128 protein-coding genes, 1 tRNA gene, 1 other RNA gene and 5 pseudogenes are annotated in these 166,790 nt (G+C 62.1%); 89 read left to right on the forward strand and 46 right to left on the reverse strand.

Features of this window, described 5'->3' with window-relative positions; all coding sequences use genetic code 11:
- Window positions 1–52: 52 nt before the first annotated feature.
- The 4 genes from H3T88_RS05365 to H3T88_RS05380 are packed head-to-tail and all read right to left on the reverse strand — an operon-like array spanning window position 53 to window position 2,418.
- A complete protein-coding gene (locus H3T88_RS05365; RefSeq protein WP_198203820.1) occupies window positions 53–478 on the reverse strand; it encodes an arsenate reductase family protein in 426 nt (141 codons plus the stop codon).
- Between the two features lie 40 nt (window positions 479–518).
- Entirely contained in the window at window positions 519–1,286 is a 768-nt protein-coding gene (locus tag H3T88_RS05370) for a thiamine diphosphokinase (RefSeq protein WP_198203821.1), read from the reverse strand.
- 41 nt (window positions 1,287–1,327) lie between these two features.
- Window positions 1,328–1,684, reverse strand: coding sequence for a branched-chain amino acid transporter permease (locus tag H3T88_RS05375; RefSeq protein WP_198203822.1), 357 nt, complete (start codon window positions 1,682–1,684; stop codon window positions 1,328–1,330).
- Window positions 1,681–2,418: an AzlC family ABC transporter permease gene (locus H3T88_RS05380; protein ID WP_015021614.1), complete on the reverse strand. Its 738-nt coding sequence runs from the start codon at window positions 2,416–2,418 to the stop codon at window positions 1,681–1,683. The genes H3T88_RS05375 and H3T88_RS05380 overlap by 4 nt, the downstream gene beginning before the upstream one ends.
- A gap of 172 nt (window positions 2,419–2,590) precedes the next feature.
- On the opposite strand from H3T88_RS05380, the gene msrB reads away from it, so the two are divergent.
- The 13 genes from msrB to H3T88_RS05445 all read left to right on the forward strand — a co-directional run bounded on the left by msrB (window position 2,591) and on the right by H3T88_RS05445 (window position 15,035).
- The gene (msrB, locus tag H3T88_RS05385) at window positions 2,591–3,568 is read left to right on the forward strand and encodes a peptide-methionine (R)-S-oxide reductase MsrB (RefSeq protein WP_232347148.1); all 978 of its coding nucleotides are present in this window, start codon (window positions 2,591–2,593) and stop codon (window positions 3,566–3,568) included.
- A 239-nt stretch (window positions 3,569–3,807) separates the two neighbouring features.
- Window positions 3,808–4,500, forward strand: coding sequence for a translation initiation factor IF-3 (gene infC / locus H3T88_RS05390; RefSeq protein ID WP_110417009.1), 693 nt, complete (start codon window positions 3,808–3,810; stop codon window positions 4,498–4,500).
- Window positions 4,481–4,675, forward strand: coding sequence for a 50S ribosomal protein L35 (gene rpmI / locus H3T88_RS05395; protein ID WP_015021617.1), 195 nt, complete (start codon window positions 4,481–4,483; stop codon window positions 4,673–4,675). The genes infC and rpmI overlap by 20 nt, the downstream gene beginning before the upstream one ends.
- 48 nt (window positions 4,676–4,723) lie before the next feature.
- Window positions 4,724–5,107, forward strand: a complete 384-nt coding sequence (gene rplT / locus H3T88_RS05400) for a 50S ribosomal protein L20 (protein ID WP_015021618.1) — start codon at window positions 4,724–4,726, stop codon at window positions 5,105–5,107.
- A 119-nt stretch (window positions 5,108–5,226) separates the two neighbouring features.
- Window positions 5,227–6,987, forward strand: a complete 1,761-nt coding sequence (locus tag H3T88_RS05405) for a spermidine synthase (RefSeq protein ID WP_232347149.1) — start codon at window positions 5,227–5,229, stop codon at window positions 6,985–6,987.
- Window positions 6,988–7,095: 108 nt separating this feature from the next.
- Window positions 7,096–8,025, forward strand: coding sequence for a site-specific tyrosine recombinase XerD (gene xerD / locus H3T88_RS05410; protein WP_198203823.1), 930 nt, complete (start codon window positions 7,096–7,098; stop codon window positions 8,023–8,025).
- A 45-nt stretch (window positions 8,026–8,070) separates the two neighbouring features.
- A complete protein-coding gene (locus H3T88_RS05415; RefSeq protein ID WP_198203824.1) occupies window positions 8,071–8,910 on the forward strand; it encodes a ParA family protein in 840 nt (279 codons plus the stop codon).
- Window positions 8,907–9,710, forward strand: a complete 804-nt coding sequence (locus tag H3T88_RS05420; protein WP_198203825.1) for a segregation and condensation protein A — start codon at window positions 8,907–8,909, stop codon at window positions 9,708–9,710. The genes H3T88_RS05415 and H3T88_RS05420 overlap by 4 nt, the downstream gene beginning before the upstream one ends.
- On the forward strand, window positions 9,707–10,369 hold the full coding sequence (gene scpB / locus H3T88_RS05425) for an SMC-Scp complex subunit ScpB (RefSeq protein ID WP_198203826.1): 663 nt from the start codon (window positions 9,707–9,709) through the stop codon (window positions 10,367–10,369). The genes H3T88_RS05420 and scpB overlap by 4 nt, the downstream gene beginning before the upstream one ends.
- Window positions 10,370–10,483: 114 nt before the next feature.
- Window positions 10,484–12,403: a translational GTPase TypA gene (gene typA / locus H3T88_RS05430; protein WP_110417013.1), complete on the forward strand. Its 1,920-nt coding sequence runs from the start codon at window positions 10,484–10,486 to the stop codon at window positions 12,401–12,403.
- A gap of 72 nt (window positions 12,404–12,475) precedes the next feature.
- The gene (locus H3T88_RS05435) at window positions 12,476–12,949 is read left to right on the forward strand and encodes an alcohol dehydrogenase (RefSeq protein WP_198203827.1); all 474 of its coding nucleotides are present in this window, start codon (window positions 12,476–12,478) and stop codon (window positions 12,947–12,949) included.
- Complete coding sequence (locus H3T88_RS05440) at window positions 12,946–13,932, forward strand: prephenate dehydratase domain-containing protein (protein WP_198203828.1); 987 nt, start codon at window positions 12,946–12,948, stop codon at window positions 13,930–13,932. The genes H3T88_RS05435 and H3T88_RS05440 overlap by 4 nt, the downstream gene beginning before the upstream one ends.
- A gap of 65 nt (window positions 13,933–13,997) precedes the next feature.
- Window positions 13,998–15,035: a prephenate dehydrogenase gene (locus H3T88_RS05445; protein ID WP_198203931.1), complete on the forward strand. Its 1,038-nt coding sequence runs from the start codon at window positions 13,998–14,000 to the stop codon at window positions 15,033–15,035.
- On the opposite strand, the gene H3T88_RS05450 is transcribed toward H3T88_RS05445, so the two are convergent.
- The gene (locus H3T88_RS05450) at window positions 15,025–15,297 is read right to left on the reverse strand and encodes a DUF6725 family protein (RefSeq protein WP_198203829.1); all 273 of its coding nucleotides are present in this window, start codon (window positions 15,295–15,297) and stop codon (window positions 15,025–15,027) included. The genes H3T88_RS05445 and H3T88_RS05450 overlap by 11 nt on opposite strands.
- A gap of 84 nt (window positions 15,298–15,381) precedes the next feature.
- Between H3T88_RS05450 and H3T88_RS05455 the strand changes: the two genes are divergently transcribed.
- From H3T88_RS05455 to acnA, 12 genes are all read left to right on the forward strand, one after another.
- Window positions 15,382–16,347 carry a tyrosine recombinase XerC gene (locus H3T88_RS05455; RefSeq protein WP_044090890.1) on the forward strand — a complete coding sequence of 322 codons (966 nt, stop codon included), beginning with the start codon at window positions 15,382–15,384 and terminating at the stop codon, window positions 16,345–16,347.
- Window positions 16,348–16,516: 169 nt separating this feature from the next.
- Window positions 16,517–18,187: a peptide ABC transporter substrate-binding protein gene (locus H3T88_RS05460; protein ID WP_198203830.1), complete on the forward strand. Its 1,671-nt coding sequence runs from the start codon at window positions 16,517–16,519 to the stop codon at window positions 18,185–18,187.
- Window positions 18,188–18,316: 129 nt separating this feature from the next.
- Complete coding sequence (locus H3T88_RS05465) at window positions 18,317–19,978, forward strand: peptide ABC transporter substrate-binding protein (protein WP_198203831.1); 1,662 nt, start codon at window positions 18,317–18,319, stop codon at window positions 19,976–19,978.
- A 190-nt stretch (window positions 19,979–20,168) separates the two neighbouring features.
- A complete protein-coding gene (locus H3T88_RS05470; RefSeq protein WP_015021632.1) occupies window positions 20,169–21,095 on the forward strand; it encodes an ABC transporter permease in 927 nt (308 codons plus the stop codon).
- 31 nt (window positions 21,096–21,126) lie between these two features.
- A complete protein-coding gene (locus H3T88_RS05475) occupies window positions 21,127–22,116 on the forward strand; it encodes an ABC transporter permease (RefSeq protein ID WP_181415592.1) in 990 nt (329 codons plus the stop codon).
- Between the two features lie 11 nt (window positions 22,117–22,127).
- A complete protein-coding gene (locus H3T88_RS05480) occupies window positions 22,128–24,125 on the forward strand; it encodes a dipeptide ABC transporter ATP-binding protein (RefSeq protein ID WP_198203832.1) in 1,998 nt (665 codons plus the stop codon).
- Between the two features lie 37 nt (window positions 24,126–24,162).
- Window positions 24,163–25,020: a DUF3710 domain-containing protein gene (locus H3T88_RS05485; protein ID WP_198203833.1), complete on the forward strand. Its 858-nt coding sequence runs from the start codon at window positions 24,163–24,165 to the stop codon at window positions 25,018–25,020.
- A gap of 4 nt (window positions 25,021–25,024) precedes the next feature.
- Entirely contained in the window at window positions 25,025–25,711 is a 687-nt protein-coding gene (locus H3T88_RS05490) for a DUF3159 domain-containing protein (protein ID WP_198203834.1), read from the forward strand.
- A complete protein-coding gene (locus H3T88_RS05495; RefSeq protein ID WP_198203932.1) occupies window positions 25,704–26,990 on the forward strand; it encodes a class I SAM-dependent RNA methyltransferase in 1,287 nt (428 codons plus the stop codon). Before H3T88_RS05490 ends, H3T88_RS05495 begins: the two co-directional genes overlap by 8 nt.
- Before the next feature lies 1 nt (window position 26,991).
- Complete coding sequence (locus H3T88_RS05500) at window positions 26,992–27,624, forward strand: hypothetical protein (protein ID WP_198203835.1); 633 nt, start codon at window positions 26,992–26,994, stop codon at window positions 27,622–27,624.
- Window positions 27,621–30,119 carry an HAD-IC family P-type ATPase gene (locus H3T88_RS05505; RefSeq protein ID WP_198203836.1) on the forward strand — a complete coding sequence of 833 codons (2,499 nt, stop codon included), beginning with the start codon at window positions 27,621–27,623 and terminating at the stop codon, window positions 30,117–30,119. The genes H3T88_RS05500 and H3T88_RS05505 overlap by 4 nt, the downstream gene beginning before the upstream one ends.
- Before the next feature lie 110 nt (window positions 30,120–30,229).
- On the forward strand, window positions 30,230–32,962 hold the full coding sequence (gene acnA / locus H3T88_RS05510) for an aconitate hydratase AcnA (RefSeq protein WP_198203837.1): 2,733 nt from the start codon (window positions 30,230–30,232) through the stop codon (window positions 32,960–32,962).
- A 50-nt stretch (window positions 32,963–33,012) separates the two neighbouring features.
- Here acnA and H3T88_RS05515 read toward each other — a convergent pair whose 3' ends face one another.
- The 13 genes and pseudogenes from H3T88_RS05515 to H3T88_RS05565 all read right to left on the reverse strand — a co-directional run bounded on the left by H3T88_RS05515 (window position 33,013) and on the right by H3T88_RS05565 (window position 56,791).
- Entirely contained in the window at window positions 33,013–33,816 is an 804-nt protein-coding gene (locus H3T88_RS05515) for a Bax inhibitor-1/YccA family protein (RefSeq protein WP_198203838.1), read from the reverse strand.
- A 319-nt stretch (window positions 33,817–34,135) separates the two neighbouring features.
- Window positions 34,136–37,132, reverse strand: coding sequence for an RCC1 domain-containing protein (locus H3T88_RS05520; protein WP_332461017.1), 2,997 nt, complete (start codon window positions 37,130–37,132; stop codon window positions 34,136–34,138).
- 235 nt (window positions 37,133–37,367) lie between these two features.
- Window positions 37,368–37,514, reverse strand: a complete 147-nt coding sequence (locus tag H3T88_RS05525) for a hypothetical protein (protein ID WP_198203840.1) — start codon at window positions 37,512–37,514, stop codon at window positions 37,368–37,370.
- Between the two features lie 503 nt (window positions 37,515–38,017).
- Window positions 38,018–40,846 carry an RCC1 domain-containing protein gene (locus H3T88_RS08840; protein ID WP_332461018.1) on the reverse strand — a complete coding sequence of 943 codons (2,829 nt, stop codon included), beginning with the start codon at window positions 40,844–40,846 and terminating at the stop codon, window positions 38,018–38,020.
- Window positions 40,847–41,087: 241 nt separating this feature from the next.
- Window positions 41,088–41,234 carry a hypothetical protein gene (locus tag H3T88_RS05535; RefSeq protein WP_198203842.1) on the reverse strand — a complete coding sequence of 49 codons (147 nt, stop codon included), beginning with the start codon at window positions 41,232–41,234 and terminating at the stop codon, window positions 41,088–41,090.
- Window positions 41,235–41,737: 503 nt separating this feature from the next.
- On the reverse strand, window positions 41,738–45,295 hold the full coding sequence (locus tag H3T88_RS05540; RefSeq protein WP_198203843.1) for an RCC1 domain-containing protein: 3,558 nt from the start codon (window positions 45,293–45,295) through the stop codon (window positions 41,738–41,740).
- 527 nt (window positions 45,296–45,822) lie between these two features.
- On the reverse strand, window positions 45,823–46,227 hold the full coding sequence (locus H3T88_RS08730) for an IPT/TIG domain-containing protein (protein WP_258326532.1): 405 nt from the start codon (window positions 46,225–46,227) through the stop codon (window positions 45,823–45,825).
- Window positions 46,194–47,789, reverse strand: coding sequence for an InlB B-repeat-containing protein (locus H3T88_RS05545; protein WP_258326533.1), 1,596 nt, complete (start codon window positions 47,787–47,789; stop codon window positions 46,194–46,196). The genes H3T88_RS08730 and H3T88_RS05545 overlap by 34 nt, the downstream gene beginning before the upstream one ends.
- A gap of 211 nt (window positions 47,790–48,000) precedes the next feature.
- Window positions 48,001–48,162: pseudogene (locus tag H3T88_RS08845) on the reverse strand (InlB B-repeat-containing protein); the annotation flags it as partial.
- A 180-nt stretch (window positions 48,163–48,342) separates the two neighbouring features.
- Complete coding sequence (locus H3T88_RS05550; protein ID WP_198203844.1) at window positions 48,343–48,483, reverse strand: hypothetical protein; 141 nt, start codon at window positions 48,481–48,483, stop codon at window positions 48,343–48,345.
- Between the two features lie 566 nt (window positions 48,484–49,049).
- Complete coding sequence (locus tag H3T88_RS05555; protein WP_258326534.1) at window positions 49,050–52,304, reverse strand: RCC1 domain-containing protein; 3,255 nt, start codon at window positions 52,302–52,304, stop codon at window positions 49,050–49,052.
- A gap of 190 nt (window positions 52,305–52,494) precedes the next feature.
- Window positions 52,495–52,641 (reverse strand): hypothetical protein, encoded by a 147-nt coding sequence (locus tag H3T88_RS05560; RefSeq protein WP_181415570.1) that lies wholly within the window; start codon window positions 52,639–52,641, stop codon window positions 52,495–52,497.
- A 544-nt stretch (window positions 52,642–53,185) separates the two neighbouring features.
- Complete coding sequence (locus H3T88_RS05565) at window positions 53,186–56,791, reverse strand: RCC1 domain-containing protein (protein ID WP_232347150.1); 3,606 nt, start codon at window positions 56,789–56,791, stop codon at window positions 53,186–53,188.
- Window positions 56,792–57,086: 295 nt separating this feature from the next.
- Here H3T88_RS05565 and H3T88_RS05570 point away from each other — a divergent pair, with 295 nt between their 5' ends.
- On the forward strand, window positions 57,087–57,926 hold the full coding sequence (locus tag H3T88_RS05570) for an aldo/keto reductase (RefSeq protein WP_110417029.1): 840 nt from the start codon (window positions 57,087–57,089) through the stop codon (window positions 57,924–57,926).
- A gap of 120 nt (window positions 57,927–58,046) precedes the next feature.
- On the opposite strand, the gene H3T88_RS05575 is transcribed toward H3T88_RS05570, so the two are convergent.
- Window positions 58,047–58,757 carry a GTP pyrophosphokinase gene (locus H3T88_RS05575; RefSeq protein ID WP_232347151.1) on the reverse strand — a complete coding sequence of 237 codons (711 nt, stop codon included), beginning with the start codon at window positions 58,755–58,757 and terminating at the stop codon, window positions 58,047–58,049.
- A gap of 151 nt (window positions 58,758–58,908) precedes the next feature.
- On the opposite strand from H3T88_RS05575, the gene miaB reads away from it, so the two are divergent.
- Genes miaB through H3T88_RS05590 form a run of 3 tightly spaced genes read left to right on the forward strand, consistent with a single transcriptional unit; the run spans window position 58,909 to window position 61,856 of the window.
- The gene (gene miaB, locus H3T88_RS05580; protein WP_232347152.1) at window positions 58,909–60,309 is read left to right on the forward strand and encodes a tRNA (N6-isopentenyl adenosine(37)-C2)-methylthiotransferase MiaB; all 1,401 of its coding nucleotides are present in this window, start codon (window positions 58,909–58,911) and stop codon (window positions 60,307–60,309) included.
- A complete protein-coding gene (miaA, locus tag H3T88_RS05585; RefSeq protein ID WP_198203846.1) occupies window positions 60,296–61,300 on the forward strand; it encodes a tRNA (adenosine(37)-N6)-dimethylallyltransferase MiaA in 1,005 nt (334 codons plus the stop codon). The genes miaB and miaA overlap by 14 nt, the downstream gene beginning before the upstream one ends.
- Window positions 61,301–61,334: 34 nt before the next feature.
- Window positions 61,335–61,856, forward strand: a complete 522-nt coding sequence (locus H3T88_RS05590; RefSeq protein ID WP_198203847.1) for a MerR family transcriptional regulator — start codon at window positions 61,335–61,337, stop codon at window positions 61,854–61,856.
- Between the two features lie 24 nt (window positions 61,857–61,880).
- Here H3T88_RS05590 and H3T88_RS05595 read toward each other — a convergent pair whose 3' ends face one another.
- Window positions 61,881–62,600: a Fic family protein gene (locus H3T88_RS05595; protein ID WP_198203848.1), complete on the reverse strand. Its 720-nt coding sequence runs from the start codon at window positions 62,598–62,600 to the stop codon at window positions 61,881–61,883.
- A gap of 100 nt (window positions 62,601–62,700) precedes the next feature.
- Here H3T88_RS05595 and H3T88_RS05600 point away from each other — a divergent pair, with 100 nt between their 5' ends.
- The 7 genes from H3T88_RS05600 (at window position 62,701) to H3T88_RS05630 (ending at window position 70,273) form a co-directional block, all read left to right on the forward strand.
- Window positions 62,701–65,424 carry an FtsK/SpoIIIE family DNA translocase gene (locus H3T88_RS05600; protein WP_198203849.1) on the forward strand — a complete coding sequence of 908 codons (2,724 nt, stop codon included), beginning with the start codon at window positions 62,701–62,703 and terminating at the stop codon, window positions 65,422–65,424.
- A gap of 106 nt (window positions 65,425–65,530) precedes the next feature.
- Window positions 65,531–66,136, forward strand: coding sequence for a CDP-diacylglycerol--glycerol-3-phosphate 3-phosphatidyltransferase (pgsA, locus tag H3T88_RS05605; protein WP_198203850.1), 606 nt, complete (start codon window positions 65,531–65,533; stop codon window positions 66,134–66,136).
- Complete coding sequence (locus tag H3T88_RS05610; protein ID WP_015021653.1) at window positions 66,133–66,702, forward strand: CinA family protein; 570 nt, start codon at window positions 66,133–66,135, stop codon at window positions 66,700–66,702. Before pgsA ends, H3T88_RS05610 begins: the two co-directional genes overlap by 4 nt.
- Window positions 66,703–66,974: 272 nt before the next feature.
- Entirely contained in the window at window positions 66,975–67,493 is a 519-nt protein-coding gene (locus tag H3T88_RS05615; RefSeq protein WP_015021654.1) for a helix-turn-helix domain-containing protein, read from the forward strand.
- Between the two features lie 145 nt (window positions 67,494–67,638).
- Window positions 67,639–67,872: a DUF3046 domain-containing protein gene (locus H3T88_RS05620; protein ID WP_015021655.1), complete on the forward strand. Its 234-nt coding sequence runs from the start codon at window positions 67,639–67,641 to the stop codon at window positions 67,870–67,872.
- A gap of 228 nt (window positions 67,873–68,100) precedes the next feature.
- Window positions 68,101–69,264, forward strand: a complete 1,164-nt coding sequence (gene recA, locus H3T88_RS05625) for a recombinase RecA (RefSeq protein ID WP_198203851.1) — start codon at window positions 68,101–68,103, stop codon at window positions 69,262–69,264.
- Window positions 69,265–69,529: 265 nt separating this feature from the next.
- Entirely contained in the window at window positions 69,530–70,273 is a 744-nt protein-coding gene (locus tag H3T88_RS05630) for a regulatory protein RecX (RefSeq protein ID WP_198203852.1), read from the forward strand.
- Between the two features lie 36 nt (window positions 70,274–70,309).
- Here the strand turns inward: H3T88_RS05630 and rnpB are convergent.
- The 6 genes from rnpB to H3T88_RS05660 all read right to left on the reverse strand — a co-directional run bounded on the left by rnpB (window position 70,310) and on the right by H3T88_RS05660 (window position 76,662).
- An RNA gene (rnpB, locus tag H3T88_RS05635) (RNase P RNA component class A) lies at window positions 70,310–70,686 on the reverse strand.
- A 140-nt stretch (window positions 70,687–70,826) separates the two neighbouring features.
- Entirely contained in the window at window positions 70,827–71,903 is a 1,077-nt protein-coding gene (locus H3T88_RS05640) for a LacI family DNA-binding transcriptional regulator (protein WP_198203853.1), read from the reverse strand.
- The gene (locus H3T88_RS05645) at window positions 71,900–72,787 is read right to left on the reverse strand and encodes a carbohydrate ABC transporter permease (protein ID WP_198203854.1); all 888 of its coding nucleotides are present in this window, start codon (window positions 72,785–72,787) and stop codon (window positions 71,900–71,902) included. The genes H3T88_RS05640 and H3T88_RS05645 overlap by 4 nt, the downstream gene beginning before the upstream one ends.
- Window positions 72,784–73,656, reverse strand: coding sequence for a carbohydrate ABC transporter permease (locus tag H3T88_RS05650; RefSeq protein WP_198203855.1), 873 nt, complete (start codon window positions 73,654–73,656; stop codon window positions 72,784–72,786). Before H3T88_RS05650 ends, H3T88_RS05645 begins: the two co-directional genes overlap by 4 nt.
- A gap of 61 nt (window positions 73,657–73,717) precedes the next feature.
- On the reverse strand, window positions 73,718–75,067 hold the full coding sequence (locus H3T88_RS05655) for an ABC transporter substrate-binding protein (protein ID WP_198203856.1): 1,350 nt from the start codon (window positions 75,065–75,067) through the stop codon (window positions 73,718–73,720).
- A gap of 83 nt (window positions 75,068–75,150) precedes the next feature.
- Window positions 75,151–76,662: a family 43 glycosylhydrolase gene (locus H3T88_RS05660; protein ID WP_198203857.1), complete on the reverse strand. Its 1,512-nt coding sequence runs from the start codon at window positions 76,660–76,662 to the stop codon at window positions 75,151–75,153.
- A 338-nt stretch (window positions 76,663–77,000) separates the two neighbouring features.
- On the opposite strand from H3T88_RS05660, the gene hpf reads away from it, so the two are divergent.
- The 4 genes and pseudogenes from hpf to trpD all read left to right on the forward strand — a co-directional run bounded on the left by hpf (window position 77,001) and on the right by trpD (window position 82,159).
- Window positions 77,001–77,675, forward strand: coding sequence for a ribosome hibernation-promoting factor, HPF/YfiA family (hpf, locus tag H3T88_RS05665; RefSeq protein WP_198203858.1), 675 nt, complete (start codon window positions 77,001–77,003; stop codon window positions 77,673–77,675).
- Between the two features lie 226 nt (window positions 77,676–77,901).
- Window positions 77,902–80,410, forward strand: a pseudogene (gene secA, locus H3T88_RS05670) (preprotein translocase subunit SecA); the annotation flags it as partial.
- Window positions 80,411–80,643: 233 nt separating this feature from the next.
- A pseudogene (locus H3T88_RS08925) lies at window positions 80,644–80,829 on the forward strand (SEC-C metal-binding domain-containing protein); the annotation flags it as partial.
- Window positions 80,830–81,058: 229 nt separating this feature from the next.
- On the forward strand, window positions 81,059–82,159 hold the full coding sequence (trpD, locus tag H3T88_RS05675) for an anthranilate phosphoribosyltransferase (RefSeq protein WP_198203860.1): 1,101 nt from the start codon (window positions 81,059–81,061) through the stop codon (window positions 82,157–82,159).
- Window positions 82,160–82,255: 96 nt separating this feature from the next.
- On the opposite strand, the gene H3T88_RS05680 is transcribed toward trpD, so the two are convergent.
- Window positions 82,256–82,801, reverse strand: a complete 546-nt coding sequence (locus H3T88_RS05680) for a hypothetical protein (protein ID WP_198203861.1) — start codon at window positions 82,799–82,801, stop codon at window positions 82,256–82,258.
- 48 nt (window positions 82,802–82,849) lie between these two features.
- On the opposite strand from H3T88_RS05680, the gene H3T88_RS05685 reads away from it, so the two are divergent.
- Complete coding sequence (locus H3T88_RS05685; RefSeq protein WP_198203862.1) at window positions 82,850–83,539, forward strand: lysophospholipid acyltransferase family protein; 690 nt, start codon at window positions 82,850–82,852, stop codon at window positions 83,537–83,539.
- 24 nt (window positions 83,540–83,563) lie between these two features.
- Here the strand turns inward: H3T88_RS05685 and H3T88_RS05690 are convergent, their stop codons facing one another.
- Both H3T88_RS05690 and H3T88_RS05695 read right to left on the reverse strand, forming a co-directional pair.
- The gene (locus H3T88_RS05690) at window positions 83,564–85,807 is read right to left on the reverse strand and encodes a Stk1 family PASTA domain-containing Ser/Thr kinase (RefSeq protein ID WP_198203863.1); all 2,244 of its coding nucleotides are present in this window, start codon (window positions 85,805–85,807) and stop codon (window positions 83,564–83,566) included.
- Window positions 85,800–87,032: a polyprenyl synthetase family protein gene (locus tag H3T88_RS05695; protein ID WP_198203864.1), complete on the reverse strand. Its 1,233-nt coding sequence runs from the start codon at window positions 87,030–87,032 to the stop codon at window positions 85,800–85,802. The genes H3T88_RS05690 and H3T88_RS05695 overlap by 8 nt, the downstream gene beginning before the upstream one ends.
- A 185-nt stretch (window positions 87,033–87,217) precedes the next feature.
- On the opposite strand from H3T88_RS05695, the gene H3T88_RS05700 reads away from it, so the two are divergent.
- The 4 genes from H3T88_RS05700 (at window position 87,218) to H3T88_RS05715 (ending at window position 96,849) form a co-directional block, all read left to right on the forward strand.
- Window positions 87,218–87,823 (forward strand): DUF4192 family protein, encoded by a 606-nt coding sequence (locus H3T88_RS05700; RefSeq protein WP_198203865.1) that lies wholly within the window; start codon window positions 87,218–87,220, stop codon window positions 87,821–87,823.
- Between the two features lie 113 nt (window positions 87,824–87,936).
- Complete coding sequence (locus H3T88_RS05705) at window positions 87,937–89,361, forward strand: RNA polymerase sigma factor (RefSeq protein WP_415873724.1); 1,425 nt, start codon at window positions 87,937–87,939, stop codon at window positions 89,359–89,361.
- Between the two features lie 129 nt (window positions 89,362–89,490).
- On the forward strand, window positions 89,491–91,854 hold the full coding sequence (locus tag H3T88_RS05710) for a DNA gyrase/topoisomerase IV subunit B (RefSeq protein ID WP_198203867.1): 2,364 nt from the start codon (window positions 89,491–89,493) through the stop codon (window positions 91,852–91,854).
- A 48-nt stretch (window positions 91,855–91,902) separates the two neighbouring features.
- Window positions 91,903–96,849: an ATP-dependent helicase gene (locus tag H3T88_RS05715; protein ID WP_198203868.1), complete on the forward strand. Its 4,947-nt coding sequence runs from the start codon at window positions 91,903–91,905 to the stop codon at window positions 96,847–96,849.
- Between the two features lie 17 nt (window positions 96,850–96,866).
- Here the strand turns inward: H3T88_RS05715 and H3T88_RS05720 are convergent, their stop codons facing one another.
- Window positions 96,867–99,503, reverse strand: a complete 2,637-nt coding sequence (locus H3T88_RS05720) for a DNA gyrase/topoisomerase IV subunit A (RefSeq protein ID WP_198203933.1) — start codon at window positions 99,501–99,503, stop codon at window positions 96,867–96,869.
- 112 nt (window positions 99,504–99,615) lie between these two features.
- Here H3T88_RS05720 and H3T88_RS05725 point away from each other — a divergent pair, with 112 nt between their 5' ends.
- Window positions 99,616–100,839 carry an alkaline phosphatase family protein gene (locus H3T88_RS05725; protein ID WP_198203869.1) on the forward strand — a complete coding sequence of 408 codons (1,224 nt, stop codon included), beginning with the start codon at window positions 99,616–99,618 and terminating at the stop codon, window positions 100,837–100,839.
- Here the strand turns inward: H3T88_RS05725 and sepH are convergent, their stop codons facing one another.
- Entirely contained in the window at window positions 100,840–101,919 is a 1,080-nt protein-coding gene (gene sepH / locus H3T88_RS05730; RefSeq protein ID WP_198203870.1) for a septation protein SepH, read from the reverse strand. It lies immediately after the preceding gene.
- A gap of 167 nt (window positions 101,920–102,086) precedes the next feature.
- Here sepH and H3T88_RS05735 point away from each other — a divergent pair, with 167 nt between their 5' ends.
- The 3 genes from H3T88_RS05735 to H3T88_RS05745 all read left to right on the forward strand — a co-directional run bounded on the left by H3T88_RS05735 (window position 102,087) and on the right by H3T88_RS05745 (window position 105,288).
- Entirely contained in the window at window positions 102,087–102,380 is a 294-nt protein-coding gene (locus tag H3T88_RS05735; RefSeq protein WP_015021672.1) for a DUF4193 domain-containing protein, read from the forward strand.
- The gene (gene dut / locus H3T88_RS05740; protein ID WP_198203871.1) at window positions 102,380–102,844 is read left to right on the forward strand and encodes a dUTP diphosphatase; all 465 of its coding nucleotides are present in this window, start codon (window positions 102,380–102,382) and stop codon (window positions 102,842–102,844) included. The genes H3T88_RS05735 and dut overlap by 1 nt, the downstream gene beginning before the upstream one ends.
- Before the next feature lie 83 nt (window positions 102,845–102,927).
- Window positions 102,928–105,288 (forward strand): RelA/SpoT family protein, encoded by a 2,361-nt coding sequence (locus H3T88_RS05745; RefSeq protein WP_232347154.1) that lies wholly within the window; start codon window positions 102,928–102,930, stop codon window positions 105,286–105,288.
- 177 nt (window positions 105,289–105,465) lie between these two features.
- Here the strand turns inward: H3T88_RS05745 and H3T88_RS05750 are convergent, their stop codons facing one another.
- Window positions 105,466–107,037 (reverse strand): DUF349 domain-containing protein, encoded by a 1,572-nt coding sequence (locus tag H3T88_RS05750; RefSeq protein WP_198203872.1) that lies wholly within the window; start codon window positions 107,035–107,037, stop codon window positions 105,466–105,468.
- A gap of 84 nt (window positions 107,038–107,121) precedes the next feature.
- Between H3T88_RS05750 and hisS the strand changes: the two genes are divergently transcribed.
- From hisS to H3T88_RS05785, 7 genes are all read left to right on the forward strand, one after another.
- On the forward strand, window positions 107,122–108,507 hold the full coding sequence (gene hisS / locus H3T88_RS05755; protein WP_198203873.1) for a histidine--tRNA ligase: 1,386 nt from the start codon (window positions 107,122–107,124) through the stop codon (window positions 108,505–108,507).
- A gap of 39 nt (window positions 108,508–108,546) precedes the next feature.
- Window positions 108,547–110,349 (forward strand): aspartate--tRNA ligase, encoded by a 1,803-nt coding sequence (aspS, locus tag H3T88_RS05760; protein WP_198203935.1) that lies wholly within the window; start codon window positions 108,547–108,549, stop codon window positions 110,347–110,349.
- Between the two features lie 183 nt (window positions 110,350–110,532).
- On the forward strand, window positions 110,533–111,348 hold the full coding sequence (locus H3T88_RS05765) for an amino acid ABC transporter ATP-binding protein (RefSeq protein ID WP_269748967.1): 816 nt from the start codon (window positions 110,533–110,535) through the stop codon (window positions 111,346–111,348).
- Between the two features lie 43 nt (window positions 111,349–111,391).
- Window positions 111,392–112,222: a glutamate ABC transporter substrate-binding protein gene (locus tag H3T88_RS05770; RefSeq protein WP_198203937.1), complete on the forward strand. Its 831-nt coding sequence runs from the start codon at window positions 111,392–111,394 to the stop codon at window positions 112,220–112,222.
- A gap of 1 nt (window position 112,223) precedes the next feature.
- Window positions 112,224–112,901: an amino acid ABC transporter permease gene (locus H3T88_RS05775; protein WP_110412705.1), complete on the forward strand. Its 678-nt coding sequence runs from the start codon at window positions 112,224–112,226 to the stop codon at window positions 112,899–112,901.
- Window positions 112,902–112,907: 6 nt separating this feature from the next.
- Window positions 112,908–114,071 carry an amino acid ABC transporter permease gene (locus H3T88_RS05780; RefSeq protein ID WP_198203874.1) on the forward strand — a complete coding sequence of 388 codons (1,164 nt, stop codon included), beginning with the start codon at window positions 112,908–112,910 and terminating at the stop codon, window positions 114,069–114,071.
- Between the two features lie 74 nt (window positions 114,072–114,145).
- Window positions 114,146–116,749: a DEAD/DEAH box helicase gene (locus H3T88_RS05785; RefSeq protein WP_232347155.1), complete on the forward strand. Its 2,604-nt coding sequence runs from the start codon at window positions 114,146–114,148 to the stop codon at window positions 116,747–116,749.
- Between the two features lie 10 nt (window positions 116,750–116,759).
- On the opposite strand, the gene H3T88_RS05790 is transcribed toward H3T88_RS05785, so the two are convergent.
- Window positions 116,760–117,575: an amino acid ABC transporter ATP-binding protein gene (locus tag H3T88_RS05790; protein ID WP_015021685.1), complete on the reverse strand. Its 816-nt coding sequence runs from the start codon at window positions 117,573–117,575 to the stop codon at window positions 116,760–116,762.
- Entirely contained in the window at window positions 117,572–119,086 is a 1,515-nt protein-coding gene (locus tag H3T88_RS05795) for an amino acid ABC transporter substrate-binding protein/permease (RefSeq protein ID WP_015021686.1), read from the reverse strand. The genes H3T88_RS05790 and H3T88_RS05795 overlap by 4 nt, the downstream gene beginning before the upstream one ends.
- Before the next feature lie 270 nt (window positions 119,087–119,356).
- Here H3T88_RS05795 and H3T88_RS05800 point away from each other — a divergent pair, with 270 nt between their 5' ends.
- On the forward strand, window positions 119,357–120,751 hold the full coding sequence (locus tag H3T88_RS05800; protein ID WP_198203875.1) for a replication-associated recombination protein A: 1,395 nt from the start codon (window positions 119,357–119,359) through the stop codon (window positions 120,749–120,751).
- 181 nt (window positions 120,752–120,932) lie between these two features.
- Entirely contained in the window at window positions 120,933–122,330 is a 1,398-nt protein-coding gene (locus tag H3T88_RS05805) for an MFS transporter (protein WP_198203876.1), read from the forward strand.
- Window positions 122,331–122,461: 131 nt separating this feature from the next.
- On the opposite strand, the gene H3T88_RS05810 is transcribed toward H3T88_RS05805, so the two are convergent.
- Window positions 122,462–122,902, reverse strand: coding sequence for a MarR family winged helix-turn-helix transcriptional regulator (locus H3T88_RS05810; RefSeq protein ID WP_015021689.1), 441 nt, complete (start codon window positions 122,900–122,902; stop codon window positions 122,462–122,464).
- A gap of 439 nt (window positions 122,903–123,341) precedes the next feature.
- Between H3T88_RS05810 and H3T88_RS05815 the strand changes: the two genes are divergently transcribed.
- Entirely contained in the window at window positions 123,342–123,920 is a 579-nt protein-coding gene (locus tag H3T88_RS05815; protein ID WP_198203877.1) for a haloacid dehalogenase-like hydrolase, read from the forward strand.
- A gap of 29 nt (window positions 123,921–123,949) precedes the next feature.
- Here the strand turns inward: H3T88_RS05815 and H3T88_RS05820 are convergent, their stop codons facing one another.
- From H3T88_RS05820 to H3T88_RS05840, 5 genes are read right to left on the reverse strand one after another with little or no spacing between them, the layout of a single operon-like run.
- Complete coding sequence (locus H3T88_RS05820; RefSeq protein ID WP_198203878.1) at window positions 123,950–124,996, reverse strand: Gfo/Idh/MocA family protein; 1,047 nt, start codon at window positions 124,994–124,996, stop codon at window positions 123,950–123,952.
- Window positions 124,962–125,453, reverse strand: coding sequence for a very short patch repair endonuclease (locus H3T88_RS05825; protein ID WP_198203879.1), 492 nt, complete (start codon window positions 125,451–125,453; stop codon window positions 124,962–124,964). Before H3T88_RS05825 ends, H3T88_RS05820 begins: the two co-directional genes overlap by 35 nt.
- Before the next feature lie 12 nt (window positions 125,454–125,465).
- Window positions 125,466–126,005, reverse strand: a complete 540-nt coding sequence (locus H3T88_RS05830) for a peptidylprolyl isomerase (RefSeq protein WP_198203880.1) — start codon at window positions 126,003–126,005, stop codon at window positions 125,466–125,468.
- Between the two features lie 13 nt (window positions 126,006–126,018).
- The gene (locus H3T88_RS05835; protein WP_015021694.1) at window positions 126,019–126,390 is read right to left on the reverse strand and encodes a YccF domain-containing protein; all 372 of its coding nucleotides are present in this window, start codon (window positions 126,388–126,390) and stop codon (window positions 126,019–126,021) included.
- Entirely contained in the window at window positions 126,381–127,088 is a 708-nt protein-coding gene (locus H3T88_RS05840; RefSeq protein WP_198203881.1) for a TetR/AcrR family transcriptional regulator, read from the reverse strand. The genes H3T88_RS05835 and H3T88_RS05840 overlap by 10 nt, the downstream gene beginning before the upstream one ends.
- 206 nt (window positions 127,089–127,294) lie before the next feature.
- Here H3T88_RS05840 and H3T88_RS05845 point away from each other — a divergent pair, with 206 nt between their 5' ends.
- From H3T88_RS05845 to H3T88_RS05915, 15 genes are all read left to right on the forward strand, one after another.
- Complete coding sequence (locus H3T88_RS05845; protein ID WP_198203882.1) at window positions 127,295–128,977, forward strand: MFS transporter; 1,683 nt, start codon at window positions 127,295–127,297, stop codon at window positions 128,975–128,977.
- An 83-nt stretch (window positions 128,978–129,060) separates the two neighbouring features.
- Window positions 129,061–130,740 (forward strand): NAD+ synthase, encoded by a 1,680-nt coding sequence (locus H3T88_RS05850; protein WP_415873723.1) that lies wholly within the window; start codon window positions 129,061–129,063, stop codon window positions 130,738–130,740.
- 5 nt (window positions 130,741–130,745) lie between these two features.
- Window positions 130,746–130,961: a hypothetical protein gene (locus H3T88_RS05855; RefSeq protein WP_198203940.1), complete on the forward strand. Its 216-nt coding sequence runs from the start codon at window positions 130,746–130,748 to the stop codon at window positions 130,959–130,961.
- Window positions 130,962–131,225: 264 nt separating this feature from the next.
- Window positions 131,226–133,601: a formate C-acetyltransferase gene (gene pflB / locus H3T88_RS05860; protein ID WP_198203883.1), complete on the forward strand. Its 2,376-nt coding sequence runs from the start codon at window positions 131,226–131,228 to the stop codon at window positions 133,599–133,601.
- Window positions 133,602–133,699: 98 nt separating this feature from the next.
- Window positions 133,700–134,581: a pyruvate formate-lyase-activating protein gene (pflA, locus tag H3T88_RS05865; RefSeq protein ID WP_015021700.1), complete on the forward strand. Its 882-nt coding sequence runs from the start codon at window positions 133,700–133,702 to the stop codon at window positions 134,579–134,581.
- Window positions 134,582–134,914: 333 nt separating this feature from the next.
- Window positions 134,915–136,201 (forward strand): HRDC domain-containing protein, encoded by a 1,287-nt coding sequence (locus H3T88_RS05870; protein ID WP_110417062.1) that lies wholly within the window; start codon window positions 134,915–134,917, stop codon window positions 136,199–136,201.
- A gap of 49 nt (window positions 136,202–136,250) precedes the next feature.
- The gene (tig, locus tag H3T88_RS05875) at window positions 136,251–137,627 is read left to right on the forward strand and encodes a trigger factor (RefSeq protein ID WP_110417063.1); all 1,377 of its coding nucleotides are present in this window, start codon (window positions 136,251–136,253) and stop codon (window positions 137,625–137,627) included.
- Between the two features lie 179 nt (window positions 137,628–137,806).
- A complete protein-coding gene (locus H3T88_RS05880) occupies window positions 137,807–138,394 on the forward strand; it encodes an ATP-dependent Clp protease proteolytic subunit (RefSeq protein ID WP_029678947.1) in 588 nt (195 codons plus the stop codon).
- Window positions 138,395–138,403: 9 nt separating this feature from the next.
- Window positions 138,404–139,072, forward strand: coding sequence for an ATP-dependent Clp protease proteolytic subunit (locus H3T88_RS05885; RefSeq protein ID WP_198203884.1), 669 nt, complete (start codon window positions 138,404–138,406; stop codon window positions 139,070–139,072).
- A gap of 145 nt (window positions 139,073–139,217) precedes the next feature.
- On the forward strand, window positions 139,218–140,531 hold the full coding sequence (gene clpX / locus H3T88_RS05890; RefSeq protein WP_198203885.1) for an ATP-dependent Clp protease ATP-binding subunit ClpX: 1,314 nt from the start codon (window positions 139,218–139,220) through the stop codon (window positions 140,529–140,531).
- 70 nt (window positions 140,532–140,601) lie between these two features.
- Window positions 140,602–141,540, forward strand: coding sequence for an NAD kinase (locus H3T88_RS05895; RefSeq protein ID WP_198203886.1), 939 nt, complete (start codon window positions 140,602–140,604; stop codon window positions 141,538–141,540).
- Window positions 141,540–143,312: a DNA repair protein RecN gene (locus tag H3T88_RS05900; RefSeq protein WP_198203887.1), complete on the forward strand. Its 1,773-nt coding sequence runs from the start codon at window positions 141,540–141,542 to the stop codon at window positions 143,310–143,312. Before H3T88_RS05895 ends, H3T88_RS05900 begins: the two co-directional genes overlap by 1 nt.
- A gap of 441 nt (window positions 143,313–143,753) precedes the next feature.
- Window positions 143,754–144,161 carry a GntR family transcriptional regulator gene (locus H3T88_RS05905; protein WP_198203888.1) on the forward strand — a complete coding sequence of 136 codons (408 nt, stop codon included), beginning with the start codon at window positions 143,754–143,756 and terminating at the stop codon, window positions 144,159–144,161.
- 22 nt (window positions 144,162–144,183) lie between these two features.
- Entirely contained in the window at window positions 144,184–145,140 is a 957-nt protein-coding gene (locus H3T88_RS05910; protein WP_232347211.1) for an ABC transporter ATP-binding protein, read from the forward strand.
- Window positions 145,137–145,853 carry an ABC-2 transporter permease gene (locus H3T88_RS05915; RefSeq protein WP_198203890.1) on the forward strand — a complete coding sequence of 239 codons (717 nt, stop codon included), beginning with the start codon at window positions 145,137–145,139 and terminating at the stop codon, window positions 145,851–145,853. Before H3T88_RS05910 ends, H3T88_RS05915 begins: the two co-directional genes overlap by 4 nt.
- A 17-nt stretch (window positions 145,854–145,870) precedes the next feature.
- On the opposite strand, the gene thrC is transcribed toward H3T88_RS05915, so the two are convergent.
- The gene (gene thrC / locus H3T88_RS05920; protein ID WP_198203941.1) at window positions 145,871–147,352 is read right to left on the reverse strand and encodes a threonine synthase; all 1,482 of its coding nucleotides are present in this window, start codon (window positions 147,350–147,352) and stop codon (window positions 145,871–145,873) included.
- Window positions 147,353–147,554: 202 nt separating this feature from the next.
- On the opposite strand from thrC, the gene glyA reads away from it, so the two are divergent.
- The 12 genes from glyA (at window position 147,555) to H3T88_RS05980 (ending at window position 158,549) form a co-directional block, all read left to right on the forward strand.
- The gene (gene glyA, locus H3T88_RS05925) at window positions 147,555–148,862 is read left to right on the forward strand and encodes a serine hydroxymethyltransferase (RefSeq protein ID WP_232347156.1); all 1,308 of its coding nucleotides are present in this window, start codon (window positions 147,555–147,557) and stop codon (window positions 148,860–148,862) included.
- A gap of 119 nt (window positions 148,863–148,981) precedes the next feature.
- Complete coding sequence (locus H3T88_RS05930; protein ID WP_415873729.1) at window positions 148,982–150,295, forward strand: glutamate-5-semialdehyde dehydrogenase; 1,314 nt, start codon at window positions 148,982–148,984, stop codon at window positions 150,293–150,295.
- The gene (locus tag H3T88_RS05935; RefSeq protein WP_198203892.1) at window positions 150,292–150,849 is read left to right on the forward strand and encodes a phosphoribosylglycinamide synthetase; all 558 of its coding nucleotides are present in this window, start codon (window positions 150,292–150,294) and stop codon (window positions 150,847–150,849) included. Before H3T88_RS05930 ends, H3T88_RS05935 begins: the two co-directional genes overlap by 4 nt.
- A 5-nt stretch (window positions 150,850–150,854) precedes the next feature.
- On the forward strand, window positions 150,855–151,535 hold the full coding sequence (nadD, locus tag H3T88_RS05940; RefSeq protein WP_015021715.1) for a nicotinate-nucleotide adenylyltransferase: 681 nt from the start codon (window positions 150,855–150,857) through the stop codon (window positions 151,533–151,535).
- A 103-nt stretch (window positions 151,536–151,638) separates the two neighbouring features.
- Window positions 151,639–152,655 carry a ribose-phosphate diphosphokinase gene (locus H3T88_RS05945; RefSeq protein WP_029676331.1) on the forward strand — a complete coding sequence of 339 codons (1,017 nt, stop codon included), beginning with the start codon at window positions 151,639–151,641 and terminating at the stop codon, window positions 152,653–152,655.
- An 81-nt stretch (window positions 152,656–152,736) separates the two neighbouring features.
- A tRNA-Gln gene (locus H3T88_RS05950) sits at window positions 152,737–152,807 on the forward strand.
- Between the two features lie 67 nt (window positions 152,808–152,874).
- Window positions 152,875–153,672, forward strand: a complete 798-nt coding sequence (locus H3T88_RS05955) for an HAD-IIA family hydrolase (RefSeq protein WP_015021717.1) — start codon at window positions 152,875–152,877, stop codon at window positions 153,670–153,672.
- Window positions 153,673–153,677: 5 nt separating this feature from the next.
- A complete protein-coding gene (gene glmU, locus H3T88_RS05960; protein WP_198203943.1) occupies window positions 153,678–155,063 on the forward strand; it encodes a bifunctional UDP-N-acetylglucosamine diphosphorylase/glucosamine-1-phosphate N-acetyltransferase GlmU in 1,386 nt (461 codons plus the stop codon).
- A 41-nt stretch (window positions 155,064–155,104) separates the two neighbouring features.
- Window positions 155,105–155,581 carry a ribosome silencing factor gene (gene rsfS, locus H3T88_RS05965; RefSeq protein ID WP_110417073.1) on the forward strand — a complete coding sequence of 159 codons (477 nt, stop codon included), beginning with the start codon at window positions 155,105–155,107 and terminating at the stop codon, window positions 155,579–155,581.
- Window positions 155,574–156,314, forward strand: a complete 741-nt coding sequence (locus tag H3T88_RS05970; protein WP_198203893.1) for a histidine phosphatase family protein — start codon at window positions 155,574–155,576, stop codon at window positions 156,312–156,314. The genes rsfS and H3T88_RS05970 overlap by 8 nt, the downstream gene beginning before the upstream one ends.
- Before the next feature lie 94 nt (window positions 156,315–156,408).
- A complete protein-coding gene (locus H3T88_RS05975; RefSeq protein WP_198203894.1) occupies window positions 156,409–157,335 on the forward strand; it encodes a hypothetical protein in 927 nt (308 codons plus the stop codon).
- A gap of 128 nt (window positions 157,336–157,463) precedes the next feature.
- Window positions 157,464–158,549 (forward strand): glycerol dehydrogenase, encoded by a 1,086-nt coding sequence (locus H3T88_RS05980; protein WP_198203895.1) that lies wholly within the window; start codon window positions 157,464–157,466, stop codon window positions 158,547–158,549.
- An 89-nt stretch (window positions 158,550–158,638) separates the two neighbouring features.
- On the opposite strand, the gene H3T88_RS05985 is transcribed toward H3T88_RS05980, so the two are convergent.
- From H3T88_RS05985 to H3T88_RS05995, 3 genes are all read right to left on the reverse strand, one after another.
- A complete protein-coding gene (locus tag H3T88_RS05985; protein ID WP_198203896.1) occupies window positions 158,639–159,607 on the reverse strand; it encodes a PfkB family carbohydrate kinase in 969 nt (322 codons plus the stop codon).
- Window positions 159,600–161,066, reverse strand: coding sequence for a purine-cytosine permease family protein (locus H3T88_RS05990; RefSeq protein ID WP_198203897.1), 1,467 nt, complete (start codon window positions 161,064–161,066; stop codon window positions 159,600–159,602). The genes H3T88_RS05985 and H3T88_RS05990 overlap by 8 nt, the downstream gene beginning before the upstream one ends.
- 153 nt (window positions 161,067–161,219) lie before the next feature.
- On the reverse strand, window positions 161,220–162,215 hold the full coding sequence (locus H3T88_RS05995) for an ADP-ribosylglycohydrolase family protein (RefSeq protein ID WP_198203898.1): 996 nt from the start codon (window positions 162,213–162,215) through the stop codon (window positions 161,220–161,222).
- 457 nt (window positions 162,216–162,672) lie between these two features.
- Here H3T88_RS05995 and H3T88_RS06000 point away from each other — a divergent pair.
- Together H3T88_RS06000 and H3T88_RS06005 are read left to right on the forward strand one after the other, a co-directional pair.
- Window positions 162,673–163,834 (forward strand): annotated as a pseudogene (locus H3T88_RS06000) (IS1249 family transposase).
- A gap of 699 nt (window positions 163,835–164,533) precedes the next feature.
- Entirely contained in the window at window positions 164,534–165,094 is a 561-nt protein-coding gene (locus tag H3T88_RS06005; protein WP_015022034.1) for a hypothetical protein, read from the forward strand.
- 135 nt (window positions 165,095–165,229) lie between these two features.
- Here the strand turns inward: H3T88_RS06005 and H3T88_RS06010 are convergent, their stop codons facing one another.
- Window positions 165,230–165,676, reverse strand: a complete 447-nt coding sequence (locus tag H3T88_RS06010; protein WP_015022033.1) for a hypothetical protein — start codon at window positions 165,674–165,676, stop codon at window positions 165,230–165,232.
- Between the two features lie 22 nt (window positions 165,677–165,698).
- Window positions 165,699–166,211: a hypothetical protein gene (locus tag H3T88_RS06015; RefSeq protein WP_045925197.1), complete on the reverse strand. Its 513-nt coding sequence runs from the start codon at window positions 166,209–166,211 to the stop codon at window positions 165,699–165,701.
- Between the two features lie 356 nt (window positions 166,212–166,567).
- Here H3T88_RS06015 and H3T88_RS06020 point away from each other — a divergent pair.
- A pseudogene (locus H3T88_RS06020) lies at window positions 166,568–166,790 on the forward strand (IS256 family transposase); the annotation flags it as partial.

Genomic DNA, 166,790 nt, shown 5'->3' on the forward strand with positions numbered 1-166,790 from the left:
AAACGAACAAAAAAATTGGTAGGTTTTGTTGTTTGTTTGCGCAACAAAGTGATCAGGAATTGTGAGGATTTTCGTTCGTATCGGCCAGCCAATCCTCCCACTGCTGCTGGCGGAATCCGACCAGGACATGCCGGCCATCCAGCAGGATGGGGCGCTTGACCAGCATGCCGTCGGTGGACAGCAGCTGCAGAGCCTGTTCCGTATTCATCTGCGGCAGGCGTTTGCTCAGCCCCTGGCTGCGATAGGCCTGACCTGAGGTGTTGAAGAATCGCCGGACGGGCAGGCCGCTCATGTCCAGCCATTCGGTCAGTTCCTCCTGGGTGGGGCGGTCATCCTTGATGTCGCGCTCGGTGAAGTCCACATTGTGGTCACGCAGCCAGGTGCGCGCCTTGGCACAGGTGGAGCAGCGGCTGTAACAGATGAAGAGCGGGTGTTCGGCTGTAGGTGCTGCTGATGGCTTGGCTGATGATGCTGTCATAGATTTTCCTTTCCAGGTAGGTTTTCAAGTCCAAAGGGGCTCAGGCCAGCAGCCGGGAGGGACGGGTCTCCAGGGAGCCTAGGTCGGCCTTGGGCTCCAGGCTGGTGCTCCAGACCGGCTCAGGCGCCGAGGTGGGGTAGGTGACGAACACGGTTCCCTGCTTCAAGGCTATGTGGGCCGGTCTGCCGGGCAGGAACTCGTTGCTGACACCAGTGACCTGCTGGTTGGTCATGGTCATGCCGTCCGTCTGGTATTTGAAGCCCTGTTCGACCACGCCCAGGGCCTGGTCGTCGGCCGCCAGGACGGAGACCATGGACCTGGGCGGGCAGTCCCAGGCGGAAAAGTCCAAGCTCCCAGGGCCTAGGGCCGTGACCAGCATCCCCTGGCCCCAAAGTTCGGCCCGGCCCCCGCTGGCGGCGATCAGATGGATCAGGTTCAGATTGGCCAGTGTGTGGTCCATGCGTCCGCCCAGGCCGCCATATATAAGGAATCGTCGGCAGCCGCGCTGCCAGCCCACCTTGACCGCGGCCAGCAGGTCCGTGTCGTCTTTCTCGGCAGGTAGGACCCGGCGGGGAATGTCTGTACGCAGCTTTCGGCTACCGGCGGGCAGGGAGTCGAAGTCGCCTACGACCAGCTCGGGTTCGTCCCCATGCTCCAGGGCCGGCTCCAGTCCGCCGTCCGCTGCTATGACCAGGGCCTGTCCGCCTCGTGCCGTCTCTTCGCCGAAGTACTGTCCGGCGCCCCAGATCCGGCAGAGCGGTGCCTGATTCGTCTGGCTCGTACGGTCCGACTGACCGTCATCCTGCATAAGATTCTTCTTTCCGCGCTCGCCCGTTGGACGCACTCTCATCATCCCAGACCAACCAGACGGATCAGGAAGAGCAGCCACCCTTGCACAAGGGCCATGTAGGTCAGGGTGCCGCAGGCGATGCTGACCATCATGTTTCGCCAGCGCAGGTGGACCAGGGCTGTGACCAGCAGAGCCAGGGCCTCGTAGAACCCGTGGTCGCCTCCGACCAGGTTGGTGTGCCTCAACGAATAGACCACCAGCAGTCCCATGACGGCGGCTGGCAGTAGACGTCCCAGCCTGGTCACCAGGGCCGGCGGCCGACGTCCCTCCGGCCAGATTATGAAGGGCAGGAATCTTGTGATCATGGTTCCCAGGACCACAATGCCTATGGTGATCAGTTGCTGTGCAGTGGTCATGAGGCCTCCCTTTGGCTGCGGAAGTCCAAGAGGATGAAGACGGCCAGGATGACCGCCATGGACGGGATGATGAACCGGTCGGGTCCGAAGACCAGCAGGCAGGCCAGGGAGGCCAGCAGACCGATTATGGCAGGCAGGCGGGCTTCGGCCTGCCGCCACTGCTCCAGGAAGAGGACCAGGAACATGGCGGTCAGCACGAAGTCCAGCCCCCGGGTGTCGAAGTTCGCCAGGTTGCCCAGCACGGCACCCAGGGTGGCGCCGCCCACCCAGTATATTTGGTTGAGCAGGGTGACGAAGAAGAGATACCAGCCCTTGTCGGTCCCTGCCGGATGGGGATCGGCGGACTCCAGGGCGAAGGTCTCATCGCACATCCCGAAGATCAGGTAGGGCTTTTTCCGGCCCGTCCCTCGGAAGACCGGCAGCATGGCCAGGCCGTAGAAAAGGTGCCGTGCATTGACCATCAGGGTCAGCATCAGCGCGCCCCAGGGGTTGAAGGTGGACAAGAGCAGGTCCACGGTCACGAACTCCATGGACCCGGCGTAGATCAGGGCGCTCATGGCCAACGGGTAGATCACCGGGAATCCACGGCTGGTCATCAGAAAACCGTAGGAGGCTCCCAGCACCAGGAATCCGGCCATGATGGGCAGGGTCCGTGGAAAGGCCGCAGCCAGGGAGCCCAGGATGGTCCCGGAGGATTTCGCATCGTCGTCTGCTTCTTCCTGCGCCCGCTGCATGACCATCCTCCTGACTTCGATTTGGAGATGGTCATATGATAATCGCCTCTTGCGCCGCAGGGGCAGACTGGTCGACAATGTGAGAAGGCTGTCAAGAGGCGAGAAGGGCGGAATAGGGGCTCTCAGACTCTTGTTGAACTTGGCGATAGGCACCGGTAGGTGAGGAGGAATCATGGACAAGAACAAGATTTCGACCAACAACTCGGCCACGGTCGTCCTGGCTGGTGGATGCTTCTGGGGCATCGAGCGGTTCTTCCAGGAGGTGGACGGAATCGTCGACACCCAGGTGGGATACGCCCAGTCCACAGTGCCCAACCCCGGCTATGAGCAGGTCTGCAGCGGTGTCACCGATGCCGTGGAGAGTGTGCGGCTGACCTATGATCCCCAGACGGTCAGTCTGCGGACCCTGACCCTGCTTCTGCTGGATCTGATCGACCCCTTCTCTGTGGATCGGCAGGGCAACGACCGGGGTAGACAGTACCGCAGCGGCCTCTACTGGAATCCCGAACACCGCGAGCAGGAGGAGCCCGTCTTCCGACGCGCCTTGGAGGAGCTGGAGCGCAGGACCGGCCGTCATCCCGCTGTACAGGTGGAGGCCCTGATCAACTTCTATCCGGCGGAGGAGTCCCACCAGGACTATCTGCTCAAGAACCCCGGCGGTTACTGCCACATCCCTCTGGATGCCATCGCCAACGCCGCCTCCCGCCAGCGCTACATCGAACGCATCTGGTCCCTGGACCCTGAAAGCTACGAGGTGACCCAGCACGCGGCCACCGAACGGCCTTTCGCCAATGCCTACGACGGGGAGTTCCGCCCGGGCATCTATGTGGACGTGGTCAGCGGGCAGCCGCTCTTCTCATCAACTGACAAGTACGACTCGGGCTGCGGCTGGCCCGCATTCACCAAGCCCATCGATCCCGACCTGCTGGTCAATCGCAAGGACTACAAGCTGCTGGGACGGCCCCGGATCGAGGTGCGGACGGCACAGACCGGCATCCATCTGGGACACGTCTTCGACGATGGTCCGGCCGACCGTGGCGGGCAGCGCTACTGCATGAACTCCGCCGCCCTGCGGTTCGTGCCGCGTGACCGTATGGAGGGGGAGGGCTACGGGGACTGCCTGCCCCTGGTGGACGGCGCGACTTCCTGACGGGGCCCTGTCCTGAGGGTTGTGTTATACTGCTACACGGCTTGAGAAATCAAGAAAGCGGATGATCCCACCTGGGAGCCTTCCATGGCTTCGGGTTCGACCTGTGCCGACGACGGTTGAGCGTCGTCATGTGCGGCGCAGGCATTGGCGGTTTCGTTGCCATACGGCTGCGACGGTCATGTTCGAAACCCATGGGTTCTTCGCCTGGCAGTGGATGTTGTGGTATTTGAGAAGGAGTCATCATTAGCGACGAACCAAGGATTAACGACGATATACGAGTGTCTCAGGTACGCCTGATCGGGCCCAACGGCGAGCAGGTGGGAATCATTGCGACCTCCGTCGCCCTCAATCTGGCCAAGGAGGCCAACCTTGACCTGGTCGAGGTTGCGCCCAAGGCCAAGCCTCCGGTCGCCAAGCTCATTGATTACGGCAAGTTCAAATACAACGAGAAGATCAAGGCTCGTGAGGCGCGTCGCAACCAGAGCATGTCGGAGATCAAGGAGATCCGCTTCAGATTGAAGATCGACGACCATGACTTCGAGGTCAAGGAAGGGCACGTACGCCGCTTCCTGTCCGCCGGAGACAAGGTCAAGGTCACCATCATGCTGCGTGGGCGTGAACAGTCCCGGCCCATCGGCGGTGTGGAGCTCCTGCGCAAGCTGGCTGACGACGTCGCGGATCTGGGCTCCATCGAGTTTGCCCCCAAGCAGGAGGGGCGCAACATCATCATGACCCTGTCGCCCAAGGGCAAGAAGGTCCACACCCAGTCCGAGCAGCGTCGGCGGGGCGGCCAGGCCCGCGCCGAGCGCAAGGCCCGTCAGGCGGCCCATCTGGCTGCCAAGGCCGACGAAAAGGAGACTGCGGGCTCCAACAATACTTCTCCCAAGCAGATGAAATCCAAGGAGGGCAGCAATGCCGAAGATGAAAAGTAACTCCGCCGCATCCAAGCGTGTTCGGACCACGGGTTCGGGCAAGCTCATGCACGCCGGGACCGGTATGCGCCACAATCTGGAGCACAAGTCGGCCAAGAAGCGTCGTCACCTGTCCACTGACGAGGTGCTCGCTCCGACCCAGTCCAAGAACATGAAGAGGATGCTGGCCCGCTGAGCGGGTGCTGTCGCGTCGAGTGAGATTTTAGAAAGCTGAGGAATATCTATGGCACGAGTCAAGCGGGCAGTCAACGCGCATAAGAAGCGTCGGGTCGTCCTGGAGCGGGCGTCAGGCTACCGTGGCCAGCGCTCCCGTCTCTACCGCAAGGCCAAGGAGCAGCTGCTCCATTCATATACATACAACTTCCGGGACCGTAAGGCCCGCAAGGGTGACTTCCGCAAGCTGTGGATCCAGCGCATCAACGCCGGATGCCGCGCCCAGGGAATCACCTACAACCGCTTCATCCAGGGTCTGCGCCTGGCCGGAATCGAGCTGGACCGCCGCGCTCTGGCCGACCTGGTCGTCAACGACATCGACACCTTCAACGCCATCGTGGCTGAGGCCAAGAAGGCCCTGCCTGCCGATGTGAACGCTCCGGTCGCTGCCTGATCAGCGGACCTGAACACCGTATATTGCAAGAACCTCGCCTTACGCGGGGTTCTTTGCATATTTGACCATTCCACAGCGGGACGGTAAGTTGATTGACGACAATGATGCCGGGAGCCGCCATGAATGATGATCACAGTCTGGACGCATCGGCTGTCTCGGCAGAATCGGCAGGTCAAACAAGCCCATCTCGGGGCAGCGGTAGATCCAAGCCTGCTGAAATCAATCAGGCGCGCCCCATCCTTAGGTCGCGGGTTTTCCTCTATGTGACGGAGTTCTTCTCTGGGATGGCCGTGATGGCCGCCGAGCTGGGGGCCTCCCGTCTGCTGGCTCCTTACTTCTCGTCCTCCCAGATCGTGTGGACCATCATCATCGGGACCATCATGATCGCCTTGGCCCTGGGTGCCGTCGTCGGGGGTCGCTGGGCCGACAGGAACCCAGACCCTGACAGGCTCTACCTGTGCATTATGGCTGCGGCCGTCTGGATCGCCCTGATTCCCCTGGTCGGCAAGTATCTGATCATCCTGATTTCGGGGCTGCTGATTGTGGCCGTCTCCACCAACTTCCTGGTCCTGGCGGCCTTCATCTCCTGCCTGATCATCTTTGTTCCGCCCCTCTTCCTCCTGGGCACCATCACCCCCGGCCTGGTCAAGTGCGCCACCGACTCCCTGGACGACAACGCTTCGGTGGTCGGTCGGCTCAGCGCCTGCAACACCGTGGGGTCCATCCTGGGCACCTTCCTGCCCACCTTTGTGACCATACCTGCCGTGGGGACCTTCGTCACCTTCCTGATTTTCTCTGGGATACTGCTCCTGGTGTCCTTGATCTACTTCCTTTCCTCCCATGCGCACCGCCTGGCCTGCCTGATCGCCACGGTGGCCTTTGTAGTCTCGGCCGCCCTGTCGCCGATGACCGGGTTCGCCTTCTGGGAGAAGGGTCTGGCTTATGAGGGCGAGTCCATCTACAACTATCTGCAGGTCAAAACCCTGGCGGACAGAACCATCCTTTCCACCAACGTCCTCTTCGGCGTCCAGTCGGTGACCATGAAGCACCCCGGGATGACCGGCATGTACTACGACACGGCTCTGGCGGCACCGCTCATGGCTGATCAGGCCCGCTCGGCCCTGATTCTGGGCATGGGGACCGGGACCTACGCCCGGCAGCTGAAGCGATACTATCCCCGGATGGCCATCCAGGGAGTGGAGATCGACCAGTCCATCAGCAACCTGGCCCTCAAATATTTCGATCAGCCCGCCGATATTCCAGTTTCCACCTACGACGGCCGAGCCTGGTTGGCGGCCAGTGGCCAGCACTACGACCTGATCATGGTCGATGCCTATCAGGACATCACCATACCCTTCCAGATGAGCTCCACCGAGTTCTTCAGCCTGGTCAGGAACCACCTGAATCCGGGCGGGGTCATGGTGGTCAACATGAACATGATCGACGACGGTCAGGGATCCATCAATGCAGCCCTGACCAACACCATCACCAGGGTCTTTGGATCCGACACCATCCTGACGGCCGACGTGCCCCAGACCACCAACCGCGAGCTCTTTGCCCGTCGCCCTGCCTCCGATGATTTTTCGGGAACACAGGGTGTCAAGAAGACGGCGATGAGAGACTACCAGAGTTCCGACCTGCTGGCGGGGGCGGCAGCCAGGGTCAGCTCTGATCCGGACCTGTCCCAAATGATGGAGCAGGTCAGCTCCCGCCTGAGCACGGTTGGGAATGCGAAGGGAAGGGTATTGACCGATGACAATGCGCCGGTGGAACTGCTGGGCATGCACGCCATCGATGGGATCATCAGCAGGGAGGCCGGACCCTACCGACGGATTCTTCAGCAGGAGGGGATTCAAGGGCTGATTCGGGAGGTCTCCTGAGTGTTCGCCCCAATCCCAAGCGCGTTGGAAGCATGGAAACAGGGGAGCATAGCGTTAGACTATGGCCTGAGACCAGCACTGATGAAGAGAACCGGAGGTTAAGCGGTAGTGGACGGTGATCATCAGGAGGGGCTGACCGCATTGTTGGATCAGTTCCTGGCCTACACCGGTCTGGAGCGGGGTCTTGCGCCCGCCACGGTCAAGGCTTATAAGTCCGATCTGACCATGTATATCAACTGGTTGTCCGGCCGCGGCATCACCAGCCTGGAGCAGATCCAAACCGCCGATGTGGAGGGTTTTCTGGCCCATCTGGCCGATGAGAGCCCAGCCAGTCGCTCACGAAGGATGGCCGCTGTCCATGAGTGGCATCGGTTCGCCCTCAAGCAGGGGGTGACCGACCAGGATGTGTCCCGTACTGTCAAGGCTCCCAAGGGCACCTCGGCCCTGCCTGATGTGTTGGACGTGGATCAGGTGGCCCGGCTGCTGGATGTGGCCGCCATGGGCGGGTCCAAGGATCCGGTGGTCCTGCGGGACAAGGCTCTGCTGGAGTTCATGTACGCCACAGGCTGCCGGGTCTCGGAGGCCGTCGGCACCGACCTGGAGGACATGGACCTGCACGAGCGGGTGGTCCGTCTGACAGGCAAGGGCGACAAGCAGCGTCTGGTTCCCATGGGTTCCTACGCCTGCCAGGCCATGGAGGCTTATTTGAATATGGGGCGGGCCAGCCTCTGCAATCGAGCCACCAAGGGCAGGGAGCTGCGGGCTGTATTCCTCAACAAGCGGGGCAAGCGGCTGACCAGGCAGACGGTCTGGCAGGTGGTCAGGGATGCCGGCCGCCGGGCGGGTCTGAACAGGCCCCTGCATCCCCACACCCTGCGGCACTCCTTCGCCACTCATCTGCTGGAGGGAGGCGCCGATGTGCGTTCGGTCCAGGAGCTGCTGGGCCACGCTTCGGTGACCACAACGCAGATCTACACACACGTCAGCCCCCAGGCCCTGATGGAGACCTACCAGACGGCCCATCCCCGCGCCCGCTGACCCGCCAACCCGCGAATGCGGCCGGAAACTTGATAGGGTAGAGACATGCCTACGGATTTGTTAGGGCGCGAGTATGAGACGTTCGCTGCCCCGGAGCCTTTGAAACAGCACGGCCCGGCCCGTGTCCTCGCCATGTGCAACCAGAAGGGCGGCGTGGGCAAGACCACCTCATCCATCAACATCGCCGGGGCCATGTGCCAGTATGGGCGACGGGTGCTGATCGTGGACTTCGATCCCCAGGGTGCGGCCACCGTGGGTCTGGGCATCAACGCCAACAGCGTGGACAATACCATTTACACCGCCATGTTCGATACCTCCCTGGATGTTCATGAGGTGGTCCGGCACACCCGTTTTAACGGCCTGGACATCATCCCGGCCAACATCGATCTGTCGGCTGCCGAGATTCAGCTGGTCACCGAGGTCGGCAGGGAGCAGGCCCTGGCGGCCACCATCCGGCCCCTGCGGCAGGAATATGACGCCATCATCATCGACTGCCAGCCCTCGCTCGGTTTGCTGACCGTCAACGCGCTGACTGCCGCGGACGGGGTCATCATTCCCGTGGCGGCCGAATTCTTCGCCCTGCGCGGCGTGGCCCTGCTCATGCAATCCATAGAGAAGGTCCGTAGCCGCATCAATCCTGACCTGCAGATCTACGGGGTGCTGGTCACCATGTACACCAAGACCCTGCATTCGGACGAGGTGCTTCAGCGTATCTATGAGGCCTTCAAGGGCAAGGTCCTGCACTCCATCATCAGCCGGTCCATCAAGCTGCCCGACGCCACGGTGGCCGGCGAGCCCATCACCATGTTCGCCCCCGAGCACAAGACCGCCAAGGAGTATCGGGAGGTCGCCCGGGAGCTGATCGCCCGCGGCATCGTGGCGTGAGCGGATCAGCGGACGGCTTCGCCGTCGACCTGGATGTCTACCAGGGACCCTTCGACCTGCTGTTGGGCATGCTGGCCAACCGAAAGCTCTCCCTGACGGAGGTCTCCCTGGCCTCCATCACCGGGGAGTTTCTGGACTATGTGCGCACCCTGGACTTCAGTCAAGGATTGGACCAGGCCAGCGCCTTTCTGGATGTGGCCTCGGTTCTTGTGGAGGCCAAGAGCGCTGCCCTCCTGCCTGTGGAGGACGAGTCCATGCGCGACCAGGCCTCCATGGATGCCCTTCGGGAGCGTGATCTGCTCTTCGCCAGGCTTCTGCAGTACCGGGCCTTCAAGCAGGCAGGACAGGACTTCCGAGCCAGACTGGCCGCCAACTCGGGCCGCTACCCGCACCCCGGTCATCTGGAGCCCCAGCTGGCCCATCTGCTGCCTGATCTGGTCTGGACCCTGAAGCCGGAGGATCTGGCCCTTCTCTGCGCCAATGCACTGGTCAACGCTCCGGCATCAGAGGTCCGTTTGGACCAGCTGCACGTGCCCTTGGTCGACTTGAACAAAGAGGCCGACCAGGTTCGCCAAGCCCTGCTGGTGCAGCCCGGCCAGCCGGTGGCCTTCGCCGATTTGGTCGCCTCCTCCAAGGGCCGGGCTCAGGTGGTGGCCCGATTCCTGGCCGTGCTGATCTTCTTCAGGCAGGAGCTGATCCAGTATCGTCAGGATGGCCCCTACCAGCCGCTCTACCTGCGCTGGGTTGGGCCGACACAGGAGCCGGCAACGGCCTTGATCAGTGAGGGGGACTTCGCATGAGCCAATCCTCGGCTCCCGACACCCGTCCCGAATACGTGGACTTCGACGTGCAGGACTTTCCCGGCGGACTGTCCGCCTGCCTGGAGGCCATTCTGGTGGCCACGGACCGGCCGCTGACCGCTGAGGACTTCTCCCGGGTGCTGGCCGTGGATCCTGGTCCGGTCGATGCAGCCCTGGAATCGCTGGCCGAGTCCTATAGTGACCGAGGATTCGAACTGCGTCGGACCGCCCGTGGCTGGCAGCTGACCAGTCGCGCCGCCTACCAGCCCGTGGTGGCGGCCTTCGTCAAGGACGGTCAGACGGCACGACTCTCCCAGGCGGCTCTGGAGGCCCTGGCTATCGTGGCCTACCGCCAGCCCATGACCCGTGCCCAGGTGGGTCAGATTCGCGGGGTTAACTCTGATGGGGTCATCCGGGCCCTGCTTGTGCGCGGCCTGGTTCGCGAGGAGGGCCTGGACGAGCAGACCCATGCAGCGCTGCTGGTCACCACCGACCTCTTCCTCGAACGGATGGGTCTGCAATCCTTGGAGGATCTGCCCTCCCTGGCTCCCTTCCTGCCCGACGAGGACTCGGCTCTGGCCCAGGCCCGCCAGGAGATGTCCGGGCAGCCGCAATCCCCGGATCCGGCCCAGGGTTCGCCCCAGGGCGAGGAACAGTGATCGCCTGTCACACAAGGCGGTTACACTTGTCTCTGTTTGTCCAATTCCTGGACCACGCCACCCGGCAGTCAGGCCGGTGGGGGCATGGATAGCATTCACGAGAATGAGGTTTTGATGGCGGTACGCGGCGATATACGAAATGTGGCGATTGTGGCACACGTTGACCACGGCAAGACCACCCTGGTCAACGCCATGTTGCAGCAGTCGCACGTCTTCTCCGAGCGGGAGGAGGTGCCCGACCGGGTCATGGACTCCAACGACCTGGAGAAGGAGAAGGGCATCACCATCCTGGCCAAGAACACCGCCGTCAAGTACACAGGTCCCCTGGCCGCCAAGCTGGGCCAGCCCGACGGCATCACCATCAACGTGGTGGACACCCCCGGCCACGCCGACTTCGGCGGCGAGGTGGAGCGCGGTATCTCCATGGTCGATGGTGTGGTCCTGCTGGTGGACGCCTCCGAGGGCCCCCTGCCTCAGACCCGCTTCGTCCTGCGCAAGGCCTTGGAGGCCAAGCTGCCCGTCATCCTGGTCATCAACAAGACCGACCGTCCCGATGCCCGCATCTCCGAGGTGGTCTCCGAGTCCACCGATCTGCTCCTGGGCCTGGCCCAGGACGTGAGCGAGGAGGGGGTGGATCTGGATCTGGATTCCCTCCTGGACCTGCCGGTCATCTACTGCGCAGCCAAGGCCGGCAAGGCCTCCGTCAACCAGCCCGCCGACGGTGCCGTGCCCGACAACGACGATCTGGAGCCCCTCTTCGAGGCCATCCTGAACAACATCCCCGCCCCGGAGTATGAGGAGGGTGCCCCCCTGCAGGCCCATGTGACCAACATCGACGCCTCCGACTACCTGGGCCGTCTGGGCCTGGTGCGCATCTACAACGGCACCCTGACCAAGGGCCGCCAATACGGCCTGTCGCGCGTGGACGGATCCATCGAGAACTTCAAACTGACCGAGATTCTGCGCACCAAGGGCCTGCAGCGCTCCCCGGTGGACGAGGCCGGCCCCGGCGACATCGTGGCTGTGGCCGGCGTTGAGGACATCATGATCGGCGAGACCATCGTCGACCAGGACGACCCCCGCCCCCTGCCTCTGATCCACGTTGACGACCCGGCCGTCTCCATGACCTTCGGCACCAACGACTCGCCACTGGCCGGCACCGAAGGCAAGGACCACAAGCTGACCGCCCGCATGCTCAAGGACCGCCTGGACCGGGAGCTGATCGGCAACGTCTCCATCAAGGTGCTGCCCACCGACCGGCCCGATGCCTGGGAGGTCCAGGGCCGTGGCGAGCTGGCCCTGGCCATTCTGGCCGAGCAGATGCGCCGCGAGGGCTACGAGCTGACCGTGGGCCGCCCCCAGGTGGTCACCAAGACCGTGGACGGCAAGCTTCAGGAGCCGATGGAGTCCGACACCATCGACGTGCCCGAGGAATATATGGGTGCAGTCACCCAGCTCATGGCCGATCGCAAGGGCCGTATGGACACCATGACCAACCATGGCTCCGGCTGGGTCAGGATGCAGTTCACAGTGCCCTCCCGCGGCCTCCTGGGCTTCCGCACCGCCCTGCTGACCGCTACCCGCGGCACCGGCATCTCCTCGTCGATCTCCGCCGGCTATGCCCCCTGGGCGGGCGACATCAAGACCCGGCAGAACGGATCCATGGTTTCCGACCGTTCGGGCAAGGCCAGCCCCTACGCCATGCAGAAGCTCCAGGCCCGCGGCGAGTTCTTCGTCAAGCCCCAGTCGCCCGTCTACGAGGGGCAGATCGTGGGCATCAACAACAAGCCCGGCGACCTGGACATCAACATCACCCTGGAGAAGCACATGACCAACATGCGTTCCTCTACCGCAGACGTGCTGGAGACCCTGACCCCGCCCATCGACATGAGCCTGGAGGAATCCCTGGACTTCGCCAACGATGACGAGTGCGTGGAGGTGACTCCCGAGTCCATCCGTGTGCGCAAGATCATCCTGGACAGGGATGCCTGGTACAAGTGGAACGCCCGCCAGCGCAGGGCCAACAAGAAGTAAGCCTTTTTATACCAGCAGACTCAGTCCGACCCGGCCGCCACATGGTGACCGGGTCGGACTAGTCTTGAACCCATGAAGTCTCAGGAGTCTCAGGTTTCCGAATCCAAGGGCCAGGCCGCCTGCCATTCCAGGGAGGAGTCTGGGAAGGCAAGCCCCTTCCGCTGCCTGCTGGGCCTGCCCATCGGCCTGGCAGTTGGCGTGCTGGGAACCCTGGTCCAGCGCTCCGGTGCTGCCCAGGGTCTGCCCTGGGGGATGGTTCTGGCCTATCTGCTGGTGGCCCTGGCCGCCTGGTGGGTCCGCTGCGATAGCGGCACCATGGGTCTGGCCCTGCACCTGGTGGCCTCCACAGTCATGGTCTGGCTGCTCTCCATGCGTGGGCCGGGCGGCGATGTGCTCATGCCCTACGCCAATTTCCCCACATTCTTTGCCAAGTATGCGGTCTTCCTCTGGATGGGCGGTCTGGTCCTGATTCAGACCCTGGCCATCTGCTTGCCGGCCTCCTGGTTTGCTGACGGTCCCCTGCGTCGTCAGGGGCGATCCGCATGAGCCGGGCTTCGTCTGGAAGTCCGGCGACTGCGCCCGACCGGACGCCCCTGTACTTCCTGGGTCCCGAGGGGACCTTCACCCACCAAGCCGCTCTTGAGGCCGCCGGCCTTATGGAGACAAGGCTGGGCTGTCAAGCGGATCTGAGGCCCTGCACGGATGCGGCTGCCATCGTGGCTGCCGTGGAGGAGGGCCGAGGCTGGGGAGTGCTGGCCTGGGAGAACAACGTGGAGGGCCATGTGGTGCCCAACATGGATGCTTTGATCGACGCTCGATCAGCAGCGGGTTTCGGCATGGTCCGCCTGTCCATCGTCTTCGACGCCTTCGTCCGGGCCGACCATGGCCGCCTGCGTCAAGTTGCCGCCCACCCCCATGGACTGGCCCAGTGCAAGGGATTCATCAAGGAGATCGGCCTCAACCCGTTGACTGCCAACTCCAACGCTGCGGCCTGCCGTGATCTGGGCTCCGATCAGGTGGCCCTGGGTCCACGTATCTGTGGAAGCCTCTACGGACTAAAGACCTACCGGCGCGAGGTACAGGATTATCAGGGAGCCCACACCGACTTTCTTATATTGGCTCCCCGGGGCCAGGCCGCCGGGCTGGCACGCCGACTGGCGCCAGACGGGGATTTCGAGTCCATCGTCACCTTTATTCCCTTGAATACCGGGCCGGGCGTGCTGGCCAATCTGCTGGACCGTCTGCGCGATGCGGGCCTGAACATGACCTCATTCATGTCCCGGCCCATCAAGGGGCATGACGGGACCTACAGCTTCGTAGCCAGCATCGATGCCGCCCCATGGCAGAAGGGTCTGCATCAGGTGATGGCCGACCTGCTGGAAAGAGGGGACTGGCTCAAGACCCTGGCGGTCCATCCACGCACCCCGCATCCAGCGCCCCCCATCCGTGAATGGATGCTGCCCAGTGCGGGGGCCTTTCGGGGCGAGGACCCCGATTCCGAGACAATCAGCAAGGAGTTGTTATGGTAGATGAATCCGCGCCTTTCCCACACATGGACCTGTCAGGGCCCGAGCACATGCATCCAATGGCAGGCATGGCCGCCTCGCCGGTGCTGACCTCGGCCCACAAGATCGCTGTGGCGGGACTGGGTCTGATTGGCGGATCGCTGGCCCGACGCCTGGCCTCACGGGGCCGGTTCGTCATTGCATGGAATCATAATGACCGCCCTTATGAGCAGGCCCGCAGCCAGGGAATCCACTGCGTGGACACTCTGGAGGAGCTGGCGAAGGGAAAACCCGACGTCCTGGTGTTGGCCACCCCCCTGCGGGCCATGCCCGAAGTGCTCCAGGCCCTGGCACCGGTCCTGACCAGAGGCACCACCCTGACCGACGTAGGCAGCGTCAAGGGCCCGGTACGCCGGCAGGTCGAACAGGCCGGTCTGGTCGATCGTTATGTAGGCGCCCACCCCATGGCCGGCAGCGAAGGCTCAGGCTACGAGGACTCGGATCCGGCACTCTTGGAAGATGCCCTCTGGGCCCTCTGTGTCGATGAGCATACGGATTACAGCCGCTTCCTGACCGTGGCCGATATGGTCACCCAGGGGCTGGGAAACCGTCTGATTGCTATGGACGATGCCACTCATGACCGGGCCGCGGCACTGATCTCGCACATGCCCCATGTGGTGGCCACCGCCCTGGCCAACATGCTGACGAGGTCGCATGACCGCCGCGTGGCTTCGGCCCTGGCGGCCGGATCCTGGCGGGATATGACCCGTGTGGCCCTGACTGATCCGGAGCGGACCCGGGCCATGGTGGAGGAGAACGCCGACCAGGTGGCCGACCTTCTGGATGTCCTGGTCGAGGATCTGCAGGGCATGGCTTCCCTTTTACGGGACCAGGAGCCGGAGGCCGATGAAAAGCGTCGGGACTTCTTCCTCCAGGCGGACCCCTTCCGACGCTACAGGATTGCCCTGGCCGATCAGGAGCAGATTCCCTTCACAGACCTTGAATTGAATCCACAGGAGGGCAACTGGCGGCAGGAGTTGATGGATTCGGCCCTGCGCGGCGAGCAGGTCTCGGCCTTCCTGACCACCAGCTGTGCCCGGGTGCTGCACCCGCCGGTCATCGACTGAAATTGGGAGGGTCCGGTCGGGGCGAACGGCGTTCTGGGACCGGCTTCAGTGCCACCATGTCTTCTGCTTGCAGGGTCACGCGCTCCCCTGGACGTGATCCATTGGCCGCAGGGTCCCTGTCCAGAATCAGCCGCCGTCCGTTCCAGTCGACCACATGCCCTACGTAGTCGCGGAATTTGGGCCTTCCGTCTCCCGGGTCCGGTCCAAGGGCAATCCTGACCACCAGCCGTGCTCCGGCCGGTATGGTTGCTGGCAAACGCATGGCCATCCACCTCCTGTGTCAGTATCGCCTGCAGCTGCGACGAGGGTGAAAGCGCCTAGACTGTATTGCACATACTGCATGGAGATGCAAGGCAGCCAAGCGAAGGGAGTGCCCGCAGTGGACCAGGATTTGCAGGACTTCACCGACTATCTTTCCCGGGTGGCAGGCAAGAGTCCCAATACCGTCCGCTCCTACCGGGCCGATCTGGCGGGCTTTCTGCACCTGATGCATCTGCATGGCATCGATGACCCTGCGCAGATCGATCTGGCCACCATCAGGTCCTGGCTGGCTCACGAGGCCGCCACCCACGCCCGTTCGACCATGGCCCGGAAGACGGCCGCACTGAGGTCCTTCTTCGGATGGCTGAGTCAGCATGGTCGCATTAAGACGGACCCCACCCTGGCCCTGAGCAGTCCCAAGCAGTCCGAGCACCTTCCTCGGATCCTGACGCACGACCAGGCCCGCACCCTGATGGATACGGTCGACCAGGATCCGGTCGAGCCCCGGGAGGACGAGGATGTGCAGGCGGCCCTGCAGGTGCGGGACGCGGCCATGCTGGAGCTGCTGTATGCCACGGGCATGCGCGTGGCTGAGCTCTGCGGACTGGATCTGGATGACGTGAACCGACACAGCCGCACCGTAAAGGTTCTGGGCAAGGGTTCCAAGGAGCGGGTCCTGCCCTATGGCCTGCCTGCCGATCGTGCCCTGGATCGCTGGCTGGGGGAGGGACGTCCGGTCCTGGCGGGCTCAACGGCCAAATCAGCCCACAAAGCAGGTCAGGCCCTCTTCCTTGGTCAGCTGGGCGGCAGGGTTGGTCAGCGGCAGGTTCGCAAGGTGGTTCATCAGGCGGCTGGTCAGGCCGGTGTGCCAGACATCGCTCCCCATGCCCTGCGGCACTCTGCGGCCACACATATGCTGGATGGTGGAGCCGACCTTCGTGAGGTTCAGGAGATGCTGGGCCACTCCTCCCTGCGGACCACCCAGCGCTACACCCACGTCTCCATCGAGCAGCTGCGGGCACGGTACAGGCAGGCTTTTCCGCGGGCCTGAGACCGGCAAATGAGATGAGACTTGATTTACGAAACATCTTCGTACCAGAATATGGCGTATTGTGGCTTACACGTCAGCCAAGGGTTTTGAGGTTCGGTCATCCTGGTGTCCTTGGTGTTGTAGACGTGACGTTGACACTCAATAAATATTATAAGTAAAGGGAGCAGCAATGAAGAAGGATTCACAGCTTACGCTCGTATCCGCAACCATCTGCGCCTTGGCGCTTTTGGCCAGCGGCTGCGGCAGTGGTTCTGACACCAAGGGCGCCGAGCAATCGCCCAGCAGCCAGGCCGGCAACAATACCGTCGTTTCGATTCGTGGGTGCGAGCCGGCCAAGCCGCTCATTCCCAGCAATACTGTGGAGAGCTGCGGCGGGTCGATCGCAGACGCCATCAATTCCAAGCTGGTCCGCTTCGACGACCATGGCAAGGCCCACAATGATCTGGCCTCGGAGATCAAGGCCGATGACGACATGACCCAGTACAAGGTCACCCTGGCCGATGGACGCAAGTTCTCTGACGGCACACCCATCACGGCCAAGTCCTTCACCAAGGCATGGTCCTGGGCGGCCAATGTGAACAACGGCCAGCTGGGCTCCAGCTTCTTCGCCAACATCAAGGGTTATGACGATTTGCAGAAGGAGGGCGCGCCTGCCGATGGTCAGCTGTCCGGCCTGAAAGTAGTGAATGACAAGACCTTCACAGTGGATTTGACTTCGCCCTCCTCAACCTTCCCCATCCAGGTGGGCTATACCGCCTTCGCGCCGCTGCCCGAGTCCTTCTACAAGGACACCAAGGCCTACGGTGAGAACCCGGTCAGCTCGGGTCCCTACAAGTTCGATTCCTGGCAGCACAACACCATGGTCAAGCTCCGCAAGAACGCCTCCTACACGGGTGATGTCAAGATTCAGAACGGTGGCATTGACTACAGGATCTACACCGATGTCGCCTCGGCCTACGCCGATGTGCAAGCAGGCAACCTGGACGCGATCGATACCATCCCCACCTCGGCCCAGAAGACCTTCTTGAAAGACAGTCTGGTCAAGGGCTACAACGAGCCCGGCTCCGTCCTGCAGATGTTCACCATCCCCACAACCATGGAGCACTTCGGCCAGAACGAGGAGGGTCACCTGCGCCGTCAGGCCATCTCCATGGCTTTGGACCGCAAGATGCTGATCGACAAGGTCCTGGGTGGTCTGGGCGTGCAGCCCACCGACTTCACCGCGCCGACCATCCCTGGCTATGCCAAGAACCTCAAGGGTTCCGATAACTTGAAGTACGACGCCCAGAAGGCCAAGGACGCTTGGGCCAAGGCAGACGCCATCAGCAAGTGGCCGGCCGACAAGAGCTTCCAGCTGGTCTACAACGCCGATGGCGGTGCCAAGGACTTCTATGACGGCATGGCCAACTCCATCAAGAACACACTGGGGATCAATGCCGTGGCCACTCCTGTGCCCACCTTCAGCGAGTTCCGAGGCAACGTCAACAAGCGCGCCTACAAGGATGCGGCCTTCCGGTCGGCCTGGTCGCCCGACTACCCCTCTCCTGAGAGCTACCTGCTGAGCAACTTCGCCAGCTCGGCGGCCGATGGCAATGGGTCCAACGACGGCGATTACAAGAACCCCAAGTTCGACGACCTGCTGAAGCAGGCTGCCAAGGCCAAGAACACCGACGAGGCCAACAAGCTTTTCCAGCAGGCCGAGGAGATTCTCCTGCAGGACATGCCTGCGGTTCCGCTCTACTACTCCAACAACAAGGGGGCGTCAGCCAAGAACGTGCAGGGATTGGCCATTCGCTGGGACGGCCATGCGAACCTGGCGGAGTTGTCCAAGCAGAAGTGATGATTGTGCCGGAAACGGCATAATCCGTCGTCGCCGACCCGGCCGGATCCGCAGCAAAGCGGATTCGTGCCCGGGTCTTATGTACTGGCGGCGGATTTGGGAAACCAACCAAAGGAAAGAGCAGTATATATGAAGAAGCAATCGGCCCTGACCATTGCTGGCGCCGGACTCTGCGTCATGGCGCTCACGCTTGGCGCCTGCGGCGGATCCGGCGGATCCGACTCCTCAGCCAAGGGGACCAACGGCGGCAGCTCGGATGCCATCATCTCGGTCTTCAACCCGGAGCCGGCCAATCCACTCATCCCCAGCATGACCAACGAGGTGGGTGGCGGCAACCCCATCGATGTCATGTTCTCCAAGCTGGTCCGCTTCGATGACAAGGGCAAACCGGCCAATGAGATCGCCAAGCAGATCAAGGCCAACGAGGACAACACCCAATACACCGTGACCATCAATGACGGTTGGAAGTTCTCGGACGGCACCCCGGTTACCGCACAGTCCTTCACCAAGGCCTGGTCCTGGGCATCCAGCATCGCCAACAAGCAGCTGGGCTCCAGCTTCTTCGCCAACATCAAGGGCTATGACGACCTGCAGAAGGAGGGCACCCCCAGCGATGCCCAGTTGTCTGGCCTCAAGGTCATCGACGACAAGACCTTCACCGTGGACCTGACCTCGCCCTCCTCAACCTTCCCCATCCAGGTGGGCTATACCGCCTTCGCGCCGCTGCCCGAGTCCTTCTACAAGGACACCAAGGCCTTCGGCGAAAAGCCGGTGACCGTGGGACCTTACAAGTTCCAGTCCTGGGAGCACAACAAGTCCATCAAGCTGGTCAAGGATCCTTCCTACAAGGGCGGGGTCAAGGTCAAGAACGGCGGTGTTGAGTTCCGCGCTTACACCGATGCCACCGCGGCTTACCGCGACGTGCAGGCCGGCAACCTGGATGTGCTGGACACCCTTCCTGCCTCGGCTCGCAAGACCTTCCAGACCGACAGCACGGTCCAGGCCATCAACGACCCGGGCTCGGTCATCCAGATGTTCACCATCCCCACCTACATGAAGCACTTCGGCCAGGATCAGGAGGGCAAGCTCCGTCGCCAGGCCATTTCCATGGCCATCGACCGGCCGACCATCATCAAGAAGGTGCTGTCCGGAACCGCCAAGGAGGTCCACGACTTCACCGCCCCGGTCATCCCCGGCTATTCAACCAGCATCAAGGGATCCGACGTGCTCAAGTACGATCCGTCCAAGGCCAAGGAGCTCTGGGCCGAGGCCAACAAGATCTCCCCCTGGGGCGAGGGCGACACCTTCAAGGTCGCATACAACGCCGATGGCGCCCACAAGGAGATCTACGACGCCGTCACCAACTCGATCAAGAACGCCCTGGGCATCCAGGCTGCGGGCAACCCTCTGCCCACCTTCAGCGAGTTCCGTTCCAACGTGCAGAACCGCAAGTTCACCGACTCGGCCTTCCGTTCCGGTTGGCAGCCTGACTACCCGTCGCCTGAGAGCTACCTGTCCAGCAACTTCGCCAGCTCGGCGGCAGATGGCAACGGGTCCAACGACGGTGACTACAAGAACCCCGAGTTCGACGAACTGATGGACAAGGCGGCCTCCGCCAAGAACATTGACGAGGCCAACAAGATCTACCAGCAGTCCGAGGAGCTGCTCTTCCGCGACCTGCCCGCAGTCCCGCTCTACTACCAGAACTCCAACGGCGTGGCAGCCAAGAACATCAAGGGATTCTCCTTCACCTGGAAGGGAACCCCCGCCTACTACAACCTCAGCAAGTGAGGTGACGGGAGTCTGAATCCCGCACCTTGAAACTGACACCGCCCGGGCCGGCGCGGGAGGATTTACCCCGCGTCGGCCTTGGTGTTCTTGCACCCCTGTTGAGGTGTGCTGGTAGACTCAAACAAGAATTTTTGCGGCGGCCCCGATCCCCATGCCGATCCCGGTCGCGGATGACAAAGGAGAATAGCCGATGGGAAAATATCTTCTGCGACGTATTCTGCAGATGATCCCCGTCGTTCTCGGTACGACACTGCTGATATACGCGCTGGTCTTCGCGCTTCCTGGCGACCCTGTGGCCGCTATGTTCGGGGACAAGCCGGTCAACCAGGCCGTTGCCGCACAGATACGTTCGGAATACAATCTCGACAAACCTTTCATCGTGCAGTATGTGCTCTTCCTGAAGAACGCGCTTACCCTGAACTTCGGCAACACCTTCGCCGGACAGCCCGTGATCAGCGTAATCGGCAGGGCCTTCCCGGTGACCATCAAGCTGGCCCTGATGGCCTTCGTCTTCGAAGGCATCTTCGGTGTGATCTTCGGCATCATCGGCGGCCTGACCAAGGGCAAGTGGTCGGACAACATCATCCTGGTTCTCTCCCTGCTGCTGATTTCGGTGCCTACCTTCGTCACCGGCTTCATCCTGCAGTATCTGTTCGGCGTCAAATGGCATCTGCTGCCGGCCACGGCCGGAGCCAATCCGGGCTTCATCGATCTGCTTATGCCGGCCGTCGTGCTGGGGTCGGTTTCCATGGCCTCCATCATCCGACTGACAAGGACGGAGATCACCTCCAACATCTCCGAGGATTACGTGCGAACGGCCCGGGCCAAGGGCATGAGCAACCGGTCCGTCATCGTGCGGCACGTGCTGCGCAACTCCCTGATCCCCGTGGTCACCTACCTGGGCGCCGACATCGGCGGACTCATGGGCGGGGCCATGATCACCGAGCGCATCTTCAACATCCAGGGCGTGGGCAACACCCTCTACCAGGCCATCCTGAGGGGCGAAGGCACCCTGGTGGTCTCCATCGTGACCATTCTGGTCCTGATCTTCGTCATAACCAGCCTCCTGGTCGACCTGCTCTACGCAGTGCTCGATCCGCGAATCCGGTATGCGTGAGGGAGAGGGACCGACTATGAGTGAAACGGCAATGAACGAGTCAAGCGAACAGAACGAAAGCCAGGCCCGCGTATACTTCCCCGACCCCTTGCCGGGGCAGGAGCGGTTTGTGGCCCCCATCGACGAGACGCCCCTGCGTGAGGTGGACTCGGTGGATGAGGACGTGCCGCCTACCAGCATGTGGGCCGACGCCTGGAAGACCCTGAGGCGCAACCCGCTCTTCATCATCTCCGCAATCCTGGCGATCGTGGTTATCCTGGTGGCCCTCTTCCCCGACCTCTTCGCCAAACAGGACCCCATGGCCTGCAACCTGTCCAACTCTGTGGAGCCAGGTCGTCCGGGGCACCCCTTCGGCTTCGACCTGCAGGGCTGCGACGTCTACAGCCGCGTCATCCATGGGGCCCGAACCTCGGTGGCCATCGGCATCATGACCACCATCCTGGTCACCGTCTTCGGCGGACTCATCGGCGCAATCGCTGGATTCTTCGGGGGCTGGGTTGACGCAGTGCTCAGCCGCATCACCGACATCTTCTTCGCCATCCCCATGATCCTGGGTGCCATTGTGCTACTGCAGATGTTCCGTACCTCCACCTCACTGTGGAAGATCATCCTGACCCTGACCCTCTTCGGCTGGGTCAACATGGCGCGTATCACCCGAAGCGCCGTCCTGGAGGCCAAAAACCTGGAATTCAATACCGCATCCACGGCCCTGGGCTCCACGCCTCTGCGCAACCTTTTCCGGCATATCCTGCCCAACTCACTTGCCCCGGTCATCGTCATGGCCACCATGTCGCTGGGCAGCTACATCGTCTCTGAGGCCACTCTGAGCTTCCTGGGCATCGGTCTGCCCTCCACCGTGGTCTCCTGGGGCGGGGACATCTCGACGGCCCAGAGCCTCCTGACCACCAATCCCTCGGTCCTCTTCTATCCCTCCGCAGCCCTGGCCATCACCGTGCTGGCCTTCATCATGATGGGTGACGCGGTCAAGGATGCATTGGATCCCAAGAGCAGAACGGCCTGAGTGGAGGAAGCATGACTGAAGCAGACAAGAATACGACCACCAATCAGGAGAATCAGCCCCTGCTCGACGTGCGGGACCTGCAGGTGGACTTCACCGCCGATGGGCGCACCGTCCATGCGGTTCGCAAGGCCTCCTTCAACGTCTACCCCGGCCAGTGGGTGGCCATCGTGGGGGAGTCAGGCTCCGGCAAGTCCACCTCTGCCATGGCTGTGCTGGGCCTTCTGCCCGGCACCGGCAAGGTGACCGGCGGCAGCATCCGGCTCAATGGCCGCGAGCTGGTGGGTCTGAACCGCAAGGACTATGAGGCGCTGCGCGGATCCCAGGTGGGCCTGGTCCCGCAGGACCCCATGAGCAACCTGAACCCGGTCTGGCGCATCGGCTCCCAGGTCAAGGAGGCGCTGACCGCCAACCACATGGATGTCTCCCGGGAGAAGCGCTCCCGGCTGGCCAAGGCCTTGGCTGGCGACGAAGAGGTGAAGGTAAAGAAGTCCGACGACGAGCTCTTCATCTCCTCCAAGGACCTGCCCGGTCTGCTCGAGGCTGCCCGTCAGGCACTGAGTGATGCCGGGGTCGCCGACGTGGACAAGACCATGGAGGCCATGAAGTCCGAGTGGGATGTGGGCTCCGAGACCCGCTGGGGCGTGGCCAAATCCCTGATCGACGCCGGTGTGAATGACGACACAGCCTGGACGCTGGCCAAGGAGCATGTGACCGGCTCGGACATGAACGACCGCATCGCCGGCCTGCTTTCGGAGGCCGGGCTGCCCGAGGCCGCCACCAGGGCCCGGCAGTATCCGCATGAGTTCTCCGGCGGCATGCGCCAGCGCGCCCTGATCGCCATCGGCCTGGCTTCCCGTCCCGACCTGCTGATTGCGGATGAACCCACCAGCGCTCTGGATGTGACCGTCCAGAAGCGGATTCTGGACCACCTGCGCAGCCTGACCGAATCCCTGGGCACCGCCGTGCTCTTCATCACCCACGACCTGGGCCTGGCAGCCGAACGCGCCCAGCACATCGTGGTCATGTACCGGGGCCAGGTGGTGGAGTCCGGACCCAGCCTGGAGGTTCTGCAACACCCCCAGCACCCATACACCAAGCGGCTGGTCCAGGCTGCGCCCTCACTGGCCTCCCAGCGCATCATCTCCGCCAAGCAGCGCGGCCAGGATGCCGAGGGACTGCTGGAGCACCACGTCAAGGGCGAGAGCACCCTGGAGCGCAGCGAGCACGTCATCACCGTGGAGCACCTGACCCGCGAGTTCAGGCTGCCGCGCCGTAAGGAGATGTTCAAGGCAGTGGACGACGTCTCCTTCTCGGTCAAGCGGGGGACCACCCTGGCCATCGTGGGGGAGTCCGGCTCCGGCAAATCCACCGTGGCCAACATGGTTCTGCACCTGCTCAAACCCACCTCGGGCCGGGTGACCTACGAGGGCCAGGACATCGCCGACTTCGGCAGCCGTCAGCTCATGGAATTCCGGCGGCACGTCCAGCCGGTCTTCCAGAACCCCTATGGCTCCCTGGACCCCATGTACTCCATCTACCGCTCCATTGAGGAGCCCCTGCGCATCCACAAGATCGGCAACGCCAAGTCCCGGCAGAGGAGGGTCAAGGAGTTGCTGGACATGGTGGAGATGCCCGAGTCGGTCATGGGGCGTTACCCCAACGAGCTCTCCGGAGGCCAGCGTCAGCGCATCGCCATCGCCCGGGCCATGGCCCTGAATCCGGATGTGATCATCTGCGACGAGGCTGTCTCCGCCCTGGACGTGCTGGTCCAGGACCAGGTGCTGCGGCTGCTCAACGACCTGCAGGCCGAGCAAGGGCTGAGCTACCTGTTCATCACCCACGACCTGGCCGTGGTCAGGCAGATCGCCGATGAGGTGGTGGTCATGCAGCACGGCCGGCTGGTGGAGCACGCGACCACCGACGAGGTCTTCGACCATCCGCAGCGCCAGTACACCAAGGACCTGCTGGACGCCATCCCCGGCGGCAAGCTGCGCCTGGGTCTTGACTAAGTATCCTTTGCACAGACTCACAAGGAAATGAGGCATCATGGGATTGTTCGGTTTCGGCAGGAAACGCGCCAAGCGACAGGCCGAGGAGGATGTCGAGGATCAGAAGGACCAGTCCAAGGAGCTCGACGAGTCCAGGGACGCTGAGGAGTCCACAGAGAAACCCGACCAGACCTCACAAACCTCTCAGGCCGACGGTGATGAGACGGCTGCGGGGCGGGACGAAGCCGAGCAGAGCGGGAAAGGCCCCTGGGACAGTACGGATCCCGAGGCCCCCGACACCGATGAGTACCTGGACATCGGCGCCCTGATGCTGCCCTTCCTGCAGGGCAGTGAGTTGAGGCTCAAGGCCAACTCGCAGACCGGCGACGTGCTGGGGGCCACCATCACCTACAAGTCCTCCAGTCTGGAGCTGGAGCCCTTCGCGGCCCCCAAGTCCCTGGGCCTGTGGGACGAGGTCCGGGCTGACCTGCTCAAGGCCAACCCCTCCTGCAAGGAGGTGGACGGCGTCTTCGGCAAGGAGCTGACCCTGCCTGTCAAGGTAAAGGGCAAGAACCTGCTGACCCGGGTGGTGGGCGTCGACGGACCCCGCTGGATGCTGCGAGGCATCTTCTCCGGCCCTGCGGCCAAGGGCGGCAAGGAGAAGGATGTCCTCGACGGCTACCTGGCCGACATGGTGGTTGTCCGCGGCGATGAGCCCCTGGCCCCTCGTGACCTGGTTCCTATGCATGCGCCCATCACCCCCAATCAGCGCCGAGGAGATGCCGAAGACTCGAAGTCCAAGGACGACGAGAGTGCGCAGATTCCTGGCAAGCCGGAGGGTCCCTTCGACTCGGACCAGCAGACCGAGGTGAAGACCACACTGTCTCGCGGACCCATGTTCTCGGAGGTTCGCTGAGGCTGTGAAGCAGAAGCATTCCGGGCTGGCTGCGCTGGCTGACGACGATTTCTCCGTCATGGAGGCCATCGGCGGATGGCGGGGGATCGTCGAGTCCCTGCTGCCAGGGCTGGTATTTCTGGTTTTCTTCCTGGTGACCGGCCGACTGGGCCTGACCGTGGTGGTTTCGGCGGCCCTGGCCATTGTGCAGCTCCTGATTCGCCTGGTCCAGCGGCAGTCCTTTTTGGGGGCGCTGACCGGTCTGCTTTCGGTGGGCATCTGCCTGGTGGCCGCATGGTTGACCCGGGATGCCCGCAACTATTACCTGCCAGGATTTTTGACCAACGGTTTCTGGATCATCGTTCTTGGGGCATCGTTGCTTGCCCGGATGCCCGGCATAGGCCTGCTGGTGGAGTACCTGCGCCGACCCGTCGTCTCAGGCTGGAGGCCGTGGCTGGCCTCCTGGCGTGGCGAGCCGGAACTGGTACGGGCCTATACCCAGGCCACCCTGGTCTGGATTGCCGTCTTTGCGTTGCGCCTGCTGATTCAGGTGCCGCTCTATCTGACTGGTTCCGTGGGGTTTCTTGGCGCTGCACGCCTGATTCTGGGCCTGCCCCTGTTTGCCTTGGGCATCTGGGTCAGCTGGCTGCTGATCGGTGGCCCCTACCATCGTCGCCAGGCCGACCAGGAGGTTCATGCCGATCATGACTGAGACCAGGGTTCGTCTGCGCATCGAACGTTATGCCGACCAGGGCCGTTGCGTGGGTCACCTGGAGGACGGTCGGGTGGTCTTTGTCCGCTTTGCCCTGCCCGGGGAGCTGGTAGAGGTCCTCCTAGACGAGCCTCACGGCCGGGCAGGCAGATTCGCCACGGGCGAGGTCACCCAGGTGCTGGAGGCCAGCCCTGACCGCCGTGACCCCGTCTGGCCCTTGGCTGGCCCGCTTGCCTGGGGAGGTGGACTGGGCGGCGCCGATCTGATTCACGTGAGCCTGCCCGGTCAGCTGGCCTGGAAGGCCGATCTGATCGGTCAGCAGATGGCCCGTATGGGCGGGGTGGATGTCCAAGTGCCGGTGGTCCGTGTTCCGGGCGATGAGGAGCTGGGCGGCCTGCACTGGAGGACCCGAATCGAGCTGGTGGCCGACGACCAGGGGCGCCCTTCCATGCGCCGTCGGGGTTCGCATGACCGTCTGCCGATTCAGACCATGCCCTTGGCTACCCAGGAGCTGCTGGACCTGGCCGACGAACTGGGCATCTGGGAGGGCGGCCTGCCTGCTGGTGCCCGCATACGCCTGGCTGTGCCCCAGCCGCGCGATGGGGGACCGGTCGACGACAACTTCGCCCTGCTGGTGGATGGTCGCCTGGGCAAGGGGAGCCGCCTGCTGACGGAGCGGTTGGAGGCCGGAGCAGGACCTGAATACCAGGTTCGGGCTGACGGATTCTGGCAGGTCCACCGCCAGGCACCGGTCGTGCTGACCAAGGCGGTTCTGGACCAGGCCAGGCAGGCCTTGGATAGGGTTGCCGAACCGGTCATCTGGGACCTCTACTGCGGGTCAGGGCTCTTCACCCTGCCGCTGGCCGCTCTGGCCGACGGACGGGCCCGGCTCCTGGCTGTGGAGGGATCCGCTGGAGCCATTGCCAGCGCGAAACGCAACGTGAAGCAGGCCGGACTGGACCGGGTGGTCCTGCGTCGTGGAGACGTGGCCAAGGTCCTGGCTGGCGGTGCGCCCAAGGGGCTGGGCCATCCCAACCTGATCCTGCTGGATCCGCCCAGGGCCGGCGCCAAGGCTCAAGTCTGCCGACTGCTGGCTGCCAGCGGGGCGCAGACCATCATCTATGTGGCCTGCGACCCGACCAGCCTGGCCAGGGATACAGGCACCCTGATCTCCCTGGGCTACAGCCCCAGGCATCTTGAGGCCTTTGACATCTACCCAATGACCCACCATGTGGAGACTGTGGCTGTCTTCACCCGCACGGCGGGAAGGCAGCGCTGACATGAGCCGCGCCGGGCGGATCGTGGCAGTGGTCAGGCGGCTGGCGGGTCTACTGCTGGCGGTCGCTCTGCTGGCAGGCCTGCCCATGCTGACCGGCTGCGCCCCCAAGGACAGGGCCGTGGGCGACTCCTGGCATGAGGGCACCGTGCCTCATGATGGCGTGGATCGCTCCGACACGCTCGTGGCTTTGATTGGATGCCCGCAGAAGGATGACAAGGACCCGGATACCGGTCTTGACAGCCGTATCCTGGCCTCGTTGCAGGCGCAGCGCATGAAGGGCTATTTCTCCTCCGCGCAGTCCACCGGCGATCAACAGGATGGGGTGCAGGATGCCATCAACCGCGGGGTCAGTCTGATTCTGATTCGCCGACCCGGAGCCGGCGACTGGACCCCTGCCTTGAAGGCAGCCCGGAAGGCGGGCATCCCTGTGGTAGAGTTCGCTCAAAGCGCCAAGGCTTGGACCCCTGACCCGGGTAGGCTCTACTATGCGGCTACGGTCCACCCGGTCGATCCTGCCGGGAATCCACATGCGCCCTTGCTGGCCGACGCCCTGCAGACCATTGTGGACGACGGACCGCATGCAAGGATCATGGCCGTGCGCCTGAGCGCCGACCGAGAGGGGGGCCAAGGATGAGCACAGGCAATGAGCAAGAGCCGACTACGGGCACAACGGCGGACACAGGCTTTCCGGAGACCGACAGGCCGGGGCTGAGCCCCCAGGAGGTGGAGCGGCTGAAGGCCCAGGGCCTGGTCAACGTCTCCCAGGACCAAACCTCCCGCAGCCTGGGCCAGATCATCCGCGACAACGTCTTCACCCTCTTCAACGGAATCATCCTGACCGCCATGGTGGTGGTCCTGCTGACCGGCCAGTGGAAGGACGCGGTCTTCGGCCTGGTCATCATCATCAACACCGGCATCGGCGTGGCCACCGAGCTCAAGGCCAAGCACACCCTGGACGGGCTGTCCATCCTGGTGGCCTCCGACTATACGGTGCGCAGGGATGGGCGCAACCTGACCGTGCCCCACGATGCCATCGTCAAGGGGGACCTGCTCTGGATCCGCTCCGGGGACCAGGTGCCCGCCGATGCGAAGATCATCGACACCTACGGCCTGGAGCTGGACGAGTCCATGCTGACCGGCGAGTCGCGCACGGTCAAGCACAAGCCGGGCGACCAGGTCTACTCGGGCTCCACGGCCGTCTCGGGCATGGCCCTGGCCCAGGTGACCGCCGTGGGCGCCGACTCCTACGCCGCCACGCTGACGGCCAAGGCCAAGGTCTACAAGAAGGTCCGCTCCGACCTGAACGAGGGCATCAACACCATCCTCAAGGTCATGACCGTGGTGGTCATTCCCCTCTGCCTACTGCTCATCTTCACGCAGATGCGGACCGTGGGCGGCTTCCAGACTGCCCTGGCCACTGGAGCCTGGCGGCAGGCCGTGGTGTCTGCCGTGGCCGGGGTCGTGGGCATGATCCCCGAGGGTCTGGTCCTCTTGACCTCCTTGAACTTCGCCCTGGCCGCCATCCGCCTGGCCCGGCATCAAACGTTGGTCCAGCAGATGGAGTCCGTGGAGACCCTGGCCCGGGTGGATGCCCTGAACCTGGACAAGACCGGTACCATCACCGACGGGGGCATCGTCTACGACGACCTGCACCCGTTGGCCGAGGATCTGCCGGCCCAGCAGCTGCGGCAGGCCCTGGTGGACGTCTGCGCGGAGGAGAGCCCCAACGCCACCGGCCGTGCCATCCTCAAGGGGATGGACGACCTGCACCCGGGCAGGGCCGTCAGCCGCCTGCCCTTCTCCTCGGCCCGCAAGTGGAGCGCCGTGGCCGACCAGTCCGGCAGAATCTGGTACTTCGGTGCCCCGGAGATGCTCCTGGCACCCCAGGCGGGCAGCTGGCCCCAGGTGGACCAGCAGGTGGCCGACCTGGCCGACCGCGGCTACCGGGTGCTGATGCTGGCCGCCCCCGGCGGGTACCCGGGCACCGACCAGCCTGACTACTTCACCAGCAGTCCCGACCTGCCCGGGAACCTGAAGCCCCTGGCCCTGATCACCTGCTCGGAGCACATCCGCGACGACGCTGCCGAGACCCTGGCCTGGTTTCGCCAGCAGGGCGTGCGCTGCCGGGTCATTTCGGGCGACAACCCGGCCACGGTGGCGGCCATCGCCACCAAGGTGGGCCTGACCGGCGACCGGGCGCCCCGGGCTATGGATGCCCGGCAGCTGCCCAAGGACACGGCAGCCCTGGCCGAGGTGCTGGAGGACGTGGACGTGCTGGGCCGGGTCCTGCCCGACCAGAAGAAGGCCATCGTCCAGGCCCTGCACCTGAAGGGCCACACGGTGGCCATGACCGGCGACGGGGTCAACGATTCCCTGGCCCTGAAGGAGGCGGACCTGGGCATCGCCATGGGCAATGCGGCGGCCGCCACCAAGGCCGTGGCCCAGCTGGTCCTGGTGGATTCGCGCTTCTCCCACCTGCCCGACGTGGTGGCCCGTGGCCGGCAGGTCATGGCCAACATGGAGCGTGTGGCCGGCCTCTTCCTGGTCAAGACCGTCTACTCGGCCCTGATCTCCCTGGGCGTGGTCCTGACCGGCATCCCCTTCCCCTACCTGCCCCGGCACATCACCTACATCGGCGCCCTGACCATCGGCACGCCGGCCTTCTTCCTGGCGCTGGCCCCCAACACCAGGCGCTACCGGCCCGGCTTCCTCAAGCGTGTGGTCACCTTCGCCCTGCCCTCGGGCTTCGCCACTGCTTTGATTGTGCTGGCGGCGGCCTGGAGCCTTCCCGGCCTGTTGGGCCTGAACCTGGCCCGGCCCGGAGACCTGGGGCGCTGGCGGTCGGTCTGCGCCATCGTCCTCTTCTGCATGGGCGTGCTGGTCCTGACACAGGTGGCCCGGCCCCTGCGCTCCTGGAGGGGCCTGCTGGTCCTCTTCTTCGCCGCAGCTGGGGTGATCGGGGCCCTGATTCCCTTGGTGGCGCGGTTCTTCGCCATCAGCCTGCCCTCCGGTCCGGCCCTGGCCGCCACCGTGGCCTTCGCCCTGGTCGGAGCCCTGCTCATGGTCCTGGCCGTCCTGGGCTATCCAGCATGCGCACGTTACATCCATCAGGTAACACATCGGGGCTAAGAGTGGAACCTAAAAAGCACAGATAGCGTCACTGACGGCCTGGGGTCCTCCCGCCGCCGGTCCACATGGGCGCAAGGGCAGTGCCTGAGCGTCCAAGGAAGGGGTGGTGCATGTCAGAATCCGCACAAGATGCCGGTCGTTCCAAGCTCAAGGTGGGCTCCGAGGAGTTCGAATACTACCGGATCAGCGACCTGCCGGGAATCGACCACCTGCCCTACAGCCTGCGCATCCTGGCCGAGAATCTGCTGCGGCACCAGAACGGGACCACGGTGACACGGGACCAGCTGGACCAGCTTCTGGATTGGGACCCCAAGGCCCAGCCAGACAGGGAGATCCAGTTCAGCCCCGCCCGGGTGCTCATGCAGGACTTCACCGGCGTGCCCTGCATGGTCGACCTGGCCACCATGCGCGATGCCGTCAAGGCCCTGGGCGACGACCCCTCCCTGGTCAACCCGCTCATCCCCGCGCAGATGGTCATCGACCACTCCGTCCAGGTGGACAGCTCCGGCGTGCCCGGCGCCCTGGAACACAACATGGACATGGAATACCGGCGCAACAGTGAGCGCTACCGCTTCCTGCGCTGGAGCCAGCAGGCCTTCCGGAACTTCCGTGTGGTGCCTCCGGGCACCGGCATCATCCACCAGGTCAACCTGGAGTACCTGGCCCAGGTGGTCATGCGCAGGGACAGGACCCAAGGGGAGGGGCCGGCCCTGGTCTACCCGGACTCCTGCGTGGGCACCGACTCGCACACCACCATGGTCAACGGCCTGGGTGTGCTGGGCTGGGGCGTGGGCGGCATCGAGGCCGAGGCGGCCATGCTGGGCCAGCCCATCTCAATGCTGGTGCCCCAGGTCTTGGGCTTCAAACTGACCGGGTCCATTCCCGAGGGGGTCACCGCCACCGACGTGGTGCTGACCGTGACCCAGATGCTGCGCGAGGTGGGCGTGGTGGGCCGGTTTGTGGAGTTCCACGGCAAGGGCCTGGCCCAGGTCCCCCTGGCCAACCGGGCCACCCTGGGCAACATGAGCCCCGAGTTCGGCTCCACCTGCGCCATCTTCCCCATCGACCGAATTACCCTGGACTACCTGCGTCTGACCGGCCGCAGCGACGAGCATGTGCGCCTGGTGGAGGCCTATGCCAAGGCCAACGGCCTGTGGATGGACCCGGAGGATGCCGACTGCCCCGAGCCCGAGTATTCCCAGGTGCTGGAGCTGGACCTGTCCACGGTGCGTCCGTCCATTGCCGGCCCCCGGAGGCCCCAGGACCGCATCCTGCTGGACCAGGCCCAGAAGACCTTCCATCGGGACTTGAAGGATTACAGCGACCAGGACAGGGACAGCGACGGCGAGGCTGTGCCCGTCAAGAAGGCCGACGGCAGCGAGTTCAGCCTGCGGGACGGGGATGTGGTCATCGCGGCCATCACCTCCTGCACCAACACCTCCAACCCCTCGGTCATGGTGGCCGCCGGTCTGCTGGCCCGCCAGGCGCGCGCCCGGGGCCTCAAGCCCAAGCCCTGGGTCAAGACCTCGCTGGCTCCCGGCTCCCAGGTGGTGACGGATTATCTGAACCGGACCGGCCTGAGCAAGGACCTGGACGCCCTGGGTTTCGAGCTGGTCGGCTACGGCTGCACCACCTGCATCGGCAACTCCGGCCCCCTGGACCCGGCCATCCACCAGGCCATCGCCGATCATGACCTGACGGTGACGGCCGTGCTCTCGGGCAACAGGAACTTCGAGGGCCGCATCAGCCCGGATGTGAAGATGAACTACCTGGCCTCGCCGCCCCTGGTGGTGGCCTACGCCCTGGCCGGCACCATGGACTTCGACCCCTGGAGCGACCCCCTGGGCCGGGACAGCCAGGGCAAGCCGGTCATGCTGGCGGACATCTGGCCCTCCCAGGAGGCCATCGAGTCTGTGGTGGGCACCGCCCTGGACCGGGACATGTACCTGCGCGACTATGCGGACGTCTTCGGCGGGGATGACCGCTGGCGGAAGCTGGAGGTGCCGGAGGGCGGGCTCTTCCACTGGGATCAGGATTCCACCTACATCCGCCGCCAGACCTTCTTCGACGGAATGAAGGCTCAGCCCGACCCCCTGGAGGACATTCACGGGGCCCGGGTGCTGGCCCTGCTGGGGGATTCGGTCACCACCGACCACATCTCGCCCGCGGGGGCCATCAAGGCCGACGCGCCGGCCGGCCGCTACCTGCAGGAGCACGGCATAGCCCCCAGGGACTTCAACTCCTACGGCTCCCGGCGCGGCAACCATGAGGTCATGGTCCGGGGAACCTTCGGCAACATCCGCCTGCGCAACCAGCTGCTGGCCTCGGTGGGGCTGGATGTACGCCCGGGAGGGTTCACCTACGACTTTCTGAACGGCCAGGAGACAACCATCTTCGAGGCGGCGCAGGACTATGCCAGGCAGGGCACGCCCCTGGTGGTGCTGGCCGGCAGCGAGTACGGCACGGGCTCCTCAAGGGACTGGGCGGCCAAAGGCACAAGGATGCTGGGCGTGCGGGCCGTCATTGCCAGGTCCTTCGAGCGCATCCACCGCAGCAACCTGATCGGCATGGGCGTGCTGCCGCTGGAGTTCCCTGCGGGTCAGTCGGCCCAGAGCCTGGGGTTGGACGGCCAGGAGACCTACGACCTGGTTGGCGTTGATGCCCTGAACAACTCCCTGCCCGAGCAGATTCAGGTGCAGGCTCAGCGGCCAGACGGCAGCAGGGTGGAGTTTGCGGCCAAGGTGCGCATCGACACACCTGGCGAGGCCGAGTACTACCGCAACGGCGGCATCCTGCAGTATGTGTTGCGTGGGTTGCTGGCCAGGGCCGATCAGGAGGCCTGAAGATACAAAAATCCCCGCCCCAAGGTTAGGGGCGGGGATTTTCTTTTTTGTCAGTTGCGATCGCCGACCAGATTCAGGATGTAGAGGAAGAGGTTGACGAAGTCCAGGTAGAGGTTGAGGGCGCAGAGGATAGAGACCCGCTTGATGGCCTCCGGCCCCTGGCTGCGATAGGTGGCGAAGATGACCCTGGTCTGCTGGGCGTCATACATGGTCAGCCCGGCGAAGAGGATGATGCCGATGGCCGAGACCACGCGCAGGGCCGTGTCGGAGGGGGCTAGGAAGAGCATGACCACCTGGACCAGGATCAGCATGAGCAGGCCGGCCATGAAGATGGACCCCATGCCCAGCATGTTGCGCCGTGTGGTCAGCCCCAGCATGCTGAGGACGAAGAAGAAGCCTGCGCTCATCACCAGGGTCAGCATGATGGACGGCAGGGAGTAGGTGATGAAGATGGTGCTCAGGGTGAAGCCCATCAGGGCCGCATAGAGGTAGAACATGACCCGGGCGGTGGAGGTGCGCATGCGCATAACCCGGACACTCAGAATCATGGCGAAGGCCACCTGGACCACGGCCATGCCGATCCAGCCAAGGGCGCCCGTGGCCTGCATGAAGGCCAGGAGCAGACCGGTGCGGGCAGTCAGGTAGGCCGTAAGGGCGGTGACCAGCAGGCCGACGGCCATCTCCGCATAGGCGCGGGACATGGAGACCCGTTCCGCCTTTTCAAAGCTGTATGCCGCGTTGGTGTCGATGGGCGCGCCCATGCCGTAGGGCTCACCGCCCTGCATGGTCGGCATCGGCTGCTGCGCGTACTGACCGTATGGGGCCTGCGGCCGCGGATTCCCGTTGAAAGCCATCTGCTCCTCCTTGTCTTCCCACCTGTGGCGGGATGGTCGTCTTATTCAAGTCTACATGGCCGGTTTGGCGGTATAAAGGGTGTTTGCTCTGGCTGGAATCAGGTGGGAATGGCCGGGGTGGTTGCATGCCCACATCCCGCTATGGTGGGTTGCCCGCTGTCCTTATGGGCCGTCTATCCTTGGCGGGATGGATGGAGTGTGGTGGGGGCGCGGGAAGGGGTGCCGGCTCTCTTGGGGTTTGAGCCTTAAGCGACACTTTTCCTCCCTGCTCCCCCTGTATAGGCCGGGGGCAGGGGGATTGATACGCCTCCGACCTTTCTTACTCGTGCGAAGCGTAAAGCAGCTGGTGCTGTTCTCTCCGGTGGCGGCGTGAGGCCAGGACCCCGCCCATTCCGGTCATGCCCGTAGCCAGGGCGAGCAGGATGCCTTCCCCGCCGGCTTGGGGGAGCACGCCTGCAGGCAGGTACGTGTATTTGAGGGAGGCGTCCGGCTGTTGTGCTGCGCCGCCTATCGTGTAGTCGACGCTGACCGTGACTGTGCCCGGCTGGTGTGCAGGCGTGAGCACGCTTACGCTGCTGCCATCGCTACTGGTCAGGTTCGCGCCGGAGCTGATGTCGAATCTGACACCGACGATCACCGGCGTCAGATTGAACACCACCGACACAGGAACGTTCGAGTCGTTTCTGGAGTCGTCGCCGAGCTGGCCATACCGGTTTTCTCCCCATGTGTTGGCGTTTCCGTCCGTGCTGATCGCCAGCGAATGCCGCCAACCGCCACTCATTAGTACGGCATTTAGCCGATGATCGGCCGAGCTTGTGGACTGATTGGAGGCGAACACTTTCACGGGGATTGTCCGATTGTTTCTGGTGTTGTCGCCGAGCTGACCATAGCTGTTTAATCCCCATGCGTAGGCGTACCCGTTGCTGCCCACGGCTAGCGAATGCTCTTGTCCACCGCTGACTTGTGTGGCTTTCAGTCCTTTGCTCGTATCAGTTGGGCTGTCGGGATCGCGCACGCGCACAGGGATAGACGAATGGTTGTCGCTGGTGTTGCTGCCGAGCTGGCCATAGTAGTTGTATCCCCATGCGTAGGCGTGCCCGTCGCTGCCCACGGCCAGCGAATGATCGCCTCCGGCGCTCACCTGCACGTAAGTGAAATTCCCGGGCAGGTCCGCATACGTCTTCTGATCAGGTATCTTCGCCATGACGGGCGTGGCCCGTTGAATGGTTGTCCCGTCGCCGAGCTGGCCATACTTGTTGTCTCCCCAGGCGTACGTGTTCCCGTTGTTACCCGTGGCTAGCGAATGATCGTATCCGGCGCTGACTTGTGTGGCTTTCAGTCCTTTGCTCGTATCAGTTGGGCTGTCGGGATCGCGCACGCGCACAGGGATAGACGAATGGTTGTCGCTGGTGTTGTTGCCGAGCTGGTCAGAGTCGTTGTGTCCCCATGCGTATGCGTATCCGTCGCTGCCCACGGCCAGCGAGTGTTGGCCTCCAGCACTGACCTGCACGTAGGTGAAATCCGCTGGCAGATCCGGATACGTCTTGTGATCAGGCTTCTTCACCATGACCGGTGTGGTCCGTTGAATGGTTGTTCCGTCGCCGAGCTGGCCAAACGTGTTGTCTCCCCAGGCATATGCGTTTCCGTCGCTGCCTACAGCCAAGGAAAAGCCAGTGTTATAGTCTTTTCCTCCGCTGATCTGGCTGAATTTTATGCCTTGGCCGGGTGGCGGGGTGATAGTGGTTGTCTGCTCGCCGAGCTGGCTGCCCTTGTCGGGGTTGATGGTCCATGTGCCTGACGTCCAGTGGGCGGTGAGAATGAGGTCCTTGGTGACGGGTTTGCTGAAGTCGTAGGCAATGTTGTCGATAAACCATCCGTCGAACTGGTAGCCTTCGCGCGTCGGGTTGGGAGTGGGGCGCTTGACTCTGCCGTAAGGGTAGAGAATCTGCTGCGGATCTGGGGTCGGGTCTCCTCTTGTCGCGTTGAAGCTGACGGAGTGGCCGGCCTTTGGGCTGGCATCTCTGGTCAGGGTCTGGTCGACGGTGTATTTGAGGTCTCTGATGAAGGGCTGCTCGTCTTGTTTGCCGGCGATGAGAATGGCGGTTTGCCCAGGCTGGCGGGTGGGAATCTCCGCGTGCCATAAATCGTCTTTCTTGCTGAGTTTCAGCGACTGGCCGTCCATGCTGGCTGATTCCAGGATGGGCGCCTGTGCGGTGTTGATTCTTGCTGGTTGGCCGGGCTGGTCCTGCTCGCCCAGATTCCAGGTGAACACGCCGCCCTGCTTGTCCACGGCGATGATGCTGTTGCCTATGCTTGCGGCCTGCGTGTAGTGGTGCTTTCCGTTGTCTGCGCTGGCGGGTGTTTTGCCGGGTTTCCAGGCCCAGATGTGGCCGTTCTCGTCGACAATCATGGCCTGGTCCTTGTTGGCGGTGATCCGGCTGACCTGCGCGCTGTCCGGCAGACTGATCTGGATCACGGCAGTAGTGTTGTCGGCCAGGTACCAGGCCTGTCCTTTCGCGTCCAAAATAAGGAACCCTTGGTTGAGGGCTTGGGCTTGGACGGTGCGCATGCCCGGATCCTGTTTGACTCGTTCGGGCTTGGAGTTCTCAATGGTCGTATTCCATGTCCAGGCGTGCCCGTCCGCGTCCGCGATGAGAGCCTGGCTGTCGGAGGCGGCGACGGTGATGGCCTGCGCTTGTCCGGGCAGGCTGGTTGTGGCTTGTTCTCTCGGTTTTGTGTTTTGGCTGTCGGCCTGGCTGGTCTGATAGGCGTGGACCTGTCCCTGCTGGTCCACGGCCAGCAGCCGGTCATTGTCCATGCTGATGCTGGTGAACTTGGTGTTCGGGCCGGTGTCGAGGATGGTGGGAATGGCCTGTTGGCTGGTCCAAGTGTAGATGTGCTGGTCGGTTCCCAATGCGGCCTGCGATCGGTTGCCGGCTGCTGCTTGCAGGTAGTGGAACCCATCGGCAGCATGGGCGGGGAGAGAAACCTGTTCTGTTGTGCTGTCTTGCGCCCATGTGTAGATGTGGCCGTCGCCGGTCAGGCCGACAGTCTGGTTTCCAATGGTGTGGATGCTGGCGTAATAGGGTTCCTGTCTGCTTGGTGGGCTGATGGTCAGCCGGGTGCCGGAGGCGGGCCCGTGGTCCGGGCTCAGCGTCCAGTCCGTGGTCTTGGTCCACTTGGCTTTCAGGGTCATGTCCTGAAGGATGGGGGTCTGGAAGTCGAAAGACTGGCCATCATGAGTCCATCCGTCGAACCGGAAGCCTTCACGTTGTGGATTCTGTTGCGGGGGAGCGGCGAAGGTGCCGGTTTTCACGGTTGACTGTGTTGGCTTACTGCCGTCGTCGGGGTCGAAGCGCACTGTGTGCGAAGTCTGATTATCTGTCTTTTCGGCTGATTGAGTCGGTGTGGTGTCCGTGTTGCTAGGTGTTGTCGTCGATGACGAGGTGCTTGGGCTTGCTGTTGGGTTTAATGGCGTGGAGGTTTGTATTGGTGAGGGTGATGGCAGTTGGGCGTTGGTTGCGTTGCTGGGGAGGGTGCCGGGGGTTTGGTTAGCTACGCGAGGGGTCTGACGACCCCCCCCCCCCGGTGAGTATGGGAGCGTCCGCCTGGGCGGATGCGACGCCCAGGCCTGCCAGCAGGCCCAGCAGGACGGTCGTCATCGCCAACGTGCGACGCAGTTGGGAAACCACATGCATAACTCGTAAACCCCTTCATCAACACCAAGCGGAGCCAATGCCGCTTGCCACCAAACGTCTTGTCTACCGGAAAGCAGTTCTGCCTTTCAACACCAGTCTTGCATTCGATTGCAGGAACCGTGGCGAAAGCTAGCTGTCTTTCCATCACCCCGATTTTTACCCTACCACTCATCCAGCAGATAGCACTCACACGATAGCCCAGTTGCCCGTCGATATTGAACTTGATGCTCGAGTAAGGGCGGTTGCTTACAGCAACTACGAGTTTGTAGGGAAATGAACAGTGGCCGGACTGGCTGGGAGTTTACACGTCTCTCGACTAGCTTAGCTGGAGTTTGCTTCTTTCTTAGGGGGGGGGTGCATGCCTGCCCTCGGCTTCTGCCTACAGAAGTGTGGTGGGGGCGCGGGAGGAAGTGTCGGCTCTCTTGGGGTTGAGCCTTGATTGACACTGGTCTCCCTGCTCCCCCTAGGTGGGCCGGTGGCGGGGGGACGCCGCCCGGCCGGTCTTACTCGTGCGAAGCATGAAGCAGCTGGTGTTGTTCCCTCCGGTGGCGGCTGGATGCCAGTACCCCGCCTATGCCCATTGTGCCTGCGGCCAGGGTGAGCAGGATGCCTTCCCCGCCCGCCTCAGGAAGAGTGCCTGCAGGCAGGTACGTGTATCTGAGGGAGGTGTCCGGCTTTTGGGCTGCGCCTACCAATGTGTAGTCGACGCTGACCGTTACTGTGCCCGGTAGGTGTTCGGGCGTGAGCACGGTGACGCTGCCGCCATCGCCGTTGGTCAGTCCTGATACGGGGGTCTGGTCGAATCTGACGCCGGTGATCACCAGCTGCAGGTTAAACACCACCGGCACAGGAGCCGATTTGTTGTTTGTGGTGCCGTCGCCGAGTCGACCAGAGTCGTTGCGTCCCCATGCTTTGGTGTTCCCGTCCGTGTCGATGGCCAGCGAATGCTGGTCACCGGCGATTATTCGCACGGCGTGCAGCCAGGGGCCGGCCTTGCTTGTGGACTGTTCGGAGGCGAGCACCTTTACAGGGTAATAGTAGCCGCTGGTTGTATTGTTCCCGAGCTGGCCCTTATCGTTCTCTCCCCAGGCGTAGGCGTATCCGTCGCTGCCCAGGGCCAATGAATGCTCGTATCCACCGTCCACCTGTGTGGCTTGCAGTCCTTTGCTCTCGTCATCAGGGTTGGCGGGGTCGCGCACGTGCACAGGAACAGTCGAATCCGTTGTGCTGTTATTTCCGAGTTGGCCGCAGTAGTCGAATCCCCAGGCGTAGGCGTATCCATCGTTGCCCACGGCCAGCGAATGAGAGTATCCGGCGCTCACCTGTGTGGCTTGCAGTCCTTTGTTTGCGTCCTCGGGGTTGGCGGGGTCGCGCACGCGTATTGGTTTTGATGAATCGGACTTGGTCTTGTTGCCGAGTTGGCCATAGTGGTTGTATCCCCAGGCGTACACGTATCCGTCACTGCCCAAGGCCAACGAGTAATAGCTTCCGGCGCTAACCTGCACGTAGGTGAAGTCAGCCGACACGCCTGCTGGCTTTTTCACCTGGACCGGCGTGTTCTGCTGGGTGGTCGTTCCGTCGCCGAGCTGGCCATACCTGTTGTCTCCCCATGCGTAGGCGTTCCCGTCGCTGCCCACGGCCAAGGAAAAGCCATAGGTAGTACTACTGTCGTTTTTTGATCCGCTGACTTGGCTGAACCTGATGTTTCGCCTGGTGATGTCAGGCGGGGTGATGATGGTGGACTCGTTCCCCAGCTGGCTGCCCTTATCGGGGCTGATGCTCCACGTGTTGTTGGGGTCTTGGAAGGTCCATTTGGCGGTGAGGGTGAGGTTTTCGGTGACGGGTCTGCTGAAGTCGTAGGCGATGTTGCCGGTGAACCATCCGTCGAACTGGTAGCCTTCGCGCGTCGGGTCAGGGGAGGGGCGTTTGACTCTGCTGTTTGGGGTGGAGAAATTCTGATCTGCTGGTTCGGGGTTTCCTCCGTCCGCATTAAAAGTGACTTTGTAAGTGGTGCTTTGCTGGGTGTCTCTGGTGAGGGTCTGGTCGACGGTGTAGTTGAGGCTCCTGGTGAAGGGTTGGCCGTCCTGCCTGCCGGCGAGTGTGATGGCGGCTGGCCCGGGCTTGCGGGCGGGGATTTCCGTCTGCCAGGAGCGGTCTTTCCTGCTGAGTGTCAGTGCCTGGCCGTCCATGCTGGCTGATTCCAGGGTGGGTCCGGCGGCATTGTCGGTTCTGGCTGGCTTGCCCGGATTGTTTTGAGCGTCCAGGCTCCACGTGAACATGTCGTCCTGTCGGTTAATGGCGGTGATGCTGCTGCCGGCAGCGGCGGCCTGTGTGTAGGGTTGTTCCCCGTTGTCTGCCCGGACGGCTGTTGCGCCGGGCTTCCAGGTCCAGATGCGGCCGTCCGTGCTGGTGATCACGGCCTGGTCCTTGTTGGCGGCGATACGGCTGGCTTTTCTGTTTTCGGGCAGACCGAGGGTTGCGGAACTGGCTGTGTTGTCGTCCAGGTACCGGCCCTGCCCGTCCGCGTCCAGGAGGAGGAACCCCTGGTTGAGGGCTTGGGCCTGAACGGTGCGCATGCCCGGGTCCTGCTCGGCGCGTGAAGGCTTGGCGCTTCCGGCATTGGCCGTCTCCCAGGTCCAGGCCTGCCCGTCCGTATCCAGGGCGAGGATCCGGCTGGCGGAGGCGACGGCTGTGACGGCCTGCGCCTTTCCGGGCAGGCCGATGGTTTCCTGTGCTGCGGGTTTCGGGTTCGGGTTTTGGCTGTCGGCCTGTCCGGCCTGATAGGCGTGGACCTGTCCCTGCCGGTCCACGGCCAGCAGCCGGTCGTCGTTCATGCTGATGCTCGTGAACCCGGCGTCCTGGCCGGTGTCCAGGATCGTGGGTGTTGATTGGCCCCTGTCCCAAATGTAGATCCGCCGGTCGGATCCCAATGCGGCCTGCCGTCGGCTGCCTGCCGCGGCCTGCAGATAACGGAACCCGTCGGGAGCCTGGGCCGGGAAGGGAACCTGCACGGGTGTGCCCTCCTGTGTCCAGGTGTGGATGCGGCCGTCCCCGGTCAGGCCCACAATCTGGTTACCTGCGGCCTGGATGCTCGTGTAACAGGGTTCCTGCAGGCTGGGCGGGCTGATGGTCAGCCTGGCGCCGGAGGCGGGCCCGTGCTCCGGGCTCAGCGTCCAGTCCGTGGTCTTCGACCATTGGGCTTTCAGGGTCGTGTCCTGCAGGATCGGAGCCTGGAAGTCGTAGGGCTGGCCGTCACCTGTCCAGCCGTCGAACCGGAAGCCCTCACGTTGAGGGTTGTGTTGCGGGGGCGTGGCGAGGGTGCCGGTCTTCACGGTCTCCTGTGTGGGCTTGCTGCCGTCGGCCGGGTTGAAACGCACCGTGTGCGTGGCGCGATCAGCCGTCTTCTCTGCTGACTTGGCCGGAGCGGAGCCTGTGCCCTCAGGTGTTCCCGTCGGCGGTGACGGGGTGTGCGGGCTTGGCGTTGCTGGGCTTAATGGCGGGGTGGCTTGTATCGGCGATGGCGAGGAAAGTGGGATATTTGATGCGTTGCCGGGGACAGTGGCGGGGGTTTGCTCAGCTACGCGAGGGGTCTGACGACCCCCCCCCCCCGGTGAGTATGGGAGCGTCCGCCTGGGCGGATGCGACGCCCAGGCCTGCCAGCAGGCCCAGCAGGACGATCGTCATCGCCATTGTGCGACGCAGACGGGAAACCAGATGCATGAAACCAAAACCCCTTCACCAAACACCAAGCGGAACAAACGCCGCTCATCATTTGAAATTCTACCTGCCAGCGCCAGCCCTGCATCGGATTACAGGAATCGGGGTGGAAGCCAGCTGTCTTCTCGACATCCCCTGTTTTTCACCCTACCACCCGGTCAGTAGACAACACACGAACCAGAGGCAGTTGCTTGGCGGCAGTGATCCTCTCTGTCAAGGAGAGTCGTTGTTGACAGCGTTATTTGAGAACGGGAGCACGGACAGCGTCCGGGCCGGCTCGAGTTGCAAACTTTGCAAACTCTATAGTCGACTCTTCTGTGTTCATCTCCCTTCCTGGGCGGCAACAAGAGAGGTTTGCCTGTATCCTCACAGGCAGAAGTGTGGTGGGGGCGCGGGAGGGGTGTCGGCTCTCTTGGGGTTGAGCCTTACTTAAATGACACGTTTCTCCCTGCCCCCCCCCCTATATGGGTCGGGGGCGGGGGGATTGATACGCCGCCCGGCCCGTCTTACTCGTGCGAAGCTTGTGACAGTTGGCGTGTTTCCCTCCGGTGGCGGCGGGATGCCAGGATCCCGCCCATGCCGGTCATACCGGTGGCCAGGACCAGCAGGATGCCTTCCCCTCCGGCCTTGGGGAGGACTCCTGCGGGCATGTACGTATATCTGAGGGAAGTGTCGGTCAGGGTATTTCCCGCGCCGCCCGTTGTGTAGTTGACGCTGACTGTGACTGTGCCCGGCAGGTGTGCGGGCGTGGTCACGCTGGCGCTGCTGCCATCGCCGCGGATCAGGTTCGTGCCGGGGCTGGTGTCGAAGGTGACGCCGGTGATCACCGGCTGTAGGTTGAACGACACCGGTGAAGGAACAGGACTCTGCCTTCCTGCATTGGGATTGCCGAGCTGGCCATACCAGTTCTGTCCCCAGGCGTAGGCGACTCCGTCCGTGCCAATCGCTAGTGAATGCCGCCATCCTGTGCTGACTTGCAGGGTATTCAACCAGGGTCCGGCCGAGCTCGTGGACTGCGCGGAGGCAAACACCTTCACAGGGGAATTCCGGTCAATGGTGGTGTTGTCGCCGAGCTGACCATAGTCGTTGTGGCCCCATGCCCAGGTGTTCCCGTCCGTGTCGACGGCCAATGAATGGTAAACTTCTGCGCTCACCTGCACGGCTGCCACTGCGCCCGCATTCGCGGGGTATCGCACCTTTTGGGGGATATAATTCGTGTCTGCATCTGTGTTGCTGTAGCCGTTGCCGAGCGAACCGTACTCATTGTAGCCCCATGCCCATGTGTTGCCATCCTCGCCGATAGCCAATGCGAACCAGCTTCCGGCGCTCACCTGGACGGCCTTCAGCCAGGGGCCCGCAGCAGCCGTGGACTTGTTGGAGGCGAACACACGGCTGGGCGTGAGGTGGAAACTATTGTCGGTGGTGTTGTTGCCGATCTGGCCATGGTTGTTGTAGCCCCAGACGTACACATACCCGTCCTGGCCTAGGGCCATGTCGAAGGACCAACTTGTGCTGATCTGCACGGCGTGGAGGACGCCGCTGGCATCCGAGGGGTCCTTGACGGTTGTGGGCACGTTCTGCGGGCTGGAGCAGTCATAGCCGCCTCCTTTGGATATGCTGCCCCAGGTGTATACGGTGCCGTCGGCGCCCAATGCCAAGGAGTTCCAGGCTCCTGCGGCGACCTGGATCGCCTTCAGGCCTTCACCGGTGTTGCCGGGCCCGTGCACGCGCACAGGGGTTGATGAATTGGATGTGGTGTTGTTGCCGAGCTGCCCGTGGTCGTTGAGCCCCCAGGCGTACACGTAGCCGTCGCTGCCGACGGCCAGCGAATGGTAGCCTCCGGCATCAGCCTGCACGTAGGTGAAATCCGTGGGCGCGCCTGCGGGCTTTGGCACCGGGGCGGGCGTGTTCTGCTGGGCGGTCGTGCCGTTGCCGAGCTGGCCGGACTCGTTGTTGCCCCAGGCGTAGGCGTTCCCGTCGCTGCCCACAGCCAGTGAATACCCCGTCAGATCAGCATATACGTATCCTCCGCCACTGACTTGGCTGAATCTGATGCCTCGGTTGGCGTCTGGCGGGGTGATAGTGGTGGTTTCCTTGCCCAGCTGGCTGCCCTTGTTGGGGTTGATCTTCCACGTGTTGTTGGGGTCTACAAGCGTCCATTTGGCGCTGAGGGTGAGGTTGCCGGTGACGGGTTTGCTGAAGTCGTAGGCGATGTTGCCGGTGAACCATCCGTCGAACTGGTAGCCTTCGCGCGTCGGGTCGGGGGAGGGGCGCTGGACCCTGCCGTAGACTGGCTGGATGCTCTGGTCCTGTGGGGTCGGGCCTCCTTCGCCCGTGTTGAAATGGATCGCATAGGCGGAGCCCTGTCGGACCTCTCTGGTCAGGGTCTGGTCGACCGTGTATTTAAGGCTCCTGGTGAAGGGCCGGCCATCCTGCCTGCCGACGAGTGTGATGGTGGTTTGCCCTGGCTTGTGGGCTGGGGCGTCCGTCTGCCAGGTGCCGTTCTGTTTGCTGAGTTTAAGCGGCTGGCAGTCCAGGCTGGCTGATTCCAGGATGGGCGCCTGGGTGGTGTCGAGCCGGTCTGGCTGATTTTGCTTGTCTTGAGCATCTGGATTCCACGCGAACAAGCCGCCCTGCCTGCTGATGGCGATTATCCTGCTGCCGGCAGCGGTGGCCTGCATGTACTGCTGGTTTCCGTCGTCCTCCCGGGTGGGCGCTTCGCCGGGCTTCCAGGCCCATACGTGGCCGTCTTTGTCAAGGACTGTGGCCTGATCGCCGCTGCTGTTGATTCTGCTGATCTGCGTGCCGTCGGGCAGGCCGGCGACTGTGGGGCTGCTCATGCCATCGGCGAGATACCAGGCCTGCCCGTTCTCATTCAGGAGGAGGAACCCCTGGTTGAGGGCTTGGGCTTGGACGATGCGCATGCCCGGCTTCTGCTTGACGTGTGCGGGTTTGGCGTTTCCGGTATCAGTCGTGCCCCACGCCCAGGCCTTTCCGTCCGCGTCCACGATGAGGATCCGTCTGCCAATGGCGGTGGCGGTGGCGGTGACGGCCTGCGCTTTTCCGGGCAGGCTGGTTGTGGCCTGTTGTATGAATTTCGGGTTCGGGTCCTGGCTGTCGGCATCCCTGGACTGATAGGCGTAGACCTGTCCCTGCCGGTCCACTGCCAGGAGCCGATTATCGGTGATGCTGATGCTGGTGAACCCGGGATCCTGGCCGGTGTCGAGGATGGCGGGCGTCGACTGCTGGCTGTTCCAGGTGTAGATTCGTTGGTCCGATCCGAGGGCTGCCTGCCATCGGTTGCCGGCTGCGGCCTGCAAGTAGCGGAACCCGTCGGCGGCCTGGAAGGGGGCGGGAACCTGCTTGGGTGTGCCGTCCTGCGTCCATGTGTAGATGCGTCCGTCCCCGGTCAGGCCGAGGATCTGGTTTCCTGCGGCTTGGATGCCGGCGAATTGAGGTTCCTGCCTGTCGGGCGGGCTAATGGTCAGGACTGTTCCGGAAGCGGGCCCGTGGTCCGGGCTCAGCGTCCAGTCCGTGGCCTTCGACCATTGGGCTTTCAAGGTCATGTCCTGGAGGACGGGGGTTCGGAAGTCAAAGGGCCGGCCGTCAAGCGTCCACCCCTCGAATCGGAAGCCTTGACGCTGAGGATTCTGTTGCGGGGGAGTGGCAAAAATGCCGGTTTTCACGCTCGCCTGGGTGGGCTTGCTGCCGTCGGTCGGGTCGAAGCGCACTGTATGCACGGCTTGATCATCTGTCTTCTCCCCTGATTTGGCCGGAGCGTGGTCTGTGCTGTCCGGAGTGCCCGTCGCCGATGACGGGGCGCCTGGCGTGGGGCTTAGTGGCGTGGTGGCTTGTATTGGTGAGGGCGAGGAAAGTGGCATGTCTGTTGCGTTGCTGGGGGGAGTGGCGGAGGCTCCGTCAGCTACGCCAGGGGTCTGAAGACCCCCTTCCCCGGAGGGGATGGGAGCGTTCTCTTGGGCGGATGCGACACCCAGGTCCGCCAGCAGACCCAGCAGGACGATCATCATCACCAGGATGCGACGCAGCCGGGTACCCAGACGCATGACTCATAAGCCCCTTCACCAAACACCAAGCGGAGCAAACGCCGCTTGCAGAATAAGGTTCTCCCCGTCGGAAAGCTGCCAATCGCTCAACGCCAGTCCGCGCAACAGACTGCGTGAATCATGGCGGAACCCAGTCGTCTTCTCGACTTCCCCTATCTCTCACCCTACCACCCAGCCCACAGACAACACATACAAGCCAAATCAGCTCTTTGACGACAATGAATTTTTGTTGAGGAATAGCGTTTGTTTACAGCGATTGTCTGGTACTGAGAGCACGGACGAAGACCGAGCGGACTTGGATTCCATTCCCCCCCCCCCCTGGTCGGCGGCCCAAGTTTCCCTTTCGAGGGCAGAAACCTGCCGTGCATGCCTGCTCCTAATGTCTGTCAGCGGCAGTCGACAGTAGTGTGGGGTGGGGGCGCAAGAGGAGTGTCGGCTCTCTTGGGGATGAGCCTTGTATGTGACATTCCTCCGTGCGCCCCCGTTGTAAGCCGGAGGTGGGGGGATTGATCCGCCTCCGGCCTGTCTTACTTGTGCGAGGTGTGCAATAGCCTGTGCCGTTCTCTCCTGTGGCGGCGTGAGGCCAGGACTCCGCCTGCAGGCAGGTACGTGTATCGGAGGGAAGTATCGGGCTGCTGGGCTGTGCCGCCCAGCGTGTAGTCCACGCTGACCGCGACCGTGCCCGGCTGGTGTGCGGGCGTGAGCACGGTGACGCTGTTGTCATTGCCGCGCGTCAAGCCTGTTGAGGGAGTCTGGTCGAATCTGACGCCGGTGATCACCAGCTGCAGGTTGAACGTCACTGGCACAGGAACGAGACTGCGGCTTCCTGCGTAGGGATTGCCGAGCTGGCCAGCGTTGTTGTATCCCCAGGCGTAGGCGTTCCCGTCGCTGCCCAGGGTCAGCGAATGATTGCCTCCGGCGCTGACCTGCACGTAGGTGAAACCCTCCGGCAGGTCCGGGTATGTCTTGCGGTCAGGTTTTTCACCATGACCGGCGTAGTCTGATACTCTGCTGTCGTCCTGTTGCCGAGCTGGCCATTCTTGTTGTTTCCCCAGGCGTATGCGTTCCCATCGCTGCCCACAGCCAAGGAGAAACAAGAGCTGTAGTCTTTCCCACCGCTGATCTGGCTGAATCTGATGCCCCGGCTGGTGTCTGGCGGGGTGATGGTTGTGGATTCCCTGCCCAGCTGGCTGCCCTTGTCGGGGCTGATGCTCCACGTGCTGTTCTGGCTTTCGGTCCATTTGGCGGTCAGGGTCAGGTCCGTGGTGACGGGCCTGCTGAAGTCGTAGGCGACCTGTCCGGTGAACCACCCGTCGAACAGGTAGCCTTCGCGCGCCGGGTCGGGGGAGGGCCGCTTCACCCTGCCGTTCGGGGTAGGGAAACTCTGGTCTGCTGGTTCGGGGTTTCCTCCGCCTGTGTCGAAGTGGACCGTGAGCGTGGATCTTGGTTCGGCGCCTCGTGCCAGCGGCTGGTTGACCGTATAGTTGAGGCTCCTGGTGAAGGGCTGGCCGTCCTGGCTGCCGGTGATGAGGATGGTGGCTGGTCCTGGCTTGTGGGCGGGCATGTCCGTCTGCCATGAGTCGTTGTTCCTGGTGAGTTTGAGCGGTTGGCTGTCCGTGCTGGCTGTTTCCAGGGCGGGCGCCTGGGTGGTGTTGATTCTGGCGGGTTTGCCTGGCCGGCCCTGCTTGTCCAGGCTCCACTGGTGTAGGCCGCCCTGCTTGTTGATGGCGGTGATCCTGCTGCCGGTGCTTGCGGCTTGCATGTACTGCTGGCTTCCGTCGTCCGCCCGGGTGGTCTTGCTGCCGGGCTTCCAGGCCCATATGTGGCCGTCCTTGTCGGTGATGGCGGCCTGGTCGCCGCTGCTGTTGGTTCTGCTGATCTGCGTGCCGTCGGGCAGGCCGGCGGCTGTCGGCTTGGTTGCGCTGTCGGCCAGGTACCGGGTCTGTCCGTCCTCATTCAGGAGGAGGAGCCCCTGGTTGAGGGCCTGGGCCTGGAGAATGCGCGTGCCCGGGTCCTGCCTGACGGGTTCGGGCTCGGCGTTGCCTATGCTGTTCGCGTCCCGGGTCCAGGCCTGCCCGTCAGAGTCCACGATGAGGGTCCGGCTGCCGGAGGCGGCGGCGGTGACGGCCTGCGCCCGTCCGGGCAGGCCGGTCTCGGCCTGCTCCAGGGGTTTCGGGTTCGGGTCCCGGCTGTCGGCATCGCTGGACTGGTAGGTGTGGACCCGGCCTTGCCGGTCCACGGCCAGGAGCAGGTCGTCGTTGATGCTGATGCTGGTGAACCGGGTGTCCTGTCCGGTGTCGAGGATGGCGGGCGTGGACTGTCGGCTGTCCCAGGTGTAGATCCGCTGGTCGGATCCGAGTGCCGCCCGCCAATGGCTGCCGGCTGTGGCCTGCAGATAATGGAACCCGTCGGATGCCTGCGTGGGGGAGGGAACCTGCACGGGTGCGCCCTCCTGTGTCCAGGTGTGGATGCGCCCGTCGCCGGTCAGGCCCACAATCTGGTCTCCCTCGGCCTGGATGCTCGTGTAACAGGGTTCCTGCAGGCCGGGCGGGCTGATGGTCAGCCTGGCGCCGGTGGCGGGCCCGTGCTCCGGGCTCAGCGTCCAGTCCGTGGTTTTCGACCATTGGGCTTTCAGGGTCGTGTCCTTCAGGACGGGGGTCCGGACGTATTTTTCCCGCCAGTATGTTTCGGCTGAAAGTCGTGTCCTTCAGGACGGGGGTCCGGAAGTCGAAGGGCCGGCCGTTGTATGTCCATCCGTCGAACCGGAATCCCTCACGTACGGGATTATGTTCCGGAGTGGATGCGAGGGTGCCCGTCTTCACGCTCGCCTGTGTGGGTGTGCCGCCGTCGGCCGGGTCGAAGCGCACCGTGTGAGTGGTCTGCTCATCCGTCTTGTCGGACGGCTTGGCCGGAGAGGAGCCTGCGCCGCCCGTGCCTTCCGTCGGCGTCGTGGGGTTCAGGGGCGGGGCGGTTTCCAGCGGCGAGGGCGAGGGCAGCGGGCTGCTAGCTGCGCTGCCGGGGGCAATGCCGGGGGTTTGCTCAGCTACTTAAGATGTCTGGCGACCCCCCCCCCCCCCGCTAAACACAGGAGCATCCGCCTGGGCGGACGCGACGCCCAGGCCTGCCAGCAGGCCCAGCAGGACGATCATCATCGCCAGGATGCGACGCAGACGGGTACCCAGATGCATAAGCCGACAACCTTTCGCCCGCACCGGACACAGCCGCTTCCACCATCCTGGGAAACGTGCTGATGAATTCCTGCCTACAATGTCCCATCCGTCAGGAAGTGGCCTTTCAGGCCACATCGAAAACCCAACCAACTGCCCAACAGCATTGCACCCATCATGCTATCCGAAAAAGCGCCGCACATGGTGTAACCCACAATAAACGCTTCGAAATATAGGCCAAGCCAGCTTCGGGCTACGTGCCGGCACAATGCCCCCGTTTACCGCCTCACTGATGAAAAAGTGAGCAAACATCGTACCGCTAGCCAGTACTTCAACCTACCAGATTGCGCCTGCCGGTTGACCGCCAGCATATGGGGGCCGGGAAACGCTCGGAATCGAATCTAATCCGGATGTTGCATGGCTGTGTCCATGATGCCGATGCCGGTTCGGTGGAAGTCAGCATATGTGTGGTGGGAGGGGCGCGGGAGGCGTGTCGGCTCCCTTGGGGATTGAGCCTTCAGTGACACTTTTCCTCCGTGCGCCCCCGATAAGCCAGGGCCGAGGGATTGACCCGCCCCTGGCCGCTCTTACTCGTGCGAAGCGTGTAATAGTTGGTGTGTTTCCCTCCGGTGGCGGCGGGATGCCAGCATCGCGCCCATGCCGGTCATGCCAGTGGCCAGGGCGAGCAGGATGCCTTCCCCGCCTGCCTGGGGGAGCACGCCTGCAGGCAGGTACGTGTATCGGAGTGAGGTGTCGGTCAGGGTGCTTCCTGCACCGCCCATCGTGTAGTCCACGCTGACCGTGACCGTGCCTGGTTGGTGTGCGGGTGTGAGCACGGTGACGCTGTTGCTGTTGCTGATATGGTTCAGGTTCGTGGCAAGGCTGGTGTCGAACCTGGCGGCTGTGATCACCGGCTGCAGGGGGAACATCACCGACACAGGAACAGGATTCGGCTTCTCGCCACTAGTGGTGCCGTTGCCGAGCTGGCCATTGTTGTTTTGTCCCCATACTTTCGCGTATCCGTCAGTGCCGATTGCTGATGAAAAGTATCCTGCGCTGATTTGCACAGCATTCAGCCATGGTCCATCCGAGCTCGTGGACTGCGCGGAGGCGAACACCTTTACTGGGGTACTCTGATTGCTCGTGGTGTTGTTGCCGAGCTGGCCATAGTTGTTGCGTCCCCATGACCAGGTGTTTCCGTTTGTGTCGACAGCTATCGAATGATTGGCTCCGGCGCTCACCTGCACGGCTGTCACTGTGCCCGTACTTGCGGGGTATTGCACACGCACGGGGACAGGATTTGCGACGTGTTCTCCGTTGGTGGTGTTGTTGCCGAGCTCGCCATAGTTGTTGCGTCCCCATGACCATGTGTTCCCGTCCTCGTCGATGGCCAGCGCATGCCTAACGCCGGCGCTCACTTGGACGGCCTTCAGCCAGGGGCCTGCAGCAGTCGTGGACTGACTGGATGCGAACACGCGGCTGGGCGTGGGGTGGAAGACGGTGGTGCTGGTACCGTCGCTGGTGTTGTTGCCGAGCTGGCCGTTGGTGTTGTAGCCCCAGGCGTATACGTACCCGTCCTGGCCGATGGCCATGTCGAAGGACCATCGGGTGCTGATCTGCACGGCGTGGAAGACGCCGCTGGCATCCGAGGGGTCCTCGACCGTTGTGGGCACGGTTTGCGGGACAGTTGCGGGCAAGTTGGACGAGAGGGCCCATGCGCTCTGTAAGCTGCCCCAGGTGTATACGGTGCCGTCGGCAGCCAGTGCCATGGAGTTCCAGGCTCCTGCGGAGATCTGGATGGCTTTCAGCCCTTCGCCGGTGTTGTTGGGCCCGTGCACGCGCACGGGGGTTGACGAATTGGACTTGGTGTTGTTGCCGAGCTGCCCGCGGTTGTTATTCCCCCAGGCGTATACGTACCCGTCGCTGCCGATGGCCAGCGAATGATAGCCTCCGGCAACGACCTGCACGTAGGTGAAATCCGCAGGCGTGCCTTCAGGCTTTGGCACCGGGACCGGTGTGTTCTGCTGGGTAGTCGTGCCGTTGCCGAGCTGGCCATACTTGTTGTATCCCCAGGCGTAGGCGTTCCCGTCGCTGCCCACGGCCAGTGAATACCCCCCCGTCACATCAAACGGGGCGTATCCTCCGCCACTGACCTGGCTGAACCTGATGCCCCGGCTGGTGTCTGGAGGGGTGATGGTGGTGGTTTCGTTGCCGAACTGGCTGCCCCTGTCGGGGCTGATCTTCCATGTGTTGTCGGGGTCTTTGAAGGTCCAGTGGGCGGTGAGGGTGAGGTTCTGGGTGACGGGCTTGCTGAAGTCGTAGGCGGTGTTGCCGGTGAACCATCCGTCGAACAGGTAGCCTTCGCGCGCCGGGTCGGGCGTGGGCCGTTGCACTCGCCCGTAGGGGTAGTCGACCTGCTGGAGGCCGGGCGCCGGGCTTCCTCCGGCCGTGTCGAAGCTGACCGTGTGGGTGGAGCCTTCTCGGATGTCTCTGGTCAGCGGCTGGTCGACCGTGTAGTCGAGGTTTCTGGTGAAGGGCTGGTTGTCCTGGCTGCCGGTGATGGTGATGGTGGCTGGTCCTGGCTTGTGGGCGGGCATGTCCGTCTGCCATGAGTCGTTGTTCCTGGTGAGTTTGAGCGGTTGGCTGTCCGTGCTGGCTGTTTCCAGGGTGGGCGCCTGGGTGGTGTTGATTCTGGCGGGCTTGCCGGGCCGGCCCTGCCCGTCCAGGCTCCACTGGTGGAGGCCGCCCTGCCTGCTGATGGCGGTGATCCTGCCGCCTGCAAGGACGGCCTGCGTGTATGGCTGGCTCCCGTCGTCCGCCCGGACGGGGGTTCCGCCAGGCTTCCATGCCCAGACCTTGCCGTTCTTGTCGGTGATGGCGGCCTGGTTCTTGTCGGCCGTGATCCTGCTTGCTTTCATGCCCTCCGGCAGGCTGACGGCTGTCGGATCGGTTGTGCTGTCGGCCAGGTACCAGGCCTGCCCGTCCGCGTCCAGCAGGAGAAATTGTTTGCCAAGTGCTTGGACTTGGACGGTGCGCATTTCGGTGTCTTGTCTGATGTGTACAGGCTTGGCTTTGCCTATGCTGTTCGCGTCCCAGGTCCAGGCCTGCCCGTCAGAGTCCAGGGCGAGGGTCCGGCTGTCGGAGGCGGCGGCGGTGACGGCCTGCGCCTGTCCGGGCAGGCCGGTCGTGGCCTGCTCCAGGAGTTTCGGATTCGAATTCCGGCTGTCGGCCTGATCGGTTTGGAAGGTGTGGACCTGTCCCTGCCGGTCCACAGCCAGTAGAAGGTCATCGTTCAGGCTGATGCTGGTGAACTTGGTGTTCTGGTTGGCATCGAGGATGGTGGGTGTCGATTGTTCATTGTTCCAGGTGTAGATCTGCTGGTCGGATCCGAGTGCCGCCTGCCGTCGGCTGCCGGCTGCAACCTGCAGGTAGCGGAACCCGTCGGATGCCTGCGTGGGGGTGGAAACCTGCTTGGGTGCGCCTTCCTGCGTCCATGTGTGGATGCGCCCGTCGCCGGTCAGGCCGACTATGTGCTGTCCGGCGGCCTGGAGGCTGACAAATTGAGGTTCTTGATTTTTGGGCGGGCTGATGGTCAGCCGCGTGCCGGTGGCGGGCCCGTGCTCCGGGCTCAGCGTCCAGTCCGTGGTTTTCGACCACTGGGCTTTCAAGGTTATCTCCTTCAGGACGGGGGTCCGGAAGTCATAGGGCCGGCCGTCGAGCATCCACCCGTCGAACCGGAAGCCGGGACGTTGCGGGTTCTCTTGCGGGGGAGCGGCCAGGGTGCCGGTCTTCACTGTTGACTGTGTTGGCTTGCCGCCGTCGGCCGGATCGAAGCGCACCACATGCGAAGTTTGCTCATCCGGCTTCTCTGCTGATTTGGTCGGAGCGGGGTCTGTGCTGCCGGGTGTTCCCGTCGTCGATGACGGGGTGCCCGGGCTTGCTGTCGGGCTTAATGGTGTGGTGGCTTGTATCGGCGATGGCGAGGGCAGTGGGGTGTCTGTTGCGCTGCTGGGGAGAATGCCGGGGGTTTGCTCAGCTACGCGAGGGGTCTGACGACCCCCCCCCCCCGGTGAGCATGGGAGCATCCGCCTGGGCGGATGCGATGCCCAGGCCTGCCAGCAGGCCCAGCAGGACGGTCATCATCGCCAGGATTCGACGCAGACGGGTAACCATATGCATGAAACCAAAACCCCTTCACCAAACATCAAGCGGAATCAACGCCGCTTGCCTATTAAAGTTCTTCGTTCTTCCAGTCGAAAAACCGTTCTGTCTATCGATGCCGATCCTGCATCAAACAGCAGAGTCCAATGGCGGAAGCCAGTCGCCTTCTTGACATCCCCTGCCTCTAACCATACCACCCAGACTTCAGACAACAAACACGAGCCAAGTCAGCTCTTTGACGACAACGGATCTTTTGGTTGGGAAAAGCGTTTGTTTACAGCGATTATCTGGTACTGGGAGCACAGACGAAGGCCGAGCGGACTTGGGCTCCATCCCCCCCCCCCCCCCTGGTCGGCGTGCCCAAGTTTCCCTTTCGAAGGCAGAAACGTGCCGTGCATGCCTGCTCTCAATTCTTGACTGCAGTATTTGGACAGTAGTGTGGTGGTGGAGGCGCAAGAGGGGTGCCGGCTCTCTTGGGGGGTGAGTTTTAAGTGGCATTCCTCCGTGGGCCCCTGTTGTAAGCCGGGGGTGGGGGGGGGGATTGATCCGCCTCCGGCCTGTCTTACTCGTGCGAGGTGTGCAATAGCCTGTGCCGTTCTCTCCTGTGGCGGCGTGAGGCCATGACCCCGCCCATGCCGGTCATGCCGGTGGCCAGGGCGAGCAGGATGCCTTCCTCCCCGGCCCTTGGGAGAACGCCTGCAGGCAGGTATGTGTATCTGAGGGAGGTGTCGGTCAGGATGCGTCCCGCGCCGCCCATTGCGTAGTCGACGCTGACCGTGACCGCACCTGGCTGGTGTGCGGGCGTGAGCACAGTGACGCTGCTGCTGTTGCTAACAGGAGCCAGGTTCGTGCCTGGGCCGGTGTCGAACCTGGCTGCAGTGATCACCGGCTGCAGGTTGAACAACACCGACACAGGAACGTTTGAGTCGTCAGTAGTGCCGTCGCCGAGCTGGCCATAGATGTTTTCTCCCCAGGCGTATGTGTATCCGTTGCTGCCCACGGCCAGCGAATGATGGTCTCCGACGCTGAACCGTGTGGCTTGTAGCCCTTTGCTTGCGTCAGCTGGACTGGTGGGGTCGCGTACTGGCACAGGAACACTCGAGTTGCTTGTAGTGCCGTCGCCGAGCTGGCGATACAGGTTCCATCCCCAGGCGTATGCGTATCCGTTGCTGCCCACGGCTAGTGAGTGCTCGCCTCCAGCGTTGATCGCTGTGGCTTTGAGCCCTTTGCTCGTGTCCTTGGGGCTGGCGGGGTCGCGCACGCGCACAGGAACTGTCGAATCTGCTGTGTTGCTGTTACCGAGTTGGCCATAGTTGTTTAATCCCCAGGCGTAGGTGTATCCGTCGCTGCCCACGGCCAGCGAATGAGAGTATCCGGCGCTGACCTGTGTTGCTTTCAGACCTTTGTTTGCGTCAGTGGGGCTGGTGGGGTCGCGCACGCGCACAGGAACTGTCGAAGAGTTTTTGCTGGTGTTGCCGAGTTGGCCATAGTTGTTTAATCCCCAGTCGTAGGTGTATCCGTCGTTGCCCACGGCCAGCGAATGGTGCCATCCGGCGCTGACCTGTACGGCTTTGAGTCCTTTGCTCGGGTCGGTGGAACTGGTGGGGTCGCGCACGCGCACGGGGAAAGACGAATCTGCTGTGGTGTTGTTGCCGAGTCGGCCATTGTCGTTCCATCCCCAGGCGTAGACGTATCCGTTGCTGTCCAAGGCCAGTGAATGCTCGTCTCCGGCGCTGACCTGTATGGCTTTGAGTCCTTTGTTCGGATCCGTGGGGCTGGTGGGGTCGCGCACGCGCACAGGAACAGAGGAATTCGTTGCGGTGTTGTTGCCGAGCTGACCATGCTGGTTGCTGCCCCAGGCGTATACGTATCCGTCGCTACCCACGGCCAGCGAATGCCATTTTCCTGCGCTGACCTGCACATAGGTGAAGTCGGTCGGCACGCCTGCAGGTTTCCTGACTATGTTCGGCGTAATCCGTTGAGTGGTCGTCCCGTCGCCGAGCTGGCCATAGGTGTTGTCTCCCCATGCGTAGGCGTTCCCGTCGCTGCCCACGGCCAAGGAAAAAACATAGGTATAGTATTTTGCTCCGCCGACCTGGCTGAACCTGATGCCGCTGGTGCTGTCTGGTGGGGTGATGGTGGTGGTTTCGTGGCCGAGCTGGCTGCCCTTGTCGGGGCTGATCCTCCAGGAGGTGTTGGGGGTTTTGCTGGTCCATTTGGCGTTGAGGGTGAGGTTTTCTGTGACGGGTTTGCTGAAGTCGTAGGCGACTTCGCCAATGAACCATCCGTCGAACTGGTAGCCGCTGCGGGTCGGGTCGGGTGAGGGCCGTTGGACTCTTCCGTAGGGATAGGTGACTTGCTGGTCTCCGGGTTTGGGGCTTCCTCCGTCCGTCTTGAAGGTGACCGTGTAGGTGGAACTCTGTCGGATGTCCTTCAGAAGCGTCTGGTCGACCGTGTAGTTGAGGCTTTTGGTGAAGGGCTTGCCGTCCTGCTTGCCGGTGATGAGGATGGTGGCTGGTCCGGGCTGGCTTGCTGGCATTTCCGTCTGCCAGGAGCCGTCTGTTTTGTTGAGTGTCAGCGACCGGCCGTCCAGGCTGGCTGATTCGAGAATGGCCGCCTGGGTGGTGTTGACTTTTGCTGGCTTGTCTGGCTGGCTCTGGGTGTTGATGCTCCATTGGTATAGGCTGCCCTGCCTGCTGATAGCGGTGATCCTGCCGCCCGTAATGGCGGCCTGCGTGTAGGGCTGGCTCCCGTTGTCCGCGCGCGTGGGCGTCTCACCGGGCTTCCAGGTCCAGATGTGGCCGTCCGTGCCGGCGGTGACGGCCTGGTTCTTGTTGGCGGTGATCCGGCTGGCTTTCATGTTTTCCGGCAGGCCGGTGGTTGCGAGGCTTGTCTTGCCGTCGGCCAGGTAATGGGCCTGCCCGTTTGCGTCCAGGAGGATGAACCCCTGGCTGAGGGTTTGAGCTTGCCTGATGCGCATGCCCTGGTCTTGCCTGATGCGTTCGGGCTTGACGTTGCCGGTCTTGTCTGGGTTCCAGATCCAGGCTTGCCCGTCCGAGTCCAGAGCGAGGATCCGGCTGGGGGAGGCGACGGCCAGTGTCGCCTGGGCCTGTTCGGGCAGAACGGTTGTGGCTTGTTCTGTCAATTTTTCGTTCTGGTTGCCTGTCATGCCGGCTTGGAAGGCGTGGACCTGTCCCTGCCGGTCCACCGCCAAGAGTCGGTCATCGCTCATGCTAATGCTGGTGAACCCGGCATCCTGGCCGGTGTCGAGGAGCGTAGGTGTGGCCTCTTGGCTGGTCCAGGTGTAGATGTGCTGGTCGGATCCAAGCGCCGCCTGCCGGTGGCTGCCGGCTGCGGCCTGCAGGTAGCGGAATCCGTCGGGGGCCTGCAGGTAGCGGAATCCGTCGGGGGCCTGCGCGGGGAGAGGAACCTGCTTGGGTGTGTTGTCCTGCGCCCAGGTGTAGATGCGGCCCTCGCCGGTCAGGCCGATAAACTGGTCCCCTGCGGCTTGGACGCTGACGTAGTAGGGCTCCTGCAGGCTGGGCGGGCTGATGGTCAACCGGGTGCCGGAGGCGGGCCCGTGGTCCGGGCTCAGCGTCCAGTCCGTGGCTTTGCTCCATTTGGCTTTCAGTGTTGTGTCCTGCAGGACGGGGGTCTGGAAGTCATAGGGCTGGCCTTCGCGTGTCCACCCGTCGAACCGGAAGCCTTCACGCACGGGGTTGTTTTCCGGAGGGGATGCGAGGGTGCCGGTTTTCACGGTTGATTGTGTGGGCGTGTTGCCATCGCCTGGGTCGAAGCGCACTACATGTGAGGTTTGATCATCGGTATCGGATGGCTTGGTTGAAGCGGATCCTGTGGTGTTGATGCCGTCCTTCGGCGTTGACGGGCCTGGGCTTGGTGCCGTGGAATCCAGGGGTGATGCGGTTTGCAGCGGCGAGGGTGAAGGCAGGGGAGTGCTGGTTGCGCTGTTGGGGAGTGTGACGGGGGTTTGCTCAGCTACGCGAGGGGTCTGACGACCCCCCCCCCCCCCGCTAAATACAGGAGTGCCCGCCGGACTGGCGGACACGACATCGTCCGCGTTGGCGGACGCGACACCCAGGCCTGCCAACAGACCCAGCAGGACGATCGCCGTCGCCGATGCGCGACGCAGGCGGGTATCCAGATGCATGAAATCAATCCCCTTCACCAATGCCAAGCGGTATCAAGGCCGCCTGCCTATCAGCATTAACGTCTTTCAAGTCGATGAACCGTCGCTACTGTGGGCGTCGATCGCCCATAAAGCAGAAGCCAGTTATCTCCCAACATCCCCACTTTTCACTTTACCACCAAGCCAACAGAGAACGCACGAAATGCAGAAGCGCGACGGTATGCCTTAAACAACTGCTGATCCCATCTTGCCTGCCGGATAGAATGAACACACAATACGTCACGGCCTCTGATCGGCCGACAAGGAGTATGCCTATATGACCGGAAACGTCACCGATACCGTCGTCACCCTCAACAACGGGGTCAGCATTCCCCAGCTGGGGCTCGGGGTCTTCCAAACACCCGATGGCGAGGCGACCAGCCAGGCCGTCACCTGGGCCCTGCAGGCGGGCTACCGCCACATCGACACCGCCATGATCTATGGCAACGAGCAGTCCGTGGGGGAGGGGTTGCGCCGCTCCGGGGTTGACCGGCGGGATGTCTTCCTGACCACCAAGCTTTGGAATGACGACATTCGTGCGGGACGGGCCAAGGAGGCCTTCAAGGAGAGCCTGGACCGGTTGGGCGTGGACTATCTGGACCTCTACCTGATCCACTGGCCCGCCGAGGGCTGGCAGCAGGCCTGGGAGGACATGGAGGAGCTTTACACCCAGCGGCGGGTACGGGCCATCGGGGTCTGCAACTTCCAGAAGCACCACCTGGACGAGCTGCATACCATCAGCGGCACCAAGCCGGCCGTCGATCAGATCGAGTCCTCGCCCCAGTTCGTCAATGGCGACCTGATCGACTACTGCCACGGCACCCTGCGTGTGGATGTGGAGGCTTACAGTCCTCTGGGTGGCACCGGCGGCAACCTGCTGGCCGACCCCAGGCTCAAGGCCATGGCCGAGCGCTACGACCGCTCCCCGGCACAGATCGTGCTGCGCTGGCACCTGCAGCGCGGGGTCATCGTCATCCCAAAGTCCACCCACAAGGAGCGGATCGAGCAGAACGCGCAGGTCTTCGACTTCGAGCTGAGTGATGAGGATATGAAGACCATCACCGCCATGAACAGGGACGAGCGCACCGGCGCGGATCCCGACAACTTCGACTTCTGAAATATGGTGGTACAGGAGGAGACCCGACCTTGAAGGCGGGGCCTCCTCCTGGGACCCGGCGGAAGCCCCAACCCTTCCACCTGGCCTGGTTCCTATGGTAAAGGATTTGTGAGGATTCAGTTAATCGGTATTGCCGCTGATGGCTTCGTCGTCGGTCTCCTGTTCCTGGGGCGAACCTGAGATGTCGCGGTGGATGGACTGCATCTGCACCTCGATGTTCTGCAGGGAGCGGGCGCAGTCCAGCAGGGTCTGCGAATGCTCGGCCAGGCGGGCGTCGGGCAGGTCGGACTTGTAGCGCAGCTGGTGCTCCAGGGAGGCCCAGTAGTCCATGGCGATGGTGCGGAACTGCACCTCGACCGGCGTGTAGTGGGGGCCCGAGGTCAGGAAGACCGGCACGGCGTAGATGACGTGCAGGCTGCGGTAGCCGTTCATCTTGGGGTTGCGGATGTAGTCCTTGACCCTCAGCACCTGGATGTCCGACTGGTCGGAGAGGTAGCGGGAGACCGAGTAAACGTCGTCCCGGTAGTTGCAGATGACGCGCACGCCGGCCACGTCGAAGATGTGATCGCGCACCGAGGGGATGGTGACGGGCAGGTTCTTGCGGTGCAGCTTGCCGATCAGGGAGTCCACGCTCTTGAGCCGGCGCTCCATGTGGTGGATGGGGTTGTGACTGAACCGGACCTGGAATTCCGTGTCCAGCACGTCCAGCTTGGTCGAAATCTCGTACATGGCCCCCTCGTAGGTCTGCATGAGATTGACGAACTCCGTTATCTCGTCGATGTCCAGCTTGGGACGGTCCTTTTCGTCCAGGTCCGACAGTCGCTGCTTCATTTCGGATGCGCTCATGGCACTGTTACGGTCGAGTATCACATGAACCTCCCATGCCGCCGTTCGTAACCATCACTCATGGTACGCACAGGCCCCGATGGCCGCGGGACCCGACCTGCGCATACAATCATGGCTTATGGAAGCAGGCGAGGGCATGAGCGCGACCGCTCAGCATAAGGACAGCAGGGGCGTCTACTATGTGCGGACCCTGGGCTGCCAGATGAACGAGCATGATTCCGAGCGGATCGCCGGGGTGCTCCGGGCCCAGGGCTACCGGCAGGCCACGCCCGAGCAGGTACGCGCGCGCGAGGTGGACGTGATGGTGCTCAACACCTGCGCCGTGCGCGACAACGCCACCCAGCGCATGTACGGGACCATCGGGCGCTGGCACAGGTTCAAGCAGCACAAGCCCGACACGCGCATCGCCGTGGGCGGCTGCATGGCCCAGAAGGACCGGGAGCGGATTGTGAAGGCGGCGCCCTGGGTGGATGCGGTCTTCGGCACCAGGGACATCGGCTCGCTGCCCGGGCTTTTGGACAAGGCCCGCAAGGACGGGCGGCCCCAGGTGGGGGTTTCGCAGGAGCTGCGGGATCTGCCCGGGCGGTTGCCGGCGGTCAGGGCCTCGCGCTCACAGGCCTGGGTGTCCATATCGGTCGGCTGCAACAACACCTGCACCTTCTGCATCGTGCCCTCGGTGCGCGGGCGGGAGCGGGACCGTTCCATGGACGACATCCTGCAGGAGGTTGAGGACTGCGTGCGCTCCGGTGCCCGCCAGGTGACCCTGCTGGGGCAGAACGTCAACTCCTACGGCTGGTCCACGGGGGACCGCTATGCCTTCGCCCGGCTCCTGCGCGCCTGCGGACGGGTGCCTGGGCTGGAGCGGATTCGCTTCACCTCGCCCCATCCGGCGGCCTTCACCGACGATGTGATCGCCGCCATGGCCGAGACGCCCACGGTCATGCACCAGCTGCACATGCCCCTGCAGTCGGGCTCCGACCGGATTCTGCGGGCCATGCGGCGCTCCTACCGGTCCCAGCGCTTTTTGGACATACTTGACAAGGTGCGGGCCGCCATGCCCGATGCCCTGATCACCACCGACATCATCGTGGGCTTCCCAGGGGAGACCGAGGAGGACTTCCAGGCCACCATGGACGTGGTGCGCCGGGCGCGCTTCTCGTCCGCCTTCATCTTTGAGTATTCGCCCAGGCCCGGCACGCCTGCCGCGCGCATGCCACAGCTGCCCAAGGCCGTGGTCCAGGACCGGTTCGAGCGGCTGCAGGCCCTGCAGGAGTCCATCACCATGGAGCACATGCAGGCCTTTTTGGGCAAAGAGGTGGAGGTGCTGATCGGCGACGGGCACGGCCGGCACGACGGCAGCACCCATCGGGTGACCGGGCATGAGCGCACCGGGGTGCTGGTCCACGTCGGCGTGCCCCAGGGGATGCCTGCACCTAAGCCCGGGGACCTGGTCACCTGCACCGTCACCCAGGCCGGGCCCCACTATCTGATTGCTGACCCGGATCCCCGGGCGGGGCAGGTCTATGGCATCCGCTGAACCCCGCATCATCTCCATCGTGGGTCCCACAGCCTCGGGCAAGACCGCCCTGGGCGTGGCCCTGGCACAGGCTCTCCAAGCCCGCGGGCAGACGGCCCATATCGTCAATGCCGATGCCTACCAGATGTACCGGGGGATGGACGTGGGTACGGCCAAGCCTTCGGTAGGGGAGCGGCAGGCGGTGGTCCACCACCTGATCGACATCATCGAGCCGGAAGAGGCCATGAGCGTGGCCCGCTTCCAGGCCATGGCCCGGTCCCTGATAGCCGACCTGCGGGCCCAGGGAATCCGGCCGATCTTGGTCGGTGGCTCAGGGCTCTATACCCGGGCGGTCATCGACGATCTGTCCTTCCCCGGCACCGACCCGGCGGTTAGGGCCAGGCTGGAGGAGCGGGCCCAAGAGGAGGGATCCGGGCTGCTCTTCCGCGAGCTGCAGGAGCGGGACCCGGAGGCTGCGGCCCGTATGGACCCTCGGAATGTGCGGCGGACCGTGCGGGCTCTGGAGGTCATGGAGATCACCGGACGGCCCTATTCGGCCAGCCTGCCCCGGTATCGCTACCTCTTGCCCGCCCTGCAGCTGGGGCTGGACCTGCCCCGGGAGGAGCTGGACCGCAGGATCGACCAGCGCACCCAGGCCATGCGCGACCAGGGGCTGGTCGACGAGGTGAGCGGGCTGCGCAACCGCCTGGGGACCACGGCCTCACGAGCCCTGGGCTATCAACAGATTCTGGACTATCTGGACGGCCGCACCGACCTGGATGCCGCCTTCGGTCTGATAGCGCAGAAGACCAAGCGCCTGGCCCGCAAGCAGATGGGCTGGTTCGGCCGGGATCCGCGCATCCACTGGCTGAATGCCCTGGCCCCGGACCTGGCCCGGCAGGCCTTGGATCTGGTGGACCAGGCCGACCAAGGCCGCTTCGACCAGGCGGATGCCCATGCCGACCAGTCGGATCAGGGTAGGGTGACCAGACACCATTTGGGCGCGCTTTGACTTCAAGTACTTGAAGTTCCTAGGCTGGACGGGTATGACCACCATCACGCAGCCCCAGGCTGAACCCCAGACCGACCAAACCCAGACCGCACAGGGATCCGGGCCCTGGTACACCATCCGCCAGGCCTCGCTCATGTCGGGGATGCCGGAGACCACCCTGCGCTACTACGAGACCATCGGCATCATTCCGCCCATTGCTAGGGACCCCTCAAGCGGCCACCGCTGCTACAACCAGGATGATCTGGACCTGCTGGAGACCATCTCCTGCCTGAGCGCCACGGGCATGTCCCTGGAGCACATGCGGGAGTATCTAGGCAACCGTGCGGCGGGAGCCGAGGCCGCCGGACGGCAGATCGAGCTCCTGGCCGAGCAGGGGCGACGGCTGGACCAGCGGATGGCCGGCCTGCGGGCGCGGAAGCGGTATGTGCAGCTCAAAATACAATACTGGGGGCACGTGCGCGACCACGACCAGGCCGGGGCGACGGAACTGATCAATCAGAGTGCCCAGATCATCGAGGCCGCCAAGCGCAGCGGCAATGAGCGGCTGCCAGGCTGATGCTGTCGGGCTGAGGCTGTCGGCTCAGTGGGCTGGGCCCTGGTCCCATCCCGCGATCAGAAATATTCTGGTTGGGTTGACCGGGCGGACCATGCCTGTAATCAGGGCCTGCAGATCGTCGGTGTTGCCCCGGAGCGCTCGCTGGATGGCCCGGCGGTGGGCGGTCGGATTAGCTTGACCCCAGTCCAGGTCCCAGCCGGCATCGTGGGACAGGCGCGAGAGGAAGATGCGCAGGGTCATGCCGTCGCAGTCGGCGAAGGGATGCAGGTAGGAGAGCTCGTCGTAGTAGTGCGCCAGGCGCTCCACGAAGACTGGACGGTCCAGGCTGGCCAGATTGCGTTCGGCCGCCAGCTCCTGGCCGATGGCCGCGGCTCCCTGCTCCAGCATGGCCGCTGGATACAGGCTGGCATCGTCGTTTGGTTGAGGCCAGCGCAGTGCTCGTTCTTCTGGCAGGTTGGGCAGCAGCCTGCGGTGGATGGCTCGTAACTCTGCAAGATCGCCTTCGGTCGCCCAAGGCCACTGACAGACCAGAATGGTCCGCAGAAACAGGGCATCCGCATTGGCGTTCGTACCATTGCTCTGGGCTTCCAAGCGTCGGGCCGTGTCGGCCAGCGCTTCGGCCTGTCTTCTGCCTGCTACAAAGTCGCTGGCTGCTTGAAGAGCCGAAGGACCGGGCTGACGGTCATCGAGAAGTAGGTTGCGCAGAGCGAAGGCCACGGCGCTCTGACGTTCGGCTGGTGTCATGCCAACGATGCTAGCCCTGGCGGCCCCCGTCTGAAAGAGTTGTGCACACTGACCCGGCGTGCCCGATGCAGACCGGGGTTCTGGGTAGGCTGAAAGGGTTATGACACGTAAGCAGCAAGCAGACGCACGCGGTCGCGGTCGGACCGCATCCAAGGACAGTCAAGACCCGGAACCCTTCTGGCACAAGGCCTTGCTGGCCCTGCCCCGGGGCCTGGGATCCCTGGTGCGCGCCGTGGCCGGCAAGAATGGCGACAACTCCGCCTACCGCAAGGATGGACTCTGCTTCGTGCTGGTCATCCTGGCCGTGCTCTTCTGTGCCAGCGAATGGTTCCGCGTAAATGGCTTCCTGGGACGGGGACTGCATGCTCTGGCTGCGGGCGTTCTGGGACTCTGCAGCATCATCCTGCCGGTGGTTCTGCTTTTCGCGGCCTTCCGTTTGGTCTGCTACACCGGGCGCGAGGCGGGCAACCTGCCTGTGGTGGGCGGCCTCATGGTGGTTCTCTGGTCGGTCTGTTCCATCCTGGACGTGCTTATGGCCTCGGATTATCGCGGCTTCGACATGACGGCCATCAGTGGCTCAGGCGGCCTTCTGGGGTTCTTCCTGGGTTCGCCCCTGGCCTGGGGGCTGTCCAAGGTTTTCGCCGTCATCATCTTCGTACTCGTGGCCATTTTCGGCCTCTTCATCACCTTTAGATTCCATATGAGCGACCTCATGGCCTGGCTGCGCGGGAAGGGGACCCGTGCCTCCAGCCCGGCTTCGGCTCAGACCGCTCCCAACGAGGTCAGGCTGGGGGACGACACCCTGCCACTAGCGCCTGGCGTGCCCACTCACCAGGAGTCGGACCAGGAGGATGACCAGGATTCCCGCAAGGGCGGGGTGGCCGGCTGGTTCAGCCGCTTGCTGCATGGCCGCATCGGCAAGGACACGGACACCCATCTTGAGCGTTACGAGGCTGACGAGCCCTTCTCCCAGGCGGCCTCGCTGGAGGGGTCTGACCAGGGTGATCAGACGGTGCAGGCAGCTGAATCTGACCAGGTGTCCACGCAGAACATGCCCGCGGTGGAGGCACCGGCCACGGCTGCGCTTTTGGATGCCAGGGAGCAGGGGCACCCCAAGGTGGATCCGGCTGCCCTGTCCGGCGTGGGGGCCTCGGATCCATGGGCCGCTGCCGCTGCCGCAGCCGACACTGTGCAGATGGATGCCCAGCCGGCTCCGGGAGCAGGGAATCAGCCGGCCGGAGCCCAGGGTGCGGGGGCCCAGGCTGCCGGCGCGTCAAGCTCCTCCGATGACCGCCAGGTGGACGAGAGCCGACCCTACGTGCTGCCCAGCACGGACCTGCTGGTCAAGGGCAAGCCCCACGCGGTCAGGACCCCGGCCAACGACGCGGTCATCAAGGCCCTGCAATCGACCTTCCAGCAGTTCGACGTGGACGCCAAGGTGGTGGGCTTCCTGCGCGGGCCCTCGGTCACCCAGTACGAGGTGGAGCTGGGCCCGGGCGTCAAGGTGGAAAAGGTCACCAACCTTCAGCGCAACATCGCCTACGCGGTGGCCAGCTCGGACGTGCGCATACTGTCCCCCATCCCTGGCAAGTCGGCCATCGGCATCGAAATTCCCAACGTGGACCGCGAGATCGTCCACTTGGGAGACGTGCTGCGCTCCGACAAGGCTCAGCAGGACGACAACCCCATGATGACCGCCGTGGGCAAGGACGTGGAAGGCCACTATGTGACCGCCGACCTGACCAAGATGCCCCACCTGCTGGTGGCCGGCGCTACGGGTTCGGGCAAGTCCAGCTTCATCAACTCCATGCTGGTTTCGCTGATCATGCGGGCCACGCCGGAGCAGGTCCGCCTGATCATGGTGGATCCCAAGCGCGTGGAGCTGAGCGCCTACGCTGGCATTCCCCACCTGCTCACGCCCATCATCACTGAGCCCAAGAAGGCCGCCCAGGCCCTGGAGTGGGTGGTCAAGGAGATGGACGCCCGCTACGACGATCTGCAGTTCTTCGGATTCCGGCACATCAAGGACTTCAACAAGGCCGTGCGCGAGGGCAAGGTCCACGCCCCGGCCGGCTCCAACCGCAAGGTGGCCCCATATCCCTACCTGGTCGTGGTGGTCGACGAGATGGCCGACCTGATGATGGTGGCCAAGAATGACGTGGAGAGCTCCATTCAGCGGATCACCCAGCTGGCGCGTGCCGCCGGCGTCCACCTGGTCCTGGCCACCCAGCGGCCCTCGGTGGATGTGGTCACCGGCCTGATCAAGGCCAACATCCCCTCCAGGCTGGCCTTCGCCACATCGTCCTCCACGGATTCCCGGGTCATTCTGGATGCCACCGGCGCCGAGACCCTGATCGGCCAGGGCGACGCCCTCTTCCTGCCCATGGGTCAGGCCAAGCCCACCCGAGTCCAGGGAGCCTGGGTTTCCGAGTCCGAGATCCGCAAGGCGGTGGATTATGTGCGCACCCAGCGCAAGCCCCACTACCGTGAGGACATCGAGCAGATGGCCGACAAGGCGGATCACAAGAACGAGATCCAGGAGGAGATCGGCGACGATATGGACGAGCTGCTCCAGGCGGCAGAGCTGGTGGTGACCACCCAGTTCGGATCCACCTCCATGCTTCAGCGCAAGCTGCGCGTGGGCTTCGCCAGGGCAGGAAGACTGATGGACCTGCTGGAATCGAGGGGAATCGTAGGGCCATCGGAGGGTTCCAAGGCCCGCGAGGTACTTATTCAGCCGCCGCAGCTACAGCAGGCCCTGGCTTTCATCCGTGGGGATGCCACTTCCATGGATTCTGCCCCGGATGAGCAAGCGCAGGGCTGAACCTCGGTCCAAAAAGCCAGGCCTGGTCTACCGTTATGATGAAACTGCCGCCCGGCATCTATGTTGGACGGCCCGAGCGCACGAGTATCGCGTATAAGGAGTGGCAATGCAGGAGCATGCCGAGTCAGAGACCGGTCGTGAGAGGCGCAGGCTTCTCGAAGGATGGAACTCACCCCCAAACCTGGTCACCTACACCCGTATCCTCCTGGTTCTGGTCTTCATCGCCCTGGATCTGGTGGCCGGTCCCTGGGGCGAGCGCAAGCCTGGCATGCGGTGGACCGCAGCCGTGCTCTTCATCCTCGCGGCCTCGACCGACAAGCTGGACGGGTGGCTGGCCCGCCGGTACAACCAGGTGACCGAGCTGGGCAAGCTCATGGATCCCATTGCCGACAAGCTGCTGATCTGCTCGGCGCTGATTGTGGCCTCCGTCTTCGGCGAGCTCTGGTGGTGGGTCACCGTGCTCTTCCTGGTGCGGGAACTGGGCATCACTCTGCTGCGGGTCCTGGTCATCAACAAGCAGGGCCGGGTCATCGCCGCCTCCCGGGCTGGCAAGTACAAGACCTTGTTTGAGTGCATCGGCCTGGGCATGCTCATGATGCCCCTGTCAACGGTCTGGCCCTGGTACTTGGTGGCCACCCGCGTGGTCATCCTGGTGGCCCTGGCCCTCTGCCTTTACTCGGGAGCGGAATACGTGATGGGGATGCGGCGATGATCGGCAAGAGCGTGCAGGGACGTTGCGACGACCTGGCTGGACGGATCATCGACACCTGCCGTGATTCGGGCCTGTTCCTGGCCGCCGCCGAATCGCTGACCGGGGGGCTGCTGGCCGATGCCTTCGTCAGGATTCCCGGGGCGTCAGACGTTTTCCTTGGGTCGGCCGTCACCTACGACATCGCTGCCAAGGCCGCCATCCTCAAGGTGGACCAGGACCTGCTGGCCACCCAGGGCGCGGTCCATCCACGGGTCGCCCAGGAGATGGCCGAGGGCACGGCCAGGCTCTACACCAGGCCGGGGCACGAGGACACGGTCATAGGCATGGCCACTACAGGTGTCGCCGGGCCAGGCCCTGACGGGGATGATCCTGCCGGGCTGGTCTACATCGGTCTGGCCCTGCCCGTCCGGGTGATGGGTCGACGCATAGAGACCGGCCTTCAGTCCCATGCCTACCGGACCTATGCCTACGAGTTGCATCTGGATGGCGACCGGGAACAGGTGCGCCGGGGCACGGTTATGCGGATTCTGGACCAGCTGGATCGGGCCCTGCATTCGCGGGGCTGACGTCTTGATGCAGTAAGTCGCTTCTACAGCTTCTATAAGCGGATGTCGAGCTTTGTGCTTGCGGGATTTGCTGTAGCCAGCAGACCAAGGCTAGATGGTGGCTGTATTGAGCCATTCCGTCTGCCTTCTGATTCCTTCCTCTCATATACGTGCATATACGTGACCTTGGTCACAAAGCAGGCCTTTCAGGTTCCTCCCCTGGAATAATTTACGGGCTCGTCTGTTGGTCACTGTGTAAGAAGTTGAACACGATAATGGCGAAAGGGGCTGCTATGGCCAGCACCGAGACCGTGATGACTCGAACCAACGATACCTATGATGTCAAGCCGGCCGTACCCGGAGTGGAGCGCAACGCGCGGGTTCGTGACCTGACTCCCGCCCAACGTCGTGCCGTCGTCTTCGCCCAACAGCAGGTGATTCGGGCCAAGGCCGCCAAGAAGGCCAAGGAGGAGCGCCAGGCCAACCTGAACAAGATGTGGATGGAGGAGGACGGCATGGAAGCCAGCCGTCAGCGGGCAGCCTCCACCAACGACGGCCGGGCCGTCACCCACACCGTCTCCCTGCGCGAGGCCCTGGGCCACGTGCTGCGTGAGTTGAGGACCAATGATCATAAGACCCTGCGCGAGGTCAGCGAGAAGGCGGGCGTGTCCCTGGGCTACCTGTCCGAGGTGGAACGCGGCCAGAAGGAGGCCAGCTCCGAACTGCTGAGCTCCATCGCAGACGCGCTGGGCCTTGGTGTGCCGCAGACCCTGCGGATGGTGGCGGATTACCTGGAGTCCACTCAGGAGTAAGCATGTCAGGTCCAGACGATTGATTCGGCGGGCCGTTCTTGAGGGCGTCCGGTTCTGAGGAACCAGGCGCCCTCTTCTGCTGACTGTCGGTTGCTACCGTAGAAGGGGTGTGACAGGGTGGGTCTTGGACGAAAGGTGATGTCGGGTGCGTGAACGGGAATTCTGGCAGCTGCTGGAGGAGGTCTTCGGCCGGGTCTACGGACGTAGTCTGGCCCGTGACCAAAGGCTGACCGCCCTGGATGCCATGACCGTAATAGAGGCTCTGGATGCGGGCGTGGAGCCGCGCGTGGTCTGGAATGTACTCTGCGATCAGATGGAGATTCCCGACTCCCGTCGCTGGGGGAAGGACCACAATGCGCCGCCCATGCCGGCAGCCTGATCGGCGGGTTTTATCCTCCGCGAATTTATTTCCCATTCCAAGCGATTTTCGAACATTTGTTCGCATGGTCGGGTATACTGATACCCATGGTCCGGTGACCACCGGCACGTTCGACCACATCGGGCGCCGGGACCGCAGACGGGTTCCGACGGCGGATAGGCTGTCAATCGTGAGGTCGTCAATCAGGATGTCGTCATCGTGAGGTCGGTTACTAAGAAGGAGAGCCATATGGCACGTCAGAGCAACAGTGGCAAGGCGAAGAAGGAAGAGGAGGGCGGGATCGATCCCCGTCGCCAGGCAGCCTTGAACACGGCCCTCGCGCAGGTGGAGAAGAGCTTCGGCAAGGGTTCGGCCATGCGCCTGGGCGACAAGCCTGCCCAGGATGTGGAGGTCATTCCCACCGGGTCCCTGGCCTTGGATATGGCCCTGGGCATCGGTGGACTGCCCCGCGGCCGCATCGTTGAGATCTACGGTCCTGAATCCTCGGGTAAGACCACCCTGGCCCTGCACGCGGTGGCCAATGCACAGGCCGGCGGTGGAGTGGCTGCCTTCATCGATGCCGAGCATGCTCTGGATCCTGAGTATGCCAAGAAGCTGGGCGTTGACACGGACTCTCTGATTGTCTCCCAGCCGGACAACGGCGAGCAGGCGCTGGAGATTGCCGACATGCTCATCCGGTCGGGCGCCCTGGATGTCATCGTCATTGACTCGGTGGCCGCCCTGGTGCCCAAGGCAGAGATTGAGGGCGACATGGGCGACAGCCACGTGGGCCTGCAGGCCCGTCTGATGAGCCAGGCCCTGCGCAAGATGACCGGTGCCCTGTCCCAGGCCAACACCACGGCCATCTTCATCAACCAGCTCAGGGAGAAGATCGGTGTCTTCTTCGGCAGCCCGGAGACCACCACCGGCGGCAAGGCCCTGAAGTTCTATGCCTCGGTCCGTTTGGACATCCGCCGCATCCAGACCCTGAAGAACGGCGACGAGGCGGTGGGCAACCGCACCAAGGTCAAGGTGGTCAAGAACAAGATGGCCCCGCCTTTCAAGGTGGCCGAATTCGATATTCTCTATGGAGAGGGCATCTCCAAGGAGGGTTCGGTTCTGGACATGGCCCTGCAGACCAACATCGTCAAGAAGTCGGGCTCCTGGTTCACCTACGAGGGCGATCAACTGGGTCAGGGCAGGGAGAACGTCCGTCAGTTCCTCAAGGACAACCCCGGCCTGACCAAGGAGATCGAGGATAAGGTCAAGGTTGCCTTCGGCCTTATTCCCGCCCCCTCCGAGGACGACAAGGCCGATCATGCTGATCAGGCTGAAGCCGACCAAGGCGGCAAGGAAGACGACGTGGCTCCTGTCGACGTCAACGACACTGTGCCTACTGCCCAGGCCGCATGACCCGATGATCTCGGCTGAGGACTTCCTCAAGGAAAATCCTGTCCGACTGGCGCAGACCGAGGATTCTGCCGACTCCAGCATAGAGTCGGGGGATTCTCGGTCGGGTCGGTCACAGGCAGAATCTGCGGGTTCGGTTGGTCCAGCAGGTTCAGCAGGTATGACAGGTATTGGAACGGTCCTAGATTCCGCTACTGATTCAAGGTCTGCCTCATACTCCCCACACGCATCAAATTCCTTGCCCATCGCAGGTGCTGGTGATGCTTCTGTGCAGCCGGATGACAGCTACCGGGAAGACAGTCACCCAGTGCAGGTCGCTGCCCTGGGTCTGGGGCATGGTGCCCAGTTCGGAGGCAGTCTGGATAATATTGACAGTGCTGCAAATGCTGATAGGGGTGATGAATTCCTGGCTAGCCGCCATTCCCGTGGTCCCCGTTCCGTCCGAGGTTCTGGTAGAAGGGCCCGCCGTAGTGGCCGTCGCCCCCGTGCTGGCGGCTTTGGTGGCGGTTCCGCGCCTGCAGCTCCGCGAGCGGATGCCGATGATTCGGATGCGTGCAGAGAGGCTGCCCTGACCCTGCTGGATGCAGCGGCCCGTTCGAGTGGGGCTCTGGCCCGTCGCCTGGTCGACAAGGGGTTTGATGCGAACGTGGTCGATCAGGTGATTGATCGGCTGACCAGGCTGGGCCTGGTGGATGATCAGGCCTACGCACAGGATCTGCTGCGTTCCTGTCTGCATCGCACCATGGGGGAGCGGGGCGTACTCTCGGAGATGACCCGCAAGGGTCTGGATCCAGGGTTGGCTGCGCAGGTGGTGGCCCAGGCCTCTCGGGATGGGCTTTTTGTTGACTCCGCCTACGAGCTCGGTCGCAAGGTGGCCCGCAAGACAGCCGGACTTGAGCTTAAGGTGCGCAAACGGCGATTCTGGAGTGCTGGATCCCGTAAGGGCCATAGTCCCGGCCTCCTCAACCAGGTGGCAGCAGACCTTTTCGTCCCTGATGACCCTCTCGAATGAGCTGATTGCTGACAAGGCATCACACAGTAAAAGATAAGATGAGACCTCTCATATACCCCGGGTTCTGTCATCGACCGGATAAAATCCGGACGACGGATGGCCATCCATCTCGACCTGACGTTGCCGCCAGGCTCTAGCGGCCTACCCGAAGGCGGGACGAGCAGCCCCTGAATGCCTTCTGCTTGGCCTTGCTCCCGATGAGGCTTGCCATGCGGTCGGCGTTACCGTCGACCCGGTGGTCTCTTACACCGCCGTTTCACCCTTGCCCGCCTTTACCAGGCGAGCGGTCTGTTCTCTGTTGCGCTATCTCTCAGGTCGCCCTGGGCGGACGTTATCCGCCATCGTGCTCTGTGGAGCCCGGAAGTTCCTCAGCCCTTCCCAGGAGGAGGGGCCGCGGCCATCCGAGAGGTCTCGTCTAGAATGATAGAGATTCGCAAGGACCTTGAAAAAATTACAACATCATAGTCAATTCTTTACGGACACAAACCGATTTTTACATTTTTGCAATTACAGGAATCAGTCGGATGTTTAACGACTTCTGGGAATCAATACTTCATTGCCAGTTGGTAGCCACGGATGCTCTCATGACAGGCGGACAGACTACGAGCTGTTTACCGCTCGTAGGGGCATCTTCATTGAGTATGGCTTTCACTCCCTCATAGCCTAGTTGGTAATGGGGAAGGGCGACGGTGGTTAGCGGTGGTGCGAGATGGGCTGAGATTATCTCTTGATCGTCAAAACCTACAATGGAAATGTCATCAGGTATGCGGGATCCTCCGCGCTGGAGTTCGTCGTACAGACCCATAGCTACTCGATCGTTGTGACAAAAAACTCCTGTTGCCCCGCTATCTTTTACTCGCCTTGCAACGCTTCGGCCTCCTTCCTGGTTGGGTTCCACTTCAAAGGTCAAAGATGGATCAAAAGTGATGCCAGACTCTTTTAGGGCTTGTTTGTATCCTTCTAACCGGCCGGTCTTAGCCGGAGAATCGGCTCGGGTATTGACGAAGGCAATTTTTGTATGTCCTCGTTCTAGCAACAGTTGTGTTGCTGTCCGACCTCCTTGAATTTCGTCTGGCACAATTGCCAACGGTGAATTTTTCCTGTTCCCAAAACAGTTCACTAGGACGGTTCGTACATTATCGAGTGACTTCGGCACTTCGATTGGATGGTGATACCAGGTCGAAAAGGCAATCCCCCTGACCTTATACCGTAGAAACATCCGTATGGCTTCATCTTCAAGGCTTTGGTTGCCCTCGGTGTTGGCAATCAAAAGAACATATCCTTGTTCCCATGCTGCATTCTGCGCTCCATGGATAATTTGCCCAGCAAAGGGGGTGGTGGCAATGGAATCGGTAACCAACCCTATGAATTGCGAGTATCCACGCACTAAATTTTGAGCCATGGCATTAGGCCGATAACCTAATGCGTGTATTGATTCCATGACTTTCTCCCGAACCTCTGGACTGATCCGGGAGACTTTCTTGTTGTTCATCACTAGAGAAACTGTAGAAACTGACGTGTGCGCCCTTTGCGCTACGTCCTTGAGGGTCACTGGTTTGCTGTCATTGCTGATGGAACGGGGTTTATTGCCCCCTTGTTCTTTTGCCTTGGTAGGTTTATGTTGGTTCATCCCTTTGAAGCCCCGCCTTCAATGCCCTGTATCATTGCCTTATTCAGTATAAGAAAGACCAACATCAGAGGGGTAATAGTCACGCATACGGCAGCGAATGTTGCTGTCCAATCGGTGTTGCCCATGGCTCCAATGTAGTTTTGCAGCCCAAGGGGAATGGTCTTCAACCCGTCTGTAAGGATGAAGGTATTACCGAAGATAAATTCATTCCATATAAAAATGCTATTAACCAGCACTACGGTTACGACAGTATTCAGGGAAAGGGGCATTGTTATTTCCCAAAAGATGCGGTACGGGCCGGCACCATCCAAAGATGCCGCTTCATAGTTCTCTTGAGGAATGTAGTGATAAAAAGAGCTGAATAGGAAAACTGACATAGGTACGGAAAAACCTGCCAGGGGAATGATCATCGACAAACGCGTATCGAGAAGGTTGATTTGAGAGTAGTCGATAAAAAGAGGGACTAGTGCGATCTGCGTGGGGACGATCATGCCCAGCAAGAACACCATACGAATTATTTTGCTCCACTTAAAACCTAGTACTTCGATAGCATAAGCGGCCATCATGCCCATAATCACAATCAATAGGTCGGCCCCAAATGTCACGATGAGGCTGTTGAAAATATACTGGCCAAGGTTGCCGGCTTGAAATGCTCTCGAATAATTCTCCAACGTGAAGCTGTGAGGTATTCCGAAAGCATTGCCTGATGCAAAGTCATGTTCGGTTCTTAGACTGGTGATGAAGAGCCAGAGTAGCGGATAAACCTGGATGATCACAATCAGGATTATGAACACCCTGTTCAAAACAGTATGGAAGTTCAGCTTGCTTCGAAGAGCAGAGGGTTTTTTCTGTTCACCCGGAGTCAACATACTTGTTGTACTCATGCTTCTTCCTTTCTAAAAATGACCTTGAATATCAAAGCAACTGCTATCAGGCACTCGATAACGATGAACACCGAAATGGCGCTGGCATAGCCGTAATTGGTATTTGAGAAGGCTGTTCGATACATATAAGTCGTTACGAGTTGCCCGTAGCGTCCATTGGTCAGCAGATATGGAATATCGAATCCTCGCAGGCCATACGTGACTGCCATGACCACTGTGGTAATCCATACCGGTCTTATGTAGGGGAAACGAATCTTGGTGAAAAGTTGCCAGCCATTAGCGCCATCCAACCTTGCTGCCTCTTCTATTTCAGGTGGGACCGACATGAATGCCGCGTAGATAATCAACATGTAGAGACCGCTAAACCGCCATCCTTCAGGTATGGAGACAGCCGCAAGAACGGTGTGCGGATCTGATAACCAGGCATGAGTCCAAGAATGCAGTCCTATGGCATCCAAGGCCTGGTTGAGAAGTCCTTTGGGATCAACAGAGTATATTCTCTGGAAAAGAAATGAAATAGCGACTGTTGAAATGACTGCTGGCAGGAGATACAAGGTTTTGACCAAATTCCGACCTTTAGTCATTCCTGTGAGCAATGTGGCTACGAGGAGGGCACCTCCAAGCTGAAGAACCAGGCAAATAAGTAGGTAGATCATAGAGTTGACAAAGGACTGCCAGAAGACTGAATCTCCAGTCAGCATTTTTGCGTAATTGGCAAGTCCGGTGAATTTCATGTCAGAGATGCCATCCCAATCAAAGAAACTGATGATCAGGGATTGGATGACGGGCAAAAGTACGCCCGCTCCGTATAGGAGCAGGGGAGGAAGGATAAAAATCAACACTGATTTCTTGGATCTGTATGGAAGCATGGTTTGTCCTTTTAGACGGGCAGGGCTCAGATAGAGAGTCCTGCCCGAAATTCGTCAAATATCAGTTCAAATCTTTGAAAGCTTTAGGTCCATTTTCTTGAATGACTTTATCCATGGTGTTGATAAACTTATCCACGCTGATATCGCCCTGGACCAAGAGGGGCAATTCTTGTTGCAAGCGCGTATTTGAAGTCGAGTCGAGCTGTGTGTCCCAAGGCATGAGAGTTACTTTGCCGACCTTATCCGCATCATCGAAGTTGCGTTTGTATAGCGGCGTAGCGTCGGACGGAATCTTCGCAGAACTTGACTTCATCGGGGTGATCTGCCCGGTGTCCGCATAAACCTTAGAATACTTTGTTAAAGAATACTTGATGAAATCATGAACTAGCGGATCATAGGTCCTGGCGTTGATTGCCATTCCTATTCCCGATGGAGCGGCGTACTCATTCTCCGTGGTTTTGGCATCGGGCGTTGTGGGTAATAGGAAATAATCGACATCGTCTCGAACCTCTGGGTTCAGCTTTGATGTGGCCAAGGCAGGTAGGTCCCAGCTCCCGTCGTTGTAGACGGCTGCTTTACCGGAGGTGAAAAGCGCCTGAGCATCGGCGTATTCAGTTGATGAGAATCCTTGCTGGAAGCATTGTGATTTTCCCAGATCGGCCAGCCATTCTACTGCTTTGCGCCCTTCAGCATCAGAGAGTTTCGCATTACCCTTTTTGAGGTTTTTAATAAACTCATTTCCAGATGTTCTAAAGGGGTAAAAAGCCATGTAACGTTCCAACGGCCACATGTCCTTACCGTTCAAGGCAATCGGCGTACTGCCGCTTTTCCGTAAAGCTGTGCACATGGCAGGAAAGTCGTCAAGTGTCTTCGGGACGCTGATGCCGGCTTTCTTGAATAAGGCTTTATTGTAGAAGAAAACCTCGATCTGAGATTCAAAGGGAACCATATACAGACTACCGTTATCAAAGCGCTGATAGTCAAGAGCAGACGTTCGGTAGTTGTCATAGATTTTCATATCCTTCAGCATCTTTTCAACATTGACCATGCTTCCCTTTTTGGCTAGTTTTTGCGCAAAAGGCGTGGCATCGATATCGAAAAGGTCCGGGAGTTTATTCGCGGCGGCCAGTGTCTCTAACTTTTGAATGTAAGATGGCCGATCGGGTGTCGTAATCAGCTTTAGCGAAAACCCAGGGTGTTCTTTGGCGTAGTCTTGAGAAATTTGCTTCATGGCCTTGATGACTCCTCCGTCAGCTGGTCTGGACAGTAGCCATGAAATTTCGCGGGGCTTGATTTCGCCCTGAGGGTTGACGCTTTCGGCCTTATTGGCTGCTCCGCCACTACCGCACCCTGCTGCTAACAATAATGCGGCCAGCGTTGCTGCGATGGCAGCACATTTATTTTTCCTCATCCTGGTAATCTCCTTTGATTATTTGTATTGGTTGGTTGTCATTTTGTTGACAGATTTGTTCTTCTAATTTTTCTTTGCTTGTTTCATTGCCGGACTCTGGATATTTTGGCTGATGTGATTGTTGCTTCCCCATCTGTCACGGAAATGCCAAAATAGTCGCCCATGGGATTTTCCAAGCGTGAATGGAGTGTAGTGCTCCCGTCAACGTTGCACAGGCAGATGTCCTTATCCAAAAGGATGTCAATGTCATGTTTGCCTGAGGACAGATCACAAGGACGTTCTGAATCAATGAAATGGGGGATGTCACCCGATATCTGCCACTGCTCCCTTCCTGTAGTTGGTCTGGGCCAGTGATCTAAGACCAGCCTTGAGTAAGCAGGTTCTAACCGGAGTGAATATGCTTGGTCCCCATCCGCAGAGCTTCTGATCAGAAAAGCGAGATTGTCGGGTTGATGTTCGTGAAGGATGAATTCAATGTGCACCAAGCATGTAGAAGGAAGCTCATCTGAACTCATTGTGACCCACATGCCGTCATCTCTTTTCAGATTCACGTCGGGTTCGAATTTAACCATGGATAGGGGGGAATCAAATAACTCCTTAATTTCATGGGGAATGCGGAATGATAAGGATCCATTCTTCTTTTGTATTGCTTCAAGCACTGACATGGATCCCGCCCATTGCCAAGCGCCATCATCCCTGTTGCCTTCGCGTGTTGGAATCCATCCGAAGAAAAATCGTCTGTTATGCCATTCCACGCTTTTTGCGGCATAGAAAGCACGCGCATCAATGCTGTCCGAATCGGGCGGATCCAGCCATGGCCCCTGAAGAGATCGGGCTATACGGTAACGTGTGCAGAAACGTTCTGAAAATTCTGAATATACCAGATACCACCATTCTCCCCACCGGAAAAGGTCCGGGCACTCGTGGGTGATGAACCGGTCAGGTGCCCAAATTGGTTCAATGGCACGCCATGTGTGTAGATCTTCAGAAACGCATTGGGCAATTAAACCCCGTCTTCGAGATGGCCCAGATTCATGGCGAGCGGCTATCAGCATATGCCACAGCTGATCGGACTCGTTGAAGAAGACGAACGGATCTCTCCAGTCTGATGTGTCGTACCCTTCAGTGGCACAGAATGCATCCGCAGGAATCTTGTCCCAGTCGGTGAGGGAACCGTTGCTTATAGCATGCATCACCCATTGAATGGGCTGGTTTCGCTGATTCCTGATTCCGGGATTGACTCCGGTATAGAAGAGGTGGGTGGTGCCGTCTGTGTCTTCTACGACGCTGCCGGTGTAGGCGTTAAAATCCTTGTCTTCATTTGATCCGTTATGTAAAGCAAGGCCATAGTCGCGGTAGTTTTGTAGATCTCTTGTGCCGACCAGTCGCCAGCCCATTCCTACTTGGGAACCCTTACGCTGCTCATCGAGGTAGAAGAGCATGATTTCGCCATCGCGAGTGAAAGGTATAACATCACCGACCCATCCCTGGTCCGGCTGATAGAAGATTTGTCTACTCATTGAGAACCCCGTCGTTTCAGCAGCAATAATCACAATATGAGTTGTTCGAACGTTTGAACAAACTGTATTCTGCATTCTATTGACTTATATTCAGATTGTCAAAATAAGCGATTTTTGGATTCTAAAGTATTTGTTCAAACGTTTCAATTATTATATTTTTCATTCTTAATTGGAAAGGATCGAGAAAAGTGCCCAGCATGGAAATTGGTAACCAGTCAATTTTCGTTGGGTATGGTTCCGATGAGGTGCAACGCATGCGGTGTGTTTGTTGATCTAGCAAGCTTGAAGCGAGAAGTCCCTTGAGTCAGTGTCAAACCCATCGGCTTTCGGCTAAAATCGAAAGCACAGTCGATGGTGACCAAGTCCGCCATCGCACCAGCGGTTTGTCCGCTCACAAGTGCAAGGAGATTCCCATGGAGATCGTCATTACCGGTCGACATACCCAAATCAGGCAGCGGTTCCGCGATGTCGTGGACAGCAAGATGAACAGGGTGACGGCCATCGCCCCCGATGCACAGCGCATCCAGGTCGTTCTGACACATGAAGGCAATCCCCGCCAGGCTGACAGCGCCAAGAGGGTGGAGCTCACTGTCCAGGCCGGCAAGACCGTGATTCGCGCCGAGGCCTCCAGCGCTGACGAGTTCAGCGCGCTGGACATGGCCTTGGACAAGCTGACCCAGCGTCTGCGTCGGGTCCGTGACCGCCGCAAGGACCATCGCCGCGGACTGGAGCATCCGCCCCTGCCCGTCGAGCTGCCCGTTGATGACCAGGCAGGCGATCAGGGAGATCAGGGCCAGGAGTCCAACTCCGACAACAGCGCCCAGAGCGCCGTCGCCTCGGACCTGGCACCGGGTCAGTCGGTCGAGGTGCAGGTGGGAGACACCCCCATCGTCATCCGCCGCAAGCTGCACATCGCCGAGCCCATGAGCATCGACGAGGCCCTCTACGAGATGGAGCTGATCGGCCACGACTTCTTCCTCTTCGTCAACAAGGAGACCCAGCGGCCATCGGTGGTCTACCGTCGGCACGGATGGAGCTACGGTGTCTTCGAAATCGATACGCCTGAGCATGTAGGCCAGAAGAAGTAACAGCAATACGGATATTGAACTGTGGGGCGATTCCCCGGCGGCAGGTTGGCTAGACCTCCGGAGGATCGCCCTTCTTCAATGCCCGGTCCGGTTGCCAAGGTCGCAGCCGGGTTTGCGGAACCATAGATTTCGAGAAAATCGGTGCATTCGCGTAAGATAATCAGGGTCTGGGCCTACGTCAGCTGAGGGCGTGCGAAGGCCATAAAAGAACGGTAGGGAGCGCAACGTGGTAGCAGTCTTGGACAAGGTCCTCCGTATGGGCGAGGGTCGTCAGATTCGCAAGCTTCAGGGGGTGGCCAAGGCGACCAACGCCTTCGAGGATCAGATCTCGGCCATGAGCGACGAGGAGCTCAAGGCGCAGACGCCTAAGTTCAAGCAGCGACTGGAGAACGGCGAATCCCTCGATTCCCTGATGCCCGAAGCCTTCGCCACGGTTCGCGAGGTTTCCAAGCGCACACTGGGCCAACGGCATTTCGACGTCCAGCTGATGGGCGGAGCGGCCCTGCACTGGGGCAACATCGCAGAGATGAAGACCGGCGAGGGCAAGACCCTGGTGGCCACCCTGCCCAGCTATCTGAATGCCCTGGAGGGCAAGGGCGTGCACGTGGTCACGGTCAACGATTACCTGGCCTCCTACCAGAGCGAGCTCATGGGGCGCATCTTCCGTTTCCTGGGCATGAGCGTGGGCTGCATCATCACCGACCAGCGTCCCGCCGAGCGCCGCAAGCAGTATCAGGCGGACATCACCTATGGCACCAACAATGAATTCGGCTTCGACTACCTGCGCGACAACATGGCCTGGGACAAGGACGAGCTGGTTCAGCGCGGTCACCATTTCGCCATCGTGGACGAGGTGGACTCCATCCTGATCGACGAGGCGCGAACTCCTCTGATCATCTCGGGACCTGCCGAGGGCGATGTGACCCGATGGTACCGGCAGTTCGCCAAGCTGGTTCCCAAGCTCACCAGGGATGAGGACTACGAGGTCGACGAGAAGAAGAAGGTCGTCGGCATCCTGGATCCCGGCATCACCAAGGTGGAGGACTACCTGGGCATCGACAACCTCTACGAGCCCACCAACACCGCCCTGATCGGGTACCTGAACAACGCCATCAAGGCCAAGGAGCTCTTCCTGCGTGACCGCGACTACGTGGTCCAGAACGGCGAGGTCCTGATTGTGGACGAGCACACCGGCCGTCTGCTCAAGGGCCGCCGTTACAACGAGGGCCTCCACCAGGCCATCGAGGCCAAGGAGGGCGTGGAGGTCAAGGCCGAGAACCAGACCTTCGCCACCATCACCCTGCAGAACTACTTCCGCATGTACGACAAGCTGGCGGGCATGACCGGAACGGCCGAGACCGAGGCCGCCGAGTTCATGAACACCTACAAGCTGGGCGTGCTGCCCATCCCCACCAACAAGCCCATGATCCGCAAGGACCAGCCGGACCTGATCTACCGCACCAAGAAGGAGAAGCTGACCGCCATCGTCCGCGATGTGGCCAAGCGGCATGCCAAGGGCCAGCCCATCCTGCTGGGCACCGCCTCTGTGGAATCCTCCGAGGTGGTCTCCTCCCTGCTGGACGTGGCCGGCATCGACCACCAGGTCCTCAACGCCAAGCAGCATGCACGCGAGGCTGCGGTCGTGGCCGTGGCAGGGCGCAAGGGGGCTGTGACCGTGGCCACCAACATGGCAGGGCGTGGCACCGACATCATGCTGGGCGGAAACGTGGAGTTCCTTGCCGATCAGAAGCTCAAGGAGCAGGGCTTCTCCTCCGACGACACTCCGGAGGAGTATGAGAGGCGCTGGCCTAAGATGCTGGACTCCGTCAAGGAGCAGGTCAAGGACGAGCATGAGGAGGTCGTCAAGCTGGGTGGCCTCTATGTGCTGGGAACCGAGCGGCACGAGTCCCGCCGTATCGACAACCAGCTGCGCGGCCGTTCGGGCCGTCAGGGCGATCCCGGCGAGTCCAGGTTCTACCTGAGCCTGGAAGACGACCTGATGCGCCTGTTCAACTCTCAGTTGGTGGCTCGGATGATGTCCTCCAAGAGCATGCCGGAGGGGGAGCCCATCGAGTCCAAGACCGTCACCAAGGGCGTGCGCAGCGCACAGAAGTCCGTCGAATCCCGCAACTACGAGATCCGCAAGAACGTGTTGAAGTACGACGACGTGATGAACAAGCAGCGTCAGGTCATCTATGGCGAGCGTCAGGCGGTGCTCAAGGGCGAGGACATCCACAAGGACATCCTCCGCTTCATCAGCGAGACCATCACCTCATACATACGGGGTGCGCAAAAGGGCTCGGACAAGCCCGAGGACTGGGATGCCGACGAACTCTGGAAGGCGCTGGCCTCCGTCTACCCGGTCAGCCTTGACCAGGATGAGACCATGGACTCCCTGGAGGGCCTGAAAGGCGACAAGGCCGTCAAGGCCCTGGCGGACAAGCTGGTGGAGGATGCCGATTCCATCTACCAGGAGCGTGAGGATGAGCTGGGCGAGAAGGGCTCCAGGCAGCTGGAGCGCCAGGTGGTCCTCTCCGTCCTGGACAGCAAGTGGCGTGAGCACCTCTACGAGATGGACTACCTGAAGGACGGCATCGGCCTGCGTGGCATGGGCCAGCGTGACCCCCTGGTCGAGTACCAGCGCGAGGGCTACCAGATGTACAACTCCATGATCGACGCCATCAAGGAGCAGACCGTGCAGCTGCTCTTCAACGTGGACCTCAAGCAGATCGCGGCCAGCCAGGAGAACGAGCGGCGGGCCCGCGAGGAGCGCAAGGAGAACGAGGAGGGCCAGTCCGAGCCGGTCAGCTACCAGGCGCCTGAAGAGCCTGATGCAGAGGATGAGACCACCGACATCGATGAGACGGCCGAGGAGGATGACGAGGGTGCCCCGGCTGGCAGCATACAGGAGGATTCCGAGGAGGAGGATGCCTCTGAGGATGCCGCTGACGATAGCGCTCCGGCTCCGGTCGGACCCGCGCCTATCAGCCATGCCGAGGGCAAGGTTCCTGCCAGCAAGAGGCCCAAGGCCGTAGAGGATCACTCGCCCTGGGCCGATGGCCGTACCTTCCCGGGCACACCCCGCAACGCCCCCTGCCCCTGCGGTTCCGGACGCAAGTACAAGATGTGCCACGGCCAGAACGAGAAAAAATGACAGGTATTCGTAATCTCCGGCGGTCTGCCTAGGCAGGGTTGCTGATTTGATTGACGGTCATCGCTCACAAGGGCGGTGGCCGTTTCCATATATTGGATCCCCATCTTTCATATATTGGTAGCAAAGTGACCAAAATATGGGATTGCCTTGTGTGGGGAGGGGCGGGGCAGTAAACCTAGAGCAAACAGCGGGGCATCCGGCCCCGCTTCTTCAAAGGAAAAGAGTCATCATGCGGCCACTTAGCTGGAAATCCGTCCTGAACTCCTTGGTGTCCGGTCGACACCTGAGCGCGGATGAGGCCGAGTGGTGCATGAACGATCTGATGGACGGAAATGCCGACCCGGTACAAGTGGGCGCCGCCCTGTCCATGCAGTCAACTCTGGGTCTGACCAGCCCGGAGGTCGAAGGGGCTGCCAAGGCCATGGTGGGCCATGCGGTGCCCCTCAAGGTCAGGGGTGACGTGACCGACATCGTCGGCACCGGTGGTGACGGAGCAGCGACAGTCAACCTGTCGACCATGGGCGCCATCGTGGCTGCCGCAGCAGGGGTCAGAATCGTCAAGCACGGCAACAGGGCCGCATCCAGCAAGAGCGGCACCGCCGACTGTCTGGAACAGCTGGGTCTGCCCCTGGATCTGCCGCCCAAGGAGGTGGCTGCCATGGCTGACCGTTACGGCATCACCTTCGTCTTTGCCAAGACCTTCCACCCTGCCATGCGTTTTGCAGGTCCTGTCCGCTCGTCGTTGGGAATCCCCACCGTCTTCAACCTTCTTGGGCCGCTGACCAACCCAGTCAAACCGCACAATGTGGCCATCGGATGCGCCCAGCGCCAACTGAGCCCCATGATGGCCAAGGTCTATGCCTCACGCGGCCAGGAGGGCATGGTCTACACTTCGGTTGAAGGTCTTGACGAGATGGCTCCGACCGGCTCTGTCTCCATCTGGGAGATCCACCAGGGTCAAGTGGAGGAGCGGTCCTTCGATCCGACTCGCGAGTTGGGCATCGACCCGGTGGATTTGAATGACCTGCGCGGCGGCGATCCTGCCTTCAACGCCAGCGTCGTCAGGGACTTCCTGGCTGGAAAGTCGGTTCCTTCGCGTTCCACGGCCCTGCTCAACGCAGCGTCGGCCATTGTGGCTGACGGCACGCAGATCGATGCCGGCCCCGAGGACGATCTGAGCGTCCGGTTTGCACAGGCCTACCAACTGGCTACCCAGGTTGTGGACCAGGGCAGGGCCGCCGAACTGCTGGCGGCATGGATTCACGGAGCCCGGCAAGCACAGATCCGCTGCCAGCAAGAGGAACAGACACGCCATCCGGTCTTGGTCTAGGTTCGCGGCTGTCAAGCCTGTTCAGGCCCCGCTGGCTGATATTCCTGCCAACGGGGCCCGACTATTTTGACGGTTCACTTCTGGCGGCTCTCGACGTTATCGCCGGTAGTGCCGTTCGTCGTCATCGAAGAGCCCGCTTGAATCATCGCGGAAGTTCTTCCTATCGATGATCAGTCCCGCAATGCCTATCAGCAGGAGCAGGCCCGCCAACAGACCGGTCAGGCCGGACCAGCGGGGGATGAAGATGGTCAGGAAGAAGCAGACCAGGCCCAGCACCGTCATGATCATGAAGGCCATCCGCCCTCTGCCCAGGTCGCTCAGGTCGGGGTTGGGCGGCACAAAATTCGACGACTGGTCCATAACCTCGTCAGTGTCCAGCCAGCTTCTGCCCTGGAAATCTCGCGGTCCGGAACCTCCGACGAAGGCATCTCGCTTCAAGTCCTCGGCCTTCAGCGCCGCCTTCTTCTCGGACTTCCGAGCCTTCTTTTCGAATTCCTTGGCCGTCCTGGACGATTCCAGGGAATCCAGCTCGTCAGCGTGCGAATTCAGGAAGTCCACCCACTCCTCGTCCCCCTGTGAGGACCCGGTTCCCGCCTCGCTGTTATACTGATTCCCGGCGTCGTTATCCTTGTGCTCGGTCATAGAACCATCGTAACCTCGGCCGAACGCATTCGCTACCAAGGAGTCTCTGTGCTGTACTGGTTCTTCGTCAAATTGCTCGGTCCGTTGGCGCGTACCTGGTTCAAACCGACCGTAGAAGGTACGGGGAACATTCCCAAGCAAGGGGCTGCCATCATCGCCTCCAACCATTTGGCCGTCATCGACGATGCCCTCCTGCCCATCACCTGCCCCAGGATGATTCACTTCATGGGCAAGGCCGAGTACTTCAACGGCAAGGGAATAAAGGGCAAGTTCAAGAAATGGTGGTTCAGCTCAGTCGGAGTCTTCCCCGTCGACAGGTCGGGCGGTTCCAAGTCGTTGGGAGCCATGGAAACCGCGCGCTCCATCCTTGAGCACGGGCACATCTTCGGCATCCATCCGGAGGGCACGCGCAGTCCTGACGGCAGGCTCTACCGGGGGCACACCGGGGCGGCGCGGCTGGCCTTCGAGACCGGAACGACAGTGGTGCCCACCGCCATCATCGGCACTCGGCAGCTTCAGGAGCCCGGCCATGTGTTTCCACATAAGGGCAGGACCAAGGTCATCTTCGGCAAGCCCATCACCGTGCCCTACGTGCCGGTCAACAGCCTCACTCACGAAGAGATCCGCAACCTGACCGACAGGATCATGCAGGAGATCCAGGAGATGAGCGGGCAGCGCTACGTGGACGTGTATGCCCAGGTCATCAAAGCGCATGAGAGCAGGGAAGAACTGGACTGACGATTGGCTGCAGAGATAGGACAGTCAGACCACAGTCAGGGTCACGACTGCCGGTGAGCCGTCATCATTGACCACCTTGACCTGGGTGCCGGGGCCGGGGTCCTGGATTCGCACGGTGTGGGTCAGGTTGCCCAGCGGGGCGGAGATGTTGACCTTGAGCCCGTATCCCTGCAGGATCTGGGTGGCCTCGTCCTGGCTCTTGCCTTTCACGTCGGGCATACTGATGAATTGTGGTCCCTTGGAGATCACCACGTTGACCGCATCGCCCCAGTGCAGCTGTTCCTGGGCCTGGTGGGAGGCGGAGATCACCTGGTTGCGGGGGACCGTGTCTGACCAGTCCTCGCTGTAGTTGACCTTGAGCCGGAGGGCTTCCAGAGCCGCCTTGGCATCGTTCCTTGCCTTGCCGATGATGTCCGGCATGGCCACCGGCATCCGGCCCTTGGACAGGACCAGGCTGACCTTGGTATCGTGTCGGGTCTTGGTCCCCGGGGCCGGATCCACCGAAATCGCCGCCCCTTCGGGTATGTCCATGGAGTACTGGTCCTTGGAGGTGTCATGGTCGATCTTGTCGAAGCCAGCCGCCTTCAAGGCTTGCAGGGGGTTCTTGCCGTTGGAGGTGTCCGGCAGGAGGATGTCTTTGGGCACTGTGGCCTGGCGAATCCCCTTGGAGACGGTCAGTTTGAGGTTGCCGCCCCGCTTGCTGATATGGGCTCCGACGGTATCGGGATCCGCGGCCATGATGGCCCCTTTGGGCACTTGGTCGCTGAAGTCGTATTCGGTGTAGACACCGATGCCTGCGACCTTGAGCGTGCGGGCGTACTTGGCGTAGTCGGCTCCGATGACCCTGCACCCCTGATTCTCGGAGCAGGAGATGTCATCCGGCTTGGGCAGGGCTACATAGCTGCCCGGACCCAGGTAGTACCACCAGGCGCAACCGCCGCCTCCAGCCAGGGCCAGCACCAGCAGAACCACCAGCACAATGATCAGGCCCCGATGCCGGTGCTTGGGTTTGGCTGTCTCGGTACCTTGCTGCAAGGTCTGGAAGGAAGCCGGGATGGCCGTCGCATCGGCGGGGGAGGCTGCCAGGTCCTGAGGCTGCAGGACGGTCGTGGTTTCGGCCCGGGAGGGGGTGTCCACGTCATTGAGTTGATAGCGTCTGGTCGCTGCCTCTGTATCCTTCTGGGGCGGGGCCGGCACAGCCGGGACGGTGTCCGAAATCTCTTGGTCGGTTGCAGCAGCAATGGTCTCCGTGGCTGCATCCTCGGCATCGTCGCTGGGTGGCGTAGCTCCCTGGGTTGGCGATTCCGGAATCTCAGGGTCGTGCCCAGGGGTTCCGGCAATGGCAGACTCGGGCTGACCGCTGGCTGCGGCTGCTGCTGCGGTCCCTGCAGGCAGCACGTAGTCCATGGCCTGCCGATCCAGCCCCCTGACCACCTTCCTCAGGCTCTCCAGGGCCTTGCCCGCGTCGTCCGGGCGATTTTCGGGGGAGCGGTCGGTCAGCCCGGAGACCAGTGCGGCCACTGATGGGTCGATACCCGGGCAGACCCTGACCAGGGAGGGAACGTCCTCGTGGACGTGCTTGAAGACGATGGTCACCGGATTATCGCTGGCGAAGGGGACCGTGCCGGCCAGCATCTCGTAGGCGATGATGCCCACGGCGTATAGGTCGCTCTGGGGGGAGGCCTCATTATTCTCGATGGTCTCGGGGGCCAGGTAGGCGGCCGTGCCCATGAGCATGCCCGTCGAGGACAGGGTGGCCTGGGCGGCGGCGCGGGCCAGGCCGAAGTCGGTGATTTCCACGTGGCCGCGGTCGTTGATGAGGATGTTTTCCGGCTTGATGTCGCGGTGGATGACGCCGGCTCGGTGGGCGGAGGCCAGACCGTCGAGGATTTCGCCCACGATGCGCAGGGTCTCCTTCAGGGGATAGACACCCTGCCGAGCCATGTCCGTCCGCAGGCTTATTCCGTGGACATACTCCATGACCAGGTAGTCCAGCCCCTGGTCGACACCGGTGTCGTAGACCTGGACGATGTGGGGGTTGGCGATGGCAGCCGCAGACCTGGCCTCCCGGCGGAAGCGCTCCTCGAACTGGGCCCTGTGAGGTCCCTGGGCCAGCATGGTGTGCATGATCTTGACTGCCACATGTCTGGACAGTCGCAGGTCCAGAGCCTCGTAGACCGTGGCCATGCCACCTTGCGCGATCTCGCGCAGAATGCGGTAGCGCCCGTCTATGATCCGGTCGCTGGTCCTCTCGTCCGCTTCACTCATGCTCGTCTTGTCCGGCCCTCTGCACCTCGGAGGCCTGACCGGCCTCGGCATCAATGGAAGATAAAGATACACGTTCATGATACCCGGCGGTGGTGGCAAGCGGCAGGAAGCGTCGGCAGGCCTTCAGGAAGATGATTCGACCCTCTGTCGACAGATTCAGATCATCGGCCAGGGCCTGGGCTTGGGTCTGTGCTCGGGTGGAAAGGTCGGCCATACGTCGACGACTGGCATTTACGGCACCACAGGACTGCATCAGGTCACGGACCATATTCACCTGGGCATCCTTGCGGCGTTGGGAGGGGGAATCGTAGAGTCGGCGAACCTCCTTGGCCTGATCAGGGTCGGCCATGGCCAGGGTGTCAGCCAGGAGTACGGTCCGCTTGCCCTCGCGAATATCTCCGCCCACGGGCTTGCCGGTGTGGCGGTCGTCGCCTGTCACATCCAGTAGATCGTCCGCCAGTTGGAAGGCCAGACCCAGGTCCAGGCCCAGGGCGCGTACCGAGCCTTTATGCTCTTCCAGGTCTGCTCCGGACGCTAGCAGGCCCAGAGCCAGAGGGGCCAGCGTGGTGTATGAAGCGGTCTTCCACGCCATGGTGTGCAGAGCCTGACGGCGCAGTTGTTCCGGATTGTCCAGGCGGGCCTCCTCCATTCCCATGTCCAGGACCTGGCCGGTGACCACAGCCGTCTGCATGGCTTGAAAAGCCCTGCAGACGGCCGGCCCCTGAGGCAGGTCGGCAGCCGCTTGGAGGGCTATTTCTGTGCTCAGCGATGCCAGCAGGTCGCCAAGGAGGATGCCCAGGCCGGTGCCGCGGGCATTGGGCCCGGCGGGGTCTTGGCTGTTCGGATCGTTTCTGACAACTGGCCGGCTCAGGGCCAGATGGGCGGCAGGGCGGCCCCGACGACGAGGAGAGCCGTCGATGATGTCGTCGTGGACCAGGGCGCTGGTCTGGTAGACCTCCAAGGCGCAGGCAAGGTCCACTACCGCCTGTTCACGATTCGGATTCCGCCCGCAATCCAGAGCCCTCCAGACATCGCAGAGCAGCAGGGCGCGCAGTCGCTTGCCGCCTCGGCCAGCCTCGATTGCCTGGAGGATGACCGCCTGCAAGGCCTCCTGGGAGGGGTCCTGATCCAGGGGATGGTCCAGTCCAGGCTCTGGAGCAGTCAGGTGGTCGCAATGCTGCTGGAGCAGTTCCTCCATGCGCTGTTCGACCCGTGCTGCTGTCACGCTCTTCATGCCTTAGAGCCTATCCGCATATCTGCCCAGCAGGCAGGTTCCAGGACCTTGGTGGATGGATGACCCCACTTGACCACATGATCGGATATGGCCTTCTTAACGGTTCCCACTGGTTCAGGATGATGCCAAGGCTTCCCGGCCAACAGACCGGGGAGCGGATGGGAGGCGATGACGACATGAACGATTCACATGAACATGGCGTGACAGAACTGGTGGAGAACTACCGGGAGGGCCGACGACGATGGGGTGTGGAAGATGCTGACAGGCGATGGCTCCGGCAGCCCTTGACCGACTGGACTGCCTGTTTGAAGGGACAACAGGCAGAGCCGCATTTGAACCCCGACTCTACGGACCGTCTGGCCGTGGCCATCACGGAGACCCTGGCCATACGCGACGGGCTTATCCTGTCCATCCTGGCACCTGAGCCAGGTCTGGACGATGACCGGCTGCTGGATCTGTGCGTGCGCCCCAACGATCCGGCCAATGTGACGGCGCTCTGCAGCATTCTGGATTCAGTATTCAAGGATTCCACGATGCGGCCGGACCATCCCCGTTGCCGGGCTGGGCTTGTCATGCTCGAGGCCATGGCGGGTAAGGCGCCGCCGGGGTTCCGGTCCCAGCCCCTGGCGGTTGCGTCCTATGTTGACTGGTGGAGTGGGGGATCCCAGGCATCCGGGTTCGCCGAGCAAGCCCTGGCCGACGACCGTTCCTGCAGCCTGGCCGCCATCGTCCTGGCCTTGATCGGCCGCAGCATCGACCCGGCTTGGAGGCAATCGAGCTGAATCGGGAATAATCGTCCCCCTGGGGTGGTTCACTTAGTGAGTCTACGATTTGACCTTGCCATAGCTGTGCCTTAAAAGCAGTGTCGGCGGGTGGGATGATCCAGGAGGAGAATTTGGCCACGAAGGACACCAAGTCAGCCAAGACAGCCGCAGTGGATACCGGAAAGGGCCGGACCAGTTCAACCGCCGGCAAGACCAAGACCGCCACCAGGTCCAAGACCAGCAGCAGCAAGGCGTCCCACAAGACCTCGTCCCGCAAGACCGCCACTGCCAGCACTTCGACGGCCAAGACGAACCGGCGCCCGGCCTCCAAGACCACGAAGAAGGTCGAAGAGGAGCCCATTCTGCAGCAGAAGGAGCAGGAGCCTGACGAGGACCTGCTTGAGGACCAGGAGGACGACGACCAGCTGGACAAGAGCGAGGATCAGCTGGAGGACGAACCCGATGAGGACGATCAGGAGGAGGACGAGGTCTCCCGGGTCGAGGATGAGGCCGAGGAGGATCGCAAGGCCGCCCATGCCCTCGCCGCCAAGGTCAAGGGTGCCTTTGTCGTCGACGATTCCGATGATGACGAAAACGTCACCCCCTCGGGCAATCCCAAGCGTCGTGTGGTCACCGCCGGAGCCACTGCCGATCCCGTCAAGGACTACCTCAAGCAAATCGGCCGCGTCAGCCTGCTGAATGCCGAGCAGGAGGTGGACCTCTCCGAGCGTATCGAGGCCGGCCTCTATGCCCAGCATCTGCTGGACACCGAGGGTGAAGGCATGGACTTCAAGCGTCGCCGCGAGCTCAAGTGGGCCGCCAACGACGGGAAGAAGGCCAAGGACCATCTGTTGGAGGCCAACCTGCGACTGGTGGTCTCTCTGGCCAAGCGCTACACCGGCAGGGGCATGCTCTTCCTGGATCTGATCCAGGAAGGCAATCTGGGTCTGATCCGCGCGGTGGAGAAGTTCGACTACACCAAGGGCTACAAGTTCTCCACCTATGCCACTTGGTGGATTCGTCAGGCCATCACTCGCGCCATGGCCGACCAGGCCCGCACCATCCGTGTGCCCGTCCACATGGTCGAGGTCATCAACAAGCTCTCCCGCGTCCAGCGGCAGATGTTGCAGGATCTGGGCCGCGAGCCCACTCCCGACGAGCTGGCCCGGGAGCTGGATATGCCTGTCGAGAAGGTCCAGGAGGTCCAGAAGTACGGACGCGAGCCTATCTCCCTGCATACCCCCCTGGGCGAGGACGGCGACTCTGAGTTCGGCGATCTGATTGAGGACACCGATGCCATCGCCCCCTCGGATGCCGTGGCCTTCTCCCTGCTGCAAGAGCAGTTCCAGCAGGTTCTTGAGACCCTGAGTCCCCGCGAGGCCGGCGTCATCAAGATGCGCTACGGCCTGGAGGATGGGCAGCCCAAGACCCTGGATGATATTGGCCGCGTCTACGGGGTCACCCGTGAACGCATCCGCCAGATTGAGTCCAAGACAATGTCCAAGCTGCGCCATCCTTCGCGCTCGCAGACCCTGCGGGACTTCCTGGATCAGTGACCGCTGCGCCCGGCAAGGGGGTACTGATACTGTCGAGGCCTCCTTGCTAGAAATGGTCATCGGTGCGTAAGCGACCGCCCATGTGAGGATCTGTGTCCCCTGGGCGCCATGAGGTGAACGGCGAGGTAAATGGTGGCGAAAAAGGCTGATACGGCAAAGTCCTATGGTGCCGGAAGTCTGACGGTTCTGGAGGGCCTGGACGCTGTACGCAAGCGTCCAGGCATGTATATCGGGACTACGGACAGCCAGGGGCTCATGCACTGCCTTTGGGAGATCATCGACAACGCCGTGGACGAGGCCCTGGCCGGCCAATGCGACCACATCAAGGTCATCCTGCACAAGGACGGCTCCATCGAAGTGGACGACAACGGCCGAGGCATCCCAGTCGATATTGAGCCTCGGACAGGGCTGACCGGCGTGGAGGTGGTTCTGACCAAACTCCACGCGGGTGCCAAGTTCGGCAACTCTTCTTATACGGCCGTGGGCGGCCTGCACGGGGTAGGCTCTTCGGTGGTCAACGCCCTGAGCTCCCGGTTGGATGTCGAGGTGGACAGGGACGGCAAGACACATAGGATGCGGTTCCATCAAGGCCATCCCGGTACCTACCAGGACCCTGACCCGGAGCATCCCTCGCCTGACTCGCCATTCAAACGCACCAGGAAGAACCGGCCTACGCCCCTGGAGGTCGTGGGCAGCGTGCCTAAGTCCCGGACCGGTACCAGGGTGCGCTACTGGGCCGACCCCGAAATCTTCAACCCCACGGCCCGGTTCAGCTACGACCAGCTGATTGACCGAGTGCGCCAGACCAGCTTCCTGGTGCCCGGCCTCAAGATCACCGTGATCGACGAGCGCATCCCCGCCACAGGCAGCGCCGAACAGGACCTGCGCCTGGAGGTTGACGGCGAACCCGCAGGGGAGTCGGACGACCAGGGTGTTCGGGAGAACCCTCTTGAATCGTCTGACAGCGGCGGCCTCACTGAAGAAGGTGCTGTAGACGAAGGTGCTGTAGACGAAGGTGCCGAGGACGCACAGGTGGATGATACCGACCTCTCGGCCACCGAACAGGCTGACCGGGCCATGTTGAGGCCGGAGGACGAGTCCGGCCATCAGCGCGTGGAGGAGTTCCTGCACACCGGCGGTGTGACGGACTTTGTGGACTTCCTGTCCAAGGGCGAGCCGGTCAGTGACGTCTGGCGGATCAGCGGCCAGGACACCTACCAGGAGGAGACTCAGCGGGTAGGCACCGACGGCGAGCTGCACGCCGAGCAGGTGGAACGTGTCTGCGGGGTGGATATTGCCCTGCGCTGGGTCAATAACTATGATTCAGTCGTCCGTAGCTTCGTCAATGTGGTCGAGACGCCCGGCGGAGGCATGCACGTGGACGGGTTCATGAACGCCATGACCCGCCAGGTGCGTAAGGCCGTGGAGGCCAACGCCCGCCGTCTCAAGGTCAACCTCAAGGACTCCCACACCAAGGTGGAGCGCGACGACGTCCTGGCCGGGCTGGTGGCCGTGGTCACCGTACGCATCGCCGAGCCGCAGTTCCAGGGCCAGACCAAGGACGTGCTGGGTACGGCCCAGGTCAAGCCCATCGTCACCCGGATGACCGACGACCAGTTCGGCCAGATGATCAGCGGCTCCAAGCGCGGCTTCAAGGAACAGTCCGGCCAGTTGCTGGAGAAGATCGTCGGTGAGATGCACGCCCGCGTCCAGGCACGCAAGACCAAGGAGGTCACCAGGCGCAAGAACGCCCTGGAGTCAGCCTCCATGCCCTCCAAGCTCTCGGATTCCATGCCCGGCAACGACGACATCGCCGAGCTGTTCATCGTCGAGGGCGACTCCGCCCTGGGTACGGCCAAGGCTGCCCGAAACTCCATGTTCCAGGCCCTGCTGCCCATCCGTGGCAAGATCCTCAACGTCCAGAAGGCCTCCCTGTCCCAGATGCTGACCAACAAGGAATGCGCCTCCATAATCCAGGTGGTCGGCGCAGGTTCGGGAGCCAGCTTCGACATCGACCAGGCCCGCTACAACAAGGTCATCATGATGACCGATGCTGACGTGGACGGTGCCCACATCCGCATCCTGCTGCTGACCCTCTTCTACCGCTACATGCGTCCACTGATCGAGAACGGGCGAGTCTACGCCGCCGTGCCCCCCCTGCATCGAATCGCGCTTGCAGGCAAGAACAAGGGAAAGTTCATCTACACCTATTCGGACGATGAGTTGGAGGGCAAGCTGGCCGACCTGCAGGCCAAGCACATCGACTACAATCCCGATGTGCAGCGCTACAAGGGTCTGGGCGAGATGGACGCCGACCAGCTGGCCGACACCACCATGGACCCCCGGACCCGCATGCTGCGCCGCATCCGCATGGAGGATGCCGCTCAGGCGGCCGGCATCTTCCCCCTGCTCATGGGCGACGACGTACCGCCCCGCAAGCAGTTCATCGTGGACAATGCCGACGACTTCGACCGGAGCAAGATCGACACCTGATCGACCTTCAGCAGGGCGCAGGGAGGCGGGGAGAGGAGTGTGACGCATATGGACGGTCCCTTGGATAATTTCTCCCCGCAGACGGCCGACTGGTTCCGCCGGGCCTTTCCCGAGGGGCCCACGCCGACCCAGGTGCAGGCCTGGCCGGCCATCCGCTCAGGCGGCGATGCGCTGATCATATCGCCCACCGGGTCAGGCAAGACTCTGGCTGCCTTTCTTTGGGCCATTGACGAGCTCATGACCAGGCCCCGGCGCTCTCGGAAACCAGGGGTCGCCGTGCTCTATATTTCACCCATGAAGGCCCTGGGGACGGACGTGGCCCGCAACCTGCAGGGTCCACTGGAGGGCATCGCCGAACGTTTTGCCCGACAGGGACGAAAAGGGCCCAAGGTCCTAACGGGCATCCGCACTGGGGACACCGACGCCCGCGGCCGTAGGGCTCTGGCCGCCCATCCTCCGGATATTCTGGTCACCACTCCAGAATCCCTCTATCTGATGCTGACCTCAAAGACGGCCAGCACGCTGAGGAACGTCCAGACCGTTATTGTGGACGAAATCCATGTTCTGGCGGGCAACAAGCGCGGCGCTCATCTGGCGCTGAGCCTGGAGCGGCTGGACGACCTGGTCGGACGGCCCGTGCAGCGGATCGGCCTGTCGGCTACGGTCCGGCCGCCCGAACAGGTGGCACGCTTTCTGGGCGGCAGCCGTCACGTCAGCCTGATCCAGCCCAAGTCGTCCACAGCCATGGATCTGCGGCTGATCGAGCCCCTGGAGGACATGGGCGATCTGGCTGCACCGCCCGGGGAATCGGGCCAGGATGGGCAGATTGGCGACCAAAGAAGCGGATCCATCTGGCCTGCCGTCGAGCGGGCCATTCTGGATCAGATCCTGTCCCACCACACCACCCTGGTCTTCGTCAACTCCCGCGGCCTTGCCGAGCGCCTGACCGCCCGGCTGAACGACCTGCACCAGTCCGATCTGCAAGAGTCCAAACACCGTAGCCGAGGCAGCAGTGGGCAGGACCAACCGGATTTATCCCCTGAAACAGAGGAGCCCACGGCCAGGGCTGGGCAGGTCGGGGAGCCAGCCCACTATGATTCGGCCACCGGGTCCACCTCCGGGAGGACTTCCGGCCAGGTTGTCGACCAACCCATTGCCATGGCCCATCATGGTTCGGTATCCAAGGAACGCCGACGCCAGGTTGAGGACAACCTCAAGGCCGGCCGACTGCGCTGTGTGGTAGCCACCTCCAGCCTGGAGCTGGGCATCGATATGGGCTCGGTTGATCTGGTCATCCAGGTCAATGCTCCGCTGTCGACCGCCTCGGGGCTGCAGCGCGTGGGCCGGGCCGACCACCAGGTAGGTCGGGTATCGCAGGCCAGGCTTTTCCCCCTGACCCGCGAGCAAATCCTGGAGTGCACGGCCAGCATGGAAAGCATGGTCCAGGGCGACATCGAGCCCACCATCATGCCCAATAGCCCCCTGGATGTTCTGGCTCAGCAGACGGTGGCCGCAGCTGCCATGGGACCGCTCAAGGAGGAGGACTGGCTGGCCACGGTCAGACGGGCCGCACCTTTCGCCCACCTGGACCAGCAGGTCTACCGGGCGGTGCTGGGTATGCTCAGCGGCGCTTACACCTCCCAGGACTTCACCGCCTTCCGCCCCATCCTGGTCTGGGATCACCAGACCGGCACATTGACAGCCCGCCCCGGTGCGCAACGCCTGGCGGTCACCTCCGGAGGCACCATTCCCGACCGTGGCTCCTACAGCGTGGTCATGCCCTCAGAGGCCGCCGGCGGCAAGCCCCGGCGAGTGGGGGAGCTGGACGAGGAGATGGTCTACGAGTCCCGCAAAGGGGACGTGATTACCCTGGGCACCACTTCCTGGAGGATCCAGCAGATCACCCGTGACCGTGTGGTGGTGGTACCTGCCCCGGGACGCTCCGCAAGACTGCCCTTCTGGCACGGGGAGGGCACCGGTCGCGACCCCGCCTTCGGCCGTCGCCTGGGCAGGCTCGCCAGGGAATTGTCCCAGGGCCTGATACCGGCGGTCCAGACTGCCTCCGGTCGGCCTGGCTTCACCCAAGCCGTTTGCTCTCGTCTCTTGAAGGACGGTCTGGACCGTCCTGCCATCAACAATATGGCCGCCTTTCTGGCTGAGCAGCAGGTCTCCACCGGCCAGGTGCCGGACGACATGCATCTGGTAGTCGAGCGCTGCCCCAACGAGGAGGGCGACCTGAGGCTGATCCTTCACTCGCCATACGGCCGCAGGGTCAACGAGCCCTGGGCCCTGGCCATCGCCGCTCGGCTCTCCCGTGAGCGCGGATACGACGGATCCGTCTGGGCTGGGGAGGACGGCATTGTCGTTCAGATTCCGGGTACTGATGCCTTCCTGGAAGATCAGCGAATATTCGGATTTACCCCCGATCAGATAGAGCGCGAGGTCCGACGGCATCTGGTGGGCTCAGCGCTCTTCCAGTCCCGTTTCCGCCAGTGCGCAGCCCGCTCGCTCTACATGCCCAGGATGGAGCCCGGTCGCAGGGTACCGCTCTGGCAGCAGCGTCTGCGGGCCTCTCGGCTGTTGGACGCGGCTTTGAAGGAGGATGACTTCCCCCTGGTTCTGGAGGCCATGCGCGAGTGCCTGCAGGACGTCTACGACATGCCTGCCCTGCGCGAGCTGATGGCCGACCTGGAGCAGGGGAGCGTCCGTCTGGTCCCGGCTTCCACACGGACCCCCTCACCCATGGCCTCAGGGCTGCTCTTCGGCTACCTGGGGACGTTCATGTACCAGTACGACATGCCCAAGGCCGAGCGCGATTCCGCCATGCTGGCCATCGACTCCGACCTGCTGGAGCAGATGGTCGGGCAGGTGGACATGGCTGACCTCCTGGACCAGGGGACCGTCGACCAGGTGACCGCTGATCTGCAGCGGCTTTCGCCCAGGACCCAGGTCAAGGGGGCCGAAGGACTGGCCGACCTCTTGCGCACCCTGGGCCCCATGGATCTGGCCGAGATTCGTCGGCGTATGCGCGGCCAGGAGGACGAACCGGTGACGGAGGCACAGGCCCGGGCCATGCTGGAGGAGCTGCAGGCCCAGTCCAGGGTGGTTCGGGTCAGGCTGGGTACACGCGACTGCTGGGTATGGGCCGGTCAGGCAGGGCGGCTGACAGCGGTCCTGGGCCCAGGCATCCGGACATCGCCCCAGTCAATAAAGGAATCGGAATCAGACAGCGATGCCTTCGACCAGCTGGTCAGGCAATACGCTGCGGTCCATGGGCCATTCACCACCCAGGACCTGTCTGGTCACCTGGGCCTGGGAAGTGCTCCCTTGGAGGGCAGATTGCGTTCCCTGACCGCACGCGAGCTGCTTATGACCGGGGTCTTCCCTCGGCCTGACCTGAGTGCCTATGGCGAGCCTGGATGGGAGGGAGGCGAACCCCGCCGAGGGTGGCTGGATCCCGAGGTCTTCCGTCGGTTGCGCTCGAGGTCCCTGGCCAAGGCCAGCAAGGCCGCCAGTCCCGTCCCCGGCCATGTCTACAGCGATTTTCTTCTTCATCGGCAGGGTCTGTCACCCCTCGGCCAGGAGCCTCTGATGGGCACCGAGGGGCTTCTGGAGGTGGTGGGGCAGCTGGAAGGGCTGGCCCTGCCGCCTGTGCTCTGGGAGTCGGCCATCTTCCCGGCCAGGGTGCGTGATTACGGTCCCGCATTGATGGACGATCTGCTGGCCTCGGGCCAGGTGGTCTGGGTGGGGTCCGACCAGGGCGAGGGGCCTCTGGGAGCCATGACCTTTTATCTGGCCGAGGACCTGGATGAGGAGTTTCCAGCACAAGCTGCCGGTTCTCCACCAGTTACGGATGAGGCCGGCAAGTCGGGCAACCCAGACAATCTGGAAGAGACCCTGCTGGGTGTCTTGGACGACGGGGGAGCCTACCGGTTCGATCGCCTTCTGCGCGCCTGTGCCAGCCGGGGCGGGAATGACATTGAGTCCCCTGATTCTGAATCCTTTGATTCTGAAGCCTCCGGTCAGGAGGCTTTGGCCCGGTCGCTCTGGGATCTGGTCAGGCGTGGATTGGTCACCAACACCTCCCTGGCTCCGGTCCGGCGACTGGTCCGAGGATCGGGTCCGCTGCCATCGGGGAGGGCCCGCCGTTTGCCTCATGGTCTTCGTGGACGCAGCAGGACCGTAGGTCGCGCAGCCTTAAGACGGACGGCTGGCTCCTTGGCGCTGTCAGCGGCGGAGGAGGGATTCTGGACCCTGGTTGCGGATGAGCGCGGAGTAGCAGAAAGTGCAGCGGGCACCGGCGTGGCCAATCCAAGCGACAAATCGAGAGGCAGCCGGGATGGTGACCGGCAGCGTACCGTCCGCCTTGTTCACGAGGGGCAAGCCATCCTGGATCGCTATGGGCTCCTGGCTCCGGTCCTGCCTGAGGTACGGTCCCACCCTGGTGGATTCTCGGCGCTCTATCAGGTTTGCAGACGCATGGAGGAGGCCGGCCAACTGACACGTGGAGTCATCGTGGATGGTTTTGGCGGCGCCCAGTTCGCCCCCCGGGAGGTGATTGACCAGCTCAGAGGCTTCCAAGAGGATGAGCACAATGGTGATGGCGGATTGGAGCGGCGGCCTCCCGAGCCGGTGGTCATGGATGTGACCGATCCTGCCAACCTCTATGGCACGGCCCTTGCCTGGCCCTCCATATCCGGGGATGCCGGTGGTCGACCCACCCGGCGGGCGGGAAACCTTGTGGTGCAGAATCGAGGCCGTGCCCTGGTCCATGCGGCGCCCAAGGGGCATCATCTGCTGGTTTTCGGTAAGCCCGAGCGTGGATTGCTGGAGGCCGCCTTCGTCCAGCTGGCCTCATGGCTGAGGCGGGAGGGGCAGGGACGCATCCTCTTCAGCGATGCCAATGGCCGCCCCCTGACCATGCGTGAACCGGTGGGCATGGCCATGGCCGCAGCCGGGTTCACGGCCGGGCCAGGCGGCATGGCCCTCTACTGAGTCTTCACTGGGTGCCCTCAGGCCACGAAGGCGATGGGAGCTGCCAGCTCCTGGCCGGATGCGTCCCGGCGCATGTCCACGTCGGGCAGCTCGACCGGCGAGCCGGCGGCGGTGCTGGCGTGCAGTGGCCAGGTGCCAACCCGGGCCAGCAGCAGGGTGTCCTGACCCTTGAGGAAGCGCTGGGAGCGCACGCCGCGAGTCCCGCGGCCCTTGACCGGATACATCTCCAGCGGAGTCAGCTTGGCCGACCCGTTCTCGGTACCGGGCAGGGCCTCTGAGTCGCCGGCCACGGTCAGGACCACCGCTCCGGCCTGGGTGCTCATGCCGTTCTCGCCGGTCTCCTGATAGGTCCAGCCGATCTCTCCGGCCGGCACGATTGTAAAGGTGGCGACCTGGCAGCCCTGGGCCAGACGGATGCCCGCCATGCCGGCTGCATTGCGTCCCTGGGGTCGGACCTTGTCTCCCGTGAAAGTCAGCAGGCTGGCATCAGAGGAGATGATCACCATGCGGTCCCCGTCCTGGCAGGGGGCTGCGAAGACCACCTGGTCGTCGTCCTTCAGGTCGATGACCGACCAGGAGTCCATGGTGGTCGGCGACTCGCGGTTCCAGCGCTTGACCGTGCCCAGGCGTGTTCCCAGGGCCAGGGGCCGGGAGTCGGCCATGTCGATGACGGTGATGGCATGCTCGTCGGCCTGGGGTTCGGTGCTGGCGGTCCCGCCCAGGAGCTCGTCGGCCACGATGCCTCCGCTCAAATTGGGGTTGGCGGTGGCCGGGATCAGCGGCAGGTCGGCCACGGGGGCGGTGATCAGCCGTCCAGCTGTGGTGACCAGGCCATAGGTGGCCAGGGTGGTGGTGGCGAATATGGCGATGATCTGGTCGTCATGCCCCCGGTCCTGGTTGCGCGGCCGAGACCGCCAGGCGTCCAGGGCGCCCGGAGTGCTGCGTGCCAGCAGGCCGGTGGCGCTCATCATGACCGTACAGGGCTTGTCCTCCATGTGCAGGTCGCCGCCATCACTGCCGCGACTGGTTCCTCCGCTGGCCAGCAGCGTAGCCTGTGAACCAGTACCGGCCTTGCCGGAGGTCTGCTGAGGGGTCTGCTGATCGCCGGCTGCTGCTGACTGCACGGGGGCCAGGTCTCCGGAGGGCTCCTGGTCCAGGATGACCGTGCGCCTGGGTGTGCCCCACTGGGCCACCGCCTGGTCCATCTCCTGGATGACCACCCGGTCCAGCTCGGCCGAGGAGCCCAGAATCCGCTCCAGCTCCTCCAGCTGCTTTTTGAGGTCGTCTCGCTCGCCCTCCAGCTCGATTCTGCTCATCTTGGTCAACCGCCGCAGACGCAGGTCAAGAATGTACTGGGCCTGGGTCTGATCCAGGTCGAAGACCGCCATCAGCCTGGTCTTGGCCGCATCAGCATCGTCCGAGCCGCGGATGACCTGGATGACCTCGTCGATGTCGACCAGGGCCAGCAGGAGCCCCTCGACCAGGTGCAGACGCTCCAGGGCCTTCCTGCGTCGGAACTCGCTGCGCCGATGGATGACCGTGCGCCGGTGCTCAACCCAGACCTCCAGCAGCTCCTTGAGCCCCATGGTTCTGGGCCGTCCGTGGACCAGGGCCACGTTGTTGATGGTGAAGGAGTCCTCCAGGGGCGTGTACTTGAAGAGCTTGCCCAGAACCTTTGCCGGGTCGAATCCCGTTTTGATCTCGATGACCAGGCGGGTCCCGTTGTGCCGGTCGGTCAGGTCGATGGCGCTGGAAATGCCCTCCAGCTTGTGGTTGCGCACACCCTCGGAGATGCGCTCCAGAACCCGCTCGGGGCCCACCATGAAGGGCAGTTCGGTGACCACGATGGCCTTCTTGCGGGCGGTCACGTTCTCCAGGTGGGTGACGGACCTGGTCACGAAGGCTCCCCGGCCATGCTCGTAGGCCCTGCGGATGCCGTCCCGTCCCACGATGATCCCGCCGCCGGGCAGATCCGGGCCGGGCAGGTAGCGCATGAGTTCGTCCAGCCCTGCGTCCGGGTGGGACATCAGATACTTGGCGGCGGCCACCACCTCGCCCAGGTTGTGGGTGATCATGTTGGTGGCCATGCCTACGGCGATGCCCGAGGCACCGTTGACCAGCAGGTTGGGGATGGCCGAGGGCAGGACCTGGGGCTCCTTGAGCTTGTTGTCGTAGTTGGGGGAGAAGTCCACCGTGTCCTGGTCGATGTCGGCGTTCATGCCCAGGGCCGCCGGGGCCAGCCTGGCCTCGGTGTAGCGGGAGGCGGCAGGTCCGTCGTCCAGGGACCCGAAGTTGCCGTGGCCGTCGACCAGAGGCAGACGCATGGCGAAGGGCTGGGCCAGACGGACCATGGCCTCATAGATGGATGAGTCACCATGGGGGTGCAGCTTGCCCATGACCTCGCCCACGGCCCTGGCGGACTTCATGTAGGGGCGGTCGGGGTTGAGGTTCATCTGCCCCATCTGGTAGATGATTCGCCGCTGGACCGGCTTGAGTCCGTCACGGGCGTCGGGCAGGGCCCTGGCGTAGATGACGGAGTAGGCGTATTCCAGGAAAGACTTGCTCATCTCCTCGTTCAGAGGGGTTTCGACGATGTGCTCCTTGACCTGCCGGGGGTCGTACCCCGCCGCCTTGCTCCTGCGATGAGTTGCCATGCTCAAGCTCCTGCTCCTTCACGTTCCGCCTTATGATAACCGGACGGTCCGCCAAAGCGTGCCTGTTCGGCCCCGGTGTCGGCCTGGGGTCTGACCGTGGTTGAATGGAAACATGGGTCTGGATACACCTGACATGAAGGAACTGCTGCAGCCGAGTCCGCCTATCCGATACGGGGACCAGGCGGGGGACAAGCAAGTTGGCGGGGCCAGGCATCTGTCCGCCGTTCTGCCAGCCCTGAGCGCCTGCCTGGGAGCACCCGTGGCCACCGACGTCCACCCCTCTGCCAAGACCCTCCAGGAGGCACTGGGACTGCCGGATGCTCAGTCGGTGGTCGTCGTCCTGGTGGACGGTTTGGGATTCTGGAACCTGGTCAGCCGCCAGGGCCATGTGCCCTACCTGCGCTCGCTGCTGTCCGAACCCATCAACCAGCGTCCCCTCTGCACCAGCCTGCCTTCGACGACCGTGGCCGCCATGGGGGTCTTCGGCACCGGAACCTGTCCTGGGCTGACCGGCATGACCGGCTACACCCAGCTGAACCCCGACACCGGCCAGCTGAGCCAGATGATCCAGTTCAGGGGGGCTCAGGATCCCGAGCGCCTGCAGCGCCGTCCCACGGTCTTCGAGACCCTCCAGGCGCAGGGGGTTCGTGTGACATCCTCGGGCCTGCCGCGTTTTCGTGACTCCGCCCTGACACGTGCGGCTCTACGTGGTGGGGAATACCTGGCACACAACCACTCCCGTCAGCGTCTCCTGGCCGCCTGTCAGGCTGCCCGCCAGCCGGGACTGACCTATCTCTACATCCGCGATGTGGACAAGGTGGGCCACCACAGCGGCTGGGAGGGCGAAGAATGGGTGGCCGCTCTTGAAGCGACCGATGCCCAGCTGGCCGAGCTTCACCGCCGACTGCCCGCCGGGACACTGACGGTGATCGTAGCCGATCACGGCATGGTCGAAGCCGATCCGGACCAGCGCATCGACATAGCCCAGGACCCGGAGTTGAACCGAGATGTGAGATTGGTGGGCGGCGAACCCAGGGCTGTCATGCTCTATCTGAATCCGGGGGTGGATCCCCAGGTCGTGGCTGCACGCTGGCAGGAGCATCTGGGGGAGCGGGCCTGGGTGCTGACCCGGGACCAGGCCATTGAACGGGGAATCTTCGGTCCTGTCGATGCCCGTATCCGTCCCATGATCGGCGACATTATTGTTCTGGCCGGTGACCGGGCCACCCTGGTGAATTCGGCTGACCAGACTGATGCGGCGACCAGGCTGCCTGGCGTCCATGGTTCTTGGACCCGTCTTGAGACACAGATTCCCTGCCTGATCGATCTGGTCTGACTACTTGCCGAAGAGGATCTCATCCCAGCTGGGTACGGCCGACCGCCCGGAGTGTTTTTTGGCCCGCCTGCTGCTGCGACCATCCTTGGTCTCGTCCTCCTGCTCATCCTTACTGGCATCGTCGCTTTGATCCTGCTGCTCGGGCTGCTCATGGCCAGCCTGGCCCTGTCCATGGCTCTGCACCGGCAGGACCATTGTGGATTCATTGTCCCTGATGGGAGGATGCTCGGCCGTATCGGGGTCCTCGGTCAGTTCGGCATGGGGGTGGTTGGGCTCCCGGTCAACTGTCTGGTCCTGTCCTTCCTTGGGCTTGCCATAGAGCCAGGCCGTGAGCGCCGCCTGACGCTCTCCGTTCTCCTGGCCCACCGATCCGGTGTCGTCTTCTTCGATTTGAGCAAAGGCGTCCTCCTGGCTTGGAGGCCGCTTGTCGGTCTGGTCGTCGATCTCTTCGGCAGGGCCCTGATCCAAGGCGGGTCGCTCCTGTCCATGGCCGTCTTCGGAATCATCCAGCAGCATCCTGGCAGCCCCGTTCAGACAGGTAACGGTGTTGTCATGCATGTTCCAGGCCCAGCGGGCGTTGAAAATCCGCTTGTCCAGCGTGAACACGCCGTTGATGTTCCAGGGTTCGTACCCTCGTCTGGTGGCCTGCCAGGAAACCTGTGCCAGGCTGACCCCCGCACGGGCCAGCACCTTGCCTATCAGTTCCTGGTAGTTTCGTCCGCCTGATCCCTTGGGCGCCGGCATGGTCAGGAACTGCTCGATGGCGTACTTCTTCTCGGTCTCCACCGGGGCCGCGAAACGCCGTACCAAGGCTTCGTTGACAGCGTATTGCTGAGCCACCTGTTCGGGGCGGGCGCCGGCACGCACAGCCGCCTGGATGGCAGAGACAGGCAGGGGCTTGGACTTGCCTGTCTGAGGATCCACGTCCTCTTCTTCCTTGACCTGCTTGGCCTCAAGAATGGCGCGATCAAGCGCATCGTCGACCCGTACGGCGAAGTGCCGGTGGTCACAGACGAAGACCAGATCGCCCCTGTCGTCGACATGGTCAAAGCTGGCCATCCTGGTCCCATTCTCAGACATGCACGCCCCTATCCTCTTACGGTTCCTTTACACGGCCTCAGGTATTTCCATTGTGCCCTATGGTTCGTATTTTACGTGCTTTTGAAATCGTGTATCCTATGCGCAGTACATATCGTGTGGAATGACCGGTATACGAGGTGACTGGCCGAACAAGGAAAGGGTACACGATGGCACAGGATTACGATACCCCGCGAGACAAGGATGACGACGAGGAATCCCTGCAGGAGCTTGGCAAGAGCGGGCAGGATTCCGGGGCTGACCTGGATGACGACGAGAACGCCATTGCCGAGGACTATGAGCTTCCGGGCGCTGACCTGAGCAATGAAGACTCCTCGGTGACCGTCATCCCCATGCAGGGCGATGAATTCATCTGCTCCAGCTGCTTCCTGGTCAAGCATCGGAGTCAGCTGGCCTACACCACATCCGACGGTAAGCCAGTCTGCAAGGAGTGCGCCGCCTGATGGCCTATGACGAGTCCTACAACGAGCCTGAAACGGTCGAGGTTCTGTTCCAGTCCTTGGACGGGGCCGACATGCCGAAATACGCCATGCCCGGTGACGCGGGGGCCGATCTTCGAGCCAGGGTCGCCGTGGATCTGGCCCCCTTCCAGCGGGCCTTGGTGCCTACCGGCGTCGCCCTGGCCCTGCCCAACGGCTACGTCGGCCTGGTCCATCCCCGTTCAGGACTGGCGGTCAAAATGGGTGTGACCGTGCTCAACGCGCCCGGGACCATCGATGCCGGGTACAGGGGCGAGATCAAGGTGCCGCTGATCAACCTTGATCCGCATGAGTCGGTCCACTTCGAACCTGGGGAGCGCATCGCCCAGCTGGTCATCCAGCGCTACGTGCAGGCCCGTTTCGTGCCCGCTGAACGCCTGCCCGGCTCGATGCGTTCGGATGGCGGATTCGGCTCGACCGGCCGCTGATACGCCCTGCGGACACGAGCGACCCGAATGGGCTATGCGGAAGTGTAGGATTGGTGCATTATATCGGGACATTGGAGGCTTGAATGGTCACTCAGGAGGGCAGCGTCTGCAGCAATGATGTCGGCGATCAGGCCCCTTCTGGCTTGTCCTCCAAAGCCCTGGGCTGTGAGGTCAGTGACGATCCGCTCAACCCCCTGATGCCCATCTGGGAGATTTGCTCCGCCCATCATCCCGATGAGGACCTGTCCATGCTTCAGCGTGCCTACGATCGGGCCGTGGTCCAGCATGCCGACCAGAGGCGCAAGTCCGGCGAACCATACATCATCCATCCACTGGCTGTAGCCCAGATTCTGGCCGACCTGGGTATGGGGCCCACGGTGGTCTCGGCCGGTCTTCTGCATGACACTGTGGAGGACACCGACTACACCCTGGATCAGTGCCGGGACGAGTTCGGCGACACGGTGGCCGGGCTGGTGGACGGGGTCACCAAGATATCGAAGATGGACTACGGCGATTCGGCCCAGGCCGAGACCATCCGCAAGATGATCGTGGCCATGAGCCGGGATGTTCGCGTCCTGGTGGTCAAGCTGGCCGACCGGGTCCACAACGCCCGCACCTGGCGCTACGTCAAGGCTTCATCAGCCCAGCGCAAGGCCCGCGAGACCCTGGACGTCTATGCGCCCCTCGCCAACCGACTGGGCATGAACGCCATCAAGACCGAGCTGGAGGAGCTCAGCTTCAAGACCCTCTATCCCAAGATCTACAACGAGATCGTGGTCCTGGTCTCCCGCAGGGCCGGCCAGCGTGAGGTCTACCTGCAGCAGATCCTGGACGAGATCCATGAGGATTTGGATGCCCAGGGCATCAAGGCCCAGGTGACCGGGCGGCCCAAGGACTATTTCAGCATCTACCAGAAGATGATCGTGCGTGGGCACGATTTCGCCAACATCTATGACCTGGTCGGGGTGCGCATCATCGTGGACACCATCCGTGACTGCTATGCGGCCCTGGGCGCCGTCCATGCCCGGTGGAGCCCGGTGCCTGGGCGGTTCAAGGACTACATCGCCATGCCCAAGACCAACCGCTACCAGTCCCTGCACACCACTGTGGTGGGTCCGGGTGGCAAGCCGGTCGAGATTCAGATCCGTACCTGGCAGATGCACCGTCGTGCCGAGTTCGGCATCGCCGCCCACTGGAAGTACAAGGAGAACGGTTCCGCCGGCCGAGAGCTTTCCCAGCCGGACAAGTCCGATGTCAAGCGTGAGCGCCAGGATAAGGAGCTGAGCCAGGAGGACAACCTGACCTGGATCCAGCAGCTGGCCGACTGGACCAGCGAGACTCCGGACTCCAACGAGTTCCTGGGCTCCCTCAAGGATGACCTGGGCGCGGCCGAGGTCTATGTGTTCACCCCCAAGGGCAAGATCATCTCCCTGCCGGCCGACTCCACACCCGTGGACTTCGCTTATGCCGTCCACACCGAGGTGGGCCACAGAACCATGGGCGCGCGTGTCAACGGCCGTCTGGTTCCTCTGGACACCAAGCTGCGCAACGGGGACACGGTGGAGATTCTGACCAGCAAGTCGGACACCGATGGGCCTTCGCGCGACTGGCTCAGTTTCGCCAAGAGCCCCCGTGCCCGCAGCAAGATCCGTCAGTGGTTCAGCAAGGAGCGCCGTTCGGAAACCATCGAGGAGGGCAAGGACGAGCTGATTCGCGCCATGCGCAAGCGGAACCTTCCCGTGGCCACCCTGCTGACCCCCGAAGCCATGGTGGGAGCTGCTGACGAGCTCAATTATCCCAATGAGAATGCGGTCTATGCCGCCATTGGCGATGGACAGGTCTCCACCCAGAACGTGATTTCGCGTCTGGTCCATGACGCTGGTCGGTCAGCCCTTGAGGACGAGGTGGAGCAGGAGGCCATCCCCCTACAGCGGGTTACCAAGTCCAGTCGGCCGGAGACTTCCCAGGGGATCTCGGTCAAGGGCGTGGACGATGTCTGGGTCAAACTGGCCCGTTGCTGCACCCCGGTGCCGGGAGACCCTATAACCGGGTTCATCACCCGCAACCAGGGGGTCTCGGTTCACCGGTCCGACTGTCAGAATTTGCTGGAGTTGCGCAAAAAGCAGCCCGAACGGATCATCGAGGTCGCCTGGACGGGCGAACAGGGCACTTTTATGGTCCAGATCCAGGTGGAGGCCCTGGACAGGCCACACCTGCTCTCGGACATCACCCAGGTGCTGTCCGACCATGGGGTCAACATTCTGTCGGGCAGCCAGTCCACAGGCCGTGACCGGGTGGCCGTCAGCCAGTTCGTCTTCGAGATGGGCGACCCCCAGCATCTGAACACGCTCCTGTCGGCCGTCAGGAAGATCGACGGGGTCTTCGATGCCTACCGGCTCACCGGAGCCAAGGGCTCGACCAGTCCCCATATGCGGGCCATCTGACCTTCCTCTGCACTCTTGTGGCGGCGTCCTTCATACTGTTCTTTCGAACCAATCACTTGCTCCCGGCCTTGAAAATCTGCTGTGCCGGAATCTGATAGACGGTTATTAACGGTGATTAGAGAAGAACCCCCGGCGGTCAATGACCAAGCCGGGGGTCCTACCAGCGGAAATGGGTGATTAGCGCACGGCGTTCATCCATTGCTCCTTGGTGGCTTTCTCGGCTTCAAGCTCATGTCTCTTGGCCGGATCCTGCTCGGCGGCAATCCGCCGGTCCAAATCCTCAAGTTGGGTGGCCAGCTGCTGCTCGAAACTGGAGACGCGGGCATCGGCCTCGGGGTCAGACTGATTCCAGGCGGCATCCTCCACGGCCTTGATCTGCCGGTCTACGGCATCCATCCTGCCCTCGATCCGACGCACGTCGTCACGGGGGACGAAGCCGATGGCGTCCCATTCCTCTTGGATCTTGGCCAGTTCCTGCCGGGCCTGCTTGGCGGCCTTGGTGTCCTTGACGGGCAGCAGGGCTTCGGCCTTGGCCACCAAGGCCTCCTTCTTGGTCAGGTTCTCCCGCTCGTTGACCGAAGTCTTGTCACGGTCGGCCTGACGGGCGTTGAAGAAGACATCCGCGGCCTGACGGAACCGAGCCCAGAGGGCGTCATCATCCTGGCGTCCTGCACGTCCGGCCTGCTTCCAGCGGTCCATGAGCTCATTGAACCGGTGGGAGGTGGGTCCCCAGTCGGTCGAGTCCTTGATCTGGTCGGCCTCGGCGATGATCTCCTCCTTGATCCGCTTGGTCTCGGACCGCTGGGCATCACGCTGCTGCGCCCACTTGCGGCGGGCCTGGTTGAAGGTGGTACGGGCGGATGAGAAGCGCTTCCAGAGTGCGTCCGCGTCGGCCTTGTCGATACGGATGGTGGTGCGCTGGTGCTGCTGCCACTGCTCGAAGAGGGAACGGAACTTGTCCGCCGTGGAACGCCAGTTGGTGGAGTCGCCCAGGGATGCGGCCAGCTCTTCGGCCTTCTCTACAATGGCGGTCCGCTCCTTGATGGCCTTGGCCATGGCGTCCTTGCGGGCCTGCGCCAGCTCATCCTTGCGGGCCTTCCCCTGTTCAGCCAGCTGATCCAGCTGCGTACGCAGGGCGGCGAGGTCACCGACCGCCTCGGGCTTGTCGGTCTCCTCCTTGAGCGAGGTAATGGACTCGTCGATCTCGTGGGCCTTGATCTTGGGGCTGCGCAGCCTGGAGGCGAAGAGGTTCAGCTTCTCCTTGAGGTCCAGGTATCGGCGGGCATAGAGGTTCAGGGCCTCCTTGGCATCAGCGTTGGGGAACTGGCCCACCTGGCGTTCCTGGTCGCCCTCGCGAACGAAGACGTTGCCTTGCCCGTCCACCCGGCCGAAGGCTTCTGCCTTCTCAATCTCTTCCTGGCTGTAGGTGGGAGCGGCCGGGGCGGCCTTGACGTGAGGGGCCTTGTGGGCCAGAGCTGCTGGCGAGGGGACTGCCTTGGGCTTTGCCGGCTTAGGCGCGGCAGGTGCTGGTGCCGGAGCAGGCGCTTCGGCGGTTGCAGGCTGGGGCTCAGCCGGTACCTGTGCGGTCTGTGTCGGTGCGTCCTCAGTGGAAGCGGTCTGTCCGGGGGCAGCCTGTTCCTGCCCGGCTTCGGGCGTCGTCGCAGCAGCGACCTGGCCCTCCGCGTCCGCGGTGTGCTCCTCCTGCGGTGTCGGGGTATTCTCGGGTGTGATGGCGGTGTTGTCGGCCATGGCCAGCTCCTTAGGCTTGTGTGTTGGAGAGATCGCAAAATATGGCAATACCATTTTCCTTGACCTCCTATAGTATAGGTTCTTATGGCAAAAGGCACATCTCTATCCGGTTTCCCTGAATGGCTTCCTTCGCAAAGAGTGGTGGAGCAGCGAATCCTCGACACGCTCCGCAAGGTCTTTGAGTTAAACGGCTACATCGGCATTGAGACCAGGGCCGTGGAAGAGGGATCCAGCCTGCTCAAGAAGGGGGAGACCAGCAAGGAGATCTACCTGCTCTCCCGCCTTCAGGATCTGGGTCAGGAAAAGGATGTGCCGGTGGAACGCCGGTTGGGCCTGCATTTTGACCTGACTGTGCCTCTGAGCCGTTACGTGGTGGAGCACAGCAACGACTTGACCTTCCCCTTCAAGCGCTGGCAGATTCAGAAGGTCTGGCGGGGGGAGCGCCCCCAGGAGGGACGGTTCAGGGAGTTCGTCCAGGCCGATATTGATGTGATCGGCAATGGGGAGCTGCCCGACCACTATGAGGTCGAGGTGCCCTTGGTCATGCTGAGCGCCCTGGAGGAGCTGCGGGCCTTTGGACTTCCCAAGCCCACGGTGCATGCCAACAACCGCAAGCTTTCCGAGGGATTCTACCGGGGTCTGGGCTTGGAGGACGTCGAGGGCGTCCTGCGCGAGATCGACAAGCTGGACAAGATCGGCCCTGACGAGGTGGCCAGCCTGCTGGTCAGTGAATGCGGCGCCGATGAAGACCAGGCCAGAGCCTGCCTGGATCTGGCCGAGCTGACCGCCGACGATGGCAAGCAGCTGCGTCAGCGGTTCGATGCCCTTGTCGACAAGGTTGGCATCGACAAGCAGTCTCCTTCATACGCTCTGGCCATTGAGGGACTGGGGACGCTGGCCATGATCATCGACGAGGCCGCCCGCATCCGGCCGGGCTCGGTCATCGCCGATCTGAAAATTGCCCGTGGTTTGGATTACTACACCGGCTCGGTCTACGAGACCTTCCTGGAGGGGGCGCAGTCCCTGGGTTCCATCTGCTCCGGCGGCCGCTATGACAACCTGGCCAGCCAGGGCAACCGCACCTATCCCGGTGTGGGGCTGTCCATCGGGCTCTCACGTCTGCTCTCCTACCTGCTGGCCCGGGGGGTCCAGGCCTCCCGGGTCTCCCCGGCGGCGGTCATGGTCGCTGTCTGGGACGAGGAGGATCGCACACTCAGCAACCACATCGCCCAGGACCTGCGTGCCCGGGGGATTGCCGCTGATGTGGCTCCCACCGCGGCCAAGATCGGCAAGCAGATCCGCTATGCCGACCACCTGGGCATCCCCTATGTCTGGTTCCCAGCCAAGGAGGGCCAGCAGGAGGGCGACCAGGTCAAGAACATCATTACCGGCGAACAGATTCCGGCTGACCTGGTGTCGTGGACGCCGGATAGCCTGTATGCCCGGCAGAGTGTGGAATACCAGGCCTGACGCAGGGGCAGGCCGAGCATTATGGAGGTACAGGAAAGCATGGGCCAGTCGGCTTACAGAACGAGCTACGCCACGGATGTCACTGAAGATATGGTCGGTCGCCAGGTGACGGTGGCCGGGTGGGTGGATCGCCGCCGTGATCACGGAGGCGTGGCCTTCATCGACCTGCGTGACCGTTCCGGTCTGGTGCAGATCGTCATCTATGACGAGGAAGAGGCCCGCCCCCTGCGCAGCGAGTACGTGATCCAGGTCACCGGCAAGGTTCGCGAACGGCCCGAGGGCAATGACAACGAGCATCTGTCCACCGGGCACATCGAGATCGTGGCCGACAAGATCGAGGTGCTGGCCAAGTCGGCAGCCCTGCCCTTCCAGGTGTCCACTGCCCTGGAGAATGAAGCCGAGAACAAGCTGCCCGGCGAGGATGTGCGGCTGCGCTACCGTTATCTGGACCTGCGCCGGCCATCCATGCAGCACAACATCCGTCTGAGGGCCGCTATGAACCGTGCCGCCCGTGCCGCCCTGGACAAGATGGACTTCTGTGAGATCGAGACGCCGACCCTGATCAAGTCCACCCCTGAGGGTGCCCGAGACTTCCTGGTGCCGGCACGTCTGGTGCCCGGGTCCTGGTATGCCCTGCCGCAGTCCCCCCAGCTGCTCAAGCAGCTGCTGATGGTGGGTGGCTTCGAGCGTTACTACCAGATCGCCCGTTGCTACCGCGACGAGGACTTCCGTGCCGACAGGCAGCCCGAGTTCACGCAGTTGGACATCGAGATGAGCTTCGCCTCCCAGGAGGACGTCATGGCCATGGCCGAGCAGGTCATCGCCGAGGTCTGGAAGGCTGCGGGATTCGAGGTCAGCCTGCCCATCCCCAGGATCAGCTGGCAGGAGGCCATGGACAAGTATGGCTCCGACAAGCCTGACCTGCGCTTCGGCAACCCCATCGTCGAGCTGACCGACTACTTCAAGGACACGCCCTTCCGGGTCTTCCAGGCACCTTATGTAGGCGCCGTGGTCTACCAGGGTGCGGCCAACCTGCCCCGCAGGCAATTCGATGCCTGGCAGGAGTGGGCCCGCCAGCGGGGTGCCAAGGGTCTGGCATACGTCCAGTTCACCGGCGACGGTACCCTCAAGGGCCCCGTGGCCAAGAACCTGTCCGATGCCGAGCGTCAGGGTCTCAAGGAGGCTGTGGGAGCCTCGGATGGAGATGCCGTCTTCTTCGCCGCCGGTCCCCGTGAGGCCTCGCAGACCCTGCTGGGTGCGGCCCGTGTGGAGATCGCCCGTCGCCAGGGGCTGCTCAAGCCCGACGAATTCGCCCTGACCTGGGTGGTGGACTTCCCGCTCTTCAAGCCCACTGACGACCCGGACGACGACGATGTGGCCGTGGGCCATTCCAAGTGGACCTCCATGCACCACCCCTTCACCATGCCCTCGGCCGATTGGATCGACCGCTTCGACAAGGATCCCGAGCACGCCATGAGCGACTCCTACGACATCGTCTGCAACGGTGAGGAGATGGGCGGCGGCTCGGTGCGTATCCACCGCGACGACATTCAGGACCGGATCTTCAAGGTGCTGGGCATCGGTCCCGAGGAGGCCCATGAGAAGTTCGGCTTCCTGCTGGATGCCTTCGAGTACGGCGCCCCGCCCCATGCGGGCATCGCCTTCGGCTGGGACAGGACCGCACAGATCCTGACGGGAGCCGACTCCATCCGTGATGTCATCGCCTTCCCCAAGTCCGGCGGCGGCCAGGATCCCATGACCGGAGCCCCGGCTCCCATCTCCGACCAGCAACGCGCCGAGACCGGTGTGGACTGGGAGCCGGATCAGGAGGATGCCGACTGAGCGCATTCCGTCACTGATCGACGAGAGTCCAAGAGGGCTGGAATCCTGCGGGGTCCTGGCCCTTATCGTTTACGCCTGTCTATGCGTTGCCAGGTCAATCAGTTGCGCTCGGCCAAGGCCTCTGTTTTCAGGAGGACCGTTTCTATGGCCGTTACGCAACAAAGTATGAGTAAACTGCCCAATATGAGCGAAACAACCAAACATCCGTCGGAGCGGATTCTGCCGGAGAAACCGGTCTCGGATCTCCCAACCAAGGACAAGTCCGGGCCGCTGGTCGAGCTGGCCCACGTCGAGAAGCATTTTGGCAGCCTGCATGTCCTCAAGGACATCAACCTGCAGGTCCAAACCGGCGAAGTGCTGGTGGTGGTCGGACCCTCAGGCTCCGGCAAGTCAACCATGTGCCGGACCATCAATCGCCTGGAGTCCATCGACTCCGGTGTTATAAGGATCGAGGGGGAGCCCCTGCCGCAGGAGGGACGCGACCTGGCTCGGCTCAGGGCCGAGGTGGGCATGGTCTTCCAGTCATTCAACCTGTTCGCCAACAAGACCATCCTGGAGAACATGACCCTGGCGCCCATCAAGGTGCGCCATATGCCCAAGAAGGATGCTGAGGACCTGGCCATGGACCTCTTGGCCCGGGTGGGCGTGGAATCCCAGGCCTCCAAGATGCCCTCCCAGCTCTCAGGCGGCCAGCAGCAGCGTGTGGCCATAGCCCGCGCCCTGGCCATGCAGCCCAAGATCATGCTCTTCGACGAGCCCACATCGGCTCTTGACCCGGAGATGGTCAACGAGGTGCTGGATGTGATGATTCAGCTGGCCCAGGAGGGCATGACCATGATCTGCGTGACCCACGAGATGGGCTTTGCCCGTCAGGCCGCCGACCATATCGTTTTCATGGCCGATGGACGGATTCTGGAGAAGGACGACCCCGACGACTTCTTCGATCACCCCAAGACCCAGAGGGCCGCCGACTTCCTGTCCAAGATTCTGACCCACTGAAGCAGGAGGGAAGCGTATCCGCATGAATGCAAGCATGCATGGCATGGGCCAGCCGTTGAAACGGCTGGCCAAGAATCTGACCGCGATCCTGTGCGCTTTGGGTTGCCTGATCTCCTTGGCGGCCTGCGGCTCCGACAAGGAGGCAGGCAAGATTCGGGTGGGCATCAAGTTCGACCAGCCTGGTCTGGGCTTCAAGAAGGCCGGGACCTATGTGGGCTTCGACGTGGACGTGGCCACCTACATCGCCGACAAGCTGGGTTACAGCCCCGACGACATCGTCTGGAAGGAGGCCCCCTCCAAGCAGCGTGAGGCCATGCTCCAGAACGGTGACGTGGACATGATTCTGGCCTCCTATTCCATAACGGACGAGCGCAAGCGGGCCGTCTCTTTCGCTGGACCCTACATCGTGGCCGGACAGGACCTGCTGGTGCGCAAGGAGGACCACCATATCCGTGGCCCCGAAGACCTCAATGGCAAACGACTGTGCTCAGTGACTGGATCCACCTCGGCCGTCACCGTCAAGAAACGGTTCGCCAAAGAAGTCCAGCTGATGGAGCAGCCGGGCTACGCCGAATGCGCCACCGCCCTCTTCTCCGGCATCGTCGATGCAGTCACCACTGACGACATCATCCTGGCTGGTCTGGCTTCCGCCTCACGTGGAAGGCTGCGGCTGGTGGGCAAGCCCTTCACCCAGGAGTACTACGGTGTGGGCATCAAAAAAGGCAATACCAAGCTGGCCCACAAGATCAACGCGGCCCTGGCCGACATGGAGGCCAACGGCTCCTGGCAGCGGGCGCTCGAGAACAACACCCGGGGCACCCATTACAAACCCGATCCGCGCTACAACCCACCTAAGCCCAAGGAGGGGGAGTGAGATGTCAACCATCATCGAACTGTTCACCGACTACGACATCCCGGCAGCCTTTTGGGTCAACATCCAGCTGACCCTCTGGTCGGCCCTCTTCTCGCTGATCCTGGGCATCATCCTGGTGATCATGCGCATCTCGCCCATCTCCTCCCTGCGGGCCGTCGGCCGAGGGTATGTGGAGTTCTTCCAGAACATGCCTTTGACCATCATCATGGTCTTCATGGTCCTGGGTGCCTTCGCACAGCTCAAGATCAGCTTCTCGCCGGAATTCTCCGTCAACTTCTTCTGGCTGGCAGTGACGGGCCTGTCCCTGTATACGGCGGCCTTCGTCTGCGAGTCCCTGCGCTCAGGCATCAACACAGTGCCTCTGGGCCAGGCCGAGGCGGCCCGTGCCCTGGGGTTGAGCTTCTTCCAGTCGGCCTCACAGATCATTCTGCCCCAGGCCTTCCGTGGTTCGGTAGCGCCCTTGGGCAACACCTTCATCGCCCTGCTGAAGAACTCCACCGTGGCTGCGGCCGCCTCCGTGGCATCCGAGAGCTCCTCCCTGATGAGCGAGATGATAGAGTTCCACGCCAATGCCATTGTGGCCATCTTCCTGATTTTCGCCCTAGGATATGTGATTCTGGTTTTGCCCATCGGAGCTTTGACCACGTACCTGTCCAACAAGCTGGCAGTGAGGAGGTGAGCGGCCATGGCACCAGATAATGAGAGCTCGCTGCTCTTCGATCAGCCCGGTCCCAAGGGTCGGCGCACCATACGAATCGCCAATTGGATAGCCGCTATCATCTTCGCCATAGTGGTCATTCTGGTGCTGATGAGGCTGCACAATCCTCCTGATGGGGAGAACCAGCTCAGCTGGGAGCTTTGGCGTCCGGCCCTGGACTACGAAGCTTGGTCGGACTTCTATCTGCCTGGGCTCTGGCTGACCATCAAGGCTTCGGTGGTTGCAGTGATTGGCTCGGTCATCTTTGGGTTTGTCTTCGGCCTTGGCCGTCTGCTGCCCAACTGGCTGGTAAGGGCAGTCTCAGGAATCATCGTGGAGTTCTGCCGGGCCGTCCCGGTTCTTATGATGATGATCTTCTTCTGGCGCTGGTTCGCCTTTGCCGGAGTCAGCCAGGCCTCCTATTGGGCCGTCGTGCTGGGCCTCATTCTTTACAATGGCTCCGTGGTGGCTGAGTTGATTCGTTCGGGGGTGGGCAACCTGCCCAACGGCCAGCGTGAGGCCTCCCTGGCACTGGGGCTGACCAGGACCCAGTCGCTGATGCAGATCGAGGTTCCGCAGGCCGTCTACGCCATGCTACCGGCGGCCGTGACCCAGCTGGTCGTGGTCCTCAAGGATACGGCTCTGGGCTCCATCATCATGTACACGGATCTGCTGCAGGAGTCCCGTCGTCTGGGCTCCATGTACTTCAACATCCTGCAGACCCTGGTGGTGGCCTCGGTGGTCTACTTCTTCGTCTGCTTCCTGCTGTCGCACTTCGCCCGTTGGCTGCCCAAGAAGATGCAGGAGCGCACTGCCGCCCCCGCCGACTTCGTGGAGCCGGCCGCGCCCGTGGCCATCATGGATCCCTCCAACGTCAACCAGATAGCCGTAGCCAAGGAGGTGGACGAGGACCGGTACGGCGGTGCGCCGTTGCAGTACCACGCCCACCACCGTGGATCCAATGCCTCCATCCAGCACTGGAGGAAGACCCGCTACATCCAGGGCTATGACAGAACCCAGCCCGACACGCTGGTCGATCCGCACAAGGCGAGTCTGGAGATTCCGGACTTCCTCAAGCCTGGACGTGGCGGCCGCTCCGACGACGATCAGAAGGACGAGGGCAAGAAGCAAGAGGGCAAAGACCAGGACTGACCGGTCCTCAGCTCCCATGATTCCAAGCCTGTGTCCGGCCGGACTTGTGTGCCTGGCCGGATAGACTGGTGGACATGGTCCAAGAACATGCTGATTCCTCAACCGCCTCAACCGACCAACCAGTCTCCTTGGGCGACCTGGTCCCCGAGGCGGGAGGCCCCCGCAATCTGACCGAGGATCAGATCTACGACCGCTTTTTCTCCTGGGTGGCTTCCCGGGGCATCACCCCCTGGCCGCATCAGGAGGAGGCCGTCCTCTCCCTGGTTTCTGGCGACCATGTGATCCTGTCGACCCCGACCGGCTCGGGCAAGTCCATGGTGGCCCTGGCCATGCACTTCATCGCCCTGTGCACCGGACGGCGCTCCTACTACACGGCCCCAATCAAGGCCCTGGTCTCTGAGAAGTTCTTCGACCTGGTTTCGATCCTGGGCCGTGACCGGGTGGGCATGATCACCGGCGACACCCATATCAACACGGATGCCCCGGTCATCTGTTGCACGGCCGAGATCCTGGCCAACCAGGCGCTCAGGGAGGGCAGGCATGCCGATATCGGCTGTGTGGCCATGGATGAGTTCCACTATTACGGGGATCCGGACCGTGGCTGGGCCTGGCAGGTGCCCCTGCTGACCCTGCCCGATGTGCAGTTCCTGCTCATGTCGGCCACCCTGGGTGACGTGGATCAGATCGCCGTGGACCTGGAGCGCAAAACCGGGGTGGGTGTGGACATCGTCGCCGATGCCCCCCGACCGGTGCCTCTGGATTACCGTTACGTTGACACCCCCCTGCCTACCACTGTGGAGTCCTTGCTGGCCGATGGGGATTCGCCGGTCTACATCGTTCACTTCTCCCAGGATGCCGCCCTGGAGACGGCCCAGGCCCTGTCCAGCACGGGGGTCTCCGACCGGGGCCAGCGCGACCGGATCAAGGCGGCCATGGCCGGCACCCGCTTCACCACGGCCTTCGGCAGGATTCTGCAGCGGCTGCTGCGCACCGGGGTCGGGGTCCACCATGCGGGCATGCTGCCCAGGTACCGGCGTCTGGTGGAGCAGCTGGCCCAGGATGGCCTTCTGCCGGTCATCTGTGGCACGGACACTCTGGGGGTCGGCATCAATGTGCCCATCCACACGGTCCTGCTGACCGGGCTGACCAAGTTCGACGGCTACAGGATGCGCCGCCTGCGGGCCCGGGAATTCCACCAGATCGCAGGCAGGGCCGGGCGCATGGGCTTCGATACCAGCGGGCTGGTCGTGGCCGAGGCCCCCGAATACGAGATAGAGAACGCCAGGGCCGTGGCCAAGGCGGGCAACGACCCCAAGAAGCTGAAGCGGATCAAACGCAAGAAGCCCCAGGAGGGGTTCGTCACCTGGGGCAAGGGGACCTTCGACAAGCTGATCGAGGCCCGTCCCGAGACCCTGACGCCGCACCTGAAGATCACCCACGCCATGGTGCTCAACGAGGTCGACCAGGGCGGGGATGCCAGGAGGCGGGTCGAGGACCTGATCGAGGACTCCCGTCAGACCCCGCAGCAGAAGGAGCATCTGCAGGACCGGGCCGACGAGATCTTCCAGACCCTGACCGACACCGGGGTCATCGAGACCGAACGGAACCCCGACGGCGGCCTGGACTACTTCACGACCGTGGACCTGCCCGAGGACTTCGCCCTGGACCAGCCCCTTTCGCCCTTCCTGCTGGCCGCCCTGGAGCTGCTGGATCCCGAGGATCCGGATTACGACATGAATCTGCTCTCCATGGTCGAGGCCACCCTGGAGGATCCCCGGCAGATACTCAAGGCCCAGCAGCGGCAGGCCCGCGACGCGGCCATCCAGCAGATGAAGGAGGATGGCCTGGAGTACGAGGAACGTATGGAGCGTCTGCAGGAGGTGACCTGGCCCAAGCCCCTGGAGGAGCTGCTGGGGGAGGCCTTCGACCGCTACCGCCGGGATGTTCCCTGGGCCAACGACTATGAGATCCACCCCAAGTCTGTTCTGCGGGACATGATCGAGACGGCATCGGACTTCAACGGCTACATCGCCCGCTACGGAATATCCCGTTCGGAGGGGACCCTGCTCCGCTATCTGTCCGATGCCTATCGGGCGCTCAGCAGGACGGTTCCCGAAGAGTTCATGGATGAGCGACTGGAGGACATCCTGGCCTGGCTGGGACTGATCGTGCGCTCGGTGGACTCCAGCCTGGTGGATGAATGGGAGGCTGCGGGCAGGGCTGAAAATGGCGAAGTCGCAAGCGGCCTGGATGCCGCCCCGCCCAAGGTGGAAAACCAGGTGGTGACGGACCGGCGGGGGCTGACCCTGCTGGTGCGCAACGCCATGTTCCAGCGGGTGGAACTGGCGGCCGCCGACCGTCCGGAGGCCCTGGCCGACCTGGATGCGGACTGGGGCTACGGCCTGCGGGCCTGGAGCGACGCACTGGATGACCTCTACGAGGACCATGAGCAGATCCTGACCGATGCCCAGGCCAGATCCTCGGACTTCTTCAGCTTGGATGACCGTGACGAGCGCCAGGGGCACACCTGGCGGGTCCAGCAGATCTTCGACGATGTGGAGGGCGAACGCGACTGGGGCATCGCAGGCATCGTGGACCTGGATGCCACCCAGGAGAGCGGTCAGGTGGTCTTCAAGGAATACCGGGTGGGTCCCATCGAGGAACTGATGGACCTTTAGACCCCGGTCCTTACAGGACCTTGGAGAGGAAGGACTGCAGCCGGGGGCTCTGCGGGTGGCCGAAGATCTGTTCGGGCGTGCCCTCCTCCTCGATGATTCCGGCATCGGTGAAGATCACCCTGGAGGAGACCTCCCGGGCGAAGGCCATCTCGTGGGTGACCAGAATCATGGTCATGCCGCCCTCAGCCAGGGAGCGGATGACTTCAAGCACGTCGCCCACCATCTCCGGATCCAGGGCCGAGGTGGCCTCGTCGAAGAGCATGATGTCGGGATGCATGGCCAGGGCGCGGGCGATGGCCACACGCTGCTGCTGCCCGCCTGACAAATCCGTGGGCCGCGCGTCCGCCTTCTCCTGAAGCCCTACGGTCTCCAGCAGGTCCAGGGCCTGCTGCCGGGCATCCTCCTTGGGCGTCTTGTGCAGCATGTGGGGGGCCAGCATGATGTTTTCGGCCACGCTCATGTTGGGGAAGAGGTTGAAGTGCTGGAAGACCATGCCCACGTGTTCGCGCAGCTTGTCGATGTCGGTCTTTGGATCGGAAATGTCGATTCCATAGACGCTGATGGTGCCCGAGGTCGGCATCTCCAGGGCGTTGATGCAGCGCAGGAGAGTGGACTTGCCCGCGCCCGAGGGGCCGATGATGGAGATGACCTCTCCAGGCTTGACCTCCATGTCGATCCCCTTGAGGACCTCGGTGTCGCCGTAGCGCTTGTGCAGGTCGCGGATGGATACGGCCGCCTGGGACTCTCCCTGGTTGCGGTGACTTTGGTTCTGACGGATGCGACGGGTCAGTCGTCCGGTGTCCATGTCCGGGTCCTCGAAGTTCATCGATGCAGCCTCCTATCGAGCATATTGGCCATCCAGGTCAGGGCGCTGATGGCGACGAAGTAGATGACGCCCACCATGAACAGGGTTTCGGTCACGCGGAAGTTGGCCGCGTAGATCTGCTGGGCCTGGTAGAGCAGTTCGCCGAAGCCGATGGCCAGCAACAGGGAGGAATCCTTGAGCATGATGACCAGCTGGTTGATGATGGAGGGCGAGGCGATTCTGACGGCCTGGGGCAGGATGACCCGGCGCAAGGCCATGCGACGGGTCAGGCCCAGGCTGCGGGCCCCCTCCATCTGCCCGACGTCCACCGAGTCGATGGCTCCGCGCACGATCTCGACAAGGTAGGCTCCGGAGTTCAGGGACAGGGTCAGTGCGCCGGCCAGCCAGATGCTGATGCGGTGGCCGATCAGCTGGGGGACGCCCAGGTAGAAGAAGAAAGCCCAGACCAGGACGGGTGTGCCCCTGAAGACCGCGACGTAGATGCGGGCAATCCAGGACAGAATCCGGTTGGGGCTGATCCGCCACAGTCCTAGGATGATACCGATGGCCAGGGCGATGACGAATGATATGGCCGTGATGGCCAGGGTGTTGCGCAGGCCCAGCATCAGGGAGGGGAATGCCTGACGGACCAGCTCGAAGAATCCTGGCCGGGATGCGGAGGCACTCTTGCTGGAATGGCTGCCGCCCACATAGGAATCGACCAGTTTTTTATAGCTGCCGTCGGCTTTCATCTTGGCCAGACCCTCGTTGAAGGCGGCCACAAACTCCTTGTTCTCGCCCTTGCGGACGGCTGCTCCATAGGAGGCACCGGGCTCCTTCTTGGTAACGGTCTTCAGCCCATTGCCCTGGGCGATGCCGTAGGCCAGGACCGGGTAGTCGTCAATGACCGCTTGTGCATTTCCGGACTTGACCATCTCATACATGGTGGAGGACTGGTCCACCGCCTTGACAGTAAAGCCGTACTGGTCTGCCCGCTGCTTGGCGAATGCCTCGCCCTCGCTGCCGGTCTTGACGGCCACCACGCTGCCCCGCAGATCCTTGTAGCTGTGGATCTGGTCGTTGTCCTTGGCGATGGCCATCTGCACGCCGGAGTCGAAATAGGGATCGGTGAAGTCGTAGACCTGCTTGCGCTGGTCGGTGATGGTCATGCCTGCTATGACCACATCGGCCTGCTGGGAATTCAAGGCCTGGAGGGCGGCGTTGAAGCCCAGGGACTGGATCTGCACTGAGAACCCCTCGATGTCGGCGATTTTGCGAATCAGATCCATGTCGATGCCGACCAGGTTCCCCGAGGAGTCCCTGAATTCGAAGGGGGCAAAGGTGGTGTCGGTGGCGACGCGGAAGGTGCGTCCGTTGACCGCCTGCGCGGCGGGGGAGTCCTGGGCCGCCTGCGCCGGCGTGGCCAGGGGAGCGGCGATCAGGGCTGAGAGCCCCAGGACCAGGGCCAGCAGGCCGACGGCCCACCTGCCTGGACCCGATGTCCATCTCTGGCGAACATGCGTGGCGATCACTGGCGATTCTCCTTATTGTTCCGACCTATGCCGGTTCCGGTTTTCCAGGCGACAGACCTTGCTGCCGCCCATTGGCCTGCCTGATGGGTATCCAGGCTGATGACCAGTAAACTGTACACACACCAGGTTTCCGGAACCCAACTACGCGCTGGGCGATACGGCTATATGGGTTCCCAGTCTAGCGCGTTCGTCTTTCTGTTTGCGGCAGACGCTGGCCTATGCTGGTGAGGGCGGGGAGCCATAGGGGCCCCGAGGAATGAGGTAGTGCAGATGGTTGATGATCTCTTCCAGGCGGCGGATCCCCCCGAGGAGCACACCCTGCCTCTGGCGGTCAGGATGCGGCCCCGAGGCCTGGACGAGGTGGTCGGCCAGGACAAGGTCACAGCCCCGGGAACCCCCTTGGAGCGGTTGGCCCGGTCGGATCCGAACAACCGTCTGACGGCTCCCAGCTCGGTCATTCTTTTCGGTCCTCCCGGGGTGGGTAAGACCACCTTGGCCTACATCGTGGCCCGACAGTCCGGGCGTCATTTCGAGGAGCTTTCGGCCGTCGCCTCGGGGGTCAAGGAGGTGCGGCAGATCCTCGCCCAGGCTCGGGAGCGGCTGGTCAGCCAGGGACAGGAGACGGTACTCTTCATTGATGAGGTGCACCGCTTTTCCAAGTCCCAGCAGGATGCGCTGCTGCCGAGTGTGGAGAACCGGGATGTGACTTTCATCGCAGCCACCACGGAGAATCCAAGTTTTTCGGTCATTGCGCCCCTGCTTTCGCGGTCCGTGGTGGTCAAGCTGGAAGCCCTGGACGACCGGGATCTGGCCACTCTGATTCACAGGGCCGTCAAAGACCAGCGGGGACTCAAGGACCAGGTACGGCTGGATCCGGATGCTTTGGACCAGATCGTGCGCTTTTCCGGGGGTGATGCCCGCCGAGCCCTGACCATCCTGGAGGCCGCGGCCGGAGCCGTCACTGAGGACGGGCCTCGTGCCAAGGGGGCGCGTCGGCCGTTGATCAATACCAAGGTGGTCTCTTCGGTCATGGACGTGGCCGCTGTCCGCTATGACAAGAAGGGCGACGATCATTACGACGTGGCCTCGGCCTTCATCAAATCCATGCGGGGGTCCGACGTGGATGCGGCCCTGCATTATCTGGCTCGGATGATCCGGGCTGGCGAGGATCCGCGCTTCATCGCCCGACGGATCATGATTGCCTCCGCCGAGGAGGTGGGTATGGCCTCTCCGGAGGTGCTGGAGATCACGGTCGCGGCTGCCCAGGCCGTGGCCATGGTGGGTATGCCAGAGGCACGTCTGATCCTGGCTGAGGCAGTCATCGCCGTGGCCACCGCACCCAAGTCCAACGCCTCCTACCTGGCCATCAACCAGGCCTTGGAAGACGTGGATGCCGGGCATATCGGCCAGGTTCCCCTGCATCTGCGCAATGCTCCCACCAAACTGATGAAGGCCTGGGGCAACCATGAGGGCTATCAGTATGCCCACGATGCGCCGGATGCAGTGGCTCCGCAGCAGTACATGCCGGACGAACTGGTCGGACGACGCTACTATCACCCCAATGACCGGGGCTATGAGCGCCAGCTGGGCCCCCGACTGGAGGCCATCAGGGCCATCCTTGACAGGGCTGCCGGGCCGGAGGGAAACGCCGGGTCTAGGCAATGACCGTCCAGACTCCTATACTGGGCACCCAATAGACGTTGAGCAGCCACACAATGACCGAAACGCCGCAGGGTCCAGGCCTTCCATATTGACGGTCGCCACGCTCCCACAAGGAGCCTGTCGCTGTCGGCGGGTCTGGCATGGAAGCATGGGGTCCGCCTCATGCACGGGCGCGAGGGTGACGATGTCGACAGCGGTCATTGACAATGCAGACATATCCGAACAATCGAAGGGCCTCGGCGTGGCCGAGGACGACCTGGCGGTCCGCGAGATTACCCGGCGAGTAGACAATGCTCGTGAATCGGCTACTTTTTACAAGATCGTGGCCCTGGTGGCCGCGGGAATGCTCATGGACAGCATCGATGTCTATGTGGGCAGCGCAGTAGCCAGTTCGGCCTTGAGCACCGGATGGTCCACGGTCGCCCAGAACTCCCTATTCCTGTCGGCCGGCTTCCTGGGGCTCCTGGTGGGTTCGCTGCTGGCCGGGTTCATCGGAGACCTGCGGGGGCGCAGGACCGCCTATCAGATCAACCTGCTGCTCTTCGGAGGCTTTACCCTGCTGGGTGCTCTGGCACCGAACATGGCCATCCTTTCGGTCTGCCGTCTAGGGGCCGGTCTGGGGCTGGGCGCCGAGATTGTCACCGGCTTCTCCATGGTCAACGAATTCGCTCCCATCAAGCACCGCGGCCGCTGGAGCGCCATCGTCTCGCTGGTGGCCAACACCGGAGTGCCCCTGGCCATGCTCCTGTGCGCTTGGATCATTCCGCGCTGGTCATGGAGGCCGCTCTTTGTCGGCATTGGTCTGGCAGCTGCGCTGATCTGGTATCTACGGCGCGACATCCCTGAGTCCCCTCGCTGGCTGGCCCTGCACGGACGGATGGACGAGGCCATCAGGGTGGTTGAGCTTTTGGAGGCCGATAATGGTCGGGAACGGACAGGCTCCGGTTCTGGCGACGACTCTGCCATCGCTGGGAAGAACGAGGGCCTTGGTGCACCTGCCAAGGCTTCGGGCAGCATTGTCCGCGGCCTGGTTGTGGCTACTGTGGCAGTCTCGGCCACCAACGTCTGCTCCTATGCTTTCACCTCCTGGGTGCCCACCATCCTGCTCAAGCGGGGCATAAATCTGAGCGGATCCCTGTGGATCAGCACACTGATGATGCTGGGAGCACCTCTGGGTTGCCTGATTGGATCCCTGCTTCTGGACCGAATCGGCCGCAAGCGGATCATCGTCACGGCCTTCCTGCTGACGGCGGTCTTCGGTCTGCTCTACGCCGCGCAGACCAGCCAGGTCACGGCCGTTCTGGTAGGCATCCTGCTCATGGCCAGTCTCTACGTCCTCATGTCTTCGGTGGTGGCGGTTTACGCGCCCGAGCTCTTCCCGACCACGGTCCGTTTCCGTTGCGTAGGCATCGCCAATGCCGTCGCCAAGCTCTGCAATGTGCTCATGCCCGTGCTGATTGGGGCCATGCTCAGCCAGTGGGGGAGCACCTCAATCTTTGTCACCATCAGCCTGGTGGCCCTGGCCTCCATGCTGGTTGTGGGCCTGATGGGCTGGGAGACGTCCGGCCGCTCGGTGGGCTGATAGGAACGAACCCAAGGGCGTAATGAGTCCGGGAAGTAAAAGGCCTGGCATGAGCCTGGTGCCGTCGAGGGGCGGCCAGGTAATCAGCCAGGTCCTTTTCTCACTATGGGTCCTTTGTCGGTTAAGAGGAATCAGAGCTGATTGGCCAGCAACCGGTTGTAGACGCAACGTAGCTCGGTTTGGAAAGTCTCGGGGTCGATGTCGGGATTCTGCTTGAACAGGTCGATCCACCAGTTGTTGACCGACCTGATTCTCTTGCGAGCTATGTCTGCGCCCGACCTGGTCAGTGCGATGATATTGACCCGATGATCGGCTGGATTCTGTTCACGGCTGACCAGGCCCTGGGCCTTCAAAGCCTTCAGATCCCGGGCCAGCAGACTGGGATCTACACACAGGTCCCGGGCTATCTGGCGCTGGCTAAGGCCTGGATGATCATAGAGGTATACAATCAGATCACCCTGGGTGCCCCGTAAGGTGGGGTCACCTGTGTACCGGCTGGCATCGTTGCGTGCATGCCGGTAGATTCCGGCTATGCAGCTGCTCAGGTTGTGGTAGTGGCTCTTCTTCAACATCGTTGCTGCCCCCTAGCTGGTAAGAAAGATCAAAGAGTTCTGCGGGCATGGTTGACCCGATGACCGCATGGACCCCTTCGGCGCCGTTCCCCCTCCAGGCCTATTTCCGGCAACTCCCTAGCCTCGGCCCAGCACGGACGACGCATTTTTCATCATATCAATACCGTCGACACCATAGGTATCGTCCACGATTCGTGCTTGGGCTGGCCGCATCAAGATTGCTGGGAATCTGCTTCTGCTCGATGCCCGTATCTGCCGATCATCCAGAAATATTTGTCTACCACAGGCTCGTTGGATAAAAGGAATTGCATTTTTTGCCCGGCCAAGCAGGTCTGCATCCGGCGGGTAAGAGTCGGCCGTGGTCGGGGACTATCACCGTCATTGCTCCACGGTATGCTAAGTTGTTACCTTTTCGCGACGGGATCTCGAAAGGACTGGCATGCGGGTACTGGACTTCGACGGCACCATCTACGATGGCGAGAGCCTGCTTGACTTTTACCTGTTCACTGTTCGCAAGGATCCGAGGGTCTTGCACTACCTGCCGGTCGCCCTCTTCTATGCCGTCCGCTACCGCCTGGGCAGAGTCACCCTGGAGCAGTTGGACTCGGCCATGCGTCGGGTGGGCTCGCGTTACCTGCGTCGGCTGACCTCGCGTCCCGGATTTGACATGAATCGCCTGGTCAGCCAGTTCTGGGATGCCAACATGCACAAAATCATGGATTGGTACACCCCCCAGGACGACGACGTGGTGGTGACCGCCTCCTTCGATCTGGTGGCTGGGGAAGCCTGCCGTCGACTGGGCATCACCCGTTGCATCGGTTCCACCTTGGATTTGGAGTCCCTGACCGTGGGCTACCTCAACTTCGGACCCGACAAGCCCCTTAACTTTCAGCGAATCCTGGGCGAGGGGACTGCGGTTGACGCCTTCTATACCGATTCGGCCTTCGACCTGCCCATGATCGATCTTGCCCGGCGAGCCTACCTGGTCGAGCATGGCCGGGTTCGCCGCATCAAATAGGCAGGCCACCATGGCTTTTATCAGTCAGTTCATGATTCGAAGGGGAAGACCAATCCCCACCGGCGGCGCAGGGAGTCCATGAGCTCCATGATGCGCAACGTATCCTTGTGGGGCATCTGGGCACACTCGGTCTTGCCATCCAGGATGGCCTGAGCGGCGCTGGCCACCTCGTACTCATACCCGGTCAACTGGTCGGGGATGGGGTAACTCTTCCTCAATTTATGGTCCCCGTCGTACAGGTCGATTGACTCCACGTTGTTGATGTTGGCGCACTGTAGGTAACCCTGGTCTCCCCAGATGCTGCCGGCCCGGTCGCTGACCGAGACCATGGAGCTGGTCGCCGCGCCCATGGACCCATCCTGGTAGAAAATGGTCGTGGTGTTCTGGCTGTCCACGCCCTCCGGGCTGCGGACCCAATCCGTGCAGACCCGTCCAATGGGCTTGGGGCCCATGACCATGTCGATGAAGTTGAGAGGGTAGACGCCCACATCGAGCAGGGCGCCGCCGGCCAGGGCCGGATCGGTCATTCTGGCCTTGCCGACGGTCACATAGCCCAGGTTGGCGGTCACGGTCCTGACGGTGCCGATTTCCCCTGTGGAGACGATGTCGTCGATGATGGAGCGCGAGGGCATGTACCTGGTCCAGATGGCCTCGGTGCAGAGCAGGCCGGTGCTCTCGGATGTCTCTATGACCCGCTTGGCCTGATCGGCGTTGGCTGTGAAGGATTTCTCGACCAGCACGTTCTTTCCGGCCTTCATGCAGGCGCTGGCCTGCTCGGCGTGGAGGCTGTGAGGTGTGGCGATGTAGACCAGATCCACTTGCGGATCATCCAGGAGTTCCTGGTAGGAGCCATAGGAATGCCGGAATCCATATTTTTTGGCGAAAGCGGCTGCGCGATCACCATCCCTGGCGGCCACAGCGTAGGGGGCCACCAGATGGCTATACCGTTGGTCCCCAGCCATCATGACCACCGTCTTGGCCAAGGCGTTGGCTATCCTTCCGGCGCCGAGGATGGCGAAGTTGATTCGCATGCCCTTCTGCTCAGCCTCTTGTCGTTTGCCGTTCAATCTGCTCATCCTCGACTCCTTCGTTCGGATTGCCATCTGCTGTGATGGCCTCATACAATTTCTGCAGGGTTTCCTGGGCGTGGCGGGCATCCAGCTGGCACTCCCAGACTGTGAAGACCCGCCATCCCATGGCTTTCAGCTTCTTGCCCTGCTCCTGATCCCGCAGACGGTTTCTCGTCAGCTTCGTAGTCCAAAACTCCACATTGGATTTGGGAAGGGAGAATTTGTCACAGCCCTGATGCATATGCCAGAAACAGCCATTGACGAATACCATGGCCCGCCACTTGGGCAGAACCACATCAGGATGGCCCGGATACCTCTTGTCATTCTTGCGAAATCGCAGACCTCGCGAGAAGAGGTAGGACCGGACCTGACGTTCTATTGATGTCTCCGTGCCCCTGATTCGGGACATGGTGTAGCTGCGTGTGCCGGGCTGGAATCTGCTGGGTGTCTTTTTTGAAACCATCCCCGGCACGGCTCAGAGGATTTCGACGCTGTTGATGAAGACCGGCTCAAGGGGACGGTCTCCCGAGTCTGTGGCCACGGCATCCAGCTTGTCGACCACCTTCCGGGAATCCTCATCGGCCACCTTGCCGAAGATGGTGTGGTGCCCGTTCAGCCATGGGGTGGGCACGGTGGTGATGAAGAACTGTGATCCGTTGGTGCCGTGGGTCTTCCCTGTGGCGGGATCCCGGCGCAGCCCGGCATTGGCCATGGCCAGCTTGTAGGGTTCCTCAAAGGTCAGGGAGGGGTCGATCTCATCATCGAACTCATAGCCGGGGCCGCCTGTACCCGTACCCAGCGGGCAGCCACCCTGGATCATGAAGTCCTTGATGATCCGGTGGAAGGTCAGCCCGTCATAGAAAGGATCCTGACGCTTCTGGCCCGTTTCGGGGTCGGTCCAGTCCTTGCGGCCGGCGGCCAGATCCAGGAAGTTGGCTACGGTTTCAGGGGCCTGATCGTCAAAGAGGTCCAGACGGATATCGCCTTCTGAGGTGTGCATGATGACTGTGCTCATGTCCCCGATTCTTTCATAAGACGGCGACGCGCACCGAGGATCCGAAGGGCATCAGGGCCAGGCGGGCCATCTTGAAGGCCTGCAGGCCGAAGGGTATGCCAACCACGGTCAGCATGGTGACCAGCCCGGCTGCCAGATAGGCCAGAGCAAGCCACCAGCCACCCAGGATGATCCAAAGCAGGTTGGCCAGCCAGGATCCCAGCCCGCCTCCATAGATGACCTGTCGGCCGAATGGGGTCAGGGTGAGTCTGGCCATCTTGAAGGCCTGGACCCCCAAGGGGATACCCACCACCGTCAGGCAGAGCACGATGCCGACCAGGGTCCATGCCAGGGCGATGGCCAGTCCCCCCAGCAGCAGCCAGCAGATATTGCCGATCAGGCGCATGTAGGTCCTTCCGTCAGGGTTGCGGTGACGGCCTTGGCGCAGGCGGTCACCTTCTTGATGATGAGAGTCAGTCGTTCCTGCCGCTGCCCGGGTGCAAGCTGCTGATCCAGTGCATCGATCAGTCGCATGCCGGATTGGACGATGCCACGCGTCACTTCCACGCCCATGGCAGGATCAGCTGGCCGTAGGGCTGTCCATGCCTGGATCAGCGGCTGGTTGACCTGCCGGTGGAAGTCCAGCAGGGCTTGGGCCTGCCGGTCCGTGGACCGATCGCTCCTTGGGACGGGCTCCTGGGGATTGGAGGGACTGCCGTAGATCAGAGTCTGGCGTAACTGCTCATCGTGCTGCTCGGCATAGAGGTTCATCAGCCATCCGTGTCCGTGCAGTCCTGCTTGTTCCAGATTGGTGCGAGTCCAGACCTCGACCGTCCGGTGCGGGTCGTCCGTCTGATCCAGGGCCTGCTCCAGGGCCTGGCCCCAGTCCGGCAGATGCCGTTCCATGACCATGTCGCAGAGCTGGTCGGTATCCCGGGCATAGCGGTAGAGGGAGTTCCGGGCCAGATTGGTGCGTCGGGCCACTTCGGCCATGGTCAGTTGGCCTCGTCCGCCGGTGCGCAGGATGGCCTCGGCTGCGGCGATGATCTGGTCCAGGGTTTTGGCGCGGTGTTCCTGGAGCGTGGATTCGCGAATCCTGGGCATGGTCCTCCTTGGTCCGGTCTGCTGGGTGCAGCGATTGTGAATCGAGCTCGGCCGGTCTTTGGGCATATGATATGGCCTATTCGCAGTAGAGCCAAGCTGCCGAGGTATCTTCAGCCTGCGGCTTGTCCGCGCTGAGTGAACTTGCCAGACAGGTTTTCGCGACGTATAGTCGCAAAAAATCGCAGACCATGATGAGGGGAGATCTGATGACCGGATCGGCAAGCATGGGCTTGAAGAAGGGCAGCCAAGAGTCTCAGGAGACGGCACCGCCCTGGCGCGCCCTCTGGGTGTTGGCCCTGGGGCTGGCCATGATTGTGCTGGATTCATCCATCGTCAACGTCTCCATTCCATCCATCATCGCTGCCATCCACATCAATCTTGCTCAAGCCCAGTGGGTGACCGCCCTCTACAGCATCGTCCTGGCGGCCCTGCTCCTGCCTTCCGGTCGGTTGGGGGACATGATAGGCCGCAAGCGGATTCTGCAGGTGGGCACGGTCATCTTTGTGCTGGGCTCCGTCTTCGCCGCATCGGCCTCCTCTGGCACACTGTTGCTCCTGGCCCGGCTCGTTCAGGGAATCGGTGGCTCCCTGGTCATGCCATCGACCCTGTCTACCGTGTCCGCCACCTTCCGGGGTCGCCATCGGGCTACCGCATTCGGCATCTGGGGGGCCGTCATGTCATCCGCCGCAGCGGTCGGCCCCTTCCTGGGCGGGGTTTTCACCAGTACCATCGGATGGCGGTGGATTTTCCTGGTCAATCTGCCCCTGGGACTGATCGTTCTCGTGGCCAGTGCAGTCTTTGTGCCAGAGACCAAGTCATCGCCTCGACAGAGTGGCGACCGGTGGGGGATGCTTGCCGACTGGAAGGGCATACTCCTTTCGGCCCTGGGATCGGCCCTGGTGGTCTTTGCGCTGATAGAGGGGCAGACCTACGGCTGGTGGCATCCCCGTGCCGCACTTGAACTGGGCCCGTTGCACTGGTCCGCATCGGCGCCTCTGTCGCCGGTTCCGGTCAGTCTGGTTCTGGGGCTGGCCCTGCTGGCTGCATTTGCTCTGACCGAGCTGGCCAGGGCAGGTAGGGGCAAGATGGTTATCCTGGACGTATCCATGTTCGCCATCGGCACCTTTGGATGGGGCAACCTCACGGCCGCCATCGTCAACGCCGGTCAGTTCGCGGTCATGTTCATCCTGCCCCTCTATCTGATCAACGCCAGAGGCTTGAGCCCCTTGGGGGCTGGATCCATCCTGGGTGTCATGGCCCTGGGATCAGTTGTTTCGGGGGGTCTGGCACGGGTGGTCTCAGCCCGTCTGGGAGCCGGCGGCACTGTGCAGACGGGCCTGCTGATGGAAATCATCGGCGTGGCCCTGTCCATTCTGCTCATGCGCGGGTCTGTGCCGGTCTGGCACATGACTTTGACTCTGATCATCTACGGTGCCGGCCTGGGCTTTGCCTCGGCACAGCTGACCAGTCTGGTGCTCTCCGGTGTTCCGGTGGCCCAATCCGGCCAGGCTTCGGCCACCCAGTCCACCATCCGTCAGTGGGGGACCGCCTTGGGTGCTGCAGTCTCCGGTTCCGCCCTCTCCTTGGCTCTGAGCCTGGTGCTGCCAAGCCATCTGAGGGCTCTCAAGGGGATCTCGGCGCAGATGGCCGATGGTCTGGTCAGATCGGTTCAGTCCTCTGCCGGCAACGCCATCGTTGGCATGCGGGCCCAGGGCACCGGGGGTCGACTGGGAGCCTTGGGCCCCCAGGTGACCAACGCCCTGACTGAGGGATTTACTCAAGGCGCCCAGTGGGCCATGGGCTTCGCAGTCCTGCTGCTTCTCCTGGGGCTGGTCGCCTCCGTGCTGGTGCGCCGGGCCGCCCGCAAGGCTGGCGCCGATAAGGTCTGAGGCATTCGCAAACCCGCTTTATTCGTAGCGGTCTCCCCTCGGGACTGACTGCTCGTCGGCCGGCCGCGGCTCGGTTTAGAATCATGGGTATGGGCATACAAGAGGAACAGCCGCAGCGGGATGGCGATCTGCTGGTGGCTCTGGCTCAGATCGACACCTGTGTGGGCGATCTTGACGGCAACGCCGACATTATTATGGACTACTCGCGAAAGGCAGCTGGGCAAGGGGCGACCCTGGTGGTCTTTCCCGAGATGAGCCTGACCGGTTATCCGATCGAGGATCTGGCATTTCGTGCCAGCTTTCGTCGGGCCGCCTGGTCTCGGGCCGACCGGCTGGCCGGGGAGCTGAAGGAACAAGGTCTGGGCCATCTGTATGTGATCGTGGGGACCGTGGGCACCGATACGGATCAGGACAGGCCCCGCAACCGGCTGGTGGTCCTGCACCAGGGTCGGGTCGAAGCCGGCTACGACAAGCACTTCCTGCCCAACTACGGTGTTTTTGACGAGTACAGGATTTTCACCCCCGGGGATAGAACCGTGGTTCTGGAGGTGCAGGGGCACCGGATTGGGCTCGCCATCTGCGAGGACATCTGGCAGGAGGGCAATCCCCTCAGTGACCTGGCTGCCCGGGACATCGACCTCTTGGTGACCATCAATGGCTCCCCCTACGAGGAAGGTAAGGGGCATGTCCGCTACGAGTTGGCGGCTCGCCGGGCCAAACAGGTCGGCGCGCCCCTGCTCTATCTGAATCAGGTGGGCGGGCAGGATGATCTGGTTTTTGACGGTGGCAGTTTCGTGGTGGACCAGGATGGCACCCTGCTGGAGCGCTCGCCCAGATTCGTCCAGGATCTGTCCATGTGGACCCTGCCCGCAAAAGGGGAACGCCCACTGCCAAGCCAGTCCTGCATGGTGGAAGAGATGCCTGGGGACGAGGAGGTCTATCGGGCCTGTGTGCTGGGTCTAAAGGACTATATGGTCAAGAACCACTTCACGGGTGTCTGTCTGGGACTCTCAGGTGGAATCGACTCGGCCCTGGTGGCCACCATGGCCGCGGATGCCTGCGGAGGGGAGCATGTGCGCGGCATCTCCATGCCCAGCCGCTACTCCTCGGAAGGCTCCCGGGATGATGCTGCCGACCTGGCTCAGCGTCTGGGCGTGCGTTACGTGGTCCAAGCCATAGAACCGGAATTCGATGCCTTCCAAGGGCAGCTGCACCTGGAAGGGGTGGCTGAAGAGAACCTGCAGGCTCGGATACGTGGCGTCATCGTCATGGCCTACGCCAATGCCGAGGGGCTTCTGGCACTGGCCACAGGCAACAAGTCCGAGCTGGCCTGCGGCTATTCGACTATCTATGGCGATGCGGTCGGCGGCTACGCGCCCATCAAGGATCTGCTCAAGACCCGGGTCTGGCAGCTGGCCCGCTGGCGCAACGCCCAGGCTCAGGCAAAGGGTGAACGTGAGCCCATTCCGACCAATTCCATCGTCAAGCCGCCTTCGGCCGAGCTACGCCAAGGGCAGAAGGATTCTGATTCCCTGCCAGACTACAGCCTGCTTGACAAGGTTCTGGAGGCATACATCGAGCATGCGCATGGTCGGGCCGACCTTCTGACCGACGGCTTCGATCCTGATACGGTCGATACGGTCATGCGCTTGGTTGATCGGGCCGAGTGGAAGCGGCGCCAGTACCCGCTGGGGCCCAAGGTAACCTCCCTAGCCTTCGGCCGTGACCGCCGGCTGCCCGTCACCAACGCCTTCAGGGAGTGATGGCCATGGGTTCCCAAGAGGAGCGAACGGCCTGGTACTTCAACACCGTCACCGGCAAACCCGAGCAGGGCAAGCTGTCTCCGCAGGACAGGCGGATGGGCCCCTATCGCAGCAGGCAGGAGGCCCTCGATGCCTGGAAGATCGCCAAACGCCGGAACAAGGAATGGGATGAAGAGGACCGACGCTGGCGGCAGGCCTGGGAGGGTGATCCTGGACAGTGACAGTCATCAGCTGACAGATGAAGCTACCGCAGGATTGCTCGATAGTCTTGGCGAGCCAGTTGACCATACAGTCAGAACGGCTCGGGGCTCAGGCGGTGTGCTGGGCGCACTCGCAGGATATGGGCGTGGCGCCCATTGCGAGTCTTCATGCAGTGTGATATAGCTCACGTCACGATTCGGTTTCCCGTGGTAATGCGCACCCTATACTTGAAAGTGACAGTGGTGTGAGGAAGCGCCATTGACCATATCAACAAGGAGTTGACTATGACAGCAGTTGAGACCAACACCGTCTCTCCCGCAGAGCTGCAAGCCAAGGCTTGGAAGGGCTTCAAGGGCGAGGACTGGAAGAAAGACATCGACGTTCGTGACTTCATCCAAAAGAACTACACGCCGTACACCGGTGACGAATCCTTCCTGGAACCGGCCACCGAGAAGACCAAGTTCCTGTGGAATTACCTGGATGACAATTTCCTTGCCGTAGAGCGCAAGCAGCGCGTTTACGACGTGGATACCCACACCCCGGCGGGCATTGACGCCTTCCCAGCCGGATACATCGACGGCAAGCCTGCCGGCGAGACTCAAGACGACGTGATCGTCGGCATGCAGACCGACGTTCCCTGCAAGCGTGCGATGATGCCCTATGGCGGCTGGCGCATGGTTGAGCAGGCCCTCAAGGAGGCTGGCAAGGAGCCCGACCCCGAGGTCAAGAAGATCTTCACCCGGTATCGCAAGACCCATAACGATGGCGTCTTCGACGTTTACACCAAGAGGATCAAGCTGGCCCGCCACAACAAGATTCTGACCGGTCTGCCCGATGCTTACGGCCGTGGCCGCATCATTGGCGACTACCGTCGTGTGGCCCTCTACGGCATTGATGAGCTGATTGCCCGCAAGAAGGCCGACAAGGATTCGATTCCTTACCGTAACGACTTCACCGAGGAAGAGATCGAGCATTGGATCCGCTTCCGCGAGGAGCATGCCGAGCAGATCAAGGCTCTGAAGCAGCTGCTTACCCTGGGTAAGGAGTACGGCCTGGATCTGAGCCGTCCCGCCATGAACGCCAAGGAAGCTGTCCAGTGGACCTACATGGCCTACCTGGCCTCGGTCAAGAGCCAGGACGGCGCCGCCATGTCCATCGGCCGTCTGTCCGCCTTCTTCGACGTCTACTTCGAGCGTGATCTGGCTGCTGGCCTGATCGACGAGACCGATGCCCAGGAGATCATCGACAACATCGTGATGAAGCTTCGCATCGTGCGCTTCCTGCGGACCAAGGACTACGACAACATCTTCTCGGGCGACCCCTACTGGGCCACCTGGTCCGACGCTGGTTTCGGCGACGACGGCAGGCCCCTGGTCACCAAGACCTCCTTCCGTCTGCTGGCAACTCTGACTCTGGAGCACCTTGGACCCGGCCCCGAGCCCAACATCACCATCTTCTGGGATCCGAAGCTGCCCGAGGGCTACAAGCGCTTCTGCGCTCGTATCTCCATCGACACCTCCGCCATCCAGTACGAGTCCGACAAGGACATTCGTGCCCACTGGGGTGATGACGCAGCCATCGCCTGCTGCGTGTCCCCCATGAGGGTCGGCAAGCAGATGCAGTTCTTCGGCGCCCGTGTCAACTCCGCCAAGGCCCTGCTCTACGCCATGAACGGCGGCCGTGACGAGATGACCGGCATGCAGGTCATCGACAAGGACGTAATCAAGCCTGTCACCCCCAAGGAAGACGGTTCTCTGGACTTCCAGGAGGTCAAGGACAACTACGAGAAGGCCCTGCAGTGGCTGAGCGAGACCTACGTCGAGGCTCTGAACATCATCCACTACATGCACGATAAGTACGACTACGAGTCCATTGAGATGGCCCTGCACGACAAGGAGGTCTACCGCACACTTGGTTGCGGCATGTCCGGCCTGTCCATCGCCGCTGACTCCCTGTCGGCCATCAAGTACGCCAAGGTCTACCCGATCTACAACAAGGATGCCAAGGGCACTCCTGAGTATGTCGAGGGCGCTGACGACGACCTGATCGTCAACTACAAGACCGTCGGCGAGTTCCCGATCTACGGCAACGACGACGATCGCGCCGACGACCTGGCCAAGTGGACCGTCTCCACCGTCATGGGCCAGATCAAGCGTCTGCCCGTCTATCGTGGCGCTGTGCCGACCCAGTCCATCCTGACCATCACCTCCAACGTGGAGTATGGCAAGAACACCGGGTCCTTCCCCTCCGGCCACAAGAAGGGCACCCCGTATGCTCCCGGCGCCAACCCCGAGAACGGCATGGATTCGCACGGCATGCTGCCCTCCATGTTCTCCGTGGGCAAGATCGACTACGACGACGCCCTGGACGGCATCTCGCTGACCAATACGATTACCCCTGACGGCCTGGGCCGCGACGAGGATGAGCGCATCAACAACCTGGTGGGCATCCTGGATGCCGGCAACGGCCACGGGCTCTACCACGCCAACATCAACGTCCTGCGTAAGGAGCAGCTGGAGGATGCCGTCGAGCACCCCGAGAAGTACCCGCACCTGACCGTGCGCGTCTCGGGTTACGCCGTCAACTTCGTCAAGCTGACCCGCGAGCAGCAGCTCGACGTGATTTCCCGCACCTTCCACCAGGGCGCGGTGACCGACTGATCGCACTTGTGCGATAGTCAACCGTTGATGAGACGGTGAATCATGGGGCGGGGCGCACCAAGGCCCCGCCCCCTTTTCGTCTTTTTCAGGAGGATCCGATGACGGAGACCACCACCTTCCATACCACACAGCCGCACATGCTCAAGGAATCCAAGGTCTACCAGAGCCAGACCCTGATGGGCGGCCTTTCGGGGTTCGAATCACCCATTGGACTGGACCGGCACGACCGCATGAATGCCTTACGCACGGGCGATATCGGATTTGTTCACTCCTGGGACATCAACACCTCAGTGGACGGGCCGGGCACAAGGATGACCGTCTTCATGAGCGGATGTCCCCTGCGCTGCCAGTACTGTCAGAACCCCGACACCTGGAAGATGCGCGATGGCCAGCCCGTATATCTGCAGGCCATGATCGACAAGGTGGCCCGCTACCAGGACCTCTTCAAGAGCACGGGTGGCGGAATCACCTTCAGCGGTGGCGAGTCCATGATGCAGGCTGCCTTTGTATCACGTGTCTTCCGAGCTGCCAAGGAGATGGGCGTCCACACCTGCCTGGACACCTCGGGCTTTCTCAATCGCAACTACACCGATGCCATGATTGACGATATTGACCTGTGCCTGCTGGATGTCAAATCCGGCGACGAGGCCACTTACAAGAAGGTGACCGGCGGCACGCTGGCACCCACAATCGAATTCGGCAAGCGTCTGGCTGCCCGTGGCAGTAAGATCTGGGTCCGCTTCGTGCTGGTGCCTGGGTTGACCGACTCCGAGGAGAATGTCGAGAATGTTGCCCGGGTATGTGAACAATTCAAGGACGCCATTGAGCACATTGATGTGCTTCCTTTTCATCAGCTAGGACGGCCCAAGTGGCATGAGCTGCGCATTCCCTACCCGCTGGAAGACGCCAAAGGTCCCTCCGCGGCCCTGAAGGATCGGGTCAAGAAGCAGCTGGAGGCCCACGGCTTCGTGGTCTACTAAGCCATAGAACCCAATTTCGTTCTTGAGCGGGTCCAGGAGCAATCAGATTAATTTTCCTGTCGCTCCCCACGGCGAACACCGTGGGGAGTTTTGTCTGCCTGAGCGAAGGTCAGTCGGCCAAGCAACGAATGACCGACTTCATGAAGAACCGCTCAATCAATTCCGGATTCAGTGAATGACCGGCTCCGTGAATCGATAAATTGTCGACCATGCATGCTTAGTAAGAATTGTCAGCGGGTTGAGGCCATGGACTATGCTTTCAGACGTGTGTTTTCCGGGCCGGTCAGCCCGGTGGCGTGATGAAAGACAAACTATAAAAGAGGTTGAGCGCAGGTGACCACGGATCCTCAGACGCAGCTGCTTTCAGAGCCCGCCCAGGGTGTGCCGTCGGTCATCGATGATATGGCCGGATACCGCCGGGCCTGTCGGATGCTCTCCCGGGGGAGCGGTGCGTTGGCCGCGGATGCTGAACGGGCCTCCGGCTTCCGCTACGGCCACGATGACTACCTGGTGCAGTTCAAGCGCCAGGGGTCGGGGATATTTCTGCTGGACCCACCTGCTCTGATGCAGGCGGGCTGTGACTGGTCTGAATTCAATAAGGCTGTTGATGGGGCCCAATGGATCATTCATGACTCCCCTCAGGATTTACCCGGCTTCTATGCGCTGGGCATGAGGCCCTCATCGCTCTTCGACACCGAGTTGGCGGCCAGGATGCTCAACCTGGGTCATTATGGTCTGTCTGCAGTGACCGCGCACTACCTGGGGCTGACGTTGGCCAAGGAACACTCTGCCGCAGACTGGTCATATCGTCCACTGCCGCGCGATTGGCGCAATTACGCCGCCTTGGACGTGGAACTGTTGAATCAGTTACGAACGCGCGAACTGGAGGACCTGCGCCGTCACGGCAAGGATGAGTGGGCCAGGCAGGAATTCGCCTGGCTGCTGGAGCAGGGCAAAGTTCCCAAGCCGAAGCCCGAGCAGCCCTGGCGGCATATCTCGCACATCAACGCCCTGCACAACGACCGCCGAGGCCTGGCCGTGGCCCGTTCCCTGTGGACCACCCGAAACCGGTTGGCCCGGCGCTACGACATCGCTCCGACGCTCCTCCTGCCCGACAAGGCCATCATCGAGGCCGGCAGGCTCAAGCCGCATAACAACGCCCAATTCCGGGCCATCCGGTCCTTGAACGAGCGGGTCAGGATCCACACCGGCGGCGAGCAGGACCGGATGTTTGAGCGCTATGCCCCCATCCAGCGCCGGGTCAGGCCCTCGGTCTGGAAACAGGCCATTCTGGAAGCGCTGAGTCTGCCCACCGAAAAGCTGCCGGTGTCTCCCAAGCCTCGGTGTGAGGAGACCAACGCCCCCAAGTCCATGCAGGTCTGGCGGCACCGCCATCCCGACCGGTTTGCCAGGCTGGAGGCAGCGCGCAAGGCGGTGACTGAAGTGGGACACCGGACCAACACCCCTGACGAGATTTTGATCAAGCCCCGCTACCTGCGCAACCTCTGCTGGACTGACGAACCGGAACAGCGTGATGTGGCCGACTTCCTGCGTCAGGAGGGCGCCCGCCCCTGGCAGGTTTCGCTCCTGTCAGAGTCCCTGACTCGCGCTATTATGTAACGGTTGCCTTACTGGCAGATCAAACGGTTTGGATGAATTGGAGCGCAGCGTGAAAATCAGCGTCAGAAACCTCGAGCCCACCAAGGTCAGGCTCACCATCACCGTCGATCCCGATGAGCTGAACCCCTACCTGGATCAGGCCCGTAAGGAGATCGGCAAGCAGGTGACCATCCCCGGCTTCCGTAAGGGCCATGTGCCCGGACCCATCATCGATCAGCGCGTGGGCTTTGCCAGCGTGGCGGGCGAGGCCGTCAACGCCGGTGTGCCCGAACTCTACTCCAAGGCTCTGGAGGAGAAGCAGCTGCACGCCATGGCGCAGCCGCAGATTGATGTAAAAGACATTCCCTCCTCGGCCAAGGACGACACCAAGCTCAAGTTCACCGCCGAGGTCGAGATTCGTCCCAAGTTCGAGCTGCCCGAGATTGAGGGCATGGAGATTGAGGTCCCCAAGCCCGCCGTCACCGACGAGGACGTGGACAAGCGGCTGGACAACCTGCGTCAGCGCTTCGGCACCCTGGTCAGCGTGGATCGCCCCGCATCCAAGGGCGACTACGCCAACATCGACCTTGACGCCGTCATCGACGGCGAGTCCGTGGACTCCCAGCAGGGAGTCAGCTACGAGCTGGGCTCCAACACCATGCTGGATGGTTTGGATGAGGCCCTGGACGGGCTGTCCGCCGGAGAAGAGACCACCTTTGAGGGAACCCTGGAGGCCGGCGAGCACCAGGGCGAGAAGGCCCAGATCAAGGTCAAGGTCAACTCGGTCAAGGCCGAGGAGCTGCCCGACCTGGATGACGAGTTCGCCAAGGAGGCCTCGGAGTTCGAGACCCTGGAGGAGCTGCGCGAGGACGTACGCAAGCAGTGCCAGGTGGATGCCGAGGGTCGGCAGGCCACTGATGCCCGCGATGCCTTCATTGCCAAGCTCCAGGAGGGCTTGGACATCCCGGTGCCCAAGGGTATCAAGCAGTCCATGGTGACCGATCAGCTTAAGAACACCGGCAAGGATCCCGACAAGGCCAGCAAGGACGAGAAGACCGAAGCCGAGGAGAGCGTGGAGAAGGAACTGCGCGACCAGATGACCCTGGACGCTCTGGCTGAGAAGCTGGGCATCACGGTCAGCCAGGCCGACGTAACCAACTTCCTGGCCTCCATTGCCCAGCAGTACGGCATGGACCCCAGCGCCTTCATCAACGGCATCGTCCGCAATGGCCAGCTGGGTTCGGCTGTGCAGGAGGTCGGTCGCTCCAAGGGCATGCTGGCCGGCATGCGGGCCGTCACCTTCAAGGATCCCGATGGCCAGGAGGTTGACCTGAGCCGCTTCCTGGGCGAGGATGAGCCCGAGGCCCAGGAGGAGCAGGACGAGAGTGTCCAGGCTGCCTCCGCCGCGGCTGAAGTGGCTGACCAGCTCTCCCAGGATCAGGAGTAGCTTTCTAAGCAAGGTACAGGGCCGCATCCAGGCTGTTTCGCAACTGGGTGCGGCCCTGTCATAGCGGTTGCGCAAAGAGCAGAAAGACCGAGGCCGCGTCGATTGCGGGGGCTACTCTCAATACAGATACGTTTATCGAAGGAGACAGGGTGAACAACTCATTGGCAACCAGTCCTGTGATGGAGGAAGGGGAGGCCCCTACGCCGACCGATCCCATCTTCAACCGACTGCTCAAGGACAGGATCATCTGGCTGGGGGACGAGGTCAAGGACGCCAACGCCAACGTCATCTGCGCACAGATGCTGATGCTGGCGGCCGAGGATCCCAAGAAGGATATCTGGCTCTATATCAATTCGCCTGGCGGTTCCATTACGGCCGGCATGGCCATCTACGACACCATGCAGCTGATCGAGCCCGACGTGGCCACTGTTGCAGTCGGCATGGCGGCTTCAATGGGTCAGTTCCTCCTCTCCAGCGGGGCCAAGGGCAAGCGTTTCGTCACCTCCCACGCGCGGGTGCTCATGCATCAGCCCTCGGGCGGCGTTGGAGGCACGGCCACTGATGTCAGGATCAACGCCGAGCTGATCATGGACATGAAGCGCACACTCTCCCAGTTGACAGCCGAGCAGACCGGCCACACCCTGGAAGAGATCTACCGGGACAACGAATACGATCACTGGTTCACGGCCCAGCAGGCCCTGGAGTACGGCTTTGTCGACCGGATCGTGACCACCCACGGCACTATGACCGCGGATCAAGGGAAGTGAGCACTCCATATGGCATCTGAAGAAGCGCAATTCGTAGCACGGGCCCGTCGACTGGCAGGCCCTCGCGGCCTGGCCGCTGTGCCCACCGACCGCTATGTGCTGCCGCAGTTCGAGGAGCGCACCCCATACGGCTACAAGCGCCAGGACCCCTACACCAGGCTCTTCGACGACAGGATCATCTTCATGGGCGTCCAGGTGGATGACACTTCATCGGATGACATCATGGCCCAGCTCCTGGTTCTGGAGAGCCAGGATTCCAACCGCGACGTGATCATCTACATCAACTCGCCGGGGGGATCCATGACGGCCATGACCGCCATCTATGACACCATGCAGTACATCAAGCCCGATGTACAGACTGTCTGCCTGGGCCAGGCCGCCTCGGCCGCTGCAGTTCTCCTGGCGGCCGGCACCAAGGGCAAGCGTCTGATCCTGCCCAACGCCCGTGTACTGATTCACCAGCCGGCCATGGAGCAGGACTTCGGCAAGGCCACCGAGATCGAAATCCAGGCCAAGGAGATGCTGCGCATGCGCACCTGGCTGGAGGAGACCCTGGCCAAGCACACCGGTCAGGATGTGGAGAAGATCCGCAAGGACATCGAGGTGGACACCATTCTGACCGCCCAGCAGGCAAAGGACTACGGGATAGTGGACGAGGTCCTGGAGCACCGCAACTAGCTCCGGTGACTACGCGCATGATTGATCGTCCGGATGGCGGCGGGCCCCTGGGACCCACGGCCTCCGGACGTTTTTGGCATCATGGACGATGCCAGTTAGAATTTGATTTCGGCGATTCTTGCGGATTCTCCGGGAAGGGAGAGCCATGGGCCGTGTGGTCAGCTACAATGACGGACTGAATCGCTGCGAGTTCTGCGGCAAGGATGAGCACCAGGTGCGCCGCCTGGTCAAGGGTCCTTCCTGCGCCATCTGCGACGAATGCATACGTCTATGCGCCCAGATCATTCAGGAGGACATGGCCAAGGACGCTGCCGACCAGCGGGTGACCCTGCCTGCACCCTCAAAGATATTCGCCTATCTGAACCGGTATGTCATCGGCCAGGAGGCCGCCAAGCGCACGCTGTCGGTGGCGGTCTACAACCACTACAAGCGCGTCAACATGGATCTGGGCGACCGTGGGCGTGCTGCAGACACTGCGTTTGAACGCAAGAATGCTGCCCCACGCGTCCAGGTGGACAAGTCCAACATCCTGCTCATGGGTCCCACCGGCGTAGGCAAGACCTACCTGGCACGAACCTTGGCAACCATCATGAACGTCCCCTTCGTCATTGTGGATGCGACCAGCCTGACCGAGGCGGGTTATGTGGGCGAGGACGTGGAGTCCGTCCTGCAGGGGCTGCTCCAGGCCGCCGACGGCAATATGGACCTGGCCCAACGGGGGATCATCTACATCGACGAGATCGACAAGATCGCCAGAAAATCCGGGGAGAACACCTCCATCACCCGTGACGTGTCCGGCGAGGGGGTCCAGCAGGCCCTGCTCAAGATTATCGAGGGCACCCAGGCCCGTGTGCCGGTACAGGGTTCGCGGCGGCACGGTGATGTCCGCACGGTCGTCATGGACACGTCCAATATCCTCTTCATCTGTGGCGGCGCCTTCGTCGGCCTTGAGGAGATCGTACGCCGGCGGCTGGGCCTGCGTGAGAGCGGATTCTCGGCTACTCAGGGGACTGACAGGGTGCCCGACGACCGGGTCATGAGCCAGGTCAGGGCCGAGGATCTGGAACAGTTTGGCCTGCTTCCCGAGTTTGTGGGGCGATTGCCGGTCATCTCCACCTTGGAGCCGCTGGGTGCCGATGAGCTGCGGAGGGTGCTGACCGAACCGGACAATGCCCTGGTCGACCAGTACCGGCGCATGTTCCTGGATGACGGGGCTGATCTGGTCTTCACGGATGCCGCCCTGGATCGGGTTGCGGCCGTCGCCCTGGAGCGCAAGGTCGGCGCCCGAGGGTTGCGGGGAATCATCGAGCACACCCTTGAGGCGACCATGTTCGAGCTGCCGGACAGGACGGATGTCTCCCGTGTTGTGGTGGATGCCGATGCCGTGGACGGGACAGGATCGCCCCGGTATGAGACCGGGCAGGGCATGACGGCAGTTGTTGGTCGTCGTTTGGCCTGACCCCGCCACGATGTGCGCCGCTGTTGGCCGGGCCCGATAGGATGATCATTGATGCCGGAAGGGAGGCCCCATGGGTGCTCGTAGCGCTGTCGTGGTTACGCACAGCCGGGTCCGGGCAAGCGGCCACCTGGTGGATGAGGTCGAGGAGCAGCTGCGCCGGGATGGATTTCGCGTCTCGATTGTCGACAATATTGCCGCCCCGGAATTCGGCAGCCCCAGCCAGAAGGTGGCCGACGACACCGAGATAGTCATTGTTCTGGGCGGCGATGGAACCATTCTGCGGGCTGCGGAGCTGGTCAAGGGCACCCAGGTGCCCATCCTGGGGGTCAACCTGGGTCATGTAGGATTCCTGGCGGAGTTCGAGAGCTTCCAGATTGGTGAGGCCATTCGCCGGGTGGCCGATCATGACTACTCCATCGACGAGCGCATGGTGGCCCACGTGGACCTGTGGATACCCGGAGCCGATCGACCACTGAGCGACTGGGCCCTTAATGACATGACCCTGGAACGATATGATCGGGGCAAGATGATCGAGGTATCGGTCCGAGTGGACGATGTGGAGATGAGTTCCTTCGGCTGCGACGGCATGATTGTGGCCACCCCGACCGGATCGACGGCCTATGCCTTTTCGGTGGGCGGGCCCATCGTCTGGCCGGATGCGCAGTCGTTGCAGATGGTGCCCATTGCTGCCCACGCCCTCTTCGCCAGGTCCCTGATCATCGGCCCGAAGTCGCAGTTCACCCTGGATGTTCTGGGTGATTCCCAGTCGGCCGGCTGGATCTGCAACGACGGACGCCGTCAACGGCCAGTGCCCAAGCGGTCCCGCATTGTGGTGCGTCAGTCCCATGACATCCTGAGGCTGGCCAGGCTGTCGGGGGTGCCCTTCACCAGACGACTGGTCTCCAAGTTCGACCTGCCGGTGGTCGGCTGGAGGGAGCAGCATCGCCCCTCGGTGGCTGCGAATGGGCAGAATCAGGGGGAGCCGCCGGAGTCGAACAAGGAGCACTGATGCTGGAAGAGCTGGAAGTACGAGACCTGGGTCCCATCCATCATGCTTTGCTACGGCCTGCTGCGGGCATGACGGCCATCACCGGGGAGACCGGGGCCGGCAAGTCCATGCTCCTCAACGCCATCAGACTGATCTCGGGGTCCGCTGCCCGTCCGCAGTTGGTGTCGCCTGGAGCACGTGAGTCGTGGGTCCAGGGGATTTTCGATGCTGGAGCGGCAGGAGGCGAGAATCCAGTGATTGCTGCCGTAACCGAGGCTGGCCTGCCCTTGGAGGATGAGGGGCAGATCTTCCTGGCACGAACCATGCCGGTCAAGGGGCGTTCCCGTGCTGCTCTGAACGGCAGGAAGGCCCCTCGTGGCCTGTTGGAGGAGGTGGCTGGGATGCTGGTCACTGTCCATGGCCAGGCGGATCAGATGCGTATGGCCAGCCCGGCCCGGCAGCGCGAATTTCTGGATGTCTATGCCGGTGACGGCCCGCAGTTGGAGGCTTTTTCCAAGGCTTTCAGGCAGTACCGACAGGCTCAGGACCATCTGGAGGAGCTGCGTAACCAGCAGTCCGGCGCGATGGCCCAAGCTGATTATCTTCGTGAATCCATTGCCCGGATTGACCGCGTTGACCCTCATTCCGGCGAGGATCGTGAACTCAAGGCCCAGCGGGACCGGATTGAGCATGCTGCCCAGATCAGTCAGGGAGTCATGTCCGCGCTGTCCGCCTTGGACTCCGGCCAAATCGACCCTGATGCTGACGCACCATCGGCCACGGCACTGGTCGAACGGGCCATTGCCGCTTTGGAAGGCATCGGTGTGGAGGGGGTCTTTCAGGAGTCGGCCCAGCGGCTGCGGTCGCTGAATGCTGATCTGTCTGATCTGGTCTTCACCCTGAGTAGCCAATTGGATGACGAAGGCCAGGAGGGCGATCTGGACAAGATCAACGCCCGCATCCACGATCTGGATGAGCTGACCCGACGCTGGGGACCGGATATCGACGACGTTCTGGCCTGGCGCAAGAAGGCTGCGTTCGAGCTTGAAGACATGGATGCCTCACCCGAGAAGCTGGAGGAGCTCCAAGGACAGGTTGAGCAGCTTCACGGAAGCGCCTTGAAAGCGGCACGGACTCTGTCTGCGTCTCGAGCCAAGGCTGCACGAAGACTGAGCGATCTTGTTGACGGCGAATTGCACTCTCTGGCCATGTCGGGCGCCGGGCTGGAGATCCGCGTCAGGCCACGCCAGGACCAGGAGATGGACGGGCATGGTCTGGACCAGGTTGATTTTCTCTTCAGACCATATCCAGGTTCGGACCTGCTGCCTATGGGTAAGAGCGCCTCGGGCGGCGAACTCAGCAGGCTCATGCTGGCCTTGGAGCTGGTGGCCGCCGAAGGCCGGACCTCATCGGGGCCTGACGGGTCTGGCCATGGACATACTGGTCTCGATTCCCAGGTTGGCGGCCCGACGATGACCTTCATCTTCGACGAGGTGGATGCCGGTGTCGGCGGTCGTGCTGCCGTCGAGCTGGGTCGCCGTCTGGCACGGCTGTCCGTCACCGCCCAGGTTATTGTGGTCACCCACCTGCCGCAGGTGGCTTCCTGGGCCGACCGACAGTTCGTCGTGGCCAAAGGACGTGAAGGTGGCGATGCTGTAGAGACCCTGGTCCGCCAGGTAGAGGGCGAAGACAGAGAGCGGGAGATCGCCCGGATGCTGGCTGGCAGTGAGTCCACGACCTCCCTGAAGCACGCTCGGGAGCTTCTGGCCTCCAGCAGGCTCCAGGCCCGATAGGTCTGGTTGCCGTCTACGCTTTGTCGTGCCAACGTTCGTCGATTTAGTGACTTTGACAAATCTTGGCGACATTGCTGCTTTTTGCGGCCTTGCCACTTCGTGCTGGACATCTGTCATTTTGCTGCTTTTCGTTTTGATGCTTTGGCCGTACTCATTTGGCTGTTGGTGGCCATGCGGTACGATGATGTTGGATTTTTCGTTGCGTACACCGTGTCCGTCCTCGGCTTGAGTAATGAGGCGGCAACCTGATTCTGATGGCCGTTTGCCTGAATTTGTGATCGTTCAGAACTCCCGCATTGCAGAGCCGTTTTGATCGAATCTTGAACCAAGTAACAGAAGATCAATGGTGAGTTGTCTTCACGGTCAAACTGTTATAGTGTATACATGAACACCGGAACAGCTCAGCCAGGGTTGTGCCGACAATCAATGAAAGGGGCTTGGATGAAGCTGATCATCTCATCCCTGTCCGGACAGCCGATTTATCGGCAGATCGAGGACCAGATACGTTCGGCCATCCTGACTGGAGACCTGAAAGCTGGGGAGGGGCTGCCTTCCCTGCGACATCTCTCGCAGGAGCTCAGGGTGTCCGTGCTGACCGTGACCCGCGCTTATACCGAACTCGCTCAAGAGGGTTTGGTGGAGAACATCCAAGGCAAGGGGACCTTCGTGGCCGACAGTGGCGACCAGGTCATGCGGCAGCATCTGGAGGACCGCGTGCAGTCCCTGCTGGGGGAGGCGGTCGATACGGCTCGTCGGGCCGGCATGGAGCCGGACCGGATTCGCGGCCTGCTTGACGGCCTGCTTGGCAACAGGGGTTCTGCATCCGCGTCCGAAGAAGGGAAGGAATAGCAGTATGCGTGCATCACCGCCGATGACAACTTCCGGTGAAGAGGTCGACTATGCCCTGCGCGTCAGTGACTTGGGAAAAAACTACGTCAAGGCTGACGGCACGGGTTTCCGCCTGCACCAGGTCACCATGGATCTGCCCATGGGCTACATCATGGGATTGATAGGCCCCAACGGTGCAGGTAAATCCACCCTGATCCGGCTCTTGCTGAATATGACTCGCCGAGACAGCGGAGAAATCAGTATTCTGGGCCGTGATCCCTTGAGTCAGGAGGAGGAGGTCAAAGCAGATCTGGGTGTGGTCTTCGATTCCATTTATTTCCTTGAGGCATGGAAAGTCAAGGCTGTCGAGCCAGTGATGGCACCCATGTATCCCTCTTGGAACAGTGATCGTTATCAGGATTATCTGCATCGGTTCGGTCTGCAGGAAAACCGCAGAATCGGCAAGCTCTCCCGTGGAATGCAGATGAAACTGATGCTGGCTGTTGCCCTCAGCCACGATGCAAGGCTCTTGATTCTGGATGAGCCCACAAGTGGTCTGGATGTCCTGGCCAGGGACGAGCTCATGGATATTCTGCTGGACTACATCGGCGACGGTCGTCACTCGGTGCTTTTCTCCACGCACATCACCGAAGATCTCGAACGGGTGGCTGACTTCGTTACCTATATCAACCGGGGGTCTGTCTTCTACACCGGCCCCAAGGACGAATTGATGGAGGCTTTCCAGGTTGTGAGAGGAGGGCCGGACGATCTGGCTAGAGCGCAAATGCCGCATCTAATGGGCTTGCAGCGTTCCGCCACCGGTTTCGAGGCTTTGGTCCCTACTGAACACTTGAAGGATTTTCTGGCATCTGCTTCTCCTGCCGCCGTGGAGCCTTCAGGGGACCGCTACCTGGTGGAGCGGGCCGACTTTGACAACATCATCAGACTGACCGCGGGCTCACCTGCTGCGGCCGACAAGAATAAGGAGGTGGAGTCATGAAGGCGATAGCCAAGCAGATCAGGTTGGACATGCAACGTTTCTCAGGAGCAGGGAGAACTTGGGTTGGTGTGCTGATTTTCATGTCCGCGCCGCTCATCGGAATCCTGCAGAACCTAGTCATGACCCTGACAGGCAATGATGGGGAAGATGCAAGGACTGCCTTGACGGGAGCAGTGGCCTGCATGGGAATCGGACTGATTGTAGGCCAATTATTTGGTTTGTTCGCCGATTTCAACAATACGGCAATTCGGTTGAACGGTCTGCTGCCCATAACACGTGATCACCAGGTATTCGGACGCTATGCTGCTGTAATTCTGCTGGTTCTGGTTCAGTCTTGCGGCTATGCAGTATTCTTCTTCTACGCTACTGATTCATTTTTGCATGGTCGGGACCATTGGCGCGATACTGTCTTGTTTGCTCTGGGGTTGTTCCTGTTGGAATCTTTGCTCTTTGCAGTAGCTACGCCCTTGTTTTATTGGCTGGAACCAGTTAAGGCAATGATAGCCTTCCTGGCGCTTCTTGGTTTGGTACCAATCATGGCCCTTATCGGCAGTTTGCTGCCCTTGGACTGGGGGACCCTCTGGGATTCAATCATGCGATTTTTGACATCCGGCCTGTGGCAGCCAGTGCTCCTCGGGCTGGCCTTGATTCTGGCGGTTGATACGGTTTCGATAGTCTTATCTCGCAAGGTCTATGCCAGGAAGGAGATCTGAGCCAATTCGCTCAGGCTTCAGGACTGCATGACCGTGTGGCGGACGTAGTCGGACATGTCCCCTGGATCGATGCAGTCCTGGAAGCGCACAGGTGCGTTTTCCAGGGCGCGCAGAGCCTTGGGGGGCCTGGTGTCGGTGGCCTCGGCCAGGATGTCCATGCAGTCGAAATCACTGTCCGGGGTCTCCAGGCCCAGGGATTGGCAGACCACCCGGGGGAACTTGTAGGGGCTGGCTGTAGACAGCAGCACCCGGGGCACTGCAGGATCCCTGTCGGTCTGCCCGGTCATGACCTGGTATCCGCAGGCCGTGTGCGGATCGATCAGGTATCCCCGGTCCTCCCAGCAGTTGCTGATGGCCGACGCCACCTGGTTCTCGTCGGCCCAACCGCAGGAGAAGAGCCTGCGGATTCTGGTCATAACGGTTTCGGGCACCTGGTAGCGTCCCGTGGACTCCAAGTCGGCCATAAGCGAGGCAATCAACTCGGTGTCGCCGTCGGCCATGTAGTAGAGCATCCGTTCCAGGTTGGAGGAGATCAGGATGTCCATACTGGGGGAGGTAGTGGTGTAGAAGGGGCGGTTGCGGTCATAGATGCCTGTGGTCAGGAAGTCGTTGAGGACCCGGTTGCGGTCCGAGGCCACGGTCAGCCGGGCCACCGGAAGGCCCATCATCTTGGCGTAGTATCCGGCCAGCACATCGCCGAAGTTGCCGGTGGGCACGCAGAACTCGACAGGATCCCCAGGTCTGATCACTCCCCGTTCCATCAGGGAGCCATAGGCCCGGAAGTAGTAGACGACCTGCGGAGCCAGGCGGCCCACGTTGATGGAGTTGGCCGAGGAGAGGACGGTCGAGGCCTTCTCCTCCAGTTCACGAGCCAGATCGGTGTCGGCGAAGATGGACTTGACTGCGGACTGGGCATCGTCGAAATTGCCCCGAACCGCACAGACCTGCAGGTTGCCGCCCTGCTGGGTGACCATCTGCAGGCGCTGAATCTGACTGACCTTGCCCTGAGGATAGAAAACAGTGATGCCCGTGCCCGGCGCGTCTGCGAATCCGGCCAGCGCCGCCTTGCCCGTGTCTCCGGAGGTGGCGGTGAGCACCATGATCCGTTCGCCATCCTCCCCGGCCAGGGCCATCAGTCTCGGCAGAAGCTGCAAGGCCACATCCTTGAAGGCCGAGGTGGGCCCGCGGAAGAGCTCCAGTACGAAGTCGTTGCCGCCCAGGTCCACCAGAGGGGTTATTGCCGGATCGGACCACTGTTCTCCGTAGGCTGCGTCCAGGCAGGAGTCCAGCTGAGCGGAAGAGTAATCGCTCAGCAGTCCCGAAAGGACCAGTTTGGCCGTGCCCCTGTAGTCCAGGCCGGCAACCGTGGCAGGGTCGATGGTCAGTGCGTCCAGTCCATCGCTGACGTAGAGTCCGCCGTCAGGGGCCAGGCCCCGTCTGATGGCCTGCTTGGACTGCAGCTGCTCCCTGTCGCCTCGGGTGCTGTGGTATGTGCTCATGGTTGCCTGCCCCTCCGCCATGTCGCCGAACTCATCATTACCAGGGCATTCTACCCCGTGCAGGGGTCCGAACCATTGCACTGCTCGGCTCGCGGAGGAAACTGTCTGTGGACGTCAGGGCCTGCCAGGGGCCGGCATGGCGTACAGTATTGCCCACCAGCCCTGTATCCGAGGCTGTATGTCAAAGACAAAGGAGCGACCCATGGTCGAAGAGAACCCGGTACAGCAATCCTACGATGTCCTGAACTCTTCGATCTCGCAGGTGGATCCGGAGATCGCCGCACTGCTGGATGGGGAGTTGGAGCGTCAGCGCGGCGGCCTGGAGATGATCGCCTCTGAGAACTTCGTGCCCAAGGCCGTCCTGCAGGCCCAGGGATCCGTGCTGACCAACAAGTACGCCGAGGGCTATCCCGGCAGACGCTACTACGGCGGATGCGAGTGGGTGGACCAGGTCGAGAACCTGGCCCGGGACCGCGCCAAGGCCCTGTTCGGCGCCGAGTACGCCAATGTCCAGCCTCATTCGGGCGCGCAGGCCAACGCCGCCGTCTATCAGGCCCTGATCAAGCCCGGCGACACCGTGTTGGGCCTGGCCCTGGATCATGGCGGCCATCTGACCCACGGTATGAAGATCAACTTTTCCGGACGTTTTTACCATGCCGAATCCTACGGGGTCGATCCGAAGACCTTCCGCATCGAGCCCGAGATCATCCGCCAGCGGGCCCTGAAAACCCATCCAGCCCTGATCATCGGCGGATGGAGCGCTTATCCGCGTATTGAGGACTTCGCAGCCATGAAGGAGATCGCCGACGAGGTGGGTGCCAAGTTCTGGGTGGATATGGCCCACTTCGCGGGTATGGTGGCAGCCGGCCTGCATCCCAGCCCGGTGCCCTATGCCGATGTGGTCTCCTCCACGGCCCACAAGACCCTGGGCGGACCCCGCTCCGGGTTCATCCTGGCCCGTCAGGAGTATGCCAAGAAGCTCAACTCCTCGGTCTTCCCCGGCAACCAGGGCGGCCCTCTCATGCATGTGATCGCGGCCAAGGCCGTGGCCTTCAAGCTGGCCGGCACGCCTGAATTCAAGGAACGCATGGAACGCACCCTGGAGGGCGCAAAGATTCTGGCCGAACGCCTGATGGCCAAGGATGTGGCCGACAACGGCATCACCGTGCTCACAGGGGGGACGGACGTTCACCTGGTCATGGTGGATCTGCGCAACAGCGAGATGGACGGCCGTCAAGGGGAGGACCTGCTGGCCAAGATCGGCATCACCGTCAACCGCAATACGGTGCCCTTCGATCCGCGCCCGGCCTCTGTGGCCTCCGGTCTGCGCATCGGGACCTCCGCCCTGGCTACTCGCGGGTTCGGCCCGGCCCAGTACGAGGAGGTGGCCGATGTGATTGGCACTGCGCTGGCCCAGGGCCCCCAGGCGGATCTGGATGCCCTCAAGGCCCGGGTGGACCGGCTGGTTGAGGCCTTCCCGCTCTATCCTGAGCTGGATCAGACCCACTGATTGGCCCTTGGAGGAGGGAGGTGCAGCAATGCCCTCCCTCCTCTTGTTATTATTGCCCTCGCTGTGGGTTACAATCGGTACAGAATATGGGTCTGGCGGACCCTTGAGGGCGAAAGGATCTGACGAACATGAGTGAAAGCGAGAACTCCGGTCGCCAGGATGTGTTCGATCGGGTCTGTGCCATGGCCGATGCAGCGGCTGCTGCACAGGCAGGTCTGGCGGGCATGACCGGTCAGGCCAGGAACGCTCTCTTGCTGGCCCTGTCCGATACACTGATCGACCAGGCCGAACAGATTGCCGCAGTCAATGAGCAGGACTGCACCCAGGCTTTTGAAGAAGGAATGAGCGCCGGTCTGATCGACCGTCTGCGTTTGGACAAGGTTCGTATCGCGGACGCCGCCCGGGGCGTGCGCATGGTGGCTGGGCTGACCGATCCACTGGGCGAGGTGGTTCGTGGCCATGACATGCCAAACGGCATGCGGCTCAATCAGGTGCGGGTTCCCCTGGGGGTGGTGGCCATGATCTATGAGGCCCGACCCAATGTCACCATCGATGTGGTGGCCCTCTGCCTCAAGTCCGGCAATGCGGCCCTCCTGCGAGGGGGTCACGCGGCCGAACGCACCAATCGCGCCCTGGTGGAGCTGATAGGCGGGGTGCTTCGTGAGCAGGGGTTGAATCCGGCTCTGGTGGCCTCCGTGGACCGATACGGTCGCGAAGGGGCCCAGGCTCTGATGAAGGCACGGGGTCATATCGACCTGCTGGTGCCCAGGGGTGGCCGAGGGCTGATTCGCAGCGTAATCGAGCAGGCCACCGTGCCCACCATCGAGACCGGGGCTGGCAATGTCCATATTTACGTGGACCGTTCGGTGGATATGGATCAGGCCATTCCCGTCATCGTCAACGCCAAGACCCAGCGGGTGGGTGTCTGCAACGCCGCTGAAAAGCTGATTGTCCACCGGGATGTGGCCGCTGAGTTCCTGCCACGTGTGGCCCAGGCGCTGACCCGGGCCCAGGTCGAGCTGCACCTGGACGCTGTCTCCATGGACATCCTGGCCGGGCATGGTCTTCCTGAAGAACTGCTGGTCCGCGCTGAGGAAGCCGACTGGGACCGTGAGTATCTGGATTTGAAAATGGGGGTGCGCGTGGTGGACTCCCTTGACCAGGCCATCGAGCACATCAACCGTCACTCCACCGGCCATACCGAGGCCATCCTGGCCCGGGACTATGAGGCTGTCGAAGAGTTCTCCCGCCGGGTGGATTCAGCCGTGATCATGGTCAACGCCTCAACGCGATTCACCGATGGAGGCATGTTCGGCATGGGTGCCGAGCTGGGCATCTCCACCCAGAAGCTGCATGCCCGAGGACCCATGGGTCTGCAGGAACTGACCACCACCAAATGGATCGGCTACGGCAGGGGGCAGGTGCGGTCGTGAACGAGAAGATCGAAGAGCTCTTCCAACGCGAGCACGATAATCCGCGTATCTGGCTGAGAGTGGCTTCAGAGCGGCTGAGCCTGCTTCGGTACGTCTTTCTGGTCCAAATCGAGGACGGCATCCCTGATGCAGACCAGCGCTCCTGCCTGGAGTATGCCGATGCAGTCCTGATTGGATGGCCGGACGAGCATGCCGATGATGTGTACGACCTGGACCAGGACCAGCTCAACCAGGTCAGGCATGACATCACCGTCATGGAGGAACGGGTGCCTGTCTTCCGCAAACAGGAGCAGGAGGGGCGCATTGCCGACATGTCCGACTCATTGATAGCCATCACCGGATGTGTGGCCCAGGTTCGTCAGGCCTACCAGCCAGGCTTTCCCCTGCCCACCTACTCTGAGATCCGCCGTGTGGTCCAGGAGGAGTGGAATGCCGACATGGAACGAATTGATCCCGACCGTGTCAACCCCAGCGCCGAGCAGATGCGCCAGGAGGCCGAGTCTGAGAATGCGGAGAACGCCTCGGAAGCCAGACGGGAGGGCGAGCAGGCGTGAACCGGATGATGTCCGAGCTGTCCAAGGAGGGGGAATCTGGACAGGAGCCATCAGATATTGACGGGGCCTGTAGGTCGGTCCACCCTAACCGTCGTCCCCGGGTTGGAATCATGGGCGGTACCTTCGACCCCATCCATAATGGCCACTTAGTGGCTGCCTCGGAGGTGGCCTGGGTCTACGACCTGGATGAGGTCATCTTTGTGCCCACCGGCCGCCCGGCGTTCAAGCTGAACAAGACTGTGACCAATGCTGAGGACCGTTATCTGATGACCGTGATCGCCACGGCCTCCAACCCCAAGTTCACGGTCTCCCGGGTGGACATTGAGCGCCCCGGCATCACCTATACCGTGGATACCCTGCGCGACATCAAGCGGATGCGTCCCGACAGTGACCTTTTCTTCATCACCGGGGCGGACGCCGTGGCCGAGATCATGCGTTGGAAGGATGCCAACCGGATGTGGGATCTGGCCAAGTTCGTGGCCGTCTCCCGACCCGGCTACTCCTCCAGCCTGGACAACCTTCAGGTGCCTGCTCAGCGGGTGGATACCTTGGAGATCCCGGCCCTGTCCATCTCGTCCACGGACGTGCGCCGTCGCTCGGCCCGGGGTATGCCGGTCTGGTACCTGGTCCCGGATGGGGTGGTGCAGTATATCAACAAGCACGGGCTCTACCGTTCGGCTTCCTGAGCTTCGTATACCGTCGGACTCGCCAACACGAACTGCCCTGCTGTGTCAGCGCGCGCCATTATCATGGAGGCTGTCCGCTTCAGCGAAAACAACGTTTGGAGATATGGTGAGCGCGATACTCAAAGGCAGACCAGGAAAAAATCTCATACTTGTCACAGGCCGGACCCATCCCAGACTCGCGGCGGACGTGGCCGATCAACTCGGCATTGACGTCCTGGAGACGACAGCATACGACTTTGCCAACGGTGAGATGTATGTGCGTTATACGGAGTCGGTGCGTGGAGCCGATGTCTTCGTTTTGCAGACCCACTCCGACCCGGTCAACAAGTCCATCATGGAGCAGCTGATCATGATCGATGCCCTCAAGAGGGCATCGGCGCGGTCCATCACCGCTGTCTGCCCACTCCTGGGCTACTCCCGTCAGGACAAGAAGCATCTGGGCCGTGAGCCCATCTCCTGCCGGCTCATGTTCGACCTGCTCAAGGCAGCCGGCGCGGATCGAATCATGTCGGTGGACCTGCACGCCGCCCAGTCCCAGGGCTTCTTCGACGGGCCCGTGGACCACCTGATCGCCATGCCCGTGCTGGTGGACTATGTGCGCGACCGGATGGACCTGTCCAAGGTGGCCGTGGTCTCTCCTGATGCAGGCCGCATCCGGGTGGCCGAGCAGTGGGCCCAGCGCCTGGGAGGCGTGCCCCTGGCCTTCATCCACAAGACCCGTGATATCACCCAGCCCAACAAGGCTGTGGCCCACCGGGTGGTGGGCGACGTGCGCGGCCTGGACTGCGTGCTGGTGGACGACTTGATCGACACTGGTGGCACCATTGCCGAGGCCTGCAACGTGCTGGATGAGGCTGGCGCCAACTCCATCACCATCGTGGCCACCCATGGCGTCATGTCCGGACCTGCCGTGGAACGGCTCAAGTCCTGCCAGGCCAAGGAGGTCATTCTGACCGACACGGTCCCCATTCCCCAGGAGAAGCGCTGGGACGGGCTGACCGTCCTGTCCATCGCGCCCCTGCTGGCCTCGGCCATCAAGGCGGTCTTCGAGGACGGCTCGGTGGCCCGCCTCTTCGACACTTATCCAGCCCATCACGGCCAGGGCTTCCTCTTCGCTTAAAGCCTTGCCTATCTGGCATGGCGTGGCGTAATCGTCCGGCTGTGGCATAATGAACCTGGCGGGGCCCTAGGGTTCCGCCTTTCCCCCATGGTGTAAAGGCAGCACACGGGTCTTTGGAACCCTTAGTCTTGGTTCGAATCCAGGTGGGGGAGCTTACGCTCGCCGATTCCGGTCGGAGACGGCCTCCTTGGGGTCGGTGACCAACCGAAAGGAACTGTCTTGGCAGTCAAGAAGATCGAAACCTGGCTCACCGACATGGACGGCGTGCTGGTGCACGAGAACACGGCCCTGCCCGGCGCTGCCGAATTCATCGACACCCTCAAGCGCAACAACCGCCAGTATCTGGTGCTGACCAACAATCCCATCTACACCCCTCGTGACCTTTCGGCCCGCCTTGGGCGTTCGGGCATCGACGTGCCCGAGGATAGGATCTGGACCTCGGCCCTGGCCACCGCCGACTTCGTATCCCGGACCATGCCGCGGGGATCTGCCTATGTGATCGGCGAGGCCGGGCTGACCACGGCCCTGCACGAGGCCGGGTTCATCCTTTCCGACATCAACCCGGACTATGTGATCCTGGGCGAGACCCGGACGTACTCTTTTGAGTCCATCACTACAGCCATTCGCCTGATTCTTGGTGGGGCCCGCTTCATCTGCACCAATCCTGACGCCACCGGTCCCAGCGAGAACGGCGTCCTGCCGGCGGCTGGCGCAGTGGCGGCCCTGGTGACCAAGGCAACCAACCGTGAGCCCTACTTTGTGGGCAAGCCCAACCCGATCATGTTCCGCACGGCCCTGAACAGGGTGGGTGGCCACTCCGAGACCACAGCCATGATTGGCGACCGGATGGATACCGATGTGGTGGCTGGAGTCGAGGCTGGTCTGAATACCTTCCTGGTGCTGACCGGCATCACCACACGATCCGAGGTGGAGACCTTCCCCTACCGCCCTGACCAGGTGGTGGACTCCATTCAGGATCTGATCGACATCGCCGAGAGCGGGGTGGTGGAGTTTTGAGTGGGGTGCAGACGCTGACCGCTGGCATCATCCTGGCCGCAGGCGAGGGTACCCGCATGCGCTCGGCCCATCCCAAGGTTCTGCACACCCTGGCCGGCAAGACCTTTCTGCAGAGGGTCATGACCTCGGTGACCGCCCTCAATCCCGAGCTGACGGCGGTGGTGGTTCATCATCAGGCCGACCTGGTGGCGCAGGCTGCACGGTCCTACGATCCCCAGGTGCGCATCGTGCGCCAGGACAGCCGACCGGGCACGGGGCGTGCGGTCCAGTGCGCCGTGGACCAGCTGGATGGCGAGCTCCAGCACGACGGCCAGGTGCTGATCGTCGCCTCGGACATGCCCCTGCTGGACGCGGACACGCTGCATAGCCTGCTCGACTATCATGTCAGCTCCGGTGATGGAGCCACGGTACTGACGGTCAATTTGGATGATCCCACCGGATACGGCCGCATCATTCGCGACCAGGATGGACGGGTCCTGCGCATCGTCGAACAGCGGGATGCCACCGGCACCGAGCTGGCCGTCAAGGAGGTCAACACCTCCGTTTACGTGTTTGAGGCTGACCTGCTGCGACAGGCGGTCCGCGGCCTGGACGACAGCAATGCCCAGGGTGAGTTCTATCTGACCGATGCCTTGGAGACGGCCCGCCGCCTGGGTCGGGTCGGGGCCTTCGCCGCTCCTGATCCGCTCAAAGTCGAAGGCGTCAACGATCGGATTCAGCTGGCTGATCTGGCCAAGGCCCATAACCTGCAGGTCTGCCGAGAGTTCATGCGCCAAGGGGTCACCATTCTGGATCCGTCCACCACCTGGATCGAGGACGACGTGGTCATCCAGCAGGATGCCGTCATTCTGCCCGGTTGCTTCCTGCAGGGTCATACCGAGATTGCCTCGGACGCGGTCGTCGGTCCCTATACCACCCTGATCGACGCCATCGTCGAGCCGCAGGCCAAGGTGGAGCGTTCCCATGTGCAGGAGACCCGGATCGGAGCCCGGGCCAACATCGGTCCCTGGACCTATCTGCGGGCTGGCAACGTCCTTGCCGAGGACACCAAGGCCGGGGCCTTCGTGGAGATGAAGAAGGCCACCATCGACCACGGGACCAAGGTTCCCCACCTGTCCTATGTGGGGGATGCTCATATAGGCCACGACAGCAACGTGGGAGGCGGATCCATCACGGCCAACTACGACGGTGTGCACAAGAACCGCACCGAGATCGGGTCGGAAGTGCACGTGGGCGCAGGGAACCTCTTCGTAGCTCCCGTCCAGGTGGGCGACGGGGTCACGACCGGGGCCGGATCGGTCATCCGCCATCCGGTCGAGGACGGAGCCATGGTCTATTCCACCAATGACCAGCATCAGGTTCCGGACTGGAAGCCCGCCTGGGAGCGGTAACCATGACAACATCTTCTTCGCAACAAGGAAAGGCGTGACAAGTGCCAGCATTGCAGGAATCCATCGACGCGGTCCGGGTGGCCGCTCGGGCAGCCAACGATGTCAAAGCCATGGACATCGTGGCCTTCGATGTCTCCCAGCCCATCGCCATCACCGACATCTTCATGGTGGCCACCGGCAGCAACGAACGACAGGTCCTGGCCATCGCCGAGGAGGTGGAGAAGCAGCTGCATCTGCAAAAGAATCTGGATCCACGATCGCGGGAGGGCATCCAGGAGGCTCAGTGGGTTCTGCTGGACTACGGTGACTTCGTCATCCACATCATGCACAAGCAGGCCCGGGCCTACTACGACCTGGAACGGCTCTGGAAGGACTGCCCCCAGGTGGATGTGCAGTTGGAGCACCCCTTCACCCTTGCCGATGACGACCCGGATGACCAGGTGGCCTCCAAGGCGGATGATCTGAATGGGGATGATCTGCGCAGCCGTTTCGCTGACCCTCAGGACAACCATGACTGATTCGGATACCGCCGCTGAAAATGGACGGCATGTGCGCTCCTTGACCGTGGTCCGTCATGGGCAGACCGCATACAATGCAGGGCACAGGATGCAGGGCCAGATCGACATTCCCCTCAACAGCGTAGGCCGTTGGCAGGTGGAGAGGACCGCCGAGGAGCTGCGGGCCGAGTATGTGGATGGCGTCCCCCAAGACCGTCATCTGCTGGTGATCTCCTCTGACCTGGGCCGTGCTGCCGCCACCGCCCACGCCTTCGCCGACCCCTTGGGCCAGACGGTCCATCTCGATCCTGGGCTGCGCGAACGCGGCTTCGGCGAGTGGGAGGGAGCCAGCGCCGATGAGGTTCGTCAACGCTGGCCCGAGGATTACGAATCCTGGTCCCGGGGTGCCGGGGGAGAGCTGCTCCACGGTGCCGAGACCAAGGCTCAAGTCGGCAAACGAGGCCTGGAAACCCTGAACCGATGGATCCACCGGGCTGGTCCGGACACGGATCTCATGGTCTTCTCACATGGGTCTTTCATTGCCGAGGCCCTTCAGGCTCTGCTGGGCATGGCCAGTACGTACCCCGAATACCTGGGTCTGGTCACCATGCGGAACGCCCATTGGGCCCGATTGATGCCACGAGACCTGCCAGGCGGTGGTCTGCGCTGGTCCATGATCGACTACAATCGTGGTCCGGCCATCGCCATGCGGGGGGATTGGGACAATCCCCGAGGGCTGGTCCAGACCGACTGAGGTCCTAGGCGGTCGGCCGACCATCACACTATCGCCATGACCACCAGCTACCATAAGAGCGCAGCCACCAGCCGTTGGATCAAAAGGGGTCGGAGTGAAGCAGTTCTTTCATGACATTTCCTGGGCGCAAATCATCGCCGGCGCTCTTGCAGCCATGACCTCCTTCTGGCTGGCCGCCAAGATCGGCGTGGCAGGATCCATCATCGGCGTAGCCATCGGTTCGATCGTCTCCGCCGTGGCCTCGCAGATCTACAAGAATGTTCTGGAAGCCTCCGGCCAGAAGCTGCAGGAGTCCGTGGTCGGCAGTGCTGACCAGGATGATGATGACTCCAAAACAGGATCGAATGACGATTCGGATGCCGATGGACAGACCACCATGTTGCCGGCCCAGGGCAAGGGTCGTTCTGACGATTACAGCGATGCTGCCGACGGATCAACCCAGGTCATGGCCCCTGTAGATGGTTCCACCCAAGTCATGCCTCCTGTCGGTGACGAAAAGTCGACAGCCACGACCGGTAGGACCATTTCATCCAGCAATGGTCCAAGAACCCATGCGGCCTCCATTACGGCAACCAGCAGGAAAAAGCTGGATCAGCGCCACCGCAACGTCATCATCGTCTCCGTGGTGAGCGCCCTGGTGGCCGTACTGCTTTCCGCCTTGGCCATCAATGCCCTGACCAAAGGCGAAGGCACCGACAAGGTGGTTCGCAACGTCGTCAGCCCACCGGCCAGCCAGGTGGTAACCCCCAGCCAGGAGGAGACTCCCTCAAAGCCCGCGCAGCGCACAGAGGAGCCTGAGAACCAGCCGACCCCGGGTGCCCCTCAGAGCCAGCCGTCCGGAACAAAACAGAACCAAGGCACCGAACAAGGGTCAGGACAGGTGCAGCAGCAGGGAGGGAAACCCACGAGCTCACCTTCGCCGTCTGCTGATGCGACCGGCTCCACGCCCAGTCCCTCAAACACGGCTTCTACGCCGCAGTCGTCACCGACGAGCACGACAAATTCCTCGCCTCTTAACTGACCTGCCGTTCGGCGCGGCACACGCATCCCACCATGTAATGTGACTAGGGTCACTTTCGGCCGGTCCATAAGGTCCGTCCCCAAGGATCTGGTCCCGAAGGCGGGACCAGCAATGAGAAAGGTGTGTATATGCGCAAGGTTCTGTGCTCTCCGGGCTCCTATGTTCAGCAGGAGGGCGCCATGGGAAAGCTGGCCGGGGAATACGCGGCTCTGGGCACCAGGGGCGCCCATCTGATCGTCGATCCGGTCATCGACGGGCTCTACCACGACGACATTGTCGCCTCCTTTGAGCACGATGGGATCCCCTACGAACTGATGAAATTCGGCGGCGAGTGCTCCATGGAGGAGGTCGACCGCCATCGTGCCCATTTGGGCGACAGCGACGCAGTGATCGGCATAGGTGGCGGCAAGACCTTGGATACCGCCAAGGCCGTGGCCCACTTCGCCCACCTGCCGGTCATGATTGTGCCCACGGCGGCTTCATCGGATGCGCCCTGCTCAAGGCTCTCTGTGCTCTACACGCCTGAGGGTGTTTTCGACCGTTATCTGCCCCTGCCTGCCAACCCGAACGTGGTCCTGATGGATACCGACGTGATCGCCAGGGCCCCGGTACGCTTCCTGGTATCAGGGCTGGGCGATGCCTTCGCTACCTACTATGAGGCGGCTGCCTGCGTGCAGTCGAACGCGGTGACCATGACCGGGGGGCACGCCACCATGGCCGCCTTCGCCCTGGCCCGTCTCTGCCGCGACACCCTGCTGGAGGATGGGGTCAAGGCCGTGGCCGCTGCCAAGGCCGGTGTGCGCACAGCCGCTCTTGAGAAGATCATCGAGGCCAACACCCTGCTGAGCGGTCTGGGCTTCGAGAGCTCCGGTCTGGCTGCCGCCCACGCCATTCATGACGGGATGACCGCCCTGGAGGGCACCCACTCCATGCTGCACGGAGAAAAGGTGGCCTTCGGCACCCTGGCACAGCTGGTCCTTGAGGATCACCCCCTGGAGGAGACCCGCAGGGTCTACGGCTTCTTCCGTAGCGTGGGTCTGCCCACCTCCCTGGAGCAGATCGGTATTGGGCAGGCCAGCGATGAGGATCTGCTCAAGGTCGGCGAACATGCCTGCGGTCCTGACGAGACCATGGGCAACATGCCCTTCGAGGTGACCCCCACCGATGTGGCTCACGCCCTGCGCGCAGCTGATCAGCTGGGTAAGCAGCTCTGAGTTCTCTTTCTCTGATCCCTCTTTACAAGTACAGGCGGCCGCCGGCATGAAGTCGACGACAGCCTGTACTTTGACCGGTTTTGCGCTGATCACCCTTGCAGGGAGGCGGCAGCCTTTCGTATGGTTTCCTGATCCGGGCAGGTGGCTGGACCGGGCTGTGTAGTGGAAAGGGCCCCTGCGCAGTTGGCCAGTGTCAGCGCCTCCTCGATGGGCAGGCCTTGGAGGATGCCGGCACAGAGGACACCCGAATGGGCATCGCCTGCACCGTTGGTGTCTATGGCATGAACCTGTGGGGTGGGAATATACTTGCCCAGCCCAGCATCCGTGGGTTGGCAGTACCAGGCACCACGGGCGCCGGCCCTAAGAACCACGGGGCTATCTAATCTCAGTGAGAGCGAGCGGCAGAGGGATTCCAGCTCGGTTGCATCGCCGGTCTCGAGTCGGCAGCCCAGACGTTCCGCCAGGATTGGTCCTTCGCGTGCATTGAGCGACCAGATCGGATGCAATCCGTTGACCGTGCCAAGCACATCCAGTGCAATATCGGCCACCATGGGTCCGACATCGAAGAGCACAGGGAACCCTTCGCCCTGGTGTCTGTGAGCGAATCCGACCAGGCTTCTGGTGTTGTACCTGTGGCAGAAGGAATATCCGCTCAGGTAGATGACGTCACCGGAAACCAGGTGCATGCTTTCGTATGTGCCCTCCGGTACACGGGTCTCTGCGCCCCTTGCCGATACGAAGGTGCGTTCGCCCGATGGTTCGATCATGGCCACTGAATAGCCGGTGTCACAGTCATCCAGCATAGGCCCTTGGGCGGGAACCTGCAGGGCGGCAAGGGCTCTACGGGCCATGTCCGCCATCGGACCTGTGCCAATCGCCCCCATATAGGCTATCGGTGCTCCCATCTGCCTGGCTGCGTGGATCACGTTGTATCCGCCGCCGACTTTTATGGCGCTTCGCCTGGCGAAAATGTCCCCTCCGCGCTCCGGGAGGTGGTCGATGTCCATAGTCAGGTCAACCACCACCTGACCCAGATGGAGGATCCTTGGCTCAGTCATTGCCGCTACCCCCCACCGCTGTGGAATCCTTGGAGAGGAGGTGCAAAATGGCGTAGAGGATTCCTCCCAGGAGGAGGGATACCAGCCAGGCCAGGCCGTTCCGGCCCAGGAAGCTGCCAGCCAGCGGTCCTGAGAACCAGACCTCGTTCTTGGAGACCTGGGCCGTCACGAACAGGAAGCCGACGACCATCCCCACCAGCCAGCTGATGATGGCGGGGAGGTTGACTCCGTGCCAGTACCAGTAGGGGGAATCGGCTTGAAGGTTCAGAAGGCCGTCCGAATCGTAGCGCTTGCGGGAGATCATATCCGACAGGAAGATGCCTGTCCAGGTGCTTAGCGGCACTGCCAGCAGGGAGATGAAGGTGACGAAGGGGCCGTAGAACCCGTCGGAGCCCAGCGTGAAGTACAAGGCTCCGCAGGTTGTCACCACCACATCGACCACGACAGCATAGACGCGGGGAATTCTGATCCCCAGGGTGATGGTGGTCAGACCGGCCGAATATACGGAGAGGTTGTTTGACATAAGCAGGCCTGCAAATGCGGCAATCAGATAGGGGATTGAAACCCATGCAGGCAGAGCGCTTCGAACCGCGGCGACAGGATCGGCGGCGGAGGCAATGGTGGAGTTGCCTGCTGTCAGGACCGATCCCAGGCCGATGACCACGACCAGGGGGATGCCGGCGCCTGCCGCCGCGGTCAGGATCAGAGGGCCTGATTTTACCGAGGTCTTCTGGTAACGGGCCATGTCTGCACCGGAGTTGACCCAGCCGATGCCCGTCCCTGCGGCTATGGTGCCGACACCGATAAGGAAGGCGCTGGCCGATCCAGGAGCATTGCCGATGAAGGAGGACCAATCTACGGTCGTGGCCAGATAGATGGCCACCAGCAGGGTAAGGGCTCCGAATATCCAGGTGGCCCACTTCTGCACAGTCAGAATGAAGGCGTGACCGGCGGCCGAGACCACCACTGTCAAGGCTACGAAGACGGCAATGCAGACAAAGATCAGGAAGGGGGAGCGCTTGGCATCGGCTGAAGTACCGAAGATGATGGCGATCAGGGAGAGCAACGCAAAAGCGCCGGTCATCGTGTTCACCGTCTCCCAGCCCAGTCTGGACAACAGAGCCACCAGTGTGGGACCTGCATTGCCTCTGACTCCGAAAATGGCCCGGGACAGGGTCAGCGTTGGGGCCCCTCCTCTTCTGCCTGCTATGGAGATTATCCCGACAAGTGCAAAGGATCCGAAGGCTCCGATGCTCGTGGCGAGCACGGCCTGCCAGAGGTTGAGGCCCTGGGCAATCAGGGTAGCTCCCAGAGGGATTCCCAGGATCGAGATGTTGGCGGCGAACCAGACCCAGAAGAGCTGACCGGGCGACCCGTTCCTCTGATCCTCGGGCACGGGTTCGATGCCCCTTTGCTCAACTCTGGAGAGGATGGTGCCCTCTTTTGGTGCAGTTGACATGGATTGTCTCCTTTGACTCACGATGTACTGGATGCAGCGATGGATTGTCTGGTCAGGCCTGTGGTGTGGTCTGGGTGGACCCCATGATCTCAGGGTTGACTGGATTTTGCATTCTTGTATTCCTGAAGGATTCTGTCGTATCCGTTTTGCGCTTTACCTTAGGGTAATCAGGCCACGGGCAGTTTTCTGCAGGTCAAGGTGAGATACCGAAGCCACCTGGGAGCAGAGTGCAGGGTCGAACACCTCGGGGCCGGTGCATGCGCCGGTCATTGCGCCAGTCATGGCAGCGATGGTGTCCGTATCGCCGCCCAGGTTGACCGCGACGAATAGAGCCGATTGGGGATCGTCGGCGAATCTCCAGGCCAGGGCAAAAGCGGCTGCCACAGACTCATTGGCCTCCACCGAAGTGCCGCAGTCTTCGATGAGGTGGCGTTCGAAGTCGTCCTCATCGCTGAATTCTTCGGACACTTGTATTGCCTGGCGGGCCCGAGCGGGAACCGATGCCTTGGGTGTCCAGGCTCCGGCGGTTTCCATGGCGGGTACCAGGCGCAAGGACTCATTCAGTGCCTGGCGAACGGTCATTCCTTCAAGTCCCAGACTGACTGTCGTAGCGATCAGCGCTGCGCTTTGAAAGCCTGCGACCGTGTCGTGGGTGACCTGGCAGGACTCGTAGATGCGATTGGCCAGCCGTCTGGTGTCTTCGGGCCTGTTGGCTATCCCTACCGGGGCGACTCGCATGGCCGCCCCATTGGTGGTGCCGGTCCTTCCTGTTGCCATGATGTCCGCGCCATGGCGAACCTGTTCCAGGGCCAGCTTGGTGGATGGCCCGAGCAGGTCCAGTGATCCGCGTGACTTCATGCCGTCCTCCCAGGCCAGAAGGCGCTTAGCGAACTCTTTGGGATCGATGTGTCCTCTGCCCTCGATGATCAGCTCTGCGACAATCAGTGCCTGCTCGGTGTCATCGGTCACAGATCCCGCAGGCATACCTGGAGCGATCGGCTGATCCGCAATAGCATCACGAAGGGTGTCAACCCTGCCGTAGGCCTCATGGATGGCTGCTGGACTCATGCTCTGCGTGGGCATGCCCAGCGCATCTCCCAAGGACAGCCCAGTAAGTGCGCCCAGTGCGCCCTTTTCAGTTCTGGTCATTGTTGTGCATGCCTCCAGAGTCGTTGCGATGAGCCCATGAATCTGTTTGCAGATAGACTGCGACATTTTTAATCAGAATAATTGTAAGGCCCTTGGAGGTTTGTCGGCACAAAGGTTGTGGCAAGCATGATTCACAATGAAGAATGGGAGTCTGAGCGAGCTCTATCCTGTTAGGTGGGAGATAAAAACAATGCTGGTTAGTCGAGGTTAAAGATTTGATCGAGGTGTGGGTTCTATAGATTGCCGACAGTGATTGGCGAAGATTATCCCTTGATGCCGTAACGGAGTTTGTCGGGGTGTCCTAATCTTGGCTTCGGCATGGGTGGGCTATAGGAACTAAACGCGTTGTTTATGTTGGGGGTTTGGCCTTGTGGCTGTAAGCGTGTTGGGTGGTTGTTAATAGGTCGGGTTGTTAATAGGGGTCTTGCAGGGGTGCCCGTTCCTGTTCGATTGGGGAATGAGAACCAGATCGAAGAGGGCCAGGCATTGCCCCATATGCCATGGGCGGATGCGCAAGCATGGGCGCAACAGATCAGGCACGCAGCGCCGGATGTGTCCGTCCTGCTCGATCGCGTCCACCGCGCGCAGGCAGGACCGGGCCCGCGCCGCGCAGTTGAGGGAGTTCCCGGACTGGCCGCTGACGGGCAGGACCCGGGAGCAGATGGGGGCCATGGGCGCCAGGGCCTGGCGTAAACGGGTCGGCTGGTGCTGGAACATCAAGCCGGCAATCACACCGGACGGGGTGGTCCATCACACGCTCATGGCCGACGGCACGTATATGGCACACGGCTGGTGCCTCCTGATAGCGATCGACGGGCAGACGGGCCAGGTCATCGACCGGCAGTGGTGCCATCAGGAGAACACGGCGGCCTGCACGGCCCTGTCCTCCCGCATCCCCGGGCCCGACGTGCTCATCACCGACGGCCTTCGCGGCGTGCAGAAAGCCTGCCATGCCTGCTGGCCGGGCACGCGCATCCAACGGCCTGGTGCACGTGCAACGCAACACCAAAACCGACCTGACACTCAAACCACGACTTCAGGCCGGCAAGGAACCCAAGCGACCCTCCGACCAGCTCACCCGGGTCCATACCATCGAGGAAGCGGTGCGTTGGGGTGAGGCCTTGAACGCCTGGCACGAAAGATGGAAAACCCTCATCGACGAACGCACCATGGCCAAGGACGACCCAGCCAACCCCAAAGCCAGCCACCAATCCTGGTGGTGGACCCACCAGGAACCCCGCCGCTGCTACCGCAGGCCCGAACACCTCTTCCAAGACAGGCAGCTCTTCGCCTTCCTGGAACCCGAACTCACCGCCGGCGGGCCAGTGGAACGCACCACCAACCGGCTGGAAGGAGGAGTCAACCCACCCATCAAACGCACCCTCCTGCAACACCACGGCCTACCCGAGAGCCACATGAGACGCGCCTGCGAATGGCACTGCTACATGAAAACCGACAACCCCGACCCCGCCAGCCTGATCAGGGACGAACACCACCAGCCACAACCAGCACCCAAACGGGAAACCAGACAGGAACAGGACGAGCCCGAACACTACGGCACCGCCATCAACTGGAACGAGTTCCACACACCATTCAGATACCCCAACACCACACTCTGACCAACACACAACCAAACCCACACACAGAACCTAAAACAACGCGTTTAGTTCCTATAGCCCCTGATGCCGGAGAGACCGTTCTGTATCAGCATAGAGGCTAGATTGGCTGAGCTCTGATAAGGATGCGAAGGGTAAGGAATACGAGCGGTGTCCATCTCAGTTACACCCCTTTAGATAAAAAAGTGCCGCCCTAGTGTGCATATCATATAAATATGATAGAGGCAGTGGCGGCTTCTAACAAGCTTTAATATACTCGGGATATCAGTTAGAAAGCTTCATCAAGATAAAGCTTCACAATATAAACACATTTCTTATCGGATGGTCTTTCTTCTATCATGAGCTACTGCAGATCACCCTTCAATCGGCAAACATAAAACTGGTCGGCTCGGCCGGGGTTGTGGTCATCGGCGGCTGCGCCTTGATGTCTGGCCGCCGCTGTCGCACGCCTGCGGCGTGCTGCTGAAGGGGTTGGGAATGTGGTGTTTGTGCCGCCCCCTTCCATTCTGGCCCGGGCCGCTGCGACTCAAGCCCCGAGCGTCTCCGCCCACACCCCGCTCCGGCCGAGGGGGCCGAACAGCATGCCCCCTCGGCCTCCGGGGGAGTGTTCGGATCCACGCGGGGGCTTGACTCTCCGCTATACCCGGGCCGCCATTCCAGGCGTCGGCACAAACAGTCCCGGCACCAAGGAAAGGAACACCCATGAACACCACAACCAGCCTCCAGGACGACGTCAAGCAACTGAGCCAGGACCCCCAACTCATGCTCACCGCAGGCCGACAGGCCCTCGACAGCATCATGCGCATACTCGACGGCACCCACCAGCCCGAAGCCATAGGACACGACCGGCTCACCCGCATGGCCGCGCTGATAGAAACCTCACTGCCGCACCGCGACGCGCTCCTGGTCGCCGCCATCAACCCCGACACCACCCGAGACGACCTGACCACCATCACCGAACAACCCCACGACCCCGCCGCCGTCAAACTCATCTTCACCAGCCTCACCACCTGCTTCGAAGGCCGGACCCCCGTCAACCAGGAACGCGCCGACAGAGCCTACAACCTCTTCGACCAGCTCACCGCCGCCGTCGGCCCCACCCCACACCTCAGCGCCTCCAGAGCCTACCTGGCCTGGGCCGCCCGCGACCCCGACCAAGCCAGCTCATACATGGTCCAAGCCCTCACCCTCGACCGAACCAACAACCTCGCAGCGCTCATCGCCCTGGCCCTCAGTAAGAACATCAACCCCACCGACGACTAACACCACACACAACCAAACCGAAGAGGTCTCCTCCCAAACCAAGGAGGAGACCTCTCCGCGTCCGATGCGTTTCTCCCGCCCCATAAAAGGGGCACTCGAATCCGCTTCATTCCCTAGGAATGATCGTTGTTTAGATTAATCATGCTTGTCTGCAGCATCAACGGCATGAATGACGAGTAGGGAGATGAGAATGGTGAGAACCTCAGTTATCAAAGATGAGAGCGCCATGGCTTCCCACCTGCTGAAGGCCAAGGCCATCAACCCCATGAGAAACACAAAACTCACAACTTCGCTAACAAGCTTCTTCAAGACCTTGTGACTGCTCATGCTAAACAACACATCCACCAACGCATCAGTTATGTAGGTACCAAAGAACCACAACAGAAAGATAACGATGGTACCCAAAACCCCACGCCACCCATGCACCCAGGAACGAACGCCACCGAAAGGGAGCAAGCGATAAGTGACACCAATGCCGACCGCAAAAGGAAAGACAAAACCCAACAACACAGTTCCGAAAAAACCAACACCGGTAATCGCATCCGAAACCGTTACATGGTCTGATCGTCCACGGTCACTCATCGCTCACCCCTCTCTCCATGAATCAGAGGAACAAATCAACCCATGTCGCCGTGTATTCAGCAATATCGTAAGGGATGCCCAGCTGCATCAAACCTGAGACGATAGCGGCATGAGTCCAGACGCCGGTGGCTTCCAGGAAGTCTGCAATCCGACCGGCCCACGGAGCAATCTTGGCAGGAAGCTTGGAACCTCCCCAGCGCAGAAGCTTAATGACAGCTTTCTTGGCGATCGTCGTAGCCCAATTCCTCGATTGGAAGCCATTACCGGCAGTGCCATCATGCATCGAGAATGCATACTCGGTCAGGATGCCAGCACCTTCATAATCACCGTTTTCCCATGCGGTATCCGCTATCTCCAGCACATCCCTCGGAGTCAGCGAATCGGTGACTTGACTCACGATAGATGTCGAAGCGGTATCCACAGGCTCTGCAGCCATCGCCTGACTGGGAACCATGGCGACTCCCATAGACAGCGCAAGTGGAACAGCAACGCTGGCGAGCAACCTACTTTTGATAGTGTTCAGAGCTTTCATCATAAGCCCCTTTCCGTTTGTTGAGTCAATTCATCCTTGATAACCAATAACGAAGTCAGCGGTGTCAGCCATGGCACCTCTGACAACCCAGCTAAAACTGGAATACTGCACTGATAGATAGGCCTAACTATCATTCTTGAGTTATTACATCAACGGTGACAGTAACACCACCGTTACACCATCATAGGGCTATAGGAACTAAACGCGTTGTTTATGTTGGGGGTTTGGCCTTGTGGCTGTAAGCGTGTTGGGTGGTTGTTAATAGGTCGGGTTGTTAATAGGGGTCTTGCAGGGGTGCCCGTTCCTGTTCGATTGGGGAATGAGAACCAGATCGAAGAGGGCCAGGCATTGCCCCATATGCCATGGGCGCCAGGGCCTGGCGTAAACGGGTCGGCTGGTGCTGGAACATCAAGCCGGCAATCACACCGGACGGGGTGGTCCATCACACGCTCATGGCCGACGGCACGTATATGGCACACGGCTGGTGCCTCCTGATGGCGATCGACGGGCAGACGGGCCAGGTCATCGACCGGCAGTGGTGCCATCAGGAGAACACGGCGGCCTGCACGGCCCTGTCCTCCC

Origin of the sequence: Bifidobacterium sp. W8110 (assembly GCF_016101375.1) — a bacterium.
GTDB classification, from domain to species: Bacteria; Actinomycetota; Actinomycetes; order Actinomycetales; family Bifidobacteriaceae; genus Bombiscardovia; species Bombiscardovia asteroides.

Excerpts from the sequence above, each read along its gene's own strand:
- H3T88_RS05365 (WP_198203820.1), bottom strand. The coding sequence starts at position 478 with ATGACAGCATCATCAGCCAAGCCATCAGCAGCACCTACAGCCGAACAC.
- H3T88_RS05370 (WP_198203821.1), bottom strand. The coding sequence starts at position 1,286 with ATGCAGGATGACGGTCAGTCGGACCGTACGAGCCAGACGAATCAGGCA.
- H3T88_RS05375 (WP_198203822.1), bottom strand. The coding sequence starts at position 1,684 with ATGACCACTGCACAGCAACTGATCACCATAGGCATTGTGGTCCTGGGA.
- H3T88_RS05380 (WP_015021614.1), bottom strand. The coding sequence starts at position 2,418 with ATGCAGCGGGCGCAGGAAGAAGCAGACGACGATGCGAAATCCTCCGGG.
- msrB (WP_232347148.1), top strand. The coding sequence starts at position 2,591 with ATGGACAAGAACAAGATTTCGACCAACAACTCGGCCACGGTCGTCCTG.
- rpmI (WP_015021617.1), top strand. The coding sequence starts at position 4,481 with ATGCCGAAGATGAAAAGTAACTCCGCCGCATCCAAGCGTGTTCGGACC.
- rplT (WP_015021618.1), top strand. The coding sequence starts at position 4,724 with ATGGCACGAGTCAAGCGGGCAGTCAACGCGCATAAGAAGCGTCGGGTC.
- H3T88_RS05405 (WP_232347149.1), top strand. The coding sequence starts at position 5,227 with ATGAATGATGATCACAGTCTGGACGCATCGGCTGTCTCGGCAGAATCG.
- H3T88_RS05415 (WP_198203824.1), top strand. The coding sequence starts at position 8,071 with ATGCCTACGGATTTGTTAGGGCGCGAGTATGAGACGTTCGCTGCCCCG.
- scpB (WP_198203826.1), top strand. The coding sequence starts at position 9,707 with ATGAGCCAATCCTCGGCTCCCGACACCCGTCCCGAATACGTGGACTTC.
- typA (WP_110417013.1), top strand. The coding sequence starts at position 10,484 with ATGGCGGTACGCGGCGATATACGAAATGTGGCGATTGTGGCACACGTT.
- H3T88_RS05435 (WP_198203827.1), top strand. The coding sequence starts at position 12,476 with ATGAAGTCTCAGGAGTCTCAGGTTTCCGAATCCAAGGGCCAGGCCGCC.
- H3T88_RS05440 (WP_198203828.1), top strand. The coding sequence starts at position 12,946 with ATGAGCCGGGCTTCGTCTGGAAGTCCGGCGACTGCGCCCGACCGGACG.
- H3T88_RS05445 (WP_198203931.1), top strand. The coding sequence starts at position 13,998 with ATGGCCGCCTCGCCGGTGCTGACCTCGGCCCACAAGATCGCTGTGGCG.
- H3T88_RS05450 (WP_198203829.1), bottom strand. The coding sequence starts at position 15,297 with ATGCGTTTGCCAGCAACCATACCGGCCGGAGCACGGCTGGTGGTCAGG.
- H3T88_RS05455 (WP_044090890.1), top strand. The coding sequence starts at position 15,382 with ATGCAAGGCAGCCAAGCGAAGGGAGTGCCCGCAGTGGACCAGGATTTG.
- H3T88_RS05460 (WP_198203830.1), top strand. The coding sequence starts at position 16,517 with ATGAAGAAGGATTCACAGCTTACGCTCGTATCCGCAACCATCTGCGCC.
- H3T88_RS05465 (WP_198203831.1), top strand. The coding sequence starts at position 18,317 with ATGAAGAAGCAATCGGCCCTGACCATTGCTGGCGCCGGACTCTGCGTC.
- H3T88_RS05470 (WP_015021632.1), top strand. The coding sequence starts at position 20,169 with ATGGGAAAATATCTTCTGCGACGTATTCTGCAGATGATCCCCGTCGTT.
- H3T88_RS05475 (WP_181415592.1), top strand. The coding sequence starts at position 21,127 with ATGAACGAGTCAAGCGAACAGAACGAAAGCCAGGCCCGCGTATACTTC.
- H3T88_RS05480 (WP_198203832.1), top strand. The coding sequence starts at position 22,128 with ATGACTGAAGCAGACAAGAATACGACCACCAATCAGGAGAATCAGCCC.
- H3T88_RS05485 (WP_198203833.1), top strand. The coding sequence starts at position 24,163 with ATGGGATTGTTCGGTTTCGGCAGGAAACGCGCCAAGCGACAGGCCGAG.
- H3T88_RS05495 (WP_198203932.1), top strand. The coding sequence starts at position 25,704 with ATGACTGAGACCAGGGTTCGTCTGCGCATCGAACGTTATGCCGACCAG.
- H3T88_RS05500 (WP_198203835.1), top strand. The coding sequence starts at position 26,992 with ATGAGCCGCGCCGGGCGGATCGTGGCAGTGGTCAGGCGGCTGGCGGGT.
- H3T88_RS05505 (WP_198203836.1), top strand. The coding sequence starts at position 27,621 with ATGAGCACAGGCAATGAGCAAGAGCCGACTACGGGCACAACGGCGGAC.
- acnA (WP_198203837.1), top strand. The coding sequence starts at position 30,230 with ATGTCAGAATCCGCACAAGATGCCGGTCGTTCCAAGCTCAAGGTGGGC.
- H3T88_RS05515 (WP_198203838.1), bottom strand. The coding sequence starts at position 33,816 with ATGGCTTTCAACGGGAATCCGCGGCCGCAGGCCCCATACGGTCAGTAC.
- H3T88_RS05525 (WP_198203840.1), bottom strand. The coding sequence starts at position 37,514 with ATGCATGTGGTTTCCCAACTGCGTCGCACGTTGGCGATGACGACCGTC.
- H3T88_RS05535 (WP_198203842.1), bottom strand. The coding sequence starts at position 41,234 with ATGCATCTGGTTTCCCGTCTGCGTCGCACAATGGCGATGACGATCGTC.
- H3T88_RS05540 (WP_198203843.1), bottom strand. The coding sequence starts at position 45,295 with ATGCGTCTGGGTACCCGGCTGCGTCGCATCCTGGTGATGATGATCGTC.
- H3T88_RS05550 (WP_198203844.1), bottom strand. The coding sequence starts at position 48,483 with ATGCATCTGGGTACCCGTCTGCGTCGCATCCTGGCGATGATGATCGTC.
- H3T88_RS05560 (WP_181415570.1), bottom strand. The coding sequence starts at position 52,641 with ATGCATATGGTTACCCGTCTGCGTCGAATCCTGGCGATGATGACCGTC.
- H3T88_RS05565 (WP_232347150.1), bottom strand. The coding sequence starts at position 56,791 with ATGCATCTGGATACCCGCCTGCGTCGCGCATCGGCGACGGCGATCGTC.
- H3T88_RS05570 (WP_110417029.1), top strand. The coding sequence starts at position 57,087 with ATGACCGGAAACGTCACCGATACCGTCGTCACCCTCAACAACGGGGTC.
- H3T88_RS05575 (WP_232347151.1), bottom strand. The coding sequence starts at position 58,757 with ATGAAGCAGCGACTGTCGGACCTGGACGAAAAGGACCGTCCCAAGCTG.
- miaB (WP_232347152.1), top strand. The coding sequence starts at position 58,909 with ATGAGCGCGACCGCTCAGCATAAGGACAGCAGGGGCGTCTACTATGTG.
- miaA (WP_198203846.1), top strand. The coding sequence starts at position 60,296 with ATGGCATCCGCTGAACCCCGCATCATCTCCATCGTGGGTCCCACAGCC.
- H3T88_RS05590 (WP_198203847.1), top strand. The coding sequence starts at position 61,335 with ATGACCACCATCACGCAGCCCCAGGCTGAACCCCAGACCGACCAAACC.
- H3T88_RS05595 (WP_198203848.1), bottom strand. The coding sequence starts at position 62,600 with ATGACACCAGCCGAACGTCAGAGCGCCGTGGCCTTCGCTCTGCGCAAC.
- H3T88_RS05600 (WP_198203849.1), top strand. The coding sequence starts at position 62,701 with ATGACACGTAAGCAGCAAGCAGACGCACGCGGTCGCGGTCGGACCGCA.
- pgsA (WP_198203850.1), top strand. The coding sequence starts at position 65,531 with ATGCAGGAGCATGCCGAGTCAGAGACCGGTCGTGAGAGGCGCAGGCTT.
- H3T88_RS05610 (WP_015021653.1), top strand. The coding sequence starts at position 66,133 with ATGATCGGCAAGAGCGTGCAGGGACGTTGCGACGACCTGGCTGGACGG.
- H3T88_RS05615 (WP_015021654.1), top strand. The coding sequence starts at position 66,975 with ATGGCCAGCACCGAGACCGTGATGACTCGAACCAACGATACCTATGAT.
- recA (WP_198203851.1), top strand. The coding sequence starts at position 68,101 with ATGGCACGTCAGAGCAACAGTGGCAAGGCGAAGAAGGAAGAGGAGGGC.
- H3T88_RS05640 (WP_198203853.1), bottom strand. The coding sequence starts at position 71,903 with ATGAACCAACATAAACCTACCAAGGCAAAAGAACAAGGGGGCAATAAA.
- H3T88_RS05645 (WP_198203854.1), bottom strand. The coding sequence starts at position 72,787 with ATGAGTACAACAAGTATGTTGACTCCGGGTGAACAGAAAAAACCCTCT.
- H3T88_RS05650 (WP_198203855.1), bottom strand. The coding sequence starts at position 73,656 with ATGCTTCCATACAGATCCAAGAAATCAGTGTTGATTTTTATCCTTCCT.
- H3T88_RS05655 (WP_198203856.1), bottom strand. The coding sequence starts at position 75,067 with ATGAGGAAAAATAAATGTGCTGCCATCGCAGCAACGCTGGCCGCATTA.
- H3T88_RS05660 (WP_198203857.1), bottom strand. The coding sequence starts at position 76,662 with ATGCAGAATACAGTTTGTTCAAACGTTCGAACAACTCATATTGTGATT.
- hpf (WP_198203858.1), top strand. The coding sequence starts at position 77,001 with ATGGAGATCGTCATTACCGGTCGACATACCCAAATCAGGCAGCGGTTC.
- trpD (WP_198203860.1), top strand. The coding sequence starts at position 81,059 with ATGCGGCCACTTAGCTGGAAATCCGTCCTGAACTCCTTGGTGTCCGGT.
- H3T88_RS05680 (WP_198203861.1), bottom strand. The coding sequence starts at position 82,801 with ATGACCGAGCACAAGGATAACGACGCCGGGAATCAGTATAACAGCGAG.
- H3T88_RS05690 (WP_198203863.1), bottom strand. The coding sequence starts at position 85,807 with ATGAGTGAAGCGGACGAGAGGACCAGCGACCGGATCATAGACGGGCGC.
- H3T88_RS05700 (WP_198203865.1), top strand. The coding sequence starts at position 87,218 with ATGAACGATTCACATGAACATGGCGTGACAGAACTGGTGGAGAACTAC.
- H3T88_RS05710 (WP_198203867.1), top strand. The coding sequence starts at position 89,491 with ATGGTGGCGAAAAAGGCTGATACGGCAAAGTCCTATGGTGCCGGAAGT.
- H3T88_RS05715 (WP_198203868.1), top strand. The coding sequence starts at position 91,903 with ATGGACGGTCCCTTGGATAATTTCTCCCCGCAGACGGCCGACTGGTTC.
- H3T88_RS05720 (WP_198203933.1), bottom strand. The coding sequence starts at position 99,503 with ATGGCAACTCATCGCAGGAGCAAGGCGGCGGGGTACGACCCCCGGCAG.
- H3T88_RS05725 (WP_198203869.1), top strand. The coding sequence starts at position 99,616 with ATGGGTCTGGATACACCTGACATGAAGGAACTGCTGCAGCCGAGTCCG.
- sepH (WP_198203870.1), bottom strand. The coding sequence starts at position 101,919 with ATGTCTGAGAATGGGACCAGGATGGCCAGCTTTGACCATGTCGACGAC.
- H3T88_RS05735 (WP_015021672.1), top strand. The coding sequence starts at position 102,087 with ATGGCACAGGATTACGATACCCCGCGAGACAAGGATGACGACGAGGAA.
- dut (WP_198203871.1), top strand. The coding sequence starts at position 102,380 with ATGGCCTATGACGAGTCCTACAACGAGCCTGAAACGGTCGAGGTTCTG.
- H3T88_RS05745 (WP_232347154.1), top strand. The coding sequence starts at position 102,928 with ATGGTCACTCAGGAGGGCAGCGTCTGCAGCAATGATGTCGGCGATCAG.
- H3T88_RS05750 (WP_198203872.1), bottom strand. The coding sequence starts at position 107,037 with ATGGCCGACAACACCGCCATCACACCCGAGAATACCCCGACACCGCAG.
- hisS (WP_198203873.1), top strand. The coding sequence starts at position 107,122 with ATGGCAAAAGGCACATCTCTATCCGGTTTCCCTGAATGGCTTCCTTCG.
- aspS (WP_198203935.1), top strand. The coding sequence starts at position 108,547 with ATGGGCCAGTCGGCTTACAGAACGAGCTACGCCACGGATGTCACTGAA.
- H3T88_RS05765 (WP_269748967.1), top strand. The coding sequence starts at position 110,533 with ATGAGCGAAACAACCAAACATCCGTCGGAGCGGATTCTGCCGGAGAAA.
- H3T88_RS05770 (WP_198203937.1), top strand. The coding sequence starts at position 111,392 with ATGGGCCAGCCGTTGAAACGGCTGGCCAAGAATCTGACCGCGATCCTG.
- H3T88_RS05775 (WP_110412705.1), top strand. The coding sequence starts at position 112,224 with ATGTCAACCATCATCGAACTGTTCACCGACTACGACATCCCGGCAGCC.
- H3T88_RS05780 (WP_198203874.1), top strand. The coding sequence starts at position 112,908 with ATGGCACCAGATAATGAGAGCTCGCTGCTCTTCGATCAGCCCGGTCCC.
- H3T88_RS05785 (WP_232347155.1), top strand. The coding sequence starts at position 114,146 with ATGGTCCAAGAACATGCTGATTCCTCAACCGCCTCAACCGACCAACCA.
- H3T88_RS05790 (WP_015021685.1), bottom strand. The coding sequence starts at position 117,575 with ATGAACTTCGAGGACCCGGACATGGACACCGGACGACTGACCCGTCGC.
- H3T88_RS05800 (WP_198203875.1), top strand. The coding sequence starts at position 119,357 with ATGGTTGATGATCTCTTCCAGGCGGCGGATCCCCCCGAGGAGCACACC.
- H3T88_RS05805 (WP_198203876.1), top strand. The coding sequence starts at position 120,933 with ATGTCGACAGCGGTCATTGACAATGCAGACATATCCGAACAATCGAAG.
- H3T88_RS05810 (WP_015021689.1), bottom strand. The coding sequence starts at position 122,902 with ATGTTGAAGAAGAGCCACTACCACAACCTGAGCAGCTGCATAGCCGGA.
- H3T88_RS05815 (WP_198203877.1), top strand. The coding sequence starts at position 123,342 with ATGCGGGTACTGGACTTCGACGGCACCATCTACGATGGCGAGAGCCTG.
- H3T88_RS05820 (WP_198203878.1), bottom strand. The coding sequence starts at position 124,996 with ATGAGCAGATTGAACGGCAAACGACAAGAGGCTGAGCAGAAGGGCATG.
- H3T88_RS05825 (WP_198203879.1), bottom strand. The coding sequence starts at position 125,453 with ATGGTTTCAAAAAAGACACCCAGCAGATTCCAGCCCGGCACACGCAGC.
- H3T88_RS05830 (WP_198203880.1), bottom strand. The coding sequence starts at position 126,005 with ATGAGCACAGTCATCATGCACACCTCAGAAGGCGATATCCGTCTGGAC.
- H3T88_RS05835 (WP_015021694.1), bottom strand. The coding sequence starts at position 126,390 with ATGCGCCTGATCGGCAATATCTGCTGGCTGCTGCTGGGGGGACTGGCC.
- H3T88_RS05840 (WP_198203881.1), bottom strand. The coding sequence starts at position 127,088 with ATGCCCAGGATTCGCGAATCCACGCTCCAGGAACACCGCGCCAAAACC.
- H3T88_RS05845 (WP_198203882.1), top strand. The coding sequence starts at position 127,295 with ATGACCGGATCGGCAAGCATGGGCTTGAAGAAGGGCAGCCAAGAGTCT.
- H3T88_RS05850 (WP_415873723.1), top strand. The coding sequence starts at position 129,061 with ATGGGTATGGGCATACAAGAGGAACAGCCGCAGCGGGATGGCGATCTG.
- H3T88_RS05855 (WP_198203940.1), top strand. The coding sequence starts at position 130,746 with ATGGGTTCCCAAGAGGAGCGAACGGCCTGGTACTTCAACACCGTCACC.
- pflB (WP_198203883.1), top strand. The coding sequence starts at position 131,226 with ATGACAGCAGTTGAGACCAACACCGTCTCTCCCGCAGAGCTGCAAGCC.
- pflA (WP_015021700.1), top strand. The coding sequence starts at position 133,700 with ATGACGGAGACCACCACCTTCCATACCACACAGCCGCACATGCTCAAG.
- H3T88_RS05880 (WP_029678947.1), top strand. The coding sequence starts at position 137,807 with ATGGAGGAAGGGGAGGCCCCTACGCCGACCGATCCCATCTTCAACCGA.
- H3T88_RS05885 (WP_198203884.1), top strand. The coding sequence starts at position 138,404 with ATGGCATCTGAAGAAGCGCAATTCGTAGCACGGGCCCGTCGACTGGCA.
- clpX (WP_198203885.1), top strand. The coding sequence starts at position 139,218 with ATGGGCCGTGTGGTCAGCTACAATGACGGACTGAATCGCTGCGAGTTC.
- H3T88_RS05895 (WP_198203886.1), top strand. The coding sequence starts at position 140,602 with ATGGGTGCTCGTAGCGCTGTCGTGGTTACGCACAGCCGGGTCCGGGCA.
- H3T88_RS05900 (WP_198203887.1), top strand. The coding sequence starts at position 141,540 with ATGCTGGAAGAGCTGGAAGTACGAGACCTGGGTCCCATCCATCATGCT.
- H3T88_RS05905 (WP_198203888.1), top strand. The coding sequence starts at position 143,754 with ATGAAGCTGATCATCTCATCCCTGTCCGGACAGCCGATTTATCGGCAG.
- H3T88_RS05910 (WP_232347211.1), top strand. The coding sequence starts at position 144,184 with ATGACAACTTCCGGTGAAGAGGTCGACTATGCCCTGCGCGTCAGTGAC.
- H3T88_RS05915 (WP_198203890.1), top strand. The coding sequence starts at position 145,137 with ATGAAGGCGATAGCCAAGCAGATCAGGTTGGACATGCAACGTTTCTCA.
- thrC (WP_198203941.1), bottom strand. The coding sequence starts at position 147,352 with ATGAGCACATACCACAGCACCCGAGGCGACAGGGAGCAGCTGCAGTCC.
- glyA (WP_232347156.1), top strand. The coding sequence starts at position 147,555 with ATGGTCGAAGAGAACCCGGTACAGCAATCCTACGATGTCCTGAACTCT.
- nadD (WP_015021715.1), top strand. The coding sequence starts at position 150,855 with ATGATGTCCGAGCTGTCCAAGGAGGGGGAATCTGGACAGGAGCCATCA.
- H3T88_RS05945 (WP_029676331.1), top strand. The coding sequence starts at position 151,639 with ATGGTGAGCGCGATACTCAAAGGCAGACCAGGAAAAAATCTCATACTT.
- H3T88_RS05970 (WP_198203893.1), top strand. The coding sequence starts at position 155,574 with ATGACTGATTCGGATACCGCCGCTGAAAATGGACGGCATGTGCGCTCC.
- H3T88_RS05980 (WP_198203895.1), top strand. The coding sequence starts at position 157,464 with ATGCGCAAGGTTCTGTGCTCTCCGGGCTCCTATGTTCAGCAGGAGGGC.
- H3T88_RS05985 (WP_198203896.1), bottom strand. The coding sequence starts at position 159,607 with ATGACTGAGCCAAGGATCCTCCATCTGGGTCAGGTGGTGGTTGACCTG.
- H3T88_RS05990 (WP_198203897.1), bottom strand. The coding sequence starts at position 161,066 with ATGTCAACTGCACCAAAAGAGGGCACCATCCTCTCCAGAGTTGAGCAA.
- H3T88_RS05995 (WP_198203898.1), bottom strand. The coding sequence starts at position 162,215 with ATGACCAGAACTGAAAAGGGCGCACTGGGCGCACTTACTGGGCTGTCC.
- H3T88_RS06005 (WP_015022034.1), top strand. The coding sequence starts at position 164,534 with ATGAACACCACAACCAGCCTCCAGGACGACGTCAAGCAACTGAGCCAG.
- H3T88_RS06010 (WP_015022033.1), bottom strand. The coding sequence starts at position 165,676 with ATGAGTGACCGTGGACGATCAGACCATGTAACGGTTTCGGATGCGATT.
- H3T88_RS06015 (WP_045925197.1), bottom strand. The coding sequence starts at position 166,211 with ATGATGAAAGCTCTGAACACTATCAAAAGTAGGTTGCTCGCCAGCGTT.